Consider the following 229,718-nt stretch of genomic DNA (forward strand, 5'->3'; position numbering starts at 1 on the left):
GGGCGTGGCATGAGCACGATCACGGTCAACGGCGAGCCGCGCGGCGAGACGCCGGCCAACCTGCGCCAGCTGGTCGAGGCGGAGGGGCTGGACCCCGACCGCCGCGGGCTGGCGGTCGCGTGCAACGGGCGCGTTGTGCCGCGCCAGCATTGGGACACGACGGAACTCGAAACCGGCGACGCGATCGAAATCGTGAAGCCTTTCGCCGGCGGCTGAACCGTCTTCACGAGGAGTGACGCCATCCATGACGCAACTTGAAACGGCGCGCCGACCGCGCGGTGAGGGTGCCCCGGAAGCCGAACACCTGACCATCGCCGGGCAGACGTTCGGTTCGCGCCTGCTGATCGGGTCCGCCGGCTATCCCAACCAGCAGGTGATGCTGGACGCCATCCAGGCCAGCGGGGCGGAGATCATTACGGTCTCCGTGCGCCGTGTCTCGCTGGAGGGCTATGCGGAGAGCATGGTCGATCTGCTCTCCGACAAGGTCGTGCTGCCCAACACCGCCGGCTGCGAAACCGCCCGCGACGCCGTGCTGACCGCCCAACTCGCGCGCGAGGCGCTGCAGACGAACTGGGTCAAGCTGGAAGTGATCGGCGACCGGGAGACGCTCTACCCGGACGTCGAGCAACTGGTGCAGGCGGCCGACGAACTGGTGCGCGACGGCTTCGTCGTGCTGCCCTATACCAACGAGGATCCGATCACCGCGCAGAAGCTGATGGATGTCGGCTGCGCGGCCGTGATGCCCATGGGGGCGCCGATCGGCTCTGGCCAGGGTATCGCCAATCCCGCTGCGATCGAGTTGATCCTGAGCCGCGCGCACGTGCCGGTGATCGTCGATGCCGGCATCGGCACGGCTTCGGATGCGGTTCAGGCCATGGAGCTCGGCTGCGATGCGGTGCTGTTGAACACCGCCGTCTCCAAGGCGCACGATCCGGTCCGCATGGCCCGCGCCATGCGTGCGGCCGTCGATGCGGGGCGTGATGCCCGCTTGGCTGGCCGCATCCCCAAACGCGACCATGCCGAACCTTCGTCGCCACAACTGGGTCTGATCGGATCATGATGCTGCCAAAGCCCCGCCTGCTGCTGATTACCGACCGCCACCAGGCCGGCCGACCGCTGCCGGAGGTCGTGGATGCCGCCTGTGCAGCCGGGGTGCGCTGGGTTTCCTTCCGCGACAAGGACCTGCCGTCCGGCGAGCGGCGGGCGATGGCGCGCCAGGTGGTGAAGGCCGGCCACGCCCACAACGCCACCGTGACCCTGCATGGCGATCTCGCGACGGCGGAGGCGGCGCGGGCCGACGGTGTGCACGTCGAACCCGGCACGTCCCCGGGTGCGGTACGTCAGATCCTGGGCGACGTGCTGATCGGCGCTTCGGTGCATTCCTGGGAAGAAGCGGAGCGCGCGCAGGATGACGGCGCGGACTACGTCACCATCTCCCCGATCTACGAGACGCCCAGCAAGCCCGGCTATGGCCCGCCGATCGGGCTCGATATCCTGGGCGACTTCTGTAGTGCATTGCGGATTCCGGTGGTGGCGCTCGGCGGGATTACGCCGGCCAACGCCGCGCACTGTTTGAATGCGGGCGCCAGCGCCGTGGCGGTGATGGGGGAGGTCATGCGTGCCCAGGACACGGCTGCGACCACCAAGCAATATCTGTACGCCCTGGACGCCGACGTCTAATAAGCGGGCGCTCCTGTTTACCGGATATTTATGTTTATCCAATAACGGGGCAGCCCATTCGCTTTTCACAAAAAGACGTACGTCCGTTTGGGGGTGATGAGACATCTACCTTGCCGTTCTAGGCCTAGGTCGCTAGGCTATCGGGGCGAGCGAGGGGTGTATCCGGTGGGTGGTTACTTGGAATCAGGTCGGCTGCGCTGACTGGACCGATGTCAGAGCCTTTTAAGGTTTCCACCCGTCCGACGCGCGGTGCTGGTTCGATCGTTCTGGTGCGTCCCGGGCCGGAGTTAGGCGGGCTTTAATGATTGAAGCTACCTAGTCGCGGTGCGGGCGTCATCTTTCGGTTGGCGCTTGGTATGGCAGTGCGTGCACTTCAGGACGCCAGAGGAACGAAGCCGATCGATGCCGAAGCGATCCCATGATCGATCTCTCACGCAGCAAGACCCCGGTGGGGCGGCGCGCGCCGACGAACAGGACGACCGCGCCTCCCGCCCGGGACGGCGGTCCGGCCAACACGCTCACCGCTACCTCCACCCGCATGAACGTCCTGCGGTCGGTTGGCGTGACCGGCTGCGCGCCTGGCAGCATCGTGTCTTCCCGTCACGTCAGCTGATTTTGCGCAGCGAGGCTGGGGTGCACGCGATCACGCTGGGCAGCCGCCTGCAGCAGACCGTTGCGGCGGGTGTGCTCGTGGCCCTGCTGTGGACCGCCGGTGCCGGGGTTGCGCTCTATTGGCAAAGCGAACGGATCGACGGGACAACGCGCGAACTCGCAGCTGCGGAGCGCTCCTACGCCGACCTGATGGCCGAGGTCGATTCGGCGCGGAAGAAGATGGTCGATCTGGCAAGCACGCTGGATGACGCGCCTCCCGTGCCGACCGCCGAACCGCAGGCGGGTGCGGACGCAGACGGACAGGCGCCGCTGCCGCAGGAGATCGGCCGCTTGAGTGCGGCGCTCGACGCGCTGGCGGAGCGCAACGGCCGGCTGAACGACCAACTCGCCGAGCGCGAGCAGGCGTTCGATGCGCTGAAACAACGCAACGCCGAATTGCAGGCCGAGCAGGTCCGCGTCGATAAGGCGCTCAAGCGCGCACAGCAGGCGCTGTCGGACGCACAACTCAACCGCACCGACCTGCATACGCGGGTGAGCGAGTTGCGCGCGGAGCTGCGCGCCGCCCAGGCGCGCCAGCAGGCCAGTCAGCAGAATGCGTTGAGCTTGAAGAGCAGTGTGGCAAAGCTGCGCGAGCGTTTGGAGATCACGCGTGAGGAATTGGCCGCGAGCAGTGGCCGCGCACGCGCCCTGGAATCCGAGTTGCAGGCAACTCGCGAGACGCGCGAGCGGCTGCAAGGTGAGCGTGCGCAGCTGGCCTCCAAGGTGAGCCGGTTGGAGAATGCGCTGGGTCAGCGCGCGAGTGGCGCTTCTAGCGGGAGTCTGGGGGAGCGGATTGCCGGGCTGGAACAGGCGCTGATGGCGGCCGAACAGCGCGGCGACGATCTTGCCGAGGTGCGCGAGGCCCTGATGGCGGAGATCGACGATCTGCACGCCAAGATGGAGCAGTTGCGCGCCCGGCAGAGCGGACTGGTCGTGCAACTGAGCGAACGCACTCGGCCGGGTCTAGCCGCGATCGAGAGGACCGTCGCGATGACGGGGATGGACGTCGATGCGCTGGTCAGGCGGGTTCAGGAAACCAAGACTGCCAGCGGGGGGCCGTTCATCCCGGCGTCCTTCGAACTCCCGGGATCAGACGCGGCGTCGGACGATCTGGTTCGGCTCGACCGACAGACCCGCCGGTTGGCAGCCCTGCAGACGGCCATGAGCGCGATGCCGCTGAGCCCGCCGGTCGACAGCTTCTGGATCTCCAGCAATTTCGGCAAGCGCAAGGACCCGGTCAATGGCCGCTGGGCGATGCACGAGGGGATCGATCTTGCTGCCACGGCAGGTTCCCCCGTGCTGGCAACCGCGCCAGGCACGGTGACGTTTGCCGGACGCAAATCGGGCTATGGCCGTGTGGTCATCGTTGACCACGGGTTCGGCATCAAGACACGTTACGCACATCTGCGCTCGATCTTGGTCGAGCAGGGGCAGCGCGTGGGGAACCGTGAGAGGGTCGGGGCCCTCGGCAGTACGGGGCGCAGCACCGGACCGCACGTGCACTACGAAGTGCGTGTGGCGGGGGAGCCCCTGGATCCCAAAAAATTCCTCAAGGCAGGCAAACATGTTTTCAAAGAGTAAGTCGCAGTCGGCCACGTCCTCCACGCAGGCCACCTCGCCTGCGGGGGCTCAGGCCTCCGCGCGCGCGACGAAGTCTGGCGGTGGGGTCCCATCGATTGTGAGCAAGGACCTCGCGATCACCGGCGACCTCGTCTCGGCGGGCGACATTCAGATTGATGGCCAGGTGAAGGGCGATGTCGCGGCCGATACCCTGACGATCGGCGAGCAGGGGCAGGTCGAGGGGAAGGTGCGGGGCGAGCGCGTGCGCGTCTGCGGCACGGTCGAAGGTGAGATCGAGGGTGGCACGGTGACACTCGCCGCAAGTGCGCGTGTTCAGGGGGATGTGGTGCACGACAGTTTGGCGATCGAACCGGGCGCCCGCCTGGAAGGTCATTGCCGGCGCCGTGCCGCGACAACCGCCGCGCAGCCGGCCACTCGGGAAACCGCAGCCAAAACGGCGCCGGTAGCCGAGAAGGACGCCGCTTCCGGGAAACGGCAGAGCGGGGCAGCAGACAAGGACCGTGCGTTCGGCAACGGCACAGCGTCTAACGCCACCTGAAAAGCGGGGCAGGGCGCAATCCGCTGCGTTCCTACCCCTCGGCGATCAGTTCTGAGAACCGTGCGGCATCCACGTTGCCGCCGGACAGCACCAGGGCGATCGTTTGGTCGCGTGCGTCCAGCTTACCGGACAGCAACGCGGCGAGCGTGACCGCGCCGCCGGGTTCAACCACCAGCTTCATCCAGGCATAGGCAAACGCCATTGCAGACTGCACCTCGGCGTCGCTGACCGTAAGGCCCCTGACCCCAAGCCGTTGCAGGATCGGAAAAGTCAGCTGGCCTGGCATCGGCGACAGCAGGGAATCGCAGATCGACCCGGTGGCGGTTTCGTTGCCGACCCGCGTGCCGGCGCTAAGGGAGCGGGCGGTATCGTCGAAGCCAGCGGGCTCGACCGTGTGGATGTGCGTCTGCGGCGACAGCGCCGCGAACGCGATCGCCGATCCGGCCGTCAGTCCACCGCCCCCGCAGCAGAACAGGGCGTGGTCGATCCTGTGGCCGGCCGCATCGGCCTGCCGCGCGATCTCCGCGCCGCAAGTGCCCTGACCGGCGATCACATCGATGTCGTCGTAGGGGCGGACCAGTGTTGCGCCCGTCTCCGCCACGAGGGCGTCGCTCAGAGCGTCCCGGTCCTCGTGGTGGCGATTGTACAGGCGCACGGTCGCGCCATAGCCGCGTGTGTTGTCGATCTTCATCCTGGGCGCATCGGATGGCATCAGGATGGTTGCCGGCACGCCCAGCAGCTGCGCGGCGGCCGCGACCCCCTGGGCATGGTTGCCGCTGGAAAAGGCGACGACGCCGCGCGCCCGTGCGGTCTGATCGAGTGCCGTGAGTTTGGTGTAGGCGCCGCGGAACTTGAACGCGCCCGTGCGTTGCAGCGTTTCCGGTTTGACCAGCACACGCGCGTCTGTGCGGCGGTCCAGTTCCGGAAAGGACAAGAGCGGTGTGCGGACCGCCACCTTGTCCAGTCGATGGGCGGCCGTCTGGATGTCATCGAATGTCGGGGGAGTGGACTCGGGCATGACGGTCTCGTGGGCGGTGTGCACCCGCCCACCATAGAGGCGTCGTCAGTCGTGTCCATCGGCGGCTGTGCCTTCAACGGCAGGGGATGAGTCCCCATGTCACAAGCATTGGGGTAACGCGCGGCGTTGTGGCGCGGCCCGGTCGCGTGAGGAGCGAGATCGATGAGTCACGCCAAGAACCTTGCCGTTGCTAGTACGCTTGTGGCGTTGCTCGCGGGCTGTGCCAGCGGGCCGCCGCCGGTCAAGCCGACCTCGGGCGACCTGGAGCAGTTGCGCGCGGCTGAGCAGCAGGCGCTGGAGGATGCGCGGACCGGCCAGTCGGTCAATTGGCATAATCCGAAAACGGGGCACAGCGGCAGCGTCACGGTGCTGGAAACCGAAACTGCGGAAGAAACCGGCCGTGGCCAGCCCTGCCGGCGTATTCAGCGGGTCTTCTCTGCGGACGAGACGACGCGTAGTGGCAATGCCTATGCCTGTCGGACTCCCAACGGCGACTGGACGATCGAACGCGAGGACAGCCTGCTCACCCGCGCACAGCGACAGCGGGCCGAACGCAGGGCGTTGCCGTACTGGCCGCACTACCACTATCGCCATTTCCCGTACGGCTATCCCTATCGCGCGGGCAGTGGCGTCTCGTTCGGCGTTGGGGTCAGCGACAGCTTCTGAGCCCCGTTTCGGGACGCGCCCTCAGCAGCCCAGCAGGTCGGCGATCTCGTCCAGCGTTGTTGCGACCGCTTTGGGCGTTCCGGGAAGCTGTTCCGGGGATGCGCCGAAACGGTTCAGCCAGATCACCTGAAAGCCGAAATACGCGGCGCCGCAGGCGTCCCAGGCGTTGGCGGAGACGAAGGCGATCCGTTCGGCTGCAACGCCCATCCGTTCGACGCCCAGCTCGTAGACGCGCGGGTCGGGCTTGTAGACGCCCACCGGTTCGACCGAGATGACGTCGTCCAGGCGTTCCCGCAGGTTGGCGCTGTCGGTCGCGGCCGTGAGCATGCGCGGCTCGCCGTTCGACAGGATCGCGGTGCCGATCCCTTTGGCCCGGATGCGGTCCAGCGTCTGCGGCACTTCGGGATAGGCGTCCAGGGTGAGGTAGAGTTCGAGCAGGCGCTCGCGCAATTCCCGGTCGTCGAGACCGTGCGCGGCCAGCGCGTGATCCAGGGAGTCCGCGGTGATCTGGTAGAAGTCGGCGTGCGCGTGCATCAGGCTGCGCAGCCAGGTGTATTCCAGCTGTTTGCGTCGCCACAGCTGCGAGACCGGATCAGCCTTGTCCCCCAGCGCACCGGCTTCCTGGGCGACGGCGGAATGCACGTCGAATAGCGTGCCGTAGGCATCGAACAGGCAGGCGCCGATGTCGGCGAAGTTGGAAGCGGTCATGGTGTATGAAAGCCTTGCGGTTCAGGGGGAGCCCCCAAGCGAACCCTGTTGGCCGGGCGATGACAAGTCCCGATCGCAGCTGTGCACGCTGCGCAGGCCCGCCGGAATCGCAGGCTGGCCAAGGCGTCCGACTGGTGTTGGCGCATGTCTTGCCGCGTTTTGGGCGAAGGTCTATGGTCCGCGCGCTGCGGCGCCCGGGGTGGTTGCGCCGCTGTTGCGATAGGCGCGCCGCCTACCCATGTCCGCATTCGGGGTGTGGTGGCTGGCGGACGGGCCGGTGCGAAGCAGACCAGCGAAACGGAGATAAGAACGATGGCCGCGCCGATGTTCCAGGGGTCTTTTTGTGCGTTGATCACACCGTTCACCGAAAACGGGGTCGACGAGAAGGCGTATGCCGAGTTCATCGAGTGGCAGATCGACGCGGGCACCGATGGGGTGATCGCGTGTGGCACGACCGGCGAGTCCCCGACCGTCAGCCACGAGGAGAACAAGCGGATCAATGAGCTGGCGGTGAAGACGGCGAACGGCCGTGTGCCGGTGATTGCGGGGACCGGCTCCAACAATACGCTGGAAGCCATCGACATGACCCGTCATGCCGCCGCGGCCGGGGCGGACGTGGCGCTGGTGGTCACGCCGTACTACAACAAGCCCAGCCAGGAGGGGATGTACCAGCACTTCAAGGCGGTGCACGACGCCACCGACATCCCGATCATGATCTACAACATCCCCGGGCGCTGCATCGTCGACATGGACCCGGAGACGATGGGCCGGCTGGCACAGCTGCCGCGGATCATCGGCGTCAAGGACAGCACCAACGACATCAAGCGTCCGTTCAAGACGCGCGAGACCTGCGGCGAGGACTTCGTGCAGATGTCGGGCGAGGACGCGACGGTGATGCCGTTCCTGTCGATGGGCGGGCATGGCTGCATCTCGGTGACCTGCAACGTGGCCCCGCGCCTGCTGGCGGAGATGCACGACGCCTGGGCAGCCGGCAATGTGGAGCGTGCGCAGGAGATCAACGATCTCTTGATGCCACTGCACGCCGCGATGTTCTGCGAGCCGAGCCCGTCTGCGGCGAAGTACGGCGCGAGCCTGCTCGGTCTCGCCGATGAGCGGGTGCGTCTGCCGATCGTTCCCTTGAGCGACGCTGCGAAGCAGCAGGTGCGTCAGGCGATGTCGCACGTCGGCCTGTTGTCGTAACCGCGCGGGCCCAGAGAGTAACAGACCAAATCCATGGCGACAGCGAAGGAGAAGCAGCGTCAGCGCCGCGGCAAGAACCCGTTCACCGAAACGGGCACGGTCGCGCGCAACAAGCGGGCGCGCCACGATTTCCAGATCGAGGAGACGGTCGAGGCCGGCCTGCAGCTCTACGGCAGCGAGGTGAAATCGCTGCGCCTGGGCCGGGCGTCGGTCGGCCAAGCCTACGCCGGCGAGAGCAAGGGCGAGTTGTGGCTGTGGAACGTGCACATCGACGAGTATCCGCCGGCGATGTTCAACCACGATCCCAAGCGCCCGCGGAAGCTGCTGGTGCACAAGCGCGAGCGCGACAAGCTGTTGGGGGCGCTGAACCAGAAGGGCTACACGCTGGTCCCGATGGATATTCACTTCAACTCGCGCGGGCTTGCCAAGCTCACCCTCGGTCTCGCCAAGGGCAAGAGCAAGGTCGACAAGCGCGAGGACGAGAAGAAGAAGGCCTGGGAACGCGAAAAGGCCAAGGTGCTGCGCGAATACAAGAAGATGTAGGCGCCTGGGGCGCTCGTCGGTGCGTTCGCGTGCCTCAGCGCTCCCTGCGCGCTTATCGCTTCCGGCACAGCGTCAGCCCGTCGCCGATCGGCAGCATCGACAGGCTGACGCGGTCATCGTCGCGCAGCTTGGCGTTGAACGCCCGGATCGCTTCGGTGTCGGCGTCGCGCGCGTCCGCCTCGATCACCCGGCCGTGCCACAGCGTGTTGTCGACGCAGATCAGGCCGCCAGGGCGCAGCAGCTTGAGGCAGCGCTCGTAATAGCCGTCGTAATTCTCCTTGTCGGCGTCGATGAACGCCATGTCGTAGCGCGCTTCTTCGCCTGCGGCCAGCAGGGCATCGAGTGTCTGCAGCGCGGGCTGCAGGTGCAACTGGATACGCTCGTTCAGGCCCAACTCCTCCCACACCTTTCGGGCAATGCGGGTGTAGTCCGCGCTGACGTCGCAGGCGACCAGCCGCCCGTCGGCGGGCAGGGCCAGCGCCATCCAGGCGGCTGAGTAGCCGGTGAAGGTGCCGATCTCCAGGATCGCGCGCGCGCCTGTCAGCTCCGCCAGCAGGTGCAGAAGCTGCCCCTGCTCCGGAGCGACCTGCAGATCCGGATTGGCCATCCGCGCGGTTTCGTCGCGCAGCCGCGTCAGCGTATCCGGCTCGCGCAGCGAGGTCTGCAGCAGATAGGCGTGCAGGTCTTCGCTCAGGCCCAGGGTGTGGCGGGTCATCGGTCGTGGCTCGTGCGATTGGAGAGGACGTGTGCGGCCTGGAATCGTGGCCCCGGATCGGCGGACGAGCAAGACCTCACGGCGTAAAAGCAAAACGGCTCAGTGCGTGCTTGCCGCTCAACCCGGCGATCGTGTATGTCCGGGGCGTGTCAGGATCACGGGGCGTCCCGCATGCGGGCGACACCGTGGAATGCGTCCGGGGCGTAGCTCAGCCTGGCAGAGCGCCTGCTTTGGGAGCAGGAGGCCGTTGGTTCGAATCCAGCCGCCCCGACCAGACTTTTCAATGGGTTAGGCATCTGTAAAAGGCGCGTTAAACTTCTGGAAGAGTTTAACGTTAAACGCATGATTGTGGAACGTGCTCTAATCGTTCCGCGATCGTTCTATCACGTGCAGCACTGGTCGGCCCCGAAACGTGGGTGCCGGTCTCTCCGCGACGTCTTGGTGGGCGATGCGCAGTCCCACCCATACGCCGGCAGTGAACAGGTCGGCGCCGCCGATCACGGCCAGCAGGGGCGCCAACGACAACCTGCTGATGATCCTGTCCGAGACGGACGTCCGCGCGCTGCTGCGCTATATTGTCTACTCCACCGTGTTCGCCGCGATGGCGGCTGTGACCTGGTGGTTCGGCGAGCGGGCCATGACCCCGCCGGCGCTGAAACACCGCGAGTGGTGAAGCCCAAACGGAAGGTAGCCGCTCATAGCAGGATCGCCCCCAACAGCTGCCACCTCCTCCGCCGTCATGGTCGGCTGCCCCTGACCCGGAGCGGCCGTTAACCGTTGCGCTTTCCGCGTTTTTCCTCGGCTTCCTCACGTATTGCCTGAAGTTCCTGATGTACGTCGTCTTTTGTCATTGTTTCAATTTTAACGCGACCTTGTGGTGTAATTATTTTTTGTATGGATTTAGAGATTTTTGTGAGTGCATCCGCTATTTCATGTTCCGCCGGTGTACCTAGAGTTACCAACCCCTTAAAAGCACTAACATCCATTTTCTGCGTCGTAGTTTCCTTCTTTCCATACGTATTCTCGTAATTTACGATGATTGTGAAGGGTTTCAATAGCGTATTGTCTTCGTCATCAAATAATTCATGGCCTACGTTTAGGAAGGTTTCAATTTGATCGCCAGGTGGGAGGACGGGTATGGGTGGTCGACTAGGTGTTTGACGAAAGCTCAAAACAAACTTATTGAAATTATCTTCATCCGCATCTCGGCCAATTTCCACATTATATGCCGGGCCATTCCCGACATTACCGATAACAATATTCAGGCACGTTTTATGTCTTCGGTCGATGCTTAGATATGCGATCACTTTGGGTTCAGTGCCGGCCTGTCGTAGTCGTCTATTTTCTTCGACAAGCGCCTTCGTAAGACGAGTAGAAACTATAGCACTTCCGGCGATCACAACCGTGGCGATCGCCGTTACAATACCCATAATTAACGTCGCATTCATGGACAGTATTCCTTCGTGTAATCGTTCCTATGACCGGTACTTTCAGAGATATTGTAACCCGCCGATGGCCAGCCAGCACCAGTGCCCTCGCTCTCAACCATGATTCTTTGCGAGCGTACGGGCTTTCTCCTCTCGAGCAGCGAGATCCTGGTAGCGCTTGCCTAATCCATCGCTCCGCCGAGCGTTCCACGCCTCAAGGAACCGAAGTTCAAGAGAGTAAGCTTTCGCCTTACGAAGGATAATCGCGATGCGCCAAGCGTAGTAGGGTGCTGGGTACATGCCAGATTCGTAGTAGTGGGTTACCCCGTCGCGGACGATTTCGATGTGCTCGGACAGATTGTTGTCAATCGAACGCAAACGTTGACGGAACTCTTCCTCGCCGCCGCTCGGGTCAACCATACCGCGGTGACCCGTTGCCTCGCCGTACGTCTGGCCCGAAAGCATACCGGACGCAGCCTCGCTAAAGTGCCGCTTCTTGAGCTTTTGGCTCTCGACTGATGTGAGTGCCGGACGGTTTTCGATCAGCTCGCAAAGATTGCGGACAGCTTGCAGATCTTGATTCTTAAGTTGCAAAGCGCACTCTGTGTAATCGTTATCTCGTGGTTATGTTCTTCTGCGCGCGAGCGACAGATTGAAGAAGAGTAACATGCTTAGTCGAGCGTTGCCCCCCCCCCCCCCCTTTTTTTTGTAACCGCTCCTGGCACGAAGCTGACGTACAGTTTCTATTGGAACATGGTTTAGTTATACTGACCGGAGGTGCCCGACGTTAAACTTTAATCATTCCATAGGATTTTGATAGCAAAAACAATCGTGAAGAAACATGCTATCCACAAGACGACGGGACCAGAAGACCCGCGAAATTTAAACCCAAGCGCATCAATTTCAATTGGACCATCCTTCTCTTGCCGGAGAAACACCACAACAATAAAGGCACCTATCGCCGCCATCGGCAATCCGACGATTGTAGAAAATTGGCGCACAACAAGTTCAGTCGAGATTGGATCATTTTGTAAGAGGTACTCAAAGAACCAAGTGAAAATAAATATCAATGCAACAAAAATTGAAAATATCGCGGACACGAAAGCTGCACGTCCGGGACCCGAGCCATCTTTGCCTTTTGGGTCGCGCTCGTCCATCGCTCCAAGCAATCCGTGTTCAAAATCCAAAGCTTTAAAATAGCATAGGTCTACGCGTCCTAGAAGGTCCGCTCCTGGCCCGAAGCTGCCTGAAGGCCTCACACAACCCGCGTCCGGAACTCCCTCGACACCGGACGGCGACGAAGACGGACCACTCTTCAGGGCCTGACCCAGAGCGGTCGCTGTGTCTTAAACCGGAGGCAGTCAGCCTCCGGTTAGCCGCTTACTGGCCTCATGCCATCTTCGAAAAAGATCATCGAACTTATTGGCGCAATCGATATCGTAAAATGCAAGCAGCGACTCGTGACATTGGATAAGACTAAAAAGAGCATCATACATGAATAAAACAGCTGGCCACGAAGGGTCGGGTGCCAAAACAAGCTGGTCGGAAGGAGTTTTGTGAAGGCCGATCATATTCAACGCGTACGCGTCAAAATGTGTTACGGAACTGAATTGCTGATAGATAGGCGCATATAAATCACCAAGTGTTTGTCGATCCAAGGCGGTACTGGATGGAGGTTGAAGCTTATCTCTCTTGTCTGCCATATCGCTTAAAGGCAGAGAATTCCAGCGTTCCAGATACCCTTTTTGTTTTTTCGTTGGTATATCCACCATCCAATCTTCTATAGTTACCCCACTGTTTTCGAGTTCTTCGCGTTGGGAAGAGGTGAGGTTTCGAAATATTTTGTTCGCTTTTGCATAGTAACTACCAATATATTTCACCATTTCGGCGTGATCTGGCTGTCGAGCCAACCAAGACAAGCGAACCGTTTGCTCGTAACGATCCCTAATTAACGACATAGCTGGGAGAGATAACGCCCAAGAAGCGGAGAGGCGAGCAGAGACACTCGTTGTTTCCGAAATATATAATAAACGGGTAAATAAGTGCTGTCGCGGCGTCTCTTCTAATTGAAGATGGCCACCTAGTGCTTCATGAAAATCATCAAAACACTGAGACAGAATCTTTTCTATTTCAGCAACTGGTGGATGCTGGAGATAGGGTCCCAGGTGGTTCGGCACCTGTGCCCTGCTTTGCGAGCTATCGGCCATGGCGACAACGATAACACCTCTAATTCAGGTATGTTAGATGACCGCTCGTGGCCCAAACCGGGCGCGGCAACGAGCGAGCGCTGGGTCCGTAGTGCCCCCGAAAGCTGTCTACAGGGATCGTTCAGTCTGGGTTGAACCACTAGACGTCCGACCGATCGCATCCAACTTTGCCCCATATCAGGGGGTAAATTGGACGGATTGCGGTTGGATAACTGGCGGAAAACTGCGACAGGAGACTGATTTGGGAGCAGGCGGCCGTTGGTTCGAATCCAGCCGCCCCACCAATAAAATCAGATGGTTAGCTAGAGTCTCGCGTGGCGCGTCCAGCTCTCGGCCGTGGAACGTGCTCTAATCGTTCTGCCGTCGGTCTGTCCCAAGCTTGCGGTTGGTTTGCACGGGCGCGCGGGATTTATGTCCATTGTCCGACCGTAGGTGGGCCAGCCGCTGCGCGATTACGATCACGATCAGGTCACGCTAACGGTCGAGCCTGCAGACAATGCGAAGGGTGGCCTTGGCGATTGGGACGTCCCTATCATCACCTTCTCGCGCGTATACGCGGTCAACGGTAACGTGAAAAGATAGTCGGGCGACGTGGATGAGAAGCGCCGTGTACGGGGCGCTCGCTAAATCGTCTAGCGTATTCTACTATCCGGGGAATGCGGGCTCCAAGTACCCGTCAGGCGGGCAATCTTCCGTTCTCGGCTGGATCTCCGGTGCCCGCTAACGTGCCTGCCTGGATTTCTTGACCGAGACCAGAGGGGAAAGCCGGACCTATGCAGATCGAGCATCTGATCGCGTTCAACATCACCTTGCTTCTGGCGATTGCGAGCCCGGGCCCTGCCTTGCTGATCGCCATGCAAACAAGTTTGAGCAGTGGGCGGCGGGCCGGCGTCGCGATCGGGGTCGGCCTCGGCCTGATGGCATCGATCTGGACCGGTCTGGCGCTGGTCGGTCTGAATGCGCTGTTCGAGTTGTTGCCCTGGTTTTATGGCGTGGCGACTTACATCGGGGCCGGGTATCTCGTCTACATCGCCTGGCATATGTGGCGGGACGCCAAGGAGCCGATCAAGGCCGATGTCAAACTGGACCGCCATGCCTTCCGGCAGGGCTTCCTGGTCAACCTGTTCAATCCGAAGTCGATGCTGTTTGCCGCCGGCGTCCTGATCGCGATCTTTCCTCCGGAGATGACGATGGCGGAAAACGCGGTCGTGGTGCTCAACCACCTCGTCATCGAATGGATCTTCTACACCGTGCTGGCCATCGTCATGAACAGTCAGGCCGTCAAGCGCCAGTACATGAAGGCCAAGGCGGTGATCGACCGTGTCGCGGGCATGGTATTGTGCGCGCTGGCGATCCGTCTGGTGCTCAGCAGTCATTGACCTTGTGGTCTCCCCCGGCTTTCACGCCGACGGCTGTCTTGACCGGGCTTGAGCGCGGGGGTAGGGGGAAGAGAGCAATGCGGTGGGTCGCTTGCAACGCGCGGTCCGGGACCAGCCCGGTTGGCGGAGGGGCGCCCATCGACGGGAGCGTCTGCGTGCGCCGTTTCGGCCGGCACGAGGCTGCGGAAGCGGGCGCCGCGCGCGGGGTCCCAGGCAGCCCGGGCTTGTCCGATGGGCACGGCACGACGCGTTGACGCAAGGACGGCAAACGAGACGTCATGCAAGCGCGCATCTATCAGCTACCCAAGACCGCCATGCAGTCCGGCAAGGCCAACACCAACCGCTGGGTTCTGGAGTTCGAGCCCGAACACAAGCGCGAGGTGGAACCGCTGATGGGCTGGACCGCGTCGAGCGAGACCCAGACCCAGGTGCGCATGTGGTTCGCCTCCCAGGAGGAGGCGATCGCGTTCTGCGAGCGCGAAGGCTACATGTATTCGGTCGAGGAGCCGCGCCGGCGCGAGGTCAAGCCCAAGGCCTATGCCGACAACTTCAAATACGGCCGCCTGGGCGTCTGGACGCACTAGGGGCGTTCAAGCCTGCCTGTTGCTTCTGCGCCCGTAGCTCAACCGGATAGAGCACGCGCCTTCTAAGCGCGTGGTTGCAGGTTCAAGTCCTGCCGGGCGCACCACCTTTTTGCGCGCTTCTCGAGCGCGCCGACTGCTGGACACCACCCGCAAGACTCGCGTGTGAGGTGCCATGGCGGACCGGTTGGGGACTCAATTCATGAAGACTTATAGGGTATTCGCCGGTCTTGCGGCGGCGATGGTGTTAGCCGCCGGCACGGGCGCGGCCGCGACCACGCTGCCCGATGTGCGTGAGCCGGCCAGCTATGACAAGCCAAGACCGGTGCGCACGGCGATCGAGCGGATGCAGAAGACCCTGGCCGATCATGCCGAGGATAACTGGCAGGCGCAGCGTAACGCGGGCATCTGCGAGGACGCGGCCCGGCGCCTGCACGACTACGTGACCTCCCAGGCCTATACCGCCGAGTTGGGCGAGCAGCTTTGGCGTGAGTGCCATCAGGCCTACACCGGCGTGGAGTAACCGGCGCTTTGGGCTAGGACGACGCCGTTTCAGTTGGCGTCGGCTCCCGGGCGCGGCCGACGTTATAGCGGTCGATCGCCACGGCCTTGATCAGCGCGTGGACGGGGGTGCCGACCGTGAGGCCCAGCCGGCGCAGCGAGCGCTTGGTGATCCGGGCCCACAGGGTGTGGGCACCTATCTGGACGCTGAGGTCGACCAGCGCCCCCGGATCGGTCCCGATCTCGGCGACGGTTCCCTGCAGCACGTTCAGAATGCTGCTGTCCTGCGGCGGCGATAGCGCCAGGGCGACGTCGCGGGCGCGGATCCGTACCCGCAGGCGCGCGCCCTCGACTAGGTCGAGTTGGCGGACGAACAACTCTCCGCCCTCGAATGTCAGCGCGCTGAGCTGGTCCGCCGGTTCGTGCCGGGCGACCGAGACGGGCAGGGTGGCGCCCGCCTCATAACGACCGGTCAGGGGGCGCAGTTCCAGGCGGCCGGTGACCTCCTCGACCGGGCCGGTGGCGGCGACTTGGCCGTCGTCGAGCAACACCATCGTGTCCGCCAGGCGGACGATCTCCTCCATCGCGTGGGTGACGTAGACGATCGGCAGGTCCAGCTCGTCGCGCAGCCGCTCGATGAATGGCAGCACCTCTTCCTTGCGTGGCTGGTCGAGGGACGCCAGCGGCTCGTCCATCAGTAACAGGCGTGGCCGGGCGAGCAGCGCGCGCCCCAGGGCGACACGCTGCTTCTCCCCGCCCGAGAGGTCGCGCGGACGGCGGCTCAGCAAGTCGCCGAGGCCGAGTAGCGCCACCACCTGGTCCAGCGTGACGCCGGCCGCGTCCTTGGGCGCGCGTTTGGCGCCATACAGCAGGTTGCCGCGCACCGAATAGTGCGGGAACAGCCGGCCTTCCTGAAAGACATAGCCGATGCGGCGGTTTTCGGGCAGCAGATCGATCCCGTGGTCGCTGTCGAACAGCACGCTCTCGCCCACGGCGATCCGGCCGGCGTCTGGACGCACCAGACCTGCCAGCGCGTTGACCAGGCTGGTCTTGCCCGCGCCGGAGCGGCCGAACAGCGCGACGATCCCTTTGGCCGGGCAGGTGAAGTGCGCGTTCAGGCCGAATGGTCCCAGGGATTTGACGACGGAAACGTCGAGCATCGCTTAGCCCGCGATCCGCGCTTTGACGCGGCGCGCCAGGAGTTCGGAGGCCGCGAGCGCGACCAGAGCGAGCACGACCGAGATCGCCGCCATGCGCAGCGCGCCGGATTCACCATCTGGCTGTTGGACCAGGCTGTAGAGCGCCAGCGGCAGGGTGCGCGTTTCGCCCGGGATGTTTGAGACGAAGGTAATGGTGGCGCCGAACTCCCCTAGGCTGCGGGCAAAGCCCAGGATCGCACCGGCCAGCAGGCCGGGGGCGGTGAGCGGCAGCGTAATGGTCACGAACACTTCCAGCCGTCCGGCGCCCAACGTGCGCGCGGCCGATTCCAACCGCGTATCGACTGCCTCCAGCGATAGTCGGATGGCGCGCACCATCAGGGGGAACGCCATCACCGCGGCGGCGAGGGCCGCGCCCTGCCAGGTGAAGGCGATCGTGACGCCGAGACTCTCATCGAGCCAGCCGCCGACCGGCCCCTGACGCCCGAAGGTTAGCAGCAGCAGGTAGCCCACCACCACCGGCGGCAGGACGAGAGGCAGGTGTACGACACCGTTCAGCAGTGTCTTGCCCGGGAACTCCCGTCGGGCCAGCAGCCATGCCACCGCAAGCGCTGCCGGCAGGCCAGTTGCAACCGCCCAGACCGCCACGCGCAGGCTTAAGGTGAGCGCTTCCTGCTCGAGTTCGGTGAGGGCGATCATGCGGGGCGTTTAGCTGCCGGCTGCCGACGCGGCGACGGTGAAGCCGTGCTTGCGGAAGATCGCCTGGGCGGTCTGCGATTGGAAGAAGGTGTAGAGCGTATCCACCTCCGGGCCCTGTGCACCGTCGACGCGGGCGAGCGGATAGTGGATCGGCGGGTGGCTGTCGGCGGGCAGGGTTGCGACCGTTTGCACATCGTCGCTGATCCGGGCGTCGGTTGCGTAAACGATTCCGGCAGCCGTTTCGCCCCGGCCGACCAGGGCCAGAGCGGCGCGCACGTCGGCTGCGAAGGCCGCGCGCTCACGTACCTTGGTCCACAGACCAAGTGTCTGGAGCGATTGCTTGGCGTAAATCCCGGCCGGAACATGGGCCGGGTCCCCAAGCGCCAGGCGCTTGTCGCCGAGTGCCTTGGGCAGATCCTGGATATCGCTTGGAAAATCGGTGCCTTTCGGCGTCACCAGGACCAGTTGGTTGCTTAGCAGGTCGATCCGGCTATCGGGCACGATGGCGTTGCGCTCTTCAAGGTAGTCCATCCAGCCTTCGTTGGCGGAGAGATAGAGGTCCGCCGGTGCCCCGCGGGCGATCTGCTTCGCCAGCGTCGAGGATGCGGCGAAGGACGCCCGGACCGGTGTTTCGGGGTGCGCGTCACGAAACGCCGAGAGTACGGTCTGCACCGCGTTGGTTGTGCTGGCCGCGGCGAACACGGTCAGCGTCGTCCCGGCCTGAACCGGCCAGGCCAGCAGCAACAGCGCGGCAACCAGACCCCCGCGAAGCCATCTATGTCTCACGTGCAAGCCCCCACTCGGAACGAACGACAGGGCTATATTCCGTCATATATAGCGCAAGGTCAAAGCCGGAGGCCTGTCGACGGCTCGTGCCGCCAAAAAAGCTTGAGCAACAACAAAGGTGTTCAGGCATTCATTTTATAAACAGCACCTTATAAGGCGCACCCGAGGTTGTGTGTTGCCGCCAAGCGAAAACACGATCAGGCAAGCCTGATTCATCTTGTCCGTGAACCGCGTGCTAGCGGTCCAGCACGGCGTTCAGACGGTCGGGATAGTTGGTGAACAGGCCGGTGACGCCCCAATCGAGCAATTGGCGCATCGTTGCCTTGTCGTTGATCGTATAGACGTGCAGCCCGAGGCCGGCTTCGCGCACCGTTTCGACAAACGCGGCGTCGATCACCTGCCGGTCTTTGTAGGTCAGGTTTGTGCCGAGTCCCACGGCGTAGTCGTTGATTGCCGCCAGGTCGGCCTCGGTGAGGTTCGCCGGTCCGGGCGTGACGTCGCTCCACTCCTTAAGGGCAGCGCCCTCTTCATAGCCCTTGGGGTGGTACCAGACGAGCTGTACCAAAGGGATTTCGGGGTTCAGGGCGTGCGCCCTCTCGAGCGCATCCTGACTGAACGACTGGATAACGATCGCGTTCGCCTCGACCAGGCCATGGCCTTCCGCCCAATTGACCAGCGCCTCGCTCAGGCCAGGGTTGGCGTCCGGCGACTTGATCTCGATGTAGTACTTTTCGTCCGTCCCGTAGCGCGCGACGATCTGGTCCAGGGTCGGTACCCGCAGCCCTTCGAAAGCGCTGTCTGCCTTGTCCGGATTTTCAGCGTTGAACCAGCTCCCAGCGTCCAACTGCTGCAGTTCGGACAGCGTGAACTCGCCCAGCTTGCCGGAACCGTCGGTCGTGCGATCGACCTTGGTATCGTGGAACGCCACCAGCTTGCCGTCGCGGGTGAGTTGGGCGTCCAGTTCCAGATAGTCGGCGTTCAGCGCGCGGGCTTTGTCGAACGCCGGCAGGGTCGCCTCCGGCGCGTGTCCGCTGGCGCCCCGGTGGGCGATGTTCAGGACTTTGCCCTCCGGCGCCAGCGGATCGGCCTGAGCCATGGGGCCCAACGTCATCACGGCCCCGATAACGGTGATGCCCACCAAGTTTGCGGCGAAAGCTCGCATGATCACACTCCTGGTTCCGATATATTGCGCGTGTCGGGGTGGGGCGTGGGCTACGCCGAACTCTCCGGCGACTCGTCGGCCAGAAGGGCTTGGAACGCGTCCAGGTCGTCGCCGACGGCCGTCCGTGCCTTCTCTTCCATCGCGCGGTAGCGGGCCAGCACGTCCCGTCCCAGGTCCGTCACCCGCGCGCCGCCGCCGCCCTTGCCGCCGGCGTTCGTCTCGACCAGCGGCGCTTGGAAGCACTTGTTCATCGTGTCGATCAGCAGCCAGGCGCGGCGGTAGGACATGCCCATTGCCCGCGCGGCCCCGGAGATCGAGCCGGTGCGCGCGACCGCGTCCAGCAGGTCGGCCTTGCCCGGGCCGATCGCAGTAGCCTCGCCCAGCAGGACCCGCAGGCGTGCGTTGGCCGACATAACGGTCGCTCAGCCGGCCGCGCGGGTCAGGCGGGCGAACCCAGCGTCGAGGTCGGCGATCAGGTCGTCTGGATCCTCCAGTCCGATGTGCAGACGGATCACGGGGCCTGGCGCCTCCCACGTCGTTGCCGTGCGGTGCGGGTCGCTTGGGATCGCGAGGCTTTCGAAGCCGCCCCAACTGGCGCCAAGGCCGAACAGGTCGAAATGGTCCAGCATCGCCGCCACGGCTGCTGGCGCGTAGGGCTGGGCGAGCACGATCGAGAACAGACCGCTCGCCCCATCGAAGTCGCGCTGCCATAGATGGTGCTGGGGATGCTCGGGCAGGGCGGGGTAGCGAACCTCCGCCACCTCCGGTCGCTCCTGCAGCCAGGTCGCGACCTTGAGTGCGCTCGCCTGATGGCGTTCCAGGCGGACACCCATGGTCCTGAGTCCGCGCAGACCGAGGTAGACGTCATCCGGGCCGGCGAAGCCGCCCATGGTGTAGACGGTCTCCCGCAGCCGGTTGGCCCAGGCGTCGCTCGCGGTCACGGCACCCAGCATCGCATCGGCGTGGCCAACGATGTACTTGGTGGCGGCCTGCACCGACAGGTCGACCCCGTGCTCGATCGGCCGGAAGAACAGCGGCGTGGCCCAGGTGTTGTCGATGATGGTCGCCACGCCGCGCGCCTTCGCCGCGGCGGCGAGAGCCGGCACATCCTGCACCTCGAAGGTCGAGGAGCCGGGCGACTCCAACACGACGGCGACAGTGTTGGCGCGAATGCGTGCGTCCAGTCCGGCGCCGTCGATCAGCGGATCGTAGTAGTCGACCTCGACGCCGAAGCTGGTCAGCATCTGGTCGGCGAACTTGCGGGTCGGTGCATAGACGCTGTCGGCCAGCAACACGTGGTCGCCAGCCTTCGCCACCGTCAGCAGGGCTACCACGACCGCCTGCAGGCCGTTGCCGAGCGCGACCGTGTCGGCGCCACCCTCCAGCTCGCTCAGTGCGTCCTCCAGCATCTGGTGAGTGGGCGTACCGAAGCGGCCGTAGACCGTTTCGCCCTTCTCGAATCGACGCCGGCCGCTCGCCTTGAAGGTCGCGGTGTCCGGGGCGATGACGGTGGAGGCGTGGTAGACGGGTGGGTTCACCGCGCCGTCGAAACGGGCTGGGTCGCGGCCGAGATGTCCCAGACGGGTGTCGCGCTTGAAGCGCTTGTCGCTCATCGTGCGTTCCGGATGTGGTTGTGACTGCCAGATGTTTTCCGGATGCGATCCTTTCACGCGGGCGCCTGCGGGCCAAGCCCGCGCATGTGGATTGGCTGGGGGCTGTTTTGCACAGATACGCGCCGGATCGCATGCACGCCTCAAGGTGAATGGCGTTGATTTCTATTCAACCAGGCGCTGATTTTGTTGCCTTTGTCCCCCTGATCCGACAGTGTTTCACGACCGGTTCGGGGATAGAAACTGGCCTGCATGAGATGGGCCGCTGCCCCCATCAAGGAACGTAAGCGCCCAGGACGAGGCGCAGGCGTGACTGACCGGTCTACTCAAAAAAGAATACGACAAACGCGAACAGGGAAAATCAGGCATGAGAAATTTCAAGCTGTTGGCAGCCGCTGCTGTCACGGCCGCCGGTGTCGCCGGCGTTGCAGCCGCCCCCACCGCGCAGGCCGGTGAGGTGATGGATTCGGTGATGGAGAACGGCACGCTGCGCTGCGGCGTGAACACCGGTCTGGCCGGCTTCTCGATCGCCGACGACCAGGGCAACTGGACCGGCCTCGACGTTGAGTACTGCCGCGCCGTGGCGGCTGCCGTGCTCGGCGATCCGGAGGCCGTGCAGTTCGTCGAGCTGTCCGCGCAGCAGCGCTTTACGGCACTGCAGGCGGGCGAGATCGACATCCTGTCCCGCAACACCACCTGGACGCTGACCCGTGATGTCTCGCTCGGCATCCACTTCGCCGGCGTGACCTTCTACGACGGTCAGGGCTTCATGGTGCCCGCCGACCTCGGCGTGGACAGCGCAAAGGACCTGTCGGGTGCCAGCGTCTGCGTACAGTCCGGCACCACCACCGAGCTCAACCTGGCCGACTATTTCCGGGCTCAGGGCATGGACTTCGAGCCGGTTGTCTTCGAGGGCTTCGAGGAGTCCCTGAGCGCCTTCTTCGCTGGCCGCTGTCAGGTCTACACCACCGACAAGTCCGGGCTTGCGGCGATCAAGTCGGTCGATGCGCCGGATCCGGACGCTTACAAGATCCTGCCCGAAACGATCTCCAAGGAGCCGCTGGGCCCGAGCGTGGCGCGCGGTGACGACGAGTGGTTCGCGGTCGCGAAGTGGGTCCTGTTCGCGCTGATCCAGGCCGAGGAGTCCGGCGTCAACAGCGAGAACGTCGACGAGATGATGGACAGCGACAATCCGACGATTAAGCGTATGCTTGGCCAGTCGGGCGACATGGGCGAGAAGTTGGGCCTGGATCCCAAGTGGGCCTATCGCGCCATCAAGATGGTCGGCAATTACGGTGAGATCTACGCCCGCAACGTCGGTCCGGAGACCCCGCTCGGCTTGGAGCGCGGCGTCAACGATCTGTGGACCGAAGGCGGCCTGATGTACGCCCCGCCGATCCGTTAACGCCTGCCAACGGGACCGCTGGCTTCGGCCGCTCCCTTCCGTGTGCCGTTCCGCCGTGCGCAGCCGGGTCTGCGTGGGGCGGGGCGTGGCGCGGTCCTGCGGCCGGCCGGCGGTTTCGGGTGCTGGCCTAACGCTCCCGTATTCCGGCTATATTTTTGATACGAAGGTCAACGATCGCTATGACCGATCAGGCTGACCGACGTGCCGGCGCGCAGTCTCAGGCTTCGCCGCAGGCGACGCCTGTGTGGCGTGACCCGCGTACCCGCGCGATCATCTGGCAGGTGCTCGTCTTGGGCGGGGTCATCGCGCTCGGCGTCTATCTCGTCCACAATACGCTCGCCAACCTCGAGGCCCGCTCGATCCGTACCGGCTTTGGCTTTATGGATCATGAGGCCGGCTTCGCGATCGGCGAGAGCCCCCTGGTCGATTACACAGCCGCGGATTCCTATGGCAAGGCGTTCGTTGTCGGGCTGTTGAACACGCTGCGGGTCTCGCTCATCGGGATCGTTCTGGCGACCATCATCGGCGTGATCATGGGGGTCGCGCGGCTGTCGTCGAACTGGCTGGTGGCCAAGTTGGCCTCGGTCTACGTCGAGGTTATGCGCAATATACCGGTGCTTTTGCAGCTTTTCTTCTGGTACGGCGCGATTTCCTACCTGCTCCCGGCCGTACGCCAGGCGTTACAGCTCATGCCGGGTGTCTTTCTGTCGAAGTCCGGGCTGCGGTTCGCCGTGCCGGTCGCCGATCCGGTGCACCCCTGGATGGGGTTGGCATTCCTCGCCGCGATCGGCGGGTGCGTCCTGTATTACCGCTGGTCGAAGCGGCGCCAGGCGCAGACCGGCGTGGAGCCGCGTCTGGGCTTGCCGCTGGCCGGCTTCCTGATCGGCTTGCCGGCGCTTGTCTGGCTGATCGGTGGCGCGCCGACGGCGATGGATGTGCCGGAGCTAACGACCTTCCGCTACCAGGGCGGCACTAGCGTATCGCCGGAGTTTCTGGCGTTGCTTCTGGGGCTGACCTTCTACACCGCCGGGTTCCTGGCGGAGATCGTCCGCGCTGGCATCCTCGCCGTTCCCCACGGGCAAACCGAAGCGGCGAGCGCGCTTGGCCTGCGGCGCAGACAGGTGCTGCGCCTCGTGCTGTTGCCGCAGGCGCTCAGGATTATCGTGCCGCCGACCACCAACCAGTATCTGAACCTGACCAAGAACTCCTCGCTGGCGGTCGCGATCGGCTATCCGGATCTGGTGTCGGTCGCCAACACCTCATTGAACCAGACCGGGCAGGCGATCGAGTGCATCTCGATCATGATGGCCTGCTACCTGACGATCTCGCTCACCATCAGTTTCTTCATGAACTGGTACAACAAGCGCATCGCGCTGGTGGAGCGGTAAGGCCATGAACATGTCCGATACCGGTACCCCCGGCCATCAGCAAGGCAGCCGATCCCCGCAGCGCAAGCCGCCTGCAACCAGCGTGGGTGTGCTGGGATGGCTGCATGCGAACCTGTTCAACGGCTGGTTCAACACGCTGCTGACCGTGCTATCCCTTTACCTTCTATGGACGGTCGTACCGCCGCTGTTCGACTGGCTGTTTTTCGACGCGATCTGGGCCAACGTGCCGGCCGAGGTCTGCCGTGAGAGCCGCGGCAGCGGCGCCTGCTGGGCCTTCATCCGCGATAGGTATCGGCTGATCCTGTTCGGCACCTATCCGTTCGAAGAGCAGTGGCGCCCGTTGGTCGGGGTAATCGTACTGCTGGCGGTGATCGCGTTCAGCTGTTTCCGCCGCTTCTGGCGACCCTGGCTGGCGTTGGTCTGGCTGGGGGCGCTGCTGGTCTATCTGATGCTGTTGGGCGGCGGCGTGTTCGGGCTGAGTTCGGTCCGCACGGACCTGTGGGGCGGTCTGCCGCTGACCCTGCTGCTGGCGGTGGTCGGCATCGTGGTCGCCTTCCCGCTGTCGCTGCTGCTGGCGCTCGGCCGGCGGGCGGAGCACATGCCGATCGTCAAGGCGATCTGCGTCGGCTACATCGAGCTGATCCGTGGCGTGCCGCTGATCAGTTTGCTGTTCATGGCATCTTTTATGCTGCCGCTGTTCATGCCCACCGGGGTAACCATCGACGCGCTGATCCGCGCCCAGGTCGCGATCATCGTGTTCGTCAGCTCCTACCTCTCGGAGGTCATTCGCGGCGGGTTGCAGGCCCTGCCGCGCGGCCAGTACGAGGCGGCGCAGGCGATGGGCCTGACCTACTGGCAGATGCAGCGCAAGATCATCCTGCCGCAGGCGATCAAGATCTCGATCCCGCCGATCGTGAACACCTATCTAGGCATGTTTAAGGACACCTCGCTGGTCGCGATCGTGTCCCTGACCGATCTGTTGCTTGCGACCCGGCAATCATTCGCTGACCCGGAATGGCGGCCCTTCTTCGTTGAGGGCTACGTCTTCATCGCCTGCATCTACTGGAGCTTCTGCTTCTTTATGTCGAAGTATTCGCAATACCTCGAGCGCGCGCTCTCTACCGACCATACGCGCTAAGCCGCCACGCGATCAGGAATACCACACCATGAGCGACACCCACGGCGTTACCGCTGACGAGAAGAACCGCGAAGCCGCCCGGCGCATGCCGGCCCCGGAGAATGACGCGATCATCGAGATGCAGGACGTGAATAAGTGGTTCGGCCAGTTCCACGTCCTTAAGGACATCAACCTGGCGGTCAACCGCAAGGAACGGATCGTCGTCTGCGGCCCATCCGGCTCGGGGAAGTCGACCCTGATCCGCTGCGTCAACCGGCTGGAAGAGCACCAGGCCGGCAAGATCATCGTCGACGGAGTCGAGCTTACCAACGACATCAAGAAGATCGAGCAGATCCGCCGCGAGGTCGGCATGGTGTTTCAGCACTTCAACCTGTTTCCGCATCTGAGCGTGTTGGAGAATCTCACCCTCGGTCCGATCTGGGTGAAGAAGGAGCCGAAGGCCGACGCCGAGGCGACCGCGATGCGGTATCTGGAGCGGGTGAAGATTCCGGAGCAGGCGCACAAATACCCGGGCCAACTCTCCGGCGGCCAGCAGCAGCGTGTCGCGATCGCGCGCTCCCTGTGCATGAACCCGAAGGTCATGCTGTTCGACGAGCCGACCAGTGCACTCGATCCCGAGATGATCAAGGAAGTGCTCGACGTCATGATCGAACTGGCGGAGACCGGTATGACCATGGTCGTGGTTACCCACGAGATGGGCTTCGCGCGTACGGTCGCCGACCGCGTGATCTTCATGGACGAGGGCGAGGTGATCGAGCAGAACCCGCCCGAGGAGTTCTTCCACAACCCGCAATCGGAGCGGACGAAGTCCTTCCTGAGCCAGATTCTGAAGCACTAGGACGGGTGCGATAAGCGGGCGCGTGCCGATGCCCACTTTCGATAGGGCCTTCGAAGCCGATTAGCTGACTAAGTAAGTCTGCCCTGCGAGCAAAGCGGACGGTCGAGCTTGCTGGCAAGGTCGTGGTGTCTGGGCGCGGCCTCTTGTCCTGTTACCTCGATGCCTAGACGCTTTAAGTGCTGAGAACATCCGGTGATCGACGCCGGCAAGCTGAATTCGTCTGTTCCCCATTGGTGTATCGCGAGCGATGCGCGTGACCCGCGAAGAGGCTCCTATTGCTCGCGCTAAACGATAAATAAATTGTACCGAGAAGAAATAAATTTTATCACATGATAAGTGTATTATGCCGGATGTTCAGCTGTAGTATAGCCCTATGTATATTTTCGACATGAATTATTTGGCAATTTATGTTTTTTTTACTCCTAAGGTGTGAAAATCAAATTTGGAAATAGGGGGTCGAACAGCTTTTTTGCCTGATCCTGGAAGTGAAATATGAATATGTAGGTTGGTGGAAACTAAACGTTATGAAGAAGTTTGGTGCACGAATGTCTGTCCTTAACAAGTTGAAGGTGAGTACACGTCTCATTGGCGGGTTCACGATGCTTACCGTTCTTGCGATGGGGCTTGGCGCTGTGGGCTGGTTGTCGGTGCGGAGTATCGATACCGAGCTGAGCGGAATTTCGGAGGTCGCGGCCCCGGCGATCGAAACGACCGACGATCTGATCGCCGACATGTGGCAAAGCACCAAAGTCGCCCACGAAGTGGCCGGTGCCGAGACGCTCGATGAACTGACGAGTCTCGAGCAGGATCTGACACGGCTCAGGAAGGGGTATGCCGCGTCCGAGCGCGAACTCGACGCGGTCGTTGATGATCCGGCGATGCAGCAGCCGCTCGAGGCCGCGCGCCCCCTTAAGAGCGACTATGACGGCCTGTTGGGTGATTTGGTTGCCGAACAGCGAACTTTGCTCAGTGAGCGTTCGGCCGCGCGCGAGAACGTGCGGGCGTTCGAGAAGGTCGACGCCAGTTTGAAAGCGCAGCTCACCGGGTTTGCGGACCGTAACGAGTCGCAGATGGCGGAAGCCAAGCAACGGGGTAATGAACTCGCGCGATCTGGCGCGAGTGGCCGTGCGGTCAACGGGGTCCTCGGCGATCTGTTCGATAAAGACTATCCGGTCGTAGAGGCGTCTCTCAAGCTTCGGGCCCTCGTGGGTGAGATGGGCGCCGTTGCCCGATCGTATCTGGCGGAAACGAAGCTTGCCGATCTGAATCCGATCGAAGCGCGTTTTTTAGAGCTAAACGAGCAGATAGATCGCTATCTCGCAGTCATGACCACGCATGTTGAGAGCCCGGGAGGCAAGCGGGATCTGCAGAGCCTGAAGTCTGGCTTTCTGGCGTGGCGTGATCAGATCATCGGGCAGTCAGGGCTGTTCCAGGAGCAGGCCGCCTTTCTCCAGGCGCGCGCCAATCTTAAGGCAGGTCTTGCGCGCGCGCAGACGGCCGCGGACGAGACGATCGCTTCGCTCGACAAGGTGGCCATTGCGGCGGATGCCTTCAGCAAGGAGTCCGATGCCGATGCCGCAGCCGCGGTAAGCCAGGCGAGCATGATCATCCTGGTTCTCATCGCCGCTGCCACCGTCGTGGCCGGTGGGCTCATCCTGATCGTCGTGTCCACGGTGACAAATCCGATCAAGGCGATCACCGACACCATGCGCAAGCTGGCGGATGGCGACAGCAGTGTGACGGTGCCTGGCGCCGGCCGCTCCGACGAGATCGGCGAAATGGCGGGTGCGGTACAGGTGTTCAAGGACAACGCCCTGGAGAAGGAGCGCCTGGAAGCCGAGCAAGAGGAAGCCGAGAAGCGGGCCGAGGAAGAGAAGCGTCAGGCGATGCAGGATCTCGCCAACCGGTTCGAGAGCGAGGTTGGCAGCATCGTCGAGATGGTCAGCTCTGCGGCGACCGAGTTGCAGGCAACCTCTCAGCAGCTTTCGGCGGCGGTTGAGGAGACTGAGGCGCAGACCAGCGCAGCTGCCACCGGCGCGGACCAAGCGTCGGGAAGTGTGCAAACGGTTGCTTCGGCCGCAGAAGAGCTGTCCGCAGCCATTCAAGAGGTTAACGGTCAGGTCTCCAATGCGGCCGGCAAGCTGCAATCGACCGCTCAGGGCGCCCGCAATGCCGAAACCAAGATGGACGAGCTCCTGAAATCGGTCGGTCAGATCGACGAGGTGGTCGAGCAGATCAGTGACGTGGCCGAGCAGACCAATCTGCTTGCCCTGAATGCGACGATCGAGGCCGCCCGCGCCGGCGAGGCTGGCAAAGGCTTCGCCGTGGTGGCCCAGGAGGTCAAATCCCTGGCCAATCAGACCCGGCAGATGACCGACAACATCGCTAGCCAGCTTGCGACGGTGAAGCAGGCCTCTCAATCGGCCGTCGATGGCACGCGCACCATCGTGGGCGAAGTCGAGACGATCAACGAGACGACCGGCACCATCGCGGCCTCGGTCGAGGAGCAGACGGCGACCACCTCGGAGATCAGCCGGAGCGCTCAGGAAGCGGCTAAGGGCACAGATGCGGTGTCCGGCAACCTGGGCAGCGTCAAGGAAGCCGCCAGCCATACCGCCCAGGCGTCAGGCAGCGTCAGCCAGGCCGCGGATGACTTGGCTCAGCAGGCCGAGGGGCTGAAATCTGCGGTTCAGACCTTCCTGTCCGAGGTCCGCGCCGCCTAGCGCACGTATGTCTTCAGCGCCGCTGGCACGGACCGAACTCGGGTTTTGTGTCGGCGGCGCTGTGTGGTTCCGACCCGATCAGCACTTTGACGAACAGCGGATAAAGTCCGCCTCACGTGGTAGCGGGTTTTCGCCTGCGATGGTGGCTAGACCGGTGGGATCAGGCCGGTCATCCGCGGGTCGTCGATCCGTTTCTGCTCCCGCTCGACCGGCGTGAAGCCAAAGCGCTGATACAGCGTGAGCGCCTTGGGATGATCGAGGGTGCAGGTGTTCACCGTGACCTTCTCGGGCGCATAGGACCACGCGATGTCGAGCGCGGTGCCCAGCAGATAGCGCCCCAGGCCCTGGCCTATAAACTCCGAGGTCACGCCGAGGTAGGCGAGGTCGATTACCTGCTCGTAGCGCCGGTCGATCTCCGCCATGCCGGCCGGGCTGCCGTTGCAGTACAGGACGTACACCTCGACGTCCGGATTGGTGATGACGCGCTCCAGTGCGGCGTCGTCCAAGGCGCGCCGTTCCCACCACAGCCAGTCGCGACCGATCGTGTTGTACAGGAAGCGGTAAAAGGCGATCGTTGGTGGTTCCGCGCGCATTAAGGCAACGCGCTTGCCCGCCGGGGCGTTGGGGGCGGGGTCTGCCGGCGGCTGGGTCATCTCCAGGTAGGTGATCGTAATGTCCAGTTTGCCGAATTCGTCCGGCTGGACACGATCCTCCGGTGGCGCGCCGGGGCTGGTCAGCCAGCGGCCCCATACGCCGACATCCTGCGCCTCGTAGCCAAGCGCCAGATAGAACCCTTGTGCGGCTTGGTTGCTGCCGCGCAGCATCAGCTGTGCCTTGGGAATCTGCTGCTCGGACAGCCACAGCTCGCCCGCCCGGACCAACTGGCGGGCATAGCCACGGTTCCGATGGTTGGGATGGACGCTTAGATAGTACATCCAGCCACGCCGGCCGTCGTGCCCCAAGCCGATCGAGGCCACGATCCGCCCGGCCGCACGTCCGACCAGCAGGTGCGCGTTGTCGGCTTCCAGGAAGCGCGCGACATCGGTTGCAGGATCGTTGTACCAGCGGGTGAGTTCGCAGCTCTCCCACAAGGCGATCACCGCATCGCGGTCGGCGTATTCGGCCGCCTGGATGTGGAAGTCGTCGTCGGCGTCGGTCAAAGCGCAGATATCCTTGGGCGTTTGCGCGGGGAGGTGGCGCTCAGGCGCGACCGTTTTCCACCGGCATGTTCAGCTCTTCCCGGCCCCAGTCGGTCCAGGAGCCATCATAGAGCGCGATGTCGCGGTAGCCGGCAACGTGCAGGGCCAGGTTCAGGACGGCGGCGGTGACGCCGGAACCGCACGAGGTGACGACAGGGCGCTTGGGGTCGATTCCGGCTTCGCCCAGGAGACGCTGCAACTCCTCCGGGCTTTTCATCGTGTTCGTCTGGGGGTCGAGCAACTCGGTGAAGGGGAGGTTGGCCGACCCGGGAATATGTCCGGTGCGCAAGCCTTCACGCGGCTCCGCGACTTCGCCGGCGTAGCGCTCAGGCGCACGGACGTCGACGATCTGTTCTTTCTGGCGGGTCAGCTCGCGGTTCACCTGATCGCGGTCGCGCAGCATCGTATTGTCGAACCGCGCGGTGAAGTGACGCTCCTCACCGGCGCGCCCCTTGCCATCCTCGACCGGTTTGTCCTCCGCCAGCCATTTGGGCAGGCCGCCGTCCAGGACCGCGACGTCGCGGTGGCCCATGGCGCGGAACATCCACCAGACACGTGGGGCGGAGAAGATGCCGCGCTGATCGTAGACGACGATCCGGCTACCGTCGCCGAGACCCAGCTTGCGTACCTTGGCGGAGAACTTCTCCGGCGGCGGCATCATGTGCGGCAGGTCGCTCGTGGTATCGGCGATCTCGTCGATGTCGAAGAAGACCGCGCCCGGGATATGCTGCTGCTCGAACGCCGCGCGTGCGTCCACGCCTTCGTGCGGCAGGTAATAGCTCGCATCGACGATCCGCACGTCGGGGGCGCGCAGATGCTGATAGAGCCAGTCGGTGCTCGCCAAGGCGTCTGGATTGGTGCGCGTCATCGCAGGTCCTTCGTTGTCTGCTCGCAGGCGGTCCGGTGTGCGGGGGACCGCCGTCAGTCCACCAGGTGAACGTTGATCCGGCGGTTCTGCTTGCCCTTGCTTTCGACTTTGCCCACGCGCACGGCGCCGATCTCGCGCGTGTTGGCGACGTGGGTGCCGCCGCAGGGCTGGTAGTCGACCTCGCCGATCCGCACGGTGCGTACCCAACCACCGTCGACCGGCGGTTTGACCGACATGGTGCGGACCAACTGCGGGTTGGCTTCCAGCTCCGCGCTGGAGATCCAGTCGGCCGTGACCGCGTGGGCGCCCTCGATCAGCGCGTTCAGGTCGCGCTCGAGGGCTTCCTTGTCGACGCTTTCGCCTTGCAGCGCGAAGTCGAGGCGGCTCTTCTCCGCACCGATCTGCCCACCTGTGACCGGCCCGTCGACCAAGCTGCACAACAGATGCAGCGTCGTATGCATACGCATCAGCCGGTGCCGCCGGTCCCAGTCCAGTTCCGCCGTGACCGTGTCGCCAGGCTGGGGCAGGGCGGCGTCCTCGGCCGGGATCAGCAGACACCCCTGACCGTCTTCGGTCTTGCGGGTGTCGCGGATCTGTATCTCGCCACCGGACCAGAGCAGCCGGCCGCTATCGCCCGGCTGCCCGCCGCCCATGGGATAGAACACGCTGCGGGTGAGCAGGATTCCCGCCTCGGCATCGGCCGAAACGACCTCCGCCGTGCAGCTGTGCGCGTAGGCGTCCTGGCGGAACAGCAGTTGCATCGCGGTGTCCCTCTAGCTCTCCAGCCAATCCGGAAGCGGCAGACCCTTCTCGCGCAGGAACGCCGGATTCCAAAGTTTGGAGACGTAGCGCGTGCCCCAGTCGCACAGGATGGTGACGATGGTATGCCCGGGTCCGAGTTCCCGGGCCAAGCGCTTGGCGCCGGCGACGTTGACGCCGCTGGAGGCGCCCATCACGAAGCCCTCGTGCTTCAGCAGGTCGAAGACGACCGACACACTTTCCTCGTCCGGGATCTGGAACGGGAAGTCGATCTCCAGGTCCTCCAGGTTGCCGGTGATCCGGCCCTGGCCGATGCCTTCGGAAATCGAGGAACCTTCCGCCTTCAACTCGCCATGAGCGTAGTAGTTATAGAGCGCCGCGCCGGGCGGGTCGGCCAGACCAACCTTGAGTTCCGGGTTGCGTTCCTTGAGCGCCATCGCGGTGCCCGCCAGCGTACCGCCCGTGCCGACCGCGCAGATGAAGCCGTCGACCTTGCCGTCGGTCTGACGCCAGATCTCCGGGCCGGTGGTCTCGTAGTGGCCGCGGCGGTTCGCCTGGTTGTCGAACTGGCGGGCCCAGATCGCGCCGTTCGGCTGGCTCTGGTTCAGCTCTTCGGCCAGCCGGCCGGAGACGTGGACGTAGTTGTTCGGGTCCTTATAGGGGACGGCCGGCACCTCCTTCAGCTCCGCGCCGCACAGCCGGAGCATGTCCTTCTTTTCCTGGCTCTGCGTCTCCGGGATCACGATCACCGTGCGGTAGCCGCGCGCGTTGCCGACCAGGGCCAGGCCGATGCCGGTGTTGCCGGCGGTGCCCTCGACGATCACGCCGCCGGGTTTGAGCGCGCCGCGCGCTTCCGCGTCCTGGATGATTGCCAGCGCTGCGCGATCTTTCACCGAACCGCCGGGGTTCAGGAACTCGGCCTTGGCGAGAATCTCGCAGCCGGTTTCTTCCGAAGCTTGGCGCAGGCGCACCAGCGGCGTGTTGCCGATGGTGCCCACGAAGCCGTCTCGAACGTCCATCAGATCGATCCGTTTTTTAGCCGTTAGCGGAAAGCGGGTCGCGAGACTAGGGCGGCCCATGGGCCCAAGCAAGAGCCGGGATCGCCCCTCACGCGCCTGGAGCTGATGCCCCCGCGCGCTCGCGCAAGCGCGTCTGGTTCAGCGCCAGCCAATACAGGGCCATCACGGTCGGCGCGTTGTCGGCCGGGCCCTGTCCCAAAAGGTCGAAGGCTGCGTCGAAGGCCATTGCGCGGGCGTGGATGTCCTCGTTTTCGTGATCAAGCCCGTGCAGTCCGCCGGCGTTCGTGGCGTCGATCAATCCGCAATACAGGCGGATCGTCTCGCTGCTGCCGCCTGGGGTGGCGAGGTAGTGCGAGATCGGGATCAACTCTTGCAGGTGAAGGCCGGATTCCTCGTCCGCCTCGCGCCGGGCGACGTCGTCGGGGTCTTCATTCGCTTCGATGATTCCAGCCACCACCTCGATCTGCCAAGGTGGCATCCCGCCGGCGAGCGCGCCGGGGCGGAACTGCTCGATCAATACCACTTCGTCGCGCACCGGATCGTACGGCAGAACAGCAACGGCATGGCCGCGCTCGAACACCTCCCGGGTCATCGGCTCCGACCAGCTTCCGTCGTGCTTGCGATGCCGAAGCTGGTAACGATCGATCCGGAAGAAGCCTTTGAATGGAGAGTCCGCCGCCAGGATCTGAACGCTGTCGGGCGTGTCGGCGTCGCTCAACGGTCGGTCGGTCGGCAGGCGCGTGGCGCGCGGCTGATCGGCGGTCATAATAGCGTCCTTGGCGGATCGTGGTTCGCGATGGCGCTAGAGCCTATGGCATGCGTCGGCGACAGCGAAATGGCAGGCTTGTGACGACCATACCCGGCTTCCGACGTCCGTTCCGCGTGTACGGGCAGGGGCGGGCATGCCTAGAGGTCAATCTGAAAGGGCCATCAGCGATGACGGTGTTGAGTGAACGTGTGAGCTTTCCGGGGTCCCAGGGGCACGAATTGGCGGCACGGCTCGACCGCCCGGAAGCGCGGCCGCGGGCCTATGCCCTGTTCGCGCATTGCTTCACCTGCACCAAGGACCTCTATGCCGCCCAGCGGATCGCGGCCGCGCTGGCCGAACAGGGGGTGGCTGTGCTGCGCTTCGATTTCACCGGTCTCGGGCACTCGGAAGGCGAGTTTGCCAACACGGATTTCACCTCCAACGTCGACGATCTGGTGCAGGCCGCCGATTTCCTGGCCCGCGCGTACGACGCCCCGCAGCTGCTGATCGGACATTCCCTGGGCGGCGGCGCAGTGATCGCGGCGGCCCGGCGCATTCCCGCAGCTCGGGCGGTGGCCACGATCGGCGCCCCGGCGGATCCGGAGCACATCCGCCACTTGTTTGCCGACAAGCTTGACCAGATCGAGGCGCAGGGTACGGCGGAGGTCGCGCTTGCCGATCGGCGGTTCACCATCTCGCGGCGGTTGCTCGAGGATATCGCCGGACAGACCCTGCACGACGATCTGGCCCATCTGAAAAAGGCCCTGCTGGTGTTCCACGCGCCGCGCGACGAGGTCGTGGGGATCGACAACGCCTCGACGATCTTCACCGCCGCCAGACATCCCAAGAGCTTCATCTCGCTCGACGACGCCGATCACTTGTTGCGGCGGAAGGCGGATGCCGTCTACGTCGCCCGTACGCTCGCCGCCTGGGCGGAGCGCTACCTCGAGACGCCGGAAACGGATGACGCAAGCGCGGCGACGCCATCGGCGGAAGGCGAGGTTGTGGTTCAGGAAACCGGCGCCGGCCTGTTCCAAAATGCGGTGCGCAGCGGCCACCATCGGCTGCTGGCCGATGAACCGCGGGAGGCTGGCGGCACCGATACCGGCCCGTCGCCCTACGATTTCCTGCTCACGGCGCTTGGCGCTTGCACCTCCATGACCCTGCGGATGTACGCCAGTCACAAGAACCTGTCGCTGGCACGGGTTACGGTGCGCCTGAGGCACCAGAAAATCCACGCCGAGGATAGTGGCTCAGGAAGCGGCAAGGCCGACCTCCTGACCCGCAGGATTCGGCTGGAAGGCGACTTGACCGCCGCGCAGCGCCAACGCCTGCTTGAGATTGCAGACAAATGTCCGGTGCACCGAACGCTCGAAGGCGATATTCGCGTACGCTCCGAACTCGATACGCCGGACTCGCTAACTCCCGGTCAAGGAAGCTCGTAGTACCCTTAGGCCCAATGGAATGGGGCGATCTGGCGATCGGCTGGATGACGGCCGGACGCGTAGCATAGAAAGCTAAACCAATGCTGCCCAGGATTGAAAGACGACCCTTCCTTGGCCTTCAAAGGCGTGACGCGGCGCTGCTGAAACGTCCAGACGGCCGCTATCCGCACGCGTACGTGCCGGAATTGGCCGACAATTTCGCATCCGGGCGCGTCGACCGGCGGGGGTTCCTGCGTACGGCTTGCCTGCTCGGGGTCTCCGCGGGGGCGGCCTATGCCTTTGCCGGTGTGGTGGATGGTGGCGCGATGGCACCGCCGGCGCGCGCGCAGGCTGCCCCGCAACAGGGCGGGGAACTGCGCTTCGCCATGGAGGTGATGGAGATCACCGACCCGGCCGCGTTCGAGTGGCCGCAGCAGGCGAACGTGACCCGTTGGATCGTCGAGTACCTGACCCGGACCGGGCCGGATAACGTGACGCTGCCCTACCTTGCGGCGGGTTGGGAAGCGTCGGACGACCTCAGGACCTGGACCTTCACGTTGCAGCGGGAGGTGCGCTGGTCGAACGGCGATCATTTCACCGCCGATGACGTGGTGGCGAATTTCCAACGCTGGTTGGATCCGCAGCGCGGGTCGTCGAACCGCTCGCTGTTCGATGGCTTGGGCGAGCAGGTGTCGGTTGCTGGTCCGGGCGACCTGTCGCAGACGCAGATGCGCCTGCGGAACGGAGCGGTCGAGAAGGTCGACGCGCATACGGTCCGCTTGCATCTCTCGCGTCCAGACCTGTCGATTCCCGAAAATCTGTACAACTATCCAGCCGCCATCCTGCACCGTGACTTCGACGCAATGGGCGGCGACCTGCGCGCAAATCCGATCGGGACCGGGCCCTACCGGCTGGCGGGCTTCCAACCGGGGGAAGAGGCGCTGCTGATCCGTCGCCCGGGCGGCTATTGGGGGGAGCCGCCGCACCTGGACGCGATCCGTTATATCGATCGGGGGTTGAGCCGCCGGCAAATGCTGGGAGCGCTGCTGGACGACGAGGTCGACGGTGTTCAAGAGGTCGATGTGGGCGACCTGAAGGCGGTGGAGGGTGTCTCGGGCATCGATCTGCATGCTGTTCCCACGGCACGCACCGGCGTTTGCCGGATGCGGGTCGACCGGCCGCCGTTCGACGATCTCCGTGTGCGTCAAGCGGTCCAGCGCGCCGCGGATAACCGCGAATTGCTGACCCACGGGTATGACCGCCGGGGCATGCTGGCGGAAAATCATCACGTTGGCCCGATGCACCCGGAGTACGCAGCCCTCCCGCCCGTTCCGCGCGACCCCGGGCGGGCCCGTGCGTTGTTGAGCGCGGCCGGCTATCCGGATGGGCTCCAGCTCACCATCGCCGTCGGCAACGTGCAGGGGCCGTGGGAGCAGCGCGTGGCCCAGTTGTTACAGCAACAGCTCGCGCAGGCGGGGATCGATCTGCGCCTGCAGGTGATGACCCCGGGCGAGTATGCCCGGCAGTGGAAGGACGTCACCTTCGGCATAACCTCCTGGACGCACCGCCCACTTGGGGTGATGGCGTTAAACCTGGGCTATCGCTCGGGGCAGGCGTGGAACGAGACCGGCTACGCCAATCCGGAATTCGATGCCAAGCTCGATACGGCGAACAGTCTGCTCGATCCCAACGAACGCCGGGAAGTGATGGCGGAGGTCGAGCGCATCCTGCAGGACGATGCGGTGATGGTGCAGCCGTTTTGGCGCAACCAGTATGTCGCGACCCGCAGCCGGGTGCGGGGCTACCAGACGCATCCCACGCAATATCATCAGTTTCAGGACGTCTGGCTGGACGACGCCTAGCCGAGTGCGATGTCCGTCATGCTGTTCCCTTGCCCACGTCGATCGGCTACGACCGGGCTATCGATCGAGGGCGAGAGTTCGCTGAGAGGGGGACCGCGTGGAGGCGAGCTGGCAGTTGCAGATCCTGGTGCTGGTCGCGGTGATCGCAGCGGCCGCGGTGACCGGGCTCAAGTTTTACGAAGATCGCAAGATCCGCGATCTGGCGTTCTGGCTACGACGCACCTATCCGCAGAGCTACGAGAAGCTGCCGTGGGTTGTGCGCAACGCCAATCGCGCGGCGGCGGTGGAGGCGTTTCGCCAGAACCCGGATATCGAGGACGCGGAATTGGAGCGCCGCTACGTCGAGGCGCGGCGGAGCCGGCGCTGGCAAGTGATTGGCGTGGCGACGGCAATCACGGCGGTGGCGATTGCTGTCGCCGGGCACGAGTTCCTAGGCTGGACACTGGTGCGGGGGCCGCGGCCGTGAGCCGAGCTGACGAGTCTGGCGGTCACCAGTCCTCCCACTCGTCAGGCCCCAACGGCACGTCGCTGGGCCCTGGCCAGCCGAGACCCTGATCTCCGGGCATTGAGCGCAGCACGCTGGCTGCGAACAGACAGGCTGCGGCACCTTCGGGATCGTGCGTCCGGATGTCGGATGCAACGCGGCGCAGTTCCGCAACCTGCCGGCTGAAGCTGGTACTGGAAAGGGAATTGGGCCGCCGCTGGGCCATGAAACCTCCGCCACACTGAAGTCGATCGCGCGCTTGGCGCTGCTTTGAGACGGTCGCGCCAACAGGCTGCCGGCTGCCGTGGTTGGGGCACTGCGGCGCGGTCCGTGGCATGGGAACGTCAGTGCCTCGCGTATTGTTCGTTTGGTGGCCCTGAAGGTTGCTGCTCGCCGACGCGGTTCGCTGTCTCTGCCGATTGTTTCCTAGACGCTGACTGTGGCGATAAAGAACAGCATCGCGAGACCGACGGTTGGAGTACCGGCAATATACTCTTGCGCCATGACACATTTTCCTTGTCCGTCCAAAACCTTCTGATCATTCAACGGTAAAACCGGATCAAAGGTCCCGTCCTTCCAATTGTTCGCATTGGGAAATCACTCGATATCGGCGCCTTTGGACGATTGATCTTCCAAACGCTCCGATTCTTTGATGAGCGCACGTGCGATGATGGTCCCGGCCAGGACGGCAAGCGTGTTCACCGTGCCGTCGATCACCTCGGCGCTGCGCCAGGGCAGGGCCGCCTGTAGGCCTTCGATCGCCCAGCCGTACAGGATGACGCCGATAACAGCCGGTCGCCATAGCGCGGCGGGCAGGCTGAACGCCGCGCCGCCGCCCAGGACGAGATAGGCCAGAGCGTGGAAAACCTTATCTGCGCCTTCGGCATCCGTCGGGGCAACATCGGGCAGTACCGACAGCACCAGGACGAGGCAGACGGACATGCCCCATAACACCTGTATCGCGCGTAGCAGGGGCGGGCGGCGTAGTAGCTGGACAAGTGCGCCCACGAAACCGTGCCCGCCTTTAAATAAGGATAGTATTGTTCTGCGCCAAGAAGATAAAAACTCCTATGTTGTTATCGATGTTAGCGGTCACGATGACGTGTTGCGACGGTAGAATCGTTAATACGAATTATCTTGTGGCTTTTTCAGGGCCGAGCCGGAGGTGATCGCCGGCAGCTACGGCCGAATCCATTAGATGGATTTGATTGACCCCTTTTGCATCCCAACAGATAGTGCAGCTTCGGCGGCAAAGCCGAGTGCATTAAGGGAGAAATGATGTCTACCGACTACAAGGAAGTCCGCGGCAAACGAGGTGTTCTCGGCGTGATCCTGCTGATCAGCAGGCCTGCGAAGACCTGGCGGGCCGTCGCATACGCGATTGTGTTGGCAGGGCTGACCAGCGCCGCGCTGCTTGGTGCGGCCGGCTCGGTGTCGGCGCAGGGCCAACTCCCAGAGTACGATTTCGAAAAGTACTGTGAACAGGCCGCCCAGACGAACGACGGTAGTAACATGACCGAGCAGGGGTGCCGCGATCAGGAACGTGCTGCCCGGCGCTGGCTCCAGGACACCCGAGTCTCAGCGGAGATTTACGACTACTGCGACAGTGTCGCCAGCATGTCCGGCGGCAGCTACTTTATCTTGAAGGCGTGCATGCAGCATGAACGACAGGCGCGCGACGCTAAGCAGTGACGCGGAAAAGATCACCAGCGCTGGTTACACCGTTGTGATGCAGAAAATCGAGGGCGGCCAAAAAGTGGAGGCCCGGGCCGGAATCGAACCGACGTGCGGGGATTTGCAGTCCCCTGCATCACCACTCTGCCACCGGGCCATCTGTTAAAAGCCGCCTTCGCACGCGGCGAAACGGTCGGTGCCGCGCGTTCGGGGCGCACGTATAATGAGGCCTCCGGAACCGGTCAAGCGGCCACAGATGTGCCAAGGCATCACCATGCCGGTCCGGCGTTGCTTCGCTGCGCGGTTCACGCCTATAACGGCGCGCGGACAGGCGATTGTCGCAAAGCGACGGCGCACCACTTTTGTGGTATGCGCGTAACGGATCCCCCTTTCCGACACCGCTCGAGCGAGAGGACACATGGTCGATTACGCCACCGCGCGGATGAATATGGTGGAGAGCCAGCTGCGCACCAACAAGGTCACCGACCAGCGCGTGCTGGAGGCGTTCGAAACGATCCCGCGCGAGCGGTTCGTGCCGGATCACCTGCGCAGCCTGGCCTACGTCGACGAGGACCTGCGCCTGAAGGACGACCGCTACCTGGTCGAGCCGATGGTCCAGGCCCGGTTGATGGACGTTGCCGACATCCGCGCCGAAGATGTCGTGCTCGTGGTCGGCGCGGGGAGCGGCTACGCCTGTGCGATCCTGGCGACGATCGCTGCGACCGTGGTCGGCCTGGAGAGCGATCCGGAACTGGCCAAGCTGGCCGAGAGCGCCCTGCAGGAGCAGGGCGTCGACAACGCCGTGGTGATCCAGGGCGAGATGAACAAAGGCTATCCCAAGCAGGGTCCCTACGATGTGATCCTGCTGAACGGGGCGGTCGCCGAAGTGCCGAAAGCGCTGACCGATCAGCTGAGCCCCAAAGGCGGTCGCTTGGCGACCGTTGTGCGCAGCGACAGCGGTCCGGGTAAGGGGACGGTGTTCGAGCGCTGGGAGAAGGCGGTCGGCCGGCGTACCCTGTTCGATGCCAACACGCCCGTGTTGCCCGGCTTTCACAAGCAGCCCGGATTCGTCTTCTAGGCGCACCCGCCTCTTAGGCATTCGGTGCCCGCTTTCGCGTCCGGCTGTGTGAACCGAACGATACGCGCGAATGCGCCTTGCGCGCGATGCTGCCAAAGGACATCCGCTTGCCCATGACCGCCCCCCGACTTTTGCGTCGACACGTCAGCTTCCGCCGCTGGGCGCTTCAAGGCGCCGTTTCCGCCGCTGTGATCGCCGTGGCCGCCTTGCAACCGGCGGGGGCCTCGGCCGAGAGCCTGCAGGAAGCGCTCGCCAACGCCTACCGCACCAACCCGAACCTGGAAGCCGCGCGTCGGTCGCTGGGTGCCACCAACGAGGCGGTGCCGCAGGCACGTTCCGGCTGGCGGCCAAGCGTCACGGTGCAGGGGCAGGCCGGCCGTCGACGTACGGATACGGAAATTGACGGCTCCAGCCCCATTCGTCAGGGCGGGGTCGAGACGACGACGCCGCTGAGCACCTCACTGGAAGTGCGCCAGCCGCTCTACCGCGGCGGTAGCACGGTCGCCGGTATCGACCGCGCCGAATTTGAGGTGAAGGCGGAGCGCGCCAATCTGGCATCGACCGAACAGGAAATCCTGTTTCGGGCAGCGCAGGCGTACATGGATGTCTGGCGCGACCAGGCGGTGCTGCGCCTGAACGAGAACAACGTCGAGGTCCTTCGGCGCCAGCTGCAGGCGACTCGCGACCGCTTCGAGGTAGGCGAGGTGACCCGCACCGATGTGGCGCAGGCCGAGTCGCGCCTGGCCGGAGCCCTTGCGGACCGCACGGACGCGCAGGGGCAGTTGAACGCCAGCCGGGCAACCTACAAGGAAGTGATCGGGCGGATGCCGGAGAGTGTCGAGCAGCCGCCCTCGCCGGATGAGCGTCTGCCCGCGAGCCTGCAGTCCACCGTCTCCCAGGCCCGTTCGGAGAATCCAGAGGTCGTCGCGGCTGAATTCACTTACCGCGCACGGCGTGAGGAGACCCGCGAGGTTGCGGGCCAGCTGCTGCCGCGGGCCGACCTGGTGGGCGAACTGTCCTATGGCGACGAGACGTCGAGCGCGGGCACGTCCACGGAATCCGCTGAGGTGCGCGCGGAGTTGACCATCCCACTGTATCAGCAGGGGCAGGTCTATTCGCAGGTGCGCGAGATCAAGCAACGCGCCAATCAGGCGCGGCTCAATCTGCGTGGGGCGCGCAACACCGCCGAGGAGAATGCGGTCAGCGCCTGGGAAGACCTGCAGGCCGCGCGCGCCCAGATCGAATCCCTGGAAGAGCAGGTCCGGGCCGCGGACATCGCGCTGGAGGGCGTGCGTCAGGAGAACCAGGTTGGCGCCCGCACCGTGCTAGACGTTCTGGATGCCGAGCAGGAACTGCTCAACGCCCAGGTCAACCTGGTGGGCGCTCAACGCAACGAGATCGTGGCCGCCTACAACGTTCTCCAGGCGGTCGGCAAACTGAACGCCCGGGCGATCGGCCTGGACGTCGAGATATTCGAACCGGAGCGCAACTACGAAGCCGTCGCCGGCAAATGGTTCGGTTGGGGGCTGCCGGAAGAGCAGGCCGCCCAGCAAAGTGGTCGTGATACCACGGCTACCAGTGCAGACGGCAGCGCGCCCCCCTAAGCTGCGTGGTTACGGGCTGTTGCGTTCGGGTTTTCTTCATCAACATGCTATTACCTGACGGGTCGGCAGATTCCTCGCGGTCAAGGACGTCCTGATGAGTGACAGCAAGCGCGACGGCGGCGAGCCGTCGATGGAGGAAATCCTCGCCTCCATCCGCAAGATCATTTCCGAAGACACGGCGGAAGACGGGACGAAAGACGCCCAGGAGCGTGGCGACAAGTCGGATCAAGGCGACGCGCAAAGCGCTGACGACGCCGACCAATCCGACGCAGACGATGATGTGCTGGATCTGGATGAGGAGGCCGAAGACGATTCGCCCCTCGATTTGGGGGCGGAGGCTGAAGAGGAGGCCCCGCTGGATCTGACAGAGGAAGACGAGGACTCCCCCCTGGGTCTGACGCAAGAAGACGAGGCTTCGCCCCTCGACCTGACGGAAGAAGACGAGGAGTCCCCGCTCGATCTGACGGAAGAATCGGAAACGCCGTCGGCCACGACCGAGGGCGATACCGAGGACGGCGAAGACTCCGAGGCGGCTTTGGACCTGGACGCGTTTGCCGACGGGGACGCCGAAACCCCGGACGAAGCGCAGGAAGCCGCCGACAGTGTCGAGGAGTCGTTCGGCGCGGACGACGATATCGGCGACCTGGAGGACGAGCCGGAAACGCCTGAACCGTCCACAGCGGCCCCATCCGACCCCGATGAGGATGAGGCCGGCGCCGAGCCGGATGCGCCGGATGACGAGGACGACGACGACACGCCTTTCCTTGCAGATCCGTTCGAGGAGGCGCAAGCCGGAGCCGAGGCCCCTGACTCTTCGGCGGAGGCGGCGGTCGCCGCGGGGGCAATGGCCGGTGCGGTCGGTGATGAGTCGCGCAAGGCCAGCCAGGAGAAGGCCAACCAGGAGTCCGAGCGTTCGCAGGACACCGCCACGCCGCTGGGCCCCGAGGATCAGCGCGTGATCTCCGAAAACGCCGAGCAGCAGGCGGTCGAGCAGCTCACCTCGCTCGCCCGGCAGGCTGAAGGCGCGCCTGGCGATTCGACGGCCGACAACGTCGATCACATCCTGGCCCGCATGGTCCGCGACGCCTTGCGGCCGCAGTTGCGCGAATGGATGGACCGGAACCTGCCACAGATCGTCGAGCGGATCGTGCGCGAGGAAGTTCAGCGGATGACTCGCCGCGCCCAGGGCCTGGACGACGACACCAAGTATTAGTCGGCCGCGCTTTGCGCCGTGCGCCTGCGCGTGCGTCGCACGGCAACGAGTCCGGGTTAACGGGCGGCAGAGGTGAGGATCTTCTGGAGGTAGTCGGTATTCCAGCCGGCGATTTTCCGGGCGGTTTTCAGGGAGTTTTTGTCTTTGCCGCGTCGCAGGATGTTGAAGGCGAAGCGCCTGACCAGCGCCATGTTCTTGGCGCCGTGCCCGCGGCGCAGGCGCGAGAGGTCCTCCTTGAAAGTCACGTCGAGCACCCAGTGCAGACTCTCGATCCCCCAGTGGCCGCGGATCGCCTGGGCGGCGCGCTCGGGGGTGAGTTTGGCAGAGGAGAGGTAGTACCGGATCTGCTCGCTGACGTGGCCGGCCTTCTCGCTGCGAGTGGTCGTCTGGATCAGGCAGGCCAGGCCGGGAAACCGCGGTTCGCCGGGATAGCGCCGGTTGCCGCCGAGCCACGCGATATCATGGCAGACCCGGTAGGTCCGGGTTTCCAGCCGGCCATGGTCCTTGTCGACGACCTCCAGACTGGGCAGCCCGGCGCTGGCGGGGTCGGTGAAGAAGAGGTCGGCCTCCGCGTGTAGGCTGGGCTGGTTGGTCTTGAGCGCGACGACGTAATCCGCTCCGGCCTCCTGGATCGCGGCGGCGACCGCGGGCGTGGCGCCGATCGCGTCCACAGTGACCAAAGCGCCGTTGACCGGCAGGCGCCCCAAAATGGCGCGGATCGCTGCGGTCTCGTTGGCTTTGTCCGGCACGGCTTCCTGCGCCAGGACGAGGCGCTCGTTGGACGCCCAGGCGGAGACCAGATGAAGCGCCGCCTGGGCGGCATTGGTATCGTGGCTGCGCCGCAACGTCTTGCCGTCGAGCGCGACGACCTCGGGGCCATCTGGCCGCAAGTCGGCCACCCAGGCCATGAACGCCGCCTCGAACAGCGCGGGATCGATCCGGTTCATCACAGTTCGCAGCCAGTCCTCCTTGGGCACGCCGAAGTAGAACTCTCCGTGTTGGCGCAGGAACGCCACGTGGCTGTCGCCCCAAGCCACGATCTCGTCGTAGTCATCGCATCCAGCGATGGTGGCGCTGGTCACCAGGAACAACAGCTCCGACAGCTGGAAGCGAACCCGCCACGGATCGCGGGGATCCTCGACCCGGCTGAAGTGCTGCAACAAGAGGCGCAGACTATCGCGGGGCGGCGCCTGATCCATCCGCAGGTCTCCTTTCGAACCGGGGAAACCTGTTTGAATCAAACCGCTCCGCGTCGGCACCAGCGAAATCCGTACCTCACCGCGTTAACCTGAGCAGGTTGCCGTGGCGTGCGTCGTCCGGCCCCTTGCTTCACCCGGCAGATTGGCTAGGTTGCGCGCGGTACGACGCGCGGCCTTGGTATTGGCGTTTCAATAAGCCGCGCGACCAACGGTTCATTCCTGCGCGAAGGCTTTAAGGCACGTCCATGCTCGACAAGACATTCAACCCGGCCGAGGTGGAGCGGAAATTTTACGACGTCTGGCGGAAGTCCGGCGCCTTCCGCTGCGATCCGGATAGCCCGGCCAAGCCGTTCACGATCATGATGCCGCCGCCCAATGTGACGGGCAGCCTGCACATGGGCCACGCGCTGACGTTCACGCTGCAGGACGTGCTGATCCGGCATAAGCGCATGGCCGGCTACGATGCGCTCTGGCAGCCGGGGATGGACCACGCCGGCATCGCCACCCAATCGGTGGTCGAGCGCACGCTAGCGCAGGAGGGCAAGAGTGCGGCCGAACTGGGCCGCGCGGCATTCCTGGAGCGGGTCTGGGACTGGAAGGAGAAGTCCGGCGGCACGATCTCCCGCCAGCTGACCCACCTGGGCGCCTCGCCGCATTGGGAGCGCGAGCGCTTCACCATGGACGACGGCCTGTCCAAGGCCGTGCGCAAGGTATTCGTCGAGTTGCATCGCCAGGGGCTGATGTACCGCGACCAGCGTCTGGTCAACTGGGACCCCAAGCTGCACACCGCGATCTCCGACCTGGAGGTCAATCAGGTCGAGGTCGACGGCAAGCTCTGGCACTTCAAGTACCCGGTGGAGGGTGAAGAGGACAGCTATATCGTCGTCGCCACCACCCGGCCGGAGACCATGCTGGGCGACACCGGTGTGGCCGTGCATCCGGAGGACGAACGCTACCAGCATTTGGTCGGCAAGCATGTGATCCTGCCGCTGGTCGGCCGGCGCATTCCGATCGTGGCCGACGAGTGGGCGGATCCGGAGACCGGCTCCGGCGCGGTCAAGATCACCCCCGCGCACGACTTCAACGACTTCGAGGTTGGCCGGCGCTGCGGGCTGGAGGTGATCAACGTTCTCGACCGCGACGCGGCAATCAACGAGAACGCGCCCGAGGACTATCAGGGCATGGACCGCTTCAAGGCGCGCAAGCAGATCGTCGCGGACCTCGAGGCCCAAGGTCTGGTTGCGGAGATCGAGGAGCATCGCCACTCGGTGCCGCACGGCGACCGTTCCGACGTGCCGATCGAACCCTGGCTGACCGACCAGTGGTACGTCGACGCCAAGACGCTCGCGCAGCCGGCGATGCAGGCGGTGCAGGACGGGCGCACCCGGTTCGTGCCGTCGAACTGGGAAAACGTCTATTTCGAGTGGATGCGCAACATCCAACCCTGGTGCGTGTCCCGGCAGATTTGGTGGGGGCACCAGATCCCGGCTTGGTATCCGCTGGATGCCGAGGGCGCGCCGGCCGGCGAGCCGTTCGTCGAGATGGACGCGGACGCGGCCCAGGCCGAGGCGGAGCGCCGGCTGGGCAAGACGGTGCGTATCCTTCAGGCCGAGGATGAGACGCCGGCGGACAATCGGGGCCTGGACGGCGAGGTCGTGTATCTGCGCCGCGATCCGGACGTGCTCGATACCTGGTTCTCCAGCGCACTCTGGCCCTTCTCCACGCTCGGCTGGCCGGACGAAACGCCGGAGCTTGCGAAGTACTACCCGACCGACGTGCTGGTGACCGGCTTCGACATCATCTTCTTCTGGGTCGCCCGGATGATGATGGCCGGCCTGCACTTCATGGGCGAGGTGCCGTTCCACACCGTCTACATCCACGCCCTTGTGCGCGATGCCCACGGGCAGAAGATGTCGAAGTCCAAGGGCAACGTGATCGACCCGCTCGACATCTGCCAGCGCTACGGCGCGGACTCGCTGCGCTTCACCCTGATCGCGCTGTCGGCCCAGGGCCGCGACGTCAAGCTGTCGGAAGACCGGGTCGAGGGCTACCGCAACTTCGCGACCAAGCTGTGGAACGCCGCGCGTTTCTGCCTGATGAACGGCGTCGCGCCGGATCCGCAGTTCGACCCCGCGCAGGTGGAGCAGGCGGTCAACCGCTGGGCGGTCGCCAAGACGGTGCGCGCCGCCCAGGGCGTCGACGAGGCGCTCGGCGCCTACCGCTTCAACGATGCGGCGAGCGCGCTCTACCAGTTCACCTGGCACCAGTTCTGCGACTGGTACGTCGAGTTCGCCAAGCCGATCCTGCAGGGCGACGACGAAGCCGCGAAGGCGGAGACCAGCGCCACCATCGCCTGGGTGATGCAGCGGCTGCTGCACCTCTTGCACCCCTTCATGCCGTTCCTCACCGAGGAGCTGTGGGAGCAGTTCGGCGGCGGGGAGGACAACCGTCTGATCACCGGCGAGTGGCCGCGCCTAGGCGACGCGCTGCTCGACGCCGATGCCGAGGCGGAGATCGACTGGGTTACGCGCACGATCGGCGAAATCCGCACGGTGCGCGGCGAGATGAACGTGCCCAACAAGGCCGAGGTGCCGCTGCATGTCGAAGGCGCCAGCGACGCCACCAAGGCGCGCCTGGACCGGCACGCCACCTTGATCCGGCGGCTTGCCAAGCTGTCGGAGATCCGTGCGCTTGACCAGGTCGATACCCGCGGGGCGGCGCAGCTTCTGATCGACGAAGCGACGGCGGTGCTGCCGCTGGCCGAGATCATCGATCTCGCCCAGGAACGCCAGCGCCTGCAGAAGGAGCTGGAGAAGCTCGATCAGGAGATCGCCAAGTACGACAAGAAGCTCGGCAACGAGAGCTTCCTGCAGAAGGCGCCGCAGGCCGTGGTCGACGAACAGCGCGAGCGCCGCGCGGATGCCGTGGCCTCGCGCGAGAAGCTGGCGACCGCACTGGAGCGTCTGGCGGGGTAGGGCGCCTCAGGTGTTGCGGCAGCCGTTAGGCTTCCTCGACACGGCCCATACGAGCCTGTTGAGGATAAGGCGGCGTTCATAAGCCATTGGATTTTCAACATAGGCCCTGCTGAACAGGTCGGGCGGGCCGTGTGTGTCGCCGCACACTTAACGGGTCACCGCCTGCGCACCTCAGCCATTCCGACAAAACCGTTGGCTGCCCTGGAAAGCCGTCGCTATCCTCGCGCCAGCTGCACATGAGATGAGGGGAGAGAAGGCGCCATGCCGCTCGACGAGAACCAAAAGCGCCACTTCGACAAGTCCAAGCTGCCCAGCCGCCATGTGACGGTCGGCCCGAACCGGGCGCCGCACCGCTCGATGTACTACGCCATGGGGCTGAGCGAAGAGGAGATCGACCAGCCGTTCGTCGGCGTGGCGACCTGCTGGAACGAGGCCGCGCCCTGCAACATCGCGCTGTCCCGTCAGGCGCAGGCGACCAAGTCGGGCGCCAAGGAAGCCGGCGGCACGCCGCGCGAGTTCACCACGATCACCGTCACCGACGGCATCGCGATGGGCCACCAGGGTATGAAGTCCTCCCTGGTCAGCCGCGAGGTGATCGCGGATTCCACCGAACTGACGATGCGCGGCCATTGCTACGACGCGCTGGTCGGCATCGCCGGCTGCGACAAGTCGCTGCCGGGGATGATGATGTCGATGGTCCGGCTCAACGTGCCCGCCGTGTTCATGTACGGCGGCACCATCCTGCCCGGGCGCTTCAAGGACCACGACGTCACCATCCAGGACGTCTTCGAGGGGGTGGGCGCGCACGCCGCCGGCACGATGAGCGACGGCGACCTGCACGACCTGGAGTGCCATGCCTGCCCGTCGGCGGGCTCCTGCGGCGGCCAGTTCACCGCCAACACGATGGCCTGCGTTTCCGAGGCGATCGGGCTCGCGCTGCCGGGCTCGGCCGGTGCGCCGGCGCCCTATGAATCGCGCGACGAGTATGCGCGTGCCTCCGGCGTTGCGGTGATGGACCTGTTGGAAAAGAACATCCGCCCGCGCGATATCGTTACCCGCAAATCGCTGGAGAATGCGGCCACCATCGTTGCGGCCTCCGGCGGGTCGACCAACGCGGCGCTGCACCTGCCGGCGATCGCGCACGAGGCGGGGATCGACTTCGATCTGCACGAGGTCGCGCGGATCTTCCGCAAGACCCCCTACATCGCCGACCTGAAGCCGGCCGGGCGCTACATCGCCAAGGATCTGTTCGAGATCGGCGGCGTGCCGGTGCTGATGAAGGCACTGTTCGAGGGCGGCTACCTGCACGGCGACTGCCTGACGGTCACCGGCAAGACGCTGGCCGAGAACATGGAAGCGTTCACCTTCCCGACCGACCAGGACATCATCCGCCCGACCAGCGATCCGATCTCCACCTGGGGCGGCGTGGTCGGCCTGCGCGGCAACCTCGCCCCGCAGGGCGCGATCGTGAAGGTCGCCGGCCTCGACAACCTGAAGTTCACCGGCCGCGCGCGCTGCTTCGACTGCGAGGAGGACGCCTTCGAGGCCGTCTCCAAGCGCGACTACCAGGAAGGTGACGTGCTGGTGATCCGCTACGAGGGTCCGCGCGGCGGCCCCGGCATGCGCGAGATGCTGGCAACCACGGCGGCGATCTACGGCCAGGGCATGGGCAAGAAGGTGGCGCTGATCACCGATGGCCGCTTCTCCGGTGCCACGCGCGGCTTCTGCATCGGCCACGTCGGCCCCGAGGCGGCCGTGGGCGGCCCGATCGGCCTGCTGCGCGATGGCGACACGATCGTGATCGACGCCGACGAGGGCACGCTCGACGTCGAGCTGTCGGATGCGGAACTGGCCGAACGCCGCAAAGCTTGGCAGCCGCGCGCGCACGACTACCAGGCCGGCACGCTGTGGAAGTACGCCCAGACCGTCGGCGATGCCGAGAAGGGCGCGGTGACGCACCCCGGCGGGGCTGCCGAGACGCACTGCTACGCGGATATCTGAACCTCGGCAGAGAGCCGGGCAGTGGTTGGGGATGCGGCCATTAGGCCGCATCCCACCAAGTAACTGAAAATTTCAGCGTAAAGCCCCGAAATCGCATAGAGTTCCCCGCCCTGAACAGGGGTGGCAAGCGCCTGTCTTGTAGGACGAGCCACGGCTATCGCATCGGCTCGCGTCACCTCATGCCGAGGAGCCCGCGCAATCGCCCGCATCGCTGTCGCCGGCTTTCAGCACGAGACCAACACCTTCGCGCCGACCAAGGCGGACTTCGACGCCTTTGCGATCCCCGGCGCCTGGCCGGGGCTGCTGCGTGGAGATGAGGTGATCGCGGGCACGCGCGGGCGCAACCTGCCGATCGCGGGCTTCTGCGACGCGGCGGAGGCAGCGGGGCACACGCTGCTGCCGCTGTCCTGGACCGCCGCCAGCCCGAGCGCGCAGGTCACCGACGACGCGTTCACGCGGATCGCCAACCAAATCCTGGAGGACCTGTCGCAGCAGGTCGATCTGGACGCGGTCTACCTCGACCTGCACGGCGCGATGGTGACCGAGAGCCTGGACGATGGCGAAGGGGAACTTCTGGCGCAGGTGCGCGCGCTGGTCGGCGATCAACTGCCGGTCGTCGCCAGCCTGGATCTACACGCCAACGTCTCCCCGGCGATGGTCGACCGGGCTGACGCCCTGATCGCCTATCGGACCTATCCCCATGTCGACATGGCCGAGACGGGGGCACGGGCGCTGCACCACTTGGACGGTCTCCTAAACGGCACCGCCGGCCGGAAAACCGCGTTCCGCCAGATCCCCTTTCTGATCCCGCTCACCGCCGGCTGCACCGTGACCGAGCCTGGGCAGGGCGTCTACGCGCGCTTGGCCGAGATCGAGGCCGCGCAGCCCGGCGTTACCCTGTCGTTCAATTGCGGCTTCCCGCCGGCGGATGTCCCTGATGCCGGGGGCAGCGTGATCGCCCACGCGCGGGATCAGGCGACGGCCGATGCCGCGGCGGACGATCTCGCGGCCTACGTGACCGAGCGGGAGGGCGCCTTCGGTGCGGATATCCTCCACGCGGACTCGGCGGTTGCGCGGGCCATCGAATTGGTGCGTGGCGGCCATCGGCCGGTCGTGTTGGCGGATACACAGGATAACCCAGGTGCCGGCGGCAACGGCGACACCACCGGGTTACTGCGCGCGCTGTTGGATCAGGGGGCGGACAACGTCCTGGCTGGCCTGCTGCACGATCCCGAGGCCGCGCAGGCGGCGCATGACGCGGGCGAGGGCGCGGTCCTATCCATTGCGCTCGGCGGTCGAACGCCAGGCGACAGGCCGTTGGAAACGAACGTAAAAGTGGCGGCGCTTGGGAACGGGCAGGTGACCGGCGTCGGGCCCTTCTACCGCGGTGCCCGCCTGCAGCTTGGGTCTTGCGCGTTGCTGGAGCTGGCGGATGGCGCTGTGCGGGTCGCGGTGGTCAGCCGCAAATTGCAGGCGGCCGACCGCGCGCCCTTCCTGCATCTGGGAGCCGATCCGGCGGCGGCGGCGATCCTGGCGCTCAAATCCTCGGTGCATTTCCGCGCGGACTTCGCCCCGATCGCCAGCGACATCCTGATCGCTGCTGCGCCGGGGCCGAACCCGGTCGACCACACCCAGCTTGCCTATCACCACCTGCGCGGCGGTGTTCGCCTGATGCCGAACGGCCCGACCTTCCTGGGCGCGTCGCGCGGCTGAATGGCGGCCCCGCTTCCGACGTCCGAGGCGCATCCTGAGCTGGACGCGCGGGACGCGTTTAAAGCATGACGATCAGGAGGTTACTGGGCAGAGCTTACCCCCAGGGGCCAGGCCGCTTGTTGCGCGGCTGGCGGCGTGCCGTGCCGGGGCTTGGCTGGGTCGATTGCTGGCGCGGCGGGCGCTTGATGCGGATGCCCTTGGGATGATTGCCGCCGCCCCATAACGGGACCGACTTGTGGCGGAACCCGGCGATCAGCGCGGCGCCGGCGGCAAAGCCCCCGATGTGCGCCCACCAGGCGACCCCGCCGCTGGCCCCGCCGCCGAGCGCGGCGAACAGCTGGAAGCCGATCCATCCAACCAGTAGAAGCCAGGCCGGGAAGCGCAGCGGGAAGAAAAACAGCAGGATCGTCACCCAGGCCTTCGGGTGCAGGATCAGGTAGGCGCCCAGGACGCCCGAAATCGCCCCCGAGGCACCGATCATCGGCGTGGTCGAGCCCGGCGCGATCAGCACGTGGCTGAGTGAGGCCGCCGCCCCGCAGATCAAGTAAAAGACCACGAACCGGCCGTGACCCATCGAATCCTCGATGTTGTCGCCGAACACGCCCAGGAACAGCATGTTGCCGGCCAGGTGCATGAACCCGCCGTGCAGGAACATCGCGGTGATCAGCGTCGCCCAGGCCGGCAGGACCGCCAGGTCCGGCGACAACTCCCGCACGCCCATGAGCACCGCCGGGATCAGCCCGAACGAGTAGGCGATCGCCTGCGCCGCTTGCGGGCCTGCGGCCGCCTGCAGGATGAACACGACGATACAAGTCGCGATGATCGCCCAGGTCACGATCGGCCGGGCAATCATGATACGCGGGTTGTCGTCCTGCAGGGGGATGAACGGCATGGCGGATCTTTCGGGCGCGGGGCGGGGGTGCTGGCTCGGAGTATGGCGTCAGCCGGATGCGCCGGCCAGTGGCCGTTGCTATTCCTGTCCGCTTTCCGGCAGGTCCGGGTCGAGCGTCAGCCAGGACAGGCGGCTGTCGGTCCAGATGTGCCGCTGGGCGGGGTGGCGGTCGGCGTCGTCCAGGGTCGCCAGGGTGACGTCCAGCTCACCGGCGGCCGCGTCGGTTTGGAAGGTAATCTGACAGCCGCAGCCTGGACAGAAGCCGCGTGTGGCGCCGGGCGAAGATTGCCAACTTCGCAGTTGCCCCGTCGTAAGGGTGAACGCGTCCGGCTGGACCGTGAACCAGGTTACCGCGACGGCCCCGCTGGCCCGACGGCACATCGTGCAGTGACAGTGCGCGACATCCCCGATTGGCGCATCGACACGGTAGCGCACCTGCCCGCACAGACAGCCGCCGGTGTGCGAACCGGTGCCCCCGGTCATACGTCCAACTCGCACACCACCGGCGTGTGGTCCGAGGCTTTCTCCCAGGCGCGCGGGGTGGTGTCGATCCGGCAGTCTGACACGCGATCGGCGGCCTGCGGGGACAGCAGCAGGTGGTCGATCCGCAGGCCGTCGTCGTTGCGGAAGGCGGCGCCGTAGTCCCAGTAGCTGTAAACGTGCCGGTCGCTGTGCAGGGCGCGCCAAGCCTCTGTATAGCCAAGATACTGCAGCGCCCGGAAGCGGCTGCGCGTTTGCGGCTTGCACAGGGCATCGTCGGCGAAACGTCCGGGATCGTAGACGTCGTCATCCGTGGGCGCGCAGTTGTAGTCGCCGCCCAGCACGACGATCTCCTCGCTGCGCAGTAGCTCTTCGGCGCGGGCGCGTAGCCGGTCCATCCAGGCCAGCTTGTAGTCGTATTTCGGCCCGTCCGCCGGGTTGCCGTTCGGCAGGTAGATCGAAGCCACCCGCACACCGCAGGTGCGTGCTTCGATGTAGCGGGCCTGGGTGTCGTCATCGTCGCCGGGCAGGGCGGTGGCCGTCACCTCGATCTCGCCCTTGGAAAGAAGCGCGACACCATTGTAGCTCTTCTGCCCAATCACCGCGGCCTCGTAGCCGGCGGCCTGGACTTCCATGTACGGGAAGCTGTCTTCGGTGCACTTCAGTTCCTGCAACAGCACGACATCCGGCTGGGTCTGACGGGTCCAGGCAGCCAGGTGGCCGGCGCGCTGCTTGATCGAATTGACGTTCCAGGTGGCGACGGTGATTGTCATGTCTTTCCCGCGAGTTAGGACGGGTGTTTCTCGACGGTCCGCGTGCGCGTTCCCTTACGCGGTTCGCCAAGGGTCCGCAAGGTAGGCTGGACGCTTCTGGTCGATGATGTCGGGCGGCCAGCGGCAAAGCCAGTAGCGTTTTCCCACGGTGCAGCCAGCCCGAGCCGCATATTAGCTGAGCTTGGGGTCATGTCGGTCACTCGTTGTTTGCTGGCGCGCGTTGCGGTCGCCATCGTCCGGAGCGTTGAGATGACACCCTATCAAGAGCGATCAGGAGCCAGCCACCATGACCACCGACCCGCATCGCGCGCGACCCCGCCACCTTCTTCAAAGCCGGGCTGCCTGGGCGCCGGACGGGGGCATCGGCGCCGCAACCGGTCCGGTCGTCGACATGGGCGAGTTCGGGAGTTACGCCGGCCCACATCGCTTGATCGCCGCCGAGAACGCAGGCGAACAGGTACGCCTGACCTGGGATGACGGGGCGACGGCGGATTTCCACCGTCTGTGGTTGCGCGATAATTGCGCCTGCGCCGACTGCCGGCATCCGCAGACGCGGGAGCGTACGGTCAAACTGGTCGACATCGACGAACCCGGCCGCCCGAGCGTGAGCGCGGACGCGGATGGCGCGCTTACCTGCACTTGGGCGGATGGGCACGTGAGCCGCTTCGACCCGAACTGGCTGCGTCAGCGCCGGCCGGGAATGGAGACCGACGCTCAGCCCACGCCACGGCTGTGGACGGCTGCGCGCATGGCCGACGGCCTGCCGAGCGTCGACCATCATGCGGTGATGCACAGCGACGACGGCTTGCGTCAGTGGCTGGATGCGCTGACTCGTGACGGCGCGGCCCTGATCACCAACGGGCCGACGGACCTGAACGAGGTGGTGCGCGTTGCCGAGCGGATCGGCTGGCCGCGCGAGACCAACTTCGGCCGGCACTTCGATGTCGTTTCCAAGCCGAACCCGAACAACGCCGCCTACACTGCGATCCGGCTGGAGCCGCACGTCGACTTGCCGAACTGGCAGCGGTCGCCGGACTTCCAGTTCCTCTATTGCCTGGAGAACGAGGCCGAAGGGGGCGAATCCCTGCTGGTCGACGGCTTTGCCGTCGCCGGCGCGCTGGCACAGGAAGATCCCGAGGCTTTCGAGACGTTGTGCACCTTGCCGATCGACTTCCGTTTCCAGGACAGCGGCAACGACATCCGTTTCCGCGCGCCGGTGATCGGTCGTGATCCCGATGGCACGCTTCGCGAGATCCGGTTCAACAACTGGATTCGCGACGCGCAGCCGATGCATCCGGAAACGGCGGAGCGCTTTTACCGCGGCTACCGCCGCTTCTGGGAGCTGCTGCGTGATCCGCGTTACATGATCCGCTTCCAACTCAAGCCCGGCTGCATGATGGCGTTCGATAACCTGCGTGTTCTGCACGGACGCGAGGAGTTCTTCCCGAACACCGGCAAGCGCCATCTGCAGGGCTGCTACATCGACCGCGATCTGGTCGACAGCCGTCTGCGGGTTCTGGAGCGTAGCTAGCCTGAACCGATTTCTTCGCCGCGGCCGGGACACCGGCCGCGGCGGCTTATTCTGTCTGGCCGCGCAGCCACTCCACGAACCGTTCCGCATCCGGGGCAAGCGGGGCGTTGGTCGGCCAGACCAGGAAGAAGGCCTCGTCGGTCTCGAGCGCGGTGTCGAACGGCGCAACCAGCGTGCCGCGCGCGAGCTGTTCGGCGGCCATGCAAGTGCGCGACAGGGCGACGCCGAGCCCCCGTTCCGCGATCGCGAGCGCGGTGACGGCGGTGTCGAAATGATCGCCCCCGCTGCCGTCGACCGTTGCGCTCAACCCGGCCGCGTCCAGCCACCGTGGCCAGGTCACGCGGAAGCCGATGGTGTGCAACAGCCGGTGCTGGGCCAAGCTGTCTGGCGCTTTCGCCAGGTCAGTCGCCACCGCCGGGCTCGCCACCGGGAAAACGCGGTCGACCGTGAGGCGTTCGCAATGCAGCCCCGGCCAGTCGCCGTCGCCGTAGCGCACCTCCAGGTCGGCTGCGCCGGCCTCGAACTCCAGATCCCAGATCGTCGACACCAGCCGCAGGTTTACGTCCGGCGCCTGGGCGTAGAAATCGGCCAGCCGCGGCGCCAGCCAGGCGACCGCGAAGCCCGGCGTGACGCGCAGGGTGATCCGCTCGCGCCGGACCGGTCCGAACACCTCACGGGTACCGCTGCCGATCCGTTGGAAACCGTCCTGGACCGCGGGCAGATACGCCTTGCCGGATTCCGTTAGTTCCAGCCGGTGGGGCAAGCGGTCGAACAGCCGTTCGCCCAGGTGCGCTTCCAGCAACCGGACGTTCTGGCTGATCGCCGATTGGGTCACGCCGATTTCCCGACCCGCCTGGGTGAACGACATCAGTCGCGCCGCCGCCTCGAAGGCGCGCAGCCAGTTGAGTGGCGGTAGGGACGGCGGATTGGCGGTCATAAATGCCTCCATTAGCCAGGCTTGGGCTCCGGGGCGCACATTAGTTGTTTGGCGGGGGTGCGGCAAAGCGCGCAGGGTCTGCAGCATCGAAGGCGCAGTAACGCGTGGGGTTTTTCACGGACCCGCGCGCCGGCCGGCAACGTTGACACGGGCAGGATCCCGCCTGGTCGGCCGCGCTTGAGCTGCGAAACGCGATAACAACGGGAGGCTTTTAATATGATCCATCATCGCGTCACCACCGGCACCAAGGCTCTGGCGGCGGCGATCGCGCTGTCGCTGGCCGGGCTGGCCGGCAGTGCGGGCGACGCGCGTGCCGAGGGCGACATCCGCATCGGCATGCAGCCCTGGCCAGGCGTCACGGTCAAATCGCAGGTCGCGCTGCAGATCCTGGAGGCGATCGGATATCCGGCGAGCATCAAGGAACTGAGCCCGCAGTTCGTCTACCAGGGCATGAAGACGGACGATGTCGACGTGACGCTGGGGGCCTGGATGCCGGCGCACAAGTCGATGGTGCAGCCGCTGGTCGACGCCGGTGCTGTGCAGGAATACGCGATCAACCTGGACGGCGCGATCCAGGGCCTCGCGGTGCCGACCTACGTTTGTGGCTCGGGCATCGAGACGGTCGAGGATCTGGTCGCCAATGGCGAGCAGTTCGATCGTACGATTTACGCCATCGGCGCCGGCGCGGCGATGACGGAAGCGTTCCAGAAGGCTGTTTCAGACGATTACAAGGGCCTGGGCGATTGGAAGGTCACGGCTTCCAGCGTTTCCGGCATGCTCTCGCAGGTTGAACGGAAGACTCGCAAGGAAGAAGCGGTCGTCTTTCATGGATGGAAGCCGCACTGGATGGCGGTGAAGTTCGACCTCTGCTTCCTGAAGGACGATGCGGACAGCGAGATCGCCGGGCTGGACACCGACGTCTGGACGATCACCGCAAGCGGCTGGGCGGAGTCCAACCCGCAAGCCGCGAAGTTCCTGAAGCAGTTCAAGGTCGATACCGAGACGCAGAGCCGCTGGATCTACGACTACTCGTATGAGGATACGCCGGCTGAGGAGGTCGCCGCCGCCTGGCTGGCGAGCGAACCGGCACAGCTGTCGGCCTGGCTGGACGGTGTAGAAGCCGCCGACGGAACGCCCGCGCTCAAGAAGCTCAAGGCGTCCATGGCGAACTAGGACCGGAGCGCGCAACGGTCTGCGGCGGATCGGTCGACGTGAGGCTGACCGATCCGCCGCAGACCGGGCGCGATGGTCGGCGAACGATATCTTACGGATCGACCCACCGTCGGAGAGTTACCGGCGGATTTGAACAGGAGCCTAATTCATGCGCGCGATCGTCGCCCGCGAGCATGCCCATCGGCTGGAGAAAGCGCTGGCGTGGCGCTTGAACGTTCGTCGCCGTGAACTGCGCGATTGGTTGAAAGTGGGCGGACTCGCAACCGCGATGCTCGCGCTGACCGCGATGTCGCGCGTGGTGTTGGGGTAGGGCGCAGGCTCGCGTTCACGCACCGCAGCAGACCGGCATGGCAGGCCAGAAGCCAGCACAACGGCGATCGCGCCGAACAACGAAGACGCAAGCGCAATAGCAGCAAGAACGACAGCACGCTCTTGCCCGGCGGATAATCGACCTTCGGACTCGCTGGGGCCCGATGACCGGTTATTCGACGATGCGTAGCTGGTCCGCGGCTTGCCGGTTATCGCGGCCGGGGGTCAGCTCGAATTCGATCCGCTGGCCTTCCTGAAGGCCGGGCAGACCGGCGCGCTGCACGGCCGTGATGTGCACGAACGCATCCTTGCCGCCTCCGTCGGGGGCGATGAAGCCATATCCCTTGGTGGTGTTGAACCACTTCACCGTACCAGTCGCCATTGCGCTATCCTCGTTTCTGCACGCTTCTGTCGTCTGTTCTGCACGGTCGCCGAGGGTACGCCCGGGCCGTGTTTTTGATGGCGCGATCTGTCGCTTGACGTGCATTTAGCCGCGCACCTCATCCGTCTGCGGTAGGAACGCCCAGAGGCAGAACTGTCTGGAACGCAGAGGATGACATTCCAGTCAGCGTCGCTCTGCAGCGCTTCCCATGGATGGTTAATTAGGCCTTAACTGTTTTGTGCCGGCAAGCGCCAAAATGGGGCTAAAGCCGCCTTTCGTTCGGGTGCGCGGCATGGGGTCACAGCGATGTCGCGATCTGGCGGGTGTTTCTTCGCATAGGATACAGACCGTCCAGTGACCGGCTGCTAGGATAAGCTGGTGTGATGAACAAACCGGGCCCACAAGCAAGTGGGCCCTTCCGATGTCGTCACCTTTGGGCGCGGTTTTCTGACAAGCGGTGAGGGAAGCTGTCGCCGACATCGGTATTATGGGAGAGGAAGCTATGCTCGACGGGGAGTTCCCGCCGCAAGATGACGACATACGGCTGCGCGCCCGCCCGCAATTGCGGCACAGCGCTTGGGCGAAGGCGAAACTTCGCCTGCTGGAGTATTGGGACTATCCGCCGGCTGCGCTGTTCTGGTTGATCCTGACCGCCGGCACGATCGCGGCCCTCAAGATCGCCGGCCTATAGCCGCAGCAACCGTTCCCGTGACGTTGTCCGGACGGTTGCTTTCCGGCGTTTGACCCGCCGATGTGTAGGGTCGACGTGTTGGTTAGTGTGGCCGGCCGTCGTACTGGCTGTCCAGGATGACCACCTCTTTGGCGCCATGGCCTTCGCGAACTTCCTCGGCGGCCTGGAGCGCATTCTCAAGCGTGGAGAACGACGGGTTCCAGGGCGTGAAGGCCGGCTGCTCGTTGCCGTCCAGCACGGCATAGAGACGGTAACCGTCTTCGTCGTGTCGGATCTGGATCTCGTTGTCGATACGAGTGATCGGCCCGATCACGAACAGCCGCTCGATCTGGTGCTCGGCGTCGGGGAACAACTCGTCCTTGTAGACTTCCGTCTCCTCGATGCCGCAGTTGAAGTGGGCCGCCGTCTTGCGGAACAGTGCTTCGGAGGCCTCGTTATCGGGCGCTACGGTCGTCTCGATGAAGCGCACGTGCAGGCACTCCTCGCGGGTTAGAATCTCCTGCAGCATGCCGGAGGCGATGCCCAAACCCTGGAACTTGTCTCGGACGTTGACCTGCCAGACGAACAGGCGGGTGTGGTCGCTCGGCAGGAGGTAGGCCGTCACCATGCCCGCGACCTCGCCGTCGACCTCCGCCACCACGCTGGTAGCCGAGAAGTTCCGGGCGATCATGAAGTAGGCGTAACCCGAATTGACGTCGAGCGCGGCGGCCTCGTCGACCATCTTCCAGATTTCCGCCCCGTCGTCGACCGAGGGGGTGCGGTAGGTGATCTCGGGCTCGTTGCCGGGGGTCGCGTCGTCGGCCAAGGGCTTGATCCATGTCGGTTAGAAAAGGGGGCGGCGTTGTGCCGCGTGCAGGCACCTTACCATCGGATGACGCTTTTGTCGCGCCGCAGCACGGTAGTGGTCCGAGAGCATTGCCTACGTAAAAGTCTTGTCCTTCGGGATGAGACTGGCAGACGTTGGCCTGTGTGGAGTCTTCTTACCCGTTCAGCACGGCCAGGAAATCGTCCGCATAGCGCTCCAGCTTGCTGCGGCCGACACCCGGAAGGCGGGCGAAGTCGCTGGTTCCGCGGGGACGGCGATGGACCATCTCCAGCAGCGTGGCGTCGGTAAACACCACATAGGGCGGCACGCCGGCGCGCTCGGCCAGGTCGCGGCGTTTGGCCCGAAGGGATTCGAACAGGTCGGCGTCCGCGCCGTCGAGGTCGTGTGCCGGCGATCGCCGACCGCCGGCCTTCTGTGTCCCACGCGATGGGCGCAGCTTTTCCGGGTCGGCGCGCAGCGTCACGGTCTCCTCGGCGCGTAGTACGGGGACCACTTGTTCGCGCGGCCCCAGGCGGAGCACGCCGTGGTTCGCCATATCGACCTTGAGCAGGCCCTGGGCGACCAACTGGCGCAGCACGGAATGCCAGCGCTTCTCCGACTGATCCATGCCCTGGCCGAATACCTGCAAGCGGTCGTGGCCGCGCCGCTGGACCTTCTCACTTGTCTTGCCGAGTAGCACGTCGACGACGTGACCGGCCCCGAAGCTCTGGCCGACGCGGTAGACGGCGGAAAGCGCCAAGCGTGCTGCATGCGTGCCGTCGACCGCCTCCACCGGCTCCAGGCAGGTGTCGCAATTGCCGCAGGGGTCGGTGGTTTCGCCGAAATACGCCAAAAGCACCTGGCGGCGGCAGCGGGTGGTCTCGCAGAAGCCGAGCAGGGACTCCAGCTTGCGCCGCTCGACCAGCTTGATCTCCTCAGGCGCGTTGGAGTCGTCGACCATCCGACGCAGGTTCGCGACGTCGGTCATGCCGTAGACCATAAAGACTTCCGCCGGCAGACCGTCGCGCCCGGCGCGGCCGGTCTCCTGGTAGTAGGCTTCCAGCGATTTCGGCAGGTCGAGGTGGCAGACGAAGCGCACGTCCGGCTTGTCGATGCCCATGCCGAAGGCGATCGTGGCGACCACCACGACCCCGTCTTCGCGCAGGAAGCGGGTATGGGCATTTGCGCGCGTCTCGGCTTCCAGCCCGGCGTGATAGGCGACCGCGTCGACGCCCTGCTTGCGCAGCATGTCCGCGGTGTCCTCCACCTTGCGCCGCGACATGCAGTAGACGATGCCGCTTTCGCCCGGATGGTCGCGGCAGATGAAATCGGTCAGTTGTTTGCGTGCCTGGCCTTTGACCTGCACCCGGTAGCGGATGTTCGGCCGGTCGAAGCTGGCAACGAAGGCGCGGGCGCCGTCGAGACCGAGCTGATGCTTAATGTCTTGGCGCGTGCTTTCGTCTGCCGTGGCGGTGACGGCGATCCGCGGGGTGTTCGGGAAGCGCTCGCCGAGCGCGCTGAGCTGCCGGTAATCGGGGCGGAAGTCGTGGCCCCACTGACTGACGCAGTGCGCCTCGTCGATCGCGAACAACGACACCTGACAGCGTTCCAGTTGATCCAGCAGGCCCCCCAGCAGCAGCCGCTCGGGTGAGACGTAGAGCAGGTCGAGCGCGCCGGAATCGAGATCGCGGCGGATCTCCCGCACCTCTTCAGGCGTGCGCGCGCTGGTGAGCGCCGCGGCGTGTACGCCGGCCTGGCGGAGTTGCTGAACTTGATCGTCCATCAAGGCAATCAGGGGCGAGACCACGACCCCCGTGCCAGGCCGCGCGAGGGCCGGAACCTGGTAGCAGACCGACTTGCCGCCACCGGTTGGCATCAGCACCAGGGCGTCCTGTCCCTGGGCCACGTGATCGACCACCTCGCCCTGCAGCGGCCTGAAGTCCTCGTGGCCGAAAACTGCTCGCAGCACCTCGCGCGGCGCGCGCCAGGCGGCGCCGACACGTCGCCCGTCGGTGTCGGCAAGCGACGGATGACTGGGGTCGGGTGTGGCCTGCAAGGGAGTGAAAACCGATATCGTTGGAGTCACGACGCGGGTGGCGCGCCCGCCTGCGGTCAACGGCGACTCGTCGGGTCGGCGCGCAATGTACCGCCCCTTCAATGCCCGCCCGAGCGCGTGCGATCAAGGTTGGGCGTGGTGACGTCGACCACCCTGGACCGGTCTTAAGTATCGCCACCGACCGAAGGTAACGCCATATCCCAGACCAAAGCCGGATCCCAGACCAAAACCGGATCTGGGCGCCGGCGCATACGAGAGCGGACGAACCAGGACAGCTCACGAGGAGGCCCGCATCATGCTGCGATTCCGACCCTTCGCGCCGTTCCACGCCGTGATTGCAGCCGCGGGCGTGGCGGTGATCGCCGCTGCCTGTCCCCAACCGGTCGCGGCTGCCGAGCGCTTCACAACCGAACGCGCCCAGCTTACCGTCGAGCCGGTCGCCGAGGGGCTTGTGCACCCCTGGGGACTGACCTTCCTGCCCGATGGCGACATGCTGGTGACCGAACGCGCCGGGCGATTGCGCATCGTGAGCCCGGACGGCCGGATTTCGGAGCCAGTCGCCGGACTGCCGGAAATCTGGTCGCGCGGGCAGGGCGGTTTGCTCGACGTGGTCCTGGGGCCGGACTATCCCGAAACCGGGCGGATCTACTTCTCTTTCAGCGAACCGGGTGATGGTGGTGCCAGCACGGCCGTGGCACGCGCGGTGCTGGATCGTGGTGACCTGAGGCTCAGCGACGTCGAGGTGATCTTCCGCCAGCAGCCCAAGAGCGGGGGTGGCCGACACTTCGGCTCCCGCTTGGTATTCGCGAACGACGGCACGCTGTTTATCACCATCGGCGATCGCGGCCAGCGCACCCGCGCGCAGACCTTCACCATCAATCGCGGCCAGGTCATCCGGATCAACCCCGACGGTACGATCCCCGAGGATAACCCTTTCGTCGGCGTGGACGGTCGCTTGCCGGAGGTCTGGTCGTACGGTCACCGCAATCCCCAGGGGGCGGCGCTGCATCCGCAGACGGGCAAGCTCTGGATTCATGAGCACGCCGCGCAGGGCGGCGACGAAGTGAACGTGCCCGAAGCCGGCAAGAACTATGGCTGGCCGGTGATCCACTATGGCGAGGACTATGGCGGCGGCCAGTTCGGCGAGGGAACGCACAAGGAAGGTATGGAACAGCCGATCTACTACTGGGACCCCTCGATCGCGCCGTCGGGCATGGCCTTCTACACCAGCGACCGGGTGCCGGCCTGGCAGGGTGACCTGTTCGTCGGCGCGCTCAAGTACCGGATGCTGGTGCGCTTGGATATCGAAGAGGGCGAGATCGTTCACGAGGAGCGGATGCTGGGCGACCTGCGCCAGCGTATCCGGGCGGTCGACCAGGGCCCCGACGGCAATCTCTACTTGCTGACCGACGCGCGCGACGGCCAAATCCTAAAGGTCTCCCCGACGCCGTTGTACTGAACAGCGCCTTTACCCTTCGAACGGCAAGCGCGCGTCTGTTCTGTGCGCACCGTGGCGGCAAGCATCGCGTGCATGCGGCTGGGCGCTCTATCGTCTTGTCCATCACTTAAGCTTAAGCTAATATGATTGTCTGCCAACGATCGCCTTGCGGCGGCTGCGGCCAATAAGAGCCTGGCCAAAGGCCCTTTAGACAGAAGCCCTGGGGAGGGTAGGCGATGACTCACGTGGCGATCATGGGTGGGGGCATCGGTGGCGTGTCGATGGCCTACGAGTTGCGTCACCACCTCGGCCGGCAGGTCGAGATCACGCTCGTTTCGGACCGCGATACCTTTCAGTTCACCCCCAGTAACCCCTGGGTCGCGGTCGGCTGGCGCACGCAGGAGAAGGTCGAGGTGCCGTTGCGCCCGCATCTGGCGCGCCACGGCATCGCGTTTGTCCCGACCGGGGTCAAGCAAGTCCGGCCCGATGCGAACCGGCTCGAGCTCGCGGATGGGCAGACCCTCGACTACGACTACCTCGTGGTCGCGACCGGCCCGGAATTGGCGTTCGACGAAATCCCCGGCTGCGGTCCGCATGGCGGGTATAGCCAAAGCGTGTGCACCACGCCCCACGGCAAACAGGCTTTCGAGGCGCTGGAGGCGCTGTGCGCCGACCCCGGTCCGGTCGTGGTGGGCGCGGCGCAGGGGGCCAGTTGCTTTGGCCCGGCCTACGAATACGCCTTCGTCCTGGACCGGGAACTCCGCCGGCGCAAGCTGCGCCACAAGGTGCCGATGACGTTCGTGACCGCGGAGCCGTATATCGGGCACCTCGGTCTGAACGGGGTCGGCGATACCAAGGGGATGCTGGAATCCGAGCTGCGTAACCGCGACATCCCCTGGATCACCAACGCCAAGACCGAGCGGATCGATGCGGAAACCCTGCATGTCGTCGAGGTCGACGACGACGGCAAGGACAAGCGCCGTCACGCGTTGCCGGCCAAAATGTCGATGATCCTGCCGCCGTTCCGCGGCATCCCGGCGCTAGAGGGCACGGGCGATCTGGTGAACCCGCGGCGGTTCGTGCAGATCGATAACTTTCAGCGCAACCCGACCTATACCAATATCTACGCGGTCGGCGTATGTGTCGCGATTCCGCCGGTGCAGAAGACACCGCTGCCCTGCGGCGTGCCCAAGACCGGTTTCATGATCGAGACGATGGCGAATGCTGCCGCGCGCAACATCCGCGATCAGATCGACGGCAAGCCGGCCAGTTATGTCGCCACCTGGAATGCTTTCTGCCTTGCGGATTACGGTAACGGCGGGGCGGCGATCCTGGCGGTCCCGCAGACGCCGCCGCGCAACATCAACTGGGCGGTCGAGGGGTGGTGGGCGCACTACGCCAAGGTCGCCTACGAGTGGTACTTCATGCGCAAGCTGAAGAAGGGCATCGTCGAGCCGTTCTACGAGAAGTGGGTGATGCGTCTGTTGGGGGCGAACAAGGTACACAAGGAACCGATGGTCCATCAGCAACCGCCCAGGCAGGCCGCGGAATAGGCCTGCGACCGTTCGTTCGCGCGACTCCGATCCCAAGGGTGCCCGCAGGTCTCACGTCGATGTGACCCGGGCTTCGCCCTTTTCGTGTGTGCTTCCCCTAGGCAAAATAGTTTGAAAACGCTATCATTGTATCTGCACCCGAACGGATGCGGATCTTCCAACCGTACGGGCAGCTAATGGAGAGAACGCATGCAACCGGAAACGCTGGCCGGATTGTTGAGCCATTTGGGCCGTGCAGGCGAGCCGGAGGGTGCGTGTAGCGGTCTGACGAGCGCGCAGCTTTCGGCGTTGCGGTATCTGGCGCGCGCCAACCCGATGTCGCGCACCGCCTCTGCCCTGGCCGCTTACCAAGGGACGACGCGCGGTACGGTCTCGCAAACGGTGAAGGCGCTGGTACAGGCCGGCTACGTCACCCGGACGCCTTCGGACGCCGACCGGCGCACGGTGCGCCTGGATTTGACGCAAGCGGGTTGGGCCAAGCTTGAGCAGGCGCCGAATGATCGGCTGGTCGCTGCGGTCGCCCGGCTGCCGCAGCACCAACGCGCCGTACTCGCCGACGCGGCGATGTCGCTCAACGGCGCGCTTTCGGCCCAGGATTCAGAATGCGGCTTCGGGACCTGCGAAACCTGCAAACACCGGGAAGACACCGACGACGCGCAGGCTGATTATTGCTGCCATTCCGGTTGTGCACTGGGATCGGGGGACCAGGATTGCCTGTGTGCCTCTTACCGGCCGCGCTTCGATCTCGCGGCGGCGTTGCCGACCACAAGCGGGCGAGCGACATGATCCGCCTTCCCGACGGCAGCGTTACCGGCCAGGGAGAAGACGGGGACCTGACGGTGGACGCGCAGGTCCTGGCCCCACGCCTTGGCGTGTCGGTCGCGCAGCTCAAGGCCGAGATGCGCCGCGGCATCGTCTACAGCCGTGTCGAGCGCGGCGAGGGGGCGGATGCCGGCTATTGGCGGATCACCGTCACATACCGGCACCACGCGATGCAGGTGCTCGTGGCCCCGGATGGCACCGCCTACGAGCTGCCGGCAGCCAAACCAGGCGCGGGCATCCGAAACGAACCACCGCTGGTTGCGCTGGCCCGCCGCGCGGGAGGCGAGACCTGAAACGCGCTGGCGGAGAAGGAGACCGGAACCCCGTGCGCACAATGCCATTTCCGCCGTCTGGCGGACACCGACCAAACGACCCGACTGCGGGCCAGCGCCCTCAACAGCAGCAGGTCGGCAACAACCCTAGGCTTCGGAGGCCGCGCAAGATGCCCGACGGCCAGATCATCCAGCAAACGCGCCCGCGGGGGCGCAACGTGATGCTGACAGCTGTCCAGGAGAGCGATCTCCTGACTGCTTGGCGCGAGGGCGGCGATCCGACGGCCCTCGACCGTCTGTTGCGTGCCTTCGAGCCGCTGTGCCGCAAACTGGCCAAGCGGTATGACGGCGCCGCGGAGCGCAATGACCTGCTGCAGGAAGCGCGCCTGGGCTTGCTCGACGCGATCCGGCGGTATGACCCGGAGCACGGCACGCGTCTGGCAACCTATGCCAGTTTCTGGATTCACGAGCGGCTGCGTCGCTATACGACGGAAACGCAGCCGATCGTGCGGGTGCCGCGCAACACCCGGCAGGCGCTTTCGCGCATGCTGGAGGAGGCGGGTCGGGAAAGCACGCCGGAGCAGGTCGGTGACAGTGGGGCGATCGCCCGTACCGTGGCCGAACGCCATGGTGTCGACGAAAGCGTCGCGCTGATGGCTCAGCAGCTTCTCGGCGCGGGTAACATAGTTTCGCTCGATGCCCCGTTGACGGGCGAGGACGGTGATCGCACGCAAAGCCGGATCGACCAGCTGCACGACCCAGCCCCATCGCCCGAGCATCAGGTCGCCGAAGCGCATGATACGCGCGTGCATACCGGACAGCTGATGCAGGCGCTGGGCACGCTGCCGGATCGCAAGGCGCAGATCATCCGTGACCGGCATCTCAGCGACCGTCCGCTCACGCTGGAGACGCTTGCCCAACGGTTTGGGGTCTCCAAGGAACGCGTGCGCCAGCTTGAAACCGCCGCCCTGCGTGATCTGCGCAAGGCGATCGGAACGGAGACGACCCAGTAGCCACGGGGGTGGCGATGATGACGGTGCTAATGACGCTTGAGAGGCGCGCGGGAGGGCGGGCCGCAGCCGCGCTCGGCTAACGCAGCCAGTTCGGGTCGGTTCTGCGGTGTTCCAGCATCACGATCAGCGTCATCACCATGTCGACCGTCACACCGTCGGCTGCCAAGGGTAACAACAGCCGGTCGTAGCGCATGTAATCCCGTCCCGGCAGCAGGGGGTAGACTCGGTCGGAGGTGTTCGGTCGACCTGTTTCGACGACTTCTCGATAGGTCGCCAAGGCCGTTTGCAGATACTCGCCGCGGTATAGCTCTTCGAACCGCTTGCCGGTGGGATCACGGCCGGAGCGGGCCACGATTTCGGTCCCCGTCAAGCGATGGCGGAAGGTAAGATTGTCGTGTTCCCGCAATACGTCGATCAGGGCCAGACGTGGTAGCAGGAAGCGCAGGTCCGCGGGGTTGATGTCGGCGCGGGACGGCAGCCGGTCGCCCTGTCGCTTGGAGCGCCAGTAGTCGTAAAGCTGCCTGTGCTCGTCGTGGCGAAGCTCAAGCTGGGCATCCTGCACGAACGTCATCGCGTCGACCGGCAAGTCGTTCGGTGAATGTGCGGATCACGGGTCATCATGCGCTTGAACTTAAAGAACCATCGTTAGGAATCAAAAGGGTTCGATGGCCTGCCGCATGATTGTCGCAGCTCGGAGCGTTTCTGACGGAGATGACCCGCCGACACGACGTCGGTCCCACGCCATGGCCCGCCGGTTGCAGACGGACATGCCGTGGTGAGTTGTGTATTGTTATGACTAGGGTGAATAAGAAACGTGCATACGATCGGAGAGCAATATGAATCCCCCGTCAAAGGCCTGGCTGCGCTACCGCTGTCAGGAATGCGATGCCGATCTGCCGGGGAATGACGAGGCGCATGATCTGAAGGTGCGCACGTGCCCGAACTGCGGTACCGCCTGTGATATCGAAGGCAGCGCTGCCCGCCGTGGCAATGCGCGCGCAGCCAAGAAGGTCGTGCGCACGGGCCTACGCGCCGTGATGTATCCGTTCGCTTGACCCACGGGCAGGCGCGACAGAGAGACCCGTCGCCTACTCGCGAATGCGGATGAACAGTTCGTCCGGCGCCTCGGCGTCTTTATTGACCGGCGTCACGCGCCAGACCTGCCCGGTGCCCCAGCCGTAATCGAAACTGGCGACGGCTTCCTGCAGCTTCACGGTGATCGGCTGTTTCAGAATCTGGCAGGCCTGCGACTGTGACAGCGCCTTATAGGCCGCCACCCGGCCTTCGTCGGTGTAGATCTCCTCAAACGTCGCGTAAGGCTCGGGCGAGGAGCAGCCAACCTTGGTCGTCTTGGTGTCACCAACGCTGGCGTTCTGGGCCTGCGCCGGAGCGATCGCGAGGGCCGCGAAGGTGGCTGCGATCACCGCGATGAAGCGCTGACGGGCACAGGTGGACGGCTGCATTGTCTATCGGTCTCCCTGAACACGTGCCGGTTCTGTCCAGCGGCGCGGTATGACGCGCCAATCCGGGCTTCGACTTAGGAGTCCTTGGGCCGTGGGCCAAGGGTAAGGCGGGTCAGTGACCGGTCCGTACGCGGCCGACGGCGTCCAGCCAACCGGCATAGCGGCGTTCGCGCTCGCTGGCGCTCATTCGTGGCTCGAACAGCTTGTCGGCCTTCCAGATCTCCCGAATCCCCGCTTTGCCATCGATCACGCCCGCCTTGGTACCGGCGAGCGACGCGGCGCCGAGCGCGGTCGTCTCGATCACCTGTGGGCGTTCGACCGAGACGTTCAGGATGTCGCTCAGACGTTGCAGCAACCAGTCGTTGGCGACCATGCCGCCGTCGACCCGCAGGGCTGTCGGCGCCTCGGCGCCGTCGGCTTCCATCGCCTGCATCAGGTCGCGGGTCTGATAGCAGACGCTGTCCAGCGTCGCCGCCGCGATCTCCGCCGGGCCGGTCTGGCGGGTCAGCCCCAGGATCGCGCCACGCGCGTCGCTGTCCCAGTAGGGCGCGCCCAGACCGACAAAGGCGGGCACCATATAGACTTGGCTCTCCGGATCGGCCTCGCGCGCCAGCGCCTCCGTCTCCGCTGCGCTGGACAGCAGGCGCAGGCCGTCGCGCAGCCACTGCACGGCCGCGCCCGCGACAAAGATCGAGCCTTCCAGCGCGTAGGTCGTGGTGCCGCCCAGCCGGTAGGCGATCGTGGTCAGCAGGCGATTGCGGCTCTGCGGCGCGGTCTGGCCGGTGTTGACGAGCGCGAAGCAGCCGGTGCCGTAGGTCGACTTCATCATGCCTTCGTCCAGGCAGGCCTGGCCGACCATCGCGGCCTGCTGGTCGCCGGCGATGCCGCAGATCGGGATCGACGCGCCCAGCAGGTCGGTTTCGGTCTGGCCGAACTCGGCATCGCACGACCAGACCTCCGGCAGGATCGCCTTGGGCACGTCGAGCAGGGCCAAGAGCTCATCGTCCCAGCGCCCGTGGCGGATGTCGTAGAGCATGGTTCGGCTGGCATTGGTCGCATCGGTGGCGTGCACGCGCCCGCCGGTAAGCCGCCACAGCAGGAAGCTGTCGACCGTGCCGAAGGCGAGCTTACCGGCCTGCGCCTTCTCCCGCGCGCCGGGGACGTTTTCCAGCAGCCAGACGATCTTGGAGGCGGAGAAGTAAGGATCGATCAGCAACCCGGTACGATACTGGATCAGCCGCTCGTGGCCGCCGTGGCGCAGCTTGTCGCATAGCGGCGCGCCGCGACGGTCTTGCCAGCAGATCGCGCGGTGGATCGGTTCGCCGGTCTCCCGGTCCCAGAGCACCGCCGTCTCACGCTGGTTGGTGATGCCGATCGCGGCCACGTCTTGCGCGCTCAGCCCGGCCTTGTCGATCGCCCCGCGCGCGGTTTCCAGCGTATCGCGCCAGATGTCCTCGGCGTCGTGCTCGACCCAGCCGGACTTGGGAAAGTGCTGCGGTAGTTCCTTCTGGGCGTCGCCCAGCATCTGCCCGCGATCGTCGAACAGGATGGCGCGGCTCGACGTGGTGCCTTGGTCGATCGCCAGGATATGGCGTGCGGTGGCCATGGCGCGTGTTCTCCCCGGAATCGTCTTGTCTGTTCTTGTTTGGCCAGTCGGTTGTGTGTGCTGGCCTGTCGTATCGGTCGCGCAGAATGGTGCGCCGGCTCCGCCGGATCAAGCGGTCCGACCTTGAACTCGGGCGCGCGGGGCAGAGGTTAGGGGCGTGCGCGCTACGCTCCCTATCGAAAGATAACCACCTCGTGACCACCACCAACACGTCGTCTCGTGCCCAATCCCGGTCCCGGACGCGGACCCGCGACTTCGCGCGCTGGCTGCTCGATCCGCGCAACCGGCCGAGCGTTGCCGAGATCTACGAGACGATTGCCACCAACGCGCTGAGTGAGACTGGCCTCTACCTCAACCTCGGCTTCTGGCGCGACGGCGTGGCGAGCGTGGACGATGCCAGCAGGGCGCTGGTCCACCTGCTGGGCGAGTCCGCCGAGCTGAAGTCCGGCGACCGGGTGCTGGATGTTGGGTATGGCTTCGGCGATCAGGACGCGGAGTGGTTGCGTGCGTTCGATCCCGCCGAGATCGTCGGACTCAATATCACCGCAAGCCAGGTTGAGACGGCACGGACCCGGATGGAAGAGCAGGGGCTGGCGCACCGGATCGACCTGCGCCAGGGTTCTGCCACCGACATGCCGGTCGCCGACAGCAGCTTCGACAAGGTGCTGGCGCTGGAATGCGCCTTCCACTTCGATACCCGGGACGCCTTCTTCCGCGAAGCATCTCGGGTGCTGAAGCCGGGCGGCCGCTTGGCGACCGCCGACATCCTGCCGGCCTCGCCGGCCAGGGACCCGCTGCGGCGTGCCGTGCAGTGCGCAACCTGGCGGATGACCGCGCGCACTTGGAACATCCCCGCCGCCAACGCCGTGCGCCCCGCAGCCTATGCCCGGCAGCTCAAAGCCGCGGGCTTCACCAACGTGCGCGTCACTTCGATCCGGGAACGGGTCTATGCGCCATTGCACCGCCATCTGGCTCGGCGGTCAGAGCTGTTTCCCGATCTGCCGGTGCCCGCGCGGCTGGCTGCCCGCGCGGCGCTCACGGTACCGCCGGAACTGGCCTACAGCGGGCTCGACTACATCATCGCAACGGCGGATAAAGCTGTAGAATATTAGACTTGGGATTTAGCCTTATCAATAACACTTTTGTGCAGGTCTATTATCTCGGTTATTTCATCTGATTCATCAGCCCCAATATAATCAAAGCTATCAACGGAACTCTCATCAAAATATTTTTTCATTTTTTCTTCTCCCCATTTATCCTTGAGGGCTGCGTAAGTTTCCAAATCTGCGCCGTGCCAAGACCCTCCAAATATTTGAAAATACCTGTCGATATCATAGAGCATCATAGCCGTTCGTAGTATGCCGGTGAAATTGTCCTCTTTTACGTGCTTCGCAATAATACGGAAAAATTCTTCATTGAAAATATGATCTAAATCTGATATTTTATGACATCCGAAATATTTTAATTCTTTGATTGGTTGCGGCCCGATTTCATCGTAATCTATGGAAACAAGTTTGGATATTTTATCGCTGATATATCTTTCTACAGATATAGAATTAATATCTTCGGTTTGCAGATTGGAGTCTTCTCTCAAATCTATATTATTTTTATATTGATCAACCTCAAGCGCAATCTTTGAAAAAGCACCATCGACAATTTCAAGCATGCCCGCATAAAGATTCAACTCGCGTTTTAGATGTCCCGGTAGTTCACCTGAGAATTTATACGCTCTGTCGTGTTGGAGTTCAGCCCATGCATGCTGAAGAACCGTTCTGACTTGAACCTCAAATTTTAAACCGCAAAGACCTCGGTATTCGGGTAGATGGTCACGCCCTTCTCCGAGAGTGCAAACAAAATGAACTGACCTGTACCCTACTCGGTCATCCCCAAGCATATCAGTTCTGTCAAGACTATTGTATTCGTCAACTTCAAAATATTCCTTAATAGTTTGGGAAATCTGATCTATCTGGAACTCGAAGAAAGTTACAATGCGAATACCGGTTAGGTCTGTTAATTGTTTCTCTGGAGATGAGTATCCTTTGCGCTTAATTTTTTCAGTTGCAGAGTTGAGTGTCTTGGTGCGTCCATCTACTTCAATATACTCAACACCCTTTTGGTCGAGAGCATTTCTTATAATACTTTTTGCTTCACCTGTTAGGTTGTTATGTTTTGCCAATAAATTTGTCAGCCATTCCGAGTCTTTCACGCCCACATCCACTTATTGCACCTGAGAATATCGTAGAGAAGTCGGCTTTGGTTGGAAAGTCTACTCGCCTGGCTGCGGCGTGGCGCCCTCCGGCGCGCGGGTGGCCGCCTTGCGATGCTGCGCGCGGCGTTCCAGCGGCTCGACCAGCAGGGTCATCATCGGCGGCACGATCAGCAGCGTGAGCACGGCGGACAGCGCCAGTCCGCCGACCACGACCGAGCCCAAGCCGCGGTAGAGCTCCGAGCCCGCGCCCGGGAACAGCACCAGCGGCAGCATGCCGAACACGCTTGTCAGGGTGGACATGAAGATCGGGCGGATGCGGTTGCGGGTCGCTTCCACGATCGCCTGTGCCGGGTCGTCGCCGACCTCCCGGATCAGGTAGAGCGTCTGGTGGACCAGCAGGATCGCGTTGTTCACCACGATGCCGATCAGGATCACGAAGCCGAGCAGGGTCAGCATGTCGAGCGGCTGGTAGATGAACAGGTTGAGCACCGCCAACCCGGCGATCCCGCCCGCCGCCGCCAGCGGCACGGCGAGCAACATGATCAAGGGGTAGACGAAGCTTTCGAACAGCACCGCCATGACGAGATAGACGATCGCGATCGCCAGCAGCAGGTCCCAGACCATCGCCTCCCAGGTTTCGGTCAGCTTGTCCGCGGTACCGGAGATTGCCAAGGTCACGCCTTGGGGTAAGCCTTCGGCCTGTAACGGCTGGATCACATCGGTGCGCAGCAGGTCGGCGGCGGCCTCCAGCGGCAGCTGCGCGGCGGGACGGACCTCCAGGGTGATGGTGCGCTGACGTTCGCGGTGCCGGATTTCGGTCGGGCCGGCGGTATGGGTCACGCGGCCCAGGCTGTTGACGGGCAGGATCTGGCCATTGCGGGTCACCACCGGCAGGTTGCCGATGCCTTGGGTGGCGGTGACGTCGTCGGTCGGGCCCTTGAGCATCAGGTCGGTGCGCCGGGTGCCGATCGTCACTTCCTCTACGCGCAGACCGTCGTTGAAGGCGTCGACGCTATCCGCCAGATCGCGCGCGCTGACTCCCGCATCGGCCAGCCGTACCCGGTCCGGAATCACGCGCAACTCGGGCGCGCCCAACTCCAGTCCCGGGTTTGGGCGCAGCTGGTTGCCTGCGGCGAAGGGCAGGACCTGGGAAACCTTGCCGAAGGCGCGTTGGGCGGTCTCCAGGATCGCCGGCAGGTCGGGCCCGGAGATGTCGAGCTCGATCTTGCGCCCGCCGCCGATGCCCCGGCCGAAGATCGACGGTTGGTTGATGAAGCCGAAGGTGCCTGGCTCCCGGAACACGGGATCGCGCAGGACCGGGATCAGCTCACCGACCCGCTGTTCCTGCTCGGCGGCGGCGCCGACGAAGGTCTGCGCGCGGGTGGCGACGAAGAAGAAGCGGGAGATCTTGGGCGGTCCATCCGGCTCCGCGTCCGGGCCGGTTTCCGATACCCACAGATGGCGCACGGCGTCCTCGATCTCGCGGGCAATGTCGAAGGTTGTATCCAGGTTGTAGCCGGGCGGCGGAATGATCACGCCCAGCACCAGATTGCGGTTGCCTTCCGGCAGGTATTCCAGCTTGGGCAGCAACAGCCAGAAAGCCGCGCCGGCGGCGATCGTGACGGCCGCGACCGTGCCGGCGGAGGCGACACGGCTTTTCACCAATAGGCGCTGCAGGACCATGATGGCGCGCACGACTGCAGCCGCGGCCGGATCGATCACTGGCAGATGCGCCCGGGTCAGGCTCTCGGGCTTGCGTCCCAGGTGTTCGTGTGGATCGCCGAACCCAAGCAGACGTTGGGCCAGGGCCGGGATCACCGTGATCGCGACGATCAGCGACAGCGTCACCGCGAAGGAGATCGCCACCGCGATGTCGCGGAACAGTTGGCCTACCTCCAGCTGCATGGTCAGGATCGGGATGAACACCATGACGGTGGTCAGCGCCGAGACCAGGATCGCGCCCCACACCTGCGCCGCGCCTTCGTAGGCGGCGTGCCGGGCGGAATAGCCTTTTTCCCGCAGGCGATAGATGTTCTCCAGCACGACGATCGCCGCGTCCACGACCATGCCGATGGCGAACGCCAGACCAGCGAGCGAGATCACGTTGATCGTCCGGCCCAGGGCCGCCATGGCGACGAACGCGCCGACCACCGACACCGGGATCGCCAGCGAGACCACCAGCGAGGCGCGCACCGAGCGCAGGAACAGCAGCAGCAGGATCGCCGCGAACGCGCCGCCGACATAGATGTTCTGGTTCACCAGCGCGATCGCGGAGCCGATGTAGACCGTCTCGTCGTAGACCTGGTTCAGCGTCAGCCCGACGTTCGGGATTGGGCCCCGGTTCAACTCGTCGAGCGCGGCGCGCACGCCCTCCATCGTCTCGATCACGTTGGCGCCGGTATCGCGTACCGCGTTCATGGCGAGCGCGGGCTGCCCGTTGAAGCGGATACGTGCGGTGGGTTCCTTGTAGCCAAAGCGCACGTCGGCGATATCGGCGACCGTCACCCGACCCAGCCGCCCGCCCGCGGCGGTCGCCTCGCCGGCCGTGCGCAGCACCACTGCCTCGACCGCCGCGACGTTATCCAGTTCCCCCTCCGACCGGACGACGTAGCGACGCTTGCCTTCCTTCACGTCGCCGGCGGACACCGCGACGTTCGCGGCCCGGAGAGCCTGGACGATCTCGCTCACGGTCATGCCGTAGCGCGCCATCAGGTCGGGGCGGACGATCACTTCCAACTGCCGTTCGCTGCCGCCGAAGACGTTGATCTTGGCGATTCCCTGGACACGCTCCAGGCGCTCCTGCACCACGTCCTCGACGAAATCACCATAGTGGTGCATCGGCCGGTCGTTGCCGGGCAGGGGCGTGAAGATGAACCAGGCGATCGCGCTGTCGTTGGCGCCGGAGGTGTCGAGCGTCGGTTCCACCACTTCGTCCGGATAGCCGGTGACCCGGTTCAGACGGTTCGCGACCAGCAGCAGCGACTGGCTCATGTCGGCGCCGATGGCGAACTCCAACTCGATCTCCGCCTTGCCGGTCTCCGCCATGCCAGTCATGCGTTCCAGGCCCTGCAGGCCTTTCAGCACCTCCTCTTGACGGGTGACGAGCTCGCGTTCGACCTCGGCCGGGGCAGCGCCGGGCCACAGCGTCTCCACCGTGATCACCGGCTGTCGAACGTCGGGGGCAAGCTGAACCGGGATCGCCTGTAACGCGACCAGGCCGAACATCACCACCATCAATACGGCGGCGATGACCGCAATCGGACGTTCGATCGCCAGGCGGATCGGGTTCATGGCGGTTAAGACCCGTCGTTTGGAGCGTCGGCGTTGCTGTTAGCCGATTGTGCGTCCAGACGCTTTTCGATCCGCAACGGCTGGCCCGGGCGCAGGCGCTCGTTGCCGCGCACCACTGTCAGCGTTCCAGCCTCCAGGCCGTCGACGACCTCGAAACGGCCGCCGATCTCGATCCCGAGCTGTACCGGCCGAACCGCGGCCTTGCCGTCGTTGTAAAGGTAGACGACCGCCTGATCGCCCTGGCGCACGATCGCGTCCTTGTGCACCGACAGGACGTCGCGTGCCTGGCCGATCGGCACGTGCACGGTCACGGACTGTCCGCTTGCCAGGCCGATATCGTCCGCCGTGAAGTCGGGCACGAAGCGCACGGTGCGGGTGCGCGTATTCGGGTTCTCTTCTGGCAGAATCGCGCGCACCCGTGCTGGGCGGGTGCGGTTATCCCCGGCCGTTTCGCCCAAGACAAAAGTCACCCGTGCGCCCGGTGCGAGCCCGGCCAGCCGGCGCGCCGGCACATCCGCCTCGACCTCCAGCGCGGCGTCCGACACCAAGCGTACCAATGGCTGCCCGGACTGGGCGTAAGCGCCCGCCTCCAGGTAGCGGTGCACCACGGTTCCGCTGTAAGGCGCGGTCACTTCGGTCCGCTCGGCCTGGATGCGCGCCAAGGCGAAGTCCGCCTGCGCGCGATCGATCGCCGCGCGGGCTGCGGCCAGATCGGCGCGCGCGATTGCGGCCGCCTGACGCTGATCGTCGAAACGCGCCTGGCTGAACGCCGATGAGCCTTGCAGCCCCTGCAGACGGGCGAGACCTTGTTCGGCCAGCGCCAGGTTCTCGCGGCGGCTGCTCAGTTCCGCGCGCGCCTGTGCCAGCGCCGCTTCGGCCTGGTCGCGTTGGGCGGCAAGAACCGCGTCATCCAACAGCACAAGCGTCTGCCCCCGCTCGATCGTGTCCCCAACCTCCACCAGATAGCTGTCGATCGGCGCGGCGACCCGCGCGGCGACATCACCGGCGCGGGTGGCGATTAAACGACCGATCACCGGGGCGGTCTGCGCCAGCGGCACCGCGCGCACGGCGTCGACGTGCACGCCGGTGGGCCCGTCCTGCGCGAACGCCGGCGCGTGCAGCCCGGCAAGGGCGAGACAGAACAGGGTGGCCCATCCCAACCTCCGTGCGAGACGGCGGTGCGGCGCCTTCACATCCGCTTGTGGAACCAGGGAACGTCTCCCGATCTTAGGGCGCGGCCCACCGCAAAGGCACGCGTGGTCGTCGCCTACGCACTTCCAACTTGCCAGCGCAGTATATCGTAATAAGCGAATTTGACCCTATCACGGATTGCCGACCCTGCTGCGCGTTGACATCGCCCCGTCGGTGCGCTCGGCTAAACGAGGAGCAAGCGGCCAAGCGGCGTCTCGCCTAACCTCACGCACGCTGGACGAAGAGCCGCGGCAATCGGCCGCTGACCATGCGCGGTCGACCGACGAAACCGCCGGACTGGGGAGGCGACGGGCGCACGCGATGACCACACGTCTGTATTGGCACACCGACTGTTTCAATCATGACCCCGGGCGCATGCACCCGGAGCACCCCTCCCGCCTGAAAGCCGTTCTGAAGGCGCTGGAGGGCGACGATTTCGCGGCCCTGACGCATCACGAGTGTCCGATGGGCACCAACGAACAGGTCGCCCGCGTGCACCCGCAGAAGTACATCGACAACATGTATGCCGCGATCCCCGCAGAAGGGATGCACCCGATCGATGCCGACACCAGCGTCTCGCCCGGCTCGTGGGACGCCGCGATGCGCGCGGTGGGCGGCGTCTGCGCGGCCGTCGACGCGGTAGTGACGGGCGAATGCGACAACGCCTTCTGCGCCGTCCGGCCGCCCGGACACCATGCCGAACGGGCCCGGTCGATGGGGTTTTGCCTGTTCTCCAACGTTGCGATCGGCGCGCTGCATGCGCGCGCATCCCACAATCAGCACCGCATTGCGGTTGTGGACTTCGACGTCCACCACGGCAACGGCACGCAGGACATCTTTTGGGACGACCCCGATCTGTGGCTTGCCTCGATCCATCAGTTCGGCATCTATCCCGGTACCGGAAAGGCGGGCGAGCGCGGCTGCGCCAACAACATCGTCAACGTTCCGCTGCCGGCGATGACCGGGTCGGAGGGGTTCCGTCAGGCCTGCTCCGACATCGTGCTGCCGCAGCTTGCCAAGTTTCAGCCCGACCTGATCCTGATCTCCGCCGGTTTCGACGCCCACGTGAAGGACCCGTTGGCGGCGCTGTGCCTGGAAGAGGACGATTACACCTGGATCACCGAGCAGATCATGAAGGTCGCCCGCTCGGCCAATGGCGGCCGGATCGTCTCGGTGATGGAGGGGGGCTACGAGCCCGAGTCCATGGCCGCCAGCGCCGCCGCGCACGTCAAGGCATTGCTGCGGGTGTAGGGTGCGGCTGCCCGCGCGCTTGCCGCTGGGCGGGCGTGGGTCTACAGTCCGCCCGCGTTTCGAGGGGCGCGGCGGTGCCGGGTAACCGGCTGCGCCCGGCGCCTGTCTTAGCCACCAGCCGACCAAGCCAGCGAGAGCCACGAACGTACGTCATGGCGGATCAATCCAAGCAATCCGGCAGCGCCGAACAGGCGGCGCCCTCCGACATCCAGCAGATGAGCTTCGAGGACGCGCTCGCCGAGCTGAAGCAGATCGTCGAGCGTCTGGAGAAGGGCGAGGGCAAGCTCGACGAGGCGATTCAAGCCTACGAGCGCGGCGCGCATCTGAAGCGCCATTGCGAGCAGAAGCTGAAGGAAGCCGAGGCCAAGATCGAAAAGATCCGGGTCTCCGGCGCTCAAGGCGACGGCAGCGGCGGCCAGGTGTCGACCGAGCCGCTTGACGTCCAATAGGCACGCGGGTCAGCCGTGACCGATCTATCCGAAGCCCTCAAGAGCACCGCCGCAGCAGTCACCCGGCAGCTGGATGAGCTGTTGCCGCAGATCGGCGGCCCGCGTGGTCGGGTCGTCGAGGCGATGCGCTACGCCTGTCTGGCTGGCGGCAAACGTCTGCGACCCTTCCTGACCGTGGCGTCCGCCCGGCTGTTCGACGTGCGCGACCCGCGCGCGCTGCGCGTTGCCGCGGCGGTCGAGATGATCCACTGCTATTCCCTGGTGCATGACGATCTCCCGGCGATGGACGATAGCGATCTACGCCGCGGTCAGCCGACGGTGCATCGCAAGTTCGATGAAGCGACCGCGATTCTGGCCGGTGACGGCTTGTTGACGGAAGCCTTCGCGATCCTGAGCGAGCCGGCCACGCACAAGGACCCCCTGATCCGCGGCGAACTGACCCGTGGCCTGGCCGAGGCGGCGGGCGCGCGTGGCATGGTCGGCGGCCAGCAGGTCGACATGTCGCACGAACGTGCCGAGCTGGACCTCGACGGCATTACCGAGTTGCAGCGGATGAAGACCGGCGCGTTGATCGAGTTCGCCTGCGAGGCGGGCGCGATCCTGGGCGGTGCGGACACCGAGTCCCGGACGGCGCTGCGTGCATACGCGCGTGACCTCGGGCTTGCTTTCCAGATCGCCGATGACCTGCTGGACGTCGAGGCGTCCTCGGAGCAGGCCGGCAAGCCGACCGGCCGGGATGCCGAGGCCGGCAAGGCGACCTTTGTCGGTCTGATGGGGCAGAAGCGCGCCCGCATCCGTGCTGAGGAACTGGTCGATTCCGCCTGCGGCCATTTGGATCGGTTCGGCGACAAGGCCGATCTGCTACGTCATACCGCGCAATTTGTGGTCAACCGCCCTTCCTAGCCTTAGGTCCCAGGGCCAGGGCCCAATCCTCCGCCCTGAGAGCGACGTTCGCGAGGGAGAACTGTTTGCGTAACGACACCAAAACCCCGCTGCTCGACACCCTCCGGGATCCTGCGGACCTGCGCCGCCTGCACGAAGGGCAGCTGCACCAAGTGGCCGATGAACTGCGGCTGGATATGATCGACAAGGTGTCGCAGACCGGCGGCCACCTGGGCGCTGGTTTGGGCGTGGTCGAGCTGACGACGGCGATCCACTACGTCTTCGAGACGCCGGACGACAAGCTAATCTGGGATGTCTCTCACCAGTGCTACCCGCACAAGATCCTGACCGGTCGGCGGGAGAAGATGACTACGCTGCGCCAGGGCGAGGGGCTATCCGGGTTCACCAGCCGGGCGGAAAGCATCTACGACCCGTTCGGGGCGGCGCACTCCTCCACCTCGATCTCCGCGGGCCTTGGCTACGCGGTGGCGCGTGATCGGCAGGGTCGGGATAACCACGTCGTCTCGGTGATCGGCGACGGGGCGATGAGCGCCGGCATGGCCTACGAGGCGATGAACAACGCTGGGGCCATGAACAGCCGGCTGATCGTGATCCTGAACGACAACGACATGTCGATCGCGCCGCCGGTGGGGGCGATGAGCGCCTATCTGTCGCGGATCCTGTCCTCGCGCTCTTACCGTTCGGTGCGCGGGGCGATGCGCGATCTGAGCCACCAGTTCCCACGTCCGGTGCGCGAGGCCGCGCGGCGGGCGGAGGAGTACACCCGCGGCCTGTTCACCGGGGGCACGCTGTTCGAGGAGATGGGCTTCTACTACGTCGGCCCGATCGACGGTCACAACCTCGACCACCTGCTGCCGGTCCTGCGCAACGTCCGGGATACCGAGAGCGGCGGCCCGATCCTGATTCACTGTGTGACGCAGAAGGGCAAGGGGTACGAGCCGGCGGAAGGGGCGGCGGACAAGTACCACGGGGTGGCCAAGTTCGATGTGGTCACCGGCAAGCAGGCGAAGCCGACGCCGCAGGCACCGAGCTACACCGGCACCTTTGCGCAGGCGCTGATCCAGGAGGCCGAGGCGGACGCGCGGGTGATGGCGGTGACCGCGGCAATGCCGGGAGGCACCGGGCTGGACAAGTTCGCCCAGAAGTTCCCGGACCGGATGTTCGACGTCGGCATCGCCGAGCAGCACGCGGTGACCTTCTGCGCCGGGCTGGCGTGCGAGGGCATGAAGCCGTTCGCGGCGATCTACTCGACCTTTCTGCAGCGCGCCTACGACCAGGTGGTGCACGACGTGGCGATCCAGAACCTGCCGGTGCGCTTCGCGATCGACCGGGCGGGCATGGTCGGCGCCGACGGCGTCACCCACCAGGGCAGCTACGACGTCACCTATCTGGGCACGCTGCCGAACTTCACGCTGATGGCCGCGGGTGACGAGGCGGAGCTGATGCACATGGTCGCCACGGCGGCGGCTTATGATGACGGCCCGATCGCGGTGCGCTATCCGCGCGGCGAGGGGCTGGGCGTTGAGATGCCGACGCGCGGCGAGTTGCTGGAGATCGGCAAGGGCCGGATCGTGCGCGAGGGCAGCAAGGTGGCGATCCTGTCCTACGGTGGCCGGCTGGGCGAGGCCTATCGGGCGGCGGACGAGCTGGCGGCGCGCGGGCTGTCGACGACGGTGGCGGACGCGCGGTTCGCCAAGCCGCTGGACCGCGATCTGGTGCGGCGTCTGGCCAAGGAGCACGAGGTGCTGCTGACGGTCGAGGAGGGCGCGATCGGCGGCTTCGCGACGCAGGTGCTGACGCTCCTGGCGGAGGAGGGGCTGCTCGACCACGGCCTGAAGATCCGGCCGATGACCCTGCCGGATCGCTTCATCGACCACGACAAGCCGGAGCAGCAGTACGAGGCCGCCGGGCTCAACGCCCGCCACATGGTCGCCCGGGCGCTGGAGGCGCTGGGCTATGAGAGTGTGGACACGGGATCCTTGCGGGCCTGAAGCGGTCGGCAATTGCTGTGCGAAGGCACGTCGGCGCGGCGCTTGTGTGCCGGGTCGGCATGACGTCGCGATTAGTGAAAATGAGCGCCTTATCTCTTCGAGCTCATCCCGCGTTCCCTATCCTGAGAGCAGTGCGGGATGGGCGCATCGAAGCACGTTTGACCGGGTGTCCCCCCGGCTCCTTGCCATGACCGCCGCCAAGAAACGCCGGGTCGATCAACTGCTCGTCGAGCGTGGGTTGGCTGACAGCCGGGCGCGGGCGCAGGCGTTGGTGATGGCGGGGCAGGTGGTCTCCGATACCAAGCGGATCGACAAGCCAGGCACCGCGCTGCCGGCCGACGCGCCGCTGGCGGTCAAGGGACAGGATCACCCCTGGGTCTCGCGTGGTGGGCTGAAGCTGGCCCCTTTGGTGGCGTGCGGCGAGATCGATCCCACAGACGCGGTCGCGCTCGACGTCGGTGCCTCTACGGGGGGCTTTACCGACGTGCTGCTGCAGCACGGGGCGGCACGTGTCTACGCGGTCGACGTCGGCCACGGACAGCTCGCCTGGAAACTGCGTCAGGATGAGCGCGTGGTTGTGCTGGAGCGCACCAACGCCCGTTATCTGACCGCCGAGCAGGTACCGGAAGCGGTCGACCTGGTGGTCTGCGATGCCTCATTTATCGGGCTGGAGGTCGTGTTGCCGGCCGCGCTCGGGCGCGCCCGTCCGGGGGCCAGGTTGGCCGCGCTGATCAAACCGCAGTTCGAGGTCGGCAAGGATCGTGTCGGGCGCGGTGGCGTGGTCCGCGATCCCGCTCTGCACCAGGAGGTCTGTCAGCGCATCCGTACCTGGTTGAGCGAGACGATGGGCTGGACCGTGTTGAGCCTGCGCGAGAGCCCGGTGCAGGGGCCGGAAGGGAACACGGAGTTCCTGATCGTGGCGGAGAAGCCGGAGGAATGATCGGTTAGACGGTCGGAGACGTCCTTCGACACGGCCCGTTGGATGTGTCGAAGGACGCCTGATGGCTAATTGGCCAGCGCCCGACCGCGTTGTTCGCCCGCTGTCTAGCGCACGTCTTCTATCTTCACCGGACTCTCCAGCCGCTGTTCGGCTTGGCGACCTTCTAGCACGGCAACCAGGTCCACGAGCGGCTTGAGGCTACTGGCGATCTGGCCGAGCGCTTCGGCGGCCGGGCTCTCGACCCGCCCGCGTAGAGCGCCCTCGATCAGCTGGCGCAGCGGATCGGGGCGCTGCGGGCGGTTGACCACGCGCACCGGCTGGTCCGCGGGAATCTCAGCCAATTCCTTGGCGCCGGCGATCGCGGCCTTGAGCCCGCCCAACTGGTCGACCAAGCCCCGGTCGTGCGCGTCCGCGCCGGACCAAATCTGCCCTTGGGCAACCTGTTCGACCTGCTCGGGAGAAAGATCGCGGCCCGAGCCGACCTTCTGCTTGAAGTCGGCGTAGGTCTGATCGAGGAAGCTCTGTAGCTTCTGCCACTGCGCCTCCGTAAAGTCGTGCTGGGAGCTCCAGAAGTCGGCGTTCTGGCCGGCCTGAACGCCGTCGAAGTTGATCCCCAGGTTCCTAAACAGACCGCTGGTGACGAACTTGCCGGAGCCGACCCCGATCGAACCGGTAATCGTGCCCGGTTGGGCATAGATCCGGTCCGCCGGCGCAGCGACGAAATAGCCGCCGGAGGCCGCGATATTGGCCATCGAAACCACGACCGGCGTCCCCATGTCCCGCGCCTGGCGGACCGCGTGCCAGATGGTATCGGAGGCGACGTAGCTGCCGCCCGGGCTGTCGACCCGGAGCACGATCGCGTCGATCTTGTCGTCGCGCGCAGCCTCCAGCAGGGCGGGGGCGATCGTGTCGCTGCCCATTTGGACGCCGCCGAACAGCCCGTTGCCCTGACTGGAGCCGAGCGTGACCGCGCCTTCTCCGGTCACGACGGCGATCTGCGGGGTATCGTTCGGCAGGTCTTCCTGGCGTTGCATCTGTGCGCCGTAAGCCAGCAGTCCGACCATCGCCTTCAGGTCGTCGGCTTGTGCCCCGGCCGCCTGGCGCAGCGCGCGGCTCATCTGATCCTGATAGCCCAGTTCATCGACCAGGCCCGCTTCCAGCGCCCGTTCGGCGGAGAACTGGCCTTCGGCAACCAGTTGGCGCACCTGCTGCGGGTCGAGTCCGCGGCCTTCGGCGATGCCGGCGACCACTTGGTCCATCCAGGAGTTCAGCAACTGCTGCTGATTCTCGCGTTGGGGCTCGGGGATCTGCATCTCGACAAAGCGATCCTTGATCCCCTTGTACTCCCGTCGTTGGTCCAGGCGCGGCTCGACATCGAGGCTCCGCAGCATCTGGCCGAAGTAAGGGCTCTCCAATAGGAAACCGGAGACATCGATGTCGCCCGACGGCTGCAGCCACACCTGGTCGAAGGCGCTGGCGAGGTAGCTTTGCAGCGTGCCGCCGCCCATGCCGCCACCGCTCAGCGTTTCGGCGAACGCCCAGGCAGGCTTGCCACTGGCGCGGAAGTCTTCCAGGGCGGTGCGCAGCTCCTGCGCGTGGCCCATGGAAAGGGCTCCACGGCCGACCCGTACGGCGAGGGCTTTGACCCGATCGTCGCCGGCGGCGCGCTCCAACGCGCCGATGGCCTGGTGGATTGGCACGCCGCCATCGGTTGCGCCGGCCAGCGGATTGCTCGGCATGCGCTCGATAACCCCATTGGTGAGGTCGAGAACAAGCACGGTCTGCTCCGGAACCGACGTCTCGGCGGTGCGCCAGTCGCGCACCTCCTGCCAGCCGTAGCCGAGCAGCAAGCCGCAAGCGACAACGAGCAGGCCGATCGACGCCAGAAGGCCGACCAGACACTTACCGATGAACAGAATCAAACGCATGGAAGGGGGACCTTTGACTCGCCGAGGATGTGGGATCGCTTGAAAGTTTGATTCCGGAGAATGGTGACATCCGGACGCTGGGCCAAGAGGGCGGTGCTTGCACGTGCGTGCGTGCCCGTTAGGATCGCGCGCCGTTGCCGGCGGTGCAGTCATGCATCGGTCAAGACCACCTCACCTGTCCCTCTACCCCTATAGGCGGAGAGGGGAGCCGCCGCAACGCCAAGGAACGGGCAGGGCGTGCATGCCTCATTCTTCTTTCGGAGGTGAGGGGCGCCGACATGGGTCAGCTGGCTCAATGTGCAGCATATCGAGGCACCACAGGAGACGGGATCATGCGGCGTAGGGCGCGCAAGGGCGGTGGCAGGCAGGTCGACCTGGAAATCCGCCAGCTTGGCGGCCGCGGTGACGGTGTCGGCGAGATCGACGGCCGGCCGGTGTTCGTGCCGTTCACCCTGCCGGGCGAGCAGGTGCAGGTTCGCCTGACCGGCGAAAAGGCGGGGGGCTACAAGGGCGAGCTTTTGGAGCTGCTGAGCGAATCGCGCGATCGGGTCGAACCGGCTTGCCCGCATTACGGCCCGTGTGGCGGCTGCACGGTGCAGCATCTGGCCGATGTCCCTTATCGCGCCTGGAAGCACGGGCAGGTGGTACAGGCACTGCAGCGTCGGGGCTTCGAGGCGCCACCGGTGCGGGATCTCACGGTCGTGCCAGAGCAGACACGCCGGCGCGCCACCTTGGCCGCCAAACTGGCCGCCGGCACCGTGCAGCTCGGCTTCCACAGTCGGGAGAGCCACGTCGTCGAAAGCATCGAGAGTTGTCGGGTGTTGCGGCCTGCGCTGGTCGCGCTGCTGCCGGACCTGCGACGTGCGCTGCAGCCGCTACTGACCGGCAAAGAGATCGCTGACGTCGCGTTGCTGGAGAGCGACAGTGGGATCGACGTGCTGATCACCTCCCGCCAGGCGCCGAATTTGCAGGCGCGTCAGGGATTGGCAGCGGTCGCGGAGGATCACGATCTGGCGCGCGTCTGCTGGCAGCCGGCGGGCGCACGCGACGAAGAGCCCGAACCTCTGGCGATCCGCCGGCCGGTGGTGACGGAGTTCGCCGGGGTGCGTGTGGAGCCCGTGCCGGGCGCTTTCCTACAGCCGACAGCCGAAGGGGAGCAGGCGCTGGCCGATGCGGTGACCGGCTGGCTCGATGGCATGCAGGGTCCCATCGGAGATTTCTACGCGGGGATCGGCACCTTTTCCTTCCGGCTTGCCAAGCACGCCAAGGTGCACGCGATCGAGGGCGCGGAAACGGCGATCGCCTCCCTCTGGCAGGCGGCGCGCAAGCACGATCTGCAGGGCCGCGTGACCGCCGAGGTCCGCGATTTGGCGAGCGATCCGCCGCCCGCCGACGATCTGGTGGCGTTCGAGGCGGTGGTGTTCGATCCGCCGCGCGCCGGGGCGAAGGAACTGACCCAGGAACTGGCGGACAGCGACGTCGAGACGGTGGTCGCGCTGTCATGCAACCCCAACACCTTCGGCCGTGACGCCCGTATCCTGGTCGATGGCGGCTTCACGTTGCACGAGGTCCGCCCGATTGACCAGTTTCCCTGGTCTGGCCACGTGGAACTCGCGGCGCTGTTCACGCGGGATTGAGGCTTGGTTGGGGCGGACTGACGGACCTACTCCTCGACCGACAGATCGAAGGTGTGCACCACGCTGGCCTGGATCACGTCAGCATGCAGGGTGAGCAGGATTAGCCGGGCGTCCAGGCTATCGGTCATGGCCAATGCGGTTTCCATGCGTGCTTCCACGGCCTGCGTGCGGGCGGGATCGGTGGCATCCAGGAAGCCATCTCGGCCCAGCGCGCAGTAGCCGAGCAGTTCCGCCGCGTCAGCATAGGCCGCTGGCGGAATCTTGCCGCCCGGCATCTCGGCTTTGATTTGCCGGAGAGTGGCGTACTTCACCGCATCCGGTAGGGCCCGCTTGGGGAGACCGACGTCTTTGAGGGCTTGGTCCAAGGTCTGCAATTCGCTCGTGCGACCAAAGGAAGTCCCGAAGAAGCCGAACATCGCGATGCGTTCCTGCTTGATGGCTGAGTAGAGCCGCTTGAATGCCGGTTTGGAGCCCAGTTTGGTCGATCGGTTCATCCGAGGGAACGCCACCCGTGTCGGCGGACCTTCCCATGGGCGACCCCTGGTGCGAACCTTGCCTTTTAATAGAGGCCAAGCGCGCCGGGCAGGCTGGAGAGTAAGAGAATCACGACGATCGACGCGGCCGAAAGTTCTCCCGAAGCTGGCCAGCCGGGGATGCGGAGATTGCGATAGGCAATCCAGAGCAACCCTACCGTGAACAGCAGGAACACGGGATCCTCGCGGGCCAGCTTGACCGTCACCATGGACAACAGAAGGCTGGTATAGAACACGAAGCTGGCGGAGAGCGCCATGGCGCCTCCTGGTTGCGGCGGATCGCTCGGCTCTCGCATCAGCCCGTCTTGAGATGCTCCTGCAGACGGGGCATCAGTTCGACGAAGTTGCAGGGGCCGTGCCGGCTGTCGAGCTGATAGCGCAGGATGTCGTTCCAGGCATCCTTGCACGCACCGGTCGAGCCAGGCAGAGCGAACAGGTAAGTGCGTCCCGCGACGCCGCCAAGCGCGCGCGACTGGATCGTCGAGGTGCCGACCTTCTGAAAGGAAATCCAGCGGAACAGTTCACCGAACCCCTCGATCTCCTTGTCGAACACGCTCCTGAACGCTTCGGGCGTGACGTCGCGGCCGGTGACTCCGGTTCCCCCAGTGGAGATCACGCAGTCGATCCGCGGATCATCGATCCAGGCAAGCAGCGCCTTGGTGATCGCGGCAGTCTCGTCCTTGACGATCCGGCGCTCGGCGACCTGGTGGCCGCTGTCCTCGATCAGACGTTGCAGCGTATCCCCGGAGCGGTCATCGCCCGCCGTCCGGCTGTCTGAGACGGTCAGGACCGCGATGTTCACGGCCAGGAAGGGTTTGCTTTCGTCGATACCACTCATTTTTGCGCGACCTCGGCTGACGACGGGTCCCGGGACTCGTAGCGTGGCCAGTCGCCCGCGGCAATGGCCTGCAGCGACGGAATCTCCTGGCCCAGCCGGTGACGGTAGATCCAGAAGTTGGTCAGCACCCGTTCGACGAACTGGCGTGTTTCGCGCGACGGCAGGGTCTCGATGAACATCAGCGGGTCCTGCGTATCGGTCCGCTTTTGCCACTTCAGCAGGTTGCCGGGGCCACCGTTGTAGGCAACCGTGATCGCGAACAGGTTATCGGCGATGAAGTCGTAGTCGCTGAGATAGCCGATGTAACGCTGCGCCAGGTCCAGGTTCAGTCCCGGCTGATTGAGTTCGCCCTGGCCGCGGTAGCGGAAGTTCTCCCGACGCGCGATATAGGTGGCGGTCGTTGGCATCAATTGCAGCAGCCCGCGTGCGCCGGCGCCGGAGCGTGCATCTGGGTCGAAGGCGCTTTCCTGGCGCATGAAGGCGTAGAGCAGCGCCCGGTCGATCCGAAAGCCGGTCGCTGGCTGCCACGGCGGGATCGGGTACAGCGCGGCGTTGACGGTCGCCGACGGCCAGCCGTTGTCCGGATCGCGTGCCAGCCGGGTGCCGAGCCTGAGCGCCATTGCCGGCAATCCGCCACGTTCGGCGATCGTCAACAGGGCGGCGGCGGTGTTGGGGTCCGCCCAGCCGTCGACGCCCAGAAGCTCCCGGCGCGCCAATTCGCGCTGGCCGACTTGCATCAGCGCGATCGCCCGGCGCACTGCGGGACGCTGGACCACCCTGCGCACCGTGGCGGCGGCGGCGCCCGGCGCGTCGAACTCCAGACGCGGCGCGATTCCCAGGGCCGCGTGCGCGATCAGGCCGTAGAAGGTGCGTGGCTGCGCCGCGGCCCGGCGTAGCCAGGTGCTCACCTCTGCTGGCTGGTGTAGGCGCAGCAGCGCCCGAGCGGCCCAGTAGGCGCCGGCGGCCCGCTTTTCTGGCCGTGTGGCCGCATTGTTGGCCAAACGGCGGAAGTTGTGGGCGGCTGCCTCCAGATCGCCCTGGCGCCAGGCCGCCAGGCCGGCGATCCAGTGAGCCTGCGGTACGTCGGCGCCCGACCGGCGCGCAGCCGGAAGAACGAGGCCAGCGGCCTTATCGCTTCGGCCATAATACAGCCAAGCGGCGGCGATCTGGGTCAGGGCGGCATCGCGTTCGACAGTGTCGAGCAGGTCGCGGATGTCCTCCCGCTCCAGGTACGCCTCGGTGATCGACAGGCGGGTGCGCATGACGTTCCGGCGTACCTGCGCCAGGACGCGGCGGACGGCACGTCGCTCGCCGGCGTCGCGTGCCCGTGGCGAGGTATAGCCTTGCCGGACCCAGCCGCTGCTGCCGACCCCCGATAGATCTGCCACGCTGTAGCGCGGTACTTGCACGGACCCGCCGCCGGCCGGTCGGCGGGCGATGGCCAGCTTGTAGATTTTGCGCGCCTGCGGATGATCGGCGTAGTGCGCCATCCAGGCCCGGGATTCGGCGAACGGAGTCCAGTAGTCGCTGGGATGCAGGTAGCGCTGCGCGAGGACGTGACCGAGCAGTACGTCATCGTCCAGCTGCGCGATCAGTCGGTCGGCCGTATCCCAGTTACCCGGTTCGCCAGCGGCGAAGATGCGTTGATAGAGGGCAACGTCGTGGGCGCTGAGCACCCGTGGCAAGGCGAGCGTTGTGCTTGGCGCCTCTGGCGCGATTTGTGGCAAGGCGGCGGTCTGGACGCGTTCGCCCGCTTGCGCCGGTCCGATCTGTAGCGTGATCGCAACCGCCAATCCGGCTGCTGCCCATACCTGCCGTTTGATCCGCACTCCGATACCGGTCGCCAAGCCAATCCCCCGCGTCTTGTGTCCGGAGTCGTCCGGATCCCACCGAACCCGGAATGAATCAGAAAAGACCGCAGGCTTTTAGGAAAAAGTTAAAGCGTAAGCACAAGACCGTGTTTCTAACCGGTTTTCATGCGATTGCGCCGCTGTGGGGGGAGCTACGGCCAGTGATCGGGGCTGTCGCGGGGCTAGAATGAAAACGTGCGCCCCGCACGGCCTACACTGTCGGATCCGTGCCCGCGTCAAATGCGGTCTTGAACGACAGCAGATCCCGCCAGGCCTGACGCTTGGCGGCGGGTTGGCGCAGCAGGTAGGCCGGGTGCAGGGTCACCAGCGCGGGCACCGGGGTCCCCATTTCCGGGTTCTGGTAACTGAACCACCGTCCGCGCAGCTTCAGAACGCCCTCCGTCTTGCTGAGCAGTGTCTTGGCCGAGCTGCCGCCGGACAGGATCAGGTAGTCCGGCTGCTTGAGGGCGATGTGCCGTTCCACGAACGGAAGGCAGGCCGCGACCTCCGCCGGGGTCGGCGTCCGATTGCCGGGCGGGCGCCAGAACAGGACGTTGGAGATGTAGACGTTGTCCGCCCGGGAAAAGCCGATCCAGGACAGCATCCGGTCCAGCAGTTGACCGGAGACCCCAACAAACGGCTTGCCTTGACGGTCCTCGTCCGCGCCTGGAGCTTCGCCCACGATCATCACCCGCGCTTCCGGGTTGCCGTCGGCGAACACCAGATTGGTTGCGGTTTGCTTCAGCGCGCATCCATCGTACTCGGCCAACGCGTCGCGCAATGCCTCGAGCGTGGTCGCCTGGGCGGCCAGGTCGCGGGCGGTTGCCAGCGTCTGTTCGGCGGTTTTCAGTTCGCCGCCCTTGGGCCGCCAGACCGGCGGCATCTCGCCACGCTTCCGCCCCGCCGTCCCGGGCTGCTGGGCGGGAGCTGCCGCCGGCTGACCGGCTGGCTGGCGTGGTTCGGTCGCCGGTTTCGACGTCGCCGACGGTTGTTGGCTGGGCGGCGCAGTCGACGGGGAAGGTGTGGAGGACGTTCCCGTGGCGGCTTGCTGCTGCCGGGCGGCGGCGCGCGCGGCTTTGGCCTCCCGCGCGGCGGCGTAGCGGTCGACCGGCGTGTCCAGGATCGCCTCATCCGCGCCAGCCGTGATCAACCAGTCAAGCGCCGCGCGTGCCGCCGCGTGCGGCACATCGCCGTCTGGGGAAGGGGGCTCGTCGTGCGGGGGTTGGCTCATGGCGCCTTCAGATATAGCACCCATGGGGAGTGTGTGCAGTGCCGCGCTGGCGTTGTTCGCCTCGCGCCGTTGGGGATAGACTGCCGGCGCGCGCGACGCCATATCGCATATGGTGTGGCGCGCCTGCCACCCGCCGAGGCTGTGCACGACCCGCCCGCGCAGATCAGTCACGAATGCCGCCCGCGTTACGGTCACTCAGCCGGCGGGGTTGGCCCAGGAGATCGACGTTTTGACCCAGTCGAGTGCGAAGCGAACCGGCCGTCTGGCCGCGGTCAGTCTGACCGCCTTGTTGACCGCCAGCTGTGCCAGTCAGGCGCAGCGTCCGATCACCGAGGCGGGCAATGGACAGCCGTTCGCCACGGCCCAGCCGGTTGGCGAGGCCGCCGCGGCGGAAAACGGTACGGCTTATGGGTCCTACCTCGCCGGTCTCTACGCCAATGGCCAGCGCGACCTCGGCGCGGCGGCGGACTTCATGTCGCAGGCCCTGGACGCCGATCCGGACAACCCCCGTCTGCTGCATAACACCTTCATGCTAATGGCCGGCGAGGGGAACATGGACCGTGCCCGCGCGCTGGCCGAGCGCTTGCTGGCGAGCAACCCGAGTCATGGTCCGGCCCGCGTGCTGGTCACGGTGGAGGCGCTGCGTGCAGGCAACTACGAGAACGCCGAAGAGTTGTTGCGCAAGCTGCCGGCGCAGGGGCTGGCCGCGCTGGTGCGCCCGATGCTCTCCGCCTGGGCGCAGGTGGGGCGCGGCAATACCCAGGCCGCGTTGGACCGCCTGAAAGCCCTGGAGCCGATCGAGGGGTTTGGTGCGTTGCGCCAGGCCCACATCGCGCTGATCAACGACTTGGCTGGCGACACCGAAGCCGCGGCGCGGGCGTTTGACGCGATCGGTACCGAACGGGCCGCACAGTCGCTGCGCCTGGCGTGGCTGCTTGGGAATTTCCATGCCCGAAACGGCGATCTCGACGCGGCGCGTGCCCTCTATCAAGCCTATATGGCTCGCAACCCGGATAGTGCGGTCATGGAGATCGCGCTCGACCGTCTGAACGCAGGCGAAACGCCGGCGCCGCTGATCGCCAATGCGCGCGAGGGGGCAGCCGAAGCGCTGTTCAACCTGTCGGGGCTGTTGAACCAGGAGGGGGCAAGCGATCTCGCGCTGGTTTACGACCGCATGGCATTGCGCCTGCGCCCGGACTTCCCGATCGGCCATATCCTGCTGGGCGAGGTGCTGTCGGCGCAGAACCGGCTGGAGGCGGCCGTCGAGGTCTACCGTCAGGTCCCAACGGACTCGCCCTACCATTACATCGCCCAGTTGCGCGTGGCCGATGGGCTGAATGCGCTTGGCCGCAAGGACCAGGCGATCGACATCCTGGAAGCGCAGGCCGAGGCGCATCCCGAGCGCTTCGAACCGCTGTATCGGCTGGGCAACCTCTACCGCGCGGATGAGGAATTCGCGCAGGCGGATAAGGCGTATGCCCGGGCGCTGGATCGGATTCCGACGTTGGAGAGCCGGCACTGGACGGTGCTGTACTTCCGCGGCATCGCGCTTGAACGCACCGACCAATGGGCGGCAGCGGAGCGCCACTTCAAACAAGCGCTGGAGCTGCAACCCGAGCAGCCATACGTGATGAACTATCTGGCGTACTCCTGGGTCGAGCAGCAGCAGAACCTGGACCGCGCTCAGGAAATGCTGCGCCGGGCCGTCGAGCTCCGGCCCGAAGATGGCTACATCGTCGACAGTCTGGGATGGGTCTATTACCGCTTGGGCAAGTACGATCAGGCCGTGGACAGGCTGGAGCGGGCGGTCGAGTTGCGTCCGGCCGATCCTACGATCAACGATCATCTGGGCGACGCCTACTGGAAGGTCGGCCGCAAGCAGGAGGCACGGTTCCAGTGGCAGCGCGCGCTCACCCTCGAGCCGGATGCCGAGCAGGTGCCGACCATCGAGGCTAAACTGGAAAACGGCTTGAAGGCCGGCGACAACGGTTAGCCCGCCCAGCATCTCCTACGACACGCGTATCGAGCCTGCCCGCATGACCGAGTCCGCCGCCGTTCAGCGCCACGCCCGCGCCAAGGTCAACCTGAGTTTGCGCGTTACCGGTAAGCGCGCGGACGGCTATCACGAGCTGGACGGCCTGACCGCGTTCGCGCAGGCGGGCGACCTTGTGACCGTCTGGGACAGCGACGCTCTGAGCCTGGAGATCGTCGGCCCTTACGCGGGGGCGCTCTCCCAGGGGGCGGGGCAGGCGTCCGGCGAGCCTGCGACCGAGAACTTGGTGCTCCGCGCCGCCCGGGCGTTGGCGACGGCGACCGGCCGCCCAGCCAGGGCGCGGATTCTGCTGGATAAGCAGTTGCCGGTGGCCGGTGGTTTGGGCGGTGGTTCGGCCGATGCGGCGGCGACGTTGCATGCGCTGTGCCAGCTCTGGGGCGTCGACCCCGGCCCGGCGCGCTTGGCGGAGATTGGCCTGCAGTTGGGCGCGGATGTGCCGGTCTGTTTGCACGGCTATGCGGCCTTCGTTTCTGGCATCGGAGAGCGGTTGGGCCCGGCGCCGCACCTGCCAGAGGCGCACGTGGTGCTGGCCAATCCAGGGGTGGAGCTGTCGACGGCCGCGGTGTTCAAGGCGCTTGAGGGGCAAGTCTCGGGTCCGGTCGCACGCTGGGACGCGCCGCCGCGCGACGCGGCCGCGTTGGCCGATTACCTGGCACGCGACGGCAATGATTTGGAAGCGCCGGCCCGCCGGCTGCGTCCGGAAATCGATGCGGTGCTGACCGCGCTTGCCGCCCGGCCGGGCTGTCTGATCGCGCGGATGTCGGGCAGTGGGGCGACCTGCTTCGGCCTCTTTGCCGAGGCGGCCAGCGCCGAGGCGGCGGCCGCCCAACTTGCCGCCGATCGCCCCGACTGGTGGTTGCGCGCGGCCCGTTTGATCGGTTGAGCGGGTAGGCAGGCGACGACGGGCCAAATCGCGCGGGCACCGACCCGATTCCCTAGGTTGCAAGCGCCTCGCGACGACGCTATCGTCCGCGCGCGCCTGCTGGGGCGTAGCCAAGCGGTAAGGCACCGGTTTTTGGTACCGGCATTCCCAGGTTCGAATCCTGGCGCCCCAGCCACGCCCGAGTAACCCCCTGAAATTCCAAGCTTCTCGCCAAGCGTTAACCCTCGAGGGCCGCGGTTTTCCGCGATTCCCGGCGATTGTGCCACACGGCTGTGCCACTGGGGTGTGCGCTCGGAACGTGCCACCCGCGCTGGGAATCCCGGCCAAACCGGTCCTCGTGTGCGCGAGGAGCCACGCCGTGGCGAGACACGCTCACGTCTATCGCCGGCAAGCTGTCTACTGGTGGCGCCGGCGGATCCCGAAACACCTGCGCCAACTTTTTTCGACCTCGGAGATCCGCGTCTCTTTGCGAGCCCATATGGCCGGGGAGGCGGCGACCCGGGCGGCAAGGCTCCGGGTGATCACCGACCTCGCTTTCCAGGACCTGGAGCGAGCCGTGACGACCGGACTGACCCTGCCAGACCAGACATTCGACCAGCTGGTAAACCAGCTGGTGCAGGACGAGCTCGATCGCTGCGAGCGCGAGCGCGAGCTCGCGGGCCCACGCACCGAGGCCGACATCCAGCAGGCCGTCCTCGACCATCAGCGCCAGCGCGCCCGCCTGCAGCAGGCGTTGCGGTACAACGTTTACGCGGACCTTGAAGACCAGCTCGCACCAGCCATCGAAGCCGTCCAGGACGTCGCAACGGAGTCCGATCTGGCCGTCTTGCAGCGGCGCGCCGCCCGGGGACTGATGGACGCGGCGGAGATCAACGAAGCGCGCGAACAGGGCATTTACAGCAGGGAGGGGCGTGTCTCGGCCGTGGCCGCGAACGGTCCACACCTCAGTGCGCCCGTTTCCGGACCGCTGGACGGCGCGAGCTTTCAGACGCAGCGCGAACCGTCGCAGCCGAGCCAGCCGGCAGCGCCAGCGCCGGCAAGAACATCAGCGAGGAACGACGACAACGTCCTGACTTTGAAGCGCGATCGACCGTCGAGGTCGGGTTCGACCTCGCCGTACGCGCCTGGACGCCCAAGGCGCCGTGGGGCCAATGTTGGCGCAAGCCCAACCGGTCCGCGTATTAGCGAGATCAAAGAAGCGTTCTTTGCTAAACAGACTAAGAATATGAAGCGCCACTATCGGGTCGCAATCGATTTGCTTCAGGACGGACTCGATGATGCGCTTATCTCTGATATCACACGTTCTACTGTTGTCGACGTGATTGTTCTGATTTCCCAGCTGCCCAAGGTCCACGGAAAGAGCGCGAAAGAGACTCTGCGGTTGCGCGAGCTCGTCGCTGTGACGAACGCCGAAGAGACGGCGGCCATCGAAGCGGCGGTACAGAGTGCACGGGATAACGGTGGTGATCGCAAGACGATCGCTCGTGCTCATCTTGAAGCCCGGACTGAGCGGCTCAAAGCGCAACAGTCGCTGCACAACCACCGTGCGAGGATCAACAGTTTTCTGACGTGGTGTCACAAGGAAGGCTATCTGCCGCAAGCCCTCCACATCGATATCGACGACATCCCGCGCCAGGTCCGGGATGATGCGAGGAATCGGGATCAGAAGAAAGGTGCCCGTATGTGTTGGGGAAGGGATAAATTACAAGCATTGCTGACCAGCAGCATCATGACTGACCCAAACAAAGACTTTGGCGATCCGATGTTCTGGGCGATCTTGGCCGGGCCTCATCAGGCGCCGCGTATGGAGGAATTTCTGCAGCTGGGCCCTGACGACATTGAGGTCCGAGAGCAGGTTCCGGTCATGCTGATCCGGCCGGGGCTCGGCGGGCATGCGAAGACCGATGCGGCCCGGCGCGTCGTTCCTATTCACCCTATTCTCATTGCGGCTGGGTTCCTCGAGTTGGTCGAGCAACGCCGAAGGGAGAAGTCGCATTGGCTGTTCCCGATGTTGGACCATGGACATGACGGGCGCTTCAGCTCGATTTTCACCAAGCGTTTTTCCCGCTACCGCGAAGATGAAGGGCTTTACGATCCGGAGCGCGATTACCACTCGTTCCGGAGTGATTTTCAGGAAACGCTTGAAGACGCCGACGTACCACCAAACGCGCGTAAGCGTATGATGGGTCACCGCGTCGAGGATATCACGGAAGGCAAGTATCGGAAGCGCGACTATCCGATCACCCGGAAGGCCGAATATATCAACCTCATTGACTATGGAATCGAGGTTGAGCGCGTGGATGGTATCCCGGTGGTAAAGCTTCGGGACACGGCACAGCCGTCGGGGCCTATGCCTGCCGACGAGGTCATGTCGTAGCTTCTGAGGTGATTTACTCGGCGGCGAGAAGGTTGGATGGGTAACATGGATTCCCATCCGACCTTTTGTTTCGCTCTGTAACCCACTGCAATCCGGCGACCTTTTCAGCCGCTTGCTGCGTTTTTTAATGCAATCTTGTGTCACCCCCCAGGCCAAGCGAGATCGTAGGCCCTCGGGCATTAGCCACGCGCCGGTTTTGCGCGTTTGGCTGAGGATGCTGGGCCGCAACACCAGCACGCTCTTAAAGCCTGGACGGCCGCCGCTGAAGTCGATACCAAGGAAAGCCGGCAAACTTGCCGGCTGAGCATTGAAGCCGGGTTCGTTGATCGAACCAACGTCCGATAGGGCAGTAAGCGCGTAGCATGGGGCATGCCGAACCCGTATTCTTCCGGGGCTTACAAGACCGCGATGAGAGCGGTTTGCGGCGCCATGCCGGCGGAACCCATACCAGCCGGACGATTATGGTGCGGGAGCTCAGCCGCGTGCTTGAACTCCCTGCGCCGCCAGAAGACCGGGCAGGCTACGCGCATGCGATCGTCGAGGAGAACCTGCTCGGCAAAGAAACGCATGCCACGCGCCGCCTGACCAACACGCGTCTTGGCGAACTCTATCTCCTGAATCCCGAGGTCCCGGCATTCAGGTTTATGCGCACGCTGGCACACCGGGAGCCTAAGGCAGTTCCGCTCCTTGCGCTTTTGCTTGCCCTGGGTCGTGATCCGCTTCTGCGTGCGAGCGCTCAGGTGGTGCTATCCCTGGACGAGGGTCAGGAGCTCTCGCGTGCCGCGCTACAGAAGGCCATTAAAGATGGTGCCGAAGACCGTCTGAAGCCTGAGATTCAGGAGAAGGTTGCCCGCAACGTCGCGAGTTCCTGGACGCAGTCAGGCCACCTGACCGGCCGGACCTTCAAGACCCGTCGCTTGGTAGAGCCGCAACCCGCCGCCGTTGTCATGGCCCTTTGGCTTGCGACTCAGGCGGGGTTCAGTGATACGGAGGCGCTCACCAGCGGTTGGACGATGGCGCTCGATTGCGGCTATCGCCGCGCGCTCGACCTGGCGACTGCGGCAAAGCGTCTTCGGCTCCTCGATGTCTACGTCGCAGAGAACGTTGTCAGTCTGGACTTTGGACCACTCGAGAGACTTTCTGGCGGGCATAAATGAGCCGGTTGGACGACCTCGCAAAGCGCTACCGCCGCAACATCGAGTTGCCGTGGGACCGGTCAATTGCTGGGGCACAGCGGGTGATCACGTTGGTCTACGATAAAGACCTCGAACGTGCGCTGCGTGGCCGGATGGCGCTGTTCGAGACGGCTACGCAAAGGACTGGCGCACACTGGGCGCTGATCGATATCTCCGACTGCTTTCCCAGATGGTTGGCGAAAAACCGTTATTGCCAACATTATTTCGAGTATCCAGAAGATCTTGAGATCAAGCTAGAATCAAGCTTCGCGAAGTTCGTGTCGCAGGAGATCGAGGCGGGTCTGCAGCGCGATGACGTCGACGAGGACACGGTCGTTGGCCTGCTCGGGGTTGGTACGCTGTTCGGTTTTGCACGGGTGTCGATCGTTCTGAACAAAGTCGAACCGGCGATCCGCGGCCGTTTGCTGGTCTTCTTCCCGGGGCAGTACGAAGACAACACTTATCGCCTGTTCAATGCTCGAGACGGATGGAATTATTTGGCCACGCCGATAACGCTTGGGGCCGAGGAGTACTAATGACGGAACTGAAGGATGTCCTGGAAAGGGATCCGACCCAGCAGCGTCTGGCCAATAACGGGCAGGCGCGGCTGGTGGCAGAGGAAAGTCATCAGCAAGTTCAACAAGAACTACGGGAAGAGCTGAAGAGCTTCGTCTGCGAAGGTCAGTACAAAGATGGGATCATCCGAATCCTGCAGAGCGTCGTGAACGGCGGCACGAACTTGCCCTGCGCCTGGGTGTCCGGGTTTTACGGCAGCGGTAAGTCGCATCTCATGAAGATGCTTTGGCATTTTTGGTTGAACACCGAGTTCGACGATGGTCAGACAGCGCGAGATCTCGTTCCCGAGCTGCCGGAAGATGTCTCGGTTTTGCTGCGGGAAGTAGATACGCTGGGCAAGAGGACCGGCGGGCTGGTCGCAGCCGCCGGATCGATGCCGAGCGGCGACACCGAGGCCGTGCGCATTACGGTCCTCTCCATCATCTTCCAGGGAGCCGGCCTCCCGGTGGAATATGCCCAGGGGTCTTTCTATTTGTGGCTCCACCGCAAGGGCAAGCTTGAGGCGATCAAGTCTGCGGTCGCGAGCCGCGGTGAGGACTTCGACCAGGAATTGGAGGACCTCTATGCGAGTCCGGTCCTAGCCGAAGCGATAGCGGAAGAGATGCCGGATGTAGCGGGCAGCGCGCAGGAGGCGCGTAGCCTGATCCGGACCAAGTTCCCTCGGCCAAAAGGCGACATCACGACACAGGAGTTCCTTGATCTTAGCCGGGCGGCGCTCAAGTCGGCTGGTCGCGACGGGCAAATCCCGCAGACCCTGGTCGTCCTGGACGAGGTCCAGCAGTACATCGGTGAGTCGCAGGATCGCTCCGTCCAGATCAGTGAGGTGGCAGAAGCGCTGTCGAAACAGATGCAGGGCCGGGTCATGCTGGTCGGGGCCGGCCAGACTGCCCTGAACGCAGCGCCGAACCTGCAACGGCTGATCGCCAGGTTCACCGTGTTGGTCGCGCTGCGCGACGTCGATGTCGAAAAGGTCACCCGGAAGGTCCTGCTGCGCAAGAAAGCCTCCGCAGTCGGCGAAGTCCGGCAGGTTCTGGACACCTACGCGGCGGAAGTGTCCCGGCAATTGAGCGGAACGAAGATCAAGGAGCGCGTCGAAGACCGGGAGACGATCGTCGACGACTATCCGGTCTTGCCAGTGCGCCGGCGCTTCTTCGAGGAGTGCTTCAGGCAGTTGGACGAAACCGGAACCCGGGCTCAGCTGCGTTCCCAACTGAGCATCCTGCACACGGCTCTCTACAAGCGCGCGGACCGGCAGCTCGGCGTCGTCATTCCAGCCGACGAGTTGTACGACGCGCTTGCCTCGGTCCTGGTGTCGACCGGCGTCCTTCTCCGCGACATCGACGAGCGGATCAAGAAGGCTCGTCAGGAAGATGGGGAATTAGCGGGGCGCATCTGTGCCGTGGTGTTCCTAATTAACAGCCTCAGGCGCGACGAGGGTTTGGACATCGGCGTGCGCGCCAACAAGGAGCACATTGCCGATCTGCTAGTGGATGACCTGAGCGCCGACAACGGCAAGCTGCGCAGCGACGTGGCCGAAACGTTGGAGAAGCTCAAGAATGGCGGCACCTTGATGCCGATGCAGGACGAGTACCGCCTGCAGACGCGTGAAGGTGCTGAATGGGACCGGGAGTTTCGCCAGCACTCGGGGGCAATCAATAGTGATCCCACCGAGCGCATAGAAGAGCGCCACCGCCGGATTTACGCGGCCTTCGACCAGCACCTCCGCAAGGTCGAACAGGGTATGCGCCACGGGGCGTCGAAACTCCAGCGCAGACTTGTCTTGCACACGCGTGAGGAGCCGCCAGAGGAAACGGACGCCATACCCGTCTGGGCGCGCGACGGCTGGAACGTTCAAGAGGCCAAGGTCCGAGACGACGCCCGGTCGGCAGGGAACGACAGCCCGACGGTGTTCGCGTTTATTCCGCGCCACCACGTGGAGTCACTCAAAGAAGCGATCGCGACGAAGCTTGCCGCGCAGAAGACGCTGGATCGCAAGGGGCATCCGACCACGGCGGAGGGTCAGGATGCTCGGAAGAGCATGGAGAGCCGCCGAGACACGGCCGACCGCGAGGCCGGCCGCTTGATCAGCGAGATCGTCGGCAATACGCAAATCTTCCAAGGCGGCGGCAACGAGATCCACGGGCTCAGCCTGCACGAACAGATCGAACAGGCGGCTGAGGATTCGCTGGACCGCAAGTACCCGCGGTTCAAGGAGGCCGACTCCGCGCACTGGGACAAAGCGTTCAAGCGCGCACGCGAGGGCGCCGACAACCCCTTGGAACCGGTCGGCCATACGGGCGACGTGGACCGCCATTCGGTTTGCCAGGAGGTGCTGACGACCGTGGGCGCGGGCAAGGCCGGCACCGAGATTAGGAGACAATTGCAGGCCGAACCGCTGGGCTGGCCACGAGAGGCGATCGACACGGCGCTTCTTGCTCTGCTCCGCCGCGAATTCCTGACCGCTTGGCTAAACCACGAGGTGGCGACCCCGAATCAGCTGGATCACACCAAGATCGCCAAAGCGGTGTTTTACCGCACCAGCGTCACGCTGGGCATGAAGGACAAGCTCGCCCTAGTGAAGTTCTTTCAGAGGGTTGGCGTTGAGTGCGACCGCGACACCCTCGTGGCCCACTCCGGGAACTTCCTGGAGGAGGTCCGCCGCCGGGCCAAGGAAGCCGGCGGCGACCCGCCGCTGCCCAAGCCGCTGGATGCGCGGATCGTCGATGACCTAGAGCGTCTCTCCGGTAACGAGCGACTGGCAGAAATCCTCAACAAGTCGCAAGAGCTTGGCCAGCTGATCGACCGTGCCGGGACGTTGATAGAGCTCAAGCAGAAGCGTTTGCCGGCCTGGCAAACTCTCGAGCGGTTGATGGCTCATGCCGCGGGTCTCGAAACGGCCCAGGAGCCTCTGAGCGAGGCCGCGGCGATTCGCGACAACCGCCTGCTTCTCGAACGCGAAGACTACCTCTCAGGCCCCAAAGCGAGGCTGGCGGATTGTCTGCGCCAGCGGGTGGACGAACTGTACGGCCGTCACCTCGATACGGTTGAGAGGGCCATCGCAGACCTTGCGGAGCAGCCGCAGTGGCAACAGCTCACGGCCGAGCAGCAGGACGAGATCCTGCGTACGGTCAGGCTGATCCGCCCGGAAAAGCCGGATGTTGGGTCTGAAGACGCTCTGCTCGCCAACCTGCCGCGCTATCAAGCCGAAACGGTCGAGGCCGAAATCAGCGCTGTTCCAGAACGCGCCCGAAAGGCGCTGGAGAGCGCTGCGCGGAAGCTCGAGCCCACTGTGCGGCCCCTCAAGCTGGAGCGAGAGACGCTGCGCACGCAGGAAGAGGTGGACGACTGGGTCGAACGCACGCGCCGGCGCCTGGCGGAGGAAATCGCGCAAGGCCCGGTTTTGGTGCAGTAACCCCCATCCAAGCTCCCGCCCTAGAAGCCGATACCCGATGCGCACGTAAAGGCCGAAACGATCATGCAGACGTTGACGAGAGAGCTGCGCCGCACCCTTGAAAACACTGTGCGAGAGGCCCGCGACACGGCGGAGGAGGGGGCCCGGAAAGCGCTCGATCAGCTCGGCGTGGCGGACAAGGAGGTGCCAGGGCACCTGAACGACGCCCAGCGGAAGCTGCGCAACCGCCTGCGGGCCCACGCCCGGCAGCTTGGCGACCGCCGCCGTCCGGACCGCAGTCAGGACGTTGGTCGTCTGGTAAGCGAGATCGCCTATGCCCACTGGCACCGGATGCTGTTCGCCCGGTTCCTGGCCGAGGCGGGTCTTCTGATCGAGCCCGAGCACGAGCTGCCGCTGTCCTTGGAGGATGTCCGCGAACTGGCGCGCGAGACCGGTGAGGACTGGCTGGACCTCGCCGCGTCCTATGCCGAGCGGATGCTCCCGCAGATCTTCCGGTCCAACGACCCGGCCCTGGCGGTGACCATGCCGCGCGAGGTGCGCTCGCACCTAGAGGACTTGCTCAAGCAGTTGCCGGCGACCGTCTTCTGCGCGGATGACAGCCTGGGCTGGGTCTATCAGTTCTGGCAAGCCGACGAGAAGAAGCGGGTGAACGAGAGCCAGGTGAAGATCGGAGCCGACGAGCTGCCGGCGGTCACCCAGCTATTCACCGAGGACTACATGGTCCTCTTCCTGCTGCACAACACGCTGGGCGCTTGGTGGGCCGGCAAGGTGCTTGCGGCCGATCCGGAGCTCGCGCGCACGGCCCCGGACGAGGATGCGCTGCGCCAGGCATGTGGGCTGCCGGGGGTTGCGTGGACCTACCTGCGGTTCGTTCGCGACGAGCCCAATGAAGAGACTGGCGGAGAGGCCGGACCTTGGCGCCCGGCGGCCGGCACCTTCCCGGGCTGGCCGACAGCAGCGAAAGACGTCACGCTGCTGGACCCCTGTATGGGCTCGGGCCACTTCCTCGTGTTCGCGCTGCCAATCCTGGTCGCGATGCGGCAGGCGGAAGAGGGGCTGTGTCTTGAGGCCGCGGTCACGTCGGTCCTGCGAGACAATCTGTTTGGCTTGGAGATCGACCAGCGCTGTACGCAAATCGCTGCGTTCAATCTGGCATTGGCAGCTTGGCGAATGATCGAAGAGGTCACTGTTCTGCCGCCGCTCAACCTGGCCTGTTCGGGCTTGTCGATTAGCGTGTCGAAGCAGGAATGGATGAAGTTGGCCGACCGCGCGGTTCGTCAGGCGGATCCAGCGGCGAAGCAGGACATGTTTGGCAGCGAGCGGACGCTGCTGAACAGCGAGATCGATACGCGCATGCGTTACGGGCTAGAGCGCATGTATGACACCTTCGCGCAAGCCCCAACGCTTGGAAGTCTGATCGACCCAAGCAAGGTTGGGGAAGACATATTTGCTGCAGATTATGAGTCCTTTGCGCCTGTGGTGTCGCAAGCATTGGCCGATGGGAGTCACGATGTTGCAGAAATGGCGGTCGCCGCTCACGGATTGGCTAAAGCGGCAGAAATACTGTCGAAAAAATATGCCATGGTATCAACAAATGTTCCGTTTTTGAATCGCCAGAATCAAGGTAATGATCTTCGCACATTTTCAGAGATACGTTATGATATAGCCAAAGCGGAGTTGTCTACAACCTTTTATATAAGGGCTTCGGAGCTTACAGAAACGGATGGTGTTGAGGCGATAGTATTGCCGTCTAACTGGATGTACCAACCCGCTTATAGAAAATTCCGTGAATATGTTCTCGAAAATCATACAATAAAAGCCCTTGCACAATTGGGCTCCGGAGCGTTCGATGGGATCAGTGGAGAAAGGGTTCAGGCCTCTCTCGTTATCACAAGCATAAACAAGCAAAATCAAAACGGAACGTTTTTGGTATTTGATGCATCAGAAGAAAAGGACTCTTCTGAAAAACGAACTACATTGCTAAAAGATAATCTGAAGTTTCAGATCCAAAACAAACAAAAAACCAACCCAGATAAACGTATTATTATTTCTCAAATAGATTTTAATGAACTATTGTTGGACCATGCGGACAGTTTGACTGGCACACGCACTGGCGATCGGCATCGATTGGTGAGATGTTTTTGGGAGTTGCCACGGAAAAAGACTTCCTGGGAACCATTTTTCGGTAGTCCAGAGGGGAATAGATATTACTCCGGGCGCGAGTATTTAGTGTATTGGCCCGAGAGCGAAGGCGGTATTCACGAGCTTAATGAGAAAGGTATTGCTAGCATTCAGGGAGAAAATGCGTGGGGAAGGTATGGTATTTGCATCCGGCTTATGGGGGATTTGGACGCGACAATTTATACCGGAGAAATTTTTGATAACAACATTGGGGTTGTCTGGGCGAAAAATAAAGAAGAGCTACCAGCAATTTGGTCATACATTAAATCGGATTCATATACGCAAGCTCTTCGAAAAATAGACTCCAAGCTTAATCTTACAACATCTACTTTACTGAAGGTTCCTTTTGATTCATCATATTGGCGGGCGGTAGCCGCGGCAAAATATCCGGATGGTTTGCCGGCGCCGTATTCAGAAGATCCGTCGCAGTGGCTGTTTTGCGGGGATCCGAAGGGGGCGGAAGATCCCTTGCAAGTGGCCGTAGCTCGCCTTCTCGGTTACCGATGGCCTCGGCAAACAGGCGCCAGCTTTAAGGACTGCCCTGCAATCGATGAGCCGGACGGTCTTGAGAGTCACGCCGATGCAGACGGGATCGTATGCCTGAATGCCGTTCAGGGAGAGCAGTCTGCTAGCGACCGCCTGCGGAAACTCTTGCGCGATGCTTACGGTGATGCCTGGAGCCCTGGAAGCCTTGACGAACTGTTAGACACGCATGGGCAGGGCGCGAACGATCTCCATACTTACTTGCGCGACAAGTTCTTCGTCCGGCATCTGAGGTTGTTCCAGCAGCGGCCGTTCGTCTGGCACGTCTGGGACGGGCGTAAGGATGGCTTTCATGCGCTTGTGAATTACCACCGGCTCGCAGGTTCGGACGGGCTCGGAGGTCGGACACTGGACAAGCTGGTATTCACGTACCTCCGCGAATGGATCGATCGGCAGCAGGGCGAGGTCGACGCTGGCGAGCCGGGCGCAGAAGCGCGCTTCGCTGCCGCCCGGCACCTGTCCGACGAGCTGAAGAAGATTCGCGACGGCGAGCCTCCGTATGACCTCTTCATCCGCTGGAAGCCGCTCCACCGGCAGCCGATCGGCTGGGAGCCAGACGTCAACGACGGCGTGCGCTTGAACATCCGGCCATTCATGACCGCGCGTCCCCGGGAGGCAAGTCGCAAAAACGAGTGCATCCTGCGCGAGCGGCCCAACATCAAGTTAGACAAGGCCGACCGCGGTAAGGAGCCGACACGGCCGCGGGAAGATTGCCCGTGGTTCTACAGCTGGGATGGAGAGACTATGGACTTTATGGGCGGTGAAGATTTCGACGGCAAGCGCTGGAACGCCCTGCATTACACGCGCGCAGCCAAACAGGCCGCCCGCGACCGCAAGGCCAACCGGGCCGCTGAATGATGGTCGCTGTGATCCGTCTTCAAAAGCACATTTCGAACCTTCGGGCGTCGCGCCTACATGGTGAACGATGTTGGAACGCGGCATGACTGAGCAGCCCGCTACGCTCCTGTCGGAACTCGCCCGGCGCTTGGCTCATGCGGCCGAGGTCCCGGAGGGTGAGGTGGAGCCCGCGGCCGTGCTGTGGCCGGATTACGAGGCGCAGTGGCAGCCCGTGATCGCGGAATTGCGAGAGCACGTACCGTGGCTGTATCAGCTGGGCGATTACGATCGCGACGGCGTGGCCGAGACCCTGACCGGACCGATAATATGGCTGAAGTGCGCGGTGGCGCGGGTGTTGAACGAGGTCTCGCCGCCCGCCGGGACGGTTCCGGTGATCTACCTGCCCGGGGTCAGCCGGGCGACGCTGCGTGACGCCGCGGGTTGCCCTCAGTGGCTTCAACCGATGGTCGAGCTGTGCTACCGCGGCAACGTCTGGCATCAGCGCAACGGACGCGACTGGACTGTCCAGGCCTTCCTGGAAGGCGAGCTGCGCCTTGATCTCGCGGGCGACAAGCGCACCCGCAAGGCGTTGACCACGCAGCTCGCCCGCGTGGCGCGTGAGCCGCTGACCACATTCGAGGGTCGCCGAGTCGACGGCGACCTGCTGCTTAGCCTCGACGTGCGCGATCCGGACGACGAGGTGCTGCGCTGGATGTGCGACCCCGACGGCTTCAGGAGGGCGTGCGACGGGGCCCATTGGAGCGCGCTGCGGGATCTTTGGCTGAAAGATTTCGCGTTCGATCCGGAGACGGACGGGGTCGAGGGCGCCGCGGAGCAGTTGCTGTCACAGACATCCGGGCGGTGGCAGACGGTCTGGCAGCGGTTCTGCGGCAGCCCGAAACAGTACCCCCAGATGGCGAACGTCCTGAACATGCCGATCAAAGACCTGTTCCCCAACCAACGGAACCGCCATCCGGGCCTGAACGAGAAAGACGAAGGCCGGCTTCAAACGGAGCTCGAAAACGCGGTCGACCTTGAGCATACAGACGCCTGTGAAAAGGTGATCGCCCTCCGCAAAGCGCACGCCGAGCGGATGGACGCGCCATGGATCGAATTGGGCGAGAGCCCATTGGCCGACGCATTGGAGCCCCTTGGCCGTCTTGCCGAGGGCGCCCGCCAGCGGGTTGGCGGCACCACACTGGCGGCAATCGCTGACGCCTACGCGGAAACGCACTGGCAGTGCGATCGCGCGGCGCGAGATGCGCTTTCCAAGGCGCAGGCGCAGCCCGGTAGAGTCACTGGTCGGGTTATCGCCCGCGTCGTCCAGGCCCTCTACCGGCCGTGGCTCGACCAGTCGGCGCGTGCCATGCAAGCCCTGCTAGACGGTGGGGCGCATATGGTGGCAGCGCGGTCCGCCGGCGCTGAGCCGGAACCTGGCACCTGCGTGCTTTTCATCGACGGGCTTCGGTATGATGTCGGTGTGTTGCTGCAAGAGCGGCTGGCATCGGTGAACTTGCAGGCTTCTCTCGCGCACCGGCTGGCGCCCCTGCCTACAGTGACTGCAACAGCGAAGGCTGTGGCTGCGCCTATCACTCTCGACGGTCTGGGCGTGGGCGACGACGCGTCGAGCTTCAGTCCGCAGGTCTTGGCCGATGGGCGCCCTTTGGACCAGCATCAGCTACGCAAGCTTCTGACTCGGCAAGGCGTGACCTTGGTGGATCGCGATGACCCAAAGGGACCCGAAGGCGCTGGCCGGGTTGGCTGGTGCGAGACCGGGAAACTCGACAGCCTGGGCCACAGCCTCGGCGCGAGCCTGGTTCGGGAGATTCCAAATAGCGTAGACGAGGCTGTTGGTCTCGTGCAGACCTTGCTGGAGGCCGGGTGGCGAAAGGTGCGGATCGTCACCGACCACGGCTGGCTGCTGGTTCCGGAGTCCTTGCAGAAAGTGGATCTCCCGAAGTCGACAGTTGACGACAAATGGGCACGCTGCGCCGCCGTCAAGCCGGGCGCCCAGCCGGGTGCGACGGTTTATCCGTGGTACTGGGACCCGCACACCAAGATCGCGAGCCCGCCCGGCGCTGGATCGTACTACGGCGGCGTTGCGTACGCCCACGGCGGCATAAGTCTGCAGGAGTGTGTCGTGCCTGAACTGGAGGTGTCGGCGGGCGAAGTAGCCGTCACAGTCAAGATCGCAAGCCACACCTGGCAAAATCTACGTTTCCGGGCACAGGTCGAGACGACCGCGTCCAGGCTGAAGGTGGACGTACGCCGCAAGCGGACCGCTCCCGAGACCAGCTTCGTGCAGACCGTCAAACCGCTCCGGGATAATGGCGAGGCCAGCCTGGTGGTCGCAGACGAGGAAGCGCTTGGCGAAGCAGCCTTTATTGTCGTCCTCGATCCTGACGGTCGGGTTGTTGCGTCCGAGCAGACCACGATCGGGGGAGACGCATGAGCGCCGCACCAGAAACGAAGGAAATGGACCCGCTGGACAGGGCCGCCGCGGACGCCTTCGACGGGTTTCTGGTGCGCAAGGACCTCGTGCGCAGCTACGCCCAGCAGTACCCGGTGCCGGCCTATGTGGTGGAGTTCCTGCTTGGCCGTTACTGCGCCAGCGTGGATCCCGAAGAAATCGCCGAAGGCCTGGAAATCGTCGAGAAGCAGCTCAAGGACCGCACCGTCCGGACCGGCAACGAGGAGCTGTTCAAGGCGCTAGCGCGCGACCGCGGGTCGGTGAAAATCATCGACGTGGTCAAGGCGCGGCTGGACGCCAAGAACGACTGTTACGTGGCCGAGCTTCCGAGCTTGAAATTGCGCGAAGTTCGAATCGACGACGAGACGGTCCAGGACAACGAGCGTATCCTCACCGACGGCTTCTACGCCGAGGTGACGCTGTCCTACGACGCTGTCGTGGCGAAGCAGGCAAACGGGCGCCCGTTCGGGATTGACGCGTTACGCCCAATCCAGATGTCCAAGTCGGATGCGCTCAATGTGCTCGCGCGGGGCCGGCGTGGTTTCACCACATCGCAATGGATCGACTTCCTGATCCGCTCCACCGGAATTGAACCGGACAGCCTTTCGGAGCGAGCAAAGATCGTCGCACTCCTGCGAATGGTCCCGTTCGTCGAGCCCAACTACAACATGGTCGAGTTGGGGCCCCGCGGGACTGGCAAAAGTCACCTGTTCCAGCAGGTCTCGCCGTACGCCCATCTCATTTCTGGCGGCAAGGCGACCGTCGCTAAGATGTTCGTAAACAACAACAGCGGCGAACGTGGGCTTGTGTGCCGCCACGACGTGGTGTGCTTCGACGAGGTGGCCGGTATCTCCTTCGACCAGAAGGACGGTGTGAATATCCTGAAAGGCTACATGGCTTCCGGTCAGTTTAGCCGGGGCAAAGAGAACATTCGCGCGGACGGCTGCATCGTTATGGTCGGCAACCTCGATCTGGACTTGGAGCAGCAGCAGCGGGTTGGCCATTTGCTCCAGCCTTTGCCGCCCGAGATGCGCCACGACACGGCTTTCATGGATCGCATCCATGCTTACGTGCCTGGATGGGATTTTCCCAAGCTGAACCCGTCCGATAACCTGACCTATCACTTTGGCCTAGTGAGCGACTTCCTCAGCGAGTGCTGGTCGCGACTGCGGAGTGAGAACCGAACGACCGACTTTCAGCGTGCGCACCTGGGCGGCGCCCTGAGCGGCCGCGACATCGAGGGTGTCCGAAAAACCTTCAACGGACTCGCCAAGCTGCTCTATCCGGATCCCGAAATGGAAATGTCCGACGAGGATCTGGAGTGGGCGCTTCGGATAGCGCTGGAGTGCCGGCGCCGTGTGAAGGAGCAGCAGAAGCGTGTATTTAAGAGTGAGTTCCGGAACACGCACTTCAGTTACACGCTGGACTTAGACGGTGCCGAGAATTTCGTTGCGGTGCCTGAACTCTACAGCGACGAAGCGATCGAAGCAGATCCGCTTCCTCCGGGGCAGGTATGGGCTGTGGGCGCAGCCAGCGAGACGGAGCCTGGCCTTTATCGGATCGAAGTCACCTGTGGTCCCGGAAGCGGGGTTAAAATACTTAACCAACCGACGCCCCCTGCATTGCGCGAGAGCGTGAAGGTAGGCGAGCAGAACCTTTATGCCCGCGCGCGCGAGGTCGTTGGGGACCGTAACCCCCGCGAACAGGAATTTTCAGTCCAGATGCGTGCGATGGATAATGATCGGACAGGTGCTGGGCTCGGTCTGCCTGTTCTGGTCGCGCTCTGCGGGGCTCTGATTGGTAAGAACAGCCGTGGCGGTACGATCATCGTGGGGTCCCTGAATCTCGGTGGATCCATTGAAATGGTGCCAAATCCTGTTCGTATCGCCGAACTCGCTGTCGATCGTCAGGCAGATACACTTCTCATGCCGGTTAACGCGCGGAAGCAACTCATGGACCTGCCTGACGATCTATGGACACGCGTCAGGATTGAATTCTTCAAAGATGCACCGGATGCGGTATTCAAAGCCCTGGAGGCGTAGCTTTTATTCCAGTATAGTTTGAGCGAGAACCATGAAGTCGTAGGGCATTGTTAAAATACCAATCAACGGAACCATTCCGGCATCCGCAGGCCTCCGAACCAAAGACCGCACTCATCCTGAGTCCACATATTCCGTAGCAGCCTCCCCGGCTCCGGCCGCTTGGCCAAGGACGGTCTGGATACGCTCGCGAAGAGCATCGCGGCGTTTTTCGAAGAAGTTATCGAACTCGGTCACGTCCGAAGGTAGGTCGACGAGGTCGTGCCGTGCGCAGTAGCCCTCGAACTGTCGCTCATCGGCGAAATGCGCCCGGGCCCACACTAACGGCGGTTTGGCCTGCTTCTCCTCGTTGATGTGCCCTTCGAGCAGCTGGAGGTTGGGTAGGCGGTTAACCCGGGCGCGAAGCTCCGGAATTTCCTCTTCGGAGATGCCGGCGCGTCGCAGGCGGGCAGGCGTGGCCAGCGCCCGCGGGAACACATGATCAATGTGGAACTGGTTCCGGAGATCGACGAACGGGTAGCACAGGGAGAGAAGCGCGAAGACTCGCCGATCCCCGTAATCCATGTCCAGAAGTTCCTCGATCTCATCCCGCTCGAAGCTCAGAGACTTGCCGCGCCTAGCCATCACAGTCCCAAGCTCTTGGGCGGGGAACGCATCGGTACCCTCGTTTGTTATCGTCGCCCGCAACGCGGTCAGCAAGGTATCCAGGCCACTTCCCCAGATCCCCGACGCCTTGAGCAACGAGCGCACCAGCCAGCCCCGGATGGCTTCTCGATCGTCGCGATACGCACTCTGGGTCAGGAAGCGCTCGTCTGCACCCTTGCGGTAGAGATAGTAGGCGATCGGCAGGATGGCGCTGTGCGCCCGGATGGTCTGGCCGTTGAAGCCGAAGCTCTCGACGAGACGCACGGTCAAAAGCAGGGCGTCGCGGATGCCGTCCCAGGCTGCCTCCAGCTTCGCCATGTTGGCGTGGTTGAAGTTCTCGACTTTGAAGCCGACGCTACCGATGTCGGTCAGCATCAGCCCGGCCTTCAGGATGAGATCGTGGGTGAACGCGAACCGGTCGCCGATCTGGTTCATCTCATCGACGAGCGTATGAATCTCGCGCCGGGCGTCCTTGTTTCGCCACTGGGCAACCGCGATGCTGAGCAGCAGGTCTGAGTACGACAGCGCCGTGCCACCACTGTTCATACGGATGAATATGTTCAGGACCTTATCGAGGTCCTGGCTCGTCTCCTCGTAGTACGCGATCGATTTTTCGGTATGTATCACACGGTAAAGGCGGTCCAGAATGCGGTAGGCACGCCGAAGGTTCCGATCGCCAAGTCCCTGATCCTGCAAGGCCTCCATCATGGCCGGGCCGTCTGACATCTTCAGGATGCGGCTCACCGGAAACCACGCTTGGTTCTCCGGGTCACCTTCCTGGCGCGTCCGCGCCTCGTTGTCGGAGAGGAAGCGGAAGGCGTAGGCTTCCCCTTGTTCGCCTTCGCCCTCTTCAGCGAGCAGGTTCAGGTGCAGTTGACGCCGTGGGAACGCGTCGGGGTTTGTCCACCATCTCCGCGGCTCTTTCAGCGCGAGCGACCCGCGGAGCGCGATGTTGAGCGCCGTCATGCGCTGCTGACCATCCAGAACGGCCGTCAGCTGTTGATTCGGCAACAAGCCGAGCTCGGGGCAGTGCGGGTTGTCCCGTTCGTGATAGTCCCGGACGAAGTCGTAGAATTTGAACTCGTCGCTATTTTCTGGCTCTACTCGCCAGAACAAGAACGTACCAAATGGATAGCCCTGCATTATGCTATCGAAGAAACGGGAGATTTGCTCTGGTGACCACACAAACTCCCGCTGGATAGCTGGCAGGACGTACTTGTGTTTTTCGATGTGGTCGAGGACCTGGGCGATTGTTCCGCCAGTCTGATAAATGGTTCTCTCTCCCTCTTAGCTACGCGCGAAACGCGGCTCGCCGAGTGATCTGTCCAAGGCTTTACACCACAACCTTTACGACTCCTTCAAGCGGAGCGCACTCGTACACATCTCTGGGTATCGATGCCCATGCCGACCATTCCGTGTTAAAGTTCCGGAGTTTATATCTCTCCCGTCTGACAGCCATTGCTGACGGGAGAGAGACGATGGAGCGGCGAGATCAGGAGCCCGGCGGGCCCAACGCCAACTTCGACGCGGTGACGGCCACGCTTGCCGGCTGCCGGCAAGAGTTGAGCACGCGGCTGCGGGCCACGATGGCCGCCCGGGGAGGGACGCAGAAAGACCTCGTCGCGGCAATCTGGCTTGCGGAAGGACTTAATCAGCGTCGACGTGCGCGCCCGCCAGCTGTCGCGCATCCGACGGGATGGCGCGCCGGGTCGCCGCGTTTGGGATGGCCGAGACGGATCTGCTGCCGGGAATCGATCGGCGCCGCGCTAGAGACGGGACACGAGACGAGTTCCGGCTTGAGAGCGTCGCGGGTGCCCCCGACCGGGTGCGGACTCATCTTCGCCGGGAACTGCGGACCCGGTTGGCGCTGGACATCGCAGCCATGCTGACGGATGAGGCGACCTCGTGACCAACAGAACTGGAAAAGTGACAAGGCCGGCCGTCGCCAGATTGATGATTTCACCGGGAAGTTTCCGCGTTTCTAAATAGTTATCGCTTTTGTAATTCACCAGAACCACTCTATTACCACAAGTGACGTCATGTTTCTTCTGATCAAAGGGATCTGAGATTTGGCTGGTTGGGAAAAAACCCAGCTCCGTATATTTATGTCCGCCTATGCTTTTGGCGAATGAGCATGCTGGTGGCATAAGGCGGGCTGGCGGCCCATAGCGGTGCCAGGCAGGCCGGCCAGTGCCGGATCGATCGTTTCGGGCGCCGCCGGATGGTAACCCAGGGAGTTGTGCGACCGGCACCTGTTTTAGTGCTGACGTCAGCGTGCGATCAGGACCTCCGCTTCGATTAGGGTATAGAAGATTTCCCCGTTGAGCGGCTCGTCCCGTAGTATGTCGTTGAAGCCCTCGCAGAAGCCGTTCTGCCAAGGGGTGCCAGCCCAATTATTTCGTGCCGACGTTGAGACGACGGAGCCACATCCGCACGGCTGTATGGGCTCCCGGTTGCGTACCTCAGGGCTGGTTCGCGTCGGGGCACGACGCGCGGCGTGTAAAACGTTACCTTGTGGCTATGACCGATTCGTTCGACACCACACCCGGAGCCCGGGCCGGAACGCCTGGCCCGGACCGAACCGGCCCGCGATGCGCGATGTGCGCAAGCGATCGCGGCATCGTCGAGGTCCATGGCCATCTGCAGTGCATCGCCTGCGGTAACAATGTCGATCCATGCTGCGCCGGCGCGCCGCTCGCCTAGCTCGCAGGCCTGTATCGGTAGCGGGCGCGGACGGATCGCCCCCACATCGCGGGTGTCGAATGACAACACCGACGCACCACGGACAGAAAACCCGGATTCCGATGACGGGCGCCGAGGCGAGCAACGGCACGGACACGCTGTTCGGCAAGCTGCCGGACCGGTTGTTTCAGCTCTTCGCGGGGCGCAACCGCCACTTCTTCGCCGACCTGCTGGAGTTCCTCGACGACGAGGTGTTCGGCTACGCCGGCGAGGTCATCCGCAAGACCGACGTGCTCGCTAGCATCGGCGAATTCATCGCCCGGTCGTACCGGGACATCGACCTCTCCGACGAGCCCGTCGAGAGTGACCCCTCCGCCCGCGAGCGCCGCGACGCGGACCAGAACCGCTACCGGGCGTTCGCCCGCCTGGTGGAGACCGGCTGGCTCACTGTCCACCGCGACCGCTACCGGCCGATCGTCGATTTCGACCCGGACGCACGGCTGCTCCTGCAGACGCTTCTGGACATCAAGAACGAGCGCGTCCGGTCGTACGGCGGCGAGGTCGTCAAGGTGAAAGCGCTGCTCGACAGCGCGATGGCGGACCCGCACACGCAGTCGGAGAACGTGCGCAATGCCGCGCGGTCGGCGCGCGGCTTCATGAACCACCTACGCACGGTTACCGGGCGGATGCGGAAGATCGAGGACGCACTGATCCGCCAGACCAACGTGCGCGACCTCTTCGGCGTGTATTTCCAGCAGCACGTCACCGAACACGTCATCGCCGACTACAAGCGCTTGAACACGCGCGAGAACCCCTTCCGGTTCCGGATGCAGATCCTGGATACCGTCCAGGACGTCGTGGGCGATCCGGTGTACCTGACCCCGTGGGCCGAGGCCTATGCCCGCGAGGGGCGGGCGCGCGACACCGAGGAGGGCGAGGCGCACGTCGTCCAGGACCTGCAGGACATCGTACGGGTGTTCGAGGCACTAGACGACAATATGCAAATCATCCAGGACACCCAGGCGCGCATCGAGCGGCGGATACGCAACGCCATCCAGTTCCGTGATCGCATAGAAGACGCGCGCACGGGCAACGTCTTGGCCAGCATGAAGGCGCTGGCACAGGCTGAACTGCCCGACGACGCCCTGGTCCGCGTCCGGCACGGCTTCCTGCACACTGAGCTGCCCGTCGGGCCCGAGCATTTGTACCAGCAGGCCCGCAAGCACGGGCCGGCGGAACGCGACGCCATCCGCGACCCGGAGCCGGATCCCGCGGAGGACGCCTACGAGCAGGCCCTCGAGCTGTTCCAGGCGCGGGCGCAGGTGACCAGCGAGAAGCTCGCCGCCTACGCCGAGGCGGCTCTGGGAGAACGCGACTGGGTGCGCGGTTCGGAGTTGAGCCCGGTCGGCCTCGACGACTTCTTTGCGTTCGAGCGCCTGAGCGAGATCAACGTCGCCTTCGACGGGCTATTCGCCGAGCACTACGAGGTCGAGTTCACCGGCGAGCGCGCCCAGAACGTCTGGTTGACGTTCCCCGATTTCATCCTGCGCCGCCGGCGGGTCTACGAACATGCCACCCCGCCGGCCGGAACGGATCACGTGTCGGCGGTGACGACGCGACCCCCATCTCCTGTCGCGTCCGAGGGAGACCACCAAAGATGGAACTGACCGAGCTCCGCAACCTCCTCGACGATCCCAAGAATCGCGGCCGCCACGCGACCGGCGAAGACGACATCCGGCAGGCGCTGCAGGCGCTGATGATGCACCAGGTCGTCTACCGCGATTGGCCGCTTTCCGGCGGCCCGTTCAACACGGTGCACCGCCACCGCAGCTTCTTCGACCGGTATGTCTCGGCGATGGGCGCAGAGCTCGTGTTCGAGCACCGCTTGGGCATGATCGCCATGCGGCCGGCGACGACGCAGTATGGCTGGAAGCAGACTCGACTGAAGAAGGACGAGACGCTGGTGCTGCTCGCGCTCCGGTACCTCTACGACGAGGGCATGGCGAACAGCCAGATGACCGAGGACGGGCGGATCGAGACCACGACCGACCATGTTCACGACCTCATCAGCACCGGGGTCGGCGAAACGCCGCCAGACGAGAGCCGGCTGATGGAGATCCTGCACGGCTTCCATCGCAAAGGGCTCGTGCGCCTGGGCAAGCGCGACAGCGTCGAACGGCTCACACCGCTCACCGTGCTGCCCGGCGTGCGGGTCATCGTGTCCGACGTCTATGTGCAGGCCGTGGCGGACTGGATCGACCAGGGTGCGCCCGAAGACACCGACGGCTTCTTCCAGCACGTAACCCGGCGTGTGGCCGGCAACCAAACGGGCGACGACGAGACGGGCGACGATGAGACGGGCGGCGACGGCGCAGCGGACGCCGAAGCCGAGGCGGACGCCGGCACGGCACCGGTCTGCGACGACACCGCGACCGGGCCAGACGAGACCGCGGATCCGGCGGTGGAGCCCGGCACCGACACCGCGCCGTCGGTCGACGCCGACGCGTCCGGCCAGCAAACTGGGCAAGCCCCGAACTGACGCGAGGCGTACATGCACAAGCTCGAGCGCATCTCCCTGCACAACTGGAGCATGATCGACGCCGAGGACATCGAGATCGACGGCGCGACCTGTTTCATCGGGCCGACCGGGGCGGGCAAGTCTTCCATCGTCGACGCCATCCAGACGGTCATCACGGGCAACAACCAGCGCCGGCTCAAACTGAACGCCGCCGTCGAGGGGCGCGACCGGCGCAACGTCCGGGACTACTGCCTGGGGATGATCGACGACCTGCCGCGGAACCTCGCGCACAAGGACAACCCGGACGGCCTCCGGGCGCACTGCGAGAGCACGCTGGTCCTGACGTTCCGGGACACGGAGACGGCCGTGCCGACGGCCGTCGGCCTGATGCTCCGCGCCAACATCGACGACCGCGACGCACGCGAGACGGCGCGCTTCATCGCCGACGGCCTCAGTTTCCGGCTGAGCGACTACATCACCGAGGGCGAAGACGGTCGGCAGAGGGTTCTCGCCCACAGCGAGACCCTCGACCGGATGGGACGGGGGCGCAACGTCTACCTGACAACCCACAACACCTCGGCGATCCGCTTCGTCGAGGAGTACCTGCGCACCATGCGCCGGCGCGGCGCCCAGCCGGACCCGGACCAGTTCCTCACAGCGTTCAGGAACATGGTGGCTTTCGAACCCGTGGACGATGCCACCAAGTTCGTGCGCCGCTACGTGCTGCCGTACGAGCGCCTCGACGTCGAGCACATCCGCAACACGATCGAGCACTGGCGCGGACTCAACCAGCTGGTCGACAACCTCGAGGCGGAGATCGGCGAGCTACACCAGCTGCAGAAGCGCTACAACGCCTGGGGCGAGGCGACCGTCGAGCAGAACACCCAGGCCTTCTTGGCCGCCCACGCTGAGCGACGCCGGCTGGACGAGGACCTGGCCGCCAAGGATGCCGCCTACCGGGAAACGGAGGAGAAGCTGCGCGCCGAGGAGCAGGCGCAGAGCAACCACGAGGCAGCGATCCAGCGCGCCCAGGATGAGCTCGACCAACAGCGGACCTACCAGTCCAACAGCCCCGAGGCCGCCAAGCGGAAGAGCGCGGAGGACCGGATCGACCGGGCCCGGCGGGATATCGGCGACGTCCAGGGCCGGATCGCCCGGCGCGCCCAGGACGTCGGCCGCATCGCGAACCTGGAGCAGCTCAAGGACTACCTGGCGCAGCGCTATGTGCCCGCGATCGAGGCGGCGCGCGCGGTGGCCAAGGCGGCCACGGGCTCCGACGGGCCGGACGGAACGGAAGTCGACCGGCTCGAACGCCAGGCCTTGGACGTGCTGAACGCCTACGACCCGCTCGACCGTCAGCGGGAGGCTACAGAGCGCGATCTCGCCGAGGCGAAGCGCGAGCAGGAGACACTGCAGGCCCAGATCGACAGTGCCGGCGGGCAGGCCTTCCTGACCCCGGAAGTCGCCGAGTTCCGGCGAACGCTCGAGGATCATGGCATCACGGTGACACCGCTGCCCGACATCTGCGAGATCACCGACGAGACCTGGGCGCAAGCCGCCGAACAGATCCTGGGCCCGCACCGGGAAGCGCTGATTGTCGAGGACGGCCGGACCCGCGAGGCGTTCGACATCCTGTACCGGAACCGCGGGCGGTTCCACACCTGCCGGTTGGTCGCCGCCGAGCGCCTCCGGCGCAACCCGCCGCGCGTGCGCGACGGCGCCGTGGCCGAGGTCGTGACGACCGACCACGACATCGCCCGGGCGTTCATCGACCAGCACCTCGGCAACGTCATCCGGGTGACGCACGAGGCAGAGCTGGAACGCCACGAGCGCGCCATCATGCCCAATGGCAAGATGCAGGGCGGCGCGGCGCTCCGGGTCTACAAGGATCTTCAGCCCATCCTGGGCAAGACCGCCCAGGAGAACGCCTTGCGGGCGGCGCGGGAGCGCGTGGACACGTTGTCGGGCCGGATCTACACGCTCCGTCGCACCCAGAAGCTGCTCAAGAGCGGTATCAACACCCTCACCCGCCTGGCGGACGATCCGGAGAATCCCGGCGCAGGCGCGGCACCTCAGCTGGCGGATCTACTGCGCGAGCTGGATACGGCAGAGGGCGAGCTGAGTTCCGCCCAGACCGCCTATGACAACGTCGACGACCCCGAGCTCCGCCGTATCGGCGAGGAGATCAAGCGTCTTCAGAAGGAGATCAAGGCCTACCAGGCCGAGCTGGAGGAGACGGTCAAGCCCAACATCAAGGGCTACTACAAGACCCTCAACCAGCTGTCGAGCGAACGCGGCCGCTTCGAGGAACAGCGCAGCAAGCGGCTCGAACAGGAGCAGACAGCCGAGGCCAAGGAGAGCGAGCTGGCGAAACTGATCCATCAGCTCGAGGCGCCGGAGACGATTGCGCAGGCGCGCCAGCTGCTGGAAACGCGGCTGTTCCACCACCCGGGTCAGGAGCGGGCGACGCTCGCCACTGTCCGGGACGAGGCCGACCGGCAGGCCGACGACGCGCGCACCCGGATCAAGCAACGCCGCGACCGTGCGGACCGGGATTTCCGGAAGTATTACGAGACATACCGCGGCAACAACCCGCTGGAGACGGACTACGACGATCCCGTCGAACGGCTCGTCTGGATCATCCGGGAGGCCCACAAGCTGGAGCGCGACGAGCTCAACCCTTACCGGGAGCAGGTGCGCGAGGCGCGTGCGGAGATCGAGCGCGCCCTACGCGAAGACCTACTGACCAAGCTGGCGGACAAGTTCCAGAAGGTGGAGAGCCAGAAAAACGTCCTGAACCGGCGCCTGCGCAAGCGGACGTTCAACGGCATGACCTACTGGTTCAGCCACGCCACCGACCCGAACCTCTCCAAGCTGTACCATATCGCCAAGCGCATCGCGGAACAGCCCGACCGCGGGGCGAGCATCGTCGACAACACCGAGCACGACCCTGAAATCGCCGAGGCTATGGAGCAGGTCGAGGCAATCCTCAGCCGGGACGAGGACACCTCGTACCTGGAGGACTACCGCAACTACTTCACCTTCGAGCTCTGGATGCAGCCCGAGCACGGCGGCGATCCGATCCCGTGGAGCAAGCGCAGCCAGACCGCCTCGGGCGGTCAGCGGCAGGCGCCTTTCTACGTCGCCATCGCGGCCTCCATGGCGGCGGCATACTACCCGCACAGCCGCCAGGACCGCCCCGAGGGCATGGGGCTCGTGCTGTTCGACGAGGCGTTCAACCGCTTGGACGTGCCCACGACGCAGAAACTGATGAGCTTCTTCGAGAGCCTGAGCCTGCAGGTCCTCGCCGCCGCGCCCGAAGCCCAGCGGCCGACCTTCTTGGAGGTTGCCGATACACTGGTCTCCGTGAACAAGCGGCCGAACACCGCGCAGATGCGCATCCAGTCGAAAGGGGTGCAGCAGCACGCGCGCGACAGCATCGCGCGGGCCAACCCGCAGCATCTCGGTGTCGAGGGCTTCCGTCAGCCACAGGATGGCGCCACGCAGGCCTCGACCGACGACGCCCGGGTGGATGAGGCCGGCGAGCCGGCCGGAACAGCCGATCGGGCCGCGCCCCAGGACACCGCCGCGGAGTAGTCATGTCCGCCAAGGCCGCCCGCGAAACCCTGAACAAGCTGGTCGACCTCGCGGAACGCAAGGCTCCGGAGGCGCGCACGCGCGCCATCCAGCAGCGCCTGCCCGAACGCTTCGAGAGCGCGGATGCCCGCGAGGCATTCGAGAGCCTGATGCGCCAGGCGCACGACCTCGGCGCGGTGACCGTGACCCGTCGCAAAGGCGAAGCCGCGCACTTGCTCGACCGCGTCTACCTGCGCGATCTCGACCGGCTCTACGCGCTGCTGCAGCGCCGCCCCGCCAGCGAGCTCGCGGCGGCGGCCGCGGCGGAAATCGAGCGGCTGGCAACCGATCTCGCACACGCCGGCACGGTAGCCGGCGAGATGGCGGCGGCGTGGCGTGCCGGGCGGCAATACGTCGGCTTCGCCCGCACGGACACAGCCGATGCGGCGGCGTTCCTGCGCGCCCTAGACACCGTGCTGCACGGCGACTTCGGCGGGCGCGACATGCGCACCGTTGCCGCCCGGCGTCTCGGGGACAGCAAGGCGATCGAGCGCCACCGCGGCGCCATCGCCCGGGTGTTACGCGCGCAGGGAAGCGTCGACCTCGCCGCCGACGACCTGGAAGCGCTGGCGGCCGTGGGCCTGGAGAAGTTTCCTCCGGAAGTGCGTCTCGCCGGCCCCGTCCGCGTGGGCTCCGCCGACCTCGCCGGCCTCACCTTCGCCGCGATCCCGCCGGAACACACCCGCGACGTCGACGTGCCCGCGGGCACGCGGCTCGTCACCATTGAGAACCTGGCCTCGTTTAACCGGTACGTCCGCGAAGCGCGGCCCGAGAGCGAGGCCGTCGTCTACACGGGCGGCTTCCCGTCGCGCGCGGTGGCCGGGCTGTTGCGCCATCTCGCCGGGCGGATCGACGCGTGCCACCACTGGGGCGATATCGACGCGACGGGGCTGCGCATCGCCGTCGACGTCGGCCGGCACCTGGGCTGCCTTCCCGCCCTATGGTGCATGGACGCGTCCACCGCACGCGCGCAAGGGCAGCCGGTCGACCCGGCGCCGGCAAACCGCCTTCCGCACACAGGCGATCCGGTTTACGACGCTCTCGCCGCGTTTCTTGGCGGCCCGGAGGCGCATACGCTCGAGCAGGAGGAACTGGACCCGGTCTCGCCGGCTGCGAACGCGGCGGCGTGACCACCGGCCAGACCAACGGCGTCGGGCGCCGGATCCACTGCTGAAAGCGACGAACGCTGGGAAGGACACCGCAGTGTACCAGGTGCCTCCGATCCGGCGGGTGTGGCCGGAGTGACGGCCGCTGACTACTGGAGCCGGTCCTCCCGGGAGGGCGTAGTAGGCCTCCATGGCCATGAGCCGCAAAGGCGTCCACGTAAGCGCCCATAGCGCGCCGCAAAGAGGCAGCACGTCTTGCATTCTGTCGAGCAGGCGATGTGCCGGTGGGTACATCAGGAACTGGATCCGCGCGTCTCTGGTCGATGTGTCGCGGGCCCGGGTTGCTGTGCCGATACCTTATCGCCCCCGGTTTCAGTCCGCGACGACCCGTTCGACGTTGCTGTCGGTAACGTAAACGATCAGACCCCGCTGCGCGCCCAGCGCATTGAGATAGTCGCGTAGCTGGCTGCGGTACTGCTCCCGCTTTTTTAGGTCGGCGGCGACGTCGGACTTCCAGTCAACCACAACCGTCGGGCATCCCTGGTCGTCTGTAGCGACAGCGTCGGCGATCCCCGTGAGGATCGTCTCAACGATGTCGTCGACATTTGAAGCCATCACAGCGACCTCGGGTACGAGCATGTCGCGAATCTCGGCGATCTCAGGGCAGGCGAGGGCGCGCTCGACGGTACCGGCCATCTCCAAGGGCACCGGCCCTTCGGACGGGTCGTCCGCCGGTGCGACACCGAGCTGGTCCAGGAGATCACCCGCACGGTCGACCAGGCCCGTCTCCGGCGTCTCGCCCGTCAGCACTTCCTCGAGCAGTTTGTGGATGACCAGCCCGCGGGTGGTCGACCCCTGTATCGCGGCGGGCCCGGCGACGACAGGGCCGTCCTCGTCGTTGAAGACGACGACCTCGGCCTCGCCGTCCCCGGCGTAGCCCTCGTGGCGGCTGGGCGACCGCCGGCGGATCGTCGGGCGCGCCGCCGCCACCCGCTCGGCCTCGGCGCGGAAGGTCTCAGCGTCCTGGTTGTTGGTCGCCGGCGCCGATCGCTCGGGCAGCCCGGGCGCGAAGCCGCTGGTGTCCAGGCCCGGCAGGGCGTCGACCCCCAGGTCCACGATCTTGTCCCAGGCGTTTGCGTCGGTGCCGGCGTCGCCGTGGGGTAGGACCAGCAGCTGGGCTGCCCGCGTGCAGGCGACGTACCACAGGCGCACCCGCTCCGACCCGCGCTCGCGCTCGTTCTGATCCAGCGTCGCCTTGTAGTCCGGTGGCGGCGGGCCCATCCGGGCGACGGGCATGTGCAGGGTGTCGTCGGGCCGGCGCAGCTGCGGTCCGTTCTCTGACTGCGGCGCGCCTACCGCGTTGACGGGGATCACCACCGGCCACTCCAGGCCCTTGGCGGAGTGCATGGTGATCACCTGCACCGCCTCCTGCTGGGCGTCGGGCCGCCCCTCCGACTGGCCGGCGGAAACCTCCCACTTGTCGCGCATGTCGCGGGCGAACGCCTTGAGACCGCGGACGGCGTAGGGCCGGGCAAGCTCGAGGAACAGGTCCACGTTGGCCAGCGCACGTTCCGCCGCGCCTGGGTGGCGGCGCTCCAGGATCGGGCGCACGCGCATCTCCTCAACGGCCTCCGCCATCAGCTCGAATGGCGTGGTCGTCCGGGCCCGGGCGCGCAGCCCCCTGAGCACCCGCAGCGTGTTCGCTGCCACGGGCTCGGGCAGGGCGTCCGGGTCGGCGTTGAGGTTGAGCGCCGGGATGCGGTCCGCCCGTTCGGGATCCCGGGGCAGGGCGTGCACGCAGTCGAGCAGCTGTTCCTCCGTCAGCCCGACGAGTGGCCCGCGCAGCAGCGCGCCCAGCGCCAGGGTGTCGCGCCCGTCGGCGAGCACGCGCGCGAGCGCAATCAGGTCGAGCACCTCCTGGCGGCGGAACGCGCCCTTGCCGGCCTGGGTGGCGATGGGCAGACCGGCCTGTTCCAGCGCCGCCTCGTAGATCCAAAGCGAGGTGCCCACGGGCGCGATCAAGGCGATGTCGCCCGGCCGGCACGGCCGGGTGCCTCCCTCCGCGTCGTCGTCCTTCACCGGGTGCGAGCCCACGAGCTGCCGGCATAGGTCGGCGACGGCCGTGGCCTCGGCGCGGCGCATGTCGTCGACGGTCGGGTCGTTGTCGGGATCCGAGCTCTCCACGGTGACGTCGAGCCGGGTGACGCGCGGCGGATCGCCCTCGGCGTCCGTCTTGGTCGCGGAGAGCGCCTCGAAGCCCGGCTGGTCGGCAGCCGAGAGCGGATCGGCGAAGGTCGTGTTGACCCAGTCCAGGATGCCGGCCTGGGAGCGGAAGTTCGCCGTCACCGTCAGGCGTTCGCCGGCGCCGGCTTCCAGGGCGTCGCGCGCGGCCGTGTAGGCGGCGATGTCGGCGCCGCGAAAGCGATAGATCGACTGTTTCGGGTCGCCGACCAGGAACAGACGGCCCGGCTCCGGTACCCGCTCGGTCCAGGAAGCGTCGGCGGACTTCTGGGGCGCGACTTCCGTGAGTCGCCACAGGATGTCCGCCTGGATCGTGTCGGTGTCCTGGAACTCGTCGACCAGGACCTTCTGGTACCGCTCGGCGAGCTTCTTCCGGACATCCGGGTGGTCGCGCAGGAGGTCGCGCGCCGCGTACAGCAGGTCGTCGAAGTCCATCAGCGCGGCGTTGCGCTTGTATTCGGCGTATCGCTCCCGGATTTCGGCGAGTGCGCCCAGGAAACCGGCGGCGAGGGCGCCGGACGCCTTTTCCAGCAGCGCATGGAGGGCGGTCTCTGCGTCCGCGTAGGCGGCCTGGGCGTCCGTGTTCGCCCGCTCGGCCTCGCCCTTGGACGCGCCGCGCCGCTGTCCGGCCGCGACGACCTTGCCCTTCCGGCCCCAGGCCCGGAACGCCGTCGTGTCCTTCTTCATCGCTGAGATCCGCGGCGGCTCCGCGAGCGTCAGCAGGCCCGCGGCGTCGGGTCCGCTATCGAGCGCGCCCGCGAGCGTTTCGCGGAGAACCCGCAGTTCTCCCAGCAAGGTGTCGCAGCTCTCCTCGCCTAGGCCGTTGACGTTGCGGGCGAGCGTATCGACGGCCGCCTCGAAGTCGGCCAGGTCGGCGCGGTCGAGGGTCACCGGCGGCGGCCCGGCGGTGCGGTTGCGTCGGAGGATCGCGGCGCCTTCCTTGATCTTGGCGATCGCGTGATCCGGGTCCCGGAACAGCATGTGCGCCAGGAGGTCGTCGGCGTCCGACGGTCCGTTGCCGGCGGCGGACAGGTGCTCGCGCAGCCAACGGTCACGCAGCTCGTCGAACACGATGTCCGTCTGCGCCGGGTCCATCATCGTCGCGCCCGGGTCCGTGCCCGTCTCCACGGGGTAGGGCCCGATCAGCTGCTTGCAGAACCCGTGGATCGTCGTGCAGCTCAGACGATCGAGCCGCCCGCGCGCGGTCCGGAGGTTCGCCGCCTGCGCGTCCGTGGGACCGCCCGGGAACGCCGCGGCCAGTTCCCGCGGGACATCGTCCTGGACAACGCCGTCGACGAACCGGGTGACGCGCTGGTGCAGGGCGCCGGCGGCGAGCTCGGTGAAGGTGATCGCCGCGACGTTGGCCGGGTCGTGCCCGTCGGCCAGCAGCCGGACGACCCGGCCGGCCATGAGTGCGGTCTTGCCGGTCCCGGCGCCGGCCTCGACGAGCAGCGTGCGGTCGTGCGCGACCAGCGCGGTGGTGCGGGCGTCCTGGTCGATCAGGGTCATGGCAGGCTCCAGGCGTCGACGAGCTCGCCCAGGCGCGCCCGGAACAGCCCGCGCTTGTCACGGAAGTACCGGTCCTTGGCGTCGCCGGGCAGCGCGAAGCGCAGATCGTTGTACTTGTCTTCCGTGCCGTCGCCGGGCAGCGCGAGGCCCTGCAGCAGCTGCTGCCGGCCGAGATCGATGTAGTCGGCCAGGGTCCTCAGCGTCGCCGCCGGATCGTCCAGCGTCAGCGCCTTGTCGGCGAACGGGTAGACGAGGCGCGCGTCCACGGGCGTCCCGCCCAGAAGGGCCGTCACGGCGAAGCCGTAGAGACAGCGCTGCACCTCCTTGCCGCCGCGGACCTCGATGCGTCCCTTGGGTAGCTTGCCCGTCTTGTAATCGACCACTGCGGCCGCATCCGCGTCACCGGACAGGTCCAGCCGGTCGATGCGGCCGTTGATGGTGACCTGCGTGTCCGGGATCTGTACGGACGCGTGAACGTCCCACGGCGGCGTGTCGCCGGAACCCTCGTCGTCGCGCCAGCCTGTCTGGCCGAACGGGATCTCCGTCAGGCTCCGTTGATCGGGCAGGGCGCCCGGACCGCCGTCACCAAACTCGGCGGCGAAGGCCGCCGGCACGGCTGCCTCGGCCTGGCGCAGGTGACGGCGCCAGATAAGCGCCGGCGGCACGGGGTACTTTTCCGTCCAGTCGGGCGCGATGCGCTCGACGGCCGTGCGCGCGGCCCCCGCGATCTGCTCAGCGTTCGCGTTGGCGATACCCGGGCCGGCCTCGAGTGCGCGCGTGGCGTCCTGGAAGACGGCGTGGACCAGGCTGCCGAAGGAAAGGGCGTCGAGCACCAGCGGCTCCTCGTCCGCCGCCGGCTCCTCCCACCGGAGGATGTCGCGCCAGACGTAGCCGAGCGGATCGCGCAGCATGCGCTGGATCGCCCCAGTCGACTGCGGCCGGGCGAGGGCCTCCGCGACGATCGGGTGGTTCGCGCGGATCAGGCCGTCGTGGGCCGTCACCTCGTCGACGTGCCAGTCGCGCCAGCAAGCGCGCGTGCTGCGCGCCAGCGCGGTCTGGCGGAACTCGTCGGGCCGGGCGAGCAGCCGGTCGGCCTCGCTCATCACGTGCTCGGCGACGCGGGCCCGCTCCAGGTAGGTGACGGGGACGTCGTCGGGCCACAGCGGGCTCGGGCCGAGCTGACGGCCCTCGGCGTCGCGGCGGCTGTGCGACAGCACGACCGACGTCGACGCGCCGGTGACCAGGGCACGGAAGTCGCGCTCGTCGCGCTCCGGCACGGGCACGGGATCAAGGTCCTCCTGGCGCACGACGTGGTCGGGCAGCAGCGGGTCCTCGCCGTGCCGCCGCGGCCACGCGCGGCTGGTCACCCCGATCAGCCGGGTGTACGGGCGCGGGGCGCCGGCAACGGTGCTCGCCGGGCCCCAGATGATCGCGCCCGCTGGGTCGACCTCGTCGGGCAGGCGCAGGCCCTGGAGGGTAACGTCCAGCGCATCGGCGGGCCCCTCGGCGAGCGCCTGGCGCCAGATCGTCCGGCTGACGCCCGACAGCAGTGCCTCGCCGACCTCGCCGGCGTGCTCGGGACCCAGCTCCAGACGCTCGACGAGATCGATCAGCTCGACGGAGAAGTCGTAGCCGTCCGGCCACTCGGTCACGCGGGCGAGGTAAGTCCGCCACAGGCGGGCGCTCGTCAACGGCGCGTCCCGCGGCAGGACCCGCGTCCAGGCCGACGGCAGGTCCTGCAGCCGACCGCACTGGCTGTGCAGCAACGGGACGAGCCGGCGCACGCGGTCCTGGGTGAGTCCGTTGAGCAGGACCTCGGCCAGCGCGGCGCAGACCTGGCCCTCGCCGCACGAGACGACGGGCCGGCCGTGGGCGAAGTGGAGGGGGATGTTGGCGTCCCGGCTCATCGCCTGGAAGTGCACATCCCAGTCGGCCGGGCTCGCTGCGGCGATGGCGATGTCCTGCGGGCGAGCGTGACCCGCGGCGATCAGCTCGCGCGCCCAGCGCAGGGCCTCGATCGCCTCGTGCCGCGCGTTCGCGCAGCTGACAGCCGTCCGGGCAGGCGTCGCAGGCTCCGGCTCGGCGAGCCGGATCGCGGTGCCCGGGATCCAGTCCGGCGCGGGCCGGCTGCCGGGTATCCAGTCGACGGTCACGAACTCGGCCAGGGCCGTCAGGAAAGGCTGCCAGATGGGTGGCAAGTCCGGGACGCGGTGAACGGTGACGGGCCCGAGCACCGCTGGCGCGTGTGCGAGCCGCGCCCGGGCGGCATCCGCGAGGTCGCGCGGCCGACGCATGGACGGCCGCAACCGGGCGCACGCCGCCGCGTCCAGTGCCGCGAGGGCCCGCTGGCGCGCGTCCCCGTTCGCGAGGTCGAGATCAGCGTCCCATGCGCGCTGCAGCGTCACCGTCGTGGCGCGGGTCATGCCCGGGAGCTCCCGCACCGGGTTGAGCGGGCCGATGTCCGTGTCCGCGAGGGCCTGCTGGATGGCGTCCTGGAGGTGCGCTCGTGGGATGGGCTGCAGGAAGCCGCCGGCCAGCCGGGCGGCCGCCTGGTCGACGCTCAGCACCTGGCACCCGTGGTCGCGGTCGCGGGCGGCGCGGGTGCGGGCCTCACGGGCGGCGAGCGCGGAATCGACGATAAATGTTCGGCGCAACGCTTGGTCCCCTGATCGGGTCTTGACCACCTTGTCTAACATATCAACGGTTGCAACCGCTTGTCTTCCCACCCTCCTCATGCCGATGTCGTGGTCCTGGCGCTGAGGCGTTGCCAAGGCGCTTTTCAGCGCGTTCCCGTACCTCGGCAGCCGTGATCCGGGATGATCGCGGCAGCCAGACCGTCGCCTGGTACCAGCCATCTTCTCGTCGAATCGGCACGCCCTCTTGCCAGCGGATTAGTCCGCCAGACGCTTCCACGGTGTCGGTGAGCACGGCGAGCACCTCGTAGTAGTACGGGCCAATGATCAGAGCCATCATGGTGGCTTCTCCACATGGTTGGGTGGGTTCAGAGCAAGGACTGGGAGAAACGTGTTCCCGGCTAATCGCTCAGTTGCACGGCGAGAACCGCGCCTTCCTGGTAGTAGGCAACAACGGAGTCGTCGCGCTGACGGCGAACTTCGAAGCGGCCATGGCCTGATCCCCTCAAACCGTTCCAGGCGCTATAAGAGAGCGTCTGGTTTTCGAGGAGATCGGAGATGGCACGACGGAAGCGTTCCCCGGAGGAGATCATCGGCAAGCTGCGCGAGGCCGAGGTGCTGCTGGCGCAGGGCAAGAAGGTCGGCGAGGTCTGCCGGTCCATTGGCGTCACGGAGCAGACCTACTATCGTTGGCGCAACGAGTATGGGGGCCTCAAGGTCGACCAGGCGCGGCGGCTGAAAGAGCTGGAGCGGGAGAACGCACGGCTACGGAAGGCAGTCTCGGATCTGACGCTGGACAAGATGATCCTCAAGGAGGCGGCGTCGGGAAACTTCTAAGCGCTGCCCGCCGTCGGCGCTGCGTGGCACACGTTCGCCAGCTGCTCGGCGTGTCCGAGCGTCGGGCCTGCCGGGTGCTCGGCCAGGCCCGCTCGACGCAACGTCATGTGCCACGACGCCGGGACGACGAGGCAGCGCTGACCGCGGACATCGTAGCGCTGGCCAGCGAATACGGCCGTTACGGGTACCGGCGTGTCGCCGCGCTGCTACGCGCCGACGGCTGGGCGGTGAACACCAAGCGCGTGGCACGCATCTGGCGGCAGGAGGGCCTGAAGGTGCCAACCAAGCAGCCCAAGCGCGGGCGCCTGTGGCTCAACGACGGGTCCTGCATCCGCCTGCGGCCGGAGTGGCGCCACCACGTCTGGGCCTACGACTTCGTGCAGGACCGCACGCACGGCGGCCGGCCGTTCCGCATGCTCACGGTGGTCGACGAGTTCAGCCGGGAGTGCCTGGCCATCCTGGTGGCGCGCTCGCTCAAGTCGGACGACGTCCTGGCGCTGCTCGGCGAGCTGTTCGTGGCGCACGGACCGCCGGGCTACATTCGCTCCGACAATGGCCCGGAGTTCTGCGCCAAGGCCGTGCGGGAATGGCTCCAGCGCCTGAATGTCGGCACGCTGTTCATCAAGCCGGGCAGCCCGTGGGAGAACGGCTACTGCGAAAGCTTCAACGGCAAACTCCGGGACGAGCTGCTCAACGGGGAAATCTTCTATACCCTGTTGGAAGCCGAAATCCTGATCGAACGCTGGCGGCAGCACTATAACAGCTGCCGCCCGCACAGCGCCCTCGGGTACCGGCCGCCGGCGCCCGAGGCGATCGACCCGGCATCGGCCGGTCTGGCTCCGCTACGCTCCGCCAGCCCGCCCGATGCCTCAAGCGTGCTCCTGCACTAACATTGCGGGTGGCACGATCATCGGGGGCAGGCCACGTCGCCGTCGCCGACAGCGAAATGCACTAGGATGTTTCCGGACATCGGTCGTCTCCTCTCGTCGTTGTCAATTGGCAACTCTCGATCACGACTTGGGGACGGCTCGGGATTTTGGGCAGCTCATCGTTCCAATTTTTTTGAGGCCTTGGCGATTTTTTATCCGGTAGTTTGGACAGAGGGCGGCCTGGCCCTATGCAGCGCGTCGCGTGGCAGCGCACAGGCCGCTGTACCGGTGTGTTGACAACATCAACCGGCTGTATCGGCCGCCGTTACCACAGCCGCACGGCACCAATGTGCGGGTGTACGGGCTCGCAATTTCAGCTGTCGGTGCGATTGCTTCAGGTGCCTGCGAGTTGGCAGATCAATCGTGCGGGCCTGTCTAGTTTTCAGGCCATCCTATGGGCGCTGATCTCTGTGGCGCAGGAGGTCAGCCGCTCGTTCAAGTTCGGCTGCCGCTGCCATTCCGCTGGCGTGCAGGTTGTACGGTTCGATCGAGCGTGGGTCCCGGTGATCGAGCATCCATGGCGTCAGGCGAAGCAACGTCGGATCAGAAATCGCCTCCGCGATACTGGTCGCGTAAATCGTCCGCACGATGTGCACGCCGATGGCTCTTCCCAGACCGACAGGCTCCGGAGCGGCGGTTCGTTTCCGCATCTGGCGCCACAACTGGTCGTGTCGGACAGCTTCGCCCTGTTTTCCGATCCAGACGTCGCCCCGGTCCGGCCGATCACCGAGCAGGATCGGTCGGAACTGTTGCCACCAGATATCGTGATAGACGCCGAGATGCTGGGAAGGGTAGGGCGTGGTCGAAGGCGACCCGTTCTTCGTCCTCGCGAAGACGATCGTCTCGGGTGTCCCTTCGGCGGCCAGCAGAAGTGTGACGCCAACCTTCAGCGACGTGATGTTCGATCGGCGCTTCGGTCGCAAAGCGAGCAGGGCGATGAAAAGGCCGTCCCGGTACATAGTCGCTGCTTCCACCGTGCGAGGCATGTCGACCGCGCGGTGCATCATCCGGATACCGAAGAGGTAGAGCTCATCGATCGGAACGAACTGCGCGCGTTTATCTCGGCGGGCTTCGGCCAGCCGTGCCATTGCGCGCCAGTCGTGCTTGAGCCAGGCCCAGCCCTGTTCCGGGTAAAGACTCCGGCAGGCAGCGTAGATCCGGCCGACGTAGTCGGCGAGGCTGACATCGGAGATATCCGAGTTTTCGCCGACGACCGCTTTGACGAAAGCGTCCAGGCTGTCGGGGGTCGGGATTTGGGAAAAATCGTGTTGAGCGGCCAGACGCTGGTAGCGGTCCCACGTCGCGAATACTGCTGATCGCCGCGCCGGTGACCAGTTCGCCGTGCTCTTCGCCACCGGGGCATCCGTCGCTGCTGGGCCCGGCTGCCTCTTGCTCCGCGGCGTCCACTGCGAAGATTTTGCACGCTGTCGGAGGCGGTCCGACACGCGGACATTACTCTGCGCCAGGCGTTGTCGCTGTTCGGCGGGCCAGTACTCGCCTTCACGCCGCATGCCACGCTCGGTTCGGCCCTGACGCGCACTTTCACGGGCTCTTCTCAGTGTTGCGCGGCGATCGCGATTGCGCGCCTGAAACGGGGTCCAGTCGACGTCGGGGTACAAGATAACGAGGGCATATACGAGTTCCTCCGTATAGGTGATCGCGGAGGAAGGCTTTAGGGTCGCCTCGACGTCAGCGCAGAAGGCATCGACCGCATCGGTGACTTCATCTTTCCCGAGGTCGGGCGTGCCAGCGTGCGCGAGCAGACGACCATACGCTCGGGCGATGCGCTGGCGGTACCTGGGGGACCAGTCCTGTGGGACCCGGCTCGACGACCATCGTGTGCGGGCTTGATCGGGCCAACTGTCGACCGGCGTGGACGGGAATGCGGCGGGCATGCGTGCGCTCTTAAAGATTGGCGATTCGACGCCGGATGTCGTCCGGCATCCGTGTGTGCTCGACGAGCCGGGTGACGTGGTCATCGAGTGCTTGAGCCGCCCATGCGCTCTTCATCTCGACGTACACCCGGGTCGCCCGCGAACCCTCGACGTGACCGAGCAAATCGGCGACCAACTTCATGTCGGACGTCTGCAGCAGGAGGTACCCGCCCATTAACTTTCGCCAAAGGTGCGGGTTCACCGTGTGTCCGAGCCAAGTGTAAACCCTCGCCCGGACATCGGCCCCGAGGCGCGTAGTCGGCTGACCTGGGATTTGACCGGGGAAAAGATGCGGGTTCAGCCGATCGTGTGCAGCAAGAAGGGGGCGGTAGTGGAGGATAAACGTTCGGATCAGCTCAGCCTTCCCGACGCTGAGGCGGGCCTGTTGCTTGCGTCGGCCCTTTTTCCTCGTCTTGCTGATCCGGTAGTAGAGCATCGCGGGGCCGCCGGGCTTTGCCGGCAGCATGATGTTGGTGTCGAGTAAGGTCCGGGTCAGATCGCCCCAACGGACCGGCAGGGTCTGCTCGATCAGCATGGCGACAGCCGCTTGCACGTCGCGGGCCATGTCCCTGGTCACAGGACATCCGCGTTGCCTCTGTTCCTCGTTCCGTTTGATGATCCAAATAGGCAGGCTGAGAAGGCGCGCCATGGTTTCGGCGTCGCCCAGGAAGGGCGCCAAACGCCGGCGATCACGATCCGACAGGCCGTCTGAGTCCTCCCGTTCGGTCGCCAGCTCGGCACGGAGCGCCCGGAAAGTTAGAAGCTCGTCGGCGGTGATATCCGGCACCCAGCGTCTGGCGATCGAGGATGCGTGTTTGACCAGGTTATCTGCGTAACCGGTCGCCAGCCCGAGGCGGGGCGAGACATCTTCGTGAATGACGTGGGCGACCAGCTCGGGCGACGCTATGTCCGTGATGCTCGCCAGTTCGTCCGCCGTGACCAGGCCCGTGCGCACAGCGGCTGACGCCAGAAAGCGCACGCTTCCTTGCTGAGCGCGCAGCGTGCTGTCTTCGAGCGGCGTGAGGTCGCCGAGCCGCATCTGGCCGTCGAGCTCGGCCTGATGCCGCGGCTGGCGCGCCCGCGCGCGTTCTAGCAGCGTCATCTGCTCGTGGTCAGCGTATCCCGGAACGCCGCGCGACGCCGCGTACGCGAGCCAGCTTTCCTGGAAGCTGCCGGGGAACGCGCTCCAGGGCAGATCCAGCCGCTCTCGGGCGCCGAGCGTGATCGTGACGGCAGGCCAGCCATCGATGCTGGTTGCTGCGTAGTTCCAGGCGCTCCTGAGTTTGGCAAGCTTGCGATGCGGTGAGCGCGTGGAGAGGTCGTAGGCGTCGCGGAACGCCATATATGAAGCGATCGTCGTATCGGTTACGTCAGCCGGTCGGACGTCTTGCGCGTCGCAGTACCGGATTAGAGGACTCAGGCTGGTCGCCAGCCAGCTCTCGTCGATCTGGTCGTACAGCGCCCGCCAGTCGGCGCTCACGCCCATGATCGGCTTGGTCTGGCGCGGGATCGCGCGGGCCGTCTCCAGCCCGCAGCGGACGCTCGACAGCACATCGTTCCATCTTTTTTGTTTGACGCCGAGTGCAGCCGGTCCCCAGCCCTGTTCGCGCATGCGGTTCGAGAGCCAGCGGGCGTCGGCCGGCACGGCGCCGGGATCTCGCTTCATCCAGTCACAGCAGAAAACTTTGATGTTTCGGATGCGCTTGTCCCGGGTGCCGGCGGCCAGCGTGTCATCGTCGCGCACGGCCGCAAGCACGTCGGTCATGTAGAGCCCCGCGCGCACCGTCGAGGCCAGGGCCTCGTTACCGCTGGCTGGAACGGTCTCGTCGCGCCCTGTCAAAACGGTCAGCGGCAGGCCGGTGTGCTCTGCGAGCGCCCGGAGCCCAGCGACATCAGGGTAGCGACTGCGCCCGCCACAGATGTCCGCGACGTATTTTGGCCCGCGCCCGATCGCCAGACTGAGCGCGCGCATGGACGTACCGGTTTCCTGGCAGTAGGACCGTAATGCGGCGGCGGCCGGGGAGGGCGTCGGCACGGCGCGGGCCGGGCGGGCTTGGCTCATGCGGGTACTCCGTCAGGGTGTCGTGCCGGCGATATGGGTGCGCGCCGCGATTTCTGGCACTGGACGCGCGGCGGTTTGCGCCAGATCGCGCCGGACGCCGCCGGACGCCGCCAGGTCGCGACATGGACGCCACCGGGGCGGTGCCACCCCGTGCGGGTGAAAACCGCCTGTCGGCGTCCAGTTCCCGTAACCTGTTGTTTTTTCTGGCACGCCAATCGGCGGGTTCGACCGAGGCATCAGGGCTGCTCTTCGGGCGTGCAACCGCGCCGGTTTCCGGGGATCAGATCGCCAGCAAGCAGGCGCTGGCGCAGCGCCTCGACCTCGTCCGGATCGAACAAAGCTTTTCGGTACGTTCCACCTCGGGTGAGCAGGTCCTGTTCGACGAACCTCTCGACCTGCCTTTCAGAATAGCCGAGGCGCTCGGCCGCTTGCTTTTTCGTCATGGTCGGGCTCCGGGAAAAAAAAGGGACTCGATCTTGAGATATCGATTTCCCGGAGCGTCACAACGCGGCTTGGCGAATTTTGTTGTACGGGCCTGAAGCACCGGCCGCGGCGCCGCTGACCTCGATAACGCCGGTGAAGAACGGGACCCAGCCAGACCCTGGGAGCCAGCCGTGGGGGAGCGAGCGCTGAGGGTATCAGCGCGCGCGCACGTCAATGGGTTGCAAAGTGCTAACCTCTGAAACCCAGGCTGCACCCACGCTGATCATCCTGTATGGACCGGGGCAGGGCACGCATGGATCGTCTACGTATCGCTGCTGGGGGTCGAGGATTTGCTCGATCCGCTTTTGCGGCTAGGACGAAGCTGAGCCAGAAATTCTTGGCGCTCCCGTTGCCAAGCTGCACGATCTGCCGCGTACGCATCCTGTAAGGCTGACAGCCGACCCTCAGCGTTTCCGCGCGCCGCTTCCGACCGTTGAATGGAGACCTCGAGCTCGGCGCATCTTGACCGAAGTTGCTCACACTCTTCACGGCACGACGCGAGAGCGGTGTCCCGCGCTTCGACGGTGGCTGTCGCTCCAGCCAAACGCGCGGCGGTCTGCCTCAAGTCGGCACGCGTGTCGTCGAGACTGCCGGTCGCCGCGTCGCGTTCCGCGATTGCGGTGTCGCGCGCCGCGAGCGCTCTCGCACATTCCTGGTCGGCCCGCTCCGACGCGGCTCGGGCCGCATCTGCGCCTTCTTTGGCTGCATCTCGGTCGGCTGCGATGCGATCGTGTTCCTGCTCAACGCATTTCAGGTCGTCTCGCAGTTGCGCCAATGATGCCGCGAGTTGGTTGTGGTCGCTACGCAGCCGATCACGCTCATGGCGAACGCGTTCGAGTTCGGCCTGCGTAGCGTCGAGGTCGTCACAAAGGTCCTGGGTTTCGTGGCTGGCCTCCTCGCACCGGGACCACGCATCGCTGATGCGTTTCTTGAGATGCTCGATCTCGGACTGGTGAGCCTCTTGCAGACGCCGCTGCTCCGCAGCGAGCTCTTCAGTAAGCGTTTGACGTATGCCGTCCTCGAGCCTTTGCAGAGCGCTGTCCACGCAATCGAGACCGGTGGAGATCGCCTTCGGTAAGTCCCGGGTATCAGAATTGGCTTCTTCGTTCTCAGACGGCAGTGCCTCCTCGCGGAGTTCACGCAGGCATCGCAGTATTGTCGTATGGCTGCCGCCGCCGAGACGAAGGCGTATTTGCGGAATCGATGGGCGAATGCCCTCTGCAGTCAGGTCGGCGACGGCATTCCGGACAGAGTCGAGTGTGGCGTACTGCATGGCGGTCCTCTGGGCATGGGATCGCCGACGATATGGGAGCGGCATGCGCAGATGGTCCCTTGCGATGGGGTATCGGTGCCGGACCGGTAGCACGGTTTTACGCCGGTGCACCGTTACACCCGTACAATTACAGCTTTACGCTTTTACACCTTACAGCCTCACCGACGTCGTAGGCGTCACGGAAAGCGTAGCCCTTGAACGAACTCCCATGAGGCGATCAATCGTCCATAGGCAGCGCTCTTGGCGCTGCATCTGTTCTCAGGGGGTTCTCAGAGAGGGTTCTCGGGCCCGAAAAATGGCGCTGTTTCAAGCCTTTGACCGATGGCTCTCGGTGGTGTGGTCCGGTGCTGTCGCAACTGCTGTCCGGGGATGTCGGAACTCGTGTCCGGTCTGGGCGCGGTTGTCGCATCAATGGAACCGTTATGGTGTCAGTTCACGGGACGTAACGTTTTGAAAAACCACAAATGGGGCTTCCCAATTGGGATCCACTTGGGCCCCACCTGCGGCGCTCGACGAGCGTAAGATCTGCATATCTCCGTCTATGTGCATTCTCGCCTATGCGTCATTTCGCATTGTCGGGGACCGCGCCTTGGTCGATCCGGCGATCGCGCCGTACCACGCCGGCCTTGCCCTGGCCGTGTGTGGCCACTTACCTTTCGGACATGATCGTGATCGACCGCCTCAAGCAGATATTCACACGCCGCCGGGGCCGCGCGGCGTGGATGATGCACCAGCTGAGGATTCCATCGAGGAAGCCAATCTACTTTGCGGCGTGTGAATTCAGGGTACCGGTCGAAGGCTTCCTGCGCGGCACGCACGACGGCATGGCGCAGAAGTGCCAGTCCCCGGCCCGCGCCCTCTGGTACAACGTTGGTTGGATGCCGGGCGTACAGCGCCCCGTGCTGTTGGCGCGTCAAGGCTACCGCACCGACATCGACCTGATGGCGACTGACGATGCGCCGCGCAACTGAAACTGACAAGGTTCAGCCACCCACTCGGGCCGAACGCCGCCGCGTGAGCTCCGTACGGCCTTTCATCGTGCGCGAGGTGTTCGGCCTGATGCTGGCGGCCCTGGTCGCAGCCTATCTGGTCCGTCACGGCCTGACCGTGCCACACACGCCCGATCAGCTATGGGAGCTCAACCCGCCGCTGATCATCGCTCTTATGGGATGGGTGCTCGACAGCGGCGAACGCCGCCGGGCCCTCATGCGCCGCGACCGCCTTTTCCACGGCCAGCAGTCCGAAGGTGTCCGGCGCGAGGCCGACGAGGCAATACGCGCGCTGCAGGCGCGGCGCTCCTAGGAGGCGGCGGGGTCGACTGGCGCGTCGTGGTGCCCTCGGCTCTTGCAACCGAAACTTTGGCCTCGACACCGAGCCCGCCACACGACTTCCGCAACGAGCCTGAGGTTTTCACCTCACAAGCGAGATCTTTGCCCGGCCGATGACAAACTCGTCCAGACTTAATCTCCCAAACAAAGGCGGTGAAATCGCTGATCGGTCGATGCGTATCAATATGTTGATCGTAGGTGGTGGGATGTCGCCGGGCTGAATTGGCTCGACTGTGAAACGCGCAGAGCCTGGCCCCGCAAAGGTGTTGTTCACAGGGAGTTGCGGCGCCGATTGTGGATCGGCGTCGGCGGCTGACCCCTCGAAATCCGCTTGATTCAGGTGGTTGTGGCGCCTATCGGCGTCGTGATCCCATGCCGATCAACACCGATCGGCTCGGTAAGTGCTTGATTGAGAACGGATATGCGGGCTTCATATCTGGTGCCCACGCGCACCTCTTAGGCGCCAACAAGGTTCACAAGCAGCCGGTAGTGAACTAGCAGGTGGCGGAGTAGGGGCCGGACGGGCTCCCGTCGGGCAGCGGCACGAAAAAAAACCGCGCCCCCAAGCCCCGATGACCCCTGGGGACGCGGATCGCGCTTTATAGCGGCACGTCCAGTTAATTGGTTGGCAGCGGCTTCACCAGGCTGAAGGCGCCGCGCAGCTCGCCCTTCTCGAAGCCGGTGGCGCCGTCGGCGGGGTAGTTCTCGTCGACCGCGTTGAGAACCTCTTCCTTCACCTCTGTGCCGTGACAGGCGAGGCAGGCTTCTTGGGTCGGGATCGCCTTCATGTAGTGGACGTAGCGCCGGCCGCCTTCCTCGATCACGGCTACGTCTTCCATCGTCTTGAAGCCCTCGCCGTCGGCGTGGCGCTGCTGGAACGACTTCAGCACCGCGCGCTCGCGCGGGCTAGGGCTGTTGCGCGGGTTGCGGACCCTGAGCGCGGTGCGGCCGATCGACCAGTCGCTCTCCGCTGATAGCGTGCCGCCGATCCGGGGCGCCACCTCGTTGCACACGCCGATCGCGTGCGTGGGCCCGCCCTCCTTGATGGCGGCGGTCAATTCGCCCTTCAGTTCCTGGAAGAAGGTCTTCACCAGCCCGCGGGCGGCCTTGACCTCCTCCTGCGGAACATCCGCGGCCTCGGCGTCCTGCGCGCCTGCGCGATCGGCTGGGACGGCCACGCCGGTGGCCGCTGCGAGCGCGACGGCGGCGGCGAGCGTACGCCGGATGTGCATTGTCATGTGCGCCTCCAAACCTTCCGTTCGGGTGGGATGAGAATTCGCAGTACGAATTCGTTATACCGAATATATATCGGGCGCGCGCGTCGCGCGATGCGTCGACCTGCCACGTGGAGAGCAAGCTCGGCGCCGGCGGCACGCGGTCAGGGATCGAGACCCGCGCTACTGCCCCAAAGCGAGCTTGATCGCTAGCCCGACCAGTGAGAGCGCGGCGACGCTGCCCGCCCACAGCACGCCAAACCAGGCGAGGCGTTTCCAGGCGCGGTCGGCGCCCGCGCGGGCAGGATCGGCGCGGTCTTCGCGGACCACGCCGATCGCCTGGAGGCAGTTGGAAATCTTGGCGCGCGCCATCAGTGATAGCCCTCGTTCGGGTCGACCTTGCCGCGGAACACCCAGTAGACGTAGGCCGTGTAGCCCAGGATCATCGGCAGCAGCACGGCCGTGCCGGCGAGCAGGAACCACAGGCTGCTGTCGGGCGCCGCGCCGTTCCAGATCGTCACCGAATGGGGCACGATGTAGGGATAGAAGCTGATCCCGATGCCGATGTAGCAGAGCACGAAAAGGCCGTTGGCGGCCAGGAAGGGCAGGGCGTCCGGCCCGCGTTGCAATCCGCGCGCCAGCAGCGCCGCGCAGCCCAGCACCAGTAGCGGCATCACGCCGCTGAGGACCAGGTTGGGCCAATCGAACCAGCGGGCGAGGTAGGCGTCGTTCAGCAACGGCGTCCACAGACTGACCGAGCCGATCGCCGCCAGCGTCAGCGCGCCGAATACCCAGGCGAGGCGCACGGCCTGCTGGCGCGGGTGGCCTTCGGTCTTCATCACCATCCAGGTCGCGCCCAAGAGCGCGTCGCCGACCACCAGCGCGCAGCCGGTCATCACGCTGAACACCGTCAGCCAGTCGAACCAGCCGCCGGCGTAGCTGCGGTTGGCGACCTCGATGCCCTGGACCAGCGCGCCCAGCGCCACCCCCTGGGCGAAGGCCGCCAGTATCGAACCACCTGCGAAGGCGGCCGACCAGAAGTGCTTGTGCCGCTTGCTGCGCCAGCGGAACTCGAACGCCGCCCCGCGGAACACCAGCGCCAGCAGCATCGCCGTCAGCGGCGCGTAGAGGGCGGGCAGGATCGTCGCGTAGGCCAGCGGGAACACCGCGAACAGGCCGCCGCCGCCCAGGATCAGCCAGGTTTCGTTGCCGTCCCAGACCGGGGCGACCGAGTTCATCATGATGTCGCGGTCCTGCTCGCTTTTCACCAGCGGGTAGAGGATGCCGATGCCGAGGTCGAAGCCGTCGAGCAGGATGTAGGCCAGGACCGCCACCGCGATCAGCGCGGCCCAGATGGTTGCTGGATCGATCATGGCGGTGTGCCTCCTATTCCGCGGGGAAGACCTTGTCGGGCGCGACCGAGGCCGCGGGCGTCAGCCCGGCCGAGCGGGTCGGCCCCTCGGGGCGGTCGCTCTCGCCGGCCTCCGGCGGCTTCGCCATCAGGCGCAGGATGTAGACCGTGCCAGCGCCGAACAGCGTGAAGTAGACGAGGATGAAGGCGACCAGCGAGGTCGCGACCGCTGGTGCGCCGACGGCTGAAGCGGAGTCGGCCGTGGTCAGCAACCCGTAGACCGTATAGGGCTGCCGGCCGACCTCCGTGGTGACCCAGCCGGCGAGTACGGCGACGAAGCCGGACGGCGCCATCGCCACGGCCGCGCGCTTCAGCCAGGTGTCGTCGTAGAGCTGCCTGCGCCGACGCTGGATCAGGCTCCAGAGGCCGACGCCGACCATCGCGAGGCCGAAGGCGACCATGATCCGGAACGACCAGAACACCCAGGCGGCCGGTGGACGCTGGTCTTCCGGGAAGGCGTCCAGACCCTTCACCGCGCCGTCCCAGTCGTGGGTCAGGATGAACGAGCCGAGGTTCGGGATGCCGATGGAATAGTGCAACTCACCGGCCTCGTCGTCGGGAATGCCGAACAGGTAGAGCGGGGCGCCGCTCTCGGTCTCGTAGTGGCCCTCCATCGCGGCGATCTTGGCGGGCTGGTGCTCCAGCGTGTTCAGGCCGTGCAGGTCGCCGGCCACGATCTGCAAGCGCGTGACTACGATCGCCATCCACATCGCCATCGAGAACATGATCCGCGCCCCGCGGTCGCGGCTGTTCTTCAGCAAGTGCCAGGCGCCCACGCCGCCGACCACGAACGCGGTCGTGAGGTAAGCGGCCAGCACCATGTGCACGAGCCGGTAGGGGAACGAGGGGGTGAAGACGATCGCCCACCAGTCATCGGGTACGAACTGCCCGGCGTCGTTGATCGCGAAGCCGGCGGGCGTCTGCATCCAGCTGTTTACGCTCAGGATCCAGAAGGTGGAGAACAGCGTGCCAAAGGCCACCATGGCGGTGGCGAACAGGTGCAGCTTCGGGCCAACACGGTTGAAGCCGAACAGCATGATGCCGAGGAAGCCCGCCTCCAGGAAAAAGGCGCTCAGTACTTCGTAGCCCATCAGCGGGCCTACGATCGGGCCTGCCTTGTCGGCGAAGGTGCTCCAGTTCGTGCCGAACTGGTAGGACATTACGATGCCCGACACCACCGTGGTTCCGGCTCACCGCGCGGCGGCGGGCGCGAGGGGGATTCTCCAGCGCCGAGCGGGCCGAGGCGGAGGCGATCGGCCGCTCCCGCGGCGGGCGGACCACGAAGTGCCACGGCGTCTGCGACGAACGCGGCCGGCTGCGGCGGTTCTGCATGACGGCCGGCCAGCGCAACGACATCGTGGCCGCCTGGGAACTGGTGGACGGGATCTCACCGGAGGCCGACGCGCTGATCGGCGACAAAGGCTACGACAGCAACGAGTTGCGCGCCTGGCTGGAAGACCAGGGGCTGACGCCGGTGATCCCGTGACGGGAATTGGACGGCCAACGCCCCGCCCAAAACGCCGACCTCTACCGAGAACGCAACCGGATCGAACGCGCCTTCAACCGCCTGAAGGACTACCGGCGCTTCGCGACCCGCTTCGACAAGCTCGCAACCACATTCGAAGCTACCGTCGCGCTCATCGCTACGCGAATATGGTTCCTGGTTTGAGAAGTCCAGACCCGCAGGAAAAAGGGCCGTGCGCTGCGAAGCGCACGGCCCTTTTCGTCAGGTGCGCGCAAGCGGCGGCTCCTCAGATACCGGCCGCGTGCGCTGTGCACGTGCGGACGTCACGCCCGCATGCTGCGCATCATCCAGATCTGCTTTTCGTGCGCGCCAAGGCGCTCGGTCAGCAAGTCCGCGGTGGCTGAATCGCCGTGCGCCTCCGCGACCGATACCGACGCCCGGAGCGTGCGGAGCACGGTTTCGTTGTCGGCGATCAGCTCGTCGAGCATCGCCTCCGCCGTCGGTATCTGTTCGTTCTCTTTGATCGAGCTGCGCGCCTTGAACTTGGCGTAGGTGCCCGGTGCGTAGGCGCCCAACGCCCGAATCCGCTCGGCGATATCATCCAGCGCATTCCACAGGTCGCTGTAATGTTCCTCGAACATGTTATGCAGACTGCGGAACCGCGGACCCTCGACGTTCCAGTGGAAGTTGTGCGCTTTTAGGTAAAGGAAGTAGCTGTCCGCCAGAACGTCGCACAACACGGTGATGGGTGTTTGTTCAGATTCGCTCTGAACGACTGCTTCATTCATCCTAGGTCTCCATTTGTTTAAGGTTTTCGGGCGTGGGTTTGTGTGATCGGCTTTACGGCCGCGCTGGGTTGGTAACCGGCCGGCTGGCGTCCTGCGTCCAGACGTGCATCGAGCCGTCGAAGAGCTGGGCGTTCTCGTTGCCAAGCACCTTCGACATCACGAACCAGGTCAGCGCGGAGACATGGCCGCTGTTGCAGTACGCGATCGCGCCATTGTCCATCGACGCGCCCTGGTGGGCGTAGACCGCGCGCAGCGTTTCCGTGTCCCGAAGCGTGGCTGGGCCCTTAGCTGAGACGTTCAGGGTGAAGGGCACGTTCACCGCGCTCGGGATGTGGCCGGCAGCGTAGACGTAGCCCGCCTGCTCAAGGCCGAGGTAGTAGGGCATCGGCCGGTTGTCGGTCAGCTGCACGCCGGCGTCGGTGCGTGCGGCGTCGACCTCCGCCACCGTGGCGAGCACGCTCTCGTCCGGGTTTCCGGAGGTGTAGTCGCCCGCCGTGATCTCGACCTCGCCGGTCGCCATGTCGTGCCCGGCCGCCCGCCAGGCCGCGTTGCCGCCGTCCAGGATCGCGACGTCGTCATGGCCGTAATAGGCGAATGTCCAGTAGAGCCGCGCCTGCGTGGTGATCTGCCCGGCAGCCTTGCCTGGAGAGGTGATAACCACAGGCTCGTCCGTGTCGACGCCGGCGTCGCGCATCAGCTGCTGGAAGGTCTCGGCGTCCAGGCGGACCTTCTGCCGCTCGACCCCGTCGATGACGCGCGTGGTACGCACCGCGTCCCAGCTAACGGGTGCGGCACCAGCGATGTGAGCCTCAGCAAAGGCGTCCAGATTGCGGCGCACGTCCAACACAGCGACCTCGCCGCGGTGCTCGGCCAGCCAGTCGGCGTTCACGACGGGACCGGGTGTCACGCGCTCGGCCAGTGCGGGGCTGACGGTGATCGCGCTCGCTGCGAGAAGGGCGGCGGCGATCGGAACCTTCGGGTATGCCATCGAGGTTCTCCTTATCGTGGCTATCTCTCCTCGGGAGATAAGCCACCTGTCACTTGTTGTGAAATGAATATGTTCGACCAGCTTGATCGAGTTTTTCGAACGAGCCGAGCGTCGGGATGATCCGGAGCGTACGTCAGTGGGTCTGACTCGTGCGCATGCGGGCCCTCTCGAAGACCATGGTTGCTCATGTTGCCGTAGCTACCTGGGCACGGCGGACCGTGTCCGGGGCCAGGGCCTCCATTGCTTGATGCTGGCTTAGGAACACGCGCCCGCTGAGGTCGTCGAGGAAGGTGCTCCGCGCCAAGTTATCCATCACCGGGCCTTTCACTTCGGAGAGGTGAAAGGTAACGCCGGCATCTCGCAGACGCGCATTGATCGCCTCCAGGCTCTCCAGAGCACTGGCGTCGATCACGTTGACGGCGGAGCACATCAGGATCACGTCGGACACGTCGGGCGATCGCGCGACCAAGTCGTAAACCGTGTCTTCGAGATATCGGGCATTGGCGAAGTAAAGACTTTCGTCGACGCGCAGGGTTAAGACCTGCGGACTTGTCACCACGCTGTGCCGTTCGATGTTGCGGAAGTGCTCGGTGCCCGGCACCTGGCCGACGACAGCCGCGTGCGGCCGGCTGGTTCTCCAGATGTGCAGAGCGAGCGACAGCCCGACACCTGTCACCACCCCAGCTTCAACGCCGACGCCAAGGACGATCACCATTGTCGCGGCCATCGCGGCGAAGTCGGTTTTTGAATAGCGGTAGGTCCGCCGGATTGCACCGAGATCGATCAGCGACAGCACGGCGACGATGATCGTTGCCGCCAGCGTCGCTTTTGGCAGCGCCTGAAATAGCGGTGTGAAGAAAAGGGCGGTGGCCGCGATGCCGGTAGCCGTGAAGACCCCGGCCATCGGCGTTTCCGCGCCCGCGTCGAAGTTCACGACCGACCGAGAAAAGCCGCCGGTGACGGGGAAGCCGCCGGAGAACGCCGATGCGATGTTTGCCGTACCGAGACCGGTGAGTTCCTGGTTGGCGTCGATCCGCTGACGTTTCTTTGCCGCCAGGGTCTGTGCGACCGACACGGACTCGACGAACCCGATCACGCTGATCAACAGCGCCGAGGTCGCGAGGCTGGACCATAGCTCGAGCTCAAGCGGCGGAACTGTGAAAGGCGGTAGCCCTTGCGGCACATCCCCAACCACAGAGACACCCTGAGTGTCGAGGTCGAACACTGCGACCGTGGCAGAGGTCACGACGACGGCGGCCACGGGGCCGGCTTTGGCCAGCATGTCGGCTGCGAAAGGCGGTAGCCCGACGCGCTTGCGCAGCAGCGGTTTCAACTGCGTGCGCACCCAGAACAGAAACGCTGTCGCGCCCGAACCCAGCAGCAGCGTCCAGCCATGCGTCCGCTCCAGCTGCTGCGCCAGCGAGTGCCCCATCTGAACAAGGGTATGACCGTGTGCGTCGACCCCCAAGATGTGCTTCAGCTGACTGACCGCGATCAGGATTCCGGACGCGGTGATAAAGCCAGAAATGACGGGATGGCTCAGCAGGTTCGCCAGGAACCCGAGCCGTAGCAGACCCATGGTAAGCAGCATCAAGCCGGACAGCAGGGCGAGGGCAACCGCAGCGCCGAGGTAGCCCTCGGTGCCCGGTTCTGCGACCCTTGAGATGGTGGCGGCCGTGAGGAGGGACACAACCGCCACCGGTCCGACGGCAAGCGCACGGCTCGATCCGAACAGTGCATAGGCCACCAGCGGCAGGATGCTGGCATAGAGGCCGACTTGCGCCGGTAGCCCCGCTAGCATGGCGTAGGCCAGGCTTTGCGGGATCAACATGATGGTGACGATGATCGCCGCGACAAGATCCGAGGACAGCTCGCGGCGGCCGTAGTGCCGGAGCCATGTGAGCGCCGGAAGGATCCGCGACGACGACGGGGAGATCATGAGGTAACCCTTGGGAAATCGATCGGAAGCGCCGTCGGTGCGGTCACAGGAAACCGCGAGGGTTACCGACCGCGGAGGTGCACGGTTTTGTCCAGAAGATCCGTGAGATCGAAGCCGGCGGCACTCGCCGTCGCCACCAACGCGTCGATATCCGCCGTTTGGCTGTTCGCGAGCGCCCAGAGCGTGACCGAGCGCTTGCCGCTGCGACAGAAGGCGGCAACTGGGCCATCGCTGTGCGCCAGCGTGCGCGCGAACGCGTCAACCTGGGCCTGTGTGATCTCACCATCGACCACCGGTTGGTGGAGAAAGGTCAAGCCATGCCGATCGGCGGCCGCGCGCAGGTCGTCCGATTCCGGCTGATCCGGCTGTTCACCATCGGGGCGATTGTTGACGACGGTGGTGTAGCCCGCAGCCGCTAGGTCCGCCATATCGTCGACGGTCAGCTGAGGTCCGACAGCAAGCGTTTCGGTGACTGGAATAACGGGCATATTTTTGTTCCCTCGGATGTCCGAATGAGCGTGCTGATCGGCTGAGGTCGGCTATCTGACCGCGCCTCAGCCGGGTGATCCGGACCTTTACCCTCAGAGCTGGTTGAGCGGGATTTTCAGGTAGGAGACGCCGTTGTCTTCGGGCATCGGCAGCTGGCCGGCATTGGTGTTGACCTGCAGGGCGTGCAGGATCAGCGCCGGCATCGGCAGATCGGCGTCACGCTTCTTGCGGGTATCGACGAAGCTCGCTTCGTCGATACCGTCCTGCACGTGCGGGTTATTGGCCCGCTGCTGGACGACTGTGGACTCCCACTGCGGCTCCCGGCCGCCCGGCATGTAGTCGTGTCCGGTGAACAGCCGCGTCTCCCCCGGCAGCTCCTCCAGGATGCGCCGGATCGATGCGTAGAGGGTGTGCGCGTCTGCGCCCGGAAAGTCCGCGCGGGCAGTGCCGAAGTCGGGCTGGAACAGCGTGTCATGCACGAACGCGGCGTCCCCGATCACATAGGTGATCGAGGCCAGCGTGTGGCCGGGTGAATACATCACCCGCACCGGGATCTCGCCGACCTGGAAGGTGTCGCCGTCGGCGAACAGGCGGTCCCACTGCCGGCCATCGGTCGGCGTTTCGGCCGGCCAGTTGTAGAGCTTCTTCCAGAGTTGCTGGACATCCTTGACGTGCTCGCCGATCGCGATCGGCGCGCCGGTCTTCTCCTTGAGATAGCCGGCGGCCGAGAAGTGATCGGCGTGCGGGTGGGTATCCAGGATCCACTGTACGCTCAGGCCCTGCTCCTCAACGTACTGCAGAATGGCGTCGGCGTGCTCGCTCGAGGTGCGGCCGGCCTTTTCGTCGTAGTTCAGGACCGGGTCGACGATCGCGCACTGCCGGGTCGCCGGATCGGCAACGACATACTGCACGCTGAACGTCTTGGGGTCGAAGAACCCGGTGACATCGGGCTGGGGCGTAGTCATGACGGGGACCTCGTCTGTTTCATATTGAGAGTGAGACATCGGCGGGCGGAACGCCCGGCCAGCGTCTCCCGAGGAAGCGCGCCGGCCGGGTCGTACGTGGGTCGCACCGCGGGCCTAGACCTGCGTCGTGCAGAAGTACCAGTCGGTGTAATCGTAGCCCTGCTCGGCGCGCTTCTCGGCCTCCTCGACTGTCGCCGGCGGCGGCACGATCGCCCGGTCGCCCGACTGCCAGGCCTCGGGCGTGGCGACGCCGTTGGCGTCGGCGCACTGCAGCGCCTGCACCAGTCGGACGATCTCGTCGATGCTACGGCCGGTGGGCATAGGGTAGTAAAGCATCGCCCGCAGCGTGCCCTCGGGATCGATCACGAAGGTCGCGCGCACCGCGGAGGTGTCGCTCGCCCCCGGCATGATCATGCCGTAGGCACTGGAGACCTGCATCGAAATGTCGTCGATGATCGGGAAGCGGATGTCGACGCCGAAGTTCTGTTTGATGCTGCGCACCCAGGCGATATGCGAATGCGTGCTGTCGACCGACAGACCGATCAGATCGCAGCCGAGATCGAGAAACCGGTCGTGGTTACGTGCGAAGGCCATAAACTCGGTGCTGCATACCGGCGTGAAGTCGGCCGGGTGGGAGAACAGCACCAGCCAGCGGCCTTTATAGTCGGCCAGTTTACGTGGGCCGTGGGTGGTCTTGGTGTGGAAGTCCGGTGCCGGCTCGTTCAGGCGCGGCAGCGTCGGCTGCGTCTCGTTCATAATCTCGCAAGCTCCGCTATCCTCGTGTGTTCAGTTGTTCGGGCCATGAGGGCTGCGCCCGCCGAACACCTTTGGATTTAGAGAGCTTGCCGTTTTCGGTAAAATGAATATATTTGGCCAAGCCCATCGAAAAAATCGAATACAAACCAAGGGAGGGCCCATGACCCCGAGTCTGCGTCAGATGCGCTTTTTGTGCGCGCTGGCTAACGAACTGCACTTCGGCCGTGCCGCGGCAGCCTGCAATGTCACGCAGTCGACCCTTAGTTCTGGACTGAAGGACCTGGAAGCGGCGCTCGGCGTCACGCTGGCAGAGCGCGGGAACCGGCACGTCATCCTGACGCCGATTGGCGAGGAGATCGCCGTCCGGGCGCGCGGCGTGGTGGCAGCCGCCGAGGACATCTCGGAACTGGCCGCCAGACATGCGGGCCCGCTTTCCGGCGACCTGCGGCTGGGCGCTATCCCAACTATCGGGCCGTACCTGATCCCAGCAGCGCTGAGCCATCTGCGACAAAGCTTTCCGGACCTCAAACTCTACCTGCGCGAGGAGTTGACCGAGAGCTTGCTGGCAGGTCTGCGTGCAGGCCGGCTGGACGCGGCGCTGATTGCGCTGCCTTTCGAAACCGGGGAATTGGTGACCGAGCAGCTTTTCGATGATGGCTATCAACTGGCCGCGCCGCGGGGCCACGATTTGACAAGTGCCCAAGCCATCGATGGGCGTGAGTTGGCTGACCAACACCTTCTCCTCTTGGAACGCGGGCATTGCCTGCAGGGGCACGCGCTCCAGGCGATCCCCGAGGTCGCGTTGCCGGCCGATGAGAGTTTCGCGGCGACCAGCCTGACCACGCTGCTGGCGATGGTGCAGGAGGGCATTGGTCTTACCCTGATCCCGCAGCTCGCAATCGATGCCGGGATCGCGGGCGCCCATGAAGTTGCGCTGGCGCCCTTGCAGCGGACCTGTCCGCGCCATGTTGTTCTTGCCTGGCGCCCGACGTCACCGCGCGAAGCGGAGTTCCGTGCGCTTTCCGAGGCGTTCCGGAACGCGCGCGCTGACATGGCTGTAGGGTCCGGGAGCCGGCCAAATCGGTAGCGCCCCGGGAGTGACCAGGACCGTGGCGGTCGCGCCAACGCCGACAACAACCGCCGCAGGCCTCCTCGAAGGTGCGCTCGGCGATCTGCGGGCCAACCTGCGCGAGTCTGCGTTCACATGCCAGGCATCTCCATCATGTCATTGCCTGATACCGAAGCGCGCAACGTGGCTTCACCTTGGGCGATCGCGCATATCTCTTTGAAAGAATCGCAAACTCACGCGATAGCGGGGTCCAGATAAGGCGATCTTTGCTCTAACCGATAGTTTCGGTTGGCCGATCGGCGACCGATCCAAGCCGGTCGATCAGATCGCCTCTATTGCCGGCAAGTTCGGCGATCGTCACGCTGTCCAGGATCCGTAAGAAAGCGTCTATTGCATCATTCAGCGTCGTCGACAGGCGGCAGATGCCGATCAACGGACAGCTATTGGTATCGGCGTTGAAGCATTCGACCAGCTCGATCGGCTCTTCCGTCAGGCGGACAATCTCACCAACCGTGATCCCGGCGGGATCCCACGCTAGACGGAAGCCACCGCCGCGCCCGCGCACTGTTTCGACGTAGCCCGCTTTACCGAGTTCGTGCACGATCTTCATGATGTGGGCTCGCGAAACGCCGTGCGCAGCCGCCACTTGGTCGACCCGGGTCAGTGCGGGCGCACGCAGGGCGGCCATCTGCAACGTGCGTAGGGCGTAGTTGGTGTAATTCTTGAGCCGCATCGCTCTCTCCTTGGCCGTTCGGCGCTGCACGAGGCTCCCCGATAACCTAGAACTGCGATACCGATTTGCCCAATCCTGGCGGGCCGCACAATCTGGAGCCGCGGTCGCCCGAGATGCGGGCGATTCCGCGAGCCCACGACGGCGTCATGCATCTGCTCAAGCTCAAGAAGTTCGTCCGCGCCGACCTGCTGATCCTTGAAGACCGGGACTTGGCGGCGACGACCGAGCAGTAGCCCCGTGACCTGCTGGAGGTTCTGAACGACTGCCGAGGCCGTGCCGATTGCATGGACGTAAATCTTGGTGCGTCTCGCTACGCACCCGTGGGACGGTTGGGGCAAGCTGGTTGATCGCCGTTACGCTCAGCCGATCTTCACGGTCGTATTGTCGACGAATTCGTACGGCGGCACCACGAGGTTGCTCGGGGCCGGGCCCTTCCTCACGCGCCCCGAGGTGTCGTAGTGAGAGCCGTGGCAGGCGCAGAACCAGCCGCCCCAGTTGCCGCGCGGTTCGCTTGGCTTGTTGCCAAGCGGGATGCAGCCCAGGTGGGTGCAGACCCCGACCACGATCAGCCATTCCGGACGTTTGACGCGCGCTTCGTCCGGCTCCGGATCGCGCAGCGTGTCCATGTCGGTCGCGCGAGCCTGTTCGATCTCCGCCTGCGTCCGCTTGCGCAGGAATACCGGCTTTTTGCGCCACATTACGCTAATCGCCATGCCTTCCTGGACCGGCGAGAGGTCGGCTTCGATGCTGGCAAGCGCCATCTGCGCCGCACTCGGGTTCATCTGGTCGATGAACGGCCAAGCCGCTGCCGCCGCACCGACCGCTGCCGTCGTGCCGGTAGCGAGGAGTAGGAAATCGCGCCGGCCTATCTGCTTGTCGTCGCCCGTGCTGTGGGGCCCGGCCGGCTGCAGGTCGTTCGACCGAGATGTCATGACCTATCGCCTCCTGTTTCGATCCGTCCGGCCATGAGGGTCACTGAAGCCGGATGTAAAAAACCTGTATTGTGCATATAACTATTAAGGCCGAACGCCATTCGTATTCAATTAGATGCAACTGTTTGTCGCAGGGACGGCTGAGGTCGGCCGCTTGCGAGGGCAGGGCCTGGCAAAGCCGTGTATGCGGCATTGATTTTCGCAATCCATATATTAGATATCACTGATATATCGGAGTGCCGCATCTGCGGCGTTCACAGGGTCACCAGCCGCGAGGAACGACCACCGCTGATGCACAAGTTGTCCGGACATTCCACCCCGGCCGGCGCGGCTTCTGCTTATGCGTGCCGGTTGCGCCGGTGCGGGCTTGGACCACTGCCTCATGAGGACATCAGCGGCACGTCGCCTGGACCGGTGGGTAAACCGTACGCGTCCCAAAGGTCCGCGTAGGATACGCGACGAAACGTCATCTGCGGGTAACACAAGCCGCTTCTTACGTCCTCACTATGTCAACGTTCCAATCCATACTGACGCTCATCATCGTCTCTGGGGTGGCGCTGCTGGCCGTCTGGGCGGTCGCCGCGTGGCGCCGCCGCGGCGGTCCGGCGGTACCAGGCCGGCGGATTACGCTGAGACGGCAGGTTCCACGCGGTCCCGGCGGGACGGCGCCGGTCGGTCCCGCCCGGGATACCTGGCTGGTGATGCCGGATATCACTGGCTACACCCGCTTCTTGCATAGGAACCATTTCGCAGAGGTTCACGCCCAGCACCTGGTCACCGAACTGCTGCAAGCGCTGATGGCTGCGGCGCCGCCCGCTCTGACAGTTGCTAAGGTCGAAGGCGATGCCGTGTTGCTGTTCGCTTCGACAGAGGGGCGCGGCGCCCGCTCGGTCGAAGAGGTGGAGCAGGCGCTGGCGCACGTGTTCCAGGCATTCTACCGCCGCCGCCAAGATCTGATCCGCTCCAACCTGTGCCGGTGCGCGACGTGTCGGCACATCGACGAGCTTGAACTGAAGGCCGTCGTCCATCGTGGGCCAGTCACGAACTACAGACTGGGCAACTTCATCGAATTGTCCGGCATGGCCGTCATCGTCGTCCATCGGCTCCTAAAGAACTCGATCCGCCACCGGCGCTACGTGTTGGTGACGGATGCGGCCCAGGCGATTATCCCCTCGTTCGCCGCTACCGGAGAGAGCGTGGAGGAACGTGGGCCGGACATAGGCGCGATCGGCTGTCGAGTGTACCCCTTCGACTTGCCGGACACCTCCGACGGCGGCGTGATGCGACGGTCAAGCGGATACGCCATTCGCGACACCGCGGGGAAGATTGCGGCCATCCTGCGAAACCGTCCACAGGTATCGCGCCACCAAACCTCGGATTCGCGACGCGCACCGGACCGTTGAGGTCCAGGAGGACGTAGCAAGCGCGGCGCGTGATGTATTGGCGGCGACACGTGGCGCACCGACTGTGCGACGAGCTACGTCAATCGACGCTTGAGGCCGGATTCCATCATGTAGCGAGCTGGCCTTGGCCAGTGGCCTCTTCGCCCTTGTCGTGCGCGCACCTGTCGCATGTAGCTTGGCGCGCTGTGATACACATCACGGTTGCCTAATATGTTGAGATGTTTAGGGTCCCGGCGACATTTTGCAGCGCAAAATCATGTGCTGGTCTAAAGGTTTAGATGAAAGGAGCCTGGATGATGGAACGTCGCGTCGACGTCGCGATCATCGGCGCCGGAACTGCTGGTCTTTTCGCCCTGCGGCAGGTCAAGCGCTTCACCGACAGCTATGTAGTCATCGATGGAGGGCAGCTTGGGACCACCTGCGCGCGCGTCGGCTGCATGCCCTCCAAGGTGATGATTAAGACGGCGGAGGACTATCACCATCGCCACGCCCTCGCAGCCGAGGGGATCGCGGGCGGCGACCGTCTCGGGATTGAGGCGCCCGAGGCGATGGCGTACGTCCAGCGGATGCGCGACAGCTTCGTTGAGCACGTAATGGGCGGCCCGGTCTCCAAACTGGGTGACAAGCTGATCCGCAGTCACGCCCGCTTTCGCGCGCAGGGTGAAATCGAGGTCGACGGCGGGGTCGTGCGCGCCGAGCGCGTAATCGTCGCCACCGGCTCCAGGCCGGTCTTGCCGCGGGCCTGGCAGGCGTTCGGCGACCGTGTGATCACCACCGACCAAGTCTTCGAGCAGTCCAGCCTGCCGCAGTCGATGGCCGTGCTGGGCCTCGGTGTGATCGGCCTAGAACTGGGCCAAGCGCTGGCGCGTCTCGGCGTCGAGGTCACCGGTATCGACATGCTGCAGCGCCTCGGGGGTCTGAGCGACGAAACGGTGAACGAGACAGCAGTCGCGGCAATGCGCCGTGAGTTCCCGGTCTGGCTCGGCGAGAAGGCCGAGCTGGCGGAAGGTATGGACGGGCGCATTCGCGTTACCGCTGGCGCGAAATCGGTCGAGGTGGAGCAGGTGCTGGTGGCCGCTGGGCGCAAGCCGAACGCGGATCGTCTTGGCCTGGACCAGCTCGGCGTCGAACTCGACCGCCGTGGCGTGCCCACCTACGACCCGGAGACGATGAAGGTTCCAGGCGAGCCGATCTTCATTGCCGGCGATGCCAACGCGGATCTGCCGCTGCAGCACGAGGCGCGCGATGAAGGTCAGATCGCTGGTTACAACGCCGCGCGCGGCACCGAGCAGCGCTTCCGCCGGCGCGCGCCGCTTGCGATCGTGTTCTCCCAGCCAAACGTGGTCACGGTCGGCGAGAGCTGGGCGACGCTGCAGCACCAGGACGTGTTGGTCGGCACCTGCCGTTTCGAGGGCGACCAACGCAGCCGTATCAAGCACGCCGACAGCGGAATCGCGCGGATTTATGCAGATCGGCGCGACGGCCGGCTGCGCGGCGCTTCCATGGTGGCGCCGGACGGCGAGCACCTTGGCCACCTGTTCGCGCTCGCGATCCAGCAGGGCCTGACCGCGGCGGACGTTTTGAGGATGCCCTTCTACCACCCGACGACCGAAGAGCGGGTGCAGGATGCCCTGCGCGAGATCGCCAACAACACCGAGCAACAACTCGATCAACCGGTGGACCTAGAGTTCTTGGACCACGACGAACGGCAGGTTCGTGCAGCCGAGTAGTCCTTTTGATGAGGTCAGTGTGGGTCTAGTTTAGCTCCAGCAGTCTCGCGCCGGAACCCAAGGGTTTGGCGCCCGCAAATTCTATAGAAGCGCGGTCCAATCCCGGAGTAGGTCAGTTCCAGACGCTTTAATCTGACCTATTGAGCAGTTTGAGGGGATTAGACCAACCCTGTACACAACTCTTCGGTGCAAGGCGATATGCCGCAGCAGGGCGGCTGGCGAATTACATGCAAATAAGGGAATGTGTGCAGGTCCAACCCGGGCGCACTTCGAACGGTTAGAAAGGCTACGACATGAAGCGTGTTTTACTTGTCCTGGCGGCGGCGCTCGCGCTGGCGGGCCCGGCCACGGCGCAGGATAAGCCCAATCTGGTGACTGTCCTGAGCGCCGAGCATCCGCAAACGCAATTGATGGCGATGGTGCTGACCATGCAGTCGGTGCAGCAGGGCGCCGAGGCGCGAGTGCTGCTGTGCGGGCCGGCCGGCGATCTGGCGCTGAAGGAGGCGCCGGCGGCTGCGACCGCGCCTCAGGAGCCCAAGGGCATGAGCCCGCAGGGCCTGATGCGCAAGATCATGGAGACCGGCACCCCTGTCGAGGTCTGCGCGATCTACCTGCCGAACAAGGGCGTGGGCGCCGAGGCGCTGATCGACGGTGTCGGACAGGCGGAGCCGCCGGCGATGGCGGGCCATCTGCTGGCCGACGACACCCGGATTCTGTCGTTCTAAAGCGCGCGCCGCAGGCCAAATCGGCACGCGGCGCGCGCTTTATCCTGTTGAACTTCCGGCAAAATTACAGGGCAAGATGATCCCACCTTGCCTTTTTTGCGTGTCTGCAGCCGCCAGACGACAGCGCCCGCCGCAGGACTGCCCGCTGGCCGCGGATTGAGACCGCGCGCGCATTGTCAGGGTGTGATCGAGGCCACCTAGTGGGTCTTGGCACCGGCACACCTCTAAAAGTGACAGCGGCGATCGACGGCCCCCGCCGACCGCCTCTCGGCCGACAAGCCGCACACGCGATGCAGCAAGGAGGTTCGCCATGATGCAACTGTGCAAGACCGCCACAGCCCTTGCCGCCGCAACCGTCCTAGTCGCGGGGACGGTCACCGCGGCTGCGGCGAGCGACGACAGAAAAGACGGGGCCTGGCCGGACGTCATCGAGCGCGCGCAGCTCGATTGCACGCCCGGCGACGGCGAGCCGCAGCCGATGGACCGCGCCTACATCGACGACGACGCCCGCCAGAGCGCGGCGCGTACGGGGGGAAGCGCGCAAGCCGACAATCCGGTGTCGCAGGTGTTCGCGGCGATTCAGGTGGCCTCGAAGACCTGAGCGGTAAACGGGTGCGACCGACAGCTCGGTCGCAAGGCCTGAGAAGCTGTGATCGAACGGAGGGCTGCCATGCGGAACTGGAAGCCTAGCTTTTGCGAGGAAGCTTAGTTCCCCCGGTCCCGGCGATATGGCACTGCTTCCCACCCCGCCGCACCGCGGATGCGGCGGGGTGTCTCGTGACCTCTGTTCGAAAGCAGCAGCCGTTCGGAACAATCCTTGTCGAATGATGTCCCGATGTCCGCCGGCATCGGGACGACGCGTTGGTTGGATACGCAAGGACCGCGCGAAGGCCTGCGGTTCAACAGCTGTGGTCGTGCACCTCGGCGTGCGAGATCTGTCCCAGCAGATAGTCCCGAACGGCTTTCTCGGGGTCGGTTTCGTTGGTCGCGACGGCATCGACGCCGCGCTTCGCCAGCTTGGCAACGAAGTTGTGCCCGCAGCTGCCGCACAGGACGACATCCATCCCGAAGATCGGGTGGCCGTCCTTGTTGCCCCAGTCGTGCAGGGCCTGCTCCTTGGGCAGGTCCAGCTGGTCGATCAATTCGGCGCCGCCGCCCGGCGCGCCCCGATAGACGAGAAAGCGCCGGGTCCGCCCGGCGTGCGGCGTGATGGTCCGGAAGTTCTGGCTGGTGACGGCGATGCGGTACATGAACTCGCTCCAGGTTGCGGGTAACGGACGGGCAGGCGCGCTCATTTCTCGACGTCGGCCCAGATCTTGCGCTGCACAGCGTACAGCAGGGCGGTCAGCACGATCAGGAACAGGATCACCTTCAGGCCCAGACGCTTGCGCTCCTCCATGTGCGGGTTGGAGGCCCAGTGCAGGAAGGCGGTCACGTCATGGGCCATCTGCTCGGGCGTGGCCTGGGTGCCGTCCTGATAGTCGACCGCGCCCTGGACCAGCATCTGCGGCATGCTGATCTTGTGGCTGGGGTAGTACGTGTTCCAGTACTGCCCCGGCTGCAGGTTGGCGTCCTGCGGCGCCTCCTCGTAGCCCAGCAGCAGGGCCCGGATGTACTCCGGCCCGCCCGGCCGGGCGTTGGTGATCACCGACAGGTCCGGCGGGATGGCGCCGTTGTTGGCGTTCTTCGCCGCTTGCTTGTTGTCGTAGGGGAAGGGGAAGGCATCGGTCGGCTCCGCCGGACGCTCGTACATCTCGCCCTGGTCGTTCGGGCCGTCCTCGACCGTGTATTGCGCGGCGATCGCCTCGACCTCGTCTTCGCTGTAGCCGATGTCCTCGAGGTTGCGGAAGTGGACATACTTCATGCCGTGGCAGGTCGAACAGACGGCGTTGTAGACCTGCAGGCCACGCTGCACGGTGGCCCGGTCGAAGGTCCCGAACACGCCCTCGAACTGCCAGGTGTGTTCGGGCAGCGCCGGCGTCTCGGCGGCCTCGGCCGGGCCAGACGCGAGCCCAAGCCCGGCGGCGGCGATCGCGGCGGCGATCAGCTTACGTATCTCTGCCATTGTCCTCTTACCTCCTATTCCGCTGGGCTGGCCGGGGCGATCGCGGGCTGCGCGCTGCCGGACAGGACCGGCTTGGAGATGCTGTGCGGGCGCGGCTTGGGGCGTTCGAACACGCCCAGGAGCGGCAGGATCACCAGGAAGTAGGCGAAGTAGTACGCCGTCGCGACCTGCCCGATGGTGGGCCAGATGCCGCTCGGCGGCATCGCACCGACGTAGCCGAGCACGATCACGTCCAGCACCAGCAGCCAGAAGAACTGCTTGAAGATCGGCCGATAGCGCCCGGAGCGCACCGGGCTGCGGTCGAGCCATGGCAGGGCGAATAGGATCAGCACAGAGCCGAACATCAGCACCACACCGCCCAGCTTGTCCGGCACCGCGCGCAGGATCGTGTAGAACGGCAGGAAGTACCACTCCGGCACGATGTGCGGCGGCGTCACCAGCGGGTCCGCGGGCACGTAGTTGTCCGCGTGGCCCATGTAGTTCGGCGCGTAGAACAGGAAGACCGAGAAGACGATCAGGAACACGCCCAGACCGAACAGGTCCTTGATCGTGTAATAGGGGTGGAATGGCACCTGGTCCTGCTGGCCCTTGGGCTCGATGCCGGTCGGGTTGTTGGAGCCGTAGCGGTGCAGCGCCACTAGGTGCAGCAGCACCGCGCCCACGATCAGGAACGGCAGCAGGTAGTGCAGCGAGAAGAAGCGCTGCAGCGTCGGGTTGCCGACGGCGAAACCGCCCCACAGCCAACGCGTGACCTCGTCCCCGAAAATCGGCACGGCGGAGAACATGTTGGTGATCACCGTCGCGCCCCAGAAGCTCATCTGGCCCCAGGGCAAGGTGTAGCCCATGAAGGCGGTCGCCATCATCAAGAGCAGGATGATCACGCCCAGGCCCCACAAGACCTCGCGCGGTTGCTTGTAGGAGCCGTAGTACAGGCCCCGGAACATGTGGATGTAGACCACGATGAAGAAGAACGAGGCTCCGTTCATGTGGATGTAGCGCAGCAGCCAACCGTAGTTGACGTCGCGCATGATCTTCTGGATCGAGCCGAACGCGTGATCCACGTGCGGGGTGTAGTGCATCGCCAGGACCACACCGGTCGCAATCATGATGACCAGGATGATCCCGGCGAGCGATCCGAAGTTCCAGGCGTAGGTCAGGTTCTTCGGCGTCGGATAGAAGCGCAGGTGCTGGTCGGCGAAGTTGATGACCGGAAGCCGGTCGTCGAGCCAGCCCAGCACGCCCTTGTAGGGTGTCTGGTAGTCAGCCGCCATGGCGCGACCTCCTCTCGCGATCGATCACGTCGCAAACCCGCGCGCGGCTGCGTGCCGGGGTCTTCGCGTGTCGTCGGTCAGGGTGGAAAGCGCCGCCCTAAGTTATATTTTAGATATAACTATATCCGAGTGCGGATGCGACCGTCCGAGGGTTCGGACTCAGTGTCGCAGACCGGGCAGCTTTCGCGTGCGTTGGGCCCGGTCTCGACCGCTTCGTAGCCGGTGACCATCGCCTTCAGGTGCTGGAACACCGTCTCGCCGGTCGTGATCATGTAGACGTGCCCGATCAGGAACACGAGGGTGGCGTAGGCGGTTGCGATGTGCACCGTGGCCACCGGCGCGAGCGGCACCGGCAGCACGTCGCCGAATAGATTATAGGTCAGGTAGATCAGCCCGGTGATCCAGATCGCTGGCGAGATCACCGCGTTGAACGTCAGGTAGGCAAACAGTTGCAGCGGATTGTGCTTGCGCCGGCGGCTCGGTCGGAAGGGATGCGGCTCGCCCCGGAAGATGCCGCCGGCGTAGAAGCGCAGCACCGCCCACAGCTTGTCCGTGGTGGGCACGTACTGCCGCCATTCGCCGGTGGCGACGTGCCAAAAGATCGCGAACACCCAGACCACCATCAGCGCGATGGCGCAGGTCACATGCACGGTCGCCGCCTCGGCGTAGCCCAGCACCCGGTAGGTGCCGTGCAGTTCGAAGCCGGTCGCAAGCATGCCGATAATCAGCAGCGACTGCGACCAGTGCCAGGCGATCTCGAACGGGCTGAACAGCCGGATCCGCCGTCTCATCGCGCACGCCTCCGGTAGCGGAAGAAAGCCCTAAGTGACGCGTGGCCGAGTACGCCCGCGAACGTCGCCAGCACCGCCAGCCAGCCGATCCGGTCCAGCCACGCCGGGGCGTCGCGCCCGGCAATGTAGAAGCTGTCCAGTCCGGTCAGCCGGCTGTCCTGGCTGTGGCAGTCGGCGCAGCCGACCGCCTGGTCGGCGGGCGCGACCATGTGGGTGATCGGCCAGTACATCTTGGTCTCGACGAAGCCGACCTCGCCGGAAAACGGCAAACCCTCGGCCGCCATCGCGGTCTCGATCGCCGGCTCCCATTCCAGGTTCTTCCAGTAGGCAGTGTCGTCCTGGCCGAACAGCTGCATCAGCACCAGCCGATCGCGCTTGGCGTCGTAGGGCTGCTTGCCGCGCATGATCTTGAACGGCCAGATCCGTGCGTCGGAATCCTCCGGTCCGCCCGCGAAGCTGTTGATCGCGACCACGCTCTCGGGATCGATCTTGTCCGTGGCTTCGGTGTAGCGCATGTCGCCGTCGAACCAGGCGTAGGACGGGATGTAATCCTCCCGCCATTCGATCTCTCCCCAGCGGGTCCAGTAGCTGATCCGTCCGTCGGCGTTGGTCTCGTGGATGCGGCTGCCGTCCTCGGCCAGCCGGCCGGCCTTCGACCAGTCCCACCAGGTCTTGGTCTGTACACCGCCGCGGGCGATTTCGGGGATGTGGCAGGTCTGGCAGGCGACCCGGTCGCTGTGCTGGTTGAGCGTGCGCGCGACGTAGCTGCCGTCGTCGTGAACGTCGACACCGTGGCAGGATTCGCAGGTCGCAGCCTGCCGGCGTATACCCGGCTTACCGGTGCCGTGCATGTCACGCGCGGTCATGTCGTAGCGCCCGCCGGCCAGCTCGTGGCCGCTGGCGACGTGGCAGTCCTGGCAGGCCATGTCCCCGCCCTCGGGGCTCATGTGCACGTCGAGCGATCTGGGCGCGTCGATCAGGGAGGAATCCAGGTCGCCGTGCTTGGAGCCGTCGCCGCCGCCGCCGTTGAAGTGGCAGCTGCCGCAGCTGGCGACGTCCGGCGGGCCGACGTTGCGTGCGACCTTGCCAAGGTCGGGCGGCGTCAGCGTCTTGCCGTGCACTGTGGTGGCGGTCTCCAGCACCCGGCCCGCGTCCTTGGGCGCCTTATGGTAGGTGCCGGTGGTGTCGTGGCAGACCAGACAGTCGACCCGGGTGTCGTCGGAGAAGTCGAACGACGCGTCCTCCCAGCCGTAGCCGGTGTGGCAGGAGGTGCAGCGCGGCTCGTTGGTGCGCACATTGGTGCAGAAGTTGTTCAGCACGTGCCGCTTGCCGAGCTGTTGGCCGGTGTCCGGGTTGGTGTAGTCCCAGGTCCAGTGGATTGACTGGCGGACCTGATGCCCGGCCTCGGTGTGGCACTCCAAGCACGCCCGGGTGACCTCGCGGCCGCTGTCGAAATCACCCTGCAGCGCTTCGAACTTGCTGTGATCGGCCGTCGAGACGTCCCGCGCTGGCGTTGGCGCGGGCTGCTGCCCGTCTTTTGCCGAGGCGACCTGCGGCAGCGTGGCCGCGGCCGCGAGCAGTGAGATCGCAAGACCGGCAAGACGGATCCGGCGGGTTCGGCGCGGGGGCATCGTACGCGATCCAGGCTGTGAGTTCGTAGGACGAACGTGTCACAGACATATTAGTCGACGCTTAATTAACCGGCAAGCAACGGACGTAATGTTGGCGCACGCGTGTCCCGGCTCTGGTGTCATTAGGCACACCGACCGACACAGGCACGCCGGCGCATGCTGTAAACCCCGGAAACACGGGGCTCCCGGCGTGTGGATCGGCGAGGGGTCACGGTGCCGATCGGCTCGGTAATTGCTTGATTGAGCACGGATGTGCGGGCTTGACCCCTGTCGCCCACGCACAGTCCTGGCGCTTGCGCCAACGCGTCGCATGGCCGCCCAGCGGCCCGCCGCCGACATGATCCGTTGACGTATTCGAGGAGTGGAATGCGAAAAGGGGTTTGTCGATGGCGCAGTCGTTGGCAGAGCGGCCCGAACCGTGCTGGATCCGCAGCCGCTGGATCGCGCAGCTGCCCGTACCGCTGTTCGCAGTGACCATGGGCCATGCCGGCTTGGGGCTGGCGTGGCGCAGCGCGCACGCGACCTTCGGCGTGCCGCTCGCGGTTGCGCAGGCGCTGATGGCGTTCGCCGCTGGCGCGTTTGCCCTGGTCGCCCTGGTCTACGCGCTCAAGGTGGTAGCTTGTCCGGGCGGCGTAGCCGCCGACTTCCGCCATCCGGTGATGATGAACTTCTTCCCGGCGATTTCGATCGGCCTGCTCCTGCTCGCCGTCGGCGCGCTGCCGCACGACCGACAGCTGGCGGAGGAGCTTTGGATCGCCGGCGCGCTCCTGCACCTTGCCCTGGCGGTAACGATTATCGGCCGCTGGATACGCCGGAACACCGAAATCCAGCACGTCAGCCCCGCCTGGTTCATCCCGGTCGTGGGCAATATCGTGGTGCCGATCGCGGGTGTGCCGCTCGGCTACGAGACGGTGTCGTGGTTCTTCTTCTCGGTCGGCCTGACCTTCTGGGTTCCGCTGTTCACCATCGTGCTCTACCGCCTTATCTTCCACGATCCGCTGCCGCCGCAGATCGCGCCGCTGCTGTTCATCCTGATCGCCCCGCCGGCGGCCGGCTTCCTCGCCTATATGCAGTTGAACGGCGGCACGCTCGACGTCCTGGCCTATCTGTTGGCCGCGAGCGCGCTGTTCATTGCTCTTGTTCTGGCCGGAATCGCGGGCCTGTTCCTGCGCCTGCCGTTCGCTTTGTCGTGGTGGGCCTTCACCTTCCCGGCGGCTGCGCTGTCCTGCGCGATGACGGAGGTACACGCGCTGCTGCCCGGGCCCGCGACGCAAGCGGTGGCTCTCGCCGCGTTGGTCTTCGCCACTGCAATCATCGCGTTGGTGACGGTGCGCACGCTGGCGGCGCTGGTCACAGGCCAGCTGTTTTAGCGGCGGCTCAGCCGTGTCTCAGCGCGGGCTCTTCCGCTGCGCTGGCGAACTGCAGCGTCATCACCTCGCCGGCGGCGAGCGGGCGCCATGCCTCGTCCGTGAGCGGCACGCTGGAGATCAGCGTGACCTCCTGGCAGCCGCCGGGCGGGCAGGCCTCGGTGCGCACTAGCTTGCCGTCGTTGGGATTGCAGGTCCGCGTCAGGCTGACCAGTCCTGGCGGCGCGATCTCGTCGTCGTGCTGCCGGCGTTCGTGGCCATGGGCGAACAGCAGTTCGCCGTCCGCGTAGAGGAAGTTGGCGGGGCCGAAGGCGCGCAGGTCGCGGGCGAAAGCTTCGACAGCCGACTGCCGTGCTGCGACGCTCGGCGCCGTGTGACCGTCGCGGAGCCCCGCGATCCACAACGGCGCCAAACGGTCCATCAAGGCGCAGAAGGCGATCTCGGAATCGGTCGTACCGATTGGCAAATGGCGGTCCAGGTCGCCGCGCCAGCGGCGGTCGATTGCGTCCAGATCGCCGTTGTGGGTGAACACGTGCATCCGCCCGCCCAGTTCCCGGACGAACGGCTGCGTATTGGCCAGCATGCAGTCGCCCACCGTCGCCTTACGGATGTGCGCGAGGGCGAGACGGGTCGGGCGCTGCTGGCTGCGCACGAACGGGACCCAAGGGCTCCGCGCCGCCGGTTCTGGCTCGCGTAGCCTGCGTACGTCGTAGCCGTCGTAGAAGGTCACACCCCAGCCGTCAGCGTGCGGCCCCGCCTCGCCGCCGCGACGCGCGAAACGCTCAAGCGACGAGGTCAGGGTCGCGGGATAACGGCTGGCCATGGCCAGCAACTCGCACATGCCAAACCGTCGTTGTGGAAAATGTGGTGTCAGGTTGGGGGCTTAGCTGAACGCCTTGCCCGGAGTGGCGCCCAGCTTCTTCACGATGATCGCCAGCGGGCAGAAGCCGGTCAGCGACGCCTGCGCCAGGTTGGCGCCGACGAACGCGGTCAGCCACAACCAAGCGGGATCGTGGACCTGCGACAGCGCCAGGCTTGCCAATACCACGATGCCGGCAAACAGGAGAACGATCCGGTCGATCGACATGGCGTGGTCTCCTTCATTTCCGTACACATTTTCGTTTAACTGAATATATAGCGGCGCGGCGCGCGGTTTCGAGCCCGCTGCGCGCAGCGGTCGCACCGGCGAACCGTGCGCTGCAAAACATATCACGGTTTTCTGATACGAAAACGACCCCAAATGGGGCGTGGACGCTTGCCGCGGCGCGCCCTGCGGTGCCGGCGCCCGAGTGGGGGCGCGCGGCGGGTTGCCGACGAGACAGCCAATCGAAACGGGAGGCCATGAAAGATGGAACGTGAAGTCGACGTCGCGATCATCGGCGCGGGGACTGCGGGCCTGTTCGCCCTGCGTCAGGTTAAACGCGTCACCGACAGCTACGTCGTGATCGACGGCGGGCAGCTCGGCACGACCTGCGCGCGGGTCGGCTGCATGCCATCCAAGGTCATGATCCAGACCGCGGAGGACCATCACCACCGCCACGCCCTCGCCTATGAGGGGATCGAGGGCGGCATGCAGATCGCCCTGCACAGCCCGCGCGCGCTCGAATACGTCCGGAAGATGCGCGACAGCTTCGTCGAGCACGTGATGGGCGGCCCGGTCTCCAAGCTGGGCGACAAGCTGATCCGCAGCCACGCCCGCTTCCGCGCGCCCGGAGTGATCGAGGTCGAGGGCAGCACCGTTCGGGCAAAGCGGGTGATCGTCGCCACCGGCTCGCGCCCGGTGGTGCCGCGGGCCTGGCAGGCCTTCGGCGACCGGGTGATCACCACCGACCAGCTGTTCGAACAGCCCAGCCTGCCGAACTCGATGGCCGTGCTCGGCCTGGGCGTGATCGGACTGGAGCTGGGTCAGGCGCTGGCCCGCCTGGGCGTCGAGGTGACCGGTGTCGAGATGCTCCAGCGCGTCGGCGGTCTCGGCGACGACGACGTGAACGCCGCGGCCGTCGAGGCGATGCGCGAGGAGTTCCCGATCTGGCTGGGCGAGAAGGCTCAGCTCGCCGAGGGTGCCGACGGGCGCGTCCGGGTCAGCGCCGGCGACAAGTCGGTCGAGGTCGATCAGGTGCTGGTCGCCGCCGGCCGGACGCCGAACGTGGATGGCTTGGGCCTAGACATGCTGGGCCTGGAGCTGGACGATCGCGGCGTACCCGCCTACGACCCTGAGACGATGAAGGTGCCCGGCGCGCCGATCTACATCGCCGGCGACGCCAACGCCGAGCTGCCGCTGCAGCACGAGGCGCGCGACGAGGGCCAGATCGCCGGCTACAACGCCGCGCGCGGCACTGCCCAGTGCTTCCGCCGGCGCGCGCCGCTGTCGATCGTGTTCTCGCAGCCCAATGTGGTCACGGTTGGCGAGAGCTGGGAGAAACTAGCTCGGGAGGACGTGCTGGTCGGCACCTGCCGGTTCGACGGCGACCAGCGCAGCCGGATCAAGCACGCCAACCGCGGCGTGGCCCGAATCTACGCCGACCGCCGCGACGGCCGGCTGCGCGGCGCGTCGATGGCCGCGCCCGACGGCGAGCATCTGGGCCACCTGTTCGCGCTGGCGATCCAGCAGGGCCTGACGGCGGTCGATGTGCTGCGGATGCCGTTCTACCACCCGACGGTCGAGGAGCGGGTGCAGGACGCCCTGCGCGAGATCGCCGGCCAGACCGAGCGGCAGCCGGACCAGCCGGTCGATCTGGAATTGCTGCACGACGACGCCCAGCGCCAGGCGGCCGAGTAAGTGGACGGCCCCGGCCGCGTGCCGGGGCCGGCACCCACACCGTGCACAGAGAACGCCGGCCGCGTTGACGCGGCCGGCGTTTCGTGTGCGCGGTCCCGCGCTGGCCCTGGATTTAGACCCCGATCCGGGCGCCGACGAAGGCGTTGGTGTTGTCCTTCAACTGCCCGAAGCGCGTATCGTCATCCGCGCCGAACAGCCAGTTGACCCCGGCTTCCAGCGTCCAGCGGTCGGTCGGGCTCCAGCTGATCCGGGGGCGTAGGTAGCCGTCCTGGGCGGTCGGCGAGTAGAAGGCGAACAGCGTCGCGGTGATCTGCTCGCCGGGCCAGTCCTTCTGCAACTTGACCGTCCAGAGGTTGCGCCGGTCGTCGCGGTTCTGGGGGTCGTCCAGCCGTTCGGTGCGGAAGAACTGCACCGCACCGGTCACGTTGGTGACGATCTCCCGCTCGTAGCCGAGCAGCAGGCGCGCTTGGCGGTTGGGCACGTTCGGGTCGGTGCCGTCGCGGGCGTCCAGGCTGTCGTAGTAGGACACCTCGACGTTGGCGATTCCGCCCAGGTCCGGGACCGGCCCCTCGACGCTGGCGCCGTAGGTCCGCAGCCGCGGAAAGGTCGCTTCCCGGGTGCCCGGCAGGAGGCCCTCCGGGCTCTTCCAGTAGCCGTCGTAGAAATAGAGCGCGGTGTCGTAACGCCCAATCGGACGGTTGAGACGGGCCGCCCACTCGTCATTGGTGAGCGGATCGTCGGGCTGACGCACGTCGAGCGGCGTGCCGTCGCCGACGATCCGGCGTTCGAACGGATTGAAGTAACTCAGCCGGTCGCCCGAGATGTAGCGGTCGGCGTCGAACTGCGGCGTGTAGACCAGGTCCAGGTTGGCGAGGTCGGTATAGACGCTCGCCTTCACCGCGTCCGACGGCGCCTTCAGCATCGTGTCCCGCCGGCCGATGAAGAACGAACGGTAGTCCTTCGGGAACAGGTCGTTCAGGAACACGAACTCGCCGGTGCTCCAGGTCAGGATCTGCCGACCGGCCTCGACGTCGAGGAAGTCGGTGGCGCGCCAGAGCACGCTCGCCTCGCGCAGATCGAGCGCGCCTTCGCCGGTCTGCAGGTCCGGTTCGTGCTGCTCCGCCACGGCGTCGGCCAGGAGGTGCGCGCGGATCGTCGCGGTGATGTCCGGCCAGCTGCGCACGCCCTTGATCTCCGCGCGCGTCTCGGCGAGCGCGAAGCGCTCCTGGTCCGTCCGGTCGCCCAGCCTGGGGCCGGCGCGCGCGTCGACGTAGCCGCACACGCGCTAGTCGTTGAGCAGGCCGGACCGATCAACACCCTGGGTGATTGGGTCGCGCGAGCGGTAGGACAGAGCGATTTGTTGCCTCATTTTCGCGTTCCGACAGTTGCGCTTGACTGTTGGAATCGCCTGTGCGCTACTGGGAGTGCAACCGGTGATAAGCCCGGAATTCCGCGGTTTTCGGCGGCTGGCGCTTAGAATCCTGGCGCCCCAGCCAGCATTTCTGACTACCAGAAAACTTCCCCTCGTAGAGCATCACCCAAGGGTGTGCAGAGCTACGTAGTCGGAATTCCTGCCGCTGGCACTCTGCGCCCGCTTGACCACCGCCACGACCCTTACGCCGCTCTGGTTTCGGCGTTGCTAGGCTTGTCAGGATGAAAACTATAAGCCTAAACTCGACCCAGTTTGTATCTCGCTGATATCCCGCCAAAACCTGTTGGAGCCCCGTTGCAGGCCCAAGTTACCACCTCCACAGACGTCCAGACGCCCGCGATTGACGTCCGTGAGGTCACCAAACTCTTCGGGGGCAGTGCATACTCCGTAAGTGCTCTCGACGGTGTTTCGCTGGCAATCGGTGAAAATGAGTTTTTCACGCTCCTCGGACCCTCGGGCTGCGGAAAGACCACACTGCTGCGGCTGATTGCGGGATTCGAGCAGCCAACCTCCGGGGCCATCGACCTGTATGGAGAGCCGCTCGCTGGCCTGCCGCCGTTCAGTCGGCCGGTCAACACCGTCTTCCAGTCATACGCATTATTCCCGCACATGACCGTGGCCGAGAACGTACGTTTCGGTTTGGAGATGCAGGGCTGGCGGAAGACGGACATGCGGGAGCGCGTCGCAGAGATGCTCGCGCTCGTGCAGTTGGAGCGACATGCCGACCGGAAGCCAGACCAGCTCTCCGGCGGCCAGCAACAGCGCGTGGCATTGGCACGCGCGCTTGCCAACCAGCCCAAGGTGCTCCTGCTCGACGAACCGTTGTCCGCGCTTGACCTGAAGCTGCGCAAGGAAATGCAAGTCGAGCTAAAGCGTCTGCAAACCGAGACTGGCATCACCTTCATCTTCGTCACGCACGATCAGGAAGAAGCGCTGACCATGTCCGACCGCCTGGCGGTGATGCACGAGGGAAAAGTGTTGCAGGTCGGACGGCCGGAAGACCTCTACGAGCACCCGACGCAGCGTTTTGTCGCCGACTTCATCGGCGAGACGAACTTTCTCGAGGCGACGCTGGTTGACGTCGATATCGGGGATGGTGGCGCTGGCGTGCGCCTGCGTCTGGATACGGGCGCCGAACTGACCGCCGCCCGGTCGAATGGTCAGACGGCCGGTTGCCGGGTGACACTGGCGGTTCGGCCCGAACGGGTGGCGTTTGGGTCGGCCAACGAAGGGGCAGGGTTGCCGGGGACGATCGACCGCGTGGTGTACTTCGGTACGGACACCAGCTACCACGTCACCTTGGACGGACTTGACGCGGCGATGCTGGTTCGGGTGCAGAACCGCACCGGCGCGGCGCGGCATTTCCGCGAGGGTGATGCGGTTCGCCTGCAGGTGCCACCCGAAGCCGTGCAAGTGTTGCGGGACTGATGGCGACGGGGCAGACCAGCGCGTCCCTTTGGGCGCGACCCGGCGTGCGCCGGGCGCTGTTGTTGCTGCCGGCGCTCGGCGTGATCGGTGTGTTCATGCTGCTGCCGTTGGGCCTGATGGCCTACGTCTCGTTCCTGGAACGCGCGCTGCACGGCGGTGTCGAGTGGCACAGCTTCACGCCCGAAGCCTACGTCAAATTCCTGTTCGAACGCGATCTGACCGGCAATCTGGAAGTGAACACCGACTACCTGCAGATTTTCGGCCGCTCGTTCCTGCTTGCTGCGACCACGGTGCTGCTGGCCCTGCTGGTTGGCTTTCCGACGGCGTTCTATATGGCGCTGCAGGATAATCCGCGTTACCGGAACCTGCTGGTTTTCATGGTCACGGTGCCGTTCTGGACCAACCTGCTGGTGCGCAACTACGCTTGGATCATCCTGCTGCGCAATAACGGCCTGATCGACAACGGCCTTGCCGCGCTAGGCCTGAACCCGGGGCCGCTCGACCTGCTCTACACCGACTTCTCCGTATGGGTCGGCCTGACCTACTCGTTCCTCCCGTTCATGGTGCTGCCGATCTACGCCAGCTTGGAGAAACTCGACCTGCGGCTGGTGGAAGCCGCCTTCGATCTCGGCGCGAACCGTCGCCGGGCGCTGCAGCGGATCGTGGTGCCGCTGGCGCTGCCCGGGATCGTCGCCGGCTGCATCCTGGTGTTTGTCCCCTGCCTGGGGGCCTACGTAACCCCGGAACTGCTCGGCGGCTCAAAATCGCTGATGATCGGCAACCTGATCCAGAACCAGTTCGGCGCGGCCCGGAACTGGCCGTTCGGTGCGGCGTTGGCGTTTGCGCTCCTGGCCTTGGTGCTGCTGGCGATGACGGTCTATGCCCTGCGCTTTCGCCGCGCACCTGCTGGAGCAACGTGAGATGCCGGCCACCCCCCATCCAGGTCGCGAATCGCGGTCCTCATGTCGGTTTACGGGAGTCTTGTCTGGAGCTCTTGAGGCGTTGGCGCCGCTCAAGCCTTGGGGCTCGGTGATATGAGCGGCCGGGCGAAGAACTCGCTCTGGCGTTTTGCCGGGGTCCGGCCGGCGGCGGCGTTCTTTTTCGCGTACCTGTATCTGCCGATCCTCATTCTGGTCGCCCTGTCGTTCAACGAGAACCAGACAGTGACGATCTGGACCGGCTTTACCACCGACTGGTACGCCAGCGTGCTAGCAAACGAAGATATGCTGCGGGCGGCGCGCAACTCGTTGATCGTCGCCGTCTCCGCCACTGTCATCGCGACCCTCGTGGCGACGCTGGCCGCACTCGGCATCAGCCGGAGCCGCTTTCGCGGCGAGACGGTGATCAATGGCGTGATCGGTCTCCCGCTCGTGGTGCCTGAGATCGTCACCGCGGTTGCCACGCTCTTGTTCTTCGTGCTGATCGGGCTACAACTCGGGCTGTTGACGGTGATCGTTGGACACACCGTCTTCTGCATCCCCTTCGCCTACCTGCCGATCCGGGCCCGGCTGGAAGGCATGGACCCGACGCTGCGCGAAGCCGCCGCCGACCTTTATGCAAGCGCCTGGGCAACCTTCAGGCGCGTGACCCTGCCGTTGCTTTGGCCGGGGATCCTCTCGGGCGCCATTCTGGCGTTCATCATCTCGCTGGACGATTTCGTCATCAGCTACTTTGTGGCCGGCGCGGGCGCGACCACGTTACCGGTCTACATTTTCGGCATGATCCGCATCGGTGTCACCCCGGAAGTCAACGCACTATCGACGCTGATGCTGCTGGTCTCGATCATCTGCGTTTCGCTCTCATTCCTGGTGCAGCGGGCTAGACAGATGGGCTCGAATTGACCCGGGTCGTGTCCCGGCGGACACTTCTAGAGGCCAGTGCTCGAGCGGTGCTGACCCGACAACAACAGGGAGCCTTCAATCATGGGCACGACAACGATCGCACGGCGTCTCGCCGTCGCTGTAGGCACGTTTGCCGCCGCCGTGACGATCAATGCTGGTGGCGCCGCTGCGCAGGACGCTGGGGAGCTGTACCTCTATAATTGGGCAAATTACTTTCCACCGGAGTTGATCGAGAAATTCGAGCAGGAGACGGGGGTCGACGTCACGCTCGACGTCTACGATTCGAACGAGACCATGCTTGCCAAGCTGCAGGCCGGTGCCTCGGGTTATGACATCGTCTTCCCCTCGGGCTATATGCTCGGCGTGATAATTGATGAAGGACTGGCACGGAAGATCGACGCCAGCGAGCTGTCTAACTTTGGGAATGTTCGCGCGCCACACGACGCGCCAAGCTTCGACCCCGAGCGTGCATACTCGGCGCCCTACATGTGGGGCACCACCGGGATCGCCTACGATACCGACCGGGCGCCCGAGCTGGAGGAAAGTTGGAAGGAGTTCTTCAAGCCGCGCGACGCGCTGAAGGGCAAGATCGCCGCGCTTAATGACCAAGTCGAGATGTACAACGCCGGTGCCCGCTATCTGGGCATCGACGTCTGCACCGAACAGCCGAAGCAGGCCCAACAGATCCTCGATCTGTTGGAAGCCCAGAAACCGCACCTGGCGATGTATTCCTCTACCGGTACGGTCGACCGCATGATCGCCGGCGAGGTTGTGATGCACCACATGTGGAACGGCGCCGCGCACCGGGCGAAAGAACAGCGTGAATCGATCAAATACCTCTATCCAAAGGAAGGACTGGCCTTCTGGTCGGATCATATGGTGGTGGTCAAGAATGCGCCAAATCCGGAAAACGCGCGAACCTTCATCAACTGGATGATGGCGCCGGAGAACGCGGCTGCGGCGTCGAACTACACCGGCTATATGAATGCAATCGAAGGGTCGAGCCAGTACCTGAACGCATCGCTGAAGAATGACCCGGCCGTCAACATGCCGGACGCCTACGCGGACCGGCTGCGGCCGAGTAAGGAATGCTCGCCGGAAGCCCGCGAGCTCCGCGACAAGGTCTGGACACGGCTGAAGAGCTGAGGCCCGGCCGAGCGTCCGCTCGGTGGGGCCTGTGCCGTGCTGGCGTGGGCGTCTCCAGGGCCCACGCCAGCGCGCTATGGTGCCTGATGCACCTGATCCGGGCGGCAAGGTCGTCCAAGTCAGGTCTCCATAACCCGCATTCCGGAACGCGAGCCCATCGATGTCAGACGCGCCAAAAGAGCCCGCGGATCTCACGATCGCCCTCTGGGCCACCAATCTCGCGCGCCCGCTGAATGGGATCGACGCATGGGCTGCTGCGGTTGATGCGCAGATGGCTGAAGCATGCGGGCAGGGGGCAGACCTGTTCGTGATGCCGGAGTACGCAAGCGCGCAGTGGCTCTCGTTCGCGCCGCCGGACTTGTCGCCGGATCGGGAAGTCCCCTGGATGGCTGATCAGGCGCCGAAGGCCTTGGACGCAGTGCGGCCTTTGGCGGCGAAGCATGGCATGGCGCTGCTCGCTGGAACCATGCCATGGCGTCTGGACGAAGCGTCCGCAGATGCTCCAGCGGAGGTCAACCGCGCCTGGCTGATCCTACCGGATGGCACCATCCACGCACAGGACAAGCTCTGTCTGACGCCGGGTGAGAAGGATCCGCTGGCTTGGCAGCTTACGGTCGGCCATACACTGACGTTGGTGCGCTGGCGCGGTCTGACGGTTGCTATTGCGATCTGTCTCGACGTCGAACTGCCGGCGCTCTCCGCCAAGCTGGCGCCGCATGCGCCGGACCTCTTGCTGGTGCCCTCCATGACCGAGAAGCGTGCCGGCTTCCACAGGGTGAATTCCTGCGCCAGGGCCCGGGCGGTCGAGTTGCAGGCAGCCGTGCTCACATGTGGCTGCATCGGAGATGCCGCGACCGGAAAGCCGCGGGAAGGCAACACGGGCGGTGCGGCGGTTTACCTGCCAAGCGAGCCCGAGCTTGGGCATGTCGGGATCGCAGCGGAGACGGGGTTGATGGCCGAAAGCGATGATGCGGGCCCGTTGCTGATACACCGTTTGCCGTTTGCAAAAATGGCTGGGTTGCGCGCGGGCGGTGCCGAGGTCTGGCCCGGTGCTTGGAATGCTGCGGCTGTCAACATTGCATGGGCTGGCGACAAGCCAGATAACCAGGCGTGATCGCGTGAGCCGCGGGGTTGGGCCGGCGATATCTGTCATATCCCGCTGTTGTGCGGGAATGATGCGATATCACAACGGTCGTTCGGGGTTCTTGGGCGCGTAATCTAGGAACCCAAGGTGATGGTACCGTTTGACTGCGGGCATCGCCTGTGCGCTGCAGGGAGCATAACCGGAGAGAAGTCCGGGTTTCCGCGGTTTTCGGCAGCTGGCGCTCAAAATCCTGGCGCCCCAGCCAGCTGCGAATAACCTCCAGAAATTTCAAGATTATCGCCAGCCGTTAACCCTCGAGGACCGCGGAAAACCGCGATTCCCGGCGATTTTGCCATAACGCCCGGAAGTCAGCTATCCGCGCGGCGATCGAGCACCCGTTCGCTCGCCAACATGGCCTACAACATGAAGCGATGGTGTTGGCTCAACAGGCGAAGTATGTCTGCATGACGGCCGATCCAGCAAAAGCTCTGGTCGCTGAACCGAAAACACCGCAACGCGCTGTTAAAAATTCGCCCAACCCACCTGGGCAGCCGTTATCTCTGGATCAGGCTCGCTGGAAAGCCAGTTTCCGGAGGTGTCCCCATGAAAAAGGCCCCGCGCGGCAGGTGTGCCGCGCGGGGCCAATGTCGTCTGGAAAGGTGCAGTTACGCCACGTCGAAGCGGTCGGCGTCCATCACCTTGGTCCAGGCCGCCACGAAGTCCTCCACGAACTTCCAGGCGTTATCGTCCTGAGCATACACCTCGGAGTAGGCGCGCAGGATCGAATTGGAGCCGAACACGAGATCCGCACGGGTCGCGGTCCACTTGACCGTGCCGCTGGCGCGATCACGCAGCTCGTAGAGGCCGTCGCCGGCCGGGCGCCATTCGTAGTCCATGTCGGTCAGCGTCACGAAGAAATCGTTGGTGAGCGCGCCGACCCGGTCGGTGAAGACGCCGTGGGCGGTGCCGCCGTGGTTGGTGCCGAGGACGCGCATGCCGCCGACCAGCACGGTCATCTCCGGCGCCGTCAGGCCAAGGAGCTGCGTGCGGTCGAGCAGCATCTCCTCGGGCGAGACCACGTACTCCTTCTTCAGCCAGTTGCGGTAGCCATCGGCCAGCGGCTCCAACGGCTCAAAGGAGTCGGCGTCGGTCATCTCGTCCGTGGCGTCGCCGCGGCCCGGGGTGAACGGCACCGAGATGTCGAAGCCGGCGGCCTTCGCGGCCTGCTCGATGCCGACGTTGCCGGCGAGCACGATCACGTCGGCAACCGACGCACCGGCTTCTTTGGCGATCGGCTCGAGGACGCCCAGCACCCTGGCCAGACGCTTGGGCTCGTTGCCTTCCCAGTCCTTCTGCGGGGCCAGGCGGATGCGTGCCCCGTTGGCACCGCCGCGCTTGTCCGATTGACGGAAGGTGCGGGCGCTGTCCCAGGCGGTGGCGATCATTTCCTCGATGGAGAGGCCGGAGGCCGCGATCTTCGACTTGACCCCGCCGATGTCGTAGTTGGTCGGGCCGGCAGGAACCGGGTCCTGCCAGATCAGGTCCTCCTCGGGCACCTCCGGCCCAAAGTAGCGCCCCTTTGGACCCATGTCGCGGTGGGTCAGCTTGAACCAAGCGCGGGCGAAGGTCTCCTGGAAGTACGCGGGGTCGGCCCGGAACTTCTCCATGTAGTCACGATAGGTCCGGTCGACCTTCATCGCCATGTCGGCGTCGGTCATGATCGGGTTATGACGGATCGACGGGTCCGTGGCGTCGACCGGCTTGTCCTCTTCCGCGATCTCGACCGGCTCCCACTGCCAGGCGCCGGCGGGGCTCTTGCGCAGCTCCCACTCGTGATCGAGCAGCATGGAGAAGTAGCCCTGGTCGAACTGGGTCGGGTGCGCCGTCCAGGCGCCCTCGATGCCGCTCGTCACCGCCTTGCTGGCCTGGCCCTGCTGGTTCGGGTTGGCCCAGCCGAGGCCCTGGTTCTCCACGTCCGCCGCCTCGGGCTCCGGGCCGAGCTCGGCCGCGTCGCCGTTGCCGTGGCACTTGCCGACGGTGTGGCCGCCCGCGGTCAGGGCCGCCGTCTCCTCGTCGTTCATCGCCATGCGGGCAAAAGTCTCGCGGACCTGGTCGGCGGTCTTCTGCGGGTCGGGCTGGCCGTTGACGCCTTCGGGATTGACGTAGATCAGCCCCATCTGCACCGCGGCCAGCGGGTTCTCCATCGTGTCCGGCTTCTCGACGTTGGCGTAGCGCTCGTCAGAGGGGGCCAGCCATTCCTTCTCCGCACCCCAGTAGGTGTCCTTCTCGGGATGCCAGATGTCCTCGCGACCGAACCCGAAACCGAAGGTCTTCAGGCCCATCGATTCATAGGCGATGTTGCCGGCCAGGATGATCAGGTCCGCCCAGCTGAGGCTGTTGCCGTACTTCTTCTTGATCGGCCAGAGCAGGCGGCGCGCCTTGTCCAGGCTTGCGTTGTCCGGCCAGGAGTTGAGCGGGGCGAAGCGCTGGTTGCCGGTGCCGCCGCCGCCGCGGCCGTCGGCCAGGCGGTAGGAGCCGGCGGCGTGCCAGGCCATCCGGATCATCAGGCCGCCGTAGTGGCCCCAATCGGCCGGCCACCAGGTCTGGCTGTCGGTCATCAGCGCGTGGAGGTCAGCCTTCAACGCCGCGACGTCGAGATTCTTCAGCTCTTCGTGGTAGTCGAAGTCCGAGCCCATCGGGTTCGGCTTGCTGTCGTGCTGATGCAGGATGTCGAGGTTCAGCGTGTTGGGCCACCAGGACATCACCGAACTGCCCAGTTCGGTGTTGCCGCCGTGCATGACCGGGCATTTGCCGCTCATCGGACTGCTGTCGCCGTCCATAACCGTTCTCCTCTGAATCGCTGGATCATGCCTCGGTCGCGGCTCGCCGATGGGCCGGCCCGGCCTGTCCAAAGTGGGAATGCCTATTTTGTAACTGCAATTTAGAGCGATTCCAATCTGAAAAAAAGCCTGCGACATGTTCACGGGCCACGAGGCGGCGGACAGTCGGATAGCGACCATGGAGCCGAGATTTCGCGCCTCGCCTGGTCCAACGTCGGGGGCAAGTTCAGGAAAGGCGCAGGACGCGAGACTGCTGTCCAAGCGCAAGGGGGCGTGAACACATTAGACCCGCCCCTGGAAGGGGCGGGTCTGTCGCTAGCATCTGTTTGAGCTGCCCTGTCGGCGGGAACGTTACGACCGCGAGGCCGCTCCCGCCGCGCGCAGGTGGTTTACCAACGGTAGGTCACGCTCGCGCGCACCTGTTGGGCCTGACCATAGGAGCAGGAGGTCGCGCCGCCGTTGCAGATGACGTAGTCGTCGTCGAGCAGGTTCTTGGCGTTGAGGCCGAATTCGAACGCTCCCCACTGGTAGCCGATGCGGGCGTCCACCAGGGTGTAGGATGGGTTGGTGATGGTGTTCGCCCCGTCACCCTGGGATTCGCCCACGAAGCGCACGCCGCCGCCCAGGACGAAGCCTTTGAGCATCCCGGACGGCACCCGGTAATTGGCCCAGACCTTGGCCGTGTGCTCGGGAGTCACCGGTGGGGTATTGCCTTCGGGCAAGGTGCTCGTGCCCTCGATCGCCTCGGCGTCGGTATAGGTGTAGGAAACGAGCGCGCTCAGCGACTCCGTGATGTCGGCCTGGGCGCTGAGTTCGAGGCCCTGCGAGCGCACTTCGCCGCCCTGTACCGTCAGATTGGGGTTGTTGGGATCGGGGGAGCGGACGTTCTGTTCCGTCAAGCTGTAGACCGCCGCGGTGAACAGCGCGTCGTAGCCGGTGGGCGCGTATTTCACGCCGGCCTCGTACTGTTGGGCCGTCTTGGGCTCGAAGGGATCGCCGCTGCTGTCCGTCCCGATCACCGGATTGAAGGATTCCGAGTAGCTGATATAGGGCGTCACGCCGACATCGAACTCGTAGCCAACGCCCGCGCGGTAGGTCGTTTCCTGCGCGTCGTAGTCGGTGGTGGTGTTTGTCCGATGGTCCTCGGTCTTTTGATCCAGCCGATCGTGCCGGACGCCCAGCGTGAGGATCACGTCCTCGAAGACGTGGACTTGGTCCTGCAGGTAGAAACCGACCTGGTCCTGGGTAATCCGGTTGTCCAGGTAGAGCTGCGGCTCGGTGACCTGGACACCGTAGCTGGGATCGAAGATATCGATGGCGGGGGCAGGGCCAGACCCACGCTGGTTGTCGGCGACCCGGCGCTGGTAGTCGACGCCGGCTAGCACATGGTGTCGGGTCGGTCCGGCCTCCAGATTGGCGTGCGCCTGCGTATCGACGTTCCAGGCGTCGAGGCTGTCGTCCACCGTGAAGGAGCTTCTGTTGAGCGTGCGCTGGTCACTCTGCAGTCCGGCACCGTACAGCACCGCCTGCTCGTTCGTCACATCGGCGTAACGTACGTTCTGACGGACCATGAAGGTGTCGTTGAAACGGTGCTCGAACTCGTAACCGACGCTGACGCGTTCGGTCTCGAAGGTATCGAAGTTCGGGTCGCCGACGAAGAACTCGCGGTCGATCTGGCCGTTTGGATTGCCCTCCAGCGTGCCTTGGATCGGCAGCGTGCCGAAGGAGAACTGTTCTTCCTTCTGGTAACTGCTCAGCAGGGTCAGGTGGGTGTCGTCCGACAGGTCAAAGCGGAAGGCCGGAGCGATGAAGGTCTTATCGTTCTGCGAGAAGTCGACGATGGTTTCGGCATCGCGCACGAGCCCGGTCAGACGGGCCGAGATGCCAGACTCCTCGCCAAGCGGACCGCCGATGTCGAACTTGCCCTGCTTCCATTCGAAGGTGCCGTACTCGACGCCGATCTCGGCAAGCGGTGTATCCGGCGGCCGCTTGGAGATCAGATTGACCACACCGCCGGGTGAGCCGTCGCCGAACAGCACGGACGAGGGACCGCGCAAAATCTCGATCCGCTCCTGTCCGTAGGGCTCCAGCCGGGCAAGCGTGAAATCTCCATTGGCGAGCTGTAGCCCGTCGCTGTAGGTCGCGTTCTGGGTGCCGTTGAAGCCGCGCAGGCTGAACTGGTTGAAGCGTAGGTCGCGGCCATAGCCCTGGGAGACGACGCCGGGCGCGTACTGCAAGGCTTCTTCGACCGAACTGGCGCCCTGGTCCTCGATCTGCTCGCGCGAGATCACCGTGATCGACTGCGGGATCTCCGTGATCGGCGTGTTGGTCTTGGTCCCGGTCGTGGTCGTCTCGGCTACGTAGCCATCAACCGGGCCCTTGCCTGACTGGCCCTCTCCGGTGACCTCGATCGGTGCCATCTGCACACTGCTGCCGGACGCGTTGACGTCCACCAGCTGGATCGCGCCGTCTTCGCGCCGGTAGGTGAGGCCGGTTCCGGCCAGCAGTTGGTTGAGGGCGGCATCAACCGGGTATTGGCCGGTGACGCCGTCGGTGGTCTTTCCGGCCAGCAGCCGGTCGGGTGCGGCGAATTCCAGCCCGGTCTGACGGCTGAAACGGGTCAGCGCCGATCCGAGGTCGCCGGCTGGAATCTCGAACTGTTGTGTGTCGTCCTGCTCGGCACCGGTCGTTTGCGCGATGGCGCCGCCAGCTGGAACCGTGGTGGCAAGCGCGGTTGCGACAAGTAGAGCGTGACGCAGCGAACGGCGCGTGGAGAGTGTCGTCTGCTGTGCCAAGATGTGTCCCCCTGCAATTCTCTTCTCTGTGACCCCCGCCGGATAGCGGATCCGGTTGATGCTCACAGGAGGGACGCTGACGCGCGTCGGGACGACAGCGAGAAAACCAAAAAAATTTACTGATGCGTGGGGCCGGCCGCTTTTTGGGACGGCTTTAGCGGCTGCGCAGGATAACCAGCCCCGGCAGTCGATAGGCCCGGACCGGCAGCAACTGCTCAAGCCGCCGGACGGCGCGATCCGGATGGGTCAGGTCGATCAAGCCGGTCACACGCAGCTCCGCAAGGGCCGGGTCGAGGACCCAGATTCGCTCTGAGATATGTCGCCTGAGGTCTGAAATCACGGCGGATAGGGGCTTGGAGCGGAACACCAGCAAGCGTTCACGCCACGCAGCAACGTTTGCCAGGTCTGCTTGGGTCACCCGCATTGACTTGCCGGACGTGTAGACCAGCTTTTCGCCGCGATGCACGGTCCGGGCTGTCGTTCCCGGATGGTCCTGCAGGACCACGCGAACCGCGTGTTCCTCGACCACCAAGCTGGTCCGGTCTCCCGCCCGGGTGACCGTGAAGGCCGTACCAAGGGCGGTCATGCGCAACCCGCCTGCATCGACGGTGAAGGGGCGATCGGCGTCTGGTGCCACCTGCGTATAGAAGCGTCCGTCGAGCAGCCGCAGGCGTCGTGTGTCGCCGGTGAAAGTGGTATTTACGGCGGTGGCGCCGTCGAGGACCAGGCGGGAGGTATCCGGCAGCTCAATCTGCCGCAACTCCGACACGTCGGTCGCATAGTCCGCTTGCAGACGCTCCAGCGCGGGCATCCACAGCAATAGGATGACCGCGACGACGGCGGCTAGCGCGCCGGTCGCGGGAACCCGCCATCCCCTTGATTTGTCGCGCCCGGCTGGCGAAGGGGCATGGGCGGCCTGCCCGTAGGCGTCGGGAATGGCATCCCAAAGGGATTCGGCTTCACGCGCCGCAGCCTCGTTGTCCCGGCTGGTGCGTCGCCATGCCTGATAGGCGGTCCAGTCAGCGCTCCGGGCATGTCCCGAATTGAGCAGGGTCAACCATTCGAATGCCCGTTCGAGAGCCGCGTCGGACGGGGATGCAGATCGTTTGCGATCTTCGGACACGTGGTGCTCGTCGAAAGTCCATTTGGTGGCGGTGCGCCGCCGCCCTCTACGAACGTGTCCTAGCTGGTCGCGTCAGGCAACTGTCGTTTCAGTTTTCGCAGGGCGTTCATAATGTACTTCGAGACCATGCTCGGGGAGACGTTCATCTCGGCCGCAATCTGTGCGTGCGTTTTGCCGTGAACGCGATTCATGATCAGCGCGTCGCGTTCGCGTGCGGGCAGGGCCGCTAGCGCCGAACGCAGGATGACGACATGCTGCCGGTCCGCCGTCTGCTGCTCCTGTAGCGGGGCGTGGTCGCGGGGCTCGAAGGCAAGCTCGTCCATCGGCGGTGTGCGACCACGTCGTCCGCGTCGGCGCACGCCGTCGATCACCAGATTGACGATGGTACGCCGCAGAAACGACTGCGGCTGTTCGACAGCCGGCCGATCGGCATGCTGCTCGACCGTGGCGGCGTATTTTGCGAAGGCCTCCTGCACGAGATCGGCCGCCATGTCGGCATCGCCGGTGCGGCGGTAGGCGAACTGTCGCAGAGTGTTTGCATGGTCGCTGTACAGTGCGTCGAGGTCGGTCATCGGGGATCGTATCTGTGGCCGTCCAAGAGGTTTCCGGAAGCTACCGCAATTGCACTTCATTCGCAATTAGCGCATACGCAATTCCCCTCAAGTGCGTGGCCCACTGTCGTATCGCGGCTGCCCAACGTCCTTGTCTACGGCAGGCGACTCTGTAGCCGGGCGAAGGAGCTGGCCTTATGAGTGTGGCGCGAGTTTCGCGTACGGAATGGGACTTCGATGCGCTGCTTACCGCGCATCTCGCGTGTATCCGGGGCGTTTACTGCGACGGTATCGACGAGCTGTCCGGCGGCGGACGCTATCTGTGGTCACGATATATCCCGGATCCGGTATTCAATTATGCGGTCGACACCGATCCGACGGTGCCAGGCGAACTGCGCCATATCGCCACGCGGCGCCAGCGGCCCGCGGCCGTGATGGCACGTCAGGCGCCGCCGCCCGGCAATGACTACGCCCTGGAGGTGGAGGCGGCCTGGATGGTGCGGGACCTGCACGCGAACGGACCTCCGTCTCCCATCGATAGCGAGGTCCGTATCAGCGCGGGGGACCCGCCTCCGGAAGCGTTCTTGGACGGGTTTTCCCAAACCGAATCAGAAGTCGCCGTGAACAGGCACATCGAACGTCACTACGTTCATGCCTTGCGTTGCGGGATCGCCGAACGCGCCGATGCGTCCTGGCATTTCATGGTGCTGCGCGACGGGGCGGCAATCGCCTTCGGTTCGCTCTACAGGACAGGCGAACTGGCAGGACTCTACAACGTTGCCACGCGCGTCGACGCGCGCAGACAGGGGCTCGCTTCAACCATCACGAGGGCGGCCTTGCGCGTGGCGCACGAGGCTGGCGCGTCGGCCGCCTTCCTACAGTGCGGCGCAGGGTCCGCTGCAGAGGCCCTTTATCGTAGCCATGGTTTTCAAACGGTCTGCCGGCCCTGGTTGCTGGAACTGCCTGCAAGCTCCTGAACCGACGTCGTGTTGTCCGGAGTGCGGGAGAGGAGCCAGACCCGCGGCGGTTCGGTCTGTGACCAGCACCACGCTCCGGAGGTGTCGTCGGACAGTTCCACAACGCGGCAGGTCAGGGCGAGTCCGGCTTCCACGCCGCCGGCGAGCCCTGCGCCGGTTGCCTTGCCCAGCGATTCGCAATGACACCAGCGGTTCCGCAGATTAGGGGCAGTGGCCGTCGGATCGGGGAAGAGCTCCGGTAAGTTGGCGGCCAGGACCTGCCACTGGATATCCACGCGGTCGCTCTGTACGTCGACACCGATGGTCCCCTCCGGGACGGCACCGACCGCCAGCCATATCTCGACATGCGACAGCGATAGGTCGCAGGGGATATCCCCCTGCAGCAGCGGTCGCCCGAATGTACCGTGTCCGAACGCCAAATGCCGATGGTCGACCCCCAGCCACTGGCCTAGAGCGCGGGCTTTGAATGCGTGCGCAAGCAGGTGGGAATCCCATGTCCCCGCAAGCTCCGGCCAATAAAGCTGGAGATCGGCCGTTCGGGCAAAGGCGACGAACCCCTGCGGGCTGCCCGCAAGCGCCTGTTGCAGCGCCGCGCTCACGTGACCGGCGTCTCTGTCAGTTGGCGCATCGCGGCATCGAACTGTCGGTGGAAGGCGGGGGCGCCGATGATTCGCAGATGCGTGGTGTTGCGCACGATCTCGACGCTGCGGACGTCGTTGGAGACTTCGTGCCAATCGATCACGTTCATGCCGCGGTTCAAGGTGTCGTCGGCGATCCAGGCGCGGATTGGACAATCGAACGGGCGCATGACATAGCGTCGGAAGATCAGGGCGTTCTCGATCAGCACGCGGAAGGTATGCTCGCGTGTGCCGACCCCCGGACCGTCCGTCGGCAGGTCTTCCTCGGACTTGTGCACGAAGGCGAGGAACTGTCTGTAGGTATGGCTGTCCATACCGTCGAGGAGCTGTTCCCACTCCGTGCGCATGCCACTGGCCGGGAGCCACTTGCGCACGCGCCGGTCGAGGGCGTCCAGCCGGTCTTCCGGCAGCAGGACCGGTGCATCCGGCGCGAAATCGGCATCCAGAGCGCCGACGTCGACCATGCCGACGAAGGCGATGTCGATCTCGTCGATCAGGGACCGGGCGGCCTCGAAGGCCAGAATGCCGCCCCATGACCAGCCGAGGAGCACGCATGGCCCGCCCGTGTGGTCGCGCCGGACGATGTTGGCGTAGCGTTCGGCGATCTCCTCCACCGTGGCGTCCGGCTTCTCCGGCTGCGTCAGCGAATAACAGATAAAGCCCGTGGCGGGCTGGTCCGGGCCCAGGTGCTCGACAAGCCGGACGTATTCGCGGGTGCTGACCAGAAGACCGGGAAAGCAATAGAGGTGCGGACGCGTGCCCTGGTGGCTTAGACGCACGACCTCGCTTTCCCGTGCGCCGCCGTCCTTGAGGATGTCGGCAAAGCTGCGCAGGACGGGATTGTTGAAGACGTCGGCGATCCCGATGTCCAGACTCGGGCGGTCCTGGCGCAACTGCGCAAGGACCGCAAGCGCCGTGAGGGAATCGCCTCCCAGTTCGAAGAAGTCATCGTCGATGCCGACGGCATCGAGATTCAGGACCGAACGCCAAGTGGCCGCGATGGCCTCTTCCGCCCAGTCGCGCGGCGGCATCTTTTGCGCCACGGCTTCCTCCGCTGGAGCGGGAAGCGCATTCCGGTCCGTCTTGCCGGTTGAGGTCACCGGGATGCGGTCGAGAACAATCAGGCGGGACGGGACCATGTAGTCGGGTAGCTCCCCGGCGAGGAATCCCCGAACCGCGCGGTGGTCGATCTGTGCGCCCGAGGCCGGAACAGCGTACCCGACCAGCCAGTCCCCGCCTGGACCCGGCTTTATCGCGACCGCCGCTTCGAGAACGTCCGGATGACGGCGCAGGCAGGCTTCTATTTCACCGAGTTCCACGCGGTAGCCACGGAGTTGCACCTGATTGTCGACGCGTCCCAGGAACTCGACCGAGCCGTCGCTCAGCCAGCGCGCCCGGTCGCCGGTGCGGTACATCCGTGCGCCCGGCCGCCCGAACGGGTTGCTGCGGAAGCGGCGCTGCGTTTCCTCCGGCCGTCCATGATAGCCACGGGCCAGTCCGGAGCCCGCGATGTAGAGTTCGCCGGGGACGCCGACCGGGACCGGCCTCAGCGCGTCGTCGAGCACGAACGCGCGGCGGTCGCCGACCGCGCGGCCGATCGGTGCGTAAGGCTGCGGGCAGTCCGTGCCGCGATAGGCCTTCCAGACCATCGGCGAGATGACCGTCTCGGTCGGCCCGTAACCGTTGATCAGAAGGCGCGCGCCCAGGCTTTTTTGTACCCGGGAAAGCGTCTCGCGGGGCATCGCCTCGCCGCCGAAGGAGATCATGTCGAGCTGCGGGCGCGGTCCTTCGCTCCGCTCCGCCCAGTCCGCCAGATGGGCGAGGTAGGCGGGCGGGAAGCCGGCATTGGTGATCGCATGGCGGACCAGCGCGTCGTACGTCTGGTCAACGCTCCATAGCTCGGCATCGCGCAGCACCACGCAGGCCCCGATCACCAGCGGCGTCATCCAACGCTCGTGCGCCCCGTCGAAGGCCATCGACAGGAAATGCAGCTCCCGGGAGTCCGCGGTCATTTCGTAAACGTCGGCGGTCGCGCGGCAATGCATGGCGAGCGGACCGTGGTCCACCGCCACGCCCTTGGGCGTCCCCGTCGATCCCGAGGTGTAGATGATATACGCGAGCTGGTCTTTGGACGGTGGCGTCAGGGGCCTGGCGGTTTCTTCCGCGTACATCTCCAGCGTCTCGATGGCGACCGCGGGGACGTTCGACGATGGGGGCAAGGCATCGATGGACTCCGCGTCGGTAACCACGAGCGCAGCCGCGCTGTCCTCCAGCATATACGCCAGCCGATCGCGCGGCTGCTCGCGGTCCATCGGCACGAAACCACCGCCGGCTCTGAGAATACCCAGAAGAACCGCGATCTGGATTGGACTGCGGTGCATCAGAACGCCGACGGCGCACTCGGGGCCAATATGCTGGCCACGCAGCGCGCTGGCGATCCTGTCGGCGCGTGCATCCAACTCGCGGTATGTCCAGCTGGCTTGACCCTGAACGATGGCGGTCCGGTCCGGGGCGTGCCGGGCCCAGGCGGCGATCATCTCCGGCACGGTGTCGTGGCCGCCCGGCCGCCGTCTTGGCCAGGGGGCCGATAGCCATGCGAGCGCACGGCGATCAAGCAGCCGCACCTCTGCGATGGTTCGTTCGGGTGCCTGCGCGACCTCGGCGAGCAGCGTGGCGAAATGACGCCGCATCCACGCGATGGCCGAGGTGTCGTGCGCATCCGGTCGATGGCGAATGCGCCCGCGCAGGCAGCCGTCGGGACGCACCCGTGTTTCCAGACACAGACCGAACTGTGGCGGAGCGGTCGTGGGGGGCACATCGATCTCGACCCCGGGATGTGCGGACCGGAAATCCCGTTCGGACAGATGGTGGAACGCGATGTCGAAGTCGGCTCCGTTGTCGCGCGCCAGGATCGGAAAGACCGCTTCCAGCAGACGTTCGAACGGCAGGTCCGCGTAACGGGCCGCCTCCTGGCGCTGTGCAGCGACCGTGCGGATGAGGTGCTCGAAGGAACTGTCAGGCGCGATATCGAGGTGGCGAACCTGGTCTGTGGTGTAGGGGCCGACGTTCCCGGCTCCGAGCGAAGCCGGTCGGGCGTCTGCGGGGGTGACGATGTACTGCGCGGTCTGGCCGCTATAGCGCATCAATAGCACCGCGAAGGCGGCCAGAACCGCATCCGCGAGTTCGGCATCGCACCGCTGAGCGATCTGGGCCAGCCGCGCGGTGTCCGCGTGATCGAGCAGCAGATCGTTGGCGAGGTCGCGCGGGGGCTTCTCGGCACCGGTAACGCCACGGGTCGGCAGTTCGACACGCTGCGGCGCCTCGCCAAGACGCTGTTGCCAGTAGTGGGCGGCGTCCGCAGCTTCGTCTTGCAAGACGAGCCAGCGGTTGTGCCGGGCGGCGTAGGAGCCGAAGCCCGGGGCCTCGTTGGGCGCGCCCAGCTTGCCTTGGCGCGCCGCTTCGTAGGCCTGAAGCAGGTCCGTTAAGACGATGCGGGCGCTGGTATCGTCTGCGATCAGACGGTGGAGACCGAGGATGAGCTGTGCCCCTTGGTCAGCAGGCACGAGGCCGACACGCCATAGAAGGCCGGTCGCCGGACCCGGCGGCACGGCGAACAGGGCGTCGGCGCTGTCAATTTCCACGAGACCGTCGTTGGCGGAGGCGTTCCAAAGATCGCTGGCCATTTCCGGCGGCATAACCACTTGTTCCAGCCGTCCGCCGGCCGCGTTTTCGAAACGCGTGCGAAGTGCGGGGTGGCGCGCCAGGGACCAATGACAGGCGCGGGTCAGGGCGGTGCAGTCGAGCGGTTCCGACAGGGTGATTTGCCGCAGGACATAGGCGGAGCCGGTTTCCGCACCGTGGCGGAGCGCGGCCCAATGGGCGCGCTGCTCGTGGGTGGCGGGAAAGCGGGTGGTTTCGGGGGCCTCACCGTCGGCTGCGGGAAGACCGGCCTGCTCGGCGGCGGGGATATGGGCGTAGGAAGCGTTTCGGGTCACGCGTTACGGCCTCCGGAGGTGAGCGTCTCGAACAGGGCTCTCACCGGTTCATGACGACGCCGATAGGGGAGTTGTCAGCGCGCTCGATGATTTTTTTGCACCGCCGGTAAATGAGGCCCGGCCACGGTCGTCTTTGTTCTGTGCAGGCTGTAGCAAGGCAAGGAGACCCGCCGTGTCCGACCGAGAGCTGCTCCACCGCACATTTCTTCTCCGACGTCCCTGGGAGGTCCGGCCAACGGGGCCGGATACGCTCGAAGCGAGGGGCGAAACTGGCGACCGCGTGAGCTTTCGTCGTCTGCCTGAGGGGGCGCTCGCGCTTCAGGACGGGCAGGATCTTCCGGATTGTCCTGAGCGTCTGGCCGAGGCCACTGCTGCCGCGCTGGAAGCGCTGATGACCCGGGATGCACGTGCCCAAAGCATCCCGCTCGATTTTGGGCGGTTCGACGCTGCGCAAACCCGGTTGTTCGAGAAGGGCGTGGCGATGCCGGACACTGACGGCGGCGCCGTGGCGCACGCCGACATGCTGCTGCAGCGACCGGAGGCGTGGTCGCCGTGGCGTCGCGATGCCGGCGCCTATCCCTTTTCGCCGGTGATGACGAATGGACGCCGCCATCCGCAGCGGCCGCCGAAACCGACCGGGCGCGTCTATGCACGCTACATCCCGTGGCTGGGCCAGACACTCTCGTTCGACGTCGCCGATCCGCAGCAGCATCTGGACCGCTTCCACCGTTGGATGAACGATCCGCGGGTCGATGCCTTTTTCGAAGAAGCCGGCAGCCTGGACTATCACCGGGACTATCTGCGGGCGTTGACGGCGAACCCTGGCATGTTGCCGCTGATCGGATGTTTCGACGACGCGCCGTTCGCGTACTTCGAGGTTTACTGGGCGCAGGAGAGCCGGCTGGGCCCGTACTACGACGCGGACGACTACGATCGCGGTTGGCACGTGCTGGTCGGCGAGGACGCGTTCCGCGGCAAGGCCTATATCGCGGCGTGGCTACCGTCGCTGGTGCACTTCATGCTGCTGGACGATCCACGGACCCAACGGATCGTTGGCGAGCCGGCGGCCAACCATCATCAGCAACTGCGCAACCTGCAGCGCTCCGGCTTCGCGCATGTGAAGAGCTTCGACTTCCCGCACAAACGGGCGGCGCTCGTCGCTCTGACCCGGGAGCGCTTTTTCGGCGACCAGCTCTGGCAGCCGGCCGATCCGCAAATCGCTGCCGACCCCTGGTTTGATACGGCCTCCGTCGAGGAACCTCGTGCCAAGGAGGGGATGGTATGAACCGTTCCGCACCGGTCTATGATCTGCTGGGAGTCGGGTTCGGTCCGTCCAACCTTGCGCTTGCAATCAGTCTTGCGGAGGCGAGCGAACAACAGGGCGCGCAGCTGCCCCACCTCTTCCTGGAACGTCAGCCGGATTTCGCCTGGCACCCGGACATGCTGATTCCGGGCAGCGACATGCAGATTTCCTGCCTCAAGGACCTCGTCTCGCTGCGCGATCCCACCAGTCGCTACACCTTTATGAATTACCTGCATGCGCACGGTCGCCTGGCGCGCTTTGCCAACCGCAAGACCTTCTTTCCCAGCCGTGCTGAGTTCGACGACTATCTGCGCTGGGTCGCGCGGCACTTCGATGACGTCTGCGCCTATGGCGAGACGGTGATTCGGGTCGAGCCAGTCGTGGAGCAGCAGGCGGTGACGATGCTGCGGGTCACGAGCGAAACCTGCGCAGGGATCCGCAAGGCCCGCTATGCCCGCAATCTGGTGGTTGCTGGCGGCGGCGAGCCGGCAATCCCTGACGCGTTTTCGGATGTGGCCGTGGATGACCGCGTCATCCATTCTGCCAACTATCTGAGCGCAATCGACCGTTTACAGGAGCGTCGGGGGGCACCACGGCGGATCGCCGTGATCGGCAGCGGTCAGAGCGCGGCAGAGATCTTCATGGACTTGCACGCGCGCTTTCCGGGCGCACGCAATGATCTGATCTTCCGCTCGCACGGCCTGAGCCCGTCCGATGACAGCCCGTTCGTCAACGAGATTTTCGATCCCGACTTCACCGACACCCTCTACGCCCGGCCACGGGCGGAGCGGCTCAAGTTCCTGCAGGTGTTCCAGGACACGAACTATGGCGTCGTCGACCTTGAGCTGATCGAGCGTCTCTACGCGCTGCTCTATGAACAGGAGGTTGCGGGTGTCAGTCCGCACCGTGTGTTACCGCTCAGCGAGGTAGCGGGCGTATCGCGCGGTAATGATGGCGTGACCCTGACGCGCCGCAGCGTCATCGACGGTGCCGCAGAGGAGACATCCTACGATGCCGTCGTGCTGGCCACTGGGTATACGCGCAACGACATGACCGGTGTCTTATCGGGCGTGCGCGACTGGATTACGGGGGAGGAGGTCGACCGGTACTATCGGCTGCCTTGCCGAGCCGGCTTCCGGCCGACGATTTTTCAGCAAGGCGCGAACGAAATCACGCACGGCTTGAGCGATACCTTGCTGTCCGTCCTGCCGCAACGCTCGCGCGAAATCCGGGATGCGCTGCTGGCCGAGCGTGCGGCTGAGACATCGGGGGAGTCGGCGGCATGAGCCTAGGGCTTTGACGGTTTCCCAACCATGAGCCGTGGTGTCGACCTGTCGGATCCGCGCTTGCGGCGGCTGCTTCTGCGCGTGGGGCTGCCGTCGATGCTCGGACTTACGATCAATGCCCTGTACCAGGCGGTCGACATGGCTTTTGTCGGCATGCTGGGCGTGGGGCCTGTTTCCGCGATCAGTGCGGCCGCGCCCTTGGCCCTCGGCATGGCCGCGCTGGGGGAGGGGGTTGGTGTGGGCGCGGGGGCGGCGATCTCCCGAGCGCTGGGCAGCGGGCACGATGCGCGCGTGGCCAAGCTGATATCGACCGCGGGGGCGATGGTGCTGGCCCTGGCGGTGGGGCTGCCATTGCTGTTGCTTGTTCTGGGAGGTGAGCTTCCCTTTCTGTTCGCCGGCAGTTCCGAGGCGGTCGGGCTGGCCCAGGACTATGCCGCCGTGATCGTCGTTGGCGGCGGTCTGATCCTGTTTCAGATCCTGTTCGACTTCATCGCGATCGCCCGCGGTCATACGGCGTTCAGCATGTGCACGCTGATGATTGCTTTCGGGGTCAATCTGGCGCTCGACCCGGTCCTGATCTTCGTGCTGGATCTGGGCGTTCTGGGGGCAGCTTATGCGACGGTCATTGCGGCCGGGGTCGCGGTTGCGATCTATCTGCACTACTTCCTGTTCGGGCGCGCTGGGCTCGCCCTGCCTGATCTGCTGCGCCGTCCCCGGACGGCCTTGATGGGGTCGATTGCGGCAATCGGCGGGCCTGCCGCGGCGTCAACGATGCTGACGGCGTTCTCTTTCGCCGTGATGTACCGGATCGCTAGCGATTTCGGCACCGAGAGCGTCGCTGGCCTCGGGATTGCGCTGCGTGTTCTGACCATTGGGATGCTGCCGCTTGCGGGCTTCTGTCTCGGCGCGCAAACGGTCGTGGGACACAGCTGGGGCGGTGGCGACGGTGCCCGCACGCGCCATGCGGTCAGGACCTGCCTCGCGATGGCGGTCGCGTACAGCGCTGCTTACTCGCTCGGGGTGGTCCTCTTCGCCTCCCAGACCGCCGGCCTGTTTACGCACGCGGCGGCGGCACAGGCCTATGCCGTGGAGGCGATTGCGGTCATGCAACCGGCTTTCATCCTCGCCCCGCTCTACATCGTTGCCGGTATGCTGATGCGGGCGAAGGGGCAGGCGGTAACGGCCGGGCTGCTTGCCTTGGCGCCGCAGGGGTACGTGCTGTTGCCGATCGCGATACTCTTTTCCCACGCCTGGGGGTTTGGCGGCCTTGTCGCGGGTCACGCCCTCGCAACCACGCTGACGGCCGTCGTCGCCGCGGTTCTCCTGCAGCAGGATATTGGACGGCCTCGTGTTGTTCGGCGGGTTTCCGTATCGCCGATCGACTGATCTGGGCTGCGATGCCGATTCAGCCCAGGTTGATGGCAAAGCGCAATATGCTTAGAGGTCACCACAAAAGTTTACAATTCAGGCGTGCAAACGGGTTGCATCGGTATCCAGGATGGGCGACGCTCGCGTGTGTGAGCGTTGTGTGACTCATTCCTGATGGATGCGTGATCGAACCCGTGCCTATGTCAGCTCTTTTCCGTTTCGCATGCCGTGCGTGTGCTGCCTCGTTGGTCGCGGCCACGATGTCGCTGGCGTCTCCTGCCCGCGCCGACAAACCGACGATCGCGGTCGAGTCGCCCGTCTTGTTCAGTTCCAAGATCGATCAAAGCGCGATGCGTACGGCCGATCCGTGGCTGCTCGTCGGGCCGTTTGAGCAAGCGCTTCGGGGCAGCCGCCGGTTCACCGTGTTGACCCGGCGGGATGCGCTACAGGCGCGGGTTGCGCAGGAACAGGCGTTGGCGAACAGTCCGGTTTACGCGGGCGACGGTGCTCAGTTCGGCGGTAAGCAGACGGCCCAGTATCTGGTTGCGCTGATCGTCCACGATCTCCGGTTGGAGCGCGACGAGGATCCGATTCCCGAGCTTAACCGCTACCGCCGGATCGACATTGCCGACCTCAGCCTTGAAGTGCAGGTGGTTCAAACCGATTCGGACGAATTGATCGGTACCTACAGCGTTTCGGAACGTCTCACGCGTGGGCCGAAAATGGTGGCCGAAACCGGGGGGCGGGCCGACGTCGATCTGTTGCAACAGGCCGCGACGAAGGCGTCGCGCGAGGTGGTCCAGAAGTTCCTCGATAACGTCTTCCCGATGAAGGTGGCGCGCGCATCCGGTGACACCGTGTGGATTAATTTCGGCGGCGAAGATGCTGTTTCCGAGAACGAGGTCCTGGAGGTGTACGGCGCGGGGGAGCCGCTGCTTGACCCAGATACCGGTGAAAAGCTGGGCGTCGCGGAGGCCTATAAAGGCCGAGTGCGCATCGAACAGGTCAATCCCAAGTTCTCGATCGCAACAGTTCTGTCGACGAACGCGCCAATCAAGGTTGGTGATATCCTTAGGCGCACGCGTTAAACAAATAAGAATTTAAAAACATTTTTTTCGGTATTTAGGATCACTATATCCTTTAATTAATTGGCTAATGCAACGTAAATAAGAAGAACAATTGTCGCATGCTTGATATTTTTCTTGCGCTCTAATTTTTCTGAAACGTATGTTGATCAAGATTAGTTGCGACGTGCGGGCTGCGAACCGGCATCCGACCAACGATCGGCGTTTTTGATAACTGGGGGTTGGGGTATGCGATTGGGGTCTAGCGGGGTGGTGCGTCGAGGTGGCCGGCTCCTGGCCGGGGTGCTTGGCGTCGTCGGTTTGAGCGGGTGTAACGCGACGATTGGGGGCGGCGCGGAGGTTCCCGAACTCATTCCGGCGTCGGGCGCCGGGGTCACACAGACATTCGTCATGGCGGCCGAAGCGAGCCCGCTACATCGCTGCGCGGTCGGTCCACTGCTGGACGGAGAACAGGTGCACCCGCCCGAACGGGTAAAGCCGCAGCTCGTCCGCGCGGAGGTCGATTCAAAGATCGCGGACTTCAACAGCTACACGGCGATCACCCAGAACATCCGGCAAACAGTCGCGGAGCAGTTGGATACCTCGCGCCAGTCGGTGCCGAATCCTTGGGCCGGTCTCGCCCGATCTGAGTCCGCGACCATCCTGGATATGCTGCGGCTGAGCTTCAAATTCGCTGTCTTCCGGACCGGGCGGGCCGACTACACGGCGGACATGTCGCCGATGATCGACCGACTGCATGCGGGCGACATGGTTGCAGCGACCGAGTATCTCGCGGCGAATGCAGCCGGCGCGGTACAGACCGTTGGTCCGGCCGCCGACCTGGCGGAGCGTATCGGCACCTTGGGGTTATTGGAGCGTGGAACGGTCCAATTGGCTGCGGGCGACGTCGATTGTGCTCGGGCCTTTTTCGACCGGGCGGTCGCGCAGTTTCGGGAGAAGGACGCCACCGAAAACTATGTCGACCAGATCTGGGACCATCTGTCGGACGATTATGCCGCGACCGGTTTCGAGACGGTCATGGCGGTCAACTACAAGGCGATCACGGATTTTCTGAACAACGATCCGCGGGTCGACAACAATATCCGCCTGTCCCGTGCCTGGCAGGCTCGGGAGCGTCAGCACTACCAGGACGAGCTTGAGGCCGCCGAACAGGAGCTACGCAGCAAGCGCACCCAGGAAGGCAAGAGCGCGGCGGCGTACAGCAGTCTGCACAACACTTTTGCGAGCGCGTTCGACGAGGCTTGCCTGACCTGTTCGGATATCGCGGATCGGGTCGATACGCCGTATGTGAATCCGCTGGCCGATTTTCTGTCCGCGGCTTGGGCCGAGCAGCAGGCGGAACGCGCCCGGCTTTCGAACGACAGCCTGAGCTTCACGAACGCCCACTCCAAGGCGTTGGTTGCTTACAAGAATGCCGAGGCCCTGCGCGGGGACAACACAACTGTCGCGGACGCGGTAGAGGAGTTGAGCCGCGAAGATCGTCAGCTGTCGCGCGACGGCGCCAATGCCGTGATGGCCAAGCGCGACGGGCGACTGGTGCATCTCGTGATGGACGTTGGCAGCGCGCCCGAGCGTCGGATCGCCAAGCTGATCCTGCCCACCAGCTTGACCACCTTCGTACAGCTCCAGGTGCCGTACTATCAGCCGGTGCCCAAGCAGGTGGATACGGTCCGCATCGAGACGGCCGCGGGTGATGTGGTGGGTGAGGTCCAGCCGCTCGCCGATGTCGAGGCGATGCTGATGCAAACCTTCCAGGACGAACTGCCGCTGCATCTGGGCAAGGCCACGGTCTCCGCCATCGCCACCTATTTGATCCAGCTCCAAGCGAACGAAGCCGCGGGCGGCGGCATTCTGGGCACGCTAGCCGGCAATCTGACCGCCATCGCCGCCGCGGAAGTGACCGAGCCCGGCACGGAATCCTGGACCAGCCTGCCATACGCCGTCGGTGTGGGGCGTCTCCGGTTGCCGGCCGACACCCATGCGTTGCGGCTGGTGAGCTACGACGCCAATGGCCAGCGCCTGGCCAGCGATACCGTGGAACTGCGCGGGCAGGGACCGGCGTTCGTCTACGCCCGGGGCGTCGGCAAGCACCTTGCCGCCCGCGCGTCCCGTGGGCCCGCACGCAAAAATCAGGACCGGAAACCTGATAGCAGCCTGACCGCAGATGCCTCTTACGAAGGAGAGAGCTTGTGACGCCGACCCGCGTCCGTCGTACCCGCAGAACAATCGCTGCAGTCACCGCCGTTGCCCTGCTGGGTCTGGCAGGCTGCGCCTCCCCGAAGCCCGGCGATACGGTATCTGAAGGGCCCGCCGCCCAACATCCCAATGTAGAGCTACGGCTGACCCCAACCGATCTGCAGGACCGGTTGCGCATCGAAGCCATTCGTTCAGGCCAGCTGGGCGAGCTTCGGCGTGTCCAGATCACGCTTCGCAATGTGACGTCCAGCCCGATGACGGTCGAATACCGTGCAGCCTGGCGTGATGCGGCAGGCTTCAAGGTCGGTTCCTCGGATGTCTGGCAGCCGCTCGATCTCGGCTCCGGTGGCATGGACGAACTGCAATTCGGCGCTCCCTCGCCAGCGGGCGAGCGGCTGGTGCTGCAACTGCGGGAAGCGGACTGAACGAAGGTCCAAAGGAACATGGCGGGGCGCGACGTCCTGCGCGTTTGAGATACGGAGCGGTATCGAACGATGGTGACCCGACGACATTTTACCGCCGGCGCGGTGACGGCCCTCTTGCTTGGCGGCTGCGCGTCGACGCAGTACTCACGCACGCCGGCCAACGAACGCGACCCTCTGATCACGGGCCGTTTGACCGGTCAGCAGTTGCGCAGCTTCTCCAAACGGGTAGCGAACAAGCTGCGGACCGAAGCCTTCTTCATCAACGCGGTCTCGGATCTGCGCAACCAAATCGGCCAGACGCCGAACCTCGAAATCGACTCGGTTCGCAACAAGACCACTCAGGACAACCTGAGCATGGAGCAGGTGTACTTCGGCTTCGAGCAGGCGTTCTACGCCACCGACGCGGTCGCGTTCACCCGCAACATGCCGGTCAAGCACCTCTTGCTGGACATGGACCTGTTCGAACAGCAGACCCCCGGTGCGAACGGCCGTACCCTGTTCGATTACGAGCTGATGGTACGGGTCGAGAAGATCCAACTGAGTAGCGATCCCGATGCGCCGGGCGCGGGGTATCGGCGGATCGGGATCGTGAGCGACGTCCTGCGTCTGCAGCGTGACAAGTCGGTCCTATAGCGCCCGCGTGAATTGCCCAAGCCAATAGCCGCTGGAGCGGAGCCGACCACCTTTTCCGGCAACCGTGCCAACCAACACGAGAGACGTGCCAATGCGTTCCTACCTGATGCCGACCTTCCTCGCCGCGGCCGTTCTGGCCGCTCCAGCCGTGCAGGCGCAGACCCAGAGCGGCGCCAAGGAGGTCATGGAGCCGACGATCAAGGTCGCTACCGATAGCCGCCAGCAAGCCGCCACCCATAGCCGCAGCAAGACGCCCGGCGATCTGTGGCAGGCTTGGATGGATAAGAACGGCATCACCGAAGGGGTCAACGACCTCGACAACGGGCAGACCTTCTTCATCGCCAGCGGCAAAGCCCAGGTGCGTGCGGATTTCGGCAGCAACGAATGGGTCAACGCACGTCAGGTGGCCTTCAACAGTGCGCTCCTGGCGGCGAAAAGCGAAATGGCGAATACGGTCGGTGCAATCATGCGCTCGGACCGGGCGGTCGAGGTGCTGCAGCAGGGCGGCGATACGGTACCGCCTCAGCTAAAGCAGGTGCGCGACCAAGTCTCGACGCTGCAGCGGATGCGGAAGCTGACCAACGAGGCGTTGGACGCGCAAATTCAGAAATTCGATCCGGACTGGCAGGGCAAGGATGAGCAAAACCCTCAGCAGAAGCGCGTGCAGTTGCAGGAGCGTTATCAAGAGAAGGTGGCCGCTGGCGCCCAGTTGCTGATCAACGGGGCGATGCCGGTGTTCAATGCCGAGGGTGACAATCTCGACAAGAACTACACCGTCCTGGTCGGCATCGTCTGGTCGCCCCGCATGGCGGCTTTGTCGTCCAGCATCTACAACCCGAATGTCGAGATCCCGAAGGGCCCGAAGACGGCGTCCGTGTCCGAGCAGATCGAGCAGAAGTTGCAGGAGAACCCGAACTTCCTGGCGCTTAGTCAGGGGGCGCGGGTCTGGAATGAAGCCGACGGGAGCAAAGTGATCGTCAGCTTCGCGCCGGTCTATCGGACGCAGTCGAGCACGATCAACGAGCAGAAGGCCGCGCTGATCGGGCGTAGTCAGATCGCGCAGTTCGTGGCCGAGGACGTTGCCAGTCGGCAGATGTCAGATAGTCAGAACACCTTCCGGGCGTATGACGACGGCAGCAGCCAGACCTTTAACAACAACGAGTTCCGTTCGTTGATTCGGGCGAAGGCCAAGCAGATCCGCCTTCAGGGCGCGATCCGGGCGTATAGCTGGAAGGGTCAACATCCCGCCGCCAATGTGCCGATGCAGACGGACGTCTACGTCTGGTCGCCGGACAGCCGGGCGATGGCGCAACGCTTGCAGGAGCTGACCGGCGGGCAGGGGGCCTCGTCCGCTGGCGGTGCGGGTGCCAGCGGCAACCTGGAAACCGGCGCCGGTGATAGCGGCGACGGCAATGTGGCCGCGCCCGCGCGCAGCGGTGCCGGCAGTAACGTCAGCAACTTCTAGGGCCGCGGGATGTCGGTGCGCCCGGAAGGAGAGTCTGTCATGCCTTGTCTGTTCACCATCCGGCGCCTGATCGTCTCGACCGTCGCAGCCGGCGCGTGGGCCCTGCTCGCGTCCGGTCCTGCGGCGGCCGCTGATCTGGTCACGGTGGAAGGGCACGGGTGTCATGTGCGCGGCGGCGAGCAGGCTTCCGACGTTGCGCGGAATGCCGCCCTTGCGGGGGCCAAACGGCAGGCGGTCGACATTTACCGCTCCGAAGTACGCTCGCAGACCGATGCTGGCACCTTCGAGGTGGATAGCGATCGGGCGCGTGCGGCGATTGCCGACGCGCTCACCAACGTCAACGTGCTGTCGTTGACCGAGCAGGACCGCGAGATCTGCGCGAAAATCCGGGGGCAGATCGACCCTGAAGCCATCCGGGCCGTTTTGTCGGATGCTTCCGCAAGCGAGCCCGAGATCGACCCCGGGGCGTTGCAGGGCGATACGCGGTGCCGCGCGTACCTGCCCGCGCGGGTCAAGCTGACCCAGCCACTCGCGGGCGCGGGCCGGGTCGAGACGCGGGACAGCCTGATCCGACGCTTGCAGATGGAAGCGGTGCGGCAGCAGCGCGGCAGCCTCGTGCGTGGGGCCAGTCAGATACTGACCGCCTCCAAGAACGGCGATGTGCGCGAGCGGTTCATGAGCCGCATGCGGGCCCAGGCGCGCGGTCTGGTCAAGTACGACGTCGTTTCGGAAGAGGTGCTGGCGCAGGCCGGCCAGCAGGTCCTGAGTATCACGATCGATGCCCGGGTGTGTGTGCCGCGCGAACCGCTGCCTCGGACCGTGGCGGTGGTCGCGACCCGGTCGACGCGTGGGGCGCCGGTTCCGGAGTTGCGCAACATCCTGGAACAAGAGTTGGCGCACTCCAGCGGCCTTGTCGTTGTCAGCAACAGCGGCCTTTCGGATGTCGAGGTGTCCGCCGAGATTATCAACGTGGGCTTGATCGAGCGTAACCTCACGGCCGCGGATTTAGGGCCGGGGCAGGGCGCGCTCGCGGGACGCTATTATCAACTGACCGCCACGCTCTCCGGAATGGCGACCGTAATGGGTAGCGGGGCGCAGGTCACCCGGCAGGTGGACGTCCGCCAGATGGTGCCGGCGAAGCAGGACAAGCGCTTGGCAACGGAAACGTTCGTCAAACGGAAGATGGTCGCGCTCGCACAGAAACTGCGTTCCGGGCTGGACCGGGAACTCGGCATCGCTGATGCGGCCGGGAACAAGAACGCTGGCGCACAGCCCGGATCGGCCGGCCAGGGAGCAAGTGGCGATGTGGGCGGCGGGCTGAACCATTAACCAGGCCAACTTTGCAACTGTGCAGCACGGGCAGATGGGATGAAACGACGTAGCCTGATCACCGGCCTGTCCGGGGTTCTTGCCGCCTCGACGCTAAGCCGGCCGGGACTTGCGGACCTGCTGGATGATGATCGTCTCGATGCGTTCGATCGGCGCGTGGACCAGGAATTCGAGGCGTTCGACCGGCAAATGGATGCGCGCTTCGCTGCGATGGACCGCGCCATTAAGACCGCGTTCGCCGAAATGGACCGCCGCCTGCGCCGTCGGTGGGGCGAGGCTGTGCAATTGCCAAGCGAGAAAACCTGGGTCGGCTATGATGGCAACCGGGACGAGCGGATCATCGTGGACTACGAGCGGGGCCGTATCGTCGTCCAGGTTCAGGGCGTAACCGATCCGGCTGAGTTGCACCGGCGGCTCGATCGGGTGCTGCAGGCCGATTCCGAGACGTTGGACCAACGCGATGTGGTTGGCCAGTACATTCAGGAACAGGCCAGTCTGGCTGGCGGCTCGGCGGTCAGCGATGGCGGTCGCCAAGGGCAGGACGGTGGGGGGAGTCACGGCCCCGAACTGGGCCCGCTGGTGGATCGGGATGCACGGCCCGAGGTGTCCAGCAAGCCGATCGAGAACAATGCGCAAGGCGCGAAGGTTGCGGGAACCATCGAGGTCCCGATGCTGCCGGACCACACGCGCTTGTCCGCTCAGCGCGTCGCGCCGGTTGCCCGCCGGTTCGCGCGCAACGGCCGCATCCCGCTGTCGCTGGTGTTGTCGATCATCAAGAACGAGAGTGCGTTCAACCCACGCGCCAAATCGCGGATCCCGGCGTTCGGGCTGATGCAGTTGGTCCCGAGCAGCGGAGGACGCGACGCCTTCCGACACGTCCATGGTGAGGATAAGGCACCTTCGCCGGCGTACCTCTACCAGCCGACGCAAAATATCGAACTGGGCTGTGGCTACCTGAACCTGCTGACGAGTCGCTATCTGGCGGATGTCCGCGATCCCAAGAGCCGCGAGTTCTGCGTCATCGCTGCCTACAACACAGGCGCGGGCAATGTCGCGAAGACGTTCGCCGGGACGATGAGCGTTCCCCAGGCTGCGCGGCAGATTAATCGACTGCCCCCGACGCGGGTGTACGATCGCTTGCAGGCGAACCTGCCGTACGATGAGACGAAGGCTTACCTGCGCAAGGTGGTGCGGGATCGGGAAGCCTACCGGGAGTTCGATGCTTAGAGCGCGATCGTTGAGGGTGATTTTACGATCAGACGGGCCCTGATAGGGCATGCGACCGGACCGACCTATCGATCGGAAAATCAGGCGGTCCAGGACGGTTGACGGGTAGGCTGGTCAAGCCGGGCTGTACCGGCTATCCAGGTTTTCAGACCATCAAGCGTGGTGTGCAGGATCTGCCGGCTGTGCGGATCTGCGTGCGACCTCTCGAATGCGACTGTGATGGCTATATGCCGCTGGCCTGTTGGTAGTTGGTGCGACGCGTTTGCATGAAGCAAAATACGAAAGACGAGCGAATCGGCGGTCGGCTACGGCATTTGCGGCAACTGCGAGGGCTTGGCTTGCGCGCGCTGGCAGCCCAGGCCGGATGCTCTCCCAGTTTTTTGTCCCGGGTCGAGAACGGCGCCGTGAACCCGTCTTTGACCATGCTGCACAACCTGGTGCAGGCCCTCGACACGAACATTTCCTCGTTGTTTGCCGACGAGCCGAAAGCCAACGACAAGACCAACGAATACATTGCACATGGGGGCACGCGGCCGGTGCTGTCATTCGATCCGTTGCGTCATGGGCCCGGTATCGAACTCGAACGTTTGATCCCCCAGGCCGCCAGCTATCTGTTACAGGCCAACATCCATATTGTTGCGCCCGGAGGCACCAGTGACGGCGCAATCCAGCACGTTGGGGAGGAGTTGGGTTACGTTTTGCAGGGGCAACTCAAGCTAGAGATTGATGGCGAGAGTTATCGCATCGGCGAAGGTGACAGCTTCTTTTTTAATAGCGAACGACCGCACGGCTATCGCAATCCAGGACCCGGGACGACACGGATCCTCTGGGTGAACACGCCGCCGACTTTCTAGTTTTCCGAACCTTATTCACCTGACAGGCATCGATCCTGCCTTGTTCTGCACGTAACTGGTGCTTGTTAGAGCGCCTAACTCGGTGTTGACGCTGCCTTTTCGTCAAGACCGTTGACCTATATGCAACACCTTTGACACGATCCGCCCCTCGCCAGCGGCACTCACCGTCGCTGAGCGTCACGGTGCATGTCGTCAATTGGCTCGGCACTTGCCCCTCATAATAAAGCTGCGTTCGCATAAAATCGCGACAGGGAGACATCACGTATGAAACTCGGAACCATCGGTGCGGTCACGTCTGCCGCGCTTGCTCTGGCTCTTGGCGTCGCTTCCGCGCCGGCCATGGCCAAGGACAAGGTCACGGTCACGGTCGCCTTCATTGGCCCGCTTTCGGGCGGCGTCTCGTCGGTCGGCCTCGGCGGGCGCAACTCCGCCAAGCTGGCGGTTGATTTGCGCAACCAGGACCCGGAAGCCAAGTACGAATACGAACTGCTGGCGCTGGACGACGAGTGCAAGCCGAACGTCGGCGTCCAGGTTGCCACCCGTGCGGCGTCGAACCGCGACGTTGTCGCTGGCGTCACCCATTACTGCTCCGCCGTCGCGATGGGCACGGTCGACGTCTACCACAAGTTCGGCATGCCGGCTGTGGTGTGGGGCGCTGTGTTGCCGGACGTCACCTACGGTAACTCCTATCCGGAGGTGCACCGCGTCAACGGCACGATGATCAACCAGAACGAGGTGGCCGCGGAATTCATGACCGATCAGGGCTACGAGTCCTGGGTGATCATTCACGACACCACCGACTACGGTCAGGGCCACCAGAAATATTTCTCCGAGGCGCTGGAAAAGAATGGCGGCGAGATCCTCGCGACCTTCGGCGTCACCGCCGATCAGCAGGACTTCACGGCCGAGTTGACCCAGGCCAAGTCGCTGAATCCCGATGTGATCTACTTCGGGGGGCTGACGCCGATCGGCGTGCGTATCCGCTCGCAAATGGAAAAGCTCGGCATCGATGCGCAGTTCGAGGGAACTTCCGGCATCGTTTCGGACGCGTATATCCAGGGCGCCGGCGATCTTGCCGAGGGCACCGTCGCGTTCATTGAGGGGGCGCCGATCGCCAAGCTGCCGGGCGGCCAGTACTTCCAGGAGCAGTACGACAAGGCGAACTTCGACTCCCCGCCGGAGGCTTACGGACCGTTCGCGTTCGCCGCGATGAACCTGGTTCTCGACAAGATCGAGGAGGTCGGCCCGGACCGCCGCAAGGTCCGTGACGCCTTGAACGCGGTCGAAGGACGTGACTCGATCGTGGGCGAGATCACCTTCGACGATCACGGACAGAACGCCGTCGCGTTGATCACCAAGTTCGTGGTCCAGGACGGCAAGTGGGTCGTCTGGGAAGACAGCGAATACGCCTCTGGTGAGCGCAAGCTCAGCGGCATGTAGGATGCGTGCGACCTCCGGCCGGCCGGCACGTGGCGGTTCGGCCGGAGGCTCCCAGACGTCGCCCCGCGACTTTTCTTCTCCCAGCATCACCCCTATTCAGCGGAGCGGAAGGCATGGACCTCTCCTTGCTCAGCCAGTACGTCGTCAACGGCATGATGCTTGGCATGATGTACGCACTGGTGGCCGTGGGCTTTACCCTGTTTTTCGGCGTCCTCGACGTAATCAAATTCTCCCACGGCGACGTGCTGATGGTGGGCGCCTTTGCCGGCTACACGACCTACCTTGGCCTGGAGGCGGCCGGCATCCACAGCCCGATCATCCAGGTTGTCTTGCTGGTCATGGCCTCGGTGGCGTTCGTGGCGGTGCTCGGCGCGCTGATCGCCCGCTACCTGGTGTTACCGCTGTCGAACGCCCCGGCTTTGAACATCCTGCTGGCGACCCTGATGCTGGGGACGGTCCTGCGGGAAAGCGTTCGCCTGTTCTTCCCGAACGGCTCCAATCCAAAGCGCTTTCCGCGCCTTCTGCCCGATACCGTGATCCCGATCGGTGACTTCAATCTGCGTGTCGACAGCTTGATGCTGCTGATCGCGGGATTGGTGGTGATCATCGCGATCAATCTGATCATCAATCGCACAAAGCTGGGACTGGCCATCCGCGCGGTGGCGCAAGACGCGGAAACCGCGCGGACGATGGGCATCAACTTCCAGCTGGTCGTGCTGGTGACCTTCGCGCTCGGCTCCAGCGCGGCGGCGATCGCCGGCGTGATGAACGGCCTCTACTACAACGAGATCAACTTCGGCATGGGGCTGCTGCTGGGCGTGATCGGTTTTGCCTCGGCGATTGTCGGGGGCCTGGGCAATATCTACGGCGCGATCCTGGGCGGTTTTCTGTTCGCGGCGCTGCAGACGGTTGGGGCCGTCGCGATGCCGTTCGCGAGCGCCTACAAGGACGTCTTCGCCTTTGCCGTCATCATCGCGATCATGGCTTGGCGCCCGACCGGGCTGATCCCCGAAAAAACCAGCGAACGGGTGTAGGCGTATGCACAACGAACCTACAGGCGCGGTCGGCGCACGCGCGACCGGCGCCAAGTTGCTGGTCGGACTGGGCGCCGTTGCGCTCCTGACTGGCTACATCGTCGCGTTCCTCATGGCCGAGGAGGAGAGCGTGGTGGCCGGCCTGATCGTTGCGGCCGGCGTGGTGGTGCTCGGCGCCTACCTGATGGGGCTGCTGGCGCAGATGCGCGCGGCCTACCGCGACCACGAGCGGCTGATGCACGCGGCGATCCTGCTTGGCGTGCTGGTGGTCGCCTGGGTGTTCCGGGAAGACCACTTCACGCTGCTGATGCTGACCACGGCGATGCTGTACATGACGGCTTGCCTGGGGCTGAATGTGCAGCTCGGCTACACCGGGGTGCTCAATTTCGCTGGCGCGTCGTTTTTCGGCGTTGGCTGCTACACCGCCGCCGTGCTCGGCGCTGAAACGGCCATACCGCCCCTGTTGATCCTGCCGATCGGTGGGGTAATGGCGGCGCTGGTCGGGTCGGTACTGGTGATCCCGGTGCTGCGCACGCGCGGCCACTACGCCGCGGTGGTGACGATCGCGTTTGCGGTCCTGTTTCGCACCTTCCTGCAGGTGAACGACGCGCTGGGCGGGCCGCAGGGCCTGTCGGTGCCGCAGATGTCGCTGTTCGGCTGGGGCTTCAACTCGAACATCGAGATCGGTTCGTTCTACGCCTCCTTCTACATGAACTACTATTTGCTGGCGCTGCTGCTGCTGGTCATGGCCTTTGCGCTGACCCGTCGGATCGAACGCTCCTGGGTCGGGCTCAGCATGGATGCCACGCGGATCGACGAACTGGCCGCGAGCTGTTTCGGCATCACGCCGGCGCGCTGGAAGATCACCGCCTTCATGTTCGGCAATTTCCTGATCGGCATGGCGGGCGCGCTGCTCGGCATGATGATTAGCTTCATCGCGCCGGCGAACTTCACCTTCGCGGACTCCCTGATCTTCCTGTCGATCGTGCTTCTGGGCGGGATGGGCAGCGTTTGGGGGATCGCGCTGGCCAGCGCGATTGTCGTGCTGCTGCCGGAGAAGCTGCAGATGATCCAGGAATACCGCTTCCTGCTGTTCGCGGCGCTGGTGATCCTGGTGCTGCTGTTCCGTCCGAACGGCCTGCTGCCGCGCGGGCGCAGAGCCTACTTCCCGGATTGGAGGCCGCGATGACCGCCCTGCTTGAGTGCACGCAAATGACCCGGCGGTTCGGTGGGCTGGTCGCGCTGGACGGCTTGGACCTGCAGGTGAACGCCGGTGACATCCTCGGGCTGATCGGTCCGAACGGTTCCGGCAAAACGACCTTCTTCAACGTCCTGACCGGGATCTACGGCTACAGCTACGGCGGTGCTTCGTTCAATGGACAGGACGTCACCAACCTGTCGCCGCAGGCGGTCTATCGTGCCGGGATCGCGCGCACCTTTCAGCGTTCGCGCATGTGCCTGCCGCTGTCGATTTTCGACAACCTGATGATCGGCAACCATAAGCGGCTGGATCAAGGACTCTGGCACAACTTGTTCGCGCGCAAGCGTCTGCGCCAGGAAGTCGAAAGTAGTTTCGAGGAAGCGCGCGAGCTGGTGCGCATCTTCGAGCCAAGACTGGCCGATCAGATGTTCGAGCCGGTCGGCGATTTCCCGATGATCGATCGGCGGCGGATCGAAATCTGCCGCGCCCTGATCAGTCATCCGCGTCTGCTGCTCCTGGACGAGCCATCGGCCGGCATGACTCACGAGGAAACGCGCGCGCTGATGGACGACATTCTGCAGGTGCGCGAGCGCATCGGCGGTCTCACCATCATCATCATCGAACACGAGATGGGCGTGATCGAGCGGGTTACCGACCACTGCGTGGTGCTGAACTTCGGGCAGAAGATCGCCGAGGGCAGCTACAAGGAGGTTTCCTCCGACAGCCACGTGCAGGAAGCCTATCTGGGCGCGGAGTAGCCGGACATGACCAGCAGCCTGACAATCGAGAATCTCTATACGGCGTACGACAAGGCCGATGTCCTGGAAGGCATTTCCCTGGAGGTCCCAACCGGCCAAGTGACCTGTCTGTTGGGCTCGAACGGGGCCGGCAAGACGACCACGATCCGTTCGATCCTGGGCCTGACCCCGCCCCGCGACGGGCGCATCCTGTTCGAGGGGCAGGAGATCACCGGACGTGCGACGCACAAGATCATTTCGCTCGGCATCGCCTGCATCCCGGAAGGGCGCAAGGTGTTTCCCAAGCTGACGACGGAAGAGAACCTGCGTCTGGGCGCCTATCAGGAGTCTCGGGAGGCCACGATCCGCAGCCGCATGGACGAGGTCTACGAGATCTTCCCGCGGCTGGCCGAACGACGGCAGCAGTTGGCCGGGACCATGTCGGGGGGCGAGCAGGCGATGGTGTCGATCGGCCGGGGCCTGATGAGCGCACCCAAGCTGCTGTTGATCGACGAGCCGTCGCTGGGGCTCTCGCCACTCTACGTCAAAGAGAACTTCAACATCATCAAGCGGATCAACGAGCGCGGTATCACCGTCTTCCTGGTCGAGCAGAACGTCCGCCAGACGCTCGCGATCTCGCACCGGGGGTACGTGCTCTCCAAGGGACGCGTCGTGGCTTCCGGCACGCCCACCGAATTACAGCAGAACGAAGAAGTCCACGCCGCCTATTTCGGCTAGCTCTCCCGCACGTCCCACTGCCCTACGCCTGGGTGCGTGCCGATACAATCAAGAAGGTCATCGGATGACTCAAACGGTCGATGCCGTCGCGCTCACTCAGGAACTGGTTCGTTTCAACACGATCAATCCTCCCGGCAACGAAGCGGCGTGCGCGCATCATCTGGGCGACCTGCTGGCACAATACGGTTTTACGGTCAGCTACTGCCGGCTGGCCGAGGGGCGGGAAGGGCTGATCGCCCGACTTGGCGGGCAAGGGCCGGCTCTCGCCTTCACCGGGCATCTCGATACCGTGCCGCTCGGCGCTGCCGATTGGCAGCACGACCCCTTCGCCGCAACGATTCACGACGGCCGTCTTTACGGGCGCGGCAGCACCGACATGAAAGCCGGCGTCGCAGCCTTCTGCGCGGCGGCAATCGAGTGTCGGGACGATATCGCTGCCGGCCCCGGGATCGAACTGGTTATCACGGCTTCCGAGGAGACCGGTTCACAGGGCGCGCGTGAGATGGCGCAACGCGAAGACGGGCTCGGCGATGTCGGTGCGCTGGTCGTCGCGGAGCCGACCTCGAACACGCCAACCTGCGGCCATAAGGGCGCTCTATGGATGAAGGCGATCTGCACCGGTATCACGGCGCACGGGTCGATGCCGGAGCACGGCGTGAACGCAGCCTACAAGGCGGGACGCGCCCTGCAGGCTTTGGCCGCGTTCACACACGACGTTGAGCCGCACCCGGTCATGGGAGCGGCGACCTTGAACGTCGGCACCGTCTCCGCGGGCATGAACCTGAATTCCGTCCCCGACCGCGCCGAGATCGGAATCGACGTCCGCAGCATCGTCGGCATGGAGCACAGCGCCATCCGGCAAAAGGTGGTGTCTGCGCTGGGCGCGGATTGCGATAGCATCGAGGTGCTGGTCGACCTGCCAAGCGTCTGGACCGATCCCGAGAACGCCTGGGTCAAGCGTAGCGCGGAGGCCGTCGCGGCATTAACCGGGACACCCTCCGCGCCAAGATCGGCCAGCTATTTCACCGATGCATCGATCCTGACCCCGGCGTATGGACATGTTCCGACCCTGGTCCTTGGCCCTGGCGATGCCAGCCTGGCGCACCAGACGGATGAATCGTGTGAGGTCGATCAGATCACTACTGCTGTCGCGATCTACCGCCGTCTGATTCTGGATTGGCAGTTGGCTTCGAACGGTTAGCTTGAAAGGCCGCCAGCCATTGGCATGGCGATACTGGCGGACTGACCGTGGGCATCTGGCTTGGCCTTAAAGACGGACAAGCCAGATGCCGTAGATCGCTGCCTCAGAAGGTTAGGGCGTAACGTACGAAGCCCTTGAAGTTGCGGCCAGGCTCGAACGCGTTCGTGTAGGCCCGCGCGTAAGCCTTGTCGAAGATATTGTCGACGCCAAGATCGACACGCAGCCCGTCCAGAACTCCCTCTGAGGGGGCCCAGGCGAAGTAGAGGTCATGGACCGCGTACCCAGGCCGCGTTTCCGCCGGGTCCGAGACCTCGTCGAACTCATCTGCGGCCAGCATCCGCCAGCCCACGATCGAGTCGATTTCCGGCAGTTTCACGGCCGCGTCGGTGGTCAACTGCGGGGGTGTCAGAATACCCAGCGGCTCGCCCGTGGCCTCGTTTTCGCCATCGATCGTCGAGAAGCCGAGCTGCAGGCGAATGCGCCTGTTCTCGTAAGTGGCCTCGATCTCGTTCCCCCACAGTTCCGCGTCGGCGATGTTCACGGCCTGTGTGGTGCCGTCGCAAGCGCCCGGCACGAACGGGTTGCAGTCGGTGAAGGGGGCAGGTTGGTTGACCTGGAGGTCGATGAAATCCTCGCCCTGGGTGCGGAAGTGCGTGGCCTTGACCCGTAGCCGGTCGTTCGACTGGACGACATCGTCGAAATCGAGCCCGCCACCGAATTCGATCGTCTGGGTGCGCTGTGGGTCGAGGTCGGGGTTGGAGATGAACCGGTTGGTGACGCCGCTGCCGATCGGCATCTGGAAGTGCACGCCGGAGGTATAGAGCTCGTCGATCGTCGGGGCGCGGAACGCCGTTCCGTAGTTGGCGAACAGGAGTGACCAGTCGGTCGGCAGGTAGCTCAACCCGAACCGCGGCGAAACGGCATGGTCTTCGTTGTCGGCTGCGACATCGCTTGTCGAGCTATAGCGGTCGTAACGCACCCCGGGGATCGCCAGCAGGTCGCCGGGAAGCACACCGAACGGTTCCGCGATGCGCACCTCGGCTTGCGCGTAGCCGCCGAGAAGCGTCGTCTCGGCTTCCGGCACGGACGAGCGGGGCGCGCCGTCGGCAGCCGAGTCCTGGCGATCCTGATAGCCTTCCGTTCCGTACGTGAAGGTCACACCCACGTCGTTCGATAGACGGATGCGTGAGCGGTTGTCCACGCGGAAGCCCGTCGTCGCCACCTCGCGCTCGAGCAATTCGCCGGCAGGCCCGTTGCCGTTGTTGTCCAGCCGCAGTTCCTCCAGCGTGGTGTCGGTGTAGTAGACGATGGCATCGAGATCGACCAGATCGTTGGCCGGGTCGGCGTAGGCGTAGTTCAGCCGCCAGGTATCCGAGGTGATGTCTTTATCGACCAGGTTGTCGTCGCCGGCACCCTGGCCGTTATTGGGCTCCTGGGCATCGTTCTGGAAACGCTGGAACGAGGCTTCGAGGCGGTGGTGATCGGCGAAGGTCCAGTCGCCCTTGACCAGCCCGGAGACGATATCGTTGTCGCTGCGGGTGAGCTTGCTGCCGTCGCCGAGTTCGATCGAACCGGAATCGAGTTTGCTGACGCTGGCCAGCACGCCGACATCGTCCGTCGGCTTGGCGTAACCGGTCACCGTTTCGCGGTATTCGTTGTTCACCGATTGGTAGCCGCCGCCAACCGTGACGCCCGCGGTCTCGCCGGGCGCGAGGAAGTCGTCCGGGCGTACGGTCCGCATCGCGATGACACCGCCCAATCCGCCACTGCCATAGAGCGACGAGGCGGGTCCCCGCAGCACCTCGACTTCGCGTAGGAGCATCGGGTCGACGTAGAACCGCCCATCGTGGCCCGAATTGAAGTTCTGGCGCGCCCCGTCGAGGGTGACGATCACGTCGGCTCCCGAGAAACCACGGATGCTGGGCACCTCGCCATTGCGCCGGGGGCCGCCGGTGAACTCCACGTTCGGGACCCATTTCAGCACATCGTCGAGGGTGGATGGCTGGCGTTGCTGGATCCGCTCGCGGTCAACGATGGTGACCATCCCCGGATACTCAAAGCTGTCGATCGGGTTGCGGGTCGCCGTGACCGAAACCGTCTCCAGGCTGACCGTCTCGCTTTTCCCCATCGTGACCGCTGGGTCGCCCGCCCCAAGTGTTACCCCGTCACTGTCGCTTTGCTGAGCGCAGGCTGGTCCCGCGATCGCTGTCGCAAGCACGATCGCGGTATAGCCAAGTTGTCTGCTCGCCATCTTTTTCCCCCTGGCGCTTCGATGCGGTCGCAACCGCATCGGTACAGCGTCCTGGCTGGCTGCCGGGGCCCGAAAGGGCAGGGTGGCGGGCTTGGACGGTTGTGAGACTGTACGTGCCAGCAAACGTCTGGTGGGCGGTGGTTGTGGCCAGCCGCCGGGGCACAGGTTTGCTGGCGTCGGGCTATTTGGTCAGGATCAATTTCCCCTGACTTGTCTCCCGAAGTCGGTAAAGGGCACCTCTGTGTTCAATGAACACTTCATGTTGGCCCGCAAGCAGATCGCGGCTGTGCAATGTACTCGAGCGGCGCGTTGACACCGCCGCTGGCTGCGCACCGTCATGCCGGTCTTGTCCTGCACTGGACCTTTGCGGTTCGTCACTCATGCCGAGTTCCTGATAGACACCCTCGCGAAGCGGCCGGACCATAGCGTTTGCAGCATGCAAATGCAACTCATTCTCAATAATAAGCGGGCTGCATTGTATACATATCTGGAGGGCGGAGGCCGTCGCTGGAGAAGTCGGTGACGGTGGGCGCCCCAGCATGTTGGTCCTGCCACTGAGCCAAGACCAGGCTATAGGGGCGCCCTCCTTCTCGTGCAATTGCACATGAATTGCAATTGCACTATAGCATCCGACCTGACACGGTGCGCGCAAGCCTGACCGTCTGGGGGATCGTCGGGCCTTTTCATGGGCAAGCCTCGGATCTGGCAGGTGCATCTGACGGACCCGTTTCTCGTGCCGGTGGCTCAGCAGCGCAGCCATACGCCAGCCGCTGCGCACGGCTTGAGATGGGACCGATCTGTGAAGGAGAGGAATCAGTGCGGCGGGTAAAACAGCAGCTTCGGGCGCTCGGGATTGGCCTGGGCCTTCTCATCTTTATGACCGGAACGGTTGCGGCCCAGAGCGATCAATCGCAGAGCGAAGCACATGTGGTTTCGGTAGGCGGAGCGATCACCGAGATCGTCTACGCGCTTGGCGCCGCGGACCGTTTGGTTGCAGTGGACAGCACCAGTCTGTATCCGTCCGCCGCCAGGGAACTTCCGGATGTCGGCTATATGCGCCAACTGTCGGCTGAGCCGATCCTCGCGCTGGCGCCGACGCTTGTCCTGGCCGCCGCGGACGCAGGTCCGGAAACGGCGCTCGATCAGCTGCGCACGGCCGGCGTCGAGGTTATCCGCGTGCCAGACCACGTGACGCCGGACGGTGTCGTCGAAAAAGTCAGGACGGTGGCTGCTGCGTTGGATGTGGGCGAGCGCGGCGCGGATCTGGCCAAGCGTCTCGAACGACAATTTCAGCAGCTCGAGCAAAGCCTGCAGAAGGTGACCAAGTCGCCCCGAGTGCTGTTGTTGCTCGCGGTCGGGCGGGGCACACCGATGGCCGCCGGCAGCGGTACCGCGGCGGACGGGATCATCGCACTCGCCCACGGGCGCAATGCCATCGAAGGGGTCAGCGGCTACAAGCCATTGTCGCGCGAAGCCGTGGTCGCCGCCCAGCCTGATGTGTTTTTGACGACCAAGCGCACAATCGCGCAGTTCGGAGGCCGGGAGCAGCTGCTCGCCCGGCCCGAGTTGGCCGCGACGGAGGCGGGCCGAGCTGAACGGCTTGTGGTGATGGACGGCTTGCTGCTGCTCGGTTTCGGCCCTCGAACGCCCGAGGCTGCGGCGCGCTTGGCCGAAGCGCTGCATGGTGGGTTGGAGATGCCGGCGCTGACAGGGGTGTCGGACGATGAAAGCCGACGGTGAGCGGATTTCTACGGGCGTGCGGAGCGTCCCGTCAGCTTATCTCGGGATGCTGGCCTGTCTCTTAACGGCCATGGCTGCGTTTCTGCTTGCGGTCGGTTACGGCGCTGTGGCGATCCCGCCGGGCGATGTCTTGCGGATCGTGGGCACTCATCTGGGACTTGGGTCGGACGCAGAGGTGACCCGCGTTCAAGAGACGGTGTTGCTTGCCATTCGGCTGCCGCGCGCGGTGCTTGGGGGATTGGTCGGGGCAGGGCTAGCCGTCGCCGGGGCCGCCTTGCAGGGGCTGTTCCGCAATCCGCTGGCCGATCCTGCCTTGATTGGGGTCTCCAACGGGGCCGCCTTGGCGGCCGCGGCGACCATCGTGGTGGGCAGTGCCGGAGTGCTCGGCCTGCCGGCTTGGCTGATCCCGCATCTGCTGCCGGTCAGCGCGTTCCTGGGCGGCGTTGCGGCAACCTGGCTGGTGTATATGATCGCGAGTCGCGACGGCACCACCGAGGTGGCCGTGCTGTTGCTTGCGGGCGTCGCGCTGAACGCGATCGTCGGCGCGGCGATCGGCTTGCTGATCTTCCTGAGCGACGATCAGGAGCTGCGCGATCTTAACTTCTGGTTGCTGGGTAGTCTTGGTGGTGCGACCTGGGAACGGATCGCCGTCGCAGCTCCCTTGATCCTGGTGCCCTCACTGCTGTTGATCTTCCAGGGCCGTCGCCTGAACGCGCTGCTTCTGGGGGAGTTCGAGGCCGGCCATCTGGGCGTGGCGGTCGAGCAGACCAAACGCCGGATCGTCCTGTTCGCCGCGATGGCGGTTGGCGCCTCGGTCGCGTTGGCGGGCGTGATCGGCTTCGTGGGGCTGGTCGTCCCGCATCTGATTCGGCTCTTGATCGGTCCGGACCATCGCACGTTGTTGCCGGCGACCCTCTTCTTGGGTGCTGCACTGCTGCTGCTGGCGGATATCCTGGCGCGGACGGTCGCACTGCCTGCGGAACTGCCGATCGGCATTCTGACCAGCACGGTGGGTGGGCCCTTCTTCCTGTGGCTGTTGCTGCGCCAGCGAACCCAGTGGGTGATGTGATGCTCTCAGCTCGCGATATTCAGGTTGCGCGCGGCGGCCGGACGGTGCTGACGGACGCGTCGTTGGATGTCCGGCCCGGCCAGTTGCTCGCGGTGATCGGTCCGAATGGGGCGGGTAAGTCCAGTCTGTTGCAGGTGTTGTCCCGCGCACTGGCCCCGGACGCCGGCGCGGTGGCGCTCGACGGGCGGCCGCTGTCCGACTGGCATCGGGGCGAGCTCGCCCGGCGCCGGGCGGTACTGCCGCAGGCGCCGTCGGTCGCTTTTCCTTTTCGCGTGCGCGATGTGGTGGCACTCGGGCGCAGTCCGCATGCGGGTCTAACCGATCGCGCCGCTGATCAGGCGATCATCGAGGCGGCCATGAGAGAGACCGCAATCACACATCTGGCCGGGCGGATCTACGGCACGTTGTCTGGCGGCGAACGTCAGCGCGTTCACTTGGCGCGTGTGCTTGCCCAGGTCTGGGCGTCTCTGGATGATGACAGCGCCTGTTATCTGTTGCTTGACGAGCCGACCAATAATCTCGACCTCGCGCATCAGCATGATCTGCTGGTACAGGCCCGGCGCTTCGCGGCTCGTGGCGGGGGCGTACTGGCAATTCTGCACGATCCCAATCTGGCCGCGGCTTATGCCGACCGCATTGCTATCGTGGCTGGCGGTCGGGTGGTGATGGAGGGTATGCCCGAGTCCGTGCTCAGCGCCGAGACGTTGACGACGACCTTCGGGATGCCTGTCGAGGTTTTTCGACCGCACGGCGCGGCGCGGCCGCTGATCTTTCCCGCACCGCCTGTGGAGAATGCGTCTACTCAAGCTGAAAGGGACCAAGAGCCATGTTCTTCGCGATGAACCGTTTCCATGTCCAGCGTGGTGCGGAAGACCGTTTCGAGGAGGTTTGGGCCAACCGCGAATCACACCTATCGGAGGTGCCGGGCTTTGTCGCCTTCAAGTTGCTGCGTGGGCCGGAGATGGAGACTTATACCCTGTTCGTTTCCCACACCACTTGGGAGTCCCGGGACGCGTTCGAAGCCTGGACCCGCTCCGATGCCTTCCGGAAGGCGCACGCCTCGGCGGGGGCGAACAAGGATATCTATCTGGGCCCGCCGCAGTTTGAGGGCTTCGAGGTAGTGCAGTCCGAGCCCTGATGCCTATCGCCCTGTGAGACCGACAGGCCGGTGTGTCGGCGTGCCGACCTCCGGCCTGTCGAGAGGGTGGGGATACTCAAAGAGTGTAATTTCAGTGTCTAGGCGGTGCGTGCGAGATGTGTGCAGGCATAACAAAGAAGAGGTCATACGGGCTCTGCACACCTGTGCGACGCTCAACTATTGGTGATACGTGTGTTTGAGCGGGCTGTTAACGCAGTCCGGAGTGCCATTTACGGTTTTTTATAGCTTCCAGAAATAGCTTGCAGCCGGACTCAAGTTGGCCTGTGCAAGCTGCTTCGGTGAGGTGCTCTGCCAGGGCCGGCTGTTACCAGCTCTAACGCGGAAGGTTCCATGATCCGGTTTCGTTCGATCGGCTTGCGTCTGGCCCTGGCAAGTGCGGCCCTGGTTGCTGTGCTCTTGGGCGCCGGCATTGCGGTGGTTTCCACGTCTGTCACGGGCGCCGTGAGTGACCTGGCGACGACCCGGTTGGAGCAGACCGGAAAGGCCCAGGCTCAGCGCGTACGCGGGCAGCTCGCCGGTGTGATGCAGACCGCCAAAACGATCAGCAGTACTGCAGAGGGGCTGATCGACGCCGGCTATAGAGAGCGCGCGGGCGTCACTCGCCTGCTTGAGCGGACGATGACCGAGGACCCTCGGCTCTCGGGCGCCTGGATCGCCTTCGAACCGAACGCTTTCGACGGGCGGGACGCCGAGCTGGCGGGCCAAAGCGGCGTTGACACCCAGACCGAGAATGGGCGCTTCACACCCTACTACTACAACTATGGCAACGGCGTTCAGGAAACGCATTCTAAGGACATGAGCGGTGCCTGGTACCAGGCCGCATTCCAAAATGGTCAGCCGTACATGACCGACCCGACGATCTATACGATCGAAGGCACCGACATCCTGCTCACCTCCGCCGCCGTACCTCTGAAGGTCAATGGCAAGACCCTTGGCGTTGCCGGCGCCGACATCGATCTCTCCAGCCTGTCAGATCAATTCGCCCAGATTCGTCCTTACGGAGAGGGGCACGTCCGGCTGGTCTCTCATGGTGGCCTTTGGACCGCGACAGGGACCCCAGAACATCTTGGTAAGTCGGTTGGCGAAACGACACCAGCGCTAGCCTCCGCCATCGATCGTGCGCTAAGCGAGGGCAGCACGCAGTTGATGCGCGATGCTGCGGGTCTGCTGCATGTGGTCGTGCCGACCGAGGTTCAGGATTTCAAGCGCAACTGGGCCGTCGTCGTCTCGGTGCCGGAAGCGGTGATCCTGAGCAAGGCGCGCGAGCTGTCGAACAAGCTGATCATCGGTGGCCTGCTGTTGGTCGCCTTGCTGGTCACGGCGCTGCTGATCCTCACCCATCGCATGATCCGGCGGCCACTGTCGCGCAGCATTGACACGATCCAGCGGCTTCAGGAAGGCGACCTGGATACGGAAGAGGCCGACACCGCCCGCCGCGACGAAATTGGCGACATCAACCGCGCGTTGGACGACTTCAAGGCCAACATGCAGCGGGTTCGAAGCCTGGAAGCCGAGCGTGCCGAGGCCGAACAACGCAACGCCGCCGAACGGCAGGCACAGCGCGAGCAGCTGGCAAGCGACTTCGAGAATGTCGTGGGGAGTGCGATCGGATCCCTGCGCGAACAGGCGACGGCGCTCAACAGCACCTCGGAGACGCTCTCCGCGACGGCCGCGGACTCGCTGCATCAGGCGGATGTGGTTGCCAGTCGCACGAACAGCGCGTCCGGTAACGTTCAGACTGTGGCCGCCGCGACGGAAGAGCTGTCGGCGGCGATCCAGGAAATCGCCAGCCAAGCGGGTCGCGCAGCGGAAACCGCCAAGACAGCGACCACTGAGGCAGAGCGTTCGAACCAATCCGTCAACGCACTGGCCGAGAAGGTCGACCGGATCGGCAGCGTTGTCGTGATGATCCAGGATATTGCCGAACAGACCAACCTCCTCGCGCTCAACGCCACCATCGAAGCCGCGCGTGCCGGCGAGGCGGGTAAGGGCTTCGCGGTGGTGGCCAACGAGGTCAAGAGCCTGGCCGAACAGACGGCCAATGCGACCAAGGAGATCACGCAACAGATCGAAGAGGTGCGTAGCGAAACCACGGGGACCGTGGAGGCGATCCGCAGCATCGTGACGACGATCACCGATCTTGAGCAGAACGCAACTGCGATCTCTGCGGCGGTCGAGGAGCAGAGCACGGCAACGACCGACATCTCGGAAAACGTCTCGCGCGCGGCCGAGAGCACGACGGGGGCTGCCGAGACGGTGGCCGAAATGCGCGTCGCTTCGGAACGCACCGGAGACACGGCACGCGAGGTGAGTGGCGTTGCCGAAGCGGTCGACACCGGGATGAGCAACATCGAGTCCGCGTCCGCACGCTTCCTGCAGGGCTTGCGCGCCAGCTAACGCGAAGCGGTGTCGCGCAGACCGGGGCAACGTTGTGTTCTGGCATCGCAAGTGCCGGGATCTGCAGGTTCGTTGCGTCGCCTCTGCGGCCCTGGCCGAACAAATAAAGGCCGCCCGGCCCGCTAAGGGGCCGGGCGGCACAATGGAATCGGTGAAACTTAACTCAGGCGATTGGCTGCCTCGAAGGCCGGCTTAGTAGGAGCCTTTCTTGCCGCTCCCGGCGTAGGCGAACTCCCATTCCACATCGAATGGCTTCCACCACTCGGCGACACCGGTTTCCTCGTCGGTGTGGCGGTAGAACCCCTGATAGGGGGGCGGCATGATGTGGTAGCTGAGTGTGTATTTCCCGGGTCCGTCGAGCTTGATGTTGGCGCCGTAGTGGGGACCATCGTTGGCGACCATCGGCATGAAGGAACCGCTCGTGCTCCACGAAGAGTCCTGCTTTTCGATGCGATAGGTGATGCCGAGATAGGCGACCCAGTCGCCCGGCCCGAAGCCGTTCTCACTGTCCTTCATGGCGTGGATGTCGGCTTCGAGGTGGACGTCCGCCTCGTGCTCCAAGCCGGGCAGGGACGGTTCCATGACGACGGGCTGCAGATAGACAGCCGCGATTTCCATGCCGTTCTTCTGAACCGCATCCCCGATCGGCGTTTCGGCAGCTTGGGCCGGCAAGGCAAACATCGGTGCCGTCATGGCGATCGCCGCCACGCCCGCGGCCATGAGGCCGACGCGCTTCATACTCATGTTCTCTCTCCTTTGCTTCTGAGTTTCGGGTGATCAACGAACGCGCACTGCGCCCGCCACCTTCTCACCAAGGCCATCTCCGTCATCCGACGATGGCAGGCCACCAGGCCGAGGCGACGGCGAGTCCGCCAATAAGCCCCGGCAACGTGGCCACGGCAGCCCGTGCACCGGGGAGTCCCAGGTTTTTCAAAATCTGCCAGCCGAGCCATCCGCCCCAGATGACGGCGGCACCGAGCGCAACCACCTTGACGGAGGCAGCGGCGGCTTGCGGCACCAGACCGAACAGATCGATCCCCAGTCCAAGCAGCAGTGAAATCATGGCCGGCGGTGCCACTTGGTAGCTGAGTGCGACGAACCGCTCCCCGAACCGGCCATGCGCGCCCAGCCGGCCCGCGAGCCAGGCCCCCGTGGCCTGCAGGGCGGCCAAGACGACCGTCAGCGCGAGCATCACGCCGATCATCCAACCGGAAATCAGGAAGAAATCGATCCAGGTGAACACCTCGCGCGCGTCGGGGTGGACAGACATCAGCCACGCCGGGCCGGGATTGCCCAGCCACAGATAGCCGTGCTCGATCACCCAGTTCACGGTAGCCTGGCGCAGGTTTTGGTAGAGCGGCAGCACCAGCCACAGGAAACCGCCAAGTGCGATGCCGGTTCCGAGAAACAGGAACCATACCTCGAAGCTGGAAGGGTGGTGGTTGCGGATGTCGGCAATCTCGGCCCCGGGGTTGCGGAACTGCAACGCGAGACCGCCCTTCTTATCGGGATTGACGCAGCGCGCGCACATCACGCAGTGGCGGCTCTCGGTCTTGCGCCGCAAGTCGATCATGGTCGGGCAGAGCCCGCGCGTATCATACGCGTCACCGCCTGCCTTCGGCCGTTTCGGGGCCAGGTCGACCATGCTAAGGCGGGAAAAGACGCCGAGCAGCAAGCCGATGGGGCAGGCGTGCCGGCACCAGGCCCGCTTTTTCTGCCCCTGCCCATAGAAGTAGCCAATGACCAGGGCCGCGAGGAATGTCAGCCCGAAAACCTCGAGAATGGCACTGGCGTAGTCGCGCACCCCAAGTGTCTGTCCCAGGGTGGTGACCAGCAGGAAGCTGACGATCGGCGTGCCGCCCCAGCGCAACCAGCCTGGCACCGGGCGCTTGCGGCCGATGCGGTTCATCCATTCCGACGCCGCGCCCATCGGACAAAGCAAGCCGCACCAGCTGCGTCCTGTCAGCAGCACCGAGATGAACACCAGCGGGAACCATAGGGTCCAGATCAGGAACCGCGCGAGGTCGCCCAGTTGCTGCGCGATTTCGCTGCCCGGCAGCAACGCCGGCCCCACGATGAGGACGAAGAAGCCCACGAACATGCAAAGATGCACGATCGGAAGGTAGGGGCGTAGGGCGACGGCCACCGCCTCGATCCGCGGGGGCAAGCGGCGGGTGGATCGCGCCCCGAGTATCGCGTTTTGACAGGTCATGAGTTGGTCGCGGACGCTTCCGCCCCTTGGGCTTTGGTTTGCCCGTTCACAAGACGCATCAATGCCAGGATGATGAGCAGCGTGGCGCCGTAGAACAGCAGCTGGATGCCCATCGGCCGATCTGTGTACCCGATGAGGATGTGCAGCAGCATGCCAAGCCAGCTGTCCTGCGCGAGAACGCCGGAGGTGTCCCAGATCTGCAGCCCAAGGGACGGCAGCAGGCCGGCTTGGTTGAGAAAACCAGCCGCCGTTGCCGCCAGACCGCACGCCAGCAGCAGGACCATCCAGGACACGGCCGAGAAGAAATACCGGATCGGAATCGCAAGCAGGCCGCGGTAGAGCAGCCACCCAACGAGGACGCCCGCCACCAGTCCCAGGGCACCGCCCAGCATCATCTGGGACCAGGCCCCGCCGGATGCGGCCAGGCTGTAGAGGAACAACACTGTTTCGGAGCCTTCCCGCAGCACCGCCAGGGCTGTGACCAGCCCGAGTGCCGCCAAGGGGCGGGCGCCGATCTTGACGTCATGGCCGACCCGGCGCATCTCGTCGGCCATCTGCCGGCCGTGCGCGGCCATCCAGGCGTTGTGCCAGGCCAGCATCGCTACGGCGAGTAACAATACGCCTGCGTTGAAAAGCTCTTGACCCCGGCCTTGCAGCAGGTTGGCGAGCCCGTTCGCGAATGCGGCGACGACCATCGCGCCGAGGATGCCGATGGCGATCCCGCCACCGACCCAGCGGCCCCGGCCGACGACGCCGCGCGTGGCGCCAAGGACGATCGCCACGATCAGGGCCGCTTCCAGGACTTCACGGAAAACGATAACGGCGGAACCAGCCATTGTGGCTACCCCTTCCCCTTACTTCGCGATCAGCGTGCCCTGCGCGGTGTCCTGGTGAAATTCGCCGAAAAAGCCGTATTCGCCCTCTGGGAGCGGACCGACCCAGACGGTGCCCTTCGAATTGCCCGACAGGATCTTTTCCCGCCGAAGATCGTGACTCTCGAATTCTTCGGGGGTGGGATCCTGGTTATCGATGATGAGCCTGACCCGGATTTTCGCGGGCACCTCGAGCGTAGCGGGGACGAACTTGTGGTTCTTGATGACGATCGTACGGGTTAAATTGTCATCGGCTGCGGCCGGATGGCTGGAGAGCGATGCAGCTGCGAGCGTGACTGCGATGAGAGCGCCGAGTGCGGCACGAAATTTCATAACGATGTCTCCTGGGCCTTTGAGGCCCGTCTTCTTGCGCACAAACCTGTAAAGTCGCTACTGCAGTTCATTCGCAATAACAAGAGGGATCACGCCGGCTGTTTCGGGATAGCTTGGCAGGCGGTTATCCAAATAGGCGATGTGAAATTGCAGTTTTCTGGGGCGTCAAGAGCACGACGGACCGTCATATCGGCGCATAAAGCTGTACACTGCCGGCCTTAACTGCGCAGCTATGTCGCAGGTGTCGCAGATCGCGTGTTCGAGCCGCGCGCGGCTTACCTCAGGCTCCGATCCGCCGTATGTGGACAAGATCATCACCTGTATGCATGGCTCGCGCGCGGTGGCGTAAATCAGCGCGAGTCAAAACGGGGCGGCGCTGCTCCTGTCAGCGCCGCCCCGCTATATGCTGCAGACTTCGTCTGATTTGGCTTTAAGAAATCCGGCGGTAGAAGGCCGCGGACAGGGTCCCGATCAGCACCCAGAAGATCGCACTCACGATAATCGAGGTGGCGGCGAAATGACCGGCGAGTTCGGGGGGGACGGCTCCGCCGATGCTTTCGGGCTGCGGTGCGCCGACCAAATGCGGGATGACCGCGACGGCGACGCCAAGCGCCTTAAGCAGGTAATTCGGCGCGAACACCAGCAGACCGAGTCCGGCCCCGGCGCCGGCCACCGCGAAACACCACCAGAGCTGCCGCGCCTGAAGGTCGGCCGCCATCGAGCCCGGCGCCTCCGGCGGCAACCCGAGTGCCGGCGCCAGGGTGAACACGGCAAAGCCGGCAGCGCCCCAAAGCAGGCCGACCGTCGGGGTCACCGTGCCGCCATGCAGCGCCATTCCCGCGACCACCAGCAGGGCAAAGCCAACCCCCGCGATCAGGTTCGCGAGCGTTGAATAGAACGTGCGTTCCAGACCGTCGTCCGGCGCCCAGGGTTCGCCTGCGCCAGCAGTGTCCGCATGTGCTTCGGCCCCGCTGTGGACGAACTTCAGCAGGCCGCCGGACATGTGGGCGTGTTGGGCATGTGGGGTAATCAGGCCAGCGTCATGATGGCCGCCGCCTTCGAACTCCTCTGCGTGCAGGATGATCGGCGTCGTGGTGAAGCTGTGAACGACCGAGATCGCGGCGCCCGCAAGCAGACCGGCGGCAATCGCCGCCAGGAAAATCCGTCTGAACATGAGGCCCCCTTAGTGGCAGGGGAAGGCGAACGCGTGGCGCGAGTCATGCGCCGCGTTGTGGATCGTGGTCGGACTCGCAAACCCGACGCCCGCGATCAGCACGACACCGAATAGAATGGCCGCAAAAGCTGCGGCTAGGATCTGTGTCCGCTCGTGCGTGCCCGCGTGACCCGAAAGGCCCGGTGCAGACTGTTGATTGGATTGGTAGCTCATTTCATTCCCCGTCTTGACGCACCGCCCGTGCGTGCTGGATGGCAGGTGCCGGAGCGCATGTGGCATGTCTCCAGCCGTTACAGGCTCGCGGCAGGTTTCCTGGCTGGCGGGTCGTAACCGTACCCCCGCCTTCCCAGGCTCGGCGCATGGTTGCGCAGGGCCCAGTGGCGTGCTGGAGGTCGGCTCGCCGCTCACAGTTGCGGGGGCAGCGCCGGACTTGCACCGGCTTCCCTCATCGTCCCCAACGGGAACCGTCGAGCGGGAATCAGCTTAGAGCGGGGCGCAAAGGTGCGCAAGGACGACAACGGAGACTGGCGGAGAGAGACTGGCTGTTGGAGACGCGCAGGCACGGAAAATCGTTCAAAGTGAACCTGTTAGGCGACATCAGTTAGAATCGCGGTTGTCAAACCGGGCCTAATCGGCATTGCGCCAGATAGTCCGCATGACTTCGAACAGAAACGCGGTCGACAGTCCGAACAGCAGCATGCCCGCGGCGGCTTCGAAGCTTCCCAGCAGCCGCCAGTGGGGCGACGCGGTCACGTCGCCGTAGCCCACGGTCGTGAAGCTGGCTGTGGAGAAGTACAGTGCCGGCTCCATCGTATCGAATTCGCCAACCCACAGGAACGCGAGCGCCCAGATCCAGATTTGCAGGATGTGGGACAGAAACGCGGCCACCCCGGCTTGCACCAAGATGGAAAAACGTCTTGGCCCTTTTGGCCGCACGGTATGGCGTGTGACCCAGCGTTTGAGGCGGACGGCCACGGTGTCGAGGACGATTGCGTGAAGACCGACGCACAGCGCGAGAAGCCCGGCGCCTAAAGTCATCTGGACAAGCACGTTCAGAGGCCAAATGCGAGAGGAACGCAGTGTTGCGGGGCGTCTAATCATAGCGCATCAGAGATCAGACAAACACATCGTAGCGAGTTTTGTGACCTCGCTGGCTAGACGCGCGCGCCGGATCGCCCTGATACATGTATGTACAATGGCTAGCGTGGTGCGTGCGCTGGTGCGTCCAAGCGCGTGACCTGGAGCCGGATTGCGCGTCAGCTGGGTGAGGCCTGCTGGGGCACGTCCCCTTGGGAACGCCGAGGTTGTATACGGGAGAACGGAGATGTCGTTCCAGCAATTCAAGTACCTGGATGCGCTGGCCCGCCACCGGCATTTCGGCCGCGCCTCGGTGGCGTGTAATGTCACGCAGCCCACGCTGTCGGCTGGCATCCGGGCCCTGGAGCAGGAGTTGGGGACGCGGCTCGTCCATCGTACGCACCGGTTCGAGGGGCTGACGGCAGAAGGCGAGCGGGTGCTCGCCTGGGCGCAGCGCATGTTGTTCGAGTGGGAGAATCTGCGTGGCAACCTGCTGGACGTCGACGCTTGTCTGAGCGGTCGCCTGCGTCTGGGGACGATTCCGACAGCATTGCCGGCGGTTTCGGTGATCACGGAACGGTTGTGCCAGCAGCATCCCAACGTCAGTGCAAACGTGCTGTCGATGACTTCGAACCAGATCCTGGAAGGGCTCGAGCAGTTCCGTCTGGATATTGGCCTGACCTATCTGAATAACGAGCCGCTGCCCGATCTGGAGACGCTGCCGCTGTACCGCGAGCGTTACGTGCTGCTGACCCCACGTGATGGCCCGTTTGGCGCCCGTCGGACGGTCACTTGGCAGGAGGCCGCCACGCTTCGGCTTTGTCTGTTAAACGGGGACATGCAGAATCGCCGGATTATCGACGGCGCTTTCCACCAGGCCGGCGCGGACCCGACACCGCGGGTGGATACCAATTCGATCGTCACCCTATGCGCACATATCCATCCGGGCGGCTGGTCCAGCGTTCTGCCGGCGGCGCTGCTCTCCACGATCGTCCAACCGGCAGGTGCCGTAGGTGTTCCGCTGGTCGAACCGGAACTGACCCCGACCGTCGGCTTCGTCACGCGACGCACCGAGCTCCCGTCGCGTCTGATCACCGCAGCTTGGTCTTGCGCGCGCGATTTGCCGCCACATACCCTGACGGGCCGGGACGATGAACTGCCGCTGGCACGGGTAGATAGCGCTGGCGTGACGGCTGATTAATAGCAAAAATCTATCAGACTATTGGATTATTCGTTTTGACGGGTGGCCGCCGTGCCGGTTCCGTTCTGGCGCTGCGAACGGCTGCCTGATCGCGCTCACATCACTAGCCGCGATCACGGGCTCTGGATGGCACGGGCAGTCAAGTGTCCGGGCCCGTAAGGCCTTGGGGAGGTTCACATCATGGCAGGGTTTCTCGACAAGGCGCGGATCGTCGCGCCTCGAACGTTCAACCGCTGGCTGATTCCGCCGGCAGCGCTGGCCATCCACCTGTCGATCGGCCAGGTCTATGCGTTCAGCGTGTTCAACGAGCCGATGACCCGGATCATCGGCATCGACCAATCCGCCCCAGGCGACTGGGAACTGACGACGCTGGGCTGGATTTTTTCCATCGCGATCGCCGTACTTGGTCTGACGGCCGCGTTCGGCGGACGCTGGCTGGAACGTGTCGGCCCGCGTAAAGGCATGGTCGTCGCGGCCACGGCTTGGGGCGGCGGCTTCCTGGTGGCTGCGCTAGGCTGCTGGTTGCATTCGATCTGGCTGGTCTACCTTGGCTACGGGGTGTTCGGCGGGATCGGGCTCGGGTTCGCCTACATCTCGCCGGTGAAGACGCTGATCCGCTGGTTCCCCGATCGGCCGGGCATGGCGACCGGCATGGCCATCATGGGCTTCGGCGGCGGTGCGATGATCGGCTCCCCGCTGGCGGTCGAACTGATGGACGTCTACGCCGGCCCGGACTCGGTCGGCGTCGGGGCGACCTTCGCCACGATGGGCGTGATCTACTTCGTCATGATGATGTTCGGTGCGCTGATCGTCCGGGTGCCGCACGACGACTGGCAGCCGGCCGGCTTCAAGCCGGAGCAGGCCAGCGGCAACCGGCTACAGACGCAAGGCCACGTGCACGTCGATCAGGCGCTGCGCACCCCGCAGTTCTGGCTGATCTGGGCTGTGCTGTGCCTGAACGTTACCGCGGGCATCGGCGTGCTCGGCCAGGCCTCGGTGATGAGCCAGGAGATGGTCGGCGTCTCCGCCAACGCCGCGGCCGGCTTCGTCGGCCTGCTCAGCATCTTCAACATGCTGGGGCGGTTTATCTGGTCCAGCACATCCGACTACATCGGGCGCAAGGCGACCTATTCGACCTTCTTCATCCTGGGCATCCTGCTCTATGCCGCCGTGCCCAGCATTGCCTCGGGCGGCGTGATCACGCTGTTCGTGCTTTGCTACCTGATCATCATCTCGATGTACGGCGGCGGCTTTGCGACGGTGCCAGCCTATCTGCGCGACCTGTTCGGGACCGCCCACGTCGGTGCCATTCACGGCCGGTTGCTGACGGCCTGGTCGGTGGCCGGCGTGCTCGGCCCGGTGTTGATCAACTACCTGCGCGAGTTCCAGCTCAACCAGGGCGTACCGCCGGCAGAGGCCTATTCGCTGACGATGTACATCATGGCCGGGCTGCTTGCCGTTGGCTTGCTGTGCAACCTGGCGATCCGGCCGATGGCGGACCGTCATCTGATGTCCGAGCGCGAACTGGCCGCCGCCGCAGAATAGCGAGGTTAAGACCATGGCACGCCCAAGCTATCAGGAGACTGACCCGATCGACCGCGAAGCCTCCGCCATTGCCGGGGAGGAGCACGTCGACCCGGCAACCGGCCGGCTGATCGGCGTCTGGGCGATCGTTTTGATCCCGTTGCTCTATGGGGTCTACAACACCATTCTGAAGGCATCGGCCCTGTTCTAGGGGCTGGTTCAGCAGCCCGCCGACCTTGCGCGCCGGGCGCGCGGGCTGCTGCGCCGTGCCCGACGGTAAGATCGCGGCGTCCCCAACGCCGTTCCGAACGAGCTGGACGCGCTCCGTGCGCGGTCCCACGTTCGTCGCGCACGTCAACGCAAGCCGAATTCACAAAAACATTGAGAGGGGGGCATTGTGCCCAGCGATATCGATATCGCCCGCGCTGCGGACATGCAGCCGATCAAGCGCGTTGCGGAAAAGCTCGACATCCCAGCGGACGCGATCCTGGAGTATGGACCCTACAAGGGGAAGGTGTCCTACGATTATCTGCGTTCGATCCAGAACCGTCCGCGCGGCAAGTTGATCCTGGTGACCGCGATCAATCCGACGCCGGCGGGCGAGGGTAAGACGACCACGACCGTGGGGCTGGGCGATGCGCTGAACCGGATCGGCAAGAGAACGGCGATCTGCCTGCGCGAGCCCTCGTTGGGCCCCTGTTTCGGCGTGAAGGGAGGGGCCGCCGGCGGTGGCCATGCCCAGGTCGTCCCGATGGAGGACATCAACCTGCACTTCACCGGCGACTTCCACGCGATCACCAGCGCACACAATCTGCTGGCCGCACTGATCGACAATCATATCCACTGGGGCAACACGCTGGGCTTCGACACCCGTCGGATCGCCTGGAAGCGCGTGATGGACATGAACGACCGCGCCCTGCGCGAGATCACGATCGCGCAAGGCGGCGTGGCCAACGGTTTCCCACGCGAGGACGGCTTCGACATCACCGTCGCCTCCGAGGTGATGGCGATTTTCTGTCTGGCAACCGACCTCAAGGACCTCGAAGACCGTCTGGCCAAGATCGTGGTCGGCTATACCCGCGAGCAGGAGCCGATCACGACTGGCGATCTGGGCGCCGAGAGTCCGATGGCCGTGCTGCTGCGCGATGCGCTGATGCCGAATATCGTGCAGACGCTGGAGAACAATCCGGCGTTCATCCACGGCGGACCGTTCGCCAACATCGCCCATGGCTGTAACAGTGTGATGGCGACGCAATCCGGCCTGCATCTGGCCGACTACACCGTGACCGAGGCCGGTTTTGGCGCCGATCTGGGGGCGGAGAAGTTCTTCAACATCAAGTGCCGCAAGGCCGGGCTGCAGCCAAACGCGGCCGTGATCGTCGCAACCGCCCGGGCGCTGAAGATGCACGGCGGCGTTGCGAAGGACCAGCTGGGCGAGGAGAACGTGGCCGCGATCCGCGCGGGGTGCGCCAACCTGACCCGTCACATCGCCAACGTGAAAGGTTTCGGCGTTCCGGTGGTTGTGGCGATCAACCGCTTCACCAGCGATACCGACGCCGAACTCGAGGAGATTCGAGCGCAGGCGGAGACGCAGGGCGTGCGTGCGGTGCTGTGCAGCCACTGGGCCGACGGGTCCGCCGGGACGCAGGAGCTTGCCGAGCACGTGGTCGCGCTCGCGGATGCCGGGACCGATGCCTTTCAGCCCCTATACGGCGACGACATGAGCCTGTGGGACAAGGCCCGGACGGTCGCGCAGGAGCTGTATGGCGCGGGCGACATCGACGCGGACTCGCAGGTACGGGCGCGCTTCCAGGAACTGCAGGATCAGGGCTACGGCAACTTCCCGATCTGTATGGCGAAGACGCAATATTCCTTTTCGACCGATCCGACCCAAATGGGGGCGCCATCCGGCCACACGGTGACCATCCGCGAGGTGCGGGTCTCGGCCGGGGCCGGCTTCCTGGTCGCAGTCACCGGAGAGATCCTAACCATGCCGGGTCTCCCCAGCCATCCGGCCGCAAACGACATCTACCTGGATCAAAACGGCTGGATCCAAGGGCTTTTCTAGGCGCGCGCTGGCGCCGATATGTCGGTCGATGCGTGCGCGCGTCGCTTGTTGATCGCATGATCTCCGCCGCACATGGTTGTGCGGCGGAGATTTATTTGATCGCAACGTCGCCGGGGGTGTTGCCTGCATGATGATCAGCCAGGTTCTTTTCGTTCACGCGCTGCACAAAAATTAAGCGGATCGTCGGTGTCCGGTGGCGGGTATCCGCACCCAAAAGCCCTCCGAAGGCGCGAAATCCAGGGATTGCACGTGCTTGGCACGCCGTTTGCTGAGAACGCGCTGCGTTCGCAGACGACGCTGGATAATGCGGAATCAACGAGGAGGGCCAGCCCGATGCGACTTCCCAAACGCCTGTTGGGCCTGACGGTGGGGGCGGCGCTCGCCCTGGCCGGCGGTCCCGTCGCCGCGCAGGACGGCGAGCCGATCAAGGTCGGCGTGCTGCATTCCCTGTCCGGCACGATGGCGATTTCCGAGACCACGCTGAAAGACACCGTCGAAATGATGGTGTCCGACCTCAACGAGAGTGGCGGCCTGCTGGGCCGCGAGGTCGAGACGGTCGTGGTCGACCCAGCTTCCGACTGGGACCTGTTCGCCGAGAAGGCGCGACAGCTGATCGAGGTCGAGGACGTCGACGTGGTGTTCGGCTGCTGGACGTCGGCCAGCCGCAAAGCGGTGCTGCCGGTGTTCGAGGAGCTGGACGGTCTGCTGTTCTACCCCGTGCAGTACGAGGGGCAGGAGGCATCCAAGAACATCTTCTACACCGGCGCGGCGCCGAACCAGCAGTCGATCCCCGCGACCAAGTACCTGCTGGATCAGGGGTTCGAGCGCTTCGCGTTGCTCGGGACCGACTACGTCTTCCCGCGCACCACCAACAAGATCCTGGATGCCTACCTAAACCAGAACGGCATCTCCGACGACGACATCATGGTGAACTACACGCCGTTCGGGCACTCCGACTGGCAGTCGATCATCAGCCGGGTGAAGTCGTTCGCCAATCAGGGTAAGCGCACCGCGATCATCTCCACGATCAACGGCGACGCCAACGTGCCGTTCTACAAGGAGTTGGCGAACCAGGGCGTGGACGCGCTGGACACGCCGGTCGTGGCCTTCTCGGTCGGCGAGCAGGAGCTCTCGGGCATCGATACCGACCCGCTGATCGGGCACTTGGCGGCCTGGAACTACTTCATGACCGTGGAGACGCCGGAGAACGACAAGTTCATCGCCAACTTCCGCGAGTTCACCGACGACGAGGACCGCGTCGTGAACGACCCCATGGAGGCGCACTATATCGGCTTCAACATGTGGGTGCAGGCGGTACGGCAGGCCGGGACGACGGATGTCGCGGCAGTCCGCAACGCGATGTACGGCCAGACGGTGCAGTCACTCTCCGGTTTCGAGGTGGCGATGAACGAGAACCATCACCTCTCCAAGCCGGTGATGATCGGCGAGATCGGTCCGGGCGGTCAGTTCAACATCGTCCAGAAGACCGACGAGGCGATCCCGGGCGATCCCTGGTCCGACTACCTGCCGGAAAGCGAGAACCTGACGGCCGACTGGACCTATCCCTGGGTCTGCGGCGGCTGTGAGGAGCCGACCTTCGCCGATGCCGGTCTGATCGGCGTCGACTAGGCGATCGAACGTCATCCGCGACCACGCCGGGCGGTCCCGCGCGCGCCCGCACCCCTGCGGACGCGAACTGGAGGGGCGGGCCGCCCGGCGCATCGCGGCTTTCGGCCGTCGGTTTCCATGCCGTTGGCTGCCGATCGCGGACGCTGCCGTGCAGTCCAAGTATCGGTTTTCCTGATCACTGACATTCCCGGACGGGGTGGGGCTGAATGACCGGATGTCAACGCGCATCGCGGGCGGGCTGGACGGCCTGCGCCGTACTGGCGCTCGGTCTGGTGCTGGCGCTGGCCGCAGGCATAAAGCCAGCCGTCGCGCAATCGGCCGACGACATGGCCTTCGCCGAGGCGGTTCAGACATTGGCCACCGGCGACCGGCCGGCGCGCGAGCAGGCGGTCGACCGGATCGTCGAGCTTGGCCATCCGCGCGCGGCGGCCGTGCTGTCGGCGCTGATGTATCGACGTTTGGGTGTGGTCGAGGGCTCGGACCGCGTGGTCCTGGAACCCGACGACGGCGGACCGGTGCAGGATGCCTTGACCGGCAAGCCGGTCGACAACCCGGACGCGCTCGAGATCGAGACGATCTACGCCAGCAACCAGATCCGCCGGAAGCTGCGTACCGCGATCAGCCAAGTACAGATTTTCGCCCAGGATCCCGATGCCCGGCTCGCGGCGACCCGCGACATCGTGCGCGATCCCTCGCCGGCGACGGCCGATCTGCTGCAACGCGCGCTGGAACGGGAGGAAGTGGCGCGCGTCGAGACCGCAATCCGCCTGGCGCTTGCCAAGGTCGAGCTGCTGGCCGGCGATACCGAGACACAATTGGCCGCGATCGAGCGGCTGTCCGGCAGCACGGCACCGGAGGTCCGCAGCCTGCTGTTGCAGCTGCTGCAGCGTGAGGACCTGCCGGAGGAGGTGCGTACCGCCGCCGACGAGGCCGCCGCCGCGATCGAGACGCGCTTGACGTTGATCGACTGGGGGCAGCGGGTGTTCCAGGGCATCTCGCTCGGCTCCGTGTTGCTGCTGGCGGCGGTCGGGCTGGCGATCACCTTCGGCGTGATGGGGGTGATCAACCTTGCCCACGGCGAGATGCTGATGCTGGGCGCCTACACGACCTTCGTCGTGCAGCAGACGGTCCTGTCGGTGGCCCCGGGGCTGAGCGAGCTGTCGGTGCTGATTGCGTTGCCGGCGGCTTTCCTGGTTGCGGGGGCCATGGGCGTGCTGCTGGAGCAGACGGTCGTGCGTCATCTCTACGGCCGGCCGCTGGAGACGCTGCTGGCCACCTTCGGAATCAGCCTGCTGCTGCAGCAGGGGGTACGCACGATCTTCGGCGCGCCCAACAAGGAGGTCTCCAACCCGAGCTGGATGTCCGGCAGCATCGATCTGATCGGCGGCGCGGTCCTGACCTACAACCGCATCTTCATCCTGATCTTCGCGCTGGCGGTGCTGGCGGCGCTGGCGCTGGTGCTCAAGCGCACCACCTTTGGTCTGTATGTGCGCGCGGTGACGCAGAACCGCAGCATGGCCCGTGCGATGGGCATCCCGAGCGGTCGGATCGACGCGCTGACCTTCGGGCTCGGCTCCGGGATCGCCGGGATCGGTGGTGTGGCGCTGTCGCAGATCACCAACGTCAGTCCCAACCTTGGCCAGTCGTTCATCGTCGACAGCTTCATGGTCGTCGTGTTCGGCGGGGTGGGAAGCCTGTGGGGCGTGCTTGGCGGCTCGATGGTGCTGGGCATCCTGAACAAGTTTTTGGAGCCTTATGCCGGGGCGATGCTGGGCAAGGTGATCGTCCTGATCCTGCTCATCCTATTCATTCAGTGGCGCCCGCGCGGCCTGTTCGCGCTCAAGGGCCGCGCGGGCGAGCAGTAGGAGACGCGCGATGACACTGAAACCTGCAAGCACGCGCCTGCCGGCTGCCGGCGTCGGTCGCCTACCTGGACGTGTGACGCGCGCGGATCTGGCGCTGCTCGCGCTGCTGCTGTTCGTCCTGTTCGGGGTGCCGGCCCTGAACCTGTTGCCGGACGGATCGGCGCTGCGGTTGCCGGACTACATGATCGGCGTGCTCGGCAAGTTCTGGTGTTTTGCCATGCTGGCGCTGGCGCACGGACTGTTGTGGGGTTACGCGGGGCCGCTCAGCCTCGGTCACGGCGCCTTCTTTGGCCTGGGTGGCTATTGCATGGGCATGTACCTGGCCCAGCAGAAGGCGATCAGCGCCGGCAACCAACTGCCGGAGTTCATGGTCTTCCTGAACTGGGACCACCTGCCGTGGTGGTGGACCGGTACGGAGCTGTTCCCGGTCGCCTTGCTGTTCATCCTGGGCGTACCGGGGCTGCTTGCCTTCGTGTTCGGCTATTTCACCTTCCGCAGCCGGATCTCCGGCGTCTACTTCTCGATCATCAGCCAGGCGATGGTGTTCGCCTTGATGTTGGCCTTCTCGCGCTCGGAACTCGGCTTCGGCGGCAAGACCGGCCTGACTAACTTCTCGCAAATCCTGGGCTTTTCGGTCGCCGATCAGGGCACGCGCATCGGCATCTACATGGTCACGGTGCTGGCCTTGGCGGGCAGCTATCTTCTGTGCCGCTGGATCGTCCGCTCCAAGCTGGGACAGGTCCTGATCGCGATCCGCGAGGCGGAGGAGCGGGTACGCTTCCTGGGCTATCCGGCCGACCGGGTGAAGCTGTTCGTGTTCGTTCTCTCGGCCATGATCGCCGGGCTGGGCGGCGCGCTTTACGTGCCCCAGGCCGGCATCATCAACCCCAGCGAGTTCGAGCCCGCGCAGTCGATCGAGGTCGCCGCCTGGGTCGCGGTCGGCGGCCGGGGCACGTTGGTCGGGCCGATCCTGGGCGCGCTCGGCGTCAATGCGGCGAAGAGCTGGTTGACTGGCGTCGCCCCGGAGCTGTGGCTGTTCTTCCTGGGCGCGCTGTTCATCGCGGTGACGCTGTTCCTGCCCAAGGGGCTGGCCGGCGTGTGGCCGCAAATCCGCGCGTCGCTCGCCAAGCAGCGGGGAGGCGGTCATGGCTGATGCACGCACCCTGGTCGACAAGGCCGCTGATAAGGCCGGTGCGCTGGTGGATGGCGCGCGCGGCCAGCCGACCGGAGCGGTCCCATTGCCGGCGGCTCGGGGCACGCTGCTCTACCTCGATGGCATCACGGTTTCGTTCGACGGCTTCAAGGCACTGGACACCCTGTCGCTGGTTGTCGATGAGGGCGAGCTGCGCACCATCATCGGTCCGAACGGTGCGGGCAAGACGACGATGATGGACGTGATCACCGGCAAGACCCGCCCGGACGTTGGCACCGCCCTGTTCGACGGCCGCCACGACCTGACCCAATTGCGCGAGGAGGCGACCGCCAATCTCGGTGTCGGGCGTAAGTTCCAGAAGCCGACGGTGTTCGAGCCACTGACGGTGTTCCAGAACCTCGAACTGGCGTTGAAGAGCGAGCGCGGCGTGCTCGCGACCCTGCGTTTTCGTCTGACCGGCCAGACCCGGGCGCGGATCGACGAGATCCTGGACGTTTGCGGGCTTGGCGATCTGCAGGATCGGGAAGCGGGGCAGCTCTCCCACGGGCAGAAGCAGTGGCTGGAAATCGGCATGCTGCTGATCCAGGATGCCCGGCTCTTGCTTTTGGACGAGCCGGTGGCTGGTATGACCGACGAGGAGACGGCCAAGACCGCCAAGCTGATCCACGACATCAAGGACCGCCACACCCTGATCGTGGTCGAACACGACATGGCCTTCGTGCGCGAATTGGGCGCGCGCACGACCGTCCTGCACCAGGGCACCGTGCTGACCGAGGGCAGTGTCGATGCCGTGCAGAACGATCCCAAGGTCATCGAAGTCTATCTCGGGAGGTAGTGGCGATGCTGCAGGCCCAGGGCCTCAACCTGCATTATGGGGCGAGCCATATCCTGCGCGACGTCGACCTCGCGGCCGAGCCGGGCAAGGTAACCTGCGTGATCGGCCGCAACGGCGTCGGCAAGACCTCGCTGATGCGCGCAATTTCCGGCCTGCACCCGACCAGCGGCGGGACACTGAAGTGGGGTGACACCGATCTCACCCGGCTGCCGCCGCACAAGCGTGCGCAGGCCGGCATCGGCTACGTGCCGCAGGAGCGCGAGATCTTTCCGCGCTTGAGCGTGCACGAGAACCTGCGTACCGGCCTCGCCGCCGCGAAGGGACGGGCGAGCGGGATCGACGAGAGCGTCTACGAGCTGTTCCCGGTGCTCAAGGACATGCTGCGCCGGCGCGGTGGCGACCTGTCAGGCGGGCAGCAGCAGCAGCTCGCGATCGCCCGCGCGCTGACAGCGCGGCCCGGCTGCCTGCTGCTCGACGAACCGACCGAAGGCATCCAGCCATCGATCATCAAGGACATCGCGGCCGTGATCGCCGAACTGGCGCGTCGCGGCGAAATGGCGATCGTGCTGGTCGAACAGTACTTCGACTTTGCCCGCGATCTGGCCGATCATTTCTACGTCATGGATCGGGGGCAGATCGTGTTGTCGGGCGCGAAGCGCGAACTGGAGGAGGCCGATGTGCGCCAGCACCTTACCGTTTGACCGCGCGCGTCTGGCGCCGTTCGAGGGTGGGGGCGCGCGTGCGTCCAGTGCGCTGGCCCGGTCGATCGGCGGGTGCCGGCTCACATTCGACGCGCCGGAGGGAACAACGCGGCTCAAGGCCCGGGACCAGCGGGCTCCCGCGCGCATTCTCACCCCGCGTGACCGGGCAACCGGGCTGGCGGGCGCCACCCTGGTGAACGAGGCCGGCGGGCTCGCCGGCGGCGACCGGCTCGACAACACGATCGAGGTCGGCCCCGATGCCCGCGCGGTGGTAACCACGCAGGCGGCGGAGAAAGTCTATCGCTCGACCGGCCCGGCGAGTGTGATCGCGACCGAACTGAGCGTCAGCGACGACGGCTGGTTGGAATGGTTGCCGCAGGAGACGATCCTGTTCGACCGCGCGCACCTGCGCCGCCTGACGACGGCCCGGGTCGCGCCGGAGGGCCGATTGCTGGCGGGCGAACTGCTGGTGCTGGGCCGCACCGCGCACGGCGAACGGGTGTCGGGCGCGCATCTGCTGGAGCGCTGGCGGGTCCACCGTGCCGACCGGCTGGTCTGGGCGGATGGGCTGCGGTTGGACCCGCCGAATGCCAGCCTGGATGCGCCGGCCGGTTTCGCCGGGCAGTTGGCGACGGCGACGCTCATCTACGCTGCGCCCGACGCGCCGGACCATCTGCACACCGCGCGTGAGGTGCTGACAGCGCACGCGCACGCTCGGACGACGGCTGGGGTGAGCGTGGTTGGCGGCCTGTTGCTGATCCGGGCGCTGGCGGCCGATGGGGCTGCGTTGCGGCGAACGGTCGCCGACGTCTGGAGCGACTTGCGACATACGCTGGCCGGCCTACCGGCTCGGGTGCCAGCCGCCTGGCATACCTGAACGGCCAGCAACGACGAGATTGGGAAGGGAGGCTGAAGGGCCATGCAACTGAGCCCGCGCGAGAAGGACAAACTGATGGTGGCCACCGCCGCCATGGTCGCCCGGCGCCGGCTGGAACGGGGGGTCAAGCTGAACTACCCCGAGGCGGTGGCGCTGATCACCGACTTCATCGTCGAGGGCGCGCGCGACGGACGCTCGGTCGCGGAACTCATGCGCGACGGCGGCGAGGTGCTGTCCCGCGAGCAGGTGATGGCGGGCGTGCCGGAGATGATCCCGGACGTGCAGGTCGAGGCGACCTTCCCGGACGGCACCAAGTTGGTGACCGTGCATGATCCGATCCGCTGACCCCGTGGTGTTGAGAGGAGTGCCGCTATGATCCCGGGCGAAATCGTCTGCGCCGAGGGCGACCTGGAGCTTAACGCCGGGCGCGAGACCAAGGAGCTGGAGGTCGCCAACACCGGTGACCGGCCGGTTCAGGTCGGCAGCCATTACCATTTCCACGAGGCGAACCCGGCGCTGTCGTTCGACCGCGCGGCCGCGCGCGGTTTCCGCCTCGACATTCCGGCCGGCAGCGCGATGCGCTTCGAGCCAGGCCAGAGCCGCACCGTTGCGCTGGTCGCCTATGGGGGCAACCGTCGGGTCGTCGGTTTCCGCGGCGACGTCGACGGGGACTTGTAGAAGCAGGAGCACGGCGTTTCGCCGCCAGCTGAACGACAGAGACAGCGAACGAAAGGCAGCCAAGCGATGGCCACCACGATCTCGCGCGACGCCTATGCGGACATGTTCGGGCCCACGGTGGGGGACAAGGTCCGGCTCGCCGACACGGAACTTTTCATCGAGGTCGAGGAGGACCGCACCGTCTACGGCGACGAGGTCAAGTTCGGCGGTGGCAAGGTGCTGCGCGATGGCATGGGCCAGGCGCAGGCGACCCGCGCCGAAGGCGCGATGGACACGGTGATCACCAACGCCCTGATCCTGGACCACTGGGGGGTGGTGAAGGCCGACGTCGGCCTGCGCGACGGCCGGATCGCGGCGATCGGCAAGGCGGGCAACCCGAACGTCCAGCCAGGCGTGGACATCGTGGTCGGCCCCGGGACCGAGGTGATCGCGGGCGAGGGCAAGATCCTGACCGCCGGCGGGCTCGACGTGCATATCCACTTCGTCTGCCCGCAGCAGGTCGAGGACGCGGTCGCCAGTGGGCTCACCACCATGATGGGCGGTGGCACGGGGCCGGCGGCCGGCACCAACGCGACCACATGCACGCCGGGCGGCTGGCACATCGGCCGGATGATGCAGGCGGCCGAGGGGCTGCCGGTCAACCTGGGCTTCTTCGCCAAGGGCAACTCCTCGCGGCCGGAGGCGCTTGCCGAACAGGTGCGCGCGGGCGCCTGCGCCATGAAGCTGCACGAAGACTGGGGCTCCACGCCCGCGGCGGTGGATACCTGCCTGTCGGTCGCCGATCAGCTGGACGTGCAGGTGCTGATCCACACCGACACGCTGAACGAGTCCGGCTTCATCGAGGACACGGTGGCGGCGATCCGCGGCCGCACCATCCACGCCTTTCACACCGAAGGGGCGGGGGGCGGCCACGCGCCCGACGTCATCAAGCTGTGCGGTGAGGCGAACGTCCTGCCAAGCTCGACCAACCCGACACGCCCCTTCACGGTGAACACGGTGGACGAGCATTTGGACATGCTGATGGTCTGCCACCACCTCGACCGGCGCATTCCCGAAGACGTCGCCTTCGCCGAGAGCCGGATCCGCAAGGAGACGATCGCCGCCGAGGATATCCTGCATGACCTGGGCGCCTTCTCGATCATGGCCTCCGACGCGCAGGCGATGGGCCGGGTCGGCGAGGTGATCACGCGCACCTGGCAGACCGCCGACAAGATGAAGCGCCAGCGCGGCAGTTTGCCGGGCGAGAAGGGCGACAACGACAACCTGCGCGCCCGGCGCTACGTCGCGAAGTACACGATCAATCCGGCGATCGCGCAGGGAATCTCCCAGTACGTCGGGTCGATCGAGCAGGGCAAGCTGGCCGATCTCGTCCTGTGGGATCCGGCGTTCTTCGGGGTTAAGCCGGCGATGGTGATCAAGTCCGGTTCGATCCTGTCGGTGCCGATGGGCGACCCGAACGCCTCCATCCCGACGCCGCAGCCGGTGCACTACCGGCCGATGTTCGCGGGTTACGGCCGGGCGATGACGCAAAGTGCGGTGACCTTCGTCTCCGGCGCCGCGCTCGACACCGGCGATCCGGCGGGCGAACTCGGTCTGTCGCGCCAGCTGCTGCCGGTCGCCAACACCCGCCGCCTGACCAAGGCGGATATGGTGCTGAACGACAAGACGCCTGACATGGAGGTCGATTCCGAGACCTACGAGGTCCGCGCGGATGACGAACTCCTGACCTGCGAACCCGCCGCCGAGTTGGCGTTGGCGCAGCGGTATTTCCTGTTTTAACAGAGCGTTATTCGACCATGCTCAACCATTATAAGAGCGATATGCGGTCGGTAGCCCGATGCACGGGAGCGTTCGCATGACCAGCGAACTGCCAAGGGCCACACGGGTCGTCGAGTCCGGCGGCTGGCCGGCGGATGCGGCAGTCGCGTCGCTCACGCTTGTCTATGCCGATCGGCATCTGCGGCGCCGACGCTTGAAGGCAGATGACGGCACGCGCCTGCTGCTCGACCTGCCGCGCGCGCGCCTGCTGGCCGAGGGTGACGGGCTGGCGCTCGAGGACGGGCGCTGGATCGCGGTGCGTGCGGCGGTCGAACCGGTGGTCGAGGCCCGCACAGGCGATCCGCAGGCCTTGGCACGGCTGGCGTGGCACGTTGGGAACCGACACACCGCTTGCCAGATCCTGCCGAACGCGTTGCGCGTGCTGGATGACAGCGTGCTGGCCGACATGCTGGCCGGGCAGGGTGCGGAGGTGGTGCATATCCGCGTGCCCTTTACGCCGGAGCCGGGGGCTTACGCCCACGGCCATAGCCACAGCCACGTCCGGGCCAACGACGTGGACCCGTTGGCCGACGGGCCGGAGGCGGCGCCGTGACGACCCCGGTCGGCATGAACGGTTTGAATCAGTCGGGTTTGCTGCGCCTGACGGCCTGGCTGTCGCAGGCTTACCCGGTTGGTGCCTACAGCTTCAGCCACGGTCTGGAGGCCGCGGGGGACGCCGGGCAGCTGGAAACCGCGGCCGCCTTGCGAAGCTGGCTGGAACGCCTGTTGCTCGACGGGGCCGGGGTCAGCGATGGCGCGTTCCTAGCGCACGCGCACGCAGCCGCCGCCGAGAGCGACGAGTCCGCGTTGCGCGCGGTGCATGAGCTGGCTTTGGCGTTTCAGCCCTCTGCCGAACTGATGCTGGAAACGCAGGCTCAAGGGCGTGCCTTTCTGCGCCAGACGCGCGCGGCCTGGCCGTGTGATGCGCTCGACCGGTTGGCGGCGATCAGCGATGGGCCGGTCGCCTATCCGGTGGCTGTCGGAAGTGCGGCGGCCGGGCATGGGGTGCCGTTGCCGGCGACGCTGACCGCTTACCTCGGTGCGTTCGCCGGGAACCTAGTGTCGGCGGCGCTGCGTATCCTCCCGATCGGCCAGAACGCCGGTCAGACCGTGCTTGCCGAACTGACGCCGACGCTGGAAGCCACCGCTGCCGCCGCGCAGGCGACGCCGCTGGAGGAGGTCGCCACGGCCGTCCCGATGGCGGAGCTGCTCTCTATCCATCACGAAACCCAGTACACGAGGTTGTTCCGTTCATGACCGCGCATCACGGACCGCTCAGGGTCGGCATCGGCGGGCCGGTCGGCTCCGGCAAGACCGCGCTCGTCGAGGCGCTGTGCCGGCAGCTGCAGCCGAGCTATTCGCTCGCCGTCGTCACCAACGATATCTACACCCAGGAGGACGCGCAGTTCCTGATGCGCTCGGGCGCGCTCGACAGCGCGCGCGTGCGCGGGGTGGAGACTGGCGGCTGCCCGCACACCGCGATCCGGGAGGATGCCTCGATCAACCTCGCCGCGATCGAGGAGCTGACCGGGGCCTATCCGGACTTGGACCTGATCCTGATCGAGAGCGGTGGCGACAATCTGGCCGCCACCTTCTCGCCCGAACTGGCCGACCTGACGCTTTACGTCATCGACGTCTCCGCTGGCGACAAGATCCCCCGCAAGGGGGGGCCGGGGATCACCCGCTCCGACCTTTTGATCATTAACAAGATCGACATCGCCGATCAGGTTGGCGCCGACCTCGACGTCATGGACCGGGACGCGCGCAAGATGCGCGGCGACCGGCCGTTCGTCTTCACCGATCTGCGCAGCGGTCAGGGGCTATCGACCGTCACGACCTTCCTGGTGACAGAAGGTGGATTGGATGCGTCCACGGCGGCTTGAAGTGTCTTCCATGATGTTCTTGCGCATCAGGTATGCGCTTGTTACATTTGTGCGGTGCAGCGCATCTAGGGTTCCGGCTGCTGCGGTGCGGCAGCGACAGGTCCGAGAGATGCAAGCGGCTGGTGTATCTGGACGGCGGCAAGCTTGTACGGCTCACCCTGGAGCAGGCGCGTACCCTAAGCGACGCGGAAGCGGGGCAGGCGTGAGCGCCGGCAACCGGCGGTCAGCCGTCGCGGTACTGGAAGCTGTACGCGTTGATGGCGGGTACGCCGCCGAGGTGGGCATAGAGGACACGCGAGCCAGTGGGGAAATGCCCCTGCCGGACCAGATCGATCAGGCCCTGCATCGATTTCCCCTCGTAGACCGGGTCCGTCATCATGCCTTCCGTTCTGGCGCAC

200 protein-coding genes, 4 tRNA genes and 1 riboswitch (2 of these 205 running past the window's edge) are annotated in these 229,718 nt (G+C 65.0%); of the genes, 119 read left to right on the forward strand and 85 right to left on the reverse strand.

The window, feature by feature from the left end:
• The 6 genes from thiO to RHOSA_RS21725 all read left to right on the forward strand — a co-directional run.
• Positions 1-13 carry the end of a glycine oxidase ThiO gene (thiO, locus tag RHOSA_RS0109860; RefSeq protein WP_051432014.1) on the forward strand. It extends 1,163 nt beyond the left edge of the window, so only the last 13 of its 1,176 coding nucleotides appear in the window; its start codon lies beyond the left edge, outside the window; it ends in the stop codon at positions 11-13.
• The gene (gene thiS, locus RHOSA_RS0109865; protein ID WP_027288535.1) at positions 10-216 is read left to right on the forward strand and encodes a sulfur carrier protein ThiS; all 207 of its coding nucleotides are present in this window, start codon (positions 10-12) and stop codon (positions 214-216) included. The genes thiO and thiS overlap by 4 nt, the downstream gene beginning before the upstream one ends.
• 28 nt (positions 217-244) lie before the next feature.
• Entirely contained in the window at positions 245-1,060 is an 816-nt protein-coding gene (locus tag RHOSA_RS0109870) for a thiazole synthase (RefSeq protein ID WP_051432015.1), read from the forward strand.
• Positions 1,057-1,680, forward strand: coding sequence for a thiamine phosphate synthase (locus RHOSA_RS21715; protein WP_051432016.1), 624 nt, complete (start codon positions 1,057-1,059; stop codon positions 1,678-1,680). Before RHOSA_RS0109870 ends, RHOSA_RS21715 begins: the two co-directional genes overlap by 4 nt.
• Before the next feature lie 402 nt (positions 1,681-2,082).
• Positions 2,083-3,912, forward strand: a complete 1,830-nt coding sequence (locus tag RHOSA_RS25595) for a M23 family metallopeptidase (RefSeq protein ID WP_081728628.1) — start codon at positions 2,083-2,085, stop codon at positions 3,910-3,912.
• A 97-nt stretch (positions 3,913-4,009) separates the two neighbouring features.
• Complete coding sequence (locus RHOSA_RS21725; protein ID WP_051432018.1) at positions 4,010-4,450, forward strand: bactofilin family protein; 441 nt, start codon at positions 4,010-4,012, stop codon at positions 4,448-4,450.
• A gap of 31 nt (positions 4,451-4,481) precedes the next feature.
• On the opposite strand, the gene RHOSA_RS0109895 is transcribed toward RHOSA_RS21725, so the two are convergent.
• Complete coding sequence (locus RHOSA_RS0109895; RefSeq protein ID WP_027288538.1) at positions 4,482-5,468, reverse strand: threonine ammonia-lyase; 987 nt, start codon at positions 5,466-5,468, stop codon at positions 4,482-4,484.
• A gap of 162 nt (positions 5,469-5,630) precedes the next feature.
• On the opposite strand from RHOSA_RS0109895, the gene RHOSA_RS0109900 reads away from it, so the two are divergent.
• Positions 5,631-6,134 carry an RT0821/Lpp0805 family surface protein gene (locus tag RHOSA_RS0109900; RefSeq protein WP_027288539.1) on the forward strand — a complete coding sequence of 168 codons (504 nt, stop codon included), beginning with the start codon at positions 5,631-5,633 and terminating at the stop codon, positions 6,132-6,134.
• Between the two features lie 21 nt (positions 6,135-6,155).
• On the opposite strand, the gene RHOSA_RS0109905 is transcribed toward RHOSA_RS0109900, so the two are convergent.
• The gene (locus RHOSA_RS0109905) at positions 6,156-6,842 is read right to left on the reverse strand and encodes a haloacid dehalogenase type II (protein WP_027288540.1); all 687 of its coding nucleotides are present in this window, start codon (positions 6,840-6,842) and stop codon (positions 6,156-6,158) included.
• Between the two features lie 324 nt (positions 6,843-7,166).
• On the opposite strand from RHOSA_RS0109905, the gene dapA reads away from it, so the two are divergent.
• Both dapA and smpB read left to right on the forward strand, forming a co-directional pair.
• On the forward strand, positions 7,167-8,042 hold the full coding sequence (gene dapA / locus RHOSA_RS0109910; RefSeq protein ID WP_027288541.1) for a 4-hydroxy-tetrahydrodipicolinate synthase: 876 nt from the start codon (positions 7,167-7,169) through the stop codon (positions 8,040-8,042).
• 33 nt (positions 8,043-8,075) lie between these two features.
• Positions 8,076-8,585, forward strand: a complete 510-nt coding sequence (smpB, locus tag RHOSA_RS21730) for an SsrA-binding protein SmpB (protein WP_051432019.1) — start codon at positions 8,076-8,078, stop codon at positions 8,583-8,585.
• Between the two features lie 52 nt (positions 8,586-8,637).
• On the opposite strand, the gene RHOSA_RS0109920 is transcribed toward smpB, so the two are convergent.
• Positions 8,638-9,300 (reverse strand): O-methyltransferase, encoded by a 663-nt coding sequence (locus RHOSA_RS0109920; RefSeq protein ID WP_027288542.1) that lies wholly within the window; start codon positions 9,298-9,300, stop codon positions 8,638-8,640.
• A gap of 197 nt (positions 9,301-9,497) precedes the next feature.
• On the opposite strand from RHOSA_RS0109920, the gene RHOSA_RS0109925 reads away from it, so the two are divergent.
• A tRNA-Pro gene (locus RHOSA_RS0109925) sits at positions 9,498-9,574 on the forward strand.
• A gap of 174 nt (positions 9,575-9,748) precedes the next feature.
• Positions 9,749-9,973: a hypothetical protein gene (locus tag RHOSA_RS0109930; RefSeq protein ID WP_027288543.1), complete on the forward strand. Its 225-nt coding sequence runs from the start codon at positions 9,749-9,751 to the stop codon at positions 9,971-9,973.
• A 97-nt stretch (positions 9,974-10,070) separates the two neighbouring features.
• On the opposite strand, the gene RHOSA_RS25100 is transcribed toward RHOSA_RS0109930, so the two are convergent.
• The 4 genes from RHOSA_RS25100 to RHOSA_RS25110 all read right to left on the reverse strand — a co-directional run bounded on the left by RHOSA_RS25100 (position 10,071) and on the right by RHOSA_RS25110 (position 12,934).
• On the reverse strand, positions 10,071-10,748 hold the full coding sequence (locus tag RHOSA_RS25100) for a DUF8453 domain-containing protein (RefSeq protein ID WP_156092656.1): 678 nt from the start codon (positions 10,746-10,748) through the stop codon (positions 10,071-10,073).
• Positions 10,749-10,841: 93 nt separating this feature from the next.
• A complete protein-coding gene (locus RHOSA_RS0109935; RefSeq protein WP_027288544.1) occupies positions 10,842-11,321 on the reverse strand; it encodes a hypothetical protein in 480 nt (159 codons plus the stop codon).
• 200 nt (positions 11,322-11,521) lie between these two features.
• Complete coding sequence (locus RHOSA_RS25105; protein ID WP_156092658.1) at positions 11,522-11,884, reverse strand: hypothetical protein; 363 nt, start codon at positions 11,882-11,884, stop codon at positions 11,522-11,524.
• 204 nt (positions 11,885-12,088) lie between these two features.
• Complete coding sequence (locus RHOSA_RS25110) at positions 12,089-12,934, reverse strand: DUF5677 domain-containing protein (protein ID WP_156092660.1); 846 nt, start codon at positions 12,932-12,934, stop codon at positions 12,089-12,091.
• A gap of 773 nt (positions 12,935-13,707) precedes the next feature.
• On the opposite strand from RHOSA_RS25110, the gene RHOSA_RS0109945 reads away from it, so the two are divergent.
• The 4 genes from RHOSA_RS0109945 to RHOSA_RS0109960 all read left to right on the forward strand — a co-directional run bounded on the left by RHOSA_RS0109945 (position 13,708) and on the right by RHOSA_RS0109960 (position 15,417).
• The gene (locus RHOSA_RS0109945; protein ID WP_027288545.1) at positions 13,708-14,313 is read left to right on the forward strand and encodes a LysE family translocator; all 606 of its coding nucleotides are present in this window, start codon (positions 13,708-13,710) and stop codon (positions 14,311-14,313) included.
• Between the two features lie 278 nt (positions 14,314-14,591).
• A complete protein-coding gene (locus RHOSA_RS0109950) occupies positions 14,592-14,897 on the forward strand; it encodes an ETC complex I subunit (protein ID WP_027288546.1) in 306 nt (101 codons plus the stop codon).
• A gap of 27 nt (positions 14,898-14,924) precedes the next feature.
• A tRNA-Arg gene (locus RHOSA_RS0109955) sits at positions 14,925-15,001 on the forward strand.
• Between the two features lie 95 nt (positions 15,002-15,096).
• A complete protein-coding gene (locus RHOSA_RS0109960) occupies positions 15,097-15,417 on the forward strand; it encodes a hypothetical protein (protein WP_027288547.1) in 321 nt (106 codons plus the stop codon).
• A gap of 13 nt (positions 15,418-15,430) precedes the next feature.
• On the opposite strand, the gene modC is transcribed toward RHOSA_RS0109960, so the two are convergent.
• The 6 genes from modC to metC all read right to left on the reverse strand — a co-directional run bounded on the left by modC (position 15,431) and on the right by metC (position 20,812).
• Complete coding sequence (gene modC / locus RHOSA_RS21735) at positions 15,431-16,555, reverse strand: molybdenum ABC transporter ATP-binding protein (protein WP_037256037.1); 1,125 nt, start codon at positions 16,553-16,555, stop codon at positions 15,431-15,433.
• 3 nt (positions 16,556-16,558) lie between these two features.
• The gene (gene modB / locus RHOSA_RS0109970; RefSeq protein ID WP_027288548.1) at positions 16,559-17,251 is read right to left on the reverse strand and encodes a molybdate ABC transporter permease subunit; all 693 of its coding nucleotides are present in this window, start codon (positions 17,249-17,251) and stop codon (positions 16,559-16,561) included.
• 9 nt (positions 17,252-17,260) lie between these two features.
• Entirely contained in the window at positions 17,261-18,037 is a 777-nt protein-coding gene (gene modA, locus RHOSA_RS0109975) for a molybdate ABC transporter substrate-binding protein (RefSeq protein ID WP_081728928.1), read from the reverse strand.
• A 235-nt stretch (positions 18,038-18,272) separates the two neighbouring features.
• A complete protein-coding gene (locus tag RHOSA_RS0109980; RefSeq protein ID WP_037256039.1) occupies positions 18,273-19,199 on the reverse strand; it encodes a glycerophosphodiester phosphodiesterase in 927 nt (308 codons plus the stop codon).
• Between the two features lie 50 nt (positions 19,200-19,249).
• Positions 19,250-19,612, reverse strand: a complete 363-nt coding sequence (locus RHOSA_RS0109985) for a winged helix-turn-helix domain-containing protein (RefSeq protein WP_027288551.1) — start codon at positions 19,610-19,612, stop codon at positions 19,250-19,252.
• Between the two features lie 9 nt (positions 19,613-19,621).
• Positions 19,622-20,812 carry a cystathionine beta-lyase gene (metC, locus tag RHOSA_RS0109990; RefSeq protein ID WP_027288552.1) on the reverse strand — a complete coding sequence of 397 codons (1,191 nt, stop codon included), beginning with the start codon at positions 20,810-20,812 and terminating at the stop codon, positions 19,622-19,624.
• 364 nt (positions 20,813-21,176) lie between these two features.
• Here metC and RHOSA_RS0109995 point away from each other — a divergent pair, with 364 nt between their 5' ends.
• The 5 genes from RHOSA_RS0109995 (at position 21,177) to RHOSA_RS24225 (ending at position 28,301) form a co-directional block, all read left to right on the forward strand.
• The gene (locus RHOSA_RS0109995; RefSeq protein ID WP_037256041.1) at positions 21,177-22,214 is read left to right on the forward strand and encodes an amino acid ABC transporter substrate-binding protein; all 1,038 of its coding nucleotides are present in this window, start codon (positions 21,177-21,179) and stop codon (positions 22,212-22,214) included.
• 179 nt (positions 22,215-22,393) lie between these two features.
• Complete coding sequence (locus RHOSA_RS0110000; RefSeq protein ID WP_037256043.1) at positions 22,394-23,602, forward strand: amino acid ABC transporter permease; 1,209 nt, start codon at positions 22,394-22,396, stop codon at positions 23,600-23,602.
• A gap of 4 nt (positions 23,603-23,606) precedes the next feature.
• Positions 23,607-24,740: an amino acid ABC transporter permease gene (locus RHOSA_RS0110005; protein WP_242468872.1), complete on the forward strand. Its 1,134-nt coding sequence runs from the start codon at positions 23,607-23,609 to the stop codon at positions 24,738-24,740.
• Positions 24,741-24,825: 85 nt separating this feature from the next.
• Positions 24,826-25,578, forward strand: coding sequence for an amino acid ABC transporter ATP-binding protein (locus tag RHOSA_RS0110010; RefSeq protein ID WP_027288556.1), 753 nt, complete (start codon positions 24,826-24,828; stop codon positions 25,576-25,578).
• A 524-nt stretch (positions 25,579-26,102) separates the two neighbouring features.
• A complete protein-coding gene (locus RHOSA_RS24225) occupies positions 26,103-28,301 on the forward strand; it encodes a HAMP domain-containing methyl-accepting chemotaxis protein (protein ID WP_081728630.1) in 2,199 nt (732 codons plus the stop codon).
• Between the two features lie 146 nt (positions 28,302-28,447).
• Here RHOSA_RS24225 and RHOSA_RS0110020 read toward each other — a convergent pair whose 3' ends face one another.
• From RHOSA_RS0110020 to RHOSA_RS0110040, 5 genes are all read right to left on the reverse strand, one after another.
• The gene (locus RHOSA_RS0110020) at positions 28,448-29,461 is read right to left on the reverse strand and encodes a GNAT family acetyltransferase (protein WP_215905001.1); all 1,014 of its coding nucleotides are present in this window, start codon (positions 29,459-29,461) and stop codon (positions 28,448-28,450) included.
• Between the two features lie 40 nt (positions 29,462-29,501).
• Entirely contained in the window at positions 29,502-30,368 is an 867-nt protein-coding gene (sseA, locus tag RHOSA_RS0110025; RefSeq protein WP_027288558.1) for a 3-mercaptopyruvate sulfurtransferase, read from the reverse strand.
• Positions 30,369-30,421: 53 nt separating this feature from the next.
• Positions 30,422-31,129: an alanyl-tRNA editing protein gene (locus RHOSA_RS0110030; protein ID WP_027288559.1), complete on the reverse strand. Its 708-nt coding sequence runs from the start codon at positions 31,127-31,129 to the stop codon at positions 30,422-30,424.
• Between the two features lie 12 nt (positions 31,130-31,141).
• Positions 31,142-32,146 carry a cysteine synthase A gene (locus RHOSA_RS0110035; protein WP_027288560.1) on the reverse strand — a complete coding sequence of 335 codons (1,005 nt, stop codon included), beginning with the start codon at positions 32,144-32,146 and terminating at the stop codon, positions 31,142-31,144.
• Between the two features lie 88 nt (positions 32,147-32,234).
• Positions 32,235-32,912: an NUDIX domain-containing protein gene (locus RHOSA_RS0110040; RefSeq protein WP_081728631.1), complete on the reverse strand. Its 678-nt coding sequence runs from the start codon at positions 32,910-32,912 to the stop codon at positions 32,235-32,237.
• 170 nt (positions 32,913-33,082) lie between these two features.
• On the opposite strand from RHOSA_RS0110040, the gene RHOSA_RS21745 reads away from it, so the two are divergent.
• The 3 genes from RHOSA_RS21745 to RHOSA_RS0110055 all read left to right on the forward strand — a co-directional run bounded on the left by RHOSA_RS21745 (position 33,083) and on the right by RHOSA_RS0110055 (position 36,646).
• Positions 33,083-34,339 (forward strand): bifunctional alpha/beta hydrolase/OsmC family protein, encoded by a 1,257-nt coding sequence (locus RHOSA_RS21745; protein WP_200372075.1) that lies wholly within the window; start codon positions 33,083-33,085, stop codon positions 34,337-34,339.
• 185 nt (positions 34,340-34,524) lie between these two features.
• Positions 34,525-36,180 (forward strand): ABC transporter substrate-binding protein, encoded by a 1,656-nt coding sequence (locus RHOSA_RS0110050; protein WP_200372076.1) that lies wholly within the window; start codon positions 34,525-34,527, stop codon positions 36,178-36,180.
• Positions 36,181-36,295: 115 nt separating this feature from the next.
• The gene (locus tag RHOSA_RS0110055; RefSeq protein ID WP_156092664.1) at positions 36,296-36,646 is read left to right on the forward strand and encodes a hypothetical protein; all 351 of its coding nucleotides are present in this window, start codon (positions 36,296-36,298) and stop codon (positions 36,644-36,646) included.
• Between the two features lie 22 nt (positions 36,647-36,668).
• Here RHOSA_RS0110055 and RHOSA_RS25115 read toward each other — a convergent pair whose 3' ends face one another.
• Both RHOSA_RS25115 and RHOSA_RS24230 read right to left on the reverse strand, forming a co-directional pair.
• Positions 36,669-36,890, reverse strand: a complete 222-nt coding sequence (locus RHOSA_RS25115) for a hypothetical protein (RefSeq protein ID WP_156092666.1) — start codon at positions 36,888-36,890, stop codon at positions 36,669-36,671.
• A 371-nt stretch (positions 36,891-37,261) separates the two neighbouring features.
• A complete protein-coding gene (locus RHOSA_RS24230) occupies positions 37,262-37,606 on the reverse strand; it encodes a VanZ family protein (protein WP_027288564.1) in 345 nt (114 codons plus the stop codon).
• Between the two features lie 336 nt (positions 37,607-37,942).
• Between RHOSA_RS24230 and RHOSA_RS21755 the strand changes: the two genes are divergently transcribed.
• Positions 37,943-38,356, forward strand: coding sequence for a hypothetical protein (locus RHOSA_RS21755; protein ID WP_156092667.1), 414 nt, complete (start codon positions 37,943-37,945; stop codon positions 38,354-38,356).
• 65 nt (positions 38,357-38,421) lie between these two features.
• Here the strand turns inward: RHOSA_RS21755 and RHOSA_RS0110070 are convergent.
• Positions 38,422-38,495: transfer RNA gene (locus RHOSA_RS0110070), tRNA-Cys, on the reverse strand.
• 261 nt (positions 38,496-38,756) lie between these two features.
• On the opposite strand from RHOSA_RS0110070, the gene RHOSA_RS0110075 reads away from it, so the two are divergent.
• The 3 genes from RHOSA_RS0110075 to RHOSA_RS25895 all read left to right on the forward strand — a co-directional run bounded on the left by RHOSA_RS0110075 (position 38,757) and on the right by RHOSA_RS25895 (position 42,233).
• Positions 38,757-39,416 carry a protein-L-isoaspartate O-methyltransferase family protein gene (locus tag RHOSA_RS0110075; protein ID WP_027288565.1) on the forward strand — a complete coding sequence of 220 codons (660 nt, stop codon included), beginning with the start codon at positions 38,757-38,759 and terminating at the stop codon, positions 39,414-39,416.
• A 113-nt stretch (positions 39,417-39,529) separates the two neighbouring features.
• Positions 39,530-41,020, forward strand: a complete 1,491-nt coding sequence (locus RHOSA_RS21760; RefSeq protein WP_081728930.1) for a TolC family outer membrane protein — start codon at positions 39,530-39,532, stop codon at positions 41,018-41,020.
• Positions 41,021-41,114: 94 nt separating this feature from the next.
• On the forward strand, positions 41,115-42,233 hold the full coding sequence (locus RHOSA_RS25895) for a DUF2497 domain-containing protein (RefSeq protein ID WP_027288566.1): 1,119 nt from the start codon (positions 41,115-41,117) through the stop codon (positions 42,231-42,233).
• A 56-nt stretch (positions 42,234-42,289) separates the two neighbouring features.
• Here the strand turns inward: RHOSA_RS25895 and RHOSA_RS0110090 are convergent, their stop codons facing one another.
• Positions 42,290-43,432, reverse strand: coding sequence for an ISAs1 family transposase (locus tag RHOSA_RS0110090; protein WP_027288567.1), 1,143 nt, complete (start codon positions 43,430-43,432; stop codon positions 42,290-42,292).
• A 245-nt stretch (positions 43,433-43,677) separates the two neighbouring features.
• On the opposite strand from RHOSA_RS0110090, the gene RHOSA_RS0110095 reads away from it, so the two are divergent.
• The 3 genes from RHOSA_RS0110095 to RHOSA_RS0110105 all read left to right on the forward strand — a co-directional run bounded on the left by RHOSA_RS0110095 (position 43,678) and on the right by RHOSA_RS0110105 (position 50,121).
• A complete protein-coding gene (locus RHOSA_RS0110095; RefSeq protein WP_027288568.1) occupies positions 43,678-46,407 on the forward strand; it encodes a valine--tRNA ligase in 2,730 nt (909 codons plus the stop codon).
• A 261-nt stretch (positions 46,408-46,668) separates the two neighbouring features.
• Positions 46,669-48,408, forward strand: a complete 1,740-nt coding sequence (ilvD, locus tag RHOSA_RS0110100) for a dihydroxy-acid dehydratase (RefSeq protein ID WP_027288569.1) — start codon at positions 46,669-46,671, stop codon at positions 48,406-48,408.
• 207 nt (positions 48,409-48,615) lie between these two features.
• Positions 48,616-50,121 carry a M81 family metallopeptidase gene (locus RHOSA_RS0110105; RefSeq protein WP_437123686.1) on the forward strand — a complete coding sequence of 502 codons (1,506 nt, stop codon included), beginning with the start codon at positions 48,616-48,618 and terminating at the stop codon, positions 50,119-50,121.
• 94 nt (positions 50,122-50,215) lie between these two features.
• On the opposite strand, the gene RHOSA_RS0110110 is transcribed toward RHOSA_RS0110105, so the two are convergent.
• From RHOSA_RS0110110 to RHOSA_RS0110120, 3 genes are all read right to left on the reverse strand, one after another.
• A complete protein-coding gene (locus tag RHOSA_RS0110110; RefSeq protein ID WP_027288571.1) occupies positions 50,216-51,013 on the reverse strand; it encodes a rhomboid family intramembrane serine protease in 798 nt (265 codons plus the stop codon).
• A gap of 78 nt (positions 51,014-51,091) precedes the next feature.
• Positions 51,092-51,496, reverse strand: coding sequence for a GFA family protein (locus RHOSA_RS0110115; protein WP_027288572.1), 405 nt, complete (start codon positions 51,494-51,496; stop codon positions 51,092-51,094).
• Positions 51,493-52,266 carry an exodeoxyribonuclease III gene (locus RHOSA_RS0110120; RefSeq protein WP_207140211.1) on the reverse strand — a complete coding sequence of 258 codons (774 nt, stop codon included), beginning with the start codon at positions 52,264-52,266 and terminating at the stop codon, positions 51,493-51,495. The genes RHOSA_RS0110115 and RHOSA_RS0110120 overlap by 4 nt, the downstream gene beginning before the upstream one ends.
• A 286-nt stretch (positions 52,267-52,552) precedes the next feature.
• Here RHOSA_RS0110120 and RHOSA_RS0110125 point away from each other — a divergent pair, with 286 nt between their 5' ends.
• Entirely contained in the window at positions 52,553-53,797 is a 1,245-nt protein-coding gene (locus tag RHOSA_RS0110125; protein WP_081728632.1) for a TauD/TfdA family dioxygenase, read from the forward strand.
• 46 nt (positions 53,798-53,843) lie between these two features.
• On the opposite strand, the gene RHOSA_RS0110130 is transcribed toward RHOSA_RS0110125, so the two are convergent.
• The gene (locus tag RHOSA_RS0110130; RefSeq protein WP_027288575.1) at positions 53,844-54,734 is read right to left on the reverse strand and encodes a LysR substrate-binding domain-containing protein; all 891 of its coding nucleotides are present in this window, start codon (positions 54,732-54,734) and stop codon (positions 53,844-53,846) included.
• A 216-nt stretch (positions 54,735-54,950) separates the two neighbouring features.
• Between RHOSA_RS0110130 and RHOSA_RS0110135 the strand changes: the two genes are divergently transcribed.
• Positions 54,951-55,907: a glycine betaine ABC transporter substrate-binding protein gene (locus RHOSA_RS0110135; protein WP_051432023.1), complete on the forward strand. Its 957-nt coding sequence runs from the start codon at positions 54,951-54,953 to the stop codon at positions 55,905-55,907.
• Positions 55,908-56,055: 148 nt separating this feature from the next.
• The gene (locus RHOSA_RS25125; protein ID WP_156092668.1) at positions 56,056-56,217 is read left to right on the forward strand and encodes a hypothetical protein; all 162 of its coding nucleotides are present in this window, start codon (positions 56,056-56,058) and stop codon (positions 56,215-56,217) included.
• Positions 56,218-56,388: 171 nt separating this feature from the next.
• Here RHOSA_RS25125 and RHOSA_RS0110145 read toward each other — a convergent pair whose 3' ends face one another.
• Complete coding sequence (locus tag RHOSA_RS0110145; protein ID WP_027288577.1) at positions 56,389-56,598, reverse strand: cold-shock protein; 210 nt, start codon at positions 56,596-56,598, stop codon at positions 56,389-56,391.
• Positions 56,599-57,100: 502 nt separating this feature from the next.
• Here RHOSA_RS0110145 and RHOSA_RS0110150 point away from each other — a divergent pair.
• Positions 57,101-57,289 carry a hypothetical protein gene (locus RHOSA_RS0110150; RefSeq protein WP_027288578.1) on the forward strand — a complete coding sequence of 63 codons (189 nt, stop codon included), beginning with the start codon at positions 57,101-57,103 and terminating at the stop codon, positions 57,287-57,289.
• 82 nt (positions 57,290-57,371) lie between these two features.
• On the opposite strand, the gene ectA is transcribed toward RHOSA_RS0110150, so the two are convergent.
• Positions 57,372-58,094 (reverse strand): diaminobutyrate acetyltransferase, encoded by a 723-nt coding sequence (gene ectA / locus RHOSA_RS24240; protein ID WP_051432024.1) that lies wholly within the window; start codon positions 58,092-58,094, stop codon positions 57,372-57,374.
• A 175-nt stretch (positions 58,095-58,269) separates the two neighbouring features.
• Positions 58,270-60,150 (reverse strand): DNA helicase RecQ, encoded by a 1,881-nt coding sequence (gene recQ / locus RHOSA_RS21775; protein WP_081728634.1) that lies wholly within the window; start codon positions 60,148-60,150, stop codon positions 58,270-58,272.
• A gap of 295 nt (positions 60,151-60,445) precedes the next feature.
• Between recQ and RHOSA_RS0110165 the strand changes: the two genes are divergently transcribed.
• The 5 genes from RHOSA_RS0110165 to RHOSA_RS25420 all read left to right on the forward strand — a co-directional run bounded on the left by RHOSA_RS0110165 (position 60,446) and on the right by RHOSA_RS25420 (position 65,248).
• Positions 60,446-61,609 (forward strand): PQQ-dependent sugar dehydrogenase, encoded by a 1,164-nt coding sequence (locus RHOSA_RS0110165; RefSeq protein ID WP_200371983.1) that lies wholly within the window; start codon positions 60,446-60,448, stop codon positions 61,607-61,609.
• A gap of 215 nt (positions 61,610-61,824) precedes the next feature.
• On the forward strand, positions 61,825-63,141 hold the full coding sequence (locus RHOSA_RS21780) for an NAD(P)/FAD-dependent oxidoreductase (protein WP_051432025.1): 1,317 nt from the start codon (positions 61,825-61,827) through the stop codon (positions 63,139-63,141).
• Positions 63,142-63,330: 189 nt separating this feature from the next.
• Positions 63,331-63,927 carry a MarR family winged helix-turn-helix transcriptional regulator gene (locus tag RHOSA_RS21785; protein ID WP_051432026.1) on the forward strand — a complete coding sequence of 199 codons (597 nt, stop codon included), beginning with the start codon at positions 63,331-63,333 and terminating at the stop codon, positions 63,925-63,927.
• Complete coding sequence (locus RHOSA_RS25415) at positions 63,924-64,256, forward strand: DUF6522 family protein (protein WP_037256048.1); 333 nt, start codon at positions 63,924-63,926, stop codon at positions 64,254-64,256. Before RHOSA_RS21785 ends, RHOSA_RS25415 begins: the two co-directional genes overlap by 4 nt.
• A 149-nt stretch (positions 64,257-64,405) precedes the next feature.
• Positions 64,406-65,248, forward strand: coding sequence for a sigma-70 family RNA polymerase sigma factor (locus RHOSA_RS25420; protein WP_051432027.1), 843 nt, complete (start codon positions 64,406-64,408; stop codon positions 65,246-65,248).
• Between the two features lie 76 nt (positions 65,249-65,324).
• On the opposite strand, the gene RHOSA_RS21800 is transcribed toward RHOSA_RS25420, so the two are convergent.
• Positions 65,325-65,819 carry a PAS domain-containing protein gene (locus tag RHOSA_RS21800; RefSeq protein ID WP_156092670.1) on the reverse strand — a complete coding sequence of 165 codons (495 nt, stop codon included), beginning with the start codon at positions 65,817-65,819 and terminating at the stop codon, positions 65,325-65,327.
• Positions 65,820-66,084: 265 nt separating this feature from the next.
• On the opposite strand from RHOSA_RS21800, the gene RHOSA_RS0110195 reads away from it, so the two are divergent.
• Positions 66,085-66,303, forward strand: a complete 219-nt coding sequence (locus RHOSA_RS0110195; protein ID WP_027288580.1) for a hypothetical protein — start codon at positions 66,085-66,087, stop codon at positions 66,301-66,303.
• A gap of 33 nt (positions 66,304-66,336) precedes the next feature.
• On the opposite strand, the gene RHOSA_RS0110200 is transcribed toward RHOSA_RS0110195, so the two are convergent.
• Together RHOSA_RS0110200 and glpK are read right to left on the reverse strand one after the other, a co-directional pair.
• On the reverse strand, positions 66,337-66,711 hold the full coding sequence (locus RHOSA_RS0110200; RefSeq protein ID WP_027288581.1) for a hypothetical protein: 375 nt from the start codon (positions 66,709-66,711) through the stop codon (positions 66,337-66,339).
• A 112-nt stretch (positions 66,712-66,823) separates the two neighbouring features.
• On the reverse strand, positions 66,824-68,317 hold the full coding sequence (gene glpK / locus RHOSA_RS0110205) for a glycerol kinase GlpK (RefSeq protein WP_027288582.1): 1,494 nt from the start codon (positions 68,315-68,317) through the stop codon (positions 66,824-66,826).
• Positions 68,318-68,511: 194 nt separating this feature from the next.
• On the opposite strand from glpK, the gene RHOSA_RS21805 reads away from it, so the two are divergent.
• Positions 68,512-69,429, forward strand: coding sequence for a methyltransferase domain-containing protein (locus RHOSA_RS21805; protein ID WP_051432029.1), 918 nt, complete (start codon positions 68,512-68,514; stop codon positions 69,427-69,429).
• Here the strand turns inward: RHOSA_RS21805 and RHOSA_RS24715 are convergent.
• The 3 genes from RHOSA_RS24715 to RHOSA_RS21810 are packed head-to-tail and all read right to left on the reverse strand — an operon-like array spanning position 69,426 to position 74,977.
• Complete coding sequence (locus RHOSA_RS24715) at positions 69,426-70,523, reverse strand: GTP pyrophosphokinase (protein ID WP_169816623.1); 1,098 nt, start codon at positions 70,521-70,523, stop codon at positions 69,426-69,428. The genes RHOSA_RS21805 and RHOSA_RS24715 overlap by 4 nt on opposite strands.
• Positions 70,524-70,583: 60 nt before the next feature.
• Positions 70,584-73,817 (reverse strand): efflux RND transporter permease subunit, encoded by a 3,234-nt coding sequence (locus RHOSA_RS0110220; protein ID WP_027288584.1) that lies wholly within the window; start codon positions 73,815-73,817, stop codon positions 70,584-70,586.
• Between the two features lie 5 nt (positions 73,818-73,822).
• Complete coding sequence (locus RHOSA_RS21810) at positions 73,823-74,977, reverse strand: efflux RND transporter periplasmic adaptor subunit (RefSeq protein WP_051432030.1); 1,155 nt, start codon at positions 74,975-74,977, stop codon at positions 73,823-73,825.
• 352 nt (positions 74,978-75,329) lie between these two features.
• Here RHOSA_RS21810 and RHOSA_RS0110230 point away from each other — a divergent pair, with 352 nt between their 5' ends.
• The 5 genes from RHOSA_RS0110230 (at position 75,330) to RHOSA_RS0110250 (ending at position 80,542) form a co-directional block, all read left to right on the forward strand.
• Entirely contained in the window at positions 75,330-76,259 is a 930-nt protein-coding gene (locus RHOSA_RS0110230) for a histone deacetylase family protein (RefSeq protein ID WP_027288585.1), read from the forward strand.
• 152 nt (positions 76,260-76,411) lie between these two features.
• Complete coding sequence (locus RHOSA_RS0110235) at positions 76,412-76,708, forward strand: exodeoxyribonuclease VII small subunit (protein WP_027288586.1); 297 nt, start codon at positions 76,412-76,414, stop codon at positions 76,706-76,708.
• A 15-nt stretch (positions 76,709-76,723) separates the two neighbouring features.
• The gene (locus RHOSA_RS0110240) at positions 76,724-77,611 is read left to right on the forward strand and encodes a polyprenyl synthetase family protein (RefSeq protein WP_027288587.1); all 888 of its coding nucleotides are present in this window, start codon (positions 76,724-76,726) and stop codon (positions 77,609-77,611) included.
• Between the two features lie 65 nt (positions 77,612-77,676).
• The gene (gene dxs / locus RHOSA_RS0110245) at positions 77,677-79,602 is read left to right on the forward strand and encodes a 1-deoxy-D-xylulose-5-phosphate synthase (RefSeq protein ID WP_027288588.1); all 1,926 of its coding nucleotides are present in this window, start codon (positions 77,677-77,679) and stop codon (positions 79,600-79,602) included.
• Positions 79,603-79,789: 187 nt separating this feature from the next.
• Positions 79,790-80,542: a TlyA family RNA methyltransferase gene (locus tag RHOSA_RS0110250; RefSeq protein WP_027288589.1), complete on the forward strand. Its 753-nt coding sequence runs from the start codon at positions 79,790-79,792 to the stop codon at positions 80,540-80,542.
• Between the two features lie 104 nt (positions 80,543-80,646).
• Here RHOSA_RS0110250 and sppA read toward each other — a convergent pair whose 3' ends face one another.
• Entirely contained in the window at positions 80,647-82,470 is a 1,824-nt protein-coding gene (gene sppA, locus RHOSA_RS21815) for a signal peptide peptidase SppA (protein ID WP_051432031.1), read from the reverse strand.
• 332 nt (positions 82,471-82,802) lie between these two features.
• Between sppA and RHOSA_RS0110260 the strand changes: the two genes are divergently transcribed.
• The gene (locus RHOSA_RS0110260; protein WP_027288590.1) at positions 82,803-84,107 is read left to right on the forward strand and encodes a class I SAM-dependent RNA methyltransferase; all 1,305 of its coding nucleotides are present in this window, start codon (positions 82,803-82,805) and stop codon (positions 84,105-84,107) included.
• A gap of 26 nt (positions 84,108-84,133) precedes the next feature.
• Here the strand turns inward: RHOSA_RS0110260 and RHOSA_RS0110265 are convergent, their stop codons facing one another.
• The 5 genes from RHOSA_RS0110265 to RHOSA_RS0110285 all read right to left on the reverse strand — a co-directional run bounded on the left by RHOSA_RS0110265 (position 84,134) and on the right by RHOSA_RS0110285 (position 88,559).
• Complete coding sequence (locus RHOSA_RS0110265; protein WP_051432032.1) at positions 84,134-84,601, reverse strand: hypothetical protein; 468 nt, start codon at positions 84,599-84,601, stop codon at positions 84,134-84,136.
• 65 nt (positions 84,602-84,666) lie between these two features.
• A complete protein-coding gene (locus RHOSA_RS0110270) occupies positions 84,667-84,897 on the reverse strand; it encodes a hypothetical protein (RefSeq protein ID WP_027288592.1) in 231 nt (76 codons plus the stop codon).
• A 38-nt stretch (positions 84,898-84,935) separates the two neighbouring features.
• Complete coding sequence (gene moaB, locus RHOSA_RS0110275) at positions 84,936-85,478, reverse strand: molybdenum cofactor biosynthesis protein B (protein WP_027288593.1); 543 nt, start codon at positions 85,476-85,478, stop codon at positions 84,936-84,938.
• Positions 85,475-87,325: a lytic transglycosylase domain-containing protein gene (locus tag RHOSA_RS0110280; protein ID WP_156092672.1), complete on the reverse strand. Its 1,851-nt coding sequence runs from the start codon at positions 87,323-87,325 to the stop codon at positions 85,475-85,477. The genes moaB and RHOSA_RS0110280 overlap by 4 nt, the downstream gene beginning before the upstream one ends.
• A 214-nt stretch (positions 87,326-87,539) precedes the next feature.
• Positions 87,540-88,559 (reverse strand): uracil-DNA glycosylase, encoded by a 1,020-nt coding sequence (locus tag RHOSA_RS0110285; protein WP_081728640.1) that lies wholly within the window; start codon positions 88,557-88,559, stop codon positions 87,540-87,542.
• Positions 88,560-88,788: 229 nt separating this feature from the next.
• Between RHOSA_RS0110285 and RHOSA_RS21820 the strand changes: the two genes are divergently transcribed.
• From RHOSA_RS21820 to brxL, 10 genes are all read left to right on the forward strand, one after another.
• Complete coding sequence (locus RHOSA_RS21820) at positions 88,789-90,552, forward strand: tetratricopeptide repeat protein (protein WP_169816624.1); 1,764 nt, start codon at positions 88,789-88,791, stop codon at positions 90,550-90,552.
• A gap of 43 nt (positions 90,553-90,595) precedes the next feature.
• Positions 90,596-91,495 carry a 4-(cytidine 5'-diphospho)-2-C-methyl-D-erythritol kinase gene (locus RHOSA_RS0110295; RefSeq protein ID WP_027288596.1) on the forward strand — a complete coding sequence of 300 codons (900 nt, stop codon included), beginning with the start codon at positions 90,596-90,598 and terminating at the stop codon, positions 91,493-91,495.
• 100 nt (positions 91,496-91,595) lie between these two features.
• A tRNA-Gln gene (locus RHOSA_RS0110300) sits at positions 91,596-91,670 on the forward strand.
• A gap of 183 nt (positions 91,671-91,853) precedes the next feature.
• Positions 91,854-93,872: a DUF6538 domain-containing protein gene (locus tag RHOSA_RS24250; RefSeq protein WP_156092674.1), complete on the forward strand. Its 2,019-nt coding sequence runs from the start codon at positions 91,854-91,856 to the stop codon at positions 93,870-93,872.
• 362 nt (positions 93,873-94,234) lie between these two features.
• Complete coding sequence (locus RHOSA_RS0110310; RefSeq protein WP_027288598.1) at positions 94,235-95,029, forward strand: hypothetical protein; 795 nt, start codon at positions 94,235-94,237, stop codon at positions 95,027-95,029.
• On the forward strand, positions 95,026-95,583 hold the full coding sequence (locus tag RHOSA_RS0110315) for a BREX protein BrxB domain-containing protein (protein ID WP_027288599.1): 558 nt from the start codon (positions 95,026-95,028) through the stop codon (positions 95,581-95,583). Before RHOSA_RS0110310 ends, RHOSA_RS0110315 begins: the two co-directional genes overlap by 4 nt.
• A complete protein-coding gene (brxC, locus tag RHOSA_RS0110320; RefSeq protein WP_027288600.1) occupies positions 95,583-99,035 on the forward strand; it encodes a BREX system P-loop protein BrxC in 3,453 nt (1,150 codons plus the stop codon). The genes RHOSA_RS0110315 and brxC overlap by 1 nt, the downstream gene beginning before the upstream one ends.
• A 63-nt stretch (positions 99,036-99,098) precedes the next feature.
• Positions 99,099-102,617 (forward strand): N-6 DNA methylase, encoded by a 3,519-nt coding sequence (locus tag RHOSA_RS0110325; RefSeq protein ID WP_027288601.1) that lies wholly within the window; start codon positions 99,099-99,101, stop codon positions 102,615-102,617.
• Between the two features lie 82 nt (positions 102,618-102,699).
• A complete protein-coding gene (pglZ, locus tag RHOSA_RS0110330; protein WP_027288602.1) occupies positions 102,700-105,048 on the forward strand; it encodes a BREX-1 system phosphatase PglZ type B in 2,349 nt (782 codons plus the stop codon).
• Complete coding sequence (gene brxL, locus RHOSA_RS0110335; protein ID WP_027288603.1) at positions 105,045-107,108, forward strand: BREX system Lon protease-like protein BrxL; 2,064 nt, start codon at positions 105,045-105,047, stop codon at positions 107,106-107,108. Before pglZ ends, brxL begins: the two co-directional genes overlap by 4 nt.
• Positions 107,109-107,219: 111 nt before the next feature.
• On the opposite strand, the gene RHOSA_RS0110340 is transcribed toward brxL, so the two are convergent.
• Positions 107,220-109,022, reverse strand: coding sequence for a DUF262 domain-containing protein (locus RHOSA_RS0110340; protein ID WP_027288604.1), 1,803 nt, complete (start codon positions 109,020-109,022; stop codon positions 107,220-107,222).
• Positions 109,023-109,473: 451 nt separating this feature from the next.
• Here RHOSA_RS0110340 and RHOSA_RS0110345 point away from each other — a divergent pair, with 451 nt between their 5' ends.
• Positions 109,474-109,659 carry a hypothetical protein gene (locus RHOSA_RS0110345; protein ID WP_156092678.1) on the forward strand — a complete coding sequence of 62 codons (186 nt, stop codon included), beginning with the start codon at positions 109,474-109,476 and terminating at the stop codon, positions 109,657-109,659.
• 360 nt (positions 109,660-110,019) lie between these two features.
• Here RHOSA_RS0110345 and RHOSA_RS24720 read toward each other — a convergent pair whose 3' ends face one another.
• The gene (locus RHOSA_RS24720; RefSeq protein WP_081728932.1) at positions 110,020-110,193 is read right to left on the reverse strand and encodes an integrase core domain-containing protein; all 174 of its coding nucleotides are present in this window, start codon (positions 110,191-110,193) and stop codon (positions 110,020-110,022) included.
• A gap of 361 nt (positions 110,194-110,554) precedes the next feature.
• On the opposite strand from RHOSA_RS24720, the gene RHOSA_RS0110355 reads away from it, so the two are divergent.
• Genes RHOSA_RS0110355 through RHOSA_RS0110370 form a run of 4 tightly spaced genes read left to right on the forward strand, consistent with a single transcriptional unit; the run spans position 110,555 to position 117,716 of the window.
• Complete coding sequence (locus RHOSA_RS0110355) at positions 110,555-112,099, forward strand: Wadjet anti-phage system protein JetA family protein (RefSeq protein WP_027288606.1); 1,545 nt, start codon at positions 110,555-110,557, stop codon at positions 112,097-112,099.
• The gene (locus RHOSA_RS0110360; RefSeq protein ID WP_027288607.1) at positions 112,090-112,971 is read left to right on the forward strand and encodes a DUF4194 domain-containing protein; all 882 of its coding nucleotides are present in this window, start codon (positions 112,090-112,092) and stop codon (positions 112,969-112,971) included. The genes RHOSA_RS0110355 and RHOSA_RS0110360 overlap by 10 nt, the downstream gene beginning before the upstream one ends.
• A gap of 12 nt (positions 112,972-112,983) precedes the next feature.
• A complete protein-coding gene (locus RHOSA_RS0110365; protein WP_027288608.1) occupies positions 112,984-116,547 on the forward strand; it encodes an SbcC/MukB-like Walker B domain-containing protein in 3,564 nt (1,187 codons plus the stop codon).
• Positions 116,548-116,549: 2 nt separating this feature from the next.
• The gene (locus RHOSA_RS0110370) at positions 116,550-117,716 is read left to right on the forward strand and encodes a Wadjet anti-phage system protein JetD domain-containing protein (RefSeq protein ID WP_027288609.1); all 1,167 of its coding nucleotides are present in this window, start codon (positions 116,550-116,552) and stop codon (positions 117,714-117,716) included.
• Positions 117,717-118,064: 348 nt separating this feature from the next.
• Here RHOSA_RS0110370 and RHOSA_RS0110375 read toward each other — a convergent pair whose 3' ends face one another.
• From RHOSA_RS0110375 to RHOSA_RS25130, 3 genes are read right to left on the reverse strand one after another with little or no spacing between them, the layout of a single operon-like run.
• A complete protein-coding gene (locus tag RHOSA_RS0110375) occupies positions 118,065-121,442 on the reverse strand; it encodes a UvrD-helicase domain-containing protein (RefSeq protein WP_027288610.1) in 3,378 nt (1,125 codons plus the stop codon).
• Complete coding sequence (locus RHOSA_RS0110380) at positions 121,439-124,138, reverse strand: PD-(D/E)XK nuclease family protein (protein ID WP_051432035.1); 2,700 nt, start codon at positions 124,136-124,138, stop codon at positions 121,439-121,441. The genes RHOSA_RS0110375 and RHOSA_RS0110380 overlap by 4 nt, the downstream gene beginning before the upstream one ends.
• 1 nt (position 124,139) lies before the next feature.
• Positions 124,140-124,415, reverse strand: a complete 276-nt coding sequence (locus RHOSA_RS25130) for a hypothetical protein (protein WP_156092680.1) — start codon at positions 124,413-124,415, stop codon at positions 124,140-124,142.
• Positions 124,416-124,633: 218 nt separating this feature from the next.
• On the opposite strand from RHOSA_RS25130, the gene RHOSA_RS21835 reads away from it, so the two are divergent.
• A protein-coding gene (locus tag RHOSA_RS21835; RefSeq protein WP_156092682.1) for an IS3 family transposase occupies positions 124,634-125,802 on the forward strand; the annotation gives its coding sequence in 2 pieces (ribosomal slippage) (positions 124,634-124,898 and positions 124,898-125,802; 1,170 coding nt in all).
• Positions 125,803-126,233: 431 nt separating this feature from the next.
• Here RHOSA_RS21835 and RHOSA_RS25135 read toward each other — a convergent pair.
• Positions 126,234-127,736 carry a hypothetical protein gene (locus RHOSA_RS25135; RefSeq protein ID WP_156092684.1) on the reverse strand — a complete coding sequence of 501 codons (1,503 nt, stop codon included), beginning with the start codon at positions 127,734-127,736 and terminating at the stop codon, positions 126,234-126,236.
• Between the two features lie 10 nt (positions 127,737-127,746).
• On the reverse strand, positions 127,747-129,837 hold the full coding sequence (locus RHOSA_RS0110405; RefSeq protein ID WP_027288614.1) for a site-specific integrase: 2,091 nt from the start codon (positions 129,835-129,837) through the stop codon (positions 127,747-127,749).
• 122 nt (positions 129,838-129,959) lie between these two features.
• Between RHOSA_RS0110405 and RHOSA_RS25515 the strand changes: the two genes are divergently transcribed.
• Positions 129,960-130,376, forward strand: a complete 417-nt coding sequence (locus tag RHOSA_RS25515) for a hypothetical protein (RefSeq protein WP_156092686.1) — start codon at positions 129,960-129,962, stop codon at positions 130,374-130,376.
• A gap of 206 nt (positions 130,377-130,582) precedes the next feature.
• On the opposite strand, the gene RHOSA_RS24725 is transcribed toward RHOSA_RS25515, so the two are convergent.
• Positions 130,583-131,593 (reverse strand): DNA-binding protein, encoded by a 1,011-nt coding sequence (locus tag RHOSA_RS24725; RefSeq protein WP_169816625.1) that lies wholly within the window; start codon positions 131,591-131,593, stop codon positions 130,583-130,585.
• A gap of 662 nt (positions 131,594-132,255) precedes the next feature.
• On the opposite strand from RHOSA_RS24725, the gene RHOSA_RS0110425 reads away from it, so the two are divergent.
• Together RHOSA_RS0110425 and RHOSA_RS0110430 are read left to right on the forward strand one after the other, a co-directional pair.
• Complete coding sequence (locus RHOSA_RS0110425; protein ID WP_027288618.1) at positions 132,256-132,564, forward strand: hypothetical protein; 309 nt, start codon at positions 132,256-132,258, stop codon at positions 132,562-132,564.
• Positions 132,565-132,607: 43 nt separating this feature from the next.
• Positions 132,608-132,895 (forward strand): hypothetical protein, encoded by a 288-nt coding sequence (locus tag RHOSA_RS0110430; protein WP_027288619.1) that lies wholly within the window; start codon positions 132,608-132,610, stop codon positions 132,893-132,895.
• Between the two features lie 643 nt (positions 132,896-133,538).
• Here the strand turns inward: RHOSA_RS0110430 and RHOSA_RS0110435 are convergent.
• From RHOSA_RS0110435 to RHOSA_RS21845, 4 genes are all read right to left on the reverse strand, one after another.
• Positions 133,539-134,159, reverse strand: a complete 621-nt coding sequence (locus RHOSA_RS0110435) for a Tll0287-like domain-containing protein (protein WP_081728643.1) — start codon at positions 134,157-134,159, stop codon at positions 133,539-133,541.
• Positions 134,160-134,318: 159 nt separating this feature from the next.
• A complete protein-coding gene (locus RHOSA_RS21840; RefSeq protein ID WP_037256055.1) occupies positions 134,319-134,507 on the reverse strand; it encodes a DUF2474 family protein in 189 nt (62 codons plus the stop codon).
• Positions 134,507-135,508 (reverse strand): cytochrome d ubiquinol oxidase subunit II, encoded by a 1,002-nt coding sequence (cydB, locus tag RHOSA_RS0110445; RefSeq protein ID WP_027288621.1) that lies wholly within the window; start codon positions 135,506-135,508, stop codon positions 134,507-134,509. The genes RHOSA_RS21840 and cydB overlap by 1 nt, the downstream gene beginning before the upstream one ends.
• 13 nt (positions 135,509-135,521) lie before the next feature.
• Positions 135,522-136,721 carry a cytochrome ubiquinol oxidase subunit I gene (locus tag RHOSA_RS21845; RefSeq protein ID WP_437123666.1) on the reverse strand — a complete coding sequence of 400 codons (1,200 nt, stop codon included), beginning with the start codon at positions 136,719-136,721 and terminating at the stop codon, positions 135,522-135,524.
• Between the two features lie 77 nt (positions 136,722-136,798).
• Between RHOSA_RS21845 and RHOSA_RS25740 the strand changes: the two genes are divergently transcribed.
• Together RHOSA_RS25740 and RHOSA_RS25985 are read left to right on the forward strand one after the other, a co-directional pair.
• Positions 136,799-137,032: a transposase gene (locus RHOSA_RS25740; protein WP_280513701.1), complete on the forward strand. Its 234-nt coding sequence runs from the start codon at positions 136,799-136,801 to the stop codon at positions 137,030-137,032.
• A gap of 6 nt (positions 137,033-137,038) precedes the next feature.
• Positions 137,039-137,215 carry a transposase gene (locus RHOSA_RS25985; protein ID WP_081728646.1) on the forward strand — a complete coding sequence of 59 codons (177 nt, stop codon included), beginning with the start codon at positions 137,039-137,041 and terminating at the stop codon, positions 137,213-137,215.
• 119 nt (positions 137,216-137,334) lie between these two features.
• On the opposite strand, the gene RHOSA_RS0110460 is transcribed toward RHOSA_RS25985, so the two are convergent.
• The 6 genes from RHOSA_RS0110460 to RHOSA_RS0110485 form a co-directional block, all read right to left on the reverse strand.
• Positions 137,335-137,799 carry a Dps family protein gene (locus RHOSA_RS0110460; RefSeq protein ID WP_027288622.1) on the reverse strand — a complete coding sequence of 155 codons (465 nt, stop codon included), beginning with the start codon at positions 137,797-137,799 and terminating at the stop codon, positions 137,335-137,337.
• A gap of 52 nt (positions 137,800-137,851) precedes the next feature.
• Complete coding sequence (locus tag RHOSA_RS0110465; RefSeq protein WP_027288623.1) at positions 137,852-138,787, reverse strand: sulfurtransferase; 936 nt, start codon at positions 138,785-138,787, stop codon at positions 137,852-137,854.
• Between the two features lie 184 nt (positions 138,788-138,971).
• The gene (locus tag RHOSA_RS0110470; protein ID WP_037256058.1) at positions 138,972-140,726 is read right to left on the reverse strand and encodes a SulP family inorganic anion transporter; all 1,755 of its coding nucleotides are present in this window, start codon (positions 140,724-140,726) and stop codon (positions 138,972-138,974) included.
• 62 nt (positions 140,727-140,788) lie between these two features.
• Positions 140,789-141,214 carry a protein tyrosine phosphatase family protein gene (locus RHOSA_RS0110475; RefSeq protein ID WP_027288625.1) on the reverse strand — a complete coding sequence of 142 codons (426 nt, stop codon included), beginning with the start codon at positions 141,212-141,214 and terminating at the stop codon, positions 140,789-140,791.
• A 93-nt stretch (positions 141,215-141,307) separates the two neighbouring features.
• Positions 141,308-142,180, reverse strand: coding sequence for an MBL fold metallo-hydrolase (locus RHOSA_RS0110480; protein WP_027288626.1), 873 nt, complete (start codon positions 142,178-142,180; stop codon positions 141,308-141,310).
• Between the two features lie 114 nt (positions 142,181-142,294).
• Positions 142,295-142,936 (reverse strand): peroxiredoxin, encoded by a 642-nt coding sequence (locus tag RHOSA_RS0110485; RefSeq protein WP_027288627.1) that lies wholly within the window; start codon positions 142,934-142,936, stop codon positions 142,295-142,297.
• Positions 142,937-143,096: 160 nt separating this feature from the next.
• Here RHOSA_RS0110485 and RHOSA_RS0110490 point away from each other — a divergent pair, with 160 nt between their 5' ends.
• Positions 143,097-144,023, forward strand: a complete 927-nt coding sequence (locus RHOSA_RS0110490; RefSeq protein ID WP_027288628.1) for a hydrogen peroxide-inducible genes activator — start codon at positions 143,097-143,099, stop codon at positions 144,021-144,023.
• A 253-nt stretch (positions 144,024-144,276) separates the two neighbouring features.
• Here RHOSA_RS0110490 and RHOSA_RS0110495 read toward each other — a convergent pair whose 3' ends face one another.
• Together RHOSA_RS0110495 and petA are read right to left on the reverse strand one after the other, a co-directional pair.
• Positions 144,277-144,738: an RrF2 family transcriptional regulator gene (locus tag RHOSA_RS0110495; protein ID WP_027288629.1), complete on the reverse strand. Its 462-nt coding sequence runs from the start codon at positions 144,736-144,738 to the stop codon at positions 144,277-144,279.
• A 359-nt stretch (positions 144,739-145,097) separates the two neighbouring features.
• Complete coding sequence (petA, locus tag RHOSA_RS0110505) at positions 145,098-145,670, reverse strand: ubiquinol-cytochrome c reductase iron-sulfur subunit (RefSeq protein ID WP_081728647.1); 573 nt, start codon at positions 145,668-145,670, stop codon at positions 145,098-145,100.
• A gap of 506 nt (positions 145,671-146,176) precedes the next feature.
• Here petA and RHOSA_RS0110510 point away from each other — a divergent pair.
• The 4 genes from RHOSA_RS0110510 (at position 146,177) to RHOSA_RS0110525 (ending at position 150,129) form a co-directional block, all read left to right on the forward strand.
• The gene (locus RHOSA_RS0110510; protein ID WP_081728648.1) at positions 146,177-147,073 is read left to right on the forward strand and encodes a DUF2652 domain-containing protein; all 897 of its coding nucleotides are present in this window, start codon (positions 146,177-146,179) and stop codon (positions 147,071-147,073) included.
• A gap of 293 nt (positions 147,074-147,366) precedes the next feature.
• Positions 147,367-148,803 (forward strand): dihydrolipoyl dehydrogenase, encoded by a 1,437-nt coding sequence (locus RHOSA_RS21855; protein WP_200372046.1) that lies wholly within the window; start codon positions 147,367-147,369, stop codon positions 148,801-148,803.
• Positions 148,804-149,096: 293 nt separating this feature from the next.
• On the forward strand, positions 149,097-149,528 hold the full coding sequence (locus tag RHOSA_RS0110520) for a DsrE family protein (RefSeq protein ID WP_027288632.1): 432 nt from the start codon (positions 149,097-149,099) through the stop codon (positions 149,526-149,528).
• A 310-nt stretch (positions 149,529-149,838) separates the two neighbouring features.
• The gene (locus tag RHOSA_RS0110525) at positions 149,839-150,129 is read left to right on the forward strand and encodes a hypothetical protein (protein ID WP_027288633.1); all 291 of its coding nucleotides are present in this window, start codon (positions 149,839-149,841) and stop codon (positions 150,127-150,129) included.
• Between the two features lie 298 nt (positions 150,130-150,427).
• On the opposite strand, the gene RHOSA_RS0110530 is transcribed toward RHOSA_RS0110525, so the two are convergent.
• From RHOSA_RS0110530 to RHOSA_RS0110550, 5 genes are all read right to left on the reverse strand, one after another.
• Entirely contained in the window at positions 150,428-150,778 is a 351-nt protein-coding gene (locus tag RHOSA_RS0110530; protein WP_037256060.1) for a NifB/NifX family molybdenum-iron cluster-binding protein, read from the reverse strand.
• 41 nt (positions 150,779-150,819) lie between these two features.
• Entirely contained in the window at positions 150,820-151,593 is a 774-nt protein-coding gene (locus RHOSA_RS0110535; RefSeq protein WP_037256062.1) for a cytochrome c1, read from the reverse strand.
• 14 nt (positions 151,594-151,607) lie between these two features.
• Positions 151,608-152,864 (reverse strand): cytochrome b, encoded by a 1,257-nt coding sequence (locus tag RHOSA_RS0110540; protein ID WP_027288636.1) that lies wholly within the window; start codon positions 152,862-152,864, stop codon positions 151,608-151,610.
• 119 nt (positions 152,865-152,983) lie between these two features.
• Positions 152,984-153,655, reverse strand: coding sequence for a cytochrome b/b6 domain-containing protein (locus RHOSA_RS21860; RefSeq protein ID WP_081728649.1), 672 nt, complete (start codon positions 153,653-153,655; stop codon positions 152,984-152,986).
• On the reverse strand, positions 153,652-155,286 hold the full coding sequence (locus tag RHOSA_RS0110550; protein WP_037256065.1) for a tetrathionate reductase family octaheme c-type cytochrome: 1,635 nt from the start codon (positions 155,284-155,286) through the stop codon (positions 153,652-153,654). Before RHOSA_RS0110550 ends, RHOSA_RS21860 begins: the two co-directional genes overlap by 4 nt.
• A 386-nt stretch (positions 155,287-155,672) precedes the next feature.
• Between RHOSA_RS0110550 and RHOSA_RS0110555 the strand changes: the two genes are divergently transcribed.
• Positions 155,673-156,656 (forward strand): SLAC1 anion channel family protein, encoded by a 984-nt coding sequence (locus RHOSA_RS0110555; RefSeq protein ID WP_051432037.1) that lies wholly within the window; start codon positions 155,673-155,675, stop codon positions 156,654-156,656.
• 7 nt (positions 156,657-156,663) lie between these two features.
• Here RHOSA_RS0110555 and RHOSA_RS21865 read toward each other — a convergent pair whose 3' ends face one another.
• Positions 156,664-157,494: a class II glutamine amidotransferase gene (locus tag RHOSA_RS21865; protein WP_051432038.1), complete on the reverse strand. Its 831-nt coding sequence runs from the start codon at positions 157,492-157,494 to the stop codon at positions 156,664-156,666.
• Between the two features lie 42 nt (positions 157,495-157,536).
• Positions 157,537-157,740: a YgaP family membrane protein gene (locus tag RHOSA_RS0110565; protein ID WP_027288639.1), complete on the reverse strand. Its 204-nt coding sequence runs from the start codon at positions 157,738-157,740 to the stop codon at positions 157,537-157,539.
• Positions 157,741-158,001: 261 nt separating this feature from the next.
• Between RHOSA_RS0110565 and RHOSA_RS0110570 the strand changes: the two genes are divergently transcribed.
• Positions 158,002-159,432, forward strand: coding sequence for a dihydrolipoyl dehydrogenase (locus RHOSA_RS0110570; protein WP_027288640.1), 1,431 nt, complete (start codon positions 158,002-158,004; stop codon positions 159,430-159,432).
• A gap of 112 nt (positions 159,433-159,544) precedes the next feature.
• Here the strand turns inward: RHOSA_RS0110570 and RHOSA_RS21870 are convergent, their stop codons facing one another.
• A complete protein-coding gene (locus RHOSA_RS21870; protein ID WP_051432039.1) occupies positions 159,545-160,714 on the reverse strand; it encodes a hypothetical protein in 1,170 nt (389 codons plus the stop codon).
• Between the two features lie 444 nt (positions 160,715-161,158).
• On the opposite strand from RHOSA_RS21870, the gene RHOSA_RS0110580 reads away from it, so the two are divergent.
• The 5 genes from RHOSA_RS0110580 (at position 161,159) to RHOSA_RS21875 (ending at position 166,393) form a co-directional block, all read left to right on the forward strand.
• A complete protein-coding gene (locus tag RHOSA_RS0110580) occupies positions 161,159-162,292 on the forward strand; it encodes an ABC transporter ATP-binding protein (RefSeq protein ID WP_051432040.1) in 1,134 nt (377 codons plus the stop codon).
• Positions 162,292-163,212 carry an ABC transporter permease gene (locus tag RHOSA_RS0110585; protein ID WP_037256068.1) on the forward strand — a complete coding sequence of 307 codons (921 nt, stop codon included), beginning with the start codon at positions 162,292-162,294 and terminating at the stop codon, positions 163,210-163,212. The genes RHOSA_RS0110580 and RHOSA_RS0110585 overlap by 1 nt, the downstream gene beginning before the upstream one ends.
• Before the next feature lie 114 nt (positions 163,213-163,326).
• The gene (locus RHOSA_RS0110590) at positions 163,327-164,133 is read left to right on the forward strand and encodes an ABC transporter permease (RefSeq protein ID WP_027288643.1); all 807 of its coding nucleotides are present in this window, start codon (positions 163,327-163,329) and stop codon (positions 164,131-164,133) included.
• Between the two features lie 81 nt (positions 164,134-164,214).
• Positions 164,215-165,279: an extracellular solute-binding protein gene (locus RHOSA_RS0110595; protein WP_037256071.1), complete on the forward strand. Its 1,065-nt coding sequence runs from the start codon at positions 164,215-164,217 to the stop codon at positions 165,277-165,279.
• A gap of 160 nt (positions 165,280-165,439) precedes the next feature.
• On the forward strand, positions 165,440-166,393 hold the full coding sequence (locus RHOSA_RS21875) for a nitrilase-related carbon-nitrogen hydrolase (RefSeq protein ID WP_037256074.1): 954 nt from the start codon (positions 165,440-165,442) through the stop codon (positions 166,391-166,393).
• Between the two features lie 635 nt (positions 166,394-167,028).
• Here RHOSA_RS21875 and katG read toward each other — a convergent pair.
• The 4 genes from katG to RHOSA_RS0110620 form a co-directional block, all read right to left on the reverse strand.
• Entirely contained in the window at positions 167,029-169,203 is a 2,175-nt protein-coding gene (katG, locus tag RHOSA_RS0110605) for a catalase/peroxidase HPI (RefSeq protein WP_027288645.1), read from the reverse strand.
• Between the two features lie 389 nt (positions 169,204-169,592).
• A complete protein-coding gene (locus tag RHOSA_RS0110610) occupies positions 169,593-171,998 on the reverse strand; it encodes a TonB-dependent siderophore receptor (protein ID WP_051432041.1) in 2,406 nt (801 codons plus the stop codon).
• A 154-nt stretch (positions 171,999-172,152) separates the two neighbouring features.
• Entirely contained in the window at positions 172,153-173,121 is a 969-nt protein-coding gene (locus tag RHOSA_RS0110615; protein ID WP_027288647.1) for a FecR family protein, read from the reverse strand.
• A gap of 59 nt (positions 173,122-173,180) precedes the next feature.
• Positions 173,181-173,693 (reverse strand): RNA polymerase sigma factor, encoded by a 513-nt coding sequence (locus RHOSA_RS0110620; protein WP_037256077.1) that lies wholly within the window; start codon positions 173,691-173,693, stop codon positions 173,181-173,183.
• A gap of 176 nt (positions 173,694-173,869) precedes the next feature.
• Here RHOSA_RS0110620 and RHOSA_RS0110625 point away from each other — a divergent pair, with 176 nt between their 5' ends.
• Entirely contained in the window at positions 173,870-174,649 is a 780-nt protein-coding gene (locus RHOSA_RS0110625; RefSeq protein WP_051432042.1) for a GNAT family N-acetyltransferase, read from the forward strand.
• Here the strand turns inward: RHOSA_RS0110625 and RHOSA_RS0110630 are convergent.
• Positions 174,601-175,248, reverse strand: coding sequence for a 4'-phosphopantetheinyl transferase family protein (locus RHOSA_RS0110630; protein WP_027288650.1), 648 nt, complete (start codon positions 175,246-175,248; stop codon positions 174,601-174,603). The genes RHOSA_RS0110625 and RHOSA_RS0110630 overlap by 49 nt on opposite strands.
• Positions 175,245-179,282 (reverse strand): non-ribosomal peptide synthetase, encoded by a 4,038-nt coding sequence (locus tag RHOSA_RS21880; RefSeq protein ID WP_051432043.1) that lies wholly within the window; start codon positions 179,280-179,282, stop codon positions 175,245-175,247. Before RHOSA_RS21880 ends, RHOSA_RS0110630 begins: the two co-directional genes overlap by 4 nt.
• 280 nt (positions 179,283-179,562) lie before the next feature.
• Here RHOSA_RS21880 and RHOSA_RS21885 point away from each other — a divergent pair, with 280 nt between their 5' ends.
• The 17 genes from RHOSA_RS21885 (at position 179,563) to RHOSA_RS0110720 (ending at position 198,804) form a co-directional block, all read left to right on the forward strand.
• Complete coding sequence (locus RHOSA_RS21885; protein WP_051432044.1) at positions 179,563-180,567, forward strand: GNAT family N-acetyltransferase; 1,005 nt, start codon at positions 179,563-179,565, stop codon at positions 180,565-180,567.
• On the forward strand, positions 180,564-181,871 hold the full coding sequence (locus tag RHOSA_RS21890; protein ID WP_037256080.1) for a lysine N(6)-hydroxylase/L-ornithine N(5)-oxygenase family protein: 1,308 nt from the start codon (positions 180,564-180,566) through the stop codon (positions 181,869-181,871). Before RHOSA_RS21885 ends, RHOSA_RS21890 begins: the two co-directional genes overlap by 4 nt.
• A gap of 27 nt (positions 181,872-181,898) precedes the next feature.
• Positions 181,899-183,257 (forward strand): MATE family efflux transporter, encoded by a 1,359-nt coding sequence (locus tag RHOSA_RS21895; RefSeq protein WP_051432045.1) that lies wholly within the window; start codon positions 181,899-181,901, stop codon positions 183,255-183,257.
• Positions 183,258-183,499: 242 nt separating this feature from the next.
• A complete protein-coding gene (locus RHOSA_RS0110655) occupies positions 183,500-184,327 on the forward strand; it encodes a hypothetical protein (RefSeq protein WP_027288651.1) in 828 nt (275 codons plus the stop codon).
• A 387-nt stretch (positions 184,328-184,714) separates the two neighbouring features.
• The gene (locus RHOSA_RS0110660) at positions 184,715-186,517 is read left to right on the forward strand and encodes a COG3014 family protein (protein ID WP_027288652.1); all 1,803 of its coding nucleotides are present in this window, start codon (positions 184,715-184,717) and stop codon (positions 186,515-186,517) included.
• Positions 186,514-186,945, forward strand: coding sequence for a DUF1425 domain-containing protein (locus RHOSA_RS0110665; RefSeq protein ID WP_027288653.1), 432 nt, complete (start codon positions 186,514-186,516; stop codon positions 186,943-186,945). Before RHOSA_RS0110660 ends, RHOSA_RS0110665 begins: the two co-directional genes overlap by 4 nt.
• 69 nt (positions 186,946-187,014) lie before the next feature.
• On the forward strand, positions 187,015-187,578 hold the full coding sequence (locus RHOSA_RS0110670) for a hypothetical protein (RefSeq protein ID WP_027288654.1): 564 nt from the start codon (positions 187,015-187,017) through the stop codon (positions 187,576-187,578).
• Between the two features lie 91 nt (positions 187,579-187,669).
• The gene (locus tag RHOSA_RS0110675; RefSeq protein ID WP_027288655.1) at positions 187,670-189,043 is read left to right on the forward strand and encodes a DUF6844 domain-containing protein; all 1,374 of its coding nucleotides are present in this window, start codon (positions 187,670-187,672) and stop codon (positions 189,041-189,043) included.
• Between the two features lie 39 nt (positions 189,044-189,082).
• A complete protein-coding gene (locus tag RHOSA_RS0110680; protein WP_027288656.1) occupies positions 189,083-190,372 on the forward strand; it encodes a hypothetical protein in 1,290 nt (429 codons plus the stop codon).
• A gap of 39 nt (positions 190,373-190,411) precedes the next feature.
• Entirely contained in the window at positions 190,412-191,599 is a 1,188-nt protein-coding gene (locus tag RHOSA_RS24255) for a transglycosylase SLT domain-containing protein (RefSeq protein WP_051432046.1), read from the forward strand.
• 266 nt (positions 191,600-191,865) lie between these two features.
• Positions 191,866-192,453 (forward strand): cupin domain-containing protein, encoded by a 588-nt coding sequence (locus RHOSA_RS0110690; protein ID WP_081728652.1) that lies wholly within the window; start codon positions 191,866-191,868, stop codon positions 192,451-192,453.
• Between the two features lie 264 nt (positions 192,454-192,717).
• Positions 192,718-193,893: a branched-chain amino acid ABC transporter substrate-binding protein gene (locus tag RHOSA_RS0110695; protein ID WP_037256083.1), complete on the forward strand. Its 1,176-nt coding sequence runs from the start codon at positions 192,718-192,720 to the stop codon at positions 193,891-193,893.
• A 113-nt stretch (positions 193,894-194,006) separates the two neighbouring features.
• Positions 194,007-194,927: a branched-chain amino acid ABC transporter permease gene (locus RHOSA_RS0110700; protein ID WP_027288659.1), complete on the forward strand. Its 921-nt coding sequence runs from the start codon at positions 194,007-194,009 to the stop codon at positions 194,925-194,927.
• A 4-nt stretch (positions 194,928-194,931) separates the two neighbouring features.
• On the forward strand, positions 194,932-196,116 hold the full coding sequence (locus RHOSA_RS0110705) for a branched-chain amino acid ABC transporter permease (protein WP_156092690.1): 1,185 nt from the start codon (positions 194,932-194,934) through the stop codon (positions 196,114-196,116).
• Positions 196,113-196,886: an ABC transporter ATP-binding protein gene (locus RHOSA_RS0110710; RefSeq protein WP_037256085.1), complete on the forward strand. Its 774-nt coding sequence runs from the start codon at positions 196,113-196,115 to the stop codon at positions 196,884-196,886. The genes RHOSA_RS0110705 and RHOSA_RS0110710 overlap by 4 nt, the downstream gene beginning before the upstream one ends.
• 6 nt (positions 196,887-196,892) lie before the next feature.
• Positions 196,893-197,603, forward strand: coding sequence for an ABC transporter ATP-binding protein (locus tag RHOSA_RS0110715; RefSeq protein ID WP_027288662.1), 711 nt, complete (start codon positions 196,893-196,895; stop codon positions 197,601-197,603).
• 64 nt (positions 197,604-197,667) lie between these two features.
• Entirely contained in the window at positions 197,668-198,804 is a 1,137-nt protein-coding gene (locus RHOSA_RS0110720) for a M20 family metallopeptidase (RefSeq protein WP_027288663.1), read from the forward strand.
• A 103-nt stretch (positions 198,805-198,907) separates the two neighbouring features.
• Here RHOSA_RS0110720 and RHOSA_RS21905 read toward each other — a convergent pair whose 3' ends face one another.
• The gene (locus RHOSA_RS21905) at positions 198,908-201,055 is read right to left on the reverse strand and encodes a TonB-dependent hemoglobin/transferrin/lactoferrin family receptor (protein ID WP_169816626.1); all 2,148 of its coding nucleotides are present in this window, start codon (positions 201,053-201,055) and stop codon (positions 198,908-198,910) included.
• A gap of 181 nt (positions 201,056-201,236) precedes the next feature.
• Positions 201,237-201,815 carry a hemin uptake protein HemP gene (gene hemP / locus RHOSA_RS25945; RefSeq protein ID WP_081728654.1) on the reverse strand — a complete coding sequence of 193 codons (579 nt, stop codon included), beginning with the start codon at positions 201,813-201,815 and terminating at the stop codon, positions 201,237-201,239.
• A gap of 56 nt (positions 201,816-201,871) precedes the next feature.
• Here hemP and RHOSA_RS21910 point away from each other — a divergent pair, with 56 nt between their 5' ends.
• The 5 genes from RHOSA_RS21910 (at position 201,872) to RHOSA_RS0110750 (ending at position 207,420) form a co-directional block, all read left to right on the forward strand.
• Positions 201,872-202,795, forward strand: a complete 924-nt coding sequence (locus RHOSA_RS21910; protein WP_051432047.1) for a heme/hemin ABC transporter substrate-binding protein — start codon at positions 201,872-201,874, stop codon at positions 202,793-202,795.
• The gene (locus RHOSA_RS0110735) at positions 202,779-203,864 is read left to right on the forward strand and encodes a FecCD family ABC transporter permease (protein ID WP_051432048.1); all 1,086 of its coding nucleotides are present in this window, start codon (positions 202,779-202,781) and stop codon (positions 203,862-203,864) included. Before RHOSA_RS21910 ends, RHOSA_RS0110735 begins: the two co-directional genes overlap by 17 nt.
• Entirely contained in the window at positions 203,852-204,706 is an 855-nt protein-coding gene (locus RHOSA_RS21915) for a heme ABC transporter ATP-binding protein (protein WP_200372044.1), read from the forward strand. Before RHOSA_RS0110735 ends, RHOSA_RS21915 begins: the two co-directional genes overlap by 13 nt.
• Positions 204,691-205,002 (forward strand): heme-degrading protein HmuQ, encoded by a 312-nt coding sequence (gene hmuQ / locus RHOSA_RS0110745; protein WP_027288665.1) that lies wholly within the window; start codon positions 204,691-204,693, stop codon positions 205,000-205,002. Before RHOSA_RS21915 ends, hmuQ begins: the two co-directional genes overlap by 16 nt.
• A gap of 351 nt (positions 205,003-205,353) precedes the next feature.
• Positions 205,354-207,420, forward strand: a complete 2,067-nt coding sequence (locus RHOSA_RS0110750) for a methyl-accepting chemotaxis protein (RefSeq protein WP_027288666.1) — start codon at positions 205,354-205,356, stop codon at positions 207,418-207,420.
• Positions 207,421-207,612: 192 nt separating this feature from the next.
• On the opposite strand, the gene RHOSA_RS0110755 is transcribed toward RHOSA_RS0110750, so the two are convergent.
• The 7 genes from RHOSA_RS0110755 to RHOSA_RS24745 all read right to left on the reverse strand — a co-directional run bounded on the left by RHOSA_RS0110755 (position 207,613) and on the right by RHOSA_RS24745 (position 213,049).
• Positions 207,613-208,164, reverse strand: coding sequence for an iron transporter (locus RHOSA_RS0110755; protein ID WP_200372043.1), 552 nt, complete (start codon positions 208,162-208,164; stop codon positions 207,613-207,615).
• A gap of 82 nt (positions 208,165-208,246) precedes the next feature.
• The gene (locus RHOSA_RS0110760; protein ID WP_027288668.1) at positions 208,247-209,632 is read right to left on the reverse strand and encodes a 4Fe-4S binding protein; all 1,386 of its coding nucleotides are present in this window, start codon (positions 209,630-209,632) and stop codon (positions 208,247-208,249) included.
• Positions 209,629-210,468, reverse strand: coding sequence for an FTR1 family iron permease (locus RHOSA_RS0110765; protein ID WP_027288669.1), 840 nt, complete (start codon positions 210,466-210,468; stop codon positions 209,629-209,631). The genes RHOSA_RS0110760 and RHOSA_RS0110765 overlap by 4 nt, the downstream gene beginning before the upstream one ends.
• Before the next feature lie 18 nt (positions 210,469-210,486).
• Complete coding sequence (locus tag RHOSA_RS0110770) at positions 210,487-210,837, reverse strand: cupredoxin domain-containing protein (RefSeq protein ID WP_027288670.1); 351 nt, start codon at positions 210,835-210,837, stop codon at positions 210,487-210,489.
• Between the two features lie 430 nt (positions 210,838-211,267).
• Positions 211,268-212,011, reverse strand: coding sequence for a CbtA family protein (locus RHOSA_RS0110775; protein WP_027288671.1), 744 nt, complete (start codon positions 212,009-212,011; stop codon positions 211,268-211,270).
• A 9-nt stretch (positions 212,012-212,020) separates the two neighbouring features.
• Positions 212,021-212,290 (reverse strand): CbtB domain-containing protein, encoded by a 270-nt coding sequence (locus RHOSA_RS25950; RefSeq protein WP_322786839.1) that lies wholly within the window; start codon positions 212,288-212,290, stop codon positions 212,021-212,023.
• A gap of 6 nt (positions 212,291-212,296) precedes the next feature.
• Positions 212,297-212,496, reverse strand: a riboswitch (cobalamin riboswitch).
• A 142-nt stretch (positions 212,497-212,638) separates the two neighbouring features.
• A complete protein-coding gene (locus RHOSA_RS24745) occupies positions 212,639-213,049 on the reverse strand; it encodes a potassium channel family protein (RefSeq protein ID WP_169816627.1) in 411 nt (136 codons plus the stop codon).
• 286 nt (positions 213,050-213,335) lie between these two features.
• On the opposite strand from RHOSA_RS24745, the gene RHOSA_RS21925 reads away from it, so the two are divergent.
• The 16 genes from RHOSA_RS21925 to ureG all read left to right on the forward strand — a co-directional run bounded on the left by RHOSA_RS21925 (position 213,336) and on the right by ureG (position 229,320).
• Complete coding sequence (locus RHOSA_RS21925; protein WP_051432051.1) at positions 213,336-214,289, forward strand: LysR family transcriptional regulator; 954 nt, start codon at positions 213,336-213,338, stop codon at positions 214,287-214,289.
• Between the two features lie 180 nt (positions 214,290-214,469).
• Complete coding sequence (locus RHOSA_RS21930; RefSeq protein ID WP_037256093.1) at positions 214,470-215,834, forward strand: L-lactate MFS transporter; 1,365 nt, start codon at positions 214,470-214,472, stop codon at positions 215,832-215,834.
• A 13-nt stretch (positions 215,835-215,847) separates the two neighbouring features.
• Positions 215,848-216,024, forward strand: coding sequence for an MFS transporter small subunit (locus tag RHOSA_RS25150; protein WP_156092694.1), 177 nt, complete (start codon positions 215,848-215,850; stop codon positions 216,022-216,024).
• A gap of 186 nt (positions 216,025-216,210) precedes the next feature.
• The gene (locus RHOSA_RS0110810) at positions 216,211-217,881 is read left to right on the forward strand and encodes a formate--tetrahydrofolate ligase (protein ID WP_027288673.1); all 1,671 of its coding nucleotides are present in this window, start codon (positions 216,211-216,213) and stop codon (positions 217,879-217,881) included.
• Positions 217,882-218,214: 333 nt separating this feature from the next.
• A complete protein-coding gene (urtA, locus tag RHOSA_RS0110815) occupies positions 218,215-219,510 on the forward strand; it encodes an urea ABC transporter substrate-binding protein (RefSeq protein ID WP_027288674.1) in 1,296 nt (431 codons plus the stop codon).
• 206 nt (positions 219,511-219,716) lie between these two features.
• Complete coding sequence (gene urtB, locus RHOSA_RS0110820; protein WP_051432052.1) at positions 219,717-221,375, forward strand: urea ABC transporter permease subunit UrtB; 1,659 nt, start codon at positions 219,717-219,719, stop codon at positions 221,373-221,375.
• A 10-nt stretch (positions 221,376-221,385) separates the two neighbouring features.
• Entirely contained in the window at positions 221,386-222,528 is a 1,143-nt protein-coding gene (urtC, locus tag RHOSA_RS21935) for an urea ABC transporter permease subunit UrtC (RefSeq protein WP_081728657.1), read from the forward strand.
• Positions 222,521-223,363 carry an urea ABC transporter ATP-binding protein UrtD gene (urtD, locus tag RHOSA_RS0110830; RefSeq protein ID WP_081728658.1) on the forward strand — a complete coding sequence of 281 codons (843 nt, stop codon included), beginning with the start codon at positions 222,521-222,523 and terminating at the stop codon, positions 223,361-223,363. Before urtC ends, urtD begins: the two co-directional genes overlap by 8 nt.
• Positions 223,364-223,368: 5 nt before the next feature.
• Positions 223,369-224,064 carry an urea ABC transporter ATP-binding subunit UrtE gene (urtE, locus tag RHOSA_RS0110835; RefSeq protein WP_027288677.1) on the forward strand — a complete coding sequence of 232 codons (696 nt, stop codon included), beginning with the start codon at positions 223,369-223,371 and terminating at the stop codon, positions 224,062-224,064.
• Positions 224,039-224,941: an urease accessory protein UreD gene (locus RHOSA_RS21940; protein WP_051432053.1), complete on the forward strand. Its 903-nt coding sequence runs from the start codon at positions 224,039-224,041 to the stop codon at positions 224,939-224,941. Before urtE ends, RHOSA_RS21940 begins: the two co-directional genes overlap by 26 nt.
• Positions 224,942-224,983: 42 nt before the next feature.
• Positions 224,984-225,286, forward strand: a complete 303-nt coding sequence (locus tag RHOSA_RS0110845; protein WP_027288678.1) for an urease subunit gamma — start codon at positions 224,984-224,986, stop codon at positions 225,284-225,286.
• Positions 225,287-225,313: 27 nt separating this feature from the next.
• Positions 225,314-225,619, forward strand: a complete 306-nt coding sequence (locus RHOSA_RS0110850) for an urease subunit beta (RefSeq protein WP_027288679.1) — start codon at positions 225,314-225,316, stop codon at positions 225,617-225,619.
• A 66-nt stretch (positions 225,620-225,685) separates the two neighbouring features.
• The gene (gene ureC, locus RHOSA_RS0110855; RefSeq protein ID WP_027288680.1) at positions 225,686-227,398 is read left to right on the forward strand and encodes an urease subunit alpha; all 1,713 of its coding nucleotides are present in this window, start codon (positions 225,686-225,688) and stop codon (positions 227,396-227,398) included.
• Positions 227,399-227,474: 76 nt separating this feature from the next.
• Complete coding sequence (locus RHOSA_RS21945; protein ID WP_156092696.1) at positions 227,475-227,990, forward strand: urease accessory protein UreE; 516 nt, start codon at positions 227,475-227,477, stop codon at positions 227,988-227,990.
• Positions 227,987-228,694, forward strand: a complete 708-nt coding sequence (locus RHOSA_RS0110865) for an urease accessory protein UreF (RefSeq protein WP_244880630.1) — start codon at positions 227,987-227,989, stop codon at positions 228,692-228,694. Before RHOSA_RS21945 ends, RHOSA_RS0110865 begins: the two co-directional genes overlap by 4 nt.
• On the forward strand, positions 228,691-229,320 hold the full coding sequence (ureG, locus tag RHOSA_RS0110870; RefSeq protein ID WP_027288682.1) for an urease accessory protein UreG: 630 nt from the start codon (positions 228,691-228,693) through the stop codon (positions 229,318-229,320). Before RHOSA_RS0110865 ends, ureG begins: the two co-directional genes overlap by 4 nt.
• A gap of 223 nt (positions 229,321-229,543) precedes the next feature.
• Here ureG and RHOSA_RS0110875 read toward each other — a convergent pair whose 3' ends face one another.
• Positions 229,544-229,718, reverse strand: partial view of a 1-aminocyclopropane-1-carboxylate deaminase gene (locus RHOSA_RS0110875; protein ID WP_027288683.1) — the 3' end only. The gene runs 839 nt beyond the window's last position; only the last 175 of its 1,014 coding nucleotides appear in the window; its start codon lies beyond the right edge, outside the window; the stop codon is at positions 229,544-229,546.

Source organism: Rhodovibrio salinarum DSM 9154 (genome assembly GCF_000515255.1).
GTDB classification, from domain to species: Bacteria; Pseudomonadota; Alphaproteobacteria; order Kiloniellales; family Rhodovibrionaceae; genus Rhodovibrio; species Rhodovibrio salinarum.

Bases quoted from the DNA above. Each gene is read 5' to 3' on its own strand.
- thiS (WP_027288535.1), top strand. From the start codon at position 10: ATGAGCACGATCACGGTCAACGGCGAGCCGCGCGGCGAGACGCCGGCC.
- RHOSA_RS0109870 (WP_051432015.1), top strand. From the start codon at position 245: ATGACGCAACTTGAAACGGCGCGCCGACCGCGCGGTGAGGGTGCCCCG.
- RHOSA_RS21715 (WP_051432016.1), top strand. From the start codon at position 1,057: ATGATGCTGCCAAAGCCCCGCCTGCTGCTGATTACCGACCGCCACCAG.
- RHOSA_RS25595 (WP_081728628.1), top strand. From the start codon at position 2,083: ATGCCGAAGCGATCCCATGATCGATCTCTCACGCAGCAAGACCCCGGT.
- RHOSA_RS0109895 (WP_027288538.1), bottom strand. From the start codon at position 5,468: ATGCCCGAGTCCACTCCCCCGACATTCGATGACATCCAGACGGCCGCC.
- RHOSA_RS0109900 (WP_027288539.1), top strand. From the start codon at position 5,631: ATGAGTCACGCCAAGAACCTTGCCGTTGCTAGTACGCTTGTGGCGTTG.
- RHOSA_RS0109905 (WP_027288540.1), bottom strand. From the start codon at position 6,842: ATGACCGCTTCCAACTTCGCCGACATCGGCGCCTGCCTGTTCGATGCC.
- dapA (WP_027288541.1), top strand. From the start codon at position 7,167: ATGTTCCAGGGGTCTTTTTGTGCGTTGATCACACCGTTCACCGAAAAC.
- smpB (WP_051432019.1), top strand. From the start codon at position 8,076: ATGGCGACAGCGAAGGAGAAGCAGCGTCAGCGCCGCGGCAAGAACCCG.
- RHOSA_RS0109920 (WP_027288542.1), bottom strand. From the start codon at position 9,300: ATGACCCGCCACACCCTGGGCCTGAGCGAAGACCTGCACGCCTATCTG.
- RHOSA_RS0109930 (WP_027288543.1), top strand. From the start codon at position 9,749: ATGCGCAGTCCCACCCATACGCCGGCAGTGAACAGGTCGGCGCCGCCG.
- RHOSA_RS25100 (WP_156092656.1), bottom strand. From the start codon at position 10,748: ATGAATGCGACGTTAATTATGGGTATTGTAACGGCGATCGCCACGGTT.
- RHOSA_RS25105 (WP_156092658.1), bottom strand. From the start codon at position 11,884: ATGGACGAGCGCGACCCAAAAGGCAAAGATGGCTCGGGTCCCGGACGT.
- RHOSA_RS25110 (WP_156092660.1), bottom strand. From the start codon at position 12,934: ATGGCCGATAGCTCGCAAAGCAGGGCACAGGTGCCGAACCACCTGGGA.
- RHOSA_RS0109945 (WP_027288545.1), top strand. From the start codon at position 13,708: ATGCAGATCGAGCATCTGATCGCGTTCAACATCACCTTGCTTCTGGCG.
- RHOSA_RS0109950 (WP_027288546.1), top strand. From the start codon at position 14,592: ATGCAAGCGCGCATCTATCAGCTACCCAAGACCGCCATGCAGTCCGGC.
- RHOSA_RS0109960 (WP_027288547.1), top strand. From the start codon at position 15,097: ATGAAGACTTATAGGGTATTCGCCGGTCTTGCGGCGGCGATGGTGTTA.
- modC (WP_037256037.1), bottom strand. From the start codon at position 16,555: ATGCTCGACGTTTCCGTCGTCAAATCCCTGGGACCATTCGGCCTGAAC.
- modB (WP_027288548.1), bottom strand. From the start codon at position 17,251: ATGATCGCCCTCACCGAACTCGAGCAGGAAGCGCTCACCTTAAGCCTG.
- RHOSA_RS0109980 (WP_037256039.1), bottom strand. From the start codon at position 19,199: ATGCGAGCTTTCGCCGCAAACTTGGTGGGCATCACCGTTATCGGGGCC.
- RHOSA_RS0109985 (WP_027288551.1), bottom strand. From the start codon at position 19,612: ATGTCGGCCAACGCACGCCTGCGGGTCCTGCTGGGCGAGGCTACTGCG.
- metC (WP_027288552.1), bottom strand. From the start codon at position 20,812: ATGAGCGACAAGCGCTTCAAGCGCGACACCCGTCTGGGACATCTCGGC.
- RHOSA_RS0109995 (WP_037256041.1), top strand. From the start codon at position 21,177: ATGAGAAATTTCAAGCTGTTGGCAGCCGCTGCTGTCACGGCCGCCGGT.
- RHOSA_RS0110000 (WP_037256043.1), top strand. From the start codon at position 22,394: ATGACCGATCAGGCTGACCGACGTGCCGGCGCGCAGTCTCAGGCTTCG.
- RHOSA_RS0110005 (WP_242468872.1), top strand. From the start codon at position 23,607: ATGAACATGTCCGATACCGGTACCCCCGGCCATCAGCAAGGCAGCCGA.
- RHOSA_RS0110010 (WP_027288556.1), top strand. From the start codon at position 24,826: ATGCCGGCCCCGGAGAATGACGCGATCATCGAGATGCAGGACGTGAAT.
- RHOSA_RS24225 (WP_081728630.1), top strand. From the start codon at position 26,103: ATGAAGAAGTTTGGTGCACGAATGTCTGTCCTTAACAAGTTGAAGGTG.
- sseA (WP_027288558.1), bottom strand. From the start codon at position 30,368: ATGACGCGCACCAATCCAGACGCCTTGGCGAGCACCGACTGGCTCTAT.
- RHOSA_RS0110030 (WP_027288559.1), bottom strand. From the start codon at position 31,129: ATGCAACTGCTGTTCCGCCAGGACGCCTACGCGCACAGCTGCACGGCG.
- RHOSA_RS0110035 (WP_027288560.1), bottom strand. From the start codon at position 32,146: ATGGACGTTCGAGACGGCTTCGTGGGCACCATCGGCAACACGCCGCTG.
- RHOSA_RS0110040 (WP_081728631.1), bottom strand. From the start codon at position 32,912: ATGACCGCCGATCAGCCGCGCGCCACGCGCCTGCCGACCGACCGACCG.
- RHOSA_RS21745 (WP_200372075.1), top strand. From the start codon at position 33,083: ATGACGGTGTTGAGTGAACGTGTGAGCTTTCCGGGGTCCCAGGGGCAC.
- RHOSA_RS25115 (WP_156092666.1), bottom strand. From the start codon at position 36,890: ATGGCCCAGCGGCGGCCCAATTCCCTTTCCAGTACCAGCTTCAGCCGG.
- RHOSA_RS24230 (WP_027288564.1), bottom strand. From the start codon at position 37,606: ATGTCCGTCTGCCTCGTCCTGGTGCTGTCGGTACTGCCCGATGTTGCC.
- RHOSA_RS21755 (WP_156092667.1), top strand. From the start codon at position 37,943: ATGTCTACCGACTACAAGGAAGTCCGCGGCAAACGAGGTGTTCTCGGC.
- RHOSA_RS0110075 (WP_027288565.1), top strand. From the start codon at position 38,757: ATGGTCGATTACGCCACCGCGCGGATGAATATGGTGGAGAGCCAGCTG.
- RHOSA_RS21760 (WP_081728930.1), top strand. From the start codon at position 39,530: ATGACCGCCCCCCGACTTTTGCGTCGACACGTCAGCTTCCGCCGCTGG.
- RHOSA_RS25895 (WP_027288566.1), top strand. From the start codon at position 41,115: ATGAGTGACAGCAAGCGCGACGGCGGCGAGCCGTCGATGGAGGAAATC.
- RHOSA_RS0110090 (WP_027288567.1), bottom strand. From the start codon at position 43,432: ATGGATCAGGCGCCGCCCCGCGATAGTCTGCGCCTCTTGTTGCAGCAC.
- RHOSA_RS0110095 (WP_027288568.1), top strand. From the start codon at position 43,678: ATGCTCGACAAGACATTCAACCCGGCCGAGGTGGAGCGGAAATTTTAC.
- ilvD (WP_027288569.1), top strand. From the start codon at position 46,669: ATGCCGCTCGACGAGAACCAAAAGCGCCACTTCGACAAGTCCAAGCTG.
- RHOSA_RS0110110 (WP_027288571.1), bottom strand. From the start codon at position 51,013: ATGCCGTTCATCCCCCTGCAGGACGACAACCCGCGTATCATGATTGCC.
- RHOSA_RS0110115 (WP_027288572.1), bottom strand. From the start codon at position 51,496: ATGACCGGGGGCACCGGTTCGCACACCGGCGGCTGTCTGTGCGGGCAG.
- RHOSA_RS0110120 (WP_207140211.1), bottom strand. From the start codon at position 52,266: ATGACAATCACCGTCGCCACCTGGAACGTCAATTCGATCAAGCAGCGC.
- RHOSA_RS0110125 (WP_081728632.1), top strand. From the start codon at position 52,553: ATGACCACCGACCCGCATCGCGCGCGACCCCGCCACCTTCTTCAAAGC.
- RHOSA_RS0110130 (WP_027288575.1), bottom strand. From the start codon at position 54,734: ATGACCGCCAATCCGCCGTCCCTACCGCCACTCAACTGGCTGCGCGCC.
- RHOSA_RS0110135 (WP_051432023.1), top strand. From the start codon at position 54,951: ATGATCCATCATCGCGTCACCACCGGCACCAAGGCTCTGGCGGCGGCG.
- RHOSA_RS25125 (WP_156092668.1), top strand. From the start codon at position 56,056: ATGCGCGCGATCGTCGCCCGCGAGCATGCCCATCGGCTGGAGAAAGCG.
- RHOSA_RS0110145 (WP_027288577.1), bottom strand. From the start codon at position 56,598: ATGGCGACTGGTACGGTGAAGTGGTTCAACACCACCAAGGGATATGGC.
- RHOSA_RS0110150 (WP_027288578.1), top strand. From the start codon at position 57,101: ATGCTCGACGGGGAGTTCCCGCCGCAAGATGACGACATACGGCTGCGC.
- RHOSA_RS0110165 (WP_200371983.1), top strand. From the start codon at position 60,446: ATGCTGCGATTCCGACCCTTCGCGCCGTTCCACGCCGTGATTGCAGCC.
- RHOSA_RS21780 (WP_051432025.1), top strand. From the start codon at position 61,825: ATGACTCACGTGGCGATCATGGGTGGGGGCATCGGTGGCGTGTCGATG.
- RHOSA_RS21785 (WP_051432026.1), top strand. From the start codon at position 63,331: ATGCAACCGGAAACGCTGGCCGGATTGTTGAGCCATTTGGGCCGTGCA.
- RHOSA_RS25415 (WP_037256048.1), top strand. From the start codon at position 63,924: ATGATCCGCCTTCCCGACGGCAGCGTTACCGGCCAGGGAGAAGACGGG.
- RHOSA_RS25420 (WP_051432027.1), top strand. From the start codon at position 64,406: ATGCCCGACGGCCAGATCATCCAGCAAACGCGCCCGCGGGGGCGCAAC.
- RHOSA_RS21800 (WP_156092670.1), bottom strand. From the start codon at position 65,819: ATGACGTTCGTGCAGGATGCCCAGCTTGAGCTTCGCCACGACGAGCAC.
- RHOSA_RS0110195 (WP_027288580.1), top strand. From the start codon at position 66,085: ATGAATCCCCCGTCAAAGGCCTGGCTGCGCTACCGCTGTCAGGAATGC.
- RHOSA_RS0110200 (WP_027288581.1), bottom strand. From the start codon at position 66,711: ATGCAGCCGTCCACCTGTGCCCGTCAGCGCTTCATCGCGGTGATCGCA.
- glpK (WP_027288582.1), bottom strand. From the start codon at position 68,317: ATGGCCACCGCACGCCATATCCTGGCGATCGACCAAGGCACCACGTCG.
- RHOSA_RS0110220 (WP_027288584.1), bottom strand. From the start codon at position 73,817: ATGAACCCGATCCGCCTGGCGATCGAACGTCCGATTGCGGTCATCGCC.
- RHOSA_RS0110230 (WP_027288585.1), top strand. From the start codon at position 75,330: ATGACCACACGTCTGTATTGGCACACCGACTGTTTCAATCATGACCCC.
- RHOSA_RS0110235 (WP_027288586.1), top strand. From the start codon at position 76,412: ATGGCGGATCAATCCAAGCAATCCGGCAGCGCCGAACAGGCGGCGCCC.
- RHOSA_RS0110250 (WP_027288589.1), top strand. From the start codon at position 79,790: ATGACCGCCGCCAAGAAACGCCGGGTCGATCAACTGCTCGTCGAGCGT.
- sppA (WP_051432031.1), bottom strand. From the start codon at position 82,470: ATGCGTTTGATTCTGTTCATCGGTAAGTGTCTGGTCGGCCTTCTGGCG.
- RHOSA_RS0110260 (WP_027288590.1), top strand. From the start codon at position 82,803: ATGCGGCGTAGGGCGCGCAAGGGCGGTGGCAGGCAGGTCGACCTGGAA.
- RHOSA_RS0110265 (WP_051432032.1), bottom strand. From the start codon at position 84,601: ATGAACCGATCGACCAAACTGGGCTCCAAACCGGCATTCAAGCGGCTC.
- RHOSA_RS0110270 (WP_027288592.1), bottom strand. From the start codon at position 84,897: ATGGCGCTCTCCGCCAGCTTCGTGTTCTATACCAGCCTTCTGTTGTCC.
- moaB (WP_027288593.1), bottom strand. From the start codon at position 85,478: ATGAGTGGTATCGACGAAAGCAAACCCTTCCTGGCCGTGAACATCGCG.
- RHOSA_RS0110285 (WP_081728640.1), bottom strand. From the start codon at position 88,559: ATGAGCCAACCCCCGCACGACGAGCCCCCTTCCCCAGACGGCGATGTG.
- RHOSA_RS0110295 (WP_027288596.1), top strand. From the start codon at position 90,596: ATGACCGAGTCCGCCGCCGTTCAGCGCCACGCCCGCGCCAAGGTCAAC.
- RHOSA_RS0110310 (WP_027288598.1), top strand. From the start codon at position 94,235: ATGGGGCATGCCGAACCCGTATTCTTCCGGGGCTTACAAGACCGCGAT.
- RHOSA_RS0110315 (WP_027288599.1), top strand. From the start codon at position 95,026: ATGAGCCGGTTGGACGACCTCGCAAAGCGCTACCGCCGCAACATCGAG.
- brxC (WP_027288600.1), top strand. From the start codon at position 95,583: ATGACGGAACTGAAGGATGTCCTGGAAAGGGATCCGACCCAGCAGCGT.
- RHOSA_RS0110325 (WP_027288601.1), top strand. From the start codon at position 99,099: ATGCAGACGTTGACGAGAGAGCTGCGCCGCACCCTTGAAAACACTGTG.
- pglZ (WP_027288602.1), top strand. From the start codon at position 102,700: ATGACTGAGCAGCCCGCTACGCTCCTGTCGGAACTCGCCCGGCGCTTG.
- brxL (WP_027288603.1), top strand. From the start codon at position 105,045: ATGAGCGCCGCACCAGAAACGAAGGAAATGGACCCGCTGGACAGGGCC.
- RHOSA_RS0110345 (WP_156092678.1), top strand. From the start codon at position 109,474: ATGGCCGAGACGGATCTGCTGCCGGGAATCGATCGGCGCCGCGCTAGA.
- RHOSA_RS0110355 (WP_027288606.1), top strand. From the start codon at position 110,555: ATGACGGGCGCCGAGGCGAGCAACGGCACGGACACGCTGTTCGGCAAG.
- RHOSA_RS0110360 (WP_027288607.1), top strand. From the start codon at position 112,090: ATGGAACTGACCGAGCTCCGCAACCTCCTCGACGATCCCAAGAATCGC.
- RHOSA_RS0110365 (WP_027288608.1), top strand. From the start codon at position 112,984: ATGCACAAGCTCGAGCGCATCTCCCTGCACAACTGGAGCATGATCGAC.
- RHOSA_RS0110370 (WP_027288609.1), top strand. From the start codon at position 116,550: ATGTCCGCCAAGGCCGCCCGCGAAACCCTGAACAAGCTGGTCGACCTC.
- RHOSA_RS0110375 (WP_027288610.1), bottom strand. From the start codon at position 121,442: ATGACCCTGATCGACCAGGACGCCCGCACCACCGCGCTGGTCGCGCAC.
- RHOSA_RS0110380 (WP_051432035.1), bottom strand. From the start codon at position 124,138: ATGTTAGACAAGGTGGTCAAGACCCGATCAGGGGACCAAGCGTTGCGC.
- RHOSA_RS25130 (WP_156092680.1), bottom strand. From the start codon at position 124,415: ATGATGGCTCTGATCATTGGCCCGTACTACTACGAGGTGCTCGCCGTG.
- RHOSA_RS25135 (WP_156092684.1), bottom strand. From the start codon at position 127,736: ATGCCCGCCGCATTCCCGTCCACGCCGGTCGACAGTTGGCCCGATCAA.
- RHOSA_RS0110405 (WP_027288614.1), bottom strand. From the start codon at position 129,837: ATGAGCCAAGCCCGCCCGGCCCGCGCCGTGCCGACGCCCTCCCCGGCC.
- RHOSA_RS25515 (WP_156092686.1), top strand. From the start codon at position 129,960: ATGGACGCCACCGGGGCGGTGCCACCCCGTGCGGGTGAAAACCGCCTG.
- RHOSA_RS24725 (WP_169816625.1), bottom strand. From the start codon at position 131,593: ATGCAGTACGCCACACTCGACTCTGTCCGGAATGCCGTCGCCGACCTG.
- RHOSA_RS0110425 (WP_027288618.1), top strand. From the start codon at position 132,256: ATGATCGTGATCGACCGCCTCAAGCAGATATTCACACGCCGCCGGGGC.
- RHOSA_RS0110435 (WP_081728643.1), bottom strand. From the start codon at position 134,159: ATGACAATGCACATCCGGCGTACGCTCGCCGCCGCCGTCGCGCTCGCA.
- RHOSA_RS21840 (WP_037256055.1), bottom strand. From the start codon at position 134,507: ATGGCGCGCGCCAAGATTTCCAACTGCCTCCAGGCGATCGGCGTGGTC.
- cydB (WP_027288621.1), bottom strand. From the start codon at position 135,508: ATGATCGATCCAGCAACCATCTGGGCCGCGCTGATCGCGGTGGCGGTC.
- RHOSA_RS0110460 (WP_027288622.1), bottom strand. From the start codon at position 137,799: ATGAATGAAGCAGTCGTTCAGAGCGAATCTGAACAAACACCCATCACC.
- RHOSA_RS0110465 (WP_027288623.1), bottom strand. From the start codon at position 138,787: ATGGCATACCCGAAGGTTCCGATCGCCGCCGCCCTTCTCGCAGCGAGC.
- RHOSA_RS0110470 (WP_037256058.1), bottom strand. From the start codon at position 140,726: ATGATCTCCCCGTCGTCGTCGCGGATCCTTCCGGCGCTCACATGGCTC.
- RHOSA_RS0110475 (WP_027288625.1), bottom strand. From the start codon at position 141,214: ATGCCCGTTATTCCAGTCACCGAAACGCTTGCTGTCGGACCTCAGCTG.
- RHOSA_RS0110480 (WP_027288626.1), bottom strand. From the start codon at position 142,180: ATGACTACGCCCCAGCCCGATGTCACCGGGTTCTTCGACCCCAAGACG.
- RHOSA_RS0110485 (WP_027288627.1), bottom strand. From the start codon at position 142,936: ATGAACGAGACGCAGCCGACGCTGCCGCGCCTGAACGAGCCGGCACCG.
- RHOSA_RS0110490 (WP_027288628.1), top strand. From the start codon at position 143,097: ATGACCCCGAGTCTGCGTCAGATGCGCTTTTTGTGCGCGCTGGCTAAC.
- RHOSA_RS0110495 (WP_027288629.1), bottom strand. From the start codon at position 144,738: ATGCGGCTCAAGAATTACACCAACTACGCCCTACGCACGTTGCAGATG.
- petA (WP_081728647.1), bottom strand. From the start codon at position 145,670: ATGACATCTCGGTCGAACGACCTGCAGCCGGCCGGGCCCCACAGCACG.
- RHOSA_RS0110510 (WP_081728648.1), top strand. From the start codon at position 146,177: ATGTCAACGTTCCAATCCATACTGACGCTCATCATCGTCTCTGGGGTG.
- RHOSA_RS21855 (WP_200372046.1), top strand. From the start codon at position 147,367: ATGATGGAACGTCGCGTCGACGTCGCGATCATCGGCGCCGGAACTGCT.
- RHOSA_RS0110520 (WP_027288632.1), top strand. From the start codon at position 149,097: ATGAAGCGTGTTTTACTTGTCCTGGCGGCGGCGCTCGCGCTGGCGGGC.
- RHOSA_RS0110525 (WP_027288633.1), top strand. From the start codon at position 149,839: ATGATGCAACTGTGCAAGACCGCCACAGCCCTTGCCGCCGCAACCGTC.
- RHOSA_RS0110530 (WP_037256060.1), bottom strand. From the start codon at position 150,778: ATGTACCGCATCGCCGTCACCAGCCAGAACTTCCGGACCATCACGCCG.
- RHOSA_RS0110535 (WP_037256062.1), bottom strand. From the start codon at position 151,593: ATGGCAGAGATACGTAAGCTGATCGCCGCCGCGATCGCCGCCGCCGGG.
- RHOSA_RS0110540 (WP_027288636.1), bottom strand. From the start codon at position 152,864: ATGGCGGCTGACTACCAGACACCCTACAAGGGCGTGCTGGGCTGGCTC.
- RHOSA_RS21860 (WP_081728649.1), bottom strand. From the start codon at position 153,655: ATGAGACGGCGGATCCGGCTGTTCAGCCCGTTCGAGATCGCCTGGCAC.
- RHOSA_RS0110550 (WP_037256065.1), bottom strand. From the start codon at position 155,286: ATGCCCCCGCGCCGAACCCGCCGGATCCGTCTTGCCGGTCTTGCGATC.
- RHOSA_RS0110555 (WP_051432037.1), top strand. From the start codon at position 155,673: ATGGCGCAGTCGTTGGCAGAGCGGCCCGAACCGTGCTGGATCCGCAGC.
- RHOSA_RS21865 (WP_051432038.1), bottom strand. From the start codon at position 157,494: ATGTGCGAGTTGCTGGCCATGGCCAGCCGTTATCCCGCGACCCTGACC.
- RHOSA_RS0110565 (WP_027288639.1), bottom strand. From the start codon at position 157,740: ATGTCGATCGACCGGATCGTTCTCCTGTTTGCCGGCATCGTGGTATTG.
- RHOSA_RS0110570 (WP_027288640.1), top strand. From the start codon at position 158,002: ATGGAACGTGAAGTCGACGTCGCGATCATCGGCGCGGGGACTGCGGGC.
- RHOSA_RS0110585 (WP_037256068.1), top strand. From the start codon at position 162,292: ATGGCGACGGGGCAGACCAGCGCGTCCCTTTGGGCGCGACCCGGCGTG.
- RHOSA_RS0110590 (WP_027288643.1), top strand. From the start codon at position 163,327: ATGAGCGGCCGGGCGAAGAACTCGCTCTGGCGTTTTGCCGGGGTCCGG.
- RHOSA_RS0110595 (WP_037256071.1), top strand. From the start codon at position 164,215: ATGGGCACGACAACGATCGCACGGCGTCTCGCCGTCGCTGTAGGCACG.
- RHOSA_RS21875 (WP_037256074.1), top strand. From the start codon at position 165,440: ATGTCAGACGCGCCAAAAGAGCCCGCGGATCTCACGATCGCCCTCTGG.
- katG (WP_027288645.1), bottom strand. From the start codon at position 169,203: ATGGACGGCGACAGCAGTCCGATGAGCGGCAAATGCCCGGTCATGCAC.
- RHOSA_RS0110620 (WP_037256077.1), bottom strand. From the start codon at position 173,693: ATGACCGACCTCGACGCACTGTACAGCGACCATGCAAACACTCTGCGA.
- RHOSA_RS0110625 (WP_051432042.1), top strand. From the start codon at position 173,870: ATGAGTGTGGCGCGAGTTTCGCGTACGGAATGGGACTTCGATGCGCTG.
- RHOSA_RS21890 (WP_037256080.1), top strand. From the start codon at position 180,564: ATGAACCGTTCCGCACCGGTCTATGATCTGCTGGGAGTCGGGTTCGGT.
- RHOSA_RS21895 (WP_051432045.1), top strand. From the start codon at position 181,899: ATGAGCCGTGGTGTCGACCTGTCGGATCCGCGCTTGCGGCGGCTGCTT.
- RHOSA_RS0110655 (WP_027288651.1), top strand. From the start codon at position 183,500: ATGTCGCTGGCGTCTCCTGCCCGCGCCGACAAACCGACGATCGCGGTC.
- RHOSA_RS0110660 (WP_027288652.1), top strand. From the start codon at position 184,715: ATGGCGGCCGAAGCGAGCCCGCTACATCGCTGCGCGGTCGGTCCACTG.
- RHOSA_RS0110670 (WP_027288654.1), top strand. From the start codon at position 187,015: ATGGTGACCCGACGACATTTTACCGCCGGCGCGGTGACGGCCCTCTTG.
- RHOSA_RS0110675 (WP_027288655.1), top strand. From the start codon at position 187,670: ATGCGTTCCTACCTGATGCCGACCTTCCTCGCCGCGGCCGTTCTGGCC.
- RHOSA_RS0110680 (WP_027288656.1), top strand. From the start codon at position 189,083: ATGCCTTGTCTGTTCACCATCCGGCGCCTGATCGTCTCGACCGTCGCA.
- RHOSA_RS24255 (WP_051432046.1), top strand. From the start codon at position 190,412: ATGAAACGACGTAGCCTGATCACCGGCCTGTCCGGGGTTCTTGCCGCC.
- RHOSA_RS0110690 (WP_081728652.1), top strand. From the start codon at position 191,866: ATGAAGCAAAATACGAAAGACGAGCGAATCGGCGGTCGGCTACGGCAT.
- RHOSA_RS0110695 (WP_037256083.1), top strand. From the start codon at position 192,718: ATGAAACTCGGAACCATCGGTGCGGTCACGTCTGCCGCGCTTGCTCTG.
- RHOSA_RS0110700 (WP_027288659.1), top strand. From the start codon at position 194,007: ATGGACCTCTCCTTGCTCAGCCAGTACGTCGTCAACGGCATGATGCTT.
- RHOSA_RS0110705 (WP_156092690.1), top strand. From the start codon at position 194,932: ATGCACAACGAACCTACAGGCGCGGTCGGCGCACGCGCGACCGGCGCC.
- RHOSA_RS0110710 (WP_037256085.1), top strand. From the start codon at position 196,113: ATGACCGCCCTGCTTGAGTGCACGCAAATGACCCGGCGGTTCGGTGGG.
- RHOSA_RS0110715 (WP_027288662.1), top strand. From the start codon at position 196,893: ATGACCAGCAGCCTGACAATCGAGAATCTCTATACGGCGTACGACAAG.
- RHOSA_RS0110720 (WP_027288663.1), top strand. From the start codon at position 197,668: ATGACTCAAACGGTCGATGCCGTCGCGCTCACTCAGGAACTGGTTCGT.
- RHOSA_RS21905 (WP_169816626.1), bottom strand. From the start codon at position 201,055: ATGGCGAGCAGACAACTTGGCTATACCGCGATCGTGCTTGCGACAGCG.
- hemP (WP_081728654.1), bottom strand. From the start codon at position 201,815: ATGGCTGCGCTGCTGAGCCACCGGCACGAGAAACGGGTCCGTCAGATG.
- RHOSA_RS0110735 (WP_051432048.1), top strand. From the start codon at position 202,779: ATGAAAGCCGACGGTGAGCGGATTTCTACGGGCGTGCGGAGCGTCCCG.
- hmuQ (WP_027288665.1), top strand. From the start codon at position 204,691: ATGTTCTTCGCGATGAACCGTTTCCATGTCCAGCGTGGTGCGGAAGAC.
- RHOSA_RS0110750 (WP_027288666.1), top strand. From the start codon at position 205,354: ATGATCCGGTTTCGTTCGATCGGCTTGCGTCTGGCCCTGGCAAGTGCG.
- RHOSA_RS0110755 (WP_200372043.1), bottom strand. From the start codon at position 208,164: ATGAGTATGAAGCGCGTCGGCCTCATGGCCGCGGGCGTGGCGGCGATC.
- RHOSA_RS0110760 (WP_027288668.1), bottom strand. From the start codon at position 209,632: ATGACCTGTCAAAACGCGATACTCGGGGCGCGATCCACCCGCCGCTTG.
- RHOSA_RS0110765 (WP_027288669.1), bottom strand. From the start codon at position 210,468: ATGGCTGGTTCCGCCGTTATCGTTTTCCGTGAAGTCCTGGAAGCGGCC.
- RHOSA_RS0110770 (WP_027288670.1), bottom strand. From the start codon at position 210,837: ATGAAATTTCGTGCCGCACTCGGCGCTCTCATCGCAGTCACGCTCGCA.
- RHOSA_RS0110775 (WP_027288671.1), bottom strand. From the start codon at position 212,011: ATGTTCAGACGGATTTTCCTGGCGGCGATTGCCGCCGGTCTGCTTGCG.
- RHOSA_RS25950 (WP_322786839.1), bottom strand. From the start codon at position 212,290: ATGCCACATGCGCTCCGGCACCTGCCATCCAGCACGCACGGGCGGTGC.
- RHOSA_RS24745 (WP_169816627.1), bottom strand. From the start codon at position 213,049: ATGACTTTAGGCGCCGGGCTTCTCGCGCTGTGCGTCGGTCTTCACGCA.
- RHOSA_RS21925 (WP_051432051.1), top strand. From the start codon at position 213,336: ATGTCGTTCCAGCAATTCAAGTACCTGGATGCGCTGGCCCGCCACCGG.
- RHOSA_RS21930 (WP_037256093.1), top strand. From the start codon at position 214,470: ATGGCAGGGTTTCTCGACAAGGCGCGGATCGTCGCGCCTCGAACGTTC.
- RHOSA_RS25150 (WP_156092694.1), top strand. From the start codon at position 215,848: ATGGCACGCCCAAGCTATCAGGAGACTGACCCGATCGACCGCGAAGCC.
- urtA (WP_027288674.1), top strand. From the start codon at position 218,215: ATGCGACTTCCCAAACGCCTGTTGGGCCTGACGGTGGGGGCGGCGCTC.
- urtB (WP_051432052.1), top strand. From the start codon at position 219,717: ATGACCGGATGTCAACGCGCATCGCGGGCGGGCTGGACGGCCTGCGCC.
- urtC (WP_081728657.1), top strand. From the start codon at position 221,386: ATGACACTGAAACCTGCAAGCACGCGCCTGCCGGCTGCCGGCGTCGGT.
- urtD (WP_081728658.1), top strand. From the start codon at position 222,521: ATGGCTGATGCACGCACCCTGGTCGACAAGGCCGCTGATAAGGCCGGT.
- urtE (WP_027288677.1), top strand. From the start codon at position 223,369: ATGCTGCAGGCCCAGGGCCTCAACCTGCATTATGGGGCGAGCCATATC.
- RHOSA_RS21940 (WP_051432053.1), top strand. From the start codon at position 224,039: ATGTGCGCCAGCACCTTACCGTTTGACCGCGCGCGTCTGGCGCCGTTC.
- RHOSA_RS0110845 (WP_027288678.1), top strand. From the start codon at position 224,984: ATGCAACTGAGCCCGCGCGAGAAGGACAAACTGATGGTGGCCACCGCC.
- RHOSA_RS0110850 (WP_027288679.1), top strand. From the start codon at position 225,314: ATGATCCCGGGCGAAATCGTCTGCGCCGAGGGCGACCTGGAGCTTAAC.
- ureC (WP_027288680.1), top strand. From the start codon at position 225,686: ATGGCCACCACGATCTCGCGCGACGCCTATGCGGACATGTTCGGGCCC.
- RHOSA_RS21945 (WP_156092696.1), top strand. From the start codon at position 227,475: ATGACCAGCGAACTGCCAAGGGCCACACGGGTCGTCGAGTCCGGCGGC.
- ureG (WP_027288682.1), top strand. From the start codon at position 228,691: ATGACCGCGCATCACGGACCGCTCAGGGTCGGCATCGGCGGGCCGGTC.